This is a genomic window from Caballeronia sp. LZ033 (genome assembly GCF_031451265.1).
Lineage (GTDB): Bacteria > Pseudomonadota > Gammaproteobacteria > Burkholderiales > Burkholderiaceae > Caballeronia.
This window is the reverse complement of sequence record NZ_JARUXQ010000004.1, coordinates 56,853-242,649: the sequence shown is the minus strand read 5'-3', so window position 1 is coordinate 242,649 and position 185,797 is coordinate 56,853. Positions and strand designations below refer to the sequence as shown.

The following is a 185,797-nucleotide window of genomic DNA, read 5'->3' as shown; positions in this document are numbered from 1 at the left end:
GAGCCAGGATCAAACTCTTCAGTTCAATACCTGTTACTGTTTTCGGTCTCTTTCGAAACCGGTCGCTCACTCAACGTACTGACGATGATTAATCCGTCCTAAGACAGATAAACCTTCCTCTGATACTTCGTGTGAGACTCTTGATACTTTTGCCATTACCGATCCAAAGAACCGGCCGCACCCGCATCAAGCGCCCACACTTATCGGCTGTTAGTTTTTAAAGAGCATCGCGGAGAATTTCTGAAGCATTTCGCTTCGTTTCTTTCGCGCCGTCATTCAACGGGAGGCGAATTATGACCGGCGGATGAACGCCTGGTCAACCCCTTTCGCAAATTATTTTTCCGCACTCGTTTTGTGCGTTCGAAACCCGATTAACCCCACCCGAGTGTCGAACAGAGTCTCCCCGGCCAATACGCCGAATCAACTCCCGAAAAACGGCTTGCAAAATCCTGACGGACCGACGCAATCCATATCCGTCATCGATCCATGCTGCATCGGCATGTGCTTCGGGCCGGAACCCGCCGCCGCCGCGCCGGCCTGCGAGCCGCCGTAGGATTCATGGGCGTCGCCGGCAGCGGCGCGCTGTGCCGCGACCTTCGCTTCCGCGGCCTGGATGTCGTTCGGGTAGTTGGGTTCCTCGCCGGTCGCGGGCGAGTAGCCTGCTTGCTCGAGTTGAGCCAGTTCGGCTTTGACCTGGGCACGCGTGAGCGGTGCGTTGTGATCCTGCGCAAACACGAGCGACGACGATGCTGCGACGGCAAGCGACACGACAAAGGTAGCAATGGCCTTCATGATCTTCAGACTCCGACAGAAAAGGTTGACCGGATCGCAGGCGATCCACGGAACCTCATCGAACGCACAGGGCCCTTGCGCGGCTTCGACTCACTCGACCCAGGATTCAAGCTGAGAGGCTTCGATTGGTTAACCCAGGCATGACACGTTCTATTCCCTTCGGCAGGAAATAGAAGTGACGAGCGCGTCAGGGAGAGAAGAGAGGAAAGCGCGGGGACGAACCGGATGAGGAGTCCGGCAAGGCGCCAGCCAGCACCCGTCCACCGCGAGAGAATTGTGACGCAGGGCGGCTGAAAGATCATCGCCGCCTGCGTTGAAGCTGCCTTGCCGAACCCGCAACAATCAACTCAGCGCGAATCGGGCACCAGGTGCACCCGCTTCTCGGTTGCGGCTTCGACAGCCGCACGCGTGTACAGCAACGGGAAGTACTGTCCGTCGAGCCACATCTGCGCAAGATCGCGATAGTGCGGGTTGTCCGGATCGCCGGACTCGCCCGGAAGATTGACCGCACGCGAGTTGTCCCAGTTACCGACATCGACGACCACGCGGAACGAAGGCCCGTTGGTCTCACGGAAATCGCTCGCGCGATACGTGGACTGATTCGGCGTATAGGCGCTGCCACCCTTGCCGATGGGTCCGACGTTGAGCTTCGCGCGCATGTCCTGGTCGACGACATCAGCCAGCGGATGCGCGTTCAAGTTGGTCTGCAGCTTGCCCCATTTCCATTGACTTGCATCCGCGCCCTGCAGATGCCGCATCTCGACATACGCGTCATGCAGACTCGACAGCAGGACCCCGTTGCGCTTCCCTTGAGCATCGTCGCCAAAGCGTGTTTCTGGATGTTCGAGCGTGTCGAGCATGACAGCCGTGTCGGGTGGGCCGAACGAAGCCGCCGCGTCCTTCGGCAACACCGCTTGCTTGAATGTGCGGCCGAGATGCCGCGACAACCACACCTCTTCCAGCGCGGCCTGCGGAGAACCCGCGCTCATGTGCGCGTCCCAGCCCTTCAACAGCGCGAGCGCGGCCCGCGTGTCTTCATCGTCGCTCGACAGCGGCGCGAGCAACGCAACGAGCCGTCGCGCCGGAATCGACACGTCGTCGTTCTGCAAGCGCTCCGAATCTTCGATCGACACCTTGGGCTGCGACTTCAACACCTCGTCGATGCGCTGATGCCGCGACCCGTTGGTCCATTCGAAGCCGAGCTTGCGCTCGGCATACGGATAGCCTGCCGGAAGATTCATTTCATTCGAGGTCGTGAAATAGCCTTGCGCGGGGTTATAAGCCGATGGCATCGCATCGCGCGGCCAGAAGCCGGCCCACTCGTAGCGGCCATCGCCGGGCACCGGCATGAGTCCGTCCCAGTTGGGGCGGACGGGCGCAAGTCCGCTCGGCACCCAGCCGATGTTGCCCTCCGTGTCCGCATAGACCTGATTCACGGTCGGCGCGCCCCACGTGGCCAGCGCGGCCTTGAACTGCGCATAGTTCTTTGCGCGCATGTAGCGCATCGAATCGAAGTAAGGCGACATGCCCGGCGACAGCCACGCAGTGCGCACCGCAAACGCGCGATGCTTGCTCTCTTCCGTGTAGATCACCGGCCCATGGCGCGTGAACAGCAGTTCCACGTTCACCGGCGCGCCATCGCGAACCGCGACCTGCTCGCGGACGACGCACATCGGTTCCCACTTGCCCTTGTAGCGATATTCCCGCGGATTGGCCGGGTTCAGCTCGTACACATAGAGATCTTCCTGATCGATGTTGAAGATCGTGAGGCCGTAGGCGATCGAGCCGTTATGTCCGATCGAGATGCCCGGCGCCGAAGGCTCGCCCGCGCCGATGATGTCGAGCGTCGGCGTGCTGATCTGCTGGATGTAGCGCAGGCTCGGCGCGGCATAGGCGCGATGCGGATCGTTCGCCATGATCGCGCGGCCAGTGGCCGACTTCGATGGCGCGATCACCCAGTTGTTGCTGCCCTCGGTGACCTCCTCGGGGTTCTCGGCGGCTGCGATGACAGTGGTCGCCGCGTCAGCGCTTTTCATGGACTCCCGCGTCACATGCACGCCCTGTGTGGCCAGCGTGAAGACCTTGAGGACATCGTCGGGCAGACAGGGATCGAGGCCCGCGGGCATCTCGGGTTTCCACGGCGGCTGCAATCCGAAACGCACGGAATCCGCATCGAGCGAACTCTTGCAGGTCACGCGTGCGCGCGCGACTTCACTCGTCAGATTGCGCGTCAGACCATGGCTGCGGATGCGCACGACATCGTCCGGATTCCACTTCGCCGGCCAGTAGCCGATCTTGCGAAACTCGTAGGGCATGCGGTCCGGATGCGCCGCCAGCCAGTCGATATACGCATTCACGCCCGCCGCGTAGCGCGTGGCCGCCGGTCTGGCATCGGGCCCGTAGCGTTGCCATTCGGTCTTCATGTCGCCGCGATAAAGAAAGAGCCGCGTCGCCTTGTCCTGCTCGATGTACGCGGGACCGAACACCTCCGACAACTCGCCGAGACCGCGCCTGCGCCAGAGATCGATCTGGAAGAGCCGGTCGCGTGCCGCGTTGAAGCCTTGCACGAAGAACGCGTCGCTGTCGTTGGCCGCGAAGATATGCGGCACACCCCAACGGTCGACAAGAATGTCGGCGGGCTGTGCAAGCCCTGCGACAGCGATGGTTTCATCTCCGGTGGCGATGTCCGCACGGACTGCCTGCATGGCCGTTGATCCGATCATCAGCGTACCGACGATCAGGCCCGTCATCCGTTGTCTCTTGCTTGCCTTCATGCGAGCGTCTCCGTTCTTATGTGTTGGTCAGAGCTGCAGTGATTTCGCAATGTAATGCATGCGCAAGGGTCCGCATGAAGGGTTACATTTCGATACATCGGCGTGAGAGGCTTTACGGAGTCTTTGTCGAGGCGAGAGAGCGCCAATCGTCGTCAACGGAAACCGGGAGATTGCGCATGAACGACACCTATCCTGAGCCAGCCGCCACCGCGCGACAGGTGTATGAGGCGTATGTGAACAAGGACCGCGAGGCCATCGAACAGTTGATTGCCGATGACTTCCATTTCACCAGTCCGCGTGACAACCGACTGAACCGCGCCACGTACCTTGCGCGCTGCTGGCCGAATGCACACACGGTCGATCGCTTCGATTTCGTGCATCTCATACAGGACGGAGCGCGTGTGTTCGTGACCTACGATCTGCGCACGCGGGAAGGCAGCGCCTTCCGCAACACGGAGATCCTCACCATTCGTGACGGCAAGCTGATCGAGGCGGAAGTCTTCTTCGGCTGGATGATTCCGCATGAAGCGGCGGACGGGGGATCGCTATAAGACATCCTGGGTTGCGCATCGCCTATGGCATCCACTGCGCCAAACCGGATGCGGGCATCCCGGCTTGCGCCTGATTCTGGCTCGCCGTCAAAGCCTGATTGGTCATGACGACGTGCGCAAGACGCCCCATGATGTTGCCGCCCTGCGGCTGGCCCACGCCCGTGATCCAGAAGGGAGCGGCCCAGCCTTCCGAGCCCGACGCGACACCGTTGACGTAGACGGTGACCGTGCCGGCCTGGCGCTTCACGGTGACATGCGTCCATGCATCGCCCGGAATGGCGATGGAGCTCGTCGCCATGTCGGACGAACCGCCATACAGACGGGGTAGGACGAATAGAAATTGACGTTCATGCCGTTCGTGCCTGAGAACAGCACGTTTGCGTTGGTCGAGCGGCCTGTTCGTGTTGGACGCGGTGTCCGTCAGGGACAGGTAATACCAGTCTCCGCGCTTGAACACGAAAGGCGATTCCGTCTCGTCACCTGTCCGGGGCAGTTGCCGTTGTTGTCGCGCCCGCTGGTGAAGAGCAGATAAGCTGTTCCGCGCGCCTTGATCGACGACGACGCCCACGCCGTGCATGCCGCGCCGCTTCGGTCATGAAATTGCGCGAGCGGCGCATCTTGCCCGTCCGGCTGGACAGTCGGGTAAGCGGCTGACGGACTGACAGGAACCGGCGGATAGAGGCTCGACAGCACGGTGTGATACAGCGCATGTTCCTGGCCGTTGCCGCCTCCGTTTATGCCGATGACATGCCAGTTGCCGTCTTCACCTTGAATGACTGTGTGATCGTTGGAGTATTGCAGCGGGCCGGGAATGGTCGGGCTCGCAAGGGTTTGCCACGAGGCGGCATCGGACGCCGGAATCTCGAAAGAAGGCGAGGCGTATGCTGCCGGGCTTGTTCCGTTCGCTTCGGCCGCCACATTGACCCGCGGCGCCGCCTGCAACGTGGCGGCAGCCGCCACCCGATGCAAGGTTCCGGCGCTGGGACCCGGAAAGGTCCTGCCGTCGCACGCAGCCTGCAACGCAACGAAGAGTAAGACTGCAAAAAGCGAGACAGCGCAACCATTCATGTGATCCCCTGAATCCGATCGTTTCAGGGTACGGCATGACTACGCAGCGCCACTTTTCATTGAGTCAAATTTCGTCAAAATCATCGGGGGCCTGACCTTGGGGACGTCGTGCCCAGCCGATGCTTGAGTATCTTGCCGCTCGCGGCCGCGGGCAGCGCGTCGAGGATGGTGATCGTGGCGGGCCGCTTGTACGGTGCAAGGCGTGCGCTGGTCCAGTCCGCCAGTTCATGCTCCGCGCATTGCGCGCCGGGCCGCAGTTCGACGAACGCGAGCACCTCCTCATTGCCCTCGACACTGCGTCCGATCACCGCCGAATGCAGCACGGCCGGATGCCCATTCAATACCTGTTCGACTTCCGCCGGATAAACGTTGAAGCCCGAGCGAATGATCAACTCCTTGCCACGCCCGACGATATACAGATTGCCCTGCTCGATGCGCGCCAGATCGCCGGTCCGGAGCCAGCCATCGAGCGTCACGGTCGCTGCCGTCTGCGCCGGATCGCGGTAATAGCCGAGCATCACGTTCGGTCCGCGCACCCAGAGTTCACCGACGTCATCCACTGTGCCATCGGCCTGTTCTTCGAGCGGCACGATGCGCGTCTCCACGCCGGGAATAGGCGGTCCTACCGATGCATCGCGCGCCGGCGCATCGAGCATCGTGTTGGAGACAGTCGGGCTGCTCTCGGTCATGCCGTACCCGTTGTGCAGGGGCAGACCATAGAACCGTTCGGCGGCGCTCTTGAGCGGCATGTCGAGGGGCGAACCGCCGCTATACACGAAGCGCAATGCAGGCGCATTCAGACCGCCGCGCGTGCTGAAGAAATCGATGAGCTTCGCGTGCATCGCGGGCACGCCCTGGAAGATCGTGATGTGCTCGTCACGCAGCACCTGGCCCGTGTGTTGCACATCGAAGCGCGGCGCGAGCCTCAGCGTGGCGCCGGCATACAGCGAACCAAGGCACACCGAAGCCAGCCCGAACACGTGCGACACCGGCAACACCGCATACACGCGGTCCTCGGGGCTCACGCGGCGCAAGGTGCTCGACATCGCCGCGACAAACAGCAGATTGCGATGCGACAGCATCACGCCCTTCGGTGCGCCCGTGGTGCCTGTCGTGTAGATGAGCGCGGCGCATTGCCGGTCTGCGGGCAGTCCATGCGCTTCCTGTGCGGCGCCGGCATCGACGGCACCGAGCGCGAACGCGCCTATCGGCACCGTGTCGAGTGCTTCGACGCGCGCACACGCGCGCTGCGCGTGACGCTCGGCATCGGCGGATGCATCGACGGTGAAGAACGACAGACGCGGTCGCGCATGCGCCTTGATCCCATCGATCTCGATGGCGGTCAGGCGCGCGTTCGTCAGCAGCGCCCACGCTTCGAGCCGGCTGACGGCGAACAGCGCGACGACGAGCGCCACGCTGTTCTCGCCGATCAACATCACGCGATCGCCGGCCCGCACGCCCGCTGACGCAAGCCGCGCGGCCAGGGCATCGACAGCGCGATCCAGTTCGCCGTAGCTCAGCTCGCGCGCTTCCTCGCGCAACGCAATGCGTTGAGGCTGAGTGCGCGCGGCGCGCGTGACGATCGCATCGATGCGCTCGGGCAGCGACGCAATAAGCCGTTCAGTGTCGATGCTCATGTCAGGTGACTGTTCGTGATCCAGGGCTCGCATGATAGCGCGGACGCACACCTGGCCAAGCGTGCGCGCCGCGCGGCTTCTTCATACCCGGCTATGAACGATCGTCGAGCGAAATCTCGATCGTGTGATTGCCCGAGAGACCTTTCGGGACGACGTTGGATGTCAAGACTCTCCAATCATGTCTGGGTTCACCAAACGCTTCTTCGTCTTGATTATTCGAGACCAACTCAGAATGTTATCGGGAGATATAACACGCTTTCGACATCAAGTTTTCTTATTGAGCGTTCGCCACGGCCTGATTTGATATTCACTTTATTTTCTTGAGCAGGCGCTCGATCAAACGGACCAGACGGAAGCATCGTGATCCTGCAATCACCCCGCAAAGCGCGGCTCAGGCAAACCACGCACACCGAGTCCGGTCACCGCAAACAAGCCGCCCTTGTCGCGCTCTTTCTGCGGAATGCCCCACATTGGGCGGCCCATCGTCGAGACATAGAGCGTATCGAGACCAGGACCGCCGAACATCACGCTAGTCAGATTGCGCACTGGAAACGGCACGACGCGGTCGAGCGTGCCGTCCGGCGCATATCGCAGGATGCGCCCGCCGAACACGAGCGCGGACCACACATAACCTTCTTCGTCGACGGTCGCGCCGTCGAAGGTGCCCGCCATATTACGCGCCGATGCAAACAGACGCCGGTTCGTCGCCGCCCCGGTTTCGATGTCGTAGTCGTACGCGTACATCTCGCGGCTGTAGGTGTCGGTGAAATAGAAAGTCTGGTTGTCAGGGCTCCAGCACGGTCCGTTCGAGCACGTGATGCCGCTGTCCAGGCGCGTCACGCGGCCATCCGGATCGAGCCTGTAAAGACCGCCGCTGCGCGTCGAGCGCTGGCCGCGATCGGCATCGTAGCGATCGAAGTCATAAGCCATCGTGCCCGCGATGAAACGCCCGCGCCGGTCCACCTTGCCGTCGTTGAAGCGCGTCTCGGGATCGTCGCTTTCCGGGTCAGCGATGAACTGCACCGTCTGCGCGTCGAAGTCATAGAAATGCAGGCCGTTCGCCAGCGCCACGACCGCGCCGCCCTGCTCGCGCAACGCCATCGAACCGATATGACGCGGCACGAAATAACGCTGCACGTCGCTGCCGTCCGCGCGGCAGCTATAGATCTCGGCGGCCGTGCTGTCGATCCAGTACAGCCGCTCCTCCTTCACGTCCCACAGCGGGCCTTCTCCGAGGTGATTGTTTGCATCGACCAGCAAGCGTACTTCGGGCATCGTCGTCTCCCTGGGTCAACTGTCGCCGTCCTTCAGATCGCGGCGGTGCGCCAGCAGCGCCATCAGGCGCCGGTCGCGCCAGCGGCTGCGTTCCTCGATACGCTCGCGCGGCAACACCGCACGACGCTCGGCGTCCAGTCTGTCGAGCGTCGCTTGCGGCCAGTCGAACGCCTTGCGCCCCGCCGCAATGCTGCGATACGTGCCGCCATAGCGCGCCGCGTAATCGGCCACGCCGCCGGGCGCGTTGAGATCGATGGTCTCGAACGGACCCATGAACGACCAGCGCATCGCGAGACCGTCGCGCATCACGGTATCGAGATCCGCCGCGCTCGCATAACCTTGCTCGTAGAGACTCAAGGCTTCCTCCAGCAACGCGCCTTGCAGGCGGTTCAACAGGAAGCCCGATATCTCGCGATTCACCGTCACGGGCTGCTGCCCCGCCGCCTCGTAGAGCACGCGGGCGCGTTGCAGCACGTCCGGCGCGGTCCACGGCGCGCCGCACAACTCCACCAGTGGCACGAGCGACGGCGGATTCACCGGATGCGCGACGAAGCATCGCGCGCGGCCTTGCAAGCCCTCCGTGAAGCTCGATGCCGGCAGACCCGACGTCGAACTGGCGAGCAGCGCGTCGGGCTTCGTCAGGCGGTCCAGTTCGCTGAACAGCGCGCGCTTCGCTTCGACCACTTCGGCGATGTTCTCCTGCACGAGATCGGCATCGGCGACGGCGTCCGCAAGCTGTTCGCAAGTCGTAATACGCGCGACGACCGCATCGACCGGTTCGTCGATCAGCTTGAACGAGGCGAGATCCTCGACGCTCTCGCGGATCGCGGGCGGCGCGCCGGACAGCATCTCGGGCGCCGCGTCATGAAGCTTCACGTCGAAGCCGCTCCTGGCAAACACGATCGACCACGCGCGGCCGATGCGTCCCGAACCGATCACCGCAATCCTGTGCGCTTGCATCCGCTCTGCTCCTTTCGAGGTTGGGTCAGCCCTTCTTGTCCCGCAGCGTGATGACGGCCGCGAGCACGACGAGCCCGTTGATGATGTCGCGCACGGCCGGCGGCACGGTCGTACCCGCGAGCAGCGTGCCGAGCGCGGTCAGCAGCAATGCGCCGCCGAACACGCCGAGATAGTGACCGCGCCCGCCGGTGATGAGCGCACCGCCGACCACGACCACCGCAATCGAGGGCAGCAGATAAGGATCGCCCATGCCGAGGAAAGCCTGCGAACTGAAACCGGCGAGCAGCAGGCCGACCAGAGCCGAGCACAGCCCGGACAGGCAATACACCGCGATCAGCGTGACGCCGACGCGCACGCCCGAGAGCCGCGCGGCCGCGGGCGAATTACCGACCGCATACACGCGCCGCCCGAACGGCGTGCGATGCAGCAGCAGCAACGCGACGACGAGAAACACCGGCACGCTCCACGCGGCAAGAGACAGGGGCCCGATGCGGCCGTTGGTGAACTCGCTGATGCCGGGCGGCGACCAGCCTTGCGGCGAGCCGTTGCAATAGATCAGCGTGAGGCCTTGCAGCAGACCGTTCGCGGCGAGCGTGACGACGATGGGCGGCAAGCCCAGCATCACCACGCCGACGCCGTTGAACACGCCCACCAGCAAGCCGACAACCAGCACCACCGGCACGGCCCACACGGCCGCGCCGTTCATGCCGTGCGTCAGCCCGGTAAGCAGCACGCCGGACAGCGTGATGAGCCAGGGCATCGACAGGTCGAGACCGCCGGTCAGGATGACGGCGCCCTGCCCGAGACCGAGGATCGCGAGGAACAGCGTCAGCGTAAGCAAGCTGCTGTAGAAGTTCGCGCTTGCCAGCACGCCGGGGCCGTAGACGATCGCCGTGATGACGACCACGCCGAAGAACAGCACATACGCCGGCACGACATACTTGACCCATTCGCGATTGCGCTCGATCCAGTCCGCAATCGGCCGTCCCTTCAGCTCCGTGTTCTCCAGCGCGCGAAAGTCGTTGACCTCAAACTTCACGCGGCGCGCATTGCGATCGTCGCGCGCACGCGTGCCGGTGCGTACCGCCTTCAGCCACTGTGCCGCATGCCGGGCGCATTCGTGCGCAGCCGATTGCTTGCCGATCGACGAGCCCAGCACCGCGAGAATCAGGATCACGGCTTCTGCGATCGTCGTGAAGAACGCGGAGACGTTCAGCACCAGCAGGATGTTCACGGTGATCATCAGCGTCATGGCGGCGAACACGGTGCCGACGCAACCGCCTTGTCCGCCGCCCAGCAAGGTGCCGCCGAGCACCACGGCGGTGAACATCGAAAGCAGCAGCGGACGGCCGACGAGCGGATCGGCCGAACCCGTCTGCGCCGACACATACAGCCCCGCCGCCGCGTAGAACATGCCCGCGAGCGCATAGGTCGCGACCCGGTAGCGCGTGACCGGCATGCCGTTCGCGTAGGCGCCGTCCGGGTCGCTGCCGAGCGCATACAGGCCCACGCCGAAGCGCGTGCGCCGCACGAACGACCAGACCAGCAGCGCGAGAATCAGCAAGGCGGCGGACATCGGCAGCTTGTCGGGAATGAGATCAGACGTGAGCACGCCGCCGAACTGTTCGCCGACGCTTCCGCCCGGCTTGTTCTGGATCAGCAGCGTGACGCCCTGCACCATGAACATGGTCGCGAGCGTGACGACGATCGACTGCAACCTGAACCACGCGATGAGCGCGCCGTTGACCAGCCCGATGCCGCCGCCGATCGCAAGGATCAGCGCGACGCCCGCCCATTGCTCGACGGGCGAGCCCTGCACGAAGCGCACGGCGAGCACGTTGGCGAGCGACACCACCGCGGACGCCGACAGATCGAAGCCGCCTGACAGCACGACGATGGTCTGTCCGATGGCCGCGAGTGCGAGCGTGGTCGCGCTCGATATGACGGAGCCGATGTCATACAGGCCCACGGGCGTCGCGGACAGCGCGATCCATGCGCCGAGCATCGCGAGCAGCGCGCACACGGCGATGATGAGCCCGCGATGATGATCGATGCGCGCGCCCCATCCCACGCGCGCGCCCGGGCGCACGATCTCGCTGTCGGGAGCGGCAACGGCAGTCTTCATGAAGCACCTCTCAGCTGGAAAGCATCTTGCGCATCACGTTCTCTTCGGTGAGCGCCTCGCCCGACAACTCGCCCGCATTGCGGCCGCGATACATCACCGACACGCAATCGCACACGTTGACGAGTTCGGGCACGTCGGTCGAATAGAACAGCACGGCGCCGCCGGCGGCGGCGAAGGCGCGCATCAGCACGAAGATCTGATGCTTGGTGCCGACGTCGATGCCGCGCGTCGGATCGAACATCAACCAGACGCGGCTTTGCGTGAGCAGCCACTTGGCCATCGCGATCTTCTGCTGGTTGCCGCCCGAGAACGACAGGCACGGCTTGTAGAGCGCACGCGGATTCACTTCCATCTGCGCGAGCGAGCGCCGGATCGCGGCCTGTTCGCGCTTGCGGTCGATCAGCCCGAAACGCGCATAGCGGCCGATCACCGGCAGCGATACGTTCTCTCCGCCCGGCAACCGCAGGAACAGGCCTTCGGTCTTGCGGTCCTCCGGCAGGAAGCCCGTCGATACGCCGGCCTTCAGCGAGTCCGCCGTGGAGGTCAGCGTGACCGGTTTGCCGTCGATGCGCAGTTCGCCTTCATCCAGATACGCCGCGCCGAACAGCGCCTCGAACAGTTCGCGCTGGCCCATGCCCTGCAATGCCGCGATGCCGTGGACCTCGCCCGCGCGCAGCGTCAGATCGAAGTCGCTCACCACGCCGTCGATGCGCACGCCGCGCGCTTCCAGCGCAGGCGCTGCCTCCGCCACAGCCGAAGCAGGCGGCGCGACTTTCGGCGGATACTTCGCCTCCAGCGAGCGGCCGATCACGAGCCGGATGACTTCATCGTCCGAGATCGCGGCGGTATCGAACGCACCTACATCGCGGCCATTGCGATACACCGTAAGGCTGTCGCAGAACTCGCGCACTTCCTGCATCCGATGCGAGATGAACACGAAGGTCACGCCCTTCGCCTTCAGTTCCTCGATGCGTCGCGCCAGCCATGCGACATCGCGGCCCGAGAGCGCCGAGGTCGGCTCGTCGAGCAGCAGCACGTCCGGCTCGCGCGCGATGGCCTTCGCGATCTCGATCTTCTGCCGCACCGGCAAGGACAGATCGCGGATATAGGCGCCGGGCCGCACGTCGTCGAGTTCGAGACGTTCGAGCCATTCCGCCGTCCTGCGTTGCGCCTCGCGCGCCCGGATGCGCCCGAAGAGACCCGTCGGCTCATGCGCCAGCAGCAGGTTCTGCGCGACCGTCAGATCGCGCACCAGCGTCATTTCCTGGAAGGCCGTCTGCACGCCGGCGCGATGCGCGTCCTGCGGGCTTTTCATCGTCACGTCGCGGCCCATCACGCGCATGCTGCCCGCGTCCGGCGCGATCAGCCCCGACAGCAGCTTGACCGTGGTCGACTTGCCCGCGCCGTTCTCGCCGAGCAGCGCATGCACCGCGCCGCGCTTCACGCGGAACGACGCGCCGTCGAGCGCGACGGTTGCGCCGAAGCGCTTCGTCACGTTCGCGAGATCGATGGCCAGCGCCGCATCGTTCATGATCGCCTCAGTCCTGATTGCCGGTGAGCGCCGCGTTGAAGCCGACTTCCTTCGTGTCTTCCGAATAGATGTCGGCGAACCAGCCCGGCGGCACCTTGTCAGGCGGGAATGCGGTGCAACCGGCCTTCAGTTCGTCGATGCTGCCGGTCTTGCACAGCTTCGATTCGGCCGTCAGCACCAGCGGCAGCTTGAGCGTCACGCGCGCCGGAAAGTCCCCGCCGTCGAGCTTCTTCACGGCCATCTTGAGCGCCATCGCGCCGGAGTACGGCGGCGCGCCATACGAGATCGACCGATAGCCAATGGAACGGTACGCGCCCTGTCCCTTGACTTCGCCCGGCGGCAGCATCTGCACGCGATGCCCGTTCGACGATTCCCCCGCGCACGGCTTGATCTTGTCGTCGGCGATGCCCGCGTCCAGCTGCATCGACGCCGCCGTGAAGCAGCCCACCTGCATCCACAGCCCGTCGATCTTGTCCCAGCTGTTGGTCGCGAGGATCTTCGAGAGTTCGGTCTTCGCGGTGGCCTGACTCCACATGCCGGTGCCCTCCGCGACGATCTTGATGCCCGGGAACTTCGCGAACACGGCTTTGGCCGCTTCCGTGCGGGCACGGTCCACCGAGGTGCCCGGCACGCCGTTGATGAGCACGATGTTGCCCTTGCCGTTCAAGGTCTTGGCGAGCCATTCGGCGGTGACGGTGCCGGCCTGATGCTGGTCGATGGTCACGTTGTGCGCGCACGGCTCGGTAACTTCGCCGTCATAGGCCGCGACCACGACGCCCTTCGAGCAGGCGTTCTTGATCGCGCGGTTGAGCGCGGTCGGCGAGATCGGATAGATGACGATGGCCTTCGCGCCTGCCTGCACCATCGAGTTGATCTGCTGGATCTGCTTCTGCGCGTCCGTGCCCGCGACCTGCACTTCGAGGTCCACCTTGTCCTTGAGCGCGGGCGTGTTGGCCATGGCCTTGACCATGTTGGCCGCTTCCGTCTGCCAGTCGTTGCCGACATAGCTCATCGACAGGAAGATCTTGTACTTGCCCGCCGCATGCGCCTGCATCGGAACCGCGAGGCTTGCGGCAAACATCAGGCCGAGCGCTACCCGGCCCGCATGACGAATCGATTGCGTCCATGCTTTCATGTCATCCTCCGGTGCTTCGTTATTGGTTTTGCCGTGCGTTATTTCGCGACGTGAGGCAAGCGCGCGCTGGCGGGCAACGCGATACCCGCGCTACCGGGCACGACATTCGGGTCGTGTCCGGGTATGACCAAGTCCGCGATCTGGCGAATGCGCGTGAGCGAAGCCATCTCCGCGAAAGTCTCGTGCACGATGCCCACCGGCACGAGATCGACGATATTCTCCATGCAGTTCGCGCAATCGCCCGCGATCAGCACGACGCCTTCCGCCGTATCCACCGCCACCGACTGATGCCCCGGCGAGTGTCCTGGCGTCGGCACGACGCGCACGCCGGGCACGATGTCGGTCACGCCGTGGACGAACTGCCAGCGAAAATACGCGAGCGGCTCGCGGCCGATCAGGAACTCCTGGTAGTACGTGGCTTGCGTGGGCAGCGGATGGCCCGCGTATTCCCATTCCTTCGCCTGCACGACGAAGCGCGCGTTCCTGAACAGTGTGTTGCCGCCTGAATGGTCGTAGTGCAGATGCGTGTTGATGACGATATCGACTTCGTCCGCGCTCCAGCCCACGTACTCCTTCAGCGCGCGTTCGAGCTTTTCCTCCGGCGCCTGATCGCACGGACAGACGAAGTTCGAGACCCAGCCCGGATCGTGGATGCCGGTATCCACGACGATCTTCTTCGCCGCGCCGACGATCGCCGTGGACCACACTGGCACCTTCATCTGCTGGCCGAAGTAGCGGCCATACACCTGCGACGAGCGATCGACGGTAAGCCAGCCGGTCGGCATCGCGAGTACTTTGAGCATGGCGTTCACGCTGCCCTCCGCGGTCAGAAGTTGGTGTCGCCGCCGCCCTTGAGCGCGAGCATCGCGCGTGCTTCGGCGGGCGTCGCGATCTCGAGCGACAGGCCTTCGATCACCTGGCGGATCTTGCGCACCTGCGCGGCGCTCGAATCCGCGAGCTTGCCCGGTTCGAGCCACAGCGAATCCTCCAGGCCCACGCGCACGTTCGAACCCTGCGCCACGCCGATCGAGCCGAGCGGCAGCTGGTTGCGGCCTGCGCCGAGGATCGACCAGACATAGTCGCTGCCAAACAGGCGGTCCGCTGTGCGGCGCATGTGCGCGAGGTCTTCCGGATGCGCGCCGATGCCGCCCAGCAGACCGAACACGCTCTGCACGAAGAACGGCGGCTTCGCCAGCTTGCGGTCCACGAAATGCGCGAGGTTGTAGAGATGCGAGATGTCGTAGCACTCGTACTCGAAGCGCGTGCCGTTCGCGCTGCACGAGGTCAGGATGTACTCGATGTCCGCGAACGTGTTCTTGAAGACGAGGTCGCGACTGTTCTCCAGATGCTTGCGCTCCCACTCGTACTTGAGATCCTTGAAGCGCCCGAGCATCGGATACAGGCCGAAGTTCATCGAGCCCATGTTGAGCGACGCCACTTCCGGCTTGAAGTGATGCGCGGGCTTCAGGCGTTCGGCCACCGTCATGTGCGGACTGCCGCCCGTCGTGATGTTGATGACCGCATCGGTCTCGGCCTTGATGCGCGGCAGGAACTGCTGGAACACGGCCGGATCCTGGGTCGGATGGCCGTCGTCGGGATCGCGGGCGTGCAGGTGCAGGATCGCGGCGCCTTCGCGCGCGGCGGCGAGCGCGGCGTCGCCGATCTGCTGCGGCGTGAGCGGCAGATACGGCGACATGGAAGGCGTGTGGATCGCGCCGGTCGGCGCGCAGGTGATGATGACCTTGCGTTTCGTTGCCATGCTGTCCTCGCTGTCGTTCGAACCGTTCAGAGCACTTCGACGTTGCCGCAGACCGAGATCGCCTGTCCCGAGATGCCGCTGCCCGCGGGCGAGCACAGGAACAGCGTGGTCGCCGCGATCTCTTCGGGCGTCGTCATCCGGCGCAGCGAGATCTTCGCGAGATACTGCTGCTCCATCTCTTCGTAGGGCAGGTTCAGCTGCTTCGCGCGTGCGGCGATCACGCGTTCGATGCGCGGCCCTTTCACGATGCCCGGCTGGATGGCATTGACACGGATGTTCGCGGGTCCGAGTTCGATCGCGAGACTCTTCGTCAGTCCGACGATGGCCCACTTCGTCGCCGCATACGGCGTGCGGAACGCATAGCCGAGGCGCCCCGCCACCGAGGACAGCGCGATGATCGTGCCGCCGCCCTGTGCGTCGCGCAGCAGCGGCACCGCACGGCGCGCGAAGAAGAACTGCGCGTTGAGATTGACGTCGACGGTCTGCTCCCAGTCCTCCACGCCTATCTCGTCGATACCGCCCGTCGGACCCGCGATGCCCGCGTTGTTCACCAGCACATCGAGCCCGCCGAGTTCGCGCTGCACATCGGCGAACACGCGTTCCACCGCTTCCTGGTCGGCGACATCGGCGAGTGTCGAAGTGATCGCGTTGCATTCGGTGCGCGCTTCCGCTTCGCTCAGCGCCGCGATGGCGTCCGGACTTGCGTCGCAGACATGCACGCGCGCGCCGGCGTCGATGAAGGCGCGCGCGATCACCAGGCCGATGCCCGATGCGCCGCCCGTCACGAGCACGCGCAAGCCTGCGTGCGGCTTCAGCATCTGCAGAACCGTCATTCGCTGTCTCCGTTGTGTTTGGCTGCGTTCAGACGTTCGTCAGGCGCTCGCCTGCGCGTCGTCCTTCGTGTTCGTGTCTTCGCCCGTCAGGCCGAGTTCGCCGCCTTGCAGGCGTTCCTGAAGATCGGCGGCCGCCGCGCCGATGTCTTCCTCGATGCCGGCGCGCGCGCCATCGCCATCGCCGCGCCAGAGTGCTTCGACGATGTGGCGGTGCGCGGTCATGGACCCGCGCATGTGCGGAATGTCCGGTGCGACGAGATTCAGGAACGGCCCGATGCGCATCCAGAGGTTCTGGATCGTCGCCAGCGTGAGATCGCTGGCGCCGTGCGTGTAGATGGCAATGTGAAATTCGAAGTTGCTGCGCAGGTAGGCGGGTGCATCGCCGGCTTCGACGTGTGCATCCATCGTGTCGAAGATGGCCTGCAAGGCCTCGAGCGATTCGCGCGTCATGCGCGACGCCGCCCGCCTCGCCACCGCCCCTTCCAGCGCAATGCGCACGTCGCGCAGTTCGTCGAGGAGATCGAGTGTCATCGGCGGGACCATCAGCGCACGGCCCGGACCGTCGATCAACGCGCCTTCCGCCTGCAGACGCGTCAGCGCGGCGCGCACCGGCATGGTGGATGAACCGACCGCCTCCGCGACGCTGCGCAGACTCAGCAATTGTCCGGGCGCGAAGCGGCCCGTCATGATCGCCTGCCGCAACTGCGCGTAGACGCGGCTCGCCATCGTCTCGCGCGCCACCAGTTCGAGTGCGGGTAACTCGGTTGTCGAGCGTGTCGCCACCATCGCCTCCGTTCTTGCGTCCGGCTGCCGGGATGTCGTGCGTTTCATGTGACCTGTGATCACATCCCAAGATGATGAGAGTGTCCGACCGATACGGCTTGCGCGTCAACCGTCGATTGCTAGGTGAAAACGCGGACGGGGAAGTCCGCGTTCGGCTTACTCGAACCGCGCCTGTACCGCGCGCTGGATCTCCGCGAACGCCACTGGCTTCACGAAGTGATGATCGAAGCCGGCTTCCTTCGAGCGTTGCCGGTCGTGCGCCTGACCGTAGCCCGTCACCGCGATGAGCAACGCATCCGCTGTAGCCTTGCGGGCGCGCATTTCGGCGGCGAGTTGATAACCGTCCATGCCAGGGAGACCGATGTCGAGCAGCACGATGTGCGGTTCGAACGCGTCCGACAACGCGAGTGCCGCGTGCGCATCATGAGCCGTGCGCACGTCGTAGCCGTCCGCTTCGAGCAGCAGCGACATGGCGGTGGCGGCGTCCACGCTGTCGTCGACGAGCAGCACGCGCCTGCCGCCGCTCGCGCTCGCAGGCGCGGCGCCGACGTCACGCGGAACCATTGCCACCTCCTTCGCCAGCGGCAGCCACACGACGAACTCGCTGCCTTGCTGCGGCCCGGCCGAGAACGCCTCGATGCGCCCGCCCTGCAGTTCGACGAGCGTCCGCGCGAGCGGCAGACCGATGCCCAGGCCGCCTTCCGAGCGTTCGAGCGACGTCTCCGACTGCACGAACAGATCGAAGATATGCGGCAGCATGTCGGCGGCGACGCCGATGCCCTTGTCACGCACGGCAATGCGCACCTCGTCGCCGAACTGCTCGAATTCGACGGCGATCTCGCCTTCCTCGAGGCTGTACTTCGATGCGTTCGACAGCAGGTTGCCGAACACCTGCGCGAGCCGCACGTTGTCGCCGGTGACGTAGAGCGGCGTCTCGGGCCATGCGACGTGCAACTTGTGGCGCTTGCGTTCAAGCGCGGGCTGCACGGTTTCTATGGCTGCCGCGATCGCCGCCGAGAGATCCACCGTTTCCTGGCGCAGCGTGATCTTGCCTTGCGTGATGCGCGCGACGTCGAGCAGATCGTCGACGAGACGGCTCAGATGCCGCACCTGCCGGTCGATGATCGCGCGCACCGTCGAGAAGTGCTGCGCGGACGGCGCGCGGTCGGGATCGAGCAGGTCCACCGCGTTGCGGATGGGCGCGAGCGGGTTGCGCAACTCGTGCGCGAGCATCGCGAGGAACTCGTCCTTGCGGCGATCCGCCTCGCGCAGCAGCAGTTCGGCGGCCTTGCGTTCCGAAATGTCGTTGACGATCCCCGCAATCCGATAAGGCCGCGTCGGATGCCCCGCCGCGCCCGGCACCTGGAACGCGCGCTCGGCGACCCAGCGCGGCCCGCCGCTCGCGCGCATGATGCGGTACTCCACTTCGTACGGCGTGCCGTTCGCGAGCAGTTGACGATACGCGGCGGCCACGTGCTCGCGGTCGAGCGGCAGGATGTCGCCGGACCAGTGATCCGGGCCGGGTGCAGGCGCGGGCGCGCCGCTGCCGGTGTCGAACAGATGCCCGTACGCCGGGCTCACATAGAGCAATGCGTCGGACGCGAGATCGAGCATCCAGAAGACATCGTCGATATTTTCGGCAAGCTGGCGAAAGCGCTCTTCGCTCTCGCGCAGCGCATTCTCGGCGAGCCGCGCACGCAGCAGCGCGCGCACGTGCGCAATCAGTTCGGCGGGCTCGACGGGCTCGGTCAGATAACTGTCGGCGCCGCCTTCGAGACCGCGGATCCGGTCGAGGCTGTGCACGGCCGCCGCCGAAGTTTGCAGCACCAGCGTGCTTGCCGTCTCCGGCGCTGCCTTGATCTGCCGGCACACTTCGAGCCCGTTGATGTCGGGCAGCTTCACGTCGAGCAGCACGAGATCCGGCGCTTCGGCGCGCACGCGCTCCAGCGCGCCGTTGCCGGTGGCGGCCTCGATCACGTTGAAACCCGCGCGCGACAGGATGCGCGTCTTGGCATAGCGGGCGCCGTCGTTGTCGTCGACGTTGAGAATCAGCACGTCGTTCCAGTCGCTTCTCATATGGCCTGGCTCCCGTCGCGATGCAAGCGCGTCACGGCACTCAACGCGTCCGGCAAGCCGCTGCCGCCGACAGGTTCTTCAACAAAGGCCGCGGCGCCGAGCGCCTGCGCCTCGCCGCGATCATCCGCCTGTCCGAGCACGACGATCGGGACATCACGGGTGGCGGCCTGCGCGCGCAACGCCGCCAGCCAGATCCAGGCTTCGGCGGGCGCTGGACGCGCCGCAAGCAACAGCGCGGCAAGCTGGGTCCGTGCCAGCAGCCGGCCGGCTTCATCGAGCGTCGCGGCCGTCATCGTCCGATACGGCGACGCACGCAGCGCCGCCTCGCAGTCGAGCCGTTCGACCGGACTGCTCGCGACGATCAGCACGGCCGGCCGCGTATCGCCGGCGGCGTGACAGGCAGCGCCGACGTCCGCGCCATAGTGCGCGGGAATCGTCGCGCTGAAGACGGAGCCGCGCCCCGCTTCGCTCGTCAGCGACACATCGCCGCCGAGCAGCTTGCACAGCTTGCGGCACAGCGGCAGACCGAGGCCGGTGCCCTTCACATACTGTTGCAGCCGGTTCTCGACCTGGCCGAACTCCTCGAAGACCACCTGCTGATGTTCCGGCGCGATGCCGATCCCGGTATCGCTGACCGAGAACGTGATCAGCCGGCGCGCCTCGTCGTAGCTCGCGGCCACGCGCACCTCGCCCCGTTCCGTGAACTTGAGCGCATTCGACACGAAATTGCGCAGCACCTGTGCGACCTTGGCTTCGTCGGTGTGGATGGGCGGCAGGCCGTCGCAGGCCTCGAAGATCAGCTCCACCGCACCGCCGGGCGACAGCGGCCGCAGCATGCCGCGCAGCGCCGAGAAGAGCACGTCGACTTCGAAATCCACCGGACGCACTTCGATCTTGCCCGCTTCGATCTTCGCGAGATCGAGCAGGTCGTCCACCGTTTCCGAGAGATCCTCCGCCGCCTTGCGAATGAAGCGCACCTGCTTTTCCTGTTCGCCCGTCAGATCGCCGTCGATGCGCTCCAGCAGCAGCTTCGATAGCGCCCGGATGGACGACAGCGGCGTGCGGAACTCGTGGCTCATGTTGGACAGGAAGCGCGACTTCGATTCGTCGGCGCGGCGCAGATGATCGGCGCGGGCGTCAAGTTCCGCATAGAGCGCGACCACGCCGCGATTGGTGTCCTCGAGTTCGCGCGTCAGACGCGTCAGCTCTTCCTGCCGCTCGCGCAGGTCGGCGAGCGCGGCGATCAGTTCGCGGTTCTGGCGCTGCAATTCATCGATGGTGTTTTCGCCCGACTGACGCGCAAGCGTCTGCGCGACGCGTTGCAACGTCGCGTCGTCAACGTGCGTGGATTCGGGCAGCGCCTTCGCGAGTGTGACCGACGTGCCGCCGTCCGCCTTATCGGCGATCGTGCATTCGTCCATCAGGCGCTGCGCCGCGAGCAGGCCCAGCGTGGCCTGTGAATCGTCCGGGTGCAGGGCGCGCAGACGTTCGCCCGCGCCCGTGCCGCACTCGAAGCGCACGACGAGGCGCGGCGGACGCGCGGCGGCGTCCATGAAGAAATCGGCATGCGGCGCGCGGCCCGCGAGCATCACGGTGCGCGCCACTTCGAGCACCGAGGTCGCAATGCGCGTCTGTTCGCGCGGCGTGAAGCCGAGCGCGGCGCTCGCCTCGCGGGCTTTCACGCGGGCCGCGACGACGTCGTGCTCGCCTTCCAGCGGCATCGCATAGAGCGGCCGCATGCTTACGCGCCTCCCGTCGTGCGGGCGACGAAAACGGTGATATCGTCGCGGCCGCGCGCGAAATCGCGATACAGCAGCGCCGCGATGAGCGCCGGATGGCGCAGGGCGATGCCCGGATAGCGCGCCAGGTCCCAGCGCGTGGCGAGCCCGTCCGAATGCAGCACGACGAGCGCGTTCGGCGGATAAGGCACGTCGAAGATCTGCGCGCGCCGCGATCCATGCCCGACGATGCCGCTGTGCGACACCAGATGCCGGTGCGAGGCCTCCGCCCACACGCTCGCCGAAATATTGCCGATGCCCGCGAACGTGACCGGCATGCCGGCCTTCGCCGCGGACGCCGGCATGCGCGCGATCCCGACCGCCGCGCCGCGCGTGGCGCGCAGCGCGTCGTTGGCGAGGTCCATGATGCGGTCGAGCGGCTGTTCGCCTTGCGTGCCGAGCACCTTGGCCGCCTCGACCGCCGCGACGTTCGCGAGCGGCCCGTGGCCGAGACCGTCGGCGACCATCACGGTGAATTCGCCGTCGTGCGCGTGGCAGGACCAGGCATCGCCGGATACGGTTTCTGTTTGCAGCGGCAGATTGACGACGCCGTAACTCAACGGCGCGGCGGGCGTGCCCGACGGAGCCGGTGAATTCCAGAACACGGTGCGCAACAGCGTGCCCTGGCCCGGCGCACTCCAGATGTCGAGTTCGTGGGAGAGACGTTTGATCGCGCCCATGCCGGTGCCGGGGCTGCCGGCCGTGGTGTAGCCGTCCTGGAAGCAGCGGTAGAGATCCTGGATGCCCGGACCGCCGTCGATGCACAGCACCTCGATGCCATGGCGCGGTGCGGCAATCGCGCCGCGGTCGGCGAGCGGCCGCACCAGCAATTCGCCGCGCTGGGCGTGCTTGAGCAGGTTCGTGCCGCATTCCGTGACGACGATAGCCAGTTCGCCCGCGGTCGTCTCGTTGAAGCCGAGACCGCGCGCAAGCTCGCCGATGGAACGCCGTGCATAGGCGATCTGGGTGGCCTCGGCGATCTCGTAGCGCTGCTGCGCGGCCATCGATTCCTTCAAAAGGGTTTCCATTTGGTAATCGAAATGTGCGTGCCCTCGCCCGGCGCCGAGCGAATCTCGAACTCGTCGCACAGGCGCTTCGCGCCGCCCAGACCGAGGCCCAGACCGCCGCCCGACGTAAAGCCGTCCGAGAGCGCTCGCTCGATGTCCGGAATGCCGGGACCGTTGTCGACGAACTCGAGCTTGAGTCCGCGGCGGCCATTGCGCTCGACGACATAGCAATGCGCGTCGCCGCCGCCTCCGTAGATCAGCGTATTGCGTGCCAGCTCGCTGGCCGCCGTCACGAACTTGGTCTGATCGATGAGCGAAAGGCCTTGCGCGACCGCTTTCTGCCGCAGGAACTGGCGCAGACGGACGATCTGCTCGTCATTGCGGATCGGCAGCGTTTCAGGCGGCGACGAAGAAGCCGGCGCGGCAGTGGAATGGAAGGTGGTCATGGAATCGTTCGCACGCCGCCGTCAGAACGGGCTGCTGCCGGTCAGCAAGGCCATGCCCTTCTCCACGTTGAGCGCCGTGCGCACGCCGGACAGCGTGAGACCCAGCTCGACCAGCGTGATCGCGACGGAGGGCTGCATGCCCACCACGACGGTGTCGGCATCGAGCACGCGCGCCATCGCGGCGGTGTTGCCGATCATGCGGCCGATGAAGGAATCGACGACGTCGAGTGAAGAAATGTCGATCAGCACGCCCTTGGCGCCGTCCTTCACGATGCGGCTTGTCAGGTCGTCCTGCAGCGTGAGCGCGAGCCGGTCGTGCATGTCCACCTGGATGGTGACGAGCAGGAGCTTGCCCATCGTGAGAATCGGAATGCGTTCCATCGCTTCGGTCCCGTTCAGTCGCTTGACGTGTCGTGTGTGCTGTGAATGGCGTTGAGACGCGTCATTCCGGTTGCAGCGAGTCGTGAGCAGCGCTCGCGCGCGAGGCGTCCGGCGCGCTGTTGCCCGCGACAGACTTACCGGTGCGCTGGAGCGCGACCACGAAAGCCGCTGCGAGCGTGGCCTTGGTCGTGACGTTCGAGAGGTTCACGCCGAGATGCACGATGGTCTGCGCGATCTGCGGACGAATGCCGCTGATGATGCAGTCCGCGCCCATCAGGCGCGCGGCCGCGACGGTCTTGAGCAGGTGCTGCGCGACGAGCGTATCGACGGTGGGCACGCCGGTGATGTCGATGATCGAGATGGCCGCGCCGGTCTCGACGATCTTCTGCAGCAGGTTTTCCATCACGACCTGCGTGCGTGCGGAGTCGAGCGTGCCGATCAGCGGCAGCGCGAGAATGCCGTCCCACAGTTGCACGACAGGGGTGGACAGTTCGAGCAGTTCCTGCTGCTGGCGCACGATCACTTGCTCACGGCTCGCCTGGAACACTTCCGTGGTGTACAGGCCGAGTTCGTCGAACAGCGTGCTGATCATCCAGGTGAGATCGGCGAGCGTGGCGGGGTCGTTGTCGAGCGATTCGCGCAGGCGCACGAAGAGCGGCTGCTTGAGCGAGAACACGAACATGGCGGTTTCGACCGGCGTGAAACCCTGGCGCGCGCGCTGCGCCGACATGTCCGCTAGGAACGCGCGGACTTCCTGCCAGGCGGGCGCCTTGAAATCGACGCGTTCGGCCGTGCCGAGCGCGTCCGTCAGCAGGGCAACGAATTGCGCGAACTGATTGCGCAGTTCCGCTTCGCCGACCAGTCCGCGCCGCGATGCGATCGCGTGTTGCTGCGCGAACCACTCCGCGAAGAGCGCTTCCGGGTTGCTGTTGAACAGTTGGGCAAGCCGCATTCCGCCGACCATTTCCATGCCGAGATCCTTGTGCGTGTTGGTTCGTTTGGGCAACGTGGCCCGCTTTCGTTATTGGGTATTGCACTGCTGCACGCGCCGCGAGACGCGTCGAAGCAAGGCAAAGGCGCTGGGAATGTAGCACGCCATCCTGAAAATCGACAGTCCGGGAACCCTTTACGGATAAGGGATTCGCGGATTTTCTGTGCGGCGATCCATGCTCGCGGCGGAAATCGGCAAATGCTTCCGGCCGTTCGTCAAGGCGTGGACAAAAAGCGGTCAAATATCCAGTCGACGAAAGCTTAGTCGGACAGCAGGAAGAGTTCGAGGGCGGGCAGGCTGATCGGTTTGAGGAGGAAGCCGTCGAAGTCGGTGACGCCGCTGCCTTCGATGACGTCCGTGTGGCCGGTCATGGCGATGATGCGGGCGTCGCTGCTTGGGCCGGCGGCGCGGATGGCGCTGCAGATTTCGCGGCCGTCGGCGTCAGGGAGGGAGATGTCGAGGAAGATGCGGTCGAAGCGTTCGCGTGAGGCGAGCGCGAGACCGGCGGCGCCGTCATGCGCGACAGCCGCGGTGTGGCCCAGCCCGCTTGCGATATCGACGAGGGTCTCGATGCAAGCGCGGTTGTCGTCGACGAAGAGCAGGTTCATCGTGACTGGCTCCGTTTCTGCGGATGAAACGAGTGCGCCTTGGGCGGCGTGGAGCACAGTGTAGTGCATCGTGCCGGGCGCACGCGACTTTACGGCGGCGGCGCGCGAGGCTTTGTCCGCGATGCGCTGGCAACCTTCGCATCCGCGATGCCGTGTATAGCGGCGCGATTATTTTTCCGGGCGGGGTGCGGTGCAATACTCGGGCGCACTATCCCTCCGACCCCGCTGGAGCGCACATGGCCCACACTCCTCATCCCGTCGACGAAGTGCTGCCCTTCGGCCAGCTGCTCGCGGTCGGCATCCAGCATGTGCTGGTGATGTACGCGGGCGCGATTGCGGTGCCGCTCATCATTGGCGCGGCGCTGAAGCTGCCGAAGGAGCAGGTGGCGTTTCTCATCAGTTCGGACCTGTTTGCTTGCGGCATTGTCACGCTGGTGCAGTGTCTGGGCGTGTGGAAGTTCGGCATTCGCTTGCCGGTCATCATGGGCGTGAGCTTCGCGCCGGTCGGGCCGATGGTCGCGATGGCGTCCTCTGGCGCGGGCATTACGACGATCTTCGGCGCGACCATTGCGGCGGGCGTGTTCGCCATTCTGATTGCGCCGTTTTTTGGGCGGTTGATGCGCTTCTTTCCGCCGATTGTCACCGGCACGATCATCCTGACCATTGGCATTACGTTGTTTCCAGTGGCGATCAACTGGGCCGGTGGCGGACGCGGCGCGGCGAACTTCGGCGAGCCGCGCAACCTGTTGGTCGCGGTGATCGTGCTGCTGGCGATCTTGCTGATCAACAAGTACTTGAAAGGTTTCATCGCCAATATCTCGGTGCTGCTTGGGATGGCAATTGGCTTCGTGCTGGCGTTGCCGTTTGGATTCGTCGATTTCTCGGGGATTGGTCAGGCGGCGTGGTTTGCGCCGGTGCGGCCCTTCGCGTTCGGCATGCCGAGTTTCGATCTGGCGGCGATTGCGTCGCTGTGTCTGGTGATGGTCGTCATCATGGTGGAGTCGCTCGGGATGTTCCTCGCGTTGGGCGATCTGACGATGCGGCCGGTATCGCGGAATGACGCCACGCGGGGGTTGCGTACTGATGGGCTGGGGACGGTGATTGGCGGTGTCTTCAATACGTTTCCGCATTCGTCGTTTTCGCAGAATATCGGGCTTGTGGGGATTACTGGCGTGAAGAGCCGCTGGGTGGTTGCGGTTTCTGGTGGCATCCTCATTCTGCTTGGGTTGCTGCCCAAGCTGTCCAATCTGATTGCTTCGATTCCTGTTGTGGTGTTGGGCGGCGCCGGGATCGCCATGTTCGGGATGGTCGCGGCTACAGGGGTCAAGATCCTTTCCAAGGTGGATTTCGAGAGCAAGAACAATTTGCTCGTTATTGCTATCAGTCTTGGGGTGGGGGTTATACCGCTCGTCGCGCCTTCGTTTTTTGCTCATATGCCCGCATGGGCGGGCCCGCTTACGCATAGCGGGATTACGCTTGCCGCTGTGTTCGCTATCTTGCTTAACGCGTTGTTTAATCGCGGGGGCGAGACGGGCAACATCGAACAGGCGCTGGCGGCGGAGATGCCGCTCAGCTTGCGGAAAGGCGATGGTGAACCTGCGTCTTGGGAATGAGTAAGGCCTTCACTCGAACCATCTCCAATAAAGTTTCCGCGTCTGAGGCAGCGACTTCCATACCTTGAAGCTGTACGTGAAAGCACTGAATCTGTCCGGGTCAGCGTGGATGTCGCTCAACAGATAGACCAGCAGAGAGAAGTTGTCGGGATTGGCCACCGCGTCCCGCACGGCCTCGCTTGACGGCGCGCTGACGGGAGGCATGAAACCCTCCAAAGAAGCCGAAGCCGGTCTGTGAACAGGCTCCAGCAGGGGCGAAACGTCGATTCCGATCTCGTGGCCCGAAGGATTGAGGGAATCTGCCAATTTGTCCATGAAGGTCTTCGTTGTTTTGGCAAATACCGGCTTGTCCTCGTGCAGAAAAATGCCGTAGGTCCGGGAAAGGCGGCTAAAGAAAGTCCTTTTGTCAGCCAACTTTTCACGCTCAAGCTGCGCCCGAAACGTCTTCATCAGCGTTTCCCAGGTCCTCTCCACGCGTTTGCTGCTCGTGGTTGCTACAAAAGCTTCACGAATCAGACACCGCGTAATGTGATTCAACCGAACCAGATACGCCGTGCCGAAACGTTCATACTCCATGGGGTCGAAATCATCATCTCGCATAACCAGCGGAATGATCGTCTGCCGAGCCATGTATTTTCCCTCTTTCCAGGTATTCCCCTCAAGCAGGAAGCCAGGACCCGTGATCGTCTCAGCATACTGACTGTAACCCTCCTCTATGTCCTCCCTCCAGACGGTCGACTGGATGTCGGATACTCGCCTGATGTCAAACGCTGATCCGGGCATGGCGGACAGGAGGTTCCCCTGCGACTCGCCCAGATACGCTATGTCCGTGATGAGGCTGACAGATTCCAGATAATCAAGCATGTTCTGGGCATTCAACTCGAAGCTCTTCAGGGCCGACTCCGTCGATTCACCCCATGCCAAATCGAAGGATTGCTTCGTCTTTTCAGCATAAGACTCTTTCTTCATCACGCGCAGCGCGAGCTTCAGAACCATCGTTGCCTCGCTCTCCGCTGCACGCAAGTTGCGCAAAAGCCGCTGCACTCGCTCGGGCTTGTTCCAAAGTTCCGTGCCTACCCTGTCCGGCTCGACGACACTGCCCACCGGCACCGGCACGGTGTCTCCTACCCAATCGGAATAACGCCTGCGAAGCGCCTGCAGAAGACCATCATTGCTTTGCTGAAGCGCGAAATAGTTGTACTCCTGATTCAGTACGACCCGCTGCACCGCGTTTCCTGACTTGATGTAGAAAGTGCGCGTCTTCGGTTGCAAACTGGTTGATGTCGTCTGGCAAAATAGGCCGGGGCCTACCTGGTCGAGAGGCAGGTGATTGAGCGGCGAACTGGGCTGCATTGTATTCAAGTTGATCGGAAGGAACATCTTGTCCAGGAAGCCTTTCACCAGGTGTACGTCCGAAAAGATGTCAGCCAGACTCCTCGTCGCCACCGGAACCAGTCCTTTCTTTGTCAGGCGAGCAAAATCCAAGGTCAGTGGATTGAAAGGAAATGAGAGCGGATTGAAGATGTGATAGGTCAGGTTGAAAAATTCCTTTCCAAGACTCCAGAGCGCTTTTTTTCCGCTCTGTGACACAGCGTGAGACACTACGAATCGTCCGCGCCATCCGCTGTTCTTGCCAAACTGCCATAATGGCTTCGAAGCGATTGCTTTCACAGTCAAGCTCATTGAATGCGCGGATGGTATGACTGTGAGAGCCAGGGAAACTGAATCAAGCATGATGGACATGGGATCGATGCTGTAGTTCTCATCCAGTTGCTGTTTTCGGATTTCGGAATAGAACGGAACAAAAAATCCGATCACCTTGTCCGTCAAGTGTAATTCGAACATTGAAGTCTTGAACTGATCAATCAACTCATTCATATCGCGGCGCGTTTCATTGAATAAATAGCGCAAGAGTTCAGTTTCCGGGACCTTATTTCGGGAGGCTGCATCGTTGTCCGCCTCCAAATTCCATAGCCATTGATGTTCTTTATCCTTTCCGATCCCCAGATAAGTAGTCACCTTCCCGAAGAAGCACTTGGGATCTGACTCGCTTGTTTTCGTTCTTTTCGCCGCAAGATTGAAGAAATGGCTCAGGAAAGTCAGAATCTGGTCGCACGACGTGTCTTTGGAATTTTCTACGTCCTCCGAATTCTCCACCTTTTTCGAATTCTCTGTTTCTTTGCCGCAGGCGCCGGGATCGCCCTTGATCCATATCATCTTCGTGCTTAGCCCCCGGAGTATGGTTGCCGCGTTGTCTTCCGTTTGAAGTGCCTCCACTTTCTCGCTCGTGCTGCCCCTCACGAATGCAAAGTAAAGCCAGGAATTATCCGCCAGTTTGATATAATGTATGCGTACACTCAGCTCTGGAAAATCCAGTCCGATGATCTCCCGAATGTTATAAAAATTATCGAAATCGATCTGTGCGGATTCCAGCGCGTTTCGGATTACGGTACCGCAATCGTACGGAAGACTTGTTTTTTTATAATTCTCGAACTGCTCATCGTTTTTTGTATAGCGACTATTGTCTTCTCCCATCAGGGAAGACGGCAACAGCTCAAACATGAACTTGTAATTCTCAGGCTTCTTCGGAAAGACTGCATAGGGGTGGAACAAGCGAGCCTTTTCCTTGAATTCGCGCAGGAGTTGTGCATAGGACAGCTGCTCTACTTCAGTGATTGATTTTCCATTTGTATTGATCTGGAAAATGATGGCGGCGAGAATGGCTGTATCGGCATTGACAAAATCCAGGTCCGCATTATCCGTTGCCCGCTCGATGGCGATGGCTGATTCCAGGCATCGCAAAATATCACAATAAGTGCGCGTGACGGTATATTGAGTTTTTTTCAGCTTGTTTCCCAATTTATCAATCAGGAGATAGAGCCGAGACTGGGCCCGCAGCTGATTCAGGAGATAGTACTGCGCCGCCGCGAGCTCGCCGCCGGACATTGAAAAGCCCGGAAGCGATCCACGTCGGGTTGCAAGTTCCGCCAAGGCGCCCGCGTAGATGGCATGAAGCAATGCGGACTCCATTTTCGACTCCCTTGCCGCGCGAATATTCGAGAGTACGACTCGATACTTCTCCTCATATTTCTTCCCCGTCTCCAGTCCTGCAACGTAGGCTTTGAAAGTCTCGACGTATCGCTCAGGCATTCTGATCAACTCGCGGCGCTCAGTCAGTGCATTCCGTCTGTCATCCAACTCTTTGTGCCTTTTAGTAAGCCACGTTACATAGCGGCCCGCCCATTCAACGATGTGCATTGCATCGGCCGTCCGGCTGAACGCGTCCAATAGCCGCTGGAAGCCGACGCCGATATCTTCTACAAATTTCTCCGCTGGCGATTTGCTTTCGTAGTCGGGGCTGACGCTACCCTGGCGATGGTCCAACATGTCTTTCGCTTGTTTTTGGAGGGCTTGCGTCTTCGCCGTCTCGGCAGTCAGATAGGCCATTTCCACATCGACCAGATTGAGTTCTTTCTTGATCCGCTCGAGACTGTTTTCCGGAACGGTATCGCCTTCCATGATCTCGTTTATGATCGACACGTCGATCTGGTCCTCGATCAAACGTGAGGGATAGATTCGGCCGAGGATTTTGTAGATCTCGTCAGACAATCCGAGATCCAGTATGCCGTCGGCGCTCGATCGCGCCGAAAAAAACGCGATCAACTGCGCGCTCAGCACGATCACGGAAATCCATTCCTCGTTTTTCTTCTCTTGACGATATTGCTTTTCACAGACGCTCAACGCGCTCGCCATCCGTTTGACGATCGCCTTGGCGTTGTCCAGCGGATGATGGGCGAGACTTGATTCCGTGGTTTGCGAAAGTAACAGGCCCAACTCGCCCTTCGTCAGGACGAGTTTCATATAGGCTTCGAACCAACGCGGCGCCGACTCCGCGTCCCATCCCAACGACCAGGTGTCGTGGTACACGGCTATCACGACATCGCAAGGTGTGCCATCGGCCCACGCCGCATGCAGCAGGCCCCTGCCGACTCCTATCCACTCGAACGCCCAAAAGGAGTGGTCAAGATACATATAGAGCTTCTCGGAGGATTCGAGATAGTCGTAGTACAGCCTGCCTGGCTGACCGTCGGCTCGTTCGGCGTAGTTAAGCGCCCCGGCTTTCTCGAATGAGCGAACCAGCTTCATCAACGACTCCGTGGGCGCCCAGTGCGCGGTACCGGTTTCTTCCGTCATGGACGTCACCTTGCCATCGCAGTCGAGCATCGAGGGCACGAGACCGAGCTTGTCACTGTAAAGCACGTGCAGCCGTGCTTCCGCACCGCTTTGCTGATAGCGGATGTAACCATGGTGCGTGACGTCCGGCGCCGCGAAAACAGAGGGTGGACGACTGACTTCATTCCAATCAAGCTGCCAATAGCCTGACTCACATTTGTAATAGAAGGCCCCCGTAGCGTCGCTGTAAACATCCGTCTGCGCTGTCGCGGTCATGCCCGTGGCGGAAGAGGGCTTATGTGCTTGCTCCGCGGCGAATTTGAATCTCGCGATCCGGTCAACCATTCCGTGCTTTGCAGGTAAAGCATCCGGTCGAACCGTTGCGTCATATCGGGACGACATGCGACGGAAGCTCACGGAGGAGCCGAAGATATTGACTTCTCCTCCCAGGAAATACGCCGGCGTCCAATCCCGAGTGTTGTCGTAGACCAAAAGCATCGAATGCTCACTCTCCCCGTCATCCTGCCAATAGCGCACGATCCCGGCGGCCTGGATTTTTCTCATCTTCGGCTTTGGTTTGTGGCCATCGACGCGCCACCAAACGATTGGCAGATAGGTGCTCTCCCTGACCCAGATGAAATACTTTTCGCCCGATCCCTCCCTGGACTGAAACAGCCGTTGAGGCAATGCGCCGGACTTCCGGCGAAACAAGTCACTCGGAATCGGCTCAGGCCCGGGATGGGCATTGGCAAGCAACTCGAGGAACAAATGACTCCGATGCTTGCCTTTGGCCGCTGCGACATCATGCTCGACGTAATCAGAAGGAGTCTCCGGCGTGGCTTCCGCGTAGACTTTGTTTTTCCATTGTTGCAGGTACTGCCATCCCAGCTTTTCCTGGTAGACCACCGCGATTCCTCCGCCGCTCACCAACTGCAATGTTCCGCGGAATCGAATAAGCGGATCGCCGACGAGGGGATCCGCCGGCGCATGGCCGCGCAGTTGATCGATCTTCCATTGTCGGCCGGCAATATCGACGTAATGCGCGCCATTGCTGTAGCGGCCGAGTTGAGTATCAATATTCAGTGGCAACGCGACGCTCGGCCCGACCACCGCATAGGCCGTCTCGTTTCTCAATCGCTCCTCCAACTTCGACCTGCCCTTTGTTTTCTCACCCACGTTGGTCACTGCGCGGGATTCGATGACATGCGGAGCATCCGCGCTGGAAGAGAGATTGAGTGCTTCGTTCTCATCTTCATTCGACGGCTCATTGCGAGGCTGTTGCAGTCTGGATCGAAGCCAAGGGACGAACGCGATAAGCGCGCCGCCAGCGATCAGACTCACGCCCATCCACAGCGACACGCGCGACACTGTTTGCAATCGACGGCGCCGAATTTTTATCCGCGGGGTGCCAGCTGCGAGGCCCTGCTCGACGTCCGGCTCGGTGCTGATGTCATCCGTTTCAGCCGTAGAGTCCGCGCTCCCCGTCACCGTCTCGCGTGTCGGCACACGCGAATATGGCGTCTGTCCGGTCACACCATAAAAAAGCAGACCCGCAACGCCCAGCGCGCCCAATACCCCAGCGACGGTGAATATCGATACCCCGCCAAACGAAGCTGTCTGACCGCCTCCCGCGCGTTGGAGAAACATCTGGTACATGTCGGCAGTCATCTGAAAATTTTCCAGATCCCGCGGGCAGTCGACGTCCTTCTCCGGCTCCGTGCCCGATCTGATACGACCCAGCAATGACCAAAGGTCCTGAATGGAGGCGTCCTGCTCGTCTTCCGCGTCATCCGTATCAACCGTGCTGAACCTCTTTGCGGATTCAGCGCTTATCTCATTCGTGATGAACTCCTCGTCGCCGCCCGCTCCGGCGCCGCCAGGCGGCGCCAAGGAGACAAACCATTGCCCATCGCGATGGACAACCGCTGGATTCGCAGCGATGTACACGGCGCTGCTACTGCCGGGTTTCAGAAGACGATAGACATCTTGTGCCGTATCCCGGCAGATCTTGTAAGCGCGGCTCGCCACGAGAATGAAACGCCCGGACGGCTTTTCGAAGACTTCAATATCATTATTCGAGGTGCCGACGATGACACGCTTCTCGTCGTCCAAGAGTTTGATCCCGATGTGCGCGAAACTTCCCTCAGAGTCCCACTCGCTCAAAAGAACGTCTTTCTGGACTACCGGTGGCGCAGGGTTACGCCCTTTTAGAAGGTTCCTCATCTGCAATGCCGAAGGGGCATACGTCTTGATGCTGATCGCCGCGACGTCGGCGGCTTTTTCTGTCAAATCAACGAGAGATCGCAATTTCGAACGTGGAGGACCCAATGGAACGCGCTTGGGAGGAGCGTCCTTCGGATGGCCATCGGACTCCTCCTGGCCACTGAGCCGCCTGAAACCATCGGTCAGCAATGACGCCACATAATCGGCAACGCTTCGCCGCAAGCGAATAACCGAAGGATCATTGTTGTCCGCCAGAATGGCACTGAGTTCGGCGCCCCATTCCAGCCACGATTCGGCGTCCGGCAGGTTTCTCCCGATATGCATGCGCGCCGCGAGCAGATCCGGGATGAATGGAATCAATTGCATATATGGCCGGACCCATGCGTGACCCAGCCTGTCCATCTCCATGAGGGTCTGCGCGAGACTCTTTGCCCGCTGCGCCTGATCCGCCGATTCGGCGTGCATCAGCAGAAACAAATCGAAAGTCAGATGCACGGTCCATACATGCGAACTCAGTTCGTCGACGATGTACGCGCCGAACTTTACGTAGGCAGCCATGGCGGGCGATGACCGAAAGTATTTTTTGACGCGTGCCAGGAATTCTGCCTTGCTGGGGCAGGCGCTCCTGAGCGTATCAAGAATGACTTCGGCGATCACGCGCTTCGTTTCAGCGTCACCGCTCGCCAAACTCGCTGCGCCGCCCTCGATGCATTTCTCAACAGCCGGTTTCAAAAGGATGTTGTAGAAAGCATCCGTGACCAGCGCCGCCGTGGGATTGGCCACGCGGATGTAGCGCACCCCGACCTCTCTGAGCGTGCTCTCCAACGCACGAGTCAGCATTTCCCTGACGCGCTGACACGTCGCTGGATCATCCGACATGAGATCCGCCGCGCAACCCAACGTCGCGCTCGCGACCGCTCCAACACCATGCAGCCGCTCGTCCGAAACGTGATAAAGCAAGCCGGACAAGCCATGTTGCGCGGCTTGCACGACCCCGCGGGCAGACACGACAGAGTAGATGTCGTTCACACTGAAGCACGGTGAGTTGATCAACGGCAGGAAGAGCCTGAGTCGCTCCAGCACGGCATCATTGGGGAATACGAGCTTGCTCCATTGATCCATGATCGTTGAATCAATCAGCGTTCTCCAGGCATCCGGGTTGAGAATATGTTGACGCAACGCGGCCAGGCGGTTTTGCTCCGAATCCGAGGCCGGCAAGACCGACATACTTCTGAAAAGTCTGCTCGCGGCACGTAGCGGCTCGCTGTATTGAGCAGGCAAGTCTTGCGCAACCCGGGCCGCAACGTCTTGATCAGCCAGCAGCGCCGCGAGGATACTGAGCCGCTCGGCCATGGACTCCGCCGAAGCCAGCTTGCCCGCCCACGGCGCCAACGTTGTCAGATATGAGAGGCCGGAGACAGACTTGAATACAGGCCCCATCACCTGTTCAAGCACACTCTCGGATCCGAGCATCTTCAGAATACCCTTCAGGTAATCCTCGAAGCCTTGTCCCGTCTCGACAATGTGAATGAACTGCCCGGCCGTCAGCAGACCACGCCGAACCGGATCGATCAGAAGCACTATTTTCTGTATCGTTTCAGGGCCGAGCACGTACCCCATCGGCTCACTCTGTACCAAGTTGAGCAGCGCGATGAACGCTTCGTTCAGATTGCCGATCACGTGAGCATCCGGATTCAGGCTGACCGCCGCGAGGCTGCTCGACACCTTCCCGAGCGTCGGCACGACGTCCACGATCGATTCCTTGAAATCGCGGGGGAGCTGCGTCTCGCAGTCGATGAGGGTTTTTATCGCCCCGAGCTTCTTGAGGAGCGGCTCGTCTTTGCGGCAGATTGATTCGAGACGTGCGTAAAGGCTGCGCCCGTCATCGAGCAAGTCGCCAATGTTACAAAGCACCGACATGCAGACGTTCAGAGATTCGGTCAAGCGCGCGCCGAGAAATGTGGTCATGCAGGGCTTGCTGATGATCGCTTGCACGCCTTGCAGCGCTTCCGACTTGGACTTGGCCGTGAACAGACCGGCAAGCGCTTTGAGGACGTCATCAAAGTCGACGAGCCATTGATCCATCTCGGAGAAGATCTGGCTCGTAGATGCCGTGAAGGAGGCCGCCTCGCGGACGTCTGCTTCGAACAGACCTTCCGATGCCAAGGTTTCGATCCGGGTCAGCACATCGTGGATTCCGGAAACAGCTGCAATGTTGTCGAAGCGCGTTCGCAGGCCCTGGAGCTTTTGGATGTAAGCCTGCTCGGACTGACCCAATGCGGGCGGAACGGCCAGGTAGTTTTGCAGCGGGCCTGGCAGTTTGGACACGCAATTGCTGAATGCCACGTTGGCGTTGGCCTTGCGCAGGATCAGTTCTCCACCTGCAGAAGCATCAATGTCCGTGATGCCAGCCTGAAACCTTTGCAGCTCAAGGTAGTAAAGGTTGAACCTTTTTTGCCAATCCAGAGTGTGCTCGATCGTTGCCTTGATCGAGTCGGGAATCAGTTCGGCAATCGACTCATTTTTTTCAATGATGGACCATAGCAGTCCCGGCTTGTCCGATCCCGGCAGCGTCGCATCCGCGACAACGTCCCGGAGCGACCGGTAGGTTCTCCAGAGTTGCAGCACGCTTTGCAGCGCCGACATCGAGGAACTCAACCGCACCTGCATATCATCCGGAAGCAGCAATAGATGCTTGCAGACAAGCGCGTACACGTCCTTGAGGGCGCTTTCCCATTGCGGCACATCGAATTGTTCAAACCCGAGAAACAACCTCTTCAAGTCGCGGTAGGACGTCTCGATTTCGCGATATGGCCTGAATATGACCTGCACGATTTCGAGCACAAGGGTGCCCGCGATTGGCTTCACCACGTCGGCCAGCCCAATGCCTCTGCCAGTTCCCGGCGACGCATCCGCCGCCTCGTCATCAATCGGACCAGTTCGAAGACTGGACGGATACGCGGAGGATTCCGCGCGAGCGCCTCGTCTCGCTCCGACATGGCTCGAATTTGATGGCAATTGAGGACCGAAGCTCAGCGAAACTGGCATATCAGATCACCGTTATGGGCATGTATGGCAATCAATCGGTGCAGCGCGTATGCGTATCCCGCCGGCGAACGCATACGGCGCCCCTGGGACATTGCTGGCAGGTGCACGGTATTGAACGCGTGACGAGTGAAAAACGTTCCGAATGCATGATTGCGATCAGGAATCCGGCGGAACATGCGGGGCATGCCGACGCATCAGAACCTGAACCGCAAAGGTAGGGAAGAGGGCAGGAGATGTGCGACCGGTGCACCGCATTTGAGTAGCTCTTGTGTAGCGACCGCGTCGATCGATCGTCTGACTATGCCGCTCATCCTAACAGCGTGATCACTGCCTGATTTTCACCCTGACACTAATCTACAAATAGTCAGCAACCATTTGACGGTGATTGCCGTTTTAAGCAGCAATCGATAAAGTTCCGATCAGCATGAAGAGACTTTAAAATCTGACGCGTGTCAGGCCATCCCAAACGCCCATGATTGCAGCCTTCTGGACGCTTCTTGCTGTACTCGCCGCGCTGTACGCCATCGCGCTGGGCGGTCTTTACTGGCTGCAGGGGCGCCTCGTCTATCCGCTCGAACGGATACAGACGTTCACGAGTGAACAATTGGAAGCCCGCACGGAACCCATGCAACTGAAGACGGAAGATGGCCTCAACTTGACGCTTCGCTATGCATCCGCGCCTGACTCGTCCCTGCCGACGGTTATCCTGTTCCACGGCAACGGCGAAGACCTCTTCCAGCGAGCCCACATCGCGCTAGAGCTGATCAACGCCGGCTACGGCGTATTGCTCGCCGAATACCGCGGCTACGGCGGCAACCCAGGCAAACCGAGCGAACCCGGCCTCTACGCCGATGCCCGCGCAGCGTACTCATTCGTCTCAGCACGTTCGAAGAACATCGTCCTGCACGGATACTCCTTGGGCTCCGGCGTAGCGGTCCAGCTTGCAAGCGAACAAACTCAACCCCTGACCGCGCTGATCCTGGAAGCGCCCTTCACCAGTATCGTCGACGTCGCCGCCCGACGCTTCCCGCTCTTCCCCGTCCGCACGCTCGCCCGCGACCGTTACGACAGTCTCGCAAAAATCGCCTCCGTCCGTGTACCGCTCCTGATCTACGGTGGCACCGCCGACGGCGTCATCCCGCCCGACCAGTTCCAGCGCCTCTACGACGCAGCGCGCAGCGAGAAGCGCATCGCGCTGATAGAAGGCGCCGATCACCTCAACGTGTGGACCCAAGGCGGCCGCGACCACGTCATGCAATTCCTCGCATCGCTGCCCGCCACGCGCGCCGAGCGCGTCTAGCCACCACGCTTACGCGAGGTCTTGAGCGTGATCCACGTCGGCGCATGATCGCTGGCATGCGGCTCGCCGCGCACCCATGTATCGACGCCCGCGCCCGTCAGCTTCTTCGCAAGATCCTTGCTGAGCAGAAGATGATCGATGCGCAAACCCGAATTGGTCTGCCAGTGATTGCGGAAGTAATCCCAGAAGGTATAAATGCGCTCGTCCGGAAAAGTCTTGCGCAATGCATCCGTCCAGCCCTGCCCTAGAAGGTCCGCATAGGCCGCGCGGCTCTCCGGTTGCAGCAACGCATCCTTCTTCCACGAACGCGTGTTGTAGATGTCCTCGTCAGTCGGCACGACGTTGTAGTCGCCCGCAAGCACCACCGGATGGCCGCTGCCCAGCAACGCCCGCGCATGCGCGTTGAACCGCTCGAACCACGCGAGCTTGTAGTCGAACTTCGGGCCCGGCTGCGGATTACCGTTCGGCAGATACAGGCAGCCGATCAGCAATCCGCCCACCGCCGCCTCGATATAACGGCTATGCGTATCGTCCTCGAAACCCGGCACGCCCTTGCGGCTCAGCACCGGCTCCGCGCCCTTCGCAAGGATCGCCACACCGTTCCACGACGGCTGCCCATGCCACACCGCGCCATATCCCGCATGGGCAATGGCCTCCGCGGGAAACTGCGCATCCGTGGCCTTCAACTCCTGCAGGCAAACGATGTCGGGCGCTTCGCGTTCGAGCCAGCTCAGCAGGGCAGCGAGCCGCGGACGAATGCCATTGATATTGAATGTCGCGATCTTCACTCGGAATCTCTCCATCGAACGATCGGAATCGGGCCGTCAGGCGCACGCAGTTTGCGTGCCTCAAGAAGGCGCCGGCTTTTCGGCGGCCAGCAGAACAATTAAAAATCTGCCACAGTCACGGCAAAACCGCTCCACTCCCCCCTTTTCCCATGTCCGCCTCGCCGTCCCAGTCACCATCCGACGTCTCCGCTCACTGGCAACGCAATCTCTACATCTGCCTCTTCGGCTCCTTCACCACCGTCGTCGCGATGACCCTCCTGCTCCCCTTCCTGCCGCTCTACGTGCAGCAGCTGGGAGCGTCGTCGGAGGCGGCGGCGGTGCAGTGGTCCGGCGTCGCGTTCGGCGCAACCTTTCTCGGCGCAGGACTCGTCGCACCGCTCTGGGGCCGGCTCGCCGACCGCTACGGCCGCAAACCCATCCTGATCCGCGCCAGCCTCGGCATGGCCATCACGATGTCCCTGCTCGGCGTCGTACAGACAGTCTGGCAACTCGTGGCGATACGCTTCCTCGCCGGGCTCGTCGGCGGCTACGCGAGCGGCGCCATCGTCATGATCGCCACCCAGACGCCCAGGCATCGCACCGCGTGGGCGCTCGGCACGCACGCCGCCGGCATGATGGCGGGCAACCTGGTCGGACCGCTGATCGGCGGACTGTTGCCGGGTCTGATCGGCATCCGCTCGACCTTCTTTCTCGCTGGCGGCCTGATCTTCTGCTCGTTCATCATGACGACACTCTTCGTGAAGGAAGAGCGGCGCGCACCGGATCCCTCGACATCCCGGCGCGGCGGCGGCTGGCGCGACATTCCGCTGCTCACGCCCGTCTTCGCCATGCTCGCGAGCGCCATGCTGCTGATGTTCGCGAACATGTCGATCGAGCCGATCATCACCATCTACGTGGCGCAGCTCGTCCAGGACCCGAAGCAGGTCACGCTGGTCGCCGGCATCGTGATGTCCGCCGCCGCCCTCGGCAGCGTGCTCGCCGCGCCGCGCATCGGACGGCTCGCGGATCGCATCGGCGCAACCAAGGTCATCGTCTGCTGTCTCGCGCTGTGCGGCGTGTTGCTGATTCCGCAGACCTTCGTCACCAACGGCACCCAGCTCGTCGTGCTGCGCTTCCTGATGGGACTCGCGCTCGGCGGACTGCTGCCCGCCATCACGAGCGTCGTGCGTCACAACGTGCCGGATCACACGGTCGGCTATATCCTCGGCTACGCGACGTCCGCGCAGTACATCGGCCAGGTCACGGGGCCGCTCGCGGGCGGCTTCATCGCCGCGCACGCGGGCATGCGCTCGGTCTTCGTCATGACCAGTGTGCTGATGTTCGCCGGCGCAGCGTTCAATGCGTGGGTGTTTCTGCGCAAACCACGCACGCCCTGAGCGCACATCGATACGCTCTCGCCAACCCACCCGCTGCGCCCATCAAACCATCGTCCGCGCACGCCCCGCGAGAAAGGCGAAAACCGCGACGCCCACGCTCGCGGCAACCAGCAAGCAGAGAGAAAACCTCCAGTCGTCAGTGGCCTGATGAATGAAGCCGAACAGCCCTCAACCCTTCTCGCTATCGAGATGCGCCATCTGCACGGCTTCATAACGATCGCCGGCCGCCGCGCCCTTCGGCACTGCCGCTTCAATGGCGGCGAGTTCATCCGGCGTAAGCGTCACATCGAGCGCGGCGAGCGATTCCGTCAAGCGCTCAGGACGCCGCGCGCCGATCACCGGCACGATGTCCTTGCCCTGCGCCAGCACCCAGGCGATGGCAAGCTGCGCCACGCTCACGCCCTTGGCCTCCGCAATCTTGCGCAAGGCGTCGACCAGCGCCAGATTGCGTTCGACGTTGCCCTGCTGGAACCGCGGACTGTTGGCGCGCCAGTCGTTGGCTTGCGGCGCCGACGCGCCCCAGTGCCCGCTGATCAGTCCGCGCGACAGCACCCCATACGCCGTGATGCCGATGCCGAGTTCGCGGCACGCGGGCAGGATCGTTTCCTCGATGCCGCGCGAGATCAGCGAATACTCGATCTGCACGTCCACCACCGGATGCACGGCGGCCGCGCGGCGAATGGTCTGCGCACCGACTTCCGACAGCCCCACATGACGCACGTAGCCCGCCTGGATCATGTCGCCGATCGCGCCGACGGTGTCCTCGATCGGCACGTTCGCATCCAGCCGCGCCGGGCGATAGATATCGATCGTTTCGACGCCCAGCCGTTGCAGCGTATAGGCGAGCGAGTTCTTCACTGCAACGGGACGGCCATCGAACGCGATGAAGTTGCCCGCCGGGTCGCGCATGCCACCAAACTTCACGCTCAGGATCGCCGCATCCCGGCGCGACGGCGGCGCGCTTTTGAGCGCCTCGCTGATCAACAGTTCGTTGTGGCCCATGCCGTAGAAGTCGCCGGTGTCGAGTAGCGTGATGCCGGCTTCGAGCGCGGCGTGGATCGTGGCAATGCCCGCCGCGCGATCCGACGGCCCGTACACCCCCGACATGCCCATGCATCCAAGCCCGATGGCGCCGGTTTGCGGTCCGGTCCCGCCAAGTCTGCGTGATTCCATGGTGGTTCTCTCCTGTGGACTGGCGCCGCGCGAACGGCGGCGATGGAGACCATTATGGGAGCAAAGGTCGCGTGCGATAATCCACCTCAATCCGAATGGGCTGTGCGCAGAGGCGAACAATGAACGAACCCGATCTGTCCGATCTCCACGCGTTCCTGGCGGTCGCGCGCTCGCGCGGCTTCAGGCAGGCGGCGCTGTTGCGGGGCGTATCGGCGTCTTCGCTGAGCGAGGCGGTGCGCCGGCTGGAAGCGCGGCTCGGCGTGCGGCTGCTCAATCGCACCACGCGCAGCGTCACGCCGACCGAAGCCGGCGAACGGCTGATCGAACGGCTCGCGCCCGCGTTCACGGAGATCGCCAGCGCGCTGGATGCCGTGAACGGTTTTCGCGACAGCCCCACCGGCACGCTGCGCCTGAACGTGCCGCGCATCGTCTCGCGCGAGATCCTGCCGCCCATCGTCGCGCGCTTTCTGACCGCGCATCCAGGCATCAAGCTGGAGATCAGCGCGACGGACCGCTTCATCGACGTTCTCGCCGCCGGCTTCGACGCCGGCATCCGCTACGACGAAAGCATCGAGCGCGACATGATCGCGGTGCCCATCGGGCCGCGCATCCAGCGCTTCGTCGCGGTGGCCGCGCCCGCGTATCTCGCCGCGCACGGCGAGCCTAAGCATCCGCGCGATCTCGTGAATCACGCCTGCATCGGGCATCGGTTCGACAGCGGAGTCCTCGCCGCATGGGAATTCGTGCGCGGCAAGGAAACGTTACGGATCGCGCCGCAAGGGCCGCTCGTGACGTCGTCGGTGGAAGTAGCGCGCGCCGCGGTCACGGCAGGCCTGGGGCTCGTCTATACCTTCGATGAATTCGTACGCGGCGGCATCGAAAGCGGCGCGCTCGTGCCGGTGCTCAAGCCGTGGTGGCAAAGCTTCACCGGTCCGCGCCTCTACTATCCGAGCCGCGCGCATATGCCAGGGCCGTTGCGCGCGTTCATCGACTTCATTCGCGCCGAAGACGGCGCGACGTCCTGAACGCGCCTTGAACACCGCTTACTGCTGCACGCCCCAGCGGCGCACCGTGACGCGTTCGATGGTGTCGAAGACGAGATGCTCGACCGCCAGACCGATCACGATGACCGCCGCCAGCCCCGCGAACACGCGATCCGTGTAGAGCTCGTTGCGGTTCTGGAAGATGTACCAGCCAAGGCCGCCCTTGCCCGAACTCGCGCCGAACACGAGTTCCGCGGCAATCAGCGTGCGCCACGCGAACGCCCAGCCCACGCGCAGGCCCGCCAGGATGGAAGGCAGCGCGGCCGGCACGAGAATCAGCAGCACGTGGCGCAGACCAGTCAGGCCATAGTTGCGGCCCGTCATGCGCAGGGTCGCGGGCACCGCCTGGAATCCCGCATACGTGTTGAGCGCGAGCGGCCACAGCACCGAATGCACCAGCACGAACAGCAGGCTGCCGGTGCCGAGGCCGAACCACAGCAGCGCAAGCGGCAATAGCGCGATGGACGGCAGCGGGTTGAACATTGCGGTGAGCATCGAGAGGATGTCGCGGCCGATGCGCGTCGACACGGCCAGGGAGGTCAGCACGAACGCGAGCAGCGCGCCGAGCGCATAGCCGCGCAGCAGCACTGACATCGAGATGCCGATCTTCTCGATCAGCTCGCCCGACGCAATGCCCTGCACGAACGCGATAAAGGTCGCGCTGAAGGTGGGCAGCAGCAGGTCGTTGTCGACGCTGCGCGCCGCGATCTCCCACAAGCCGATCAACACCAGCGCGATGAAGGTCTTGCGCAGCCAGGCCTGATCCAGCAGACGCTTCGAGAGCGGCAGCGGCGCCTCGTGGCCGATGCCTTCGGGCGCGACCGGCTCGACTTCATATTCCGGCCGCACCGGCGGCACGATCAGATGCGGCGTGCTCATTGCGCGGCCTCCTCTTCGAACAGCAAGCGGTGAATGCGGGCGACGCTCTGCTGGAACTCGCCGCGCCCCATGCTTTCCTGGGTGTATTGATGACTGTTGAGTTCGGCGCGCACGCGTCCGGGATGCGGGCTCAGCAACAAGATGCGATTGCCGACGATCAGCGCTTCCTCGATCGAATGCGTGACGAACAACAGCGTGAAGCGCTCGTCGCTCCACAGGCGCAGCAGTTCTTCCTGCATGCGGCGGCGCGTGAGGGCATCGAGCGCGGCGAACGGCTCGTCCATCAGGAGGACGCGCGGCTGCATCGCGAGCGCGCGCGCGATGGCGACACGCTGCTTCATGCCGCCCGAGAGCGTATGCGGATAAGCGTCGGCGAAAGGGGCGAGACCGACCTTGTCGAGATAATGCAGCGCGCGTTCACGCGCTTCGGCGCGTCCCAGCTTGCGCGCGGCGCGCAGCGGAAAGGCCACGTTCTGCACGACGGTCTTCCACGGCGGCAACTGGTCGAATTCCTGGAACACGACGATACGGTCCGCACCCGGCCCGCGCACGCGTTCCCCGCCGATTTCGATCCTGCCCGCCACCGGCTCGATGAAACCCGCAACCGCCTTCAGCAAGGTGGATTTGCCGCAGCCCGACGGGCCGAGCAGCACGAAGCGGTCCGCGCCGTAGACATCGAAACTGACATCGTGCGTGGCCCGCACGATCCGTTCGCGTGTGCGGTATTCGAGCGAGACGTGCTCCACGCTGAGCAGCTTGCCGCTCGTCGAAGCATGCGCTTCGGGTGGCGGCGCATACAGCGCTTGAGGATTGGCGGCCATGTTTATTGTGCGGAGAGGCTGGAGAGGCAAACGCTTACGATAGCGGCGCACGCGCCCCGCGCGAACCAATCATTGCGCATAACCAATCCACCTCCGCCGATAAACGCACGGCTCGTCTCAGCTGCCGTTCTTCGTCGCCGGATCCGTGAAGAAGTAGTCCTGCCACGACTTCGGCTCGTTCTTGATGACGCCCACCCGGTGCATGAACTGCGCAAGCCCGAAGGTGTTCTGCGGCGCCACCTTGAACTGCACCGCGGGATCCTTGATGACCTTGATCAGCAGGTCGCGGTCGAGCCGGGCCTGGTTCACGCGCAGATAGATATCGGCGGCCTGTTCCGAATGCTGCGTGATGAAGTTCGCCGCATCGGCAAGACCCGCAACGAACGCGCGATACGTCTTCGGGTTCTCGTTGCGGAACTTCTCGGTGGCGTAGAGCACGGTCGCGGAACTCGGGCCCCCGAGCACATCGTAGGAATTGAGCACGATGTGCGCCTTCGGATTGCCCGCGAGTTCCTGCTGCTGGAACGGCGGATTGCCGAAGTGCGCATTGATCTCCGTGCCGCCCGCGATGAGCGCCGCGGTGGCGTCGGGATGCGGCACCGCTTGCGTGTACTTGTCGAGACGGTCGTAGGCCTTGTCGCCCCAGGTTTTCGCGGCGGCATATTGCAGCACGCGCGATTGCACCGACACGCCCACCGCCGGCACCGCGATGCGGTCCTTGTCGGTGAAGTCGGCTATGGTCTTCACGCGCGGATCGTTCGACACGAGGTAGTAAGGGAAATTGCCCAGCGACGCCACGCCCTTCACATTCTGGCGGCCATGCGTGCGGTCCCAGATGGTCAGCAGCGGACCGACGCCGGCCGCCGCGATATCGACGGAACCAGACAGCAGCGCGTCATTGACGCTTGCGCCGCCCGAGAGCTTCGCCCATTCGACCTTGATGTCGAGCCCTTCCTTCTTGCCTTCCTGCTCGATGAACTTCTGGTCGCGCGCGACGTTGAGCAACAGATACACGACGCCGAACTGCTCGGCCACCCGCAGCGTGCCCTCGGCCTGCGCGCCCGCCGACGTCACGCCCAGCGCGAGCGCGAGCGCTGCGCCAAGTGCGCGCGCAGCGCCCTTCCCTTTGCGAGACTGCATCGATGAAACCCCGTGATTCAATGAATAGTGTTTGATGTGGACCGGTCAGAAAGGCGCGTCGCCTTCGATGGTCGTGCGATACAGCTTGCGGCGCTGATCGTCGGGCGTGCCGGCCGCGAGATGCATCACCGAGCGGTTGTCCCAGAACACCATGTCGCGCGCCTGCCATTGATGGCGATAGATAAATTCCGGCCGCGTGCTGTGCGCGAAGAGTTCGGCGAGCAGGGACTGGCTTTCGTCTTCAGGCAAGCCGATCACGCGCGTGGTGAAGTGCTCGCTCACGAACAGCGCGCGGCGCTGCGTTTCCGGATGCGTCCGCACGACGGGGTGCGTCACCGGCTTGACCTGGGCAATCTGTTCCGCCGAGAGATTCGGCCGCCACGGGCTGCGCTTCTGCAATTCGGCGTACTTGGCCAGATAGGTATGCTCGGCCACGCGCCCGTCCACCGCTTTTTGCAGATGCGCGGGCAAGCTGTCCCACGCGAGATGCTGGTTCGCGAACAGCGTGTCGCCGCCGACCGCCGGCAGTTCCTGCGCATGCAGCAGCGAGCCGAGGCTCGGCTTGTCCTTGTACGACAGGTCCGAATGCCAGAAATGGCCGGCATCGCCCAGGCCGATCGGCTTGCCGTTCTCGGTGATGTTCGAGACGATCAGCACTTCCGGATGGCCCGCGAGCCCGAACTGATGCAGCACGTGGATCTGCAGCGGCCCGAAGCGCTTGCTGAACGCCACCTGCTCGTCTGGCGTGATGCGCTGGTCGCGGAACACGAGCACGTGGTAGTCCAGGTGCGCGCGATGGATGCGCGCGAAATCAGCTGCCGACAATGGCCGCGACAGATCGAGCCCGAGCACTTCGGCGCCGAGCGGGGCATCGAATGGACGGATCTCGATGGGTTGATCGGCGGCGGATGCCTGAATGTCGGCGTCTTGAGAAGCGGTCAGGGTCGTCACGGTCGAATGGTTCGAATCGGTCACTTCGGGGAAGCGAACAATCTAGCGTGCGGCACAGCAGCCTACAACGAAGCATCTGACATGTGCTTATCTGCGCGCGTCATAAGCCTGTCGCGCCGGCTCACTCGCCGGGGGCGTCGAACGGCAGTTCCACCTGCATCGGTTCGACGGGCGCGCTCTCGTCGTGGCCCGCCAGCGCGCTGACGCGCACGCCGAGCAGACGAATGCGCCGTTCGAGCACGATGCGCTTCAGGCATTCGGTCGCGGCGCGGCGAATCTCGACGGGATCGGCCGTCGCGACCGGCACGGTCAGGTCGCGCGTGACGGTGCGGAAGTCGTCGAAACGCAGCTTGATGCCCACCGTGCGGCCGACATAACCCTTGCGCTGGAGATCGTCGGCAACGCGCGTGCAGAGCGCGGTGAACTCGGCGGACAGCGTCGCACGGTCCTGCTTCGGATGGAAATCGCGCTCGAAGGTGGTTTCGCGGCTCATCGACTTCGGCGTGGAGCTGGTGACCACGGGCCGGTCGTCCTCGCCTTGCGCGATGCGGGCCAGCCACGCCGCGTAAGTGCGGCCGAAGTGCGTCTGCAGCAAGCCGGGATCGGCGGCGGCGATGTCGCCCACCGTATGGATGCCGAGCGCCGCCAGCCGCTCGTTCGCCTTCGGCCCGATGCCGTTCACCTTGCGCGCGGCGAGCGGCCAGATGCGGGTGGGCAGGTCGTCCATCGTCAGGATGGTGAGGCCGTCGGGCTTGTCGAGTTCGGAGCCGATCTTCGCGAGCAGCTTGTTCGGCGCGATGCAGACGGAACACGTCAGCCCGGTGGCCTCGTGCACGGCATCCTTCATGCGGCGGCCGATCTCGGCGGGCTCGCCGGGCAGGTCGCCGACATCGATATAGATTTCATCGATGCCGCGATTCTCGATCTGCGACGTAAAAGTGGCGACGGCCGCATTGAAAAGCCGCGAGTAATGGCGGTACGACTCGAAATCGGTGGGCAGCAGGATGGCGTCCGGCGCGAGTTGCGCGGCCTTCATCATGCCCATCGCGGAAAACACGCCGAACTTGCGCGCTTCGTAAGTTGATGTGGTGACGACGCCCCGCCCCGCGTAGTCGCGCAGCCGGCGAAAGCGGCGCGTGCCGTCGGGCAGCGTTTCCGGCGTGGCGCTGCGGCCGCCGCCCACGACCACCGCCATGCCGCGCAGTTCGGGATAGCGCAGCAGCTCCACCGATGCGAAGAACGCATCCATGTCGAGATGCGCGATGCGGCGCGGCGCCGGATGCGGAGCTTGCGGGTTCATCGGCGCGGCCGGTGCGCCGCGTCCAATGCGCAAACGACAGGTTTCAACGCATGGAACATGGGAGTGCGCGTTGCGCGGCGCTGCGAAAACGAGGGATGGCGCTACTGTACATTCATACAGTTATTTGCGCTAGGGAGGCTGTCAAACGGCAGCAGGATCGCTTACTGAAAATGCCCGTGACACAGCATCCAAAGGAAGACAAACCTCCCGGCTGGTGATGGGCTGATGATGAAACCCGCCAGGCGCAACCTCGGCGGCGAGGTACGTTATGGATATGAGAATCGAAAAGCTGGCGTTCCAGACGCCGCCCGCTACGCCGTCGCGGGGCGGGCACGGCTCCCGTTGCACGCTTGCGCGCGGTCAGGACCATCGCCGCTGAACGCCCGGGCCAGGAGCGTGCCTCACTCCGGCGTCCGCTTCTCCGCGAGCGCCCGGCGGCAATCGTCGAACACCTGCCGCACGACATCCGATTGATAGTTGAGGTCTTCGCTGTCGAGAATCTCTTCGACGGCATCCCGCGCCCAGTCCGCTTCGAGCAGCGCGCAATGCTGCGTGGCGATGTCCCGCGCGATGGCCGCGAGCTTGGCGATGGTCAGCCAGTCGGCCAGTCGCTGATGCCGGTCCAGCCACTTGTGCGCCGCCTGCACGTGGAAGGTGGCGGCCGGCCAGACACCGTTCAGGTAGAACGCGCCGAGGCTGCCGCACGTGAGCCAGCAGAGCAACTCGATGCGGTCGCGGGCACTGAGGGTACGGGGCACATCGTTCATGGCGGCCTTCACGAAGACGATCGATGAATGCGCGAAACGCGCGGCGTTCCGCTTGAAAACCCGCTTTGAAACCGTATGAAAGACGATATCACGGGATGGTGCGGCGCGGCAGTGCGTTCACGCTGCACGGCCCCGCCGACAGTGCGCTGGCGAACGCTGATGCATGCCATGGGAAGCGCATTGCGCGTGCCCGCGCGCGCTCATTCTTCGCTAATGGACGCGGCCTAATCTGCTTCTGTCGGCCCGCGGTACAGGCCATTAATCACGACGGGAGTCCATCATGTTCGAACGTTTCTCGAAGTCACTCGGCAGCTTCTTTTCCAGCCACGACGCGCAGGAAGACTATCTGTCCTCCTCCACCGATCTCGCCGACCTCGAACGCCGCATGCGGCAGGTCGAGGAACAGGATCATTCGTACAGCATGCATTTTTGCGGCGAGATCGGGCATCACGGCGACCGGCGCTGAAACCTGCGCGTGGCCCAGTGCGTTACCTGGTGTCCTCGTGGCCGGCCTGTCCGAGCATCACGGTCCAGCCGAGCCCGCGCACGTTGCGAATCACGCTCGCGCCGAATTTCTTGCGCACGGAATGGATGAGCACGTCCACGGCGTTGCTCTCCACTTCCTTGCCCCAGCCGTACAGCCGGTCTTCCAGCTGGTCGCGCGAAAAGATGGTGCCGGGACGTTCGAGCAGCGCATGCATCAGCGCGAATTCCCGCGCCGACAGCACGCCCGACGTTTCGCCACAAGTGAGCGTGCGCTGGTCGAGATTGAGGTTGATGGAATCGTCGCCGAGACGGGACACCGCGTAGCCCGCCTTGCGACGCAGCACGGCGCGGATGCGCGCGAGCAGTTCCGGCATGTCGAAGGGTTTGAGCAGATAGTCGTCGGCGCCGAGATCGAGGCCCTGGACGCGCGTATCGAGGTCGTCGCGTGCGGTGAGGATCAGTACCGGCGTCGCGTTGCCGGCCGAGCGCGCCTGCCGCAGCAGTTCGATACCGCTCATGCCCGGCAGGCCGAGATCGAGCAGCACCACGGTGTAGTCGGCGGCGCCCAGCGCCTCGCGGCCCGCCTGGCCGTCACGCACCCAGTCGACGGCATAGTCCGCGTCCTTCAAGGCCCGCATGAGGCTCGTGCCGATCTGGATGTCGTCTTCGATGAGAAGAATGCGCATGCTCTACCCCGCCCCGTGAAATCCAACGGACCGCACGGCGCCGCCATGCGGACAGGAATGACGCGCCTCGCGCGCCGGCATTGCAACGGGACGATGCACCCCGCGTGTCCCGCAGCGAATGCATTGTAATCGGCGCAAGTTGCGCCGTCTCGCGCCGTCTCGTTCAGGCGCAGACGGGATCGGGGGCGGTCAGGTTTTCCGTGACGGCCTCGGTCACGAAGCCGATCGACGCGACGATCCCCGATTGCCCGTCATCGCGGTTGCGCAGCATGACGTCGCCGCCGTAGCGCGCGGCGATCGCCTTGACGATCGACAGCCCGAGCCCGCTGCCCTCGATATCCGGACAGGCCCGAAAGAAGCGGTCGAAGACGCGCGGCAGCAAGGCCTCGTCGATGCCCGGCCCGGTATCGATCACGTCGATCCACACCCGTTCGCCATCGCGCCGCATGCGCAGGTCGATGGTGCCGCCATCGGGCGTATAGCGCACCGCGTTCGACACCAGGTTCTTCACCGCCATGCCCAAGTCCGTCTCGATGGCCCGGACGTGCGCGCTCACCATCTCCTCGGCGCCGATATCGAGGCCACGGGCGATGGCGATCGGCAGGACATCGGCGACCGCGCCCGTCACGACTTCCGACAGATCCACGCGCGCGAGCGGCGCGGCGCCGTTCACGGGCGCATCGGCGCGCGCCAGACGCAGCAGTTGCGCGATCAGCTTGCCGCTGCGCGCGATGCCCTTGCGCAGTTCCTGGAAGCGTTCCTGATTGCCCGGAGCGATATGCGGCGCCAGATTGTCCGCCTGCAACTGCAGCGCGGTGAGCGGCGTACGCAGCTCGTGCGCGGCATCGGCGATGAACTTGCGCTCCTTGTCGATGGCGCCCGCGAGACGTTCGATCATCGTGTTGATCGACTCGATGAAGGGCTTGATCTCGGTCGGCACGCCGACCAGCGACAGCGGCTGGAGATGGCTCGTGTCGATGCCCTGCACCTCGCGGCCCAGCTCGGTCAGTTGCCGCAACGAGCGGCGCACGACCAGCGCGACCAGGATCCACACGAGCGGCAGCAGCACGACCGTGGGCCACAGCGCCAGGGTGGCGGTTTCCTCGGTCAGGTCGTGGCGCACCGAAGCGCGCTGGGCCACCTGGATCGTCATGGTCGGCTCGCGGCGCGTGTAGATGCGCCAATGCTCGCTGTTGGCGACCACGTTGGAGAAGCCCGGAGCTGCATCGCGCGGAAAGCGCAGCGACGGCTCGGTGGTGCGGAACGGCACCGCCTCGCCCGGCTTCCACACGACCACCACCACGTCGCGGTCATCCTGACTGCCGCGCGACGGATTGGCGGGAATGCCCTCGGCGAAACCGTCGCGCATGCGCGTCGCCACCTGCACGAGACGCGTGTCGAGCAGGGCGTTCGTGCCGGCCTGGCTCAGCTTGTAGGAACTCACGCCCTGAATCACGCCGATCACGGTCACGAGAATGCCGAGCGCGATCACCAGCTGGTTTTTCAGCGATTTGATCATGCGAGTCTGCCGTCTCCGGAAGGAACGGGGCGCGCCTGCGGGCGCGGGTTCTGCCGGTTCGATTTTAGGCGACATTCGCGGGGATTCCGGTAGGAAAGGCAACATGTAGAACACGAGGGCGCCAGGCGCCGCGGTAAAAAGTGCGCCAGCCCGTCGGGGCCGGCGCCAAGGCTGAGGAGAGTCGAGATGTGAACGGACTGGGGAAGTACTTGGGGGAGCACCGTCCATCCACGTAATCCAGCGTAGCGGCGAAGAATTAGCGATTAATGAGGAGCGCGACTTCGGTCTCACAGGGTTGAACTGGTCGAACCGCGCGTTTGATCCTCGCGGCCGGCGCAAGCAGCATCGGCCGGCACGGGATAACATTGCACGGGTCGCCAGTTCACCGGCAACGTCGCTCCGGACGAAAGCCAATTGCAAGAATAATCACAGGCCGGGGCATCGCCGCTGTCTCTTCCATTCACGTGCAGGACCCGCAAGTGCGCAGCTGCATCGGTTGCGCGGCGGGTGGCGCGTCTTTCGACCACCGCATGTCACAGTCCCGTCAAACCGTTCGTCCTCTCGTCATTGCCGCCGTCATGGCTTCGATGGCCATGGTCGCGATCGAGGCCACCATCGTCTCGACCGCCATGCCTCAAATCGCCACGCAGCTCGGCGGCCTGAATCTCTACAGCTGGGTGTTCTCGTCGTTCCTGCTCACGCAGACCGCGCTCACCGTGGTGTTCGGCAAGCTCTCCGACATCTTCGGGCGCAAGCCAGCCGTGCTCACGGGCATCGTGATCTTTCTGATCGGCTCGGTGCTGGCAGGCTTTGCGTGGTCGATGCCCGCGATGATCGTGTTCCGGCTGATCCAGGGCGTCGGCGCGGGCGCGATCCTGCCAGTGGCGCTGACCGTGGTCGGCGATCTCTATCCGGCGCGCGAACGCGGCAAGGTGCAGGGCTATCTGGCGAGCGTGTGGGCGGTGTCGGCGGTGCTGGGGCCAATGGTCGGCGGCCTCCTGATCCGCCAGTTCTCGTGGGCGTGGATCTTCTGGATCAACGTGCCGATCGGCATCCTGGCCGCCGCGCTGTTCGTGTTCTTCCTGCACGAGGAAAAGCGCCATGACCGTCCGGCGATCGACCTGGGCGGCGCGTTCCTGTTCACCGCCGCCGTCGCCTCGCTGATGATGGCGCTCACCGACGCGGGCCATGCGAGCAATGTGCGCGTCGGCGTGGAACTGGCCGTGCTGCTGCTGAGTTGCGTGCTGTTTGTCTGGCAGGAACGCCGCGCCGCCGACCCGATGATCTCCTTCAGCCTGTGGTCGCACCGTCCGATCGCGGCCAGCAACGCGGCGACCTTGCTCGCCGGCATGGCGATGATGGGCCTCACCACCTTCCTGCCGATGTACGTGCAGGGCGTGATGCACCGCACGCCGGTCGAAGCGGGCCTCGCGCTCACGATGATGATGATCGGCTGGCCGAGCGGCGCGACCTTCACGTCGCGCACCTTCACGCGCATCGGGCTGCGCCGTCTGCTGATGATCGGGCCGGTGTTCATTCCGCTCGGCTCGGTGCCGTTCGTGCTGTTGGGACCCGAGTCGAGCCCGGTGTGGGCGGGCGTGGGCTCGGCCATCGTCGGCTTCGGCATGGGCATTACAAGCGTGTCGTGCCTGATCCTGATCCAGGAGATCGTGCAGCCGCTCGAACGCGGCAGCGCGACCGCGTCGAACCTGTTCTCGCGCAATCTCGGCAACACGCTCGGCGCGGCCGTGTTCGGCGCGGTGCAGAACTTCGGGCTCACGCACACGGACGGCCTGCCTCCCGTCCATGCCGATCAGCTCAAGGCGCTGCTGACGTCCGTGACCGGCGACTTCGCCGCCAACGAGGACATTCGCCTGGTGCTGCATCATTCGCTGCACCTGACCTTCACGGCGATGTTCGTGATCGCGCTGGGCGCCGTGGTGTCGATGCTGTTCATGCCGAAGATCGATTTGAGCCGGAAGCGCGAGTCGGTCGGGGCCGTGGGCGCGACCGATGCGACAGATGCGACGAATGCGGCAAAGAACGCGGCGAACCAGGCGTTCCACTGACGCGCCGCCGCCGATGGTCATCTCGACCCGCTTCATCAGCCGCATCACGCTGTTGCGCGACAAGGCGCCGTCGTTCGATGCCTATCCGTTCTCGCTGCCCGCCGTGCGCGGGCTGGACACGCTGGAGCCGCATCCGAAGGTCACGTTCCTGGTCGGCGAGAACGGCTCGGGCAAGTCTACCCTGCTGGAAGCCATTGCCGTTGCGATGGGCTTCAATCCCGAAGGCGGCTCGAAGAACTTTCGCTTCGGCACGCGGGTTTCGCACTCGCCGTTGCATGAATACCTGCGCATCGCAAAGGGCGTGAAGCGGCCGCGCGACGGTTTCTTCTTGCGCGCCGAGAGCTTCTTCAACGTGGCCACGCAGATCGAGGAACTCGACGCCGAACCGGGTCTCGGCGCGCCGGTGATCTCGTCGTACGGCGGCCGGTCGCTGCACGAGCAGTCGCACGGCGAGTCGTTCCTGACGCTGCTGATGGAGCGTTTCGGCGGGCAAGGACTCTATCTGCTCGACGAACCCGAGGCAGCGCTGTCCCCGCAGCGCCAGCTTGCCGCGCTGGCGCGCATCCACGACCTGACCGCCGACGCCTCGCAGTTCATCATCGCCACCCATTCGCCAATCCTGATGGCTTACCCCGAAGCGTGGATCTACCAGTTCACGGCGGACGGCATCGAACGGATCGCGTACGAAGACACCGAGCACTTCAAGGTGACGCGCGCGTTTCTGGCCAACCCGGAACGCTTGCTGCGCACGCTCTTCGACAACACCGACGGCGAAGACTGAACGCCCCTCAGTCCTGCGACTCCAGCAGCGGGCTGGCGTGCTTGACGGTGGCGAGGCTCGTGCTGGCGGGTTCGCTGTCGGCGGCCAGTGCGCGCGAATCGGAGAGGTAACGCGACAGCAGCGCGTTGTCGTCCATGTACAGGTTCTGCGGGTCGTGGCCGCGGATGAGGGCGTAGCAGCCGGCGGCCAGAGCCACGGCCAGGACAACGCCGATGAGTTTTCCGATCATGATCGCGCTCCTGAGGGTTTCAAGGTTCACTTCATGGGCCTCGTCGCACTGCCTGCCACAGGCTCGATCTCCCGAAATGTGCACGCAGTGTACGTTTGCACCCGCGTGATGAAATCCCCCCGGAAGCATGACTCCGAAGCGGTGGCGCCCGTCACACGTCGTCCTGAACCGTCACCGCCACCGCGCCCGCGTTGATCGTCAGTTGCGTGCGCTTTTGCAGCGGCGCGGCGGGCGCGCTGCCGTCGGCGTTCAGGAACTTCATCTTGTTGAAGATTGCGATGAACTGCGTCGGCGTGACGGTCGCGGTCGCATAGCCGATGCCGTCGTGATCGGCGTACTGCATGTCCGGATTGTTCTGACGGATGAACGCGTCGAACAGCGCGGGCGCGCTGATCAGCGAGGCCAGCGGCATGCCCGCCGAATAGGTCTTCACGTCCTCGAAGAACGGCTGGCTGCTGATGCCCGCCGACATCAGGTCGATCATGACCGGCGTGCCGTTCGCGGGGTCCGGCACGTCGCGCACGATGCCCGCCTGGAACGCATGCAAGTCGCCCGTGATGGCGACAAGATTGCTGATGCCCTGCGCCTTCACGAACGCCAGCAGATCCGCCTTGTGCGACGGATAGCCGTCCCATGCGTCGCAGTCGAGCACGAACACGACGTTGTCGGGCGCCGGCGCGAGCGCGCTCAGGTCGAGCCACAGGCGGTTCATCATCACTTCGTTGCCCCACACCTTCCAGATCGCCGTCGATGCCTTCAGCGTGTCCTTCCACCATTGCGTCTGCGTGGGACCGAGAATGGACGGCACGCGGCCGAGGCGCTGCGTGTCGGCTGCCTCGAACTGCGCGAGCACCTGCTGCTGCACGAAGTAGCGCGAACCGACGAGGTCGTTGCCGTTCACCGGATCGTGCCCGAGCGCCTGCGCGATCGCCGCTTCGGGCACCACGTGATCGTCGCGATAGAGCCGCTCGTCCGTCATGACGAGATGGATCAGCGAGCCGAAGTGGAAGTCGCGGTAGATGCGGATGTTGTCATAGGCCGGATTGTTCAGATCGAACGACACGTCGCCCCAGTCGACCGGAAGGTATTCCACCCATGCCTGGTTAGCGTTGCGGCGCCGCGCGGTCTGCTGCAGGTTGGCGTTGGTATAGGTCTGGTGGTCCTGCCAGCAGTCGTCGGAGAACTCGTGATCGTCCCAGATCGCGATGACCGGAAAACGCGCATGCACGTTCTGCAAGCGCGCGTCGCCACGGTAGGTGCGATACAACGTGCGGTAGTCGTCGAGCGTGTTGGCATACACGCCGCCGCTTGGCAGGGTGATCGTGGGATGCGCCGGTTCCACCGTGCCGGACGGCGCGGCGAAGCCCGCTTCGTAGATGTAATCACCCAGATGCACGACGAAATCGAGATCGGTTTCGGCGGCCAGCAGGTTGAGGGCTTGCCAGTGGTTCGCGCTCCAGTTCTGGCACACGAACCACGCAAAGCGCACTTGCGGAACGGCATCCGTCGATGCGGCGGCGGTGCGGGTCGTGCCTGTCGCGCTGGCATCGCTGCCTGCGATGAAGCGGTAGTAATACGTGGTCTGCGCGGCCAGCCCGGTGACTTTTGCGCGGACGGTGAAATCGTAGTCGGGCACCGCGCTCAAGGGCACGCTGGCGACGAGCTGCGCGAAGTCCTGTTGCGTGGAGACCTGCAAGGTCAGCGCGACCGGCGTTTGTGAAGCACTCCCGTTCGCGACACAGCGCGTCCAGAACACCGTTGATACATCGCGCGGGTCGCCGCTCGCGACGCCCTGCGGAAAAGCGAAGGCGCCGGCTGCGGGCGGCGGGGCGGTGCCGCCGCCGGGGTTGCTGTCGTCGTCGTGACTGGAGTGACAGGCCGCGAGCGTGCCGGACGCAGCCGCCACCGTGTAGAACGCGGACAGGGATAGGAAACGTCGACGGTCCATGAGAGCCTCCGTGAGCGGACTTCAGGGCGATGAAGGAGCGGGAGGTCGCTGGATGCGTCGGGCCTGCCGACGGATGAGCGCGGCTCGTTTTCGAAACCGGACCCTTACACGCTATGAAGGGTGGTGGGGAGTGTCAAGCGGCGTTTGCGTGACGGGGAGCTGCCCCGCCAGCCCACTGATCCGGAAGCAGAAGTTCACGTGCGCGAAGCTGTCCCGGTCGGCCATATCGACAGACTCGTCGTGCATGGCCCGACGCTTGCTGCCCATCTGCAATCCATGTTCCCCCGCACTGGACATGAGCCAGGTGACTGTTGATGAAAACCAGTGTTCACTAGGGCGTTGAGATCCAGAGCTTCTCCGGCTGCGCCATCGGCAACCGATCAAACTGTGTTATCAATAGGCCCTGTCCGTCGAGCATCCGTCTCTCCGAGACCGATCGTTCGAACCCGCAAAGCAGGCCAACGCCGTACTGAAACACAGAATCATGACCCGATCGAAAGCAGCCGCCGTCCCCCACCCTGCCCCGGAACTCGCCCTTCCCGGCCACGCGATGAGCGACGCGCACTATCACGCGCTCGTCAACGCCATCGAGGATTGCGCGATCTTCATGCTCGACCTGAACGGCCGCATCACGAGCTGGAACACCGGCGCGCGCAAGATCAAGGGCTATGAGGCGCACGAGATCATCGGCGAGCATCTGTCGCGCTTCTATACCGCGGAATCCGTGGCGCGCGGCTGGCCCGAGTACGAGTTGAAGCAGGCCTATACCACCGGCCGCTTCGAGGACGAAGGCTGGCGCGTACGCAAGGACGGCTCGCTGTTCTGGGCCAATGTCGTCATCACGGCGGCGCGCAACACGCAAGGCCAGATCATCGGCTACGCCAAATACACGCGCGATCTCACCGCCAAGCGCGCCGAGGAAGAAAAGCTGCGCCTGTCGGAAGAACGCTTCCGGTTGCTCGTCGAAAGCGTCAGCGACTACGCCATCTTCATGCTCGATCCCGACGGCTGCATCGCGAGCTGGAACACGGGCGCGATGCGCATCAAGGGGTATCGGCCGCAGGAGATCCTCGGCAAGCATTTCTCCGCGTTCTATTGCCCCGAGGACCTCGTCGCGAACGTCCCCGAAACCCAGTTGCAGACGGCCATCCGCACCGGACGCGTCGAAACCGAAGGCTGGCGCGTGCGCAAGGACGGCTCGCTGTTCTGGGCCAACGTGGTGATCACCGCGGTGTACGACGAACATCGCGTCCTGCGCGGCTTCGCCAAGGTCACGCGCGACATGAGCGAACGCAAGCGTCTGGAGCAGCTCGAAGCGTCATCGCGGCGCATCAGCGAATTTCTCGCGACCCTCGCGCACGAACTGCGCAATCCGCTCGCGCCGGTTCGCAATGCCGTCGGCGTGATGCAGATGGAAGCGGACCTCAACCCGCGCGTGGCCGCGTGCCGCGACATCATCGACCGGCAGACCTCGCATCTCGGGCGGCTCGTCGACGACCTGCTCGACATGGGCCGCATCACCACCGGCAAGATCGACCTGCGCCTCGCGCGCGCCGACATCAGCGACATCGTCGCGCGCGGCATCGAACTCGTGCGGCCGTTCACCGACGAACGCACGCAGCAGATCGCCACCCGGCTGCCGGACCAGCCGGTCATCCTGATGGGCGACAGCACCCGGCTCGTGCAGGTCGTGCAGAACCTGCTCAACAACGCTTCGAAATTTTCGCCGCACGGCAGCACCATCACGGTGACGGTCGAGTGCGAGCCCAGCGCCATGCTGATCCGCGTGATCGACACCGGGCGCGGCATCTCGCAGAAAGGGCTGACCTCCATCTTCGACCTGTTCGTGCAGGAAGATCATTACCTCGATCCGGGCGAAGCGGGGCTCGGCATCGGGCTGACGCTGTGCCGCTCGATCGTCGAGCTGCACGGCGGCTCCATCAGCGCGGCGAGCGCCGGCGCGCACCAGGGCAGCACGTTCACGGTGCGCCTGCCTTACGCATCCGTCGACGACGCACCGCGCCCGCATCGCGTGCTCGCGCAGGACGCGACAAGCGGCACCGGCCTGCGCGTGGTGGTCATCGACGACAACCGCGATTCCGCCGACAGCCTCGCCATGTTGCTGCAACTGAAAGGGCACGACGTGCGCATTGCCTATCACGGCAAGGAAGGCATCGACGTGGTGCGGCATTTTCCACCCGACCTGATCCTGCTCGATCTCGCGCTGCCGGACATCGACGGCTTCGCGGTCCTGCGTTCACTGCGTTCGTTGCGGCTGCTCAGCGGCGCGATGGTCGTCGCGATGACGGGCTTCGGACAGGAAAGCGACAAGGAACGCTCGGCACAGGCGGGCTTCGAGGGGCATCTCGTCAAGCCGGTCAATTTCGCGGAGCTCGATACGCTACTGGACGCGCTGGCGCAGCGCCATTGAGGCGCGGCGCCGTGGCCGTCAGTTGCGCAGCAGCCGCAACGGAAAGATGAGCCGCGACGCCGCCCATCCGAGCGCGCCGCCCAACAGCGTCTCCCAGGCGCGGGCGGCGAGCAGCGGGATCGAATGAATGCCGTTGACGGCAAGCGTGACGATCAGCACGAAGCCGAACGCGCCGCAGGCAATGTCGTAGCGTTCCGGCAGGGACATCGCATACGCGATCATCGCCAGCGCGGCCAGCGCCCAGATCACCACCGGCCAGTGCTCGGCAAGCGGCAGGCATACGATGCCGAGCGGCACGCCGACGAGCGTTCCATAGATGCGCCGGCGAACGCGCTCCGTCGTGCCCACCGCGGACGTCGCGACCACATAGACGCAGGCCGTGATCGCCCAGGCCGATTCCCGCAGCGAGAACGCGCGATTGAGCAGCACCACGACCAGCGATGCGCAGGCGGCCTGCAAGCCCATCGCGAGCGCGGGCGAAACGGCCTCCCGTCCGTAGGCGGGTTCCGAGCGCAGCGCCGGCAGCACGACCGGATGTTCCGCCGGCCCTGACAGCACGCGCGGCACGAGCGCCGCCAGCATGCCGATCATGAGCGCGAGCAGGATCGCGCCGGTGTCGCCGGGGGTGAGATTCAGTCCATAGGCAAGCACCTGGCCGATGTACAACTGCGAGCCCATGCCCGCGCCGGTGCTCCCGAAGCGCTTCAGATAGCCCGCGAAGAACGCGCCGCTCACGAGAATCAGTTCCGCGCCGCCCCGCCCGAGATGACGGAACAGCGGCCCGAACCACGCGAACAGCAGCGCGCCGAATGCGGCGGCGAGACACAGGATGACGAGATCGCGGCTCGATTCCCAACGCGTCGTGCGGGCTTCGGAGACGCTCGCCCACAGCGCGAAGCCGCCCGCGAGCGCTCCCACCAACGTGCCGCCAGGAATGCCTTGCGTGACGTCCTGCAAGGCGCCGAGCGCCGCCGCGATACCGTAGGCGGTCACGAGCCGCAAGCCCTTGATGCGCCGGTGCGTGCCGGGATCGACGCGGTCCAGCCAGTCGAGCGCCGCCTGGGCGCGCAGTGTGGCGTAGCGCATGACGGAGCGCGCGGTATTGGCGGTATTGGCGGGACGCGTGTTCGATGTGTCCGGACCGGCGGCAGGCTGTTCGTCGTCCATTGGAAACCCCGCGAAATGACACGGCCGGCAGCCGCGCCTGCCACGCATTCTAGGCGACGCCGCCGCGCTTGCGCATGGAAACGCGCTTCGGAGCGTGTGCTGCTGTCACGATGCAGTCCGCGAGTCGCGCGGCCGCGTCGGGCTCGGCGGCACGCGCGCGCCGCGCCCGTTCGGCGAGACCAATCTCGCGATGAAACGTATCCTCGCCCAGTGAAAGCGCGATGACGCCGCGCGGCCATGGCCGCAGCGCGCGCGAATCCGGCAGCAGCGCCACGCCCAGTCCGCGCGCGACGAGCTCGACGATACCCGGCAGTTCGTCCGCCTCGATCGATTCGCGCACCGCGATGCGCCGCTCGCGCAGGAACAGATCCACCTGCCGCCCGCCGAACGAACGCCGGTCATAACGGATGAACGGCTCGGTTTCGAGCAGGTCGCGCCAGTGCGCCCCACGCCGCGCGCCGGACGCCAGCAACACGTAAGGCTCCGCGCTCAAGGTGCGCCATTGCAGTTCCGCCGGCAGCGAGAACGGCGGACGGATGATGACGGCCATGTCCATTTCCCCGGCATCGACCTGGGCGAGCAGATTCAGCGACACGCCCGGCACCAGACGGATGCGCCACGCCGGCAGCGTCCGCCCGAATGCGGCAATGGCATCCGGCAGCAGCGCCGCATGCGCTGAAGCGATAGCGCCCACCGACAGCGAGCCGCCCCGCCCGCCCTCGCCTTCGGGTTCCGCGAGACGCGCATAGAGCGATATGAGTTCGTCGGCGAGTTCGAGGGTGCGCTTGCCCGCCTTGTTGAGCGTCGCCGAGCGCCCGGTGCGGTCGAAGAGCGCGAAGCCCAGGTGCGCTTCCAGGCGCTGCATTTGCGCGCTGACGGCCGACTGCGTGAGCCCGATGCGCGCTCCCGCGCCCGCAAAAGTGCCGTGACGCGCCACGGCGATAAAGGTCTGGAGTTCGCGCAACATGTTCGATTCATCGAAATAAGTGGGGCTCAGTCCAGCAATATATCGTTTTCAAACAGAAATATTCATGAATACACTGTCGGCTCGTCCCCGCCGTACCCGTATGGAAAAGGAATCTTCATCATGAACACCACCCAGCACGCCATGCCGCCGTTCCATCTGGCCTTCCCGGTTCATAGCCTCGCCGCCGCCCGCGCCTTCTACGGCGACTTGCTCGGCTGCCCCGAGGGACGCAGTTCCGAAGCATGGGTCGACTTCGATTTCTACGGTCATCAGATCGTCGCGCATCTGGCGCCGGAGGAGATCGGCCATCGCTCGACCAGCGCCGTCGACGGCGACGCCGTGCCGGTGCGCCACTTCGGCGTCGTGCTCTCGATTCCCCAATGGGAAGAACTTGCGGACAAACTGCGCGCCGCGCAGACGCGCTTCATCATCGAGCCGCATGTGCGCTTCAAGGGCGAAGTCGGCGAGCAGGCGACGATGTTCTTCCTCGATCCGTCGGGCAACGCAGTCGAGATCAAGGCCTTCGCCAACATGTCCTCGCTGTTTGCCAAGTAAGGCTTCCCGCTCGAACGCCGCGTCTTCCCGCTTTCAGGCAAGCTGCGCGTGTCTGACGGATTGTTTCCAATATAGAATCCGCCGAGCGCACGGTGCGCGAGAACGGTAACGATAACGGGGAGACGCGTGTATGAGACCTTCGCAAGGACGCCGCCGCTTTCTCGGCGCGGCGCTGTGCAGCACGATCGCCGCATGTGGCGGTTCGGATTCCGACGATTCCGGCGTAGCCACTTCTTCCGGCAGTAACTCGACCGGCCCCATGCCGGATGCGCAGGTCAACGCCGCGCTCGCGCAACTCGATACCCTCGCCAACAACCTGATGACCGCCACCGGCATTCCCGGCATGGCGGTCGCGGTCGTGCGCGGCACGCAGACGGTCTACGCCAAGGGCTTCGGCCCGCGGCTCGTGGGCTCAGGTCAGGCAGTCGATGCGGACACCGTGTTCCAGCTCGCGTCGGTATCCAAGTCCGTGGGCGCCGCCGTCGTGGCGCGTCAGGTCGGCACCGGCTCGATTGCATGGAATACGCCGGTGCGCGCGCAATTGCCGTGGTTCACGTTGTCGGATGAAGAGGTCAGCGCGGCCGTGACCATCGGCGATCTTTACTCGCACCAGTCCGGCCTGCCCGATCACGCGGGCGACACGCTCGAAGACATGGGCTACGGGCGCATGGACGTGCTGCAACGGCTGCGCTATCTGCCGCTGCATCCGTTTCGTCATTCGTACTTCTATACCAACTTCGGGCTCACGGCGGGGGCGCAGGCCGTTGCGACGGCGGCGGGCATCGACTGGGAAACGCTGTCCGACAACGTGCTGTATCAACCGCTCGGCATGAGCAGCACCAGTTCCCGATACGCCGATTTCATCGCGCGCCCGAACCGCGCGCTCGGGCACGTCAAGGTGGGCAATGCGTGGGTGCAGGGCACGGGCACGATGCCCGATCCGCAATCGCCGGCGGGCGGCGTGAGTTCGTCGGTCAACGACATGGCGAAGTGGCTCGCGATGATGCTCGGCGCGGGCGTCTTCAACGGCAAGCGCATCGTCGATGCCGCAGCGCTCGCGGCCGCCACCACCGCGCAGGTGCAGAGTTCTCCGCCCGGCGGCGGCGATCCGGCTGGCTACTACGGTTATGGTTTCAACGTGGGAACGACGAGCGCGGGACGGCCGTCGTACAGTCACTCGGGCGCATTCGCGCTGGGGGCGGCGACCAACTTCATGGTCGTGCCATCGACGAATCTGGCCGTTGTCACGTTGACGAATGCGTTTCCGATCGGCGTCGCGGAAGCGCTCAACCAGCAGTTCTTCGACATCGTGCAGACCGGCTCGATCCAGCGCGACTGGTTCAAGCTCTACAACGATGCGCTGGCGTCCCTCGCCAAGCCGAGCGGCTCGCTCGTGGGCGCGACGCCGCCCGCGGCACCGCTGCCGGCGCGAGCGTTGTCCACCTATACCGGCACTTACCAGAACGACTACTTCGGGCCGATCCAGGTCAGCGAGCAGAATGGCGCGCTTGTCATCGTCATCGGGCCGCGTCCGTTGACGCTCACGCTTTCGCACTGGGACGGCGATGTCTTCACGTTCACGCTCGTCAACGAAAACGCCAATCCGGGTTCGATCTCGAAGGCTTCGTTTTCGAGCGATCGCGTGACGCTCGAATACTACGATGCGGATGGACTCGGCACGTTCATCCGTTGAGTGTCGGACGCCATCAAACGCAACGGGACGCCGCGCGGCGTCCCGTTGTGCTTTTCGGCGCAGGTTACTTGCCCGAGCCGCTCGCAGTGACCGGCGCACCCGGACCGCTCGGCGTGGCGGTGCCGCCCGGCTCGGTGGACGGGCCCGCTGCCATCGGGCTCTTTTGCATCTTCTTCGAATGCGATGAGGACTTGTGCGAATGCGACATCGAATGAGCCGGCTGCGTGGTGGTCTGGGCGTTGTCGCCGGCTTGCAGGCCCGTGCTCGAGCTCGGCGGATTGTCCTGCGCGAAAGCGGATGCGCACACGAGAGCGAAGGCACCGGCAGCAGTGGTAAGGGCAAAACGTTTCATATCGAAAGCTCCTGATGACGATTGTCGGAATGCGATTCTTGCGGCGTGTCATGCCTGCTGGCCGTCGGAACGCTGCACGCGACGGCCGGTCGCATCTCAGGAGTCAGCACACGCTATGCCACGGTCTGACGTTTCGCTCACGGCAGCGGCAAACAGAAGGCGGATTGCAACGCGCGCTACCAAACAAAACGCCCCGCGTGACTCGCATCACGCGGGGCGTTCACTCATGCAGAACTCACATCCGTCAATGTCCGGCGGGCTCCGTGGAGTCCAGTTCATTTGCCATGGCCGTCTGCGGATGCGCGGCCTGCTTGATGAACAACGCGACAGCGGAAATCAGACCCGCCACGGCGATGGTCGCGAAAATGCCGCCGAAGCTGAAATGCTGGCGCGTCAGTTCGGCGACGAGAAATGACCCCGCGATGCCGCCAAAGCGCCCGATGCCCAGCATCCATGCCACGCCGGTGCCGCGTCCCTGAGTGGGATAGAAGGCGGCGGCGAGCGCGGGCATCGACGATTGCGCGGTGTTCATCAGCACGCCCGCGACGAACACGACCAGCACGAGCAGTCCCACGTTGCCCACTGCCTGACCGATCAGATACACGCTTACGGCGGTCAGCACATAGCACACGGCGATGATGCGGTTCGCGTTGAACTTGTCCATCAGCACGCCGCACAGCACGGCGCCGACGCCGCCGAGCGGGAACAGCGCGGAGATCAGCGTCGCGGTCTGCGGCGCGAGGCCCGATTCCTTGAGCAGGATCGGCATCCAGTTGATGGACGCGTAGAAGATCACGAGGCCCATGAAATACGTGACCCACAGCATCACCGAGCCGACGATGTACGAGCGTGACAGCACCACGCTCATGCCGCTCTGCCCGGCGGCGGCGGGCGCCTTCTCGGTCATGAAGAACGAACCGGCCTGCATCGCGTCCGCCGAGATGTGCGCAAGCGTGGCGCGAATCTTCTCGACCGGCCGAGCCTTCGCCACCATGTAGCGCACCGACTCCGGCAGCGTCGCGATCAACAGCACCGAGAGCACCAGCGGCGCGATGCCGCCAAGCAGCAGCACGCTGCGCCAGCCGAAGTGCGGGATCATCCACGCCGCGAGAAACCCGCCGAACGCCGCACCCAGCGGAAAGCCGCAGAACATCAGGTTGATCAGCGTGGCGCGGCGGTTGTCGGGGCAGAACTCGCTCATCATCGTGACGGCGTTCGGCATGGCCGCGCCCAGACCCAGGCCGGTGACGAAGCGCAACGCAGTGAGTTGCGTCAGGTCCGCCGCGAACGACGAAGCCAGGCACGCGACGCCGAAGATCAGCACGGACGAAAGCAGCATCGCGCGGCGGCCCAGCTTGTCGGAGAGCGGCCCCGACAGGAGCGCACCCGCTGCGAGGCCGAACAGCGCCGCGCTCAGGACCGGCGCCAGCGCCGGACGGCTGATATGCCATTCGGCCACCAGCGACGGCGCGATGAAACCGATCGCCGCGGTATCGAAACCGTCCAGCAGCACGATCACGAAGCACATCCCGAAGATGAGCCACTGAAACGGCGAGAACGGATGGTCGTTGATGAACGTCTGGACGTTCACGGCAGGACTTCTGCTCACTTCATTCCCTTTGTCAGATTGGGCGCGGGCGGCTCGCGATTCATGGCCCGGCACCGATTGCGCTTCTGCTAGCGAATAACCAAGAATGTTCGTTACGCGAACACCGATTCTCACAGCGAACTCGCCAGCGAGGGTACTGAAGAAGAGCGCACGCCGTCAACGCGGGCTTACCCGCGTATGACGGCGTGCTGACGTGAGGCTGTCAGGAATGAAGCGCCGGGCTCAGGCCACGCGTCGTCCGGCGCGCCAGGTTTCGCGCGGCACTTGCACGCCGTCCACCGAAGCTACGCGCACGAGATCGGCGCGCGCTCCGAGGGCGATGGCGCCGCGGTCCGTCAGCCCCGCCGCATGCGCGGGCGCCCAGGAAACCGTCGCGACCGCACGCGGCAGCGACCAGCCCGCCTTCGCGACCAGATCGAACACGGCGATCAGCAGGCTCGACGGTACATAGTCCGACGACAGGATGTCCAGCAGCCCCTCGCGCGCCAGATCGAGCGCGGAGACATTGCCCGAGTGCGATCCGCCGCGCACCACGTTCGGCGCGCCCATGATCGTCGCGATGCCGTGCTCGCGAGCCGCGCGCGCGGCGTCCAGCGTGGTCGGGAATTCAGCGAGCGCGATGCCATCACGTGCGGCTTCCTCGACATGCTCCACGAGCGTGTCGTCGTGGCTCGCGAGCGAGATGCCGAGCGTCTTGCAGCGCTCGACAATCTCCCCGCGATGCTTCGCCGCATAGCGCGCCTGATGCTCGGCCAATTCGGCGAGGATCTTGTTCGCGTGCTCGTCGCTCCACTTGCCGTGGCGTTCCTGATACTTGCGCCACTTCTCGTGGTCCTGCCATTGCCGCTGCCCGGGCGTGTGATCCATCACCGAGGCGAGCCGGAAGAGCGGATGCGCGCTCAGCGAATCGAAGACCTCGACAACGTCCGTCGTGCCCACTTCGCAGCGCAGATGCAGGAAATGATCGGCGCGCAGCACGCCGCGCTCGACGAACTTGCCGATCGACTGCGCGCACTGCACCTGCAATTCGCGGCCGCGCACGCCGTCTTCCGGACGCGAGCCGACGCCCAGCGCGTCGAACACGGTCGTGATGCCTGCCGACGCCACTTGCGCGTCATGCACGATGATCGCGGCTTCGGGATTCCACAGCACGCCCGGACGCGGCGCCAGATGCTTCTCGATGTTGTCCGTATGCAGTTCGACAAAACCCGGCAGCAGATAGTCGCCGTCCCAGTCCTCGGCTTCGCGCGCGGCTGTATTGCCCGGCGCGATCTCCGCGATCAGCCCGTCCTCGATCCGCACAGTGCCGGTGAAGTCCTCGTCGCGCGTCACGATGCGCGCATTCTTGATCAGCATGTCTGCAACACTCCGGAATCGGTTTGAACGGATGCGGCGGCGGCGCTCTCGAGCCGCACGATGCGGGTCGCGACGCGCGCACGCGTGTCCTCGTCATGAAAGATGCCGACGATCGCGGCGCCCTGCTCGCGCGCCTCGACGATCAGGTCCGCGACCACGTCGCGGTTTTCGGCATCGAGCGACGCGGTGGGTTCGTCGAGCAACAGCAGCGGATGCGCTGCGATCAAGCCGCGCGCGATGTTCACGCGCTGCTGCTCGCCGCCCGAAAACGTCGCGGGCGCGAGGTTCCACAGCCGGCGCGGCACGTTGAGCCGTTCGAGCAGGCCGCGCGCACGCACGCGCGCCGCCTCCTCCTCGATGCCGCGCGACACCAGCGGCTCCGCGACGAGATCGAGCGCGCTCACACGCGGGATTGCGCGCAGGAACTGACTCACATAGCCCAGGGTCGTGTTGCGCAGACGCAGGATCTCGTGCGGCTCGGCGCTCGTCAGCATCACGTGACGCGCAGGCTGACTGTCGTCGCGAATGGCGATGGTGCCGCGCGTCGCGAGGTAGTTGCCATACATGCAGCGCAGGAAGGTGCTCTTGCCTGCGCCGGACGCGCCCGCGAGCACGACGCACTCGCCGCGCGCGACATCCAGCGACACGCCCGCCAGCGCGGCAATACGCGCCCCGCCCTGTTGATGCAGCGTGAAAGTCTTCTCGATGCCGCGTGCCTGGAGCATCAGCCGGTCGTGAGTGACGAAGTCATTCGTGGTCATCTGTCGTACCTCAAACGGGCAGCACGGACGCGACAAGCGTCTGAGTATAGGGATGTTGCGGATCGTCGAGCACCTGGTCGGTCAGGCCGCTCTCCACCACGCGCCCGTCCTTCATCACCATCAGGCGATGCGCGAGCAACCGTGCCACGCCGATATCATGCGTGACGATCACGGCCGCCAGATGCAGCTTGCTGGTGAGCGTGCGCAGCAGGTCGAGCAGGCGCGCCTGCACGGAGACGTCGAGGCCGGCGGTGGGTTCGTCCATGAACACGAGACGCGGGCCCGTCACCAGATTACGCGCGATCTGCAGGCGTTGCTGCATGCCGCCGGAAAACGCCGAAGGCAGCTCGTCGATGCGCGCGGCATCGAGTTCGACGCGCTGCATCCAGTCAGCCGAGGTCTCGCGCAGGCGCCCGTAATGCCGTGCGCCGATGGCCATCAGCGGCTCGCCGATGTTGGCCCCCGCCGACACGTTGCGCCGCAGTCCATCGCGTGCGTTCTGGTGCACGAAGCCCCATTCGGTGCGCGACAGCAGGCGGCGGCGCGGTTCGGCGAGCGTGAGCAGGTCGAGCGTTTCGCCTTCGCGCGTGGTGTAGGCGAGCGCGCCGCCATCGATGCCGCTGCGCAACGCGAGCGCGTTCAGCAAGGTGGACTTGCCCGAACCCGATTCGCCGACGATGCACAGCACTTCACCCGCACGGACTTCGAGATCGACGTCGACGCAGCCGCCGCGTCCGTCATAGCGCTTCGTGAGGCGCGTGGCTTTCAGCAATGCGTTCACTGGGGCGCCTCCTCGTTGCCGGACGCGTTGTCCGACTCATCGCGCCGGCTGTGGCAGAAGTCACTGTCGGAACAGACGAACTTGCGCGCGCCCTGATCGTCGACGATCATCTCGTCGAGGAAGCTTTCGCGCGAACCGCACAATGCGCAGGCATGCTCCCACTTCTGCACGCTGAACGGATGGTCTTCGAAGTCGAGGCTCTTCACCTTCGTATAAGGCGGAATGGCATAGATGCGCCGTTCGCGGCCCGCGCCAAACAGTTGCAGCGCGGGGTTCATGTGCATCTTCGGGTTGTCGAACTTCGGGATCGGCGAGGGCGACGTCAGATAGCGATCGTTCACCATCACCGGATAGTCGTAGGTCGTCGCGATGCTGCCATGCTGCACGATGTCCTCGTAGTATTTCACGTTGATGAGGCCGTAGTCCGCGAGCGCGTGCAGCTTCCTGCACTCGGTCACACGCGGTTCCAGCCGGTACAGCGGCTCGGGCATCGGCACCTGATAGACCAGGATCTGCTGCTCCGTCAGCGGCGTCTCGGGAATGCGGTGACGCGTCTGCACGATGCTGGCGTCGGCGGTGCGCGTCGTGGTCGCCACGCCCGCCGTGCGCGCGAAGAAGCGGCGGATGTTCACGGCGTTGGTGGTTTCGTCGGAGCCCTGGTCGATCACCTTGAGCGTATCGCGCGCGCCGATGATCGCCGAGGTCACCTGCAGGCCGCCCGTACCCCAGCCGTACGGCAGCGGCATTTCGCGTGACGCGAACGGCACCTGGTAACCCGGCACCGCCACGGCCTTGAGCAGCGCGCGGCGGATCATGCGCTTGGTCTGCTCGTCGAGATAGGCGAAGTTATAGCCTTCGGTCAGCGCGTTCATGCCGCATGCTCCTGATGTTCGTCCTTGCCATGCGCCGCGCGCAGGCGGCGCAGCAGTTCGAGCTCGGACTGGAAGTCGACGTAATGCGGCAGCTTCAGATGCTGCACGAAGCCGGACGCCTCGACGTTGTCGCTGTGATACAGCACGAACTCGGGATCCTGGGTCGGCGAGCCGACCGTTTCACCCAGCTCCTGCGCGCGCAGGGCGCGGTCCACCAGCGCCATGGCCATCGCCTTGCGCTCCGAGTGGCCGAACGCGAGTCCATAGCCTTGCGTGAAGGCCGGCGGCACCTCGCCGCTGCCCGCGAACTGGTTGATCATCTGGCACTCGGTGATGTCGATGTCGCCGATCTCCACCGCGAAGCCCAGTTCGTCGATGTGCATTTCCACCGCGACTTCGCCATGGCGGATCTCGCCGGCAAACGGATGGCTGTGCGCGTAGCCGCGCTGCGTCGCGTAGCCGACCGCCAGCAGGAAGCCTTCGTCGCCGCGTGCCAGATTTTGCAGACGCGTCGGGCGATCGGCGGGAAACGACAGCGGCTCGCGCGACAGGTCGCCCGGTTCCGGCGCGTTCTCCCGCACGCGTTCCTGTTCGATCAGCCCTTCCTTGTCGAGCATCGACAGCACGCGCGGCATGGCGTCCACCGATGCCGTCTTCGCGGGAATAGTTGCATCGCTAACCGGTTCGCCTTCGGCGAGCAAGGTGAAGTCGAGCAGACGTTGCGTGTAATCGTAGGTGCCGCCCAGCATCTGGCCGCCCGGAATATCCTTGAACGCCGCCGAGATGCGGCGCTCGACGCACATAGCCTCGGTATTCACCGGCAGCGTGTAGCCGAAGCGCGGCAGCGTCGTGCGATAGGCGCGCAGCAGGAAAATCGCCTCCACCAGATCGCCGGCTGCCTGCTTGATGGCGAGCGCCGCGAGGTCTTCATCGTAGACCGAGCCTTCGGTCATCACGCGCGCCACGGCCAGCCGCATCTGCTCGCGTATCTGCGCGACGGACAACTCGGGCACGGCGAGATCGCCGCGGCGCTGCTTCGCGAGTACGTCCCATGAACGTTCGATGGCGCGTTCGCCACCCTTGACCGCGACGTACATCAGTTCACCTCCACGTGAGTCGTGCGCGGCAGCCCGATCAGCGAGCCGCCCGCGACAAAGCAACAGTCGATGCCGCAGGGAAACAGTGCGGCGAGCGCCGCACGTTCGCGCCAGAACCCAGGCGGCAGACCCGCGATGCCGACCGTACGCGTCTGCGCGATGCCCGGACCGCTCCATACGAGCGGCTCGCCTTCCGTCAGCGACGGCACGCGGATGAACAGCGTCGCCGACGTTTCGGGCGTCTCGGGATCGCCGTGCGAGAACGCATCGAGCGATGGCATGTTGCGCGCGTCGTCGATATAGGCGAACGCAGCCGCGCGGCGGTCGCGTGTGAGCGGCGCGCTCGCATGGAAGCGCAGCGCGTCGCCGAGCACCGAATCTTCGCGCTCGACGAGCACCGGCGTCGAATAATCCGCCAGCGCCAGCAACGCGGCGAACGCCGCGAGCGGCACGCGCCCGGCAAGCGCGTCGCGCATCGCGTGATTGTCCGGCAGCGCGGCATCGATCGCGAGCACACTGCCGGGACGCGACAGTGCATCCAGCAACGCGCGGAACACGCGTTGCGCATCGTGTACGGGATCGTTGAAGCCGGGCACGAGCGTGGTCATGTCGATCTGCATCATTCGCCTCTCACCATCGTGAAGAATTCGACCTTGGTCGCCGCCGCTTCCGCTTCCTTGCGGCGCCGTTCGTCGGCAATACGCGCGGCCAGCGGCTCGATCAAACGCGTCTGCAGGCGCGCCCCGTGGGAAGGCGTCTGCAACAGCGCATCGGCGAGCGCGGCGAGCGTCGCCCGCTCCTTGTCGCGGCCCATGTGGACTGCGACGCCCACCGGCGCATGGCCGCCGGCGGTGCGCAGACGCAGCGTGGCGCGCGTGACGGTGGCTTCGCCGAGATTGAACGCGTCGCCGGTGCCGCCGATGCGCCCGCGCACCATCGCCAGGCCGATGTCCGGCGCGCGCAGCCATTCATAGTCAGGCAGCGGCGCACCGTCGAGCGCCGCTTCCAGCGCCTGCTTCAGCGCATCGCGCGACGTGCGCGCCAGCACCGCCATCCAGGCGCGGCGGTTGCCGGCGTCGTGCGGCTCCATTGAAGTACTCATTGCGTTCCTCATGTCAGGAAGGATTCGGCCGTCGCATGCTACTCGTTGTCTGATCTAGTCGTCTAGACGTTTGGTCGTGTGGAGGGGGTTTCACATTTCCATCACGAGTTGCGCACTACAATCCAGAGAACGATATTCAAACGTACCGGAATGACAGCGACATGACATCGAACGCAATCCACGACAGCAACGCTCCCGGGCATGCGGTCGAACGCGGCGCGGGGGTCTCGGTGTGGCGGCAGATCGAGCAGATCCTCGCCGCGGAGATCGCGGCCAAGAGCTTCGGAGAGGAAGGCCGCCTGCCGAGCGAGGCCGAACTCGCGCGGCGTTTCGACGTGAATCGTCATACCGTGCGCCGCGCCATGCTCAGGCTGGCGGCCACTGGCCTCGTCAGCGTCGAACAGGGGCGCGGCACCTTCGTGCAGCCGGGCGCCATCGACTACCAGATTGGCCGGCGCACGCGCTTCACCGAAAACCTGCGCAGCCAGAAGCACACCTCCGCCGGCGTCGTGCTGACTTCGGACCGCGTGAAGGCGGATCCGACCGTGGCCAAGGCGCTCTGCGTGCGCGCCGGCACGCTGGTCTATCAGATCGAAACGCGCCACGATTCCGATGGCATCCCGATGACCTACGCGCGCAACTGGTATCCGGCGGCGCGCTTCAACGGCTTGCCGGACGCCATCGATGCTGCGGGCGGCGTGAGCGCCGCGCTCGAACAGTTTGGCGTGAAGGATTACATGCGCAAGTGGAGCCGTATCGGCAGCGTGCTGCCTTCGTCGGAAGTAGCGCGGCGTTTGCAGATCAACCGCCAGCAGCCGGTGCTGTGGGTCGAGAACGTCGATGTCGACGAGGGAGGCGTGCCGATCAAGTACGGCTTCACGCACTTCGCGGCAGACCGCGTGCAACTGATGGTCGAGCACGGCTCATGATCGTCGCGCAGGTGCATGCCCGCCACCCCCGCGTGGCGCTGTATTACGCGCCGCCTGCATCGTCCGCATGGTGGCGCGAAGGCTGCGAATGGCTCGGGCGCGACCCCGAAAGCGGCCGCGAAAGCACGACTTCCGCGCATGACGTCACGCACGCGCCGCGCCGCTACGGCTGGCACGCCACGCTCGTCGCGCCCTTTCACATGGCGCCCGGTGTCGAACTCGCGGATGTGCTTGCCTCGGCGCGGGCCTGGGCCGGCACGGTGCCGCGCTTCGAGATGGCGGTGCGCGCCGAAGCGCTCGGCCGCTTCGCCGCGCTGCGTCCCGCCACCCCGCACGACGACGCCACGCTGCGCGCACTCGCCGGCGACGCGCTCATCGCGCTGGCGCCGCTGCGCAAGCGGCCTTCGCACGAGAACATCGAGCGGCGCATCACGGAAGGCATGAGCGCCCGGCAGATCGAACTGCTGCGTGAATGGGGCTACCCGTACGTGTTCGACGAATATCGCTTTCACATGACGCTCTCCGATTCGCTCGATGATGCCGGCCGGCGTGACGCGGTCGTGTCGGACTGGACGCGGCGCATCGATACGCTGGGCGCACTGCCGGTCCATGGCGCGGCGCTCTTCGTCGAACCGGAGCCGGGCGCGCCGTTCATGCTGTGGCAGCGCCTGCCGTTCAACAACGTACAGGATGGAGCATGAGCGGAGTGGACAGCACGAAACTGATCTACGTGATGGGACCGTCGGGCGCGGGCAAGGACTCGCTGCTCGGCTTTGCGCGCGAACGCGTCGGGACGCGGGTGATGTTCGCGCATCGCTATATCACGCGCGCCGTCGCGGACGGCGAGAATCACATCGCGCTCACGCATGACGAATTCGCCTCGCGGCTTTCGTATGGCTTGTTCGCGATGCATTGGGAGAGCCTCGGGCTGCGCTACGGCATCGGCATCGAACTCGATGCGTGGCTCGCGCGCGGCATGCCGGTGGTGGTGAACGGCTCGCGCCAGCACGCGGGGCTTGCTCTCGAACGCTATCCGCACGCGCAGTTCGTGCATATCGATGCCACGCCCGCCGTGCTGGCCGCCCGCCTCGCACGGCGCGGCCGTGAAGACGCACGGCAGATCGAGGCGCGTCTTGCGCGGCGTCCTGCGTTCGCCCTGCCCCCGCAGGCGAACCTCGTGCATATCGACAACTCGGGCATGCTCTCGGATGCCGGCACGCAGTTTCTCGACGTGCTGACGCTTGGCAGTCACGTTTGAACCATCGGGCGGCCAAGGGTGAGAGGGCGTCTATGCGAGGGCCGTGTCTTCCGGGCCCCACCCTGGAATGTTCAGGTAGTAGCGCGTCGAACGACCTGCGCCGACCTTTCGCAGTAGCGCCATCTCCTCGAGTTCGATGAGTTCACGCGAGGCCGTGGCCCGCGAGGTGCCGCCGATGCTCTCGTACTTCCTGGTGCTCATGCCTCCCTCGAAACCCTCAGGACCGGCATTGAACAACAGGTTGACGACTGTGCGCTGCCGGGTCGTGAGTACCTTGTCCTGATGATTCATCCAGAAAATGGCTTTCTGAAGCGCGGCATCCACGGCAGTCGACGCTTCCTCGCAGGACACCCGCACTTGTTCCACGAACCACAGGACCCATTCGGTGACGTCGAGAGCGCCGTGCTGCGCGCGTTCGAGTTGCTCGTAGTAGTCGCGTCGCTTGTCGAGCAAGCGCTGTGAGGTCCGGATCAGGCGGCTGACCTCGCCGCTGTCCCGCGCCAGTACAAGGTCGATGAGTACGCGGCCAATGCGGCCATTCCCGTCCTCAAAGGGATGAATCGTTTCGAACCACAGGTGAGCGAGCGCAGCCTTGACCAGCGTGTCGTGCTCGGTCTTTGCGTTGAACCACTCCAGGAACGTTTGCATTTCCGCTGGAACGCGGGCCGACGAAGGTGCTTCATAGTGGACCCGTTCGCGTCCGACTTGCCCGCTGACGATCTGCATCGGCTCGGCATGTTCGCGGTATGCCCCGACCCGAAACTTGACCATGCCCGAGTAACCGGTCGGAAAAAGCGCCGCCTGCCACGCACATAAACGATCATGCGTAAGCGGAGCGTTTCTTTTCAGCACGGCATCATCCATGATGTCGAGCAGGCCTTCGACGTTTCGAGGCGCGTTGGGGCCGTCCTGCTTTCCGACGCCCAGGCGCCGTGCCACGGACGAGCGCACGGCGGCGAGATCGATGCGCTCGCCCTCGATGGCGGCCGTCGCGACAGCATCCTGGCTCCAGGCTTCGGCGGTGAGTTCGAGGCGCTGGTCGAAGCGCAGACCCGCCAGCTTGCCTTCAACGATGCCTTGAATCCGGTGCGCGCGGGCCAGCTCGCCGCCTGTGCGAACGGCGTCGTAATGCATGCCGGGCCACGTGGGGGCTTGCCAGATGAGCGATGAAGGCGATGACATGGCGCTGGATGGGCTTTGGGGCGATTAGCCTCACTATTCGACTCGAATCTTGAGTCGAATCAGTAAGGCTCATGAAGCGATTGGACGCGCAATCGACTCACATCATGAGTCGATTGCGCGTTCAGCAGAAACGCCTCAGATCACCCGCTCCCGCACCCAGCCCGACACGAGATCGATCAGCGACACGATGACGATCACGATCAGCATCACCGCCGCCGTCTGCGCATAATTGAACGAGCGAATCGCCTCGTACAGCACGACGCCGATCCCGCCCGCGCCGACCATGCCGACGACCATCGCCGAGCGCACGTTCGACTCGAAGCGATACAGCGCAAACGAGATCCACAACGGCAAGACCTGCGGCAGCACGCCGTAGATGATTTCATCGAGACTGCTCGCACCGGTGGCGCGCACGCCTTCGGCGGGGCGTGCATCGACAGCTTCGACCGCTTCCGCGAACAGCTTGGCGAGCACACCCGTCGTGTGCACCCACAGCGCGAGCACGCCCGCGAACGGCCCGAGCCCCACCGCGACGATGAACAGCATCGCGAAAACCATCTCGTTGATCGCGCGGCACGCGTCCATCAGGCGGCGCACGGGTTGTGAGATCCAGACGGGCGCGATGTTTTGCGCCGACAGCAGCCCGCACGGCACGGCGCAGACCAGCGCGAGCGCCGTGCCCCACACCGCGACCGCGAGCGTCACGATCATCTCCTGCACATACGTGCGCCATTCGGTGAAGTCGGGCGGGAAGAAGTCGCGCGCGAACTGGCTCATGTTGCCCGATGCGCCGAGCAGATCCAGCGGACGCATGTCAGCGCTGTGCCAGGACAGGCCGAGCACGGCCACGACGGCGATCCAGCCGAACATCGACATCCAGCTGCGCTTTCCCGCCGCCGCATGCGCGGGACGCGCGATGCCGGCCTCGAACGTGGTGACGTCGAGCGGCTTCATTTACTTCGCCGCCGGGTTGTCGAGCGCGGCGATCTTCTGGTCGAGCGCGGCAACCTGGGCCTTCTTGTCGGCGTCGTCGAGATTGGCGTTGTTCTGGATCTGCTGCTTCTTCTGGAACAGCGCCATCTGGCGGATCGGCACGAGCTGCGCGTCCGAAGAATCGGCGAAGCCCGCATAGCCTGAGATTGCGTTGATGACCTGCTGCTCGTGCGGATCCTTCTGCGCGTAGTGATCGAAGAAGGTACGCAGCTTGTCCTTCGTGGCCTGCGGCAGATCACGGCGCCACACCAGCGGATCCGACGGAATCAGCGGCGACTTCCACAGCACCCGCACCTTCGGATACAGCTCGGGATGCTGGGTCTTGATGGTATCGAGCATGTCGGTGTTGTTGGTGGCGACGTCCACCTTGTCGTTGACCACCGCAAGCATGTTTGCCTCGTGGCTCGACGGCAGCACACTCTTGAAGGCCGTCTTCGCGTTGATGCCGTTCTTCGCGAACAGATAGTACGACGGCACCAGCGTGCCCGACGTCGAGTTGGGATCGCCGAAACCGAGGTTGATGTCCTTCGTGTTCTTCAGCACCTGGTCGAGCGACTTCCACTTGCTGTTGGCGTTCGTGATGAGCAGCGAGTAGTAGCCCGCCTCGCCGTTCTTGTACTTCACCTTCGCGAAGACTTCGCCGTTCGACCGATCCACGGCTTCGATCGCCGAAGCATTGCCGAAAAAGCCGATCTGCACCTTGTTGAAACGCATGGCTTCGATGATGCCGGCGTAGTCGGTCGCGAAGTAGGCCTTCACGTCGAGGCCGGTCTGCTTGTTGAGATCGTCGATGAGCGGCTGCCAGCGTTGCTTGAGCGCGGCGGACGAGTCTGTCGAGATGATGCCGAAGTTGATCGTATCGGCCATAACGGGCTGCGTCAGGAGACAGGCAAGCGCGGCGCCAGCCAGGATGAAACGGGCTGCTTTCATGGTGCGATCCAGAGAAGAGGTTAGTTCGAACTTCAGGAGCCGGCCGCCGATGCGAACACCGGCGAGGCATGTGCGCGTTGATCGGTCGCTTCAGACGGCTGTGCCTCTGTGCGTTCCTGTGAGGCGCGCTGCGTCGTCAGCAGTTCATCCGCCGACGCGCCGTACAGCTCGCGCAGCACCGGCGGCGTCAGGCGCTCGGAGGCGCCGTCAAACACCACGCGGCCGTCGCGCAGCGCGATGGTGCGCGGGCAGTACTTCATGGCGACATCGATCTGATGCAGCGACACCACGACCGTCAGGCCATGCTCGCGATTGAGCGACTGCATCAGGTCCATCACGCGGCGCGCCGATTCGGGATCGAGCGACGCGATCGGCTCGTCCGCGAGCACGATGCGCGCACGCTGCACCAGCGCGCGGGCCAGCGCGGCACGCTGCTGCTGACCGCCGGAAAGATTGCTGGCGCGTTCCAGCGCGTGCTCGCCGATGCCCATCGCGGTCAGCGATTCCAGTGCCAAGCTGCGCTCGCCGCGCGGAAAGCGGCCCGTAAGACGGCGCCACAACGACACGCGGGACAGCGCGCCGATCAGCACGTTGGTCAGCACCGTAAGGCGTCCGACCAGATTGAACTGCTGGAATACGAAAGCGACGTCGCGGCGAATCGAACGCACTTCGCGCACGATCTTGCCGTTCTGCTGGATCGGCCGGCCGAGCAAGGTGACGTGCGACGGCGCGGGGTCGGATGCCGTGAAACCGGCGATATGCCGCAGCAGCGTGGATTTTCCCGATCCCGACGCGCCGATCAGCGCGACCATCTCGCCCTCCTGCACGCGCAGATCCACGGAATCCAGCGCCTTGCGGCCACTCCTGAACGTCTTGGTGAGACGCTCGATGCGAATTGCGTCCATAGCTTCCCTCGATGGCGCGCGCCGGACGGGCGCGCTGAAACGTTCGGGAGATTCTAGGAAGCCGATGTGACGTCCCGGTGACGCGCATGAGACGTCTAGATGAATACATGACTTGGGCGGACATCGTGTTGAGACGATCGAGTCGCTATGCGATCCGAACGAGCATTCACCTTTCAACGCGTGCGCGCCATGATGGAACCCATGGAAGCAGGACACATTTCTCGGGACACCATCATGAACACGATCCATACGGATGTCGCCATCATCGGCGCGGGCAGCGCGGGACTTTCCGCGTACCGCGCGGCGAAGGCAGCGGGTGCAACGGCGCTTCTCATCGAAGGCGGCGCGCATGGGACGACCTGTGCGCGCGTCGGCTGTATGCCGTCGAAGCTGCTGATCGCAGCCGCCGATGCCGCGCATCATGCGCGTCACGGCGACGCGTTCGGCGTGCATGTGGACGGCGCGGTGCGCATCGACGGCCATGCGGTGATGGCGCGCGTGAAGCGTGAGCGGGATCGCTTCGTCGGCTTCGTGGTCGAGGGCGTCGATGCCCTCCCCGCCGAAGACAAGCTGACCGGTTATGCGCGCTTCATCGACGATCGCTGGCTGATGGTCGGCGAGCATACGAAGGTTCACGCGAAGGCCGTCGTCATCGCGACCGGATCGAGCCCAGTCATGCCCGCGACGTATCGCGCGCTCGGCGGCCGCGCCGTCATCAACGACGACGTGTTCTCCTGGGATGACCTGCCGAAGCGCGTTGCCGTGGTCGGCGCGGGCGTCATCGGGCTGGAACTCGGGCAGGCGCTGGCACGGCTCGGCGTGCGGGTGACGGTGCTCGGCGCGCGCGGACGTGTGGGTCCGCTGACCGATCCCGCGATCCGCGCCTATGCGGAACGGACTTTCAGCGAGGCCTTCCGCTTCGAGCCGCGCGCGAATGTGCAGGCGGCGGTGCGCGAAGGCGATGAAGTTCGGCTGCGTTATGTATCGGACACGGGCGAAGTGCTGGAAGACACGTTCGATTACGTGCTGGTTGCAGCCGGCCGCAAGCCGAACATCGGCGGACTCGGGCTTCGCGATACATCGCTGGAACTCGATGCCGACGGCATGCCCGTCTACGATGCACAGACCTTGCAGGCAGGTACGCATCCGGTGTTCGTCGCCGGCGATGCCAACGGCGTGCTGCCCTTGCTGCACGAAGCCGCCGACGAAGGCCGCGCGGCGGGTGCCAATGCCGCGCGTGTTGCACGGGACGAGCAGGCCGAGCCCCTCGAACGGCGCGCGCCGCTGGCGATCGCCTTCACCGATCCCGGCATCGCGATGGTCGGCGCACGTCATGCCGACCTTGCGCCCGGATCGTTCGTCACCGGCGAAGTGAGCTTCGAGGATCAGGGACGCAGCCGCGTCATGCTGAGAAATCGCGGGCTCATGCATGTCTATGCCGAGCGTGCGACCGGCCGATTCATCGGCGCCGAATGGATCGGGCCGGATGCGGAGCATATCGCGCATCTGCTGGCGTGGGCGCTGCAAATGAAGCTCACCGTCGCCGACATGTTGCGCATGCCGTTCTACCATCCGGTGGTCGAGGAAGGTCTGCGCACCGCGCTGCGCGACGCCGCGCTCAAGCTGGCGTAAGGGTCGCGGCTGCGAGGGCATCGGCGCGCACGTAGAATGACTTCATGCCGATGCCCCCCGACACCCCTCAGTCCCGCCAGCCCGATCTGCCGCTCAACACGCCCAGCACGGCATCGCTTGCGGTGGCCGCGACCATCGCGATGATCGCGTGGCTCGCCTTCGCGGCACAGACGGACATCACCATCGCGCGGTTCGCCGGGCGCGGCTTCTCCGTCCTGGATGGCGTCGCGCGCATGAGCAGCTACCTGACGAACCTGACCGTGCTGCTGACGGCGTTCTGCTTCACCTGCGTCGCCACGCGAGCGCGTTTTCCGGTCGCGCGTTTCTTCAGACGGCCGACTGTCGTGACGGCGGTCGTCGTGTATATCGTCTTCGTGGGGATCGCGTATAACGCGCTGCTGCGCTATCTGTGGACACCGTCGGGTTATCGCGCGCTCGTCAACGAATCGCTGCACACCGTGGTGCCGGCGCTCGCCGCGTTGTACTGGTTCCTGTTCGTGCCGCGCTTTCACCTGTCGCTCAGGCGTTGTGCGCTGTGGCTCGTCTATCCGCTCAGCTATCTCGTCATTACGCTATGGCGCGGCAGTGTCTCAGACTTCTATCCGTACCCGTTCATCAACGTCTCGGAACTGGGCTACGAGCGCGTGCTCGTCAACGCCACGATGCTGGTCGCTGCCTTTCTCGTTCTCATGGGCGTGTTCCTGGCGATCAATCATCGCCGCGAAGATCTGACCCTTGCAGACCCGGAGGCCGAATCGAGCGATTCGTCCTCCGGCCGCATCGATTAGCTTCGACGGGCTCAGGCGGGCTTCGTGTCGAACATCAGCAGATCGACGCCCGCCTGCGCGAAGTTGGCGAGATCGCCGGCCGTCTTCTGCCCTTGCTCCGAACCCAGCGCACCTTGAATCGCTTCGAGCGAATCGAATTCCAGCAGCGCCACGAGATGATAAGGCGATTCCCCCGACGCCACCGCCACCGGCCCCGTGCTCACCTCATACTTGCGCAGGCCCGGTAGCGTCTTCGCGAGCGGCGCGTGGGTCGAAACATAGTAATCATCGAATGCCTTCGTGTCGGACGGTTTCTTGTAAAGCGCTACGAGCTGGGCCATCGTCATGTCTCCTGTGGTTGGTACGGCCGGGAAAGCAGGCGGAAGGTGCTACTGCTTTTCGAGTTGCAGATAGATGCGCTGCACGTTCTGCGGCTGTGCGATCGCGTAAAGCTTGCAGGTGCGGAACGCCGGGACCTGCACGGTATGCATCGCCTCCGTCAGGCCGACGCCGTTCTTGTAGGCCTGCCTCACCGCCGCATCGAGTTCGCGCAGATAGACGCCGGTTTGCAGGATGTCGTCGTCGGGCATGGGCGGCCCGAAGCCGGGAACCACGGTATGCAGATCGAGCGCATGGAGGTTTTCGAGCGCCGCGAGCCAGCCGGGAATCTGCTCGTTGCGCAGTTCGGGAATGCGTCCGTTCGATACGAGCCCGCCCGCGAAGAGCACGCCGGTCTCGGTATCGAGTACAGCGAGGTCGCCGGGCGTGCTGGCCGGCCCGAAATGCAGCAGTTGCAGCTTGCGCCCGCCGCTTTCGAGCTCCGTGGTGCCGTTGACGGTTTCATCGGGCACGGTCACGCGCGAACCGGCCATCTCGTCTTCGCCGAGTGTCTTGCGCAGGTTCGCCAGACAGATCGAACAGCGCTCGCGAATCAGCTGCGCCGCGCGGGCATGCGCGAGAATCGGCACGCCCTGGTCGCGAAACGCTGCCGCGCCGAACACGAACTCCGGCGCCTGGTGCGTGATGATGACGCGCCTGACCGGCAGCGGCGTGACCTTGCGGATCGCCTCGAGCATCGCGCGGCCATAGCGGTAGGACGGTCCGGTGTCGATCACCGTCACGCCATCCGTCCCGACAATGAAGCCATTGTTCGCGACGATGCCGTGATTCGCGGGCGCCACGGCGCCGTTGTCGCCGATGAATGCATACACGCCCGGCGCAATGGCAACCGGCGCGGGCATGCCGCTCAGCGCCGCCTGCGCGAGCGCGCTCGCTGCGAGCAGCCAGTACCCGACGAACCACGCACGAAGACGCGCATGCCAGCCGCGCCGCGTCATTTCATCGCCGAGGTCTGTGTGCTGCCGGGCTGGGCATTGACCGCCACGGCGCCATCCCATGACTTGCTCTTCGTGTCTTCGATATGCGCCTGCAACTCGCCCGTGCCGCTCGGCACGAAGTAGAAGCGGAAGTTGGGGTTCTCGCTGATCGAGAAGTTGACGTTGGCGGTCATCACGGGCTTGCCGGCATACGTGACGGCCACCTTGCGGACGAAGTACGCCGACGCGTAGTTGCGCGTGATCTGGTTCATCGCCATGCCGGTGCGGTTCGGATGACGCACCATCACCTGCGCGAGTTCGGGCTTGCCGCTCACCGGCGCACCTTCGGTACGCAGCCTGACCTCGCCGGCGGCGCGCTCGGCGGCGTCGTCGTCCGTGTCCGCGGGCGCGGAACAGCCGCCCGATGCCTTCACGAAACGCACCGCGCTGTAGAGCTTGCCGTCGTTGGTCTCGGCGACGACGCGCATGAACGTATAGTCCTCGACCCGCACGCGCGTCTCGATGGTCGCGATGCCCGATTCCGGCGTGAACTCGAACGAACCCGCATACGGCTCCGGATTTTCGTCGATGAAGAGATACACCGCCTTGATGTAATGCGTCGGCGTCTGCGGAAACTGCGCGTTGATCGCGATGGGCACGACGGAAGCGTCGGCGGCGCGCGCGGGCGCATCGAGCTTGATGACCGCGTCGCCGTGAGGGTCGATCGTCCGGTCCTTGAAGGTGCCTTGCCTGAAGTCTTGCCAGCGCGCGTTCTTGTCGGGGTTGTCGTCGGGCTGCGCAGCCTGTGTCGATATTGAAACAAGCATTGGAACAAGCACGGCGGAAGCGAAGCTCGCTGCCGAAACGAAGCGAGCGCCAAACCCTGCGGTCTTCATGATGTCCCTCCAGTGCGCCGCAGCGCTACTGTTCCCACTCCAGTTCCGCATAAGCAGCTGTCACATTGCGGCGATGGTAATCGTCGTACAGGAGCCACTTGCCGCGTTCGTCCACACCGACACTGTCCACCGCCTGCTGCAACGTCTCGCCTTGCTTGATGGCTGCACGCACATCGCGCGCCAGGCTGGCGAGATAGTCCGCTTCGGCATCCAGCGCCTGCGGCCAGGGTGGGTCCAGCGGACCGTGACCCGGCACGACATGACGCGGTTTCATCTGCCGAATGCGCGAGATGTCGTCCAGCCAGCCCATCACGCTGCCGTCCACCACCGGAATGCATCCGGCGAACAGCAGGTCGCCGGTCCACAGCGTGCCGCTCTTCTCATCGTATACCGTCAAGTCGTTGTTGGTATGCGCGGTTTTCCAGCTGCGCAAGGTCAACGTGCGGCCGCCCAGATCGAGCGTCCCTTCGCCGTGGATGCTCTGCGTCGGCGGGACGATCTCGCTGCCCTCCGCCGCCGCGCCGAGCTCGCGATGCAGCGCGCGCAGATAGTTGTCGGCGCGTGCGGCTTCGGCCTGCGCCAGCCTCGCGTTGCCGACGAACTGCGGATGATCGTCCTTGAACGCCGCATTGCCGAAGATGTGATCCGGATGCATGTGCGTGTTGATCACATAGCAGACCGGCAGCGGCGTGACCCGGCGGATGGCGGCGCGCAACGCGCGGCCTTCCGCGAGCGTGCCGCCGGTGTCGATCACGGCCACACAACGCGTCCCGACGACAAAGCCCACGTTCGCGATGTCGCCTCCGTTCGCGGGCGTCGCGAGCGCATCATGGCCGCGGTGCGCGTAATTGCCCGGTGCGATCTGCGTGACCGGCAAGGGCGTCTGCGCGCGCGCGATGGTTGCGCATGCAAGCAACACGAGCAACATGAACAACGCACCGCGCGATGCCGTCCCCATCACGCGCCGCCCGCTTGCGCGAGGCGCTTCGGGCGGCGCACGCCGAACGGCGCATACTCCTGTTCGAGGAACGGCTCGGCGTGTTCGAGCAGGAAGCGGCGAAACGCGAGACAGGTCGGCGAAAGCTGCTTGGACCGCGAATGCACGAGTTGCCAGGTGCGCTCGACCGGCGTGCCGTTCACGTCGAGGATGCAGATTTCGCCGGTGCGCAGTTCGAGCGACAGCGTGTGCAAGGAAATGAGGCTCACGCCCATGCCGGCCATCACGGCCTGCTTGATGGTTTCGTTGCTGCCCAGCGTGACGCTGCGCGCGGGCACGAAGAGGTTCTGGCGAAACACGTGTTCCGCGACCGCGCGCGTGCCCGAGCCGGGCTCGCGCAGCAGGAAGGTGTCGTGCGCGAGTTCCTGCAGGTCGAAGCCGCGTGCGTGCCGCAACGGATGCGACAGCGGCGCGACGATCACATGCGGATGATAGGCGAGCGGTTCGGCGGTGGTGCCGAGTTCGGGCGGCGGACGGCCCATGATGGCGAGATCGGTGGCGTTGTCCTGCAGCAGACGCAGCAGCGTTTCACGATTGCCGACCGAAAAGTGCACATCGACCTTCGGATACTGCTGCGAATACAGCGCCAGCAGCTTGGGCGCGAAGTAGGTGGCGGAACTGACGATGCTCACCGCAATCGAGCCGCTGTCCGCCTGCGTGAGCGACATCATCGCGTCTTCGGCGTCCTTTATTTCACCGAGGATGCGGCTCGCATGATGCGACAGGCGCTCGCCGGCTTCGGTCAGTGCGAGGCGCCGCGCCACGCGTTCAAAAAGCGGCAGGCCAATGGCGTCTTCGAGCTGGCGAATCTGCATGGATACGGCGGGCTGCGTCAGGTGCAGTTCCTCGGCCGCGCGTGCGAAGCTGGGGCAACGCGCCGCGATGACGAAGATCTGCAACTGCCGGAGGGTGAGGGAGCGGATGAAGTTCACGAACGCGCGCCCTCTGGCCGGAGCGCCAGTGGCGTCGTGATCGGAGAAGCCTTGCGCATGGTGATCGACTTCGCCATCGTGCTTCTCCGTGCCGAGGTCCGTTGCTTGAGGTCGGTTCCTGCCGGGCCGATTCTACTCCAGCGAATCGGCCCGAAAAACCCGGTACAAGCACGGTCCTGCTCCTACCCGCGCACGGCAAACCTCAGAACTCGCTTCCCCCGGGTGAAGGCGGCTGCGGCGTCGCGGACGAATACGCGCCCCAGGCCGGCGACGGCGCGCTCGGTCTTCAGCATGGCGAGCGGCTGCCACGTCGTGTATTCCTCGGCGGTGCCTTCCACGGGGTCGGTGGTCGTGTAAGCCGGCCACGTGCCGTTCTGGTTGCGTGGCTGGAGCTGCGTGACCGACACGCCGTTCAGCTTGGTCGCGTTGGACTTCATCACGTTGGCCCAGTTGTGCGAGCGCGCGAGCAGCTTCGTGGCGTTCGTCGAATCGCCCATGGCCTGCGCGAACTGCGAGACGGCGAAATCGTTGCTCGCATATTCCAGGGTCGTCGAAGACGTGCCGTTGCTATGGCTGGAATCAATGACGATGCCCGCCTGTCCGGCAGATAGCCAAGCGCAATGTACTTGCTCAGGCCCGGCAGCACCGTTTGACGTTGCCGCCATCGTGCGCGATGGGCGTTCGTTCGAAAGTCGGGAACACGAACGTCCACGGGACCGAACGTTGATCGTCCGACCACCCCGCTTCACGCGTTTGTTCAGCTATACGAATGGGCGTCCATCGATGACCCTGCGCAGCCGGGCGCCCGGCAGGTCATCGACGAATGCCGCGGGATGAAGGTAACGCGGGCGCCGTGGTAACCGGCTTATTGCCGTTGCTTAGCGCGCGCGTGGTTTGCTGCGGGGAATCGGCATATGGCACGCCGATGACAACCGGTTCGTCCCGCAGTTCGGGATCCGGTCGGGCCAGGGATGGCGCAGGAGGGTCGGAAGAGAAGCGCGAGACATCCCGCTCAACCGTTCAACTCAATTGCTGGCGCGAGGCGCGTTGGACGGCTTGACCGGTCCTCCGCCCGGCGTGCTCATGTTCTTGAGCGAGCCTTGATACGCAAGCGTTTCCTTCGCGAGCGGATGCGCGAAGTCGCCGCCGTCGCCGGGGATTTCCGTGCGGATCATCAGCAGGTGTCCGGGCACGTCATCGGCCATCACGAAGGTGTAGCGCTTGGCGAGGTACTTCTTGAAGCGGTCCGCGTTGGGATCGTTCAGGTAAGGCTGGATGACGATCTGCTGTGCCTTCGCATGCTTGCCGAGCCCGAGCGACTCGCTCGACACCGGCGTGATGGCCGGACCCGCCGCCAGCGCCATCCGCACGCGCTGCTGGAAGTAACGCCGCTGTCCGCCCGTCAGCTGCTCCATCTCTGCGATGTCATGTTCGAGAAAGTAGATGATCATCGGATTGCAAGGCAGCCCGCCCGGCACGTTGACGTTGCCCGTGCGGTCGGTCACGCGCGCGTCGTTGTGGCTGTTGCCGGGACTCATGACGAGCACGCGCACCGTGTCGTTCACCTTCGCGGGCGGCCCGGAGTAATCCACCGCGTAATCCAGTTCCGTCTGCGGCTCGACGCCGCTCAGATGCGGCTGCATGAAGAGCAAGCGCTCCGCCGGCGCAATCTGCACGGCCGGCGCGGACGCGGCGGGCGCATCCGCCGCCCTCGCCGTGGTCAGCATCTGCGCGGCGCACGCGAGAACACAAACGCCCAGTGCCCGCTTCATTGCGCGGAGGCCGGTTGCAACGGCAGCAAGGGCACCTGATAGCTGGTCAGGATCTCGTCGATCTTCGGCTGATTCGATGCGATCCAGTTGTCCACCTTGTCGCGCCACGCCTTTTCGCCATAGCGCACGCCCATCGAGATCTCGTAGTCGAAACGGATCGGCTGGCCGGCGGGGAACGCCACCAGCCGCACCTTGTTGTCCGAACGGTTGACGAAGTAACCCGCGATCGGCCCCCAGACGAAGGCCGCATCGACGTCGCCCTTGGCCAGGTCGCGCTCGATCATCTCGCCCGGAAAGGCTTCCGGATCGCCGCTCTGCCCCTGATACGACACCGCCTGATTGAGCAGGTTGTGGCTCAGGAGCCAGTCGGTCGCGGGGCTCTTCACGAAGATGCCGAGCTTCATCTTCTTCAACTGGTCCGGCGGCAGGTTCATGAGATCCGTCGGCGACTTGATGCTCGCGTATTCAGGCTTGTTCGGGAACACCATCGCATAGGTGGAATGCAGCCAGGGCCGCGTGGTTGCCGTGAGTTCATAGCCCTTCGGCACGCCGATGATCAGGTCGCACTTGAAGCGCTCGCTCTGCGGCACCTTCTCGCGCAGCGTATTGCGCACGAAACCCATGCGCTGCGGCCAATAGGTGTATTCGAGCTTGTAGCCGAAGTCGCTCGCCATCTGGCTCGCGATCTTGTTCTCATAGCCCTCGCCCTTCTTGTTCGAGAGCGGCATGTTGTTGGGATCGGCGCACACGCGCAGCACGCCATCCGCGCCGTCGTTGTCCGGCAGATTGGGCGGCGGCCCGCCCGCGCCCTGCGCAAAAGCGGATTGCGCCGGGAACGTCGCGCACGCCGCGCAGAGCACGGCGAGGAATCGAAACGAAGCGGCGCGGCTTGCATGACGACTGGACATCGAAGCACCTCCGGGTTGAAAGCAATCATCGGATGTCGGCCGCATTCGCGTGCGGCGCGCGTCCTTATTTTGCATCGATCGCCTGCAAGTCGCCCGGATTGATCTTGCCGTCGGAGCGTCCCTTCAGATACGCGTACAGGTTTTCCCAGTTCTTCTGCATCATCTGGCTGGTGCTGAAGTCCGGCATGCCCTTGTCCACGCGTCCGCCGAACACGGTGCGGTGGAATTCGGTCTTGTCCAGCGTCTTGAAAGCGTCGATCAACGAAGGGCCGACCATGCCTTCCTGCTTCGCCCCGTGACAGCGTTCGCATGCGAGTGCACGCCAGGTCTTCCAGCCCTGCAGCGTGTCGCTGTCGACCTTGTTGCCCTCGACGACCTTGTACGCGACCGGCTTCACTTGCGCAGGCATCGGAGGAGGCGTTTGCGCGAACGAAGCGGAAGACGCAGCGAGCGTCATCGCCAGCATCAAGAGTGATCGGCCTTTCATACGTCTGACTCCTTGAACATGTCTTTGTAATGGGGGGGAAGCGCGGCGCGGCGGCCCTTGCAGCCGCCGCGCCCTTCACTCAGGTCAGAGAACGCGCATCAGCTCGGGATGGCGAAGATGAACAGCGTGCCGCCGAGGGCCGTGTACTTCGCGAGGTCCTTGTAGCCACCGACCGCGCCCAGGCCTTCCGTCGACTTCTCGAGACCCGCCGCCATGCCGATGCCGGCCCAGCCGCCGATGCCCGAATACACGCCGATGAACTGCTTGCCCTGGTACTGATACGTGAAGACGTTGCCGATGATCCCGGACGGCGTCTTGAACTTCCACAGCTCCTTGCCGTCCTTGATGCGCACCGCCTTGATGTAGCCTTCGAGCGTGCCGTAGAACACGACGCCGCCGGCCGTGGCGAGCGCGCCCGACCACACCGAGAACTTCTCCGGCTTCGACCACACGATCTTGCCCTTGGCCGCGTCCCACGCGATGAAGTTGCCCATCGCGCCCTTCTCGTTCGGGCCCGGGAACATCGACAAGGTGGCGCCGACGAACGGCTGACCCGACACGTAGTCGACCTGGAACGGCTCGTAGTCCATGCAGACGTGATTCGTCGGCACGAGGAACAGGCTCGAACCCGGATCGAAGGCGGCCGGCTGCTGGTCCTTCGAGCCGAGCGCCGCGGGGCAGATGTTCTTCACGTTGTGATCGGGACCGGCCTTCTGCGTCGAGTAGCTTGCGTTGCGGATCGGCAGGCCGCTCTTCAGGTCAACGCTGTCGGCCCAGTTGACCGCCGGGTCGTACTTCTGCGCGACCAGCAGTTCGCCCGTTTGACGATTCAGCGTATAGCCGAAGCCGTTGCGGTCGAAGTGAACGATGGCCGGCACCTTCTTGCCGCCCATGTTCAGGTCGGAGAGGATCATCTCGTTGACGCCGTCGTAGTCCCATTCGTCATGCGGCGTCATCTGGTAGACCCACTTGGCCTGTCCCGTGTTCAGGTCGCGGGCGAAGATGGTCATCGACCACTTGTTGTCGCCGGGACGCTGCGTCGGGTTCCATGTGCCCGGATTGCCCGAGCCATAGTAGACAAGATTCAGCTTCGGATCCCATGCGTACCAGCCCCACGTGGTGCCGCCGCCGTACTTCCACTGGTCGCCCTGCCAGCTCTTCAACGACGAGTCCGCGCCCACCGGCACCATCTTGCCGTCGGTCCACGTCATGGTGGTCTGCGGGTCCATCAGCATTTCGTTGTCGGGGCCGACGCTGTAGGCCTTCCACGCTTCCTTGCCGTCCTTGATGTTGTACGCGACGAGCCGTCCGCGCACGCCGAATTCGCCGCCGGAGATGCCGGTCAGCACCTTGTCGCCGAAGACGTGCGGCGCATTGGTATTGGTCTCGCCCTTCTTCGGATCGCCGTTCTGCGCGGTCCAGACGACGTCGCCGGTCTTGGCGTCGAGCGCGACGAGCTTGGTATCGGCTTGCTGGAGGAAGATCTTGCCGTCGCCATAAGCCAGGCCACGGTTGACCGTATCGCAGCACATCACCGAAATGACCTGATTGTCCTGCTTGGGCTGGTATTGCCAGATGAAGGTCTGGTCCTTCAGGTTGATGGCAATGACCTTGTTGGGGAACGGCGAGTGGATGTACATCGTATCGCCGATGACGAGCGGCGATCCTTCGTGGCCGCGCAGCACACCGGTCGACATGGTCCAGGCCACCTGTAGCTTGCCGACGTTGTTTTCGTTGATCTGCTTGAGCGTGCTATAGCGGTGATTCGAATAATCGCCCGCCTGCGCCGCCCAGTTCGAGGGATTCTTGATCAGGCTGTCCAGTTGCGAGTCGGCCTGAGCGACATAGGAATTCAGGCCTGCCGTCGCGACCACCGCCAGTCCAAGAACCAGGGTGCGTAAGTTCATGTCTCCTCCAGAATGGTGATGCTTCCGACCCAGGATGAACACGCTACCGGGTTGCATCGTGCGCGCCTTCAAATGCAGGTAACGGGTTGCGCGTCGTCCGGTTCATTGCCGGGCGTTTGCGTAGAGAGGCGAATTGCATATTCCATGCCGGTTTTAAATGGCCGCCTGAAATCGGGAATTTGGCGCAGCTTGCTGTCGCGTGCGGTGAGATCGATGTCGGATGGCGACACATACTGTGTCAAATACGCGAAACATCAGGCGTGACGGGACATGGCGGACGCGTGCGTGACATGACGCTGCGCAGCAAGGGTGCATCGCGCCCGCCTTGAGGGTTTTCTATAGGATGCAATGATGGGCGCGCCCGGCGCGGCGCATACTCGACCAGCATGTTCATCTCATGGAGGCCTTGTCATGGCTCAAAGCGAAAAGGTGTATTCCGACGAGGAAGTAAAGCAGCAACTCAAGGGTCCGCTCGCACACTGGTATCTCGAAGACGGGTGGCTGCGGCGCAAGTACAAGACCGAGGGCTGGAAAGGGACGTTGATGGTGGTCAATACCGTGGGCCATCTCGCGGAAGCCGCGTGGCACCATCCCGATCTCACGGTTTCGTATGCGTTCGTCATCGTCAAGCTGAAGACGCATTCGGCGAAGGGCATCACGGACAAGGACCTGACGCTCGCCCGGAAGATCGAAGACGTGGTGCACTGGCAACCCGGCAAGGAAGACGGCCCGCTCGATGGCACGCCATCCGACGATCAGCGCTTCCGCTATATCAAGTACGACTAGCGGCAAAGGCGAAGCGAGGGCGGTGTTTCGAAAGCCCTCGCTTCGCGTGATCGTCCTCGTACATCAGCCATGAACGCGCCCGGCGCGCTTCCTCATTCTGGTACAGCATTTGCATGTTCGCGGTTCCCCTGGCCTCGACCACAGACCGTGATGCCCACTTCTCCCGGACGGTTATCCCCTCCCTCGGCGATCACAGTCGAATCTCCCGCGCGGCTGCATCTCGGCTTCATCGATCCGAACGCCTCGCTCGGACGCTCGTTCGGCAGCGTGGGCCTGGCCATCGATGCACACAGTACCTGCCTTACCGTACGGCACGCTCCGGCAGCGGCACATCATGGACGCATTGATGGACGCATTGATGGACGCATCGACGGCGCGGCGAGCGTCGCGCAGCGCGAGCGCATCGAGCAGCATCTCGCGGCGCTGCACGCAGCCTTCGGCGCGGGTCCGGCACTCGACATCGAACTGCACGACACTCCGCGCGCCCACACTGGCCTGGGCTCCGGCACGCAGCTGGCGCTCGCGCTGGGCACGGCATTCGCCCGCGTGCGCGGCCTCGACGCGAGCTCCGCCGACATCGCCCGGGTGCTCTCGCGCGGCCTGCGTTCAGGTATCGGCATTCATGGTTTCGATCATGGCGGTCTGATCGTCGATGGCGGCCGCGCCGCCGGCACGCTCCTGCCGCCGCTGATCGCGCGTCAGGATTTTCCCGAAGCCTGGCGCGTGCTGCTCATCGACGACACCTCGCGCGAAGGACTCCATGGCGATGACGAGAAGCGCGGGCTCGCCTCGCTCGCGCCGTTCCCTGCGTACCTCGCTGCACACCTCAGTCATCTGGTGCTGATGCGGATCCTGCCCGCCGTCGCCGAGCGCGATTTCGCGCCCTTCGCGGACGCGCTGTGCGACCTGCAGCAGACCATTGGCGAGTACTTCGCGCCGGTGCAGGGCGGCGTCTTCGCGAGCCCGGCTGTCGCGCGCGCGATCGAGGCCGTCGCGGCCGAGCAGAAAGCCGGCATCGGTCAGACCTCGTGGGGACCGGTGGGCTTCGCGTTCGTCGAGAGCGCGCAGGACGCGGAGCGCGCGCTCGCGGCCGCCCGACGCGCCGCGCCGGGCGCATCGCTGAACTACACCATCGCCGCCGCGCGCAACCGCGGCGCGACATGGCGCGCGGCGGCGCCGGGACAGCGCGGCGCGGATGCGGCCTGAAGGGCGTTTCGGCACACAACAGCTTCAATCGATTTCAAGCGATTCAAAGCAATACCCACACGAGTCCACCGCCATGCCCGAAGCCACCGAACGACCTTACGTGCTGCACATGTTCACGAGCACGCCGCAAATGAGCCCGTTCGACGTGAACATGGCCGCCGACGCCGGCTATCAGATCCTCGTGCCGTACTGCAACGTGGACGAGGGCAGCGTCGTGCAGCTCACGCAGGACGCGATCTTTTCGCGCGGGCCGAAAGGCGTATCGCGCACCGGCATCTTCATCGGCGGACGCGACGTGATGCTCGCCGCCGACATGCTCGAAAAAGCCCGCCACGCGATGGTGCCGCCCTTCGAGGTCTCGGTCTTCGCGGACCCGAGCGGCGCCTACACGACCGCCGCCGCGCTGGTCGCGCTCGCTGAGAAGCACCTGAAGGCCGCGCATTCCGTCGATCTCGGCGGCAAGCGCGTCCTCATTCTCGGCGGCACCGGCGCGGTCGGACGCGTGGCGGCGGCGATGGCGGCCTCGCTCGGCGCCGATGTCGTCGTCGCGAGCCATTCGAGCCAGTCGCGCGCCACGCAGGTCAGCGACGAAGTCAACCGGCGTTTCGATATCGCTACCACGGGCGTCGCGACCGGCTCGCCGGAGCAGTTGCACCGCGAGCTGGCGCGCGCCGAAGTGGTGTTCGCGACGGCCGTCGCGGGCGTGCAGGTGATGAGCGCCGCCGATCTCGTACACGCGAAGAATCTGCTGATCGCCGCCGACGTCAACGCGGTGCCGCCCGAAGGCATCGCGGGCGTCAATGTCATGGACGACGGCAAGCCGCTCGCGGGCGCGGCGCGTCAGGACGCGGTGGGCATCGGCGCGCTGGCGATCGGCAACGTCAAGTATCAGGCCGAGCACCGGCTTTTCCTGCGCATGCGCACCGGCGGCAAGCCGGTCTATCTCGGCTTTCCCGAAGCATTCGACGAAGCCCGCGCGATCGTTGGCGGACAGGGTTCATGATGGCGCACGTAAGCGCCCGCGCGCCGCGCGTGGCCGTGGCAGGCCTGTCGGCGCGGCTGCTCGCGCAATCGGCCGCGCGGGCCGGGCTCAATGTCGTGGCGCTCGACATCTTCGGCGACCGCGATACGCGCGAACATGCGGGCCTGTGGTTCGACATCGGCAAGCCGGACGGCAACGGCCTGTCGATCGACCGCGCGCGGCTCTACGATGCGCTCGAACACGCCGCGCGGCTGCCGCGCATGCTCGGGCTCATCGTGACGAGTGGGCTGGAGCCGCTCGCCAACGAACTGAGCCGCGCGCCGGGCGTGCCGCGTTTCATCGGCAACGGGGCGCAGGCGCTGGCGGTGCGCGACCCGCGGCGCTTCTTCGCCCTGCTCGACGAAGCCGGCATCCCGCATCCGGAAGTCAGCTTCGCCGCGCCCGCCGCGCCTGCCGGACCTGAAGGCTGGCTCGTCAAGCGGCCGGACGGCTGCGGCGGCACGCATGTCGAATGGGCGGGCGACGTCGATCGCACCGTGCCGCGCGCCTATTTCCAGCGGCTCGCGCAGGGCCGCCCGATGTCCGCGCTGTTCGTCGCGGCGCATCGCGAAGCCGTGGTGATCGGCTTTGCCGAGCAGTTGACCGTCGCGGCGGGACGGCTGCCGTTCGTGCATGCGGGTTCGCTCGGACCCGCGCAGCTGCCCGCCGATACGGCGGCGCGCGTCATCGCGGCGATCGAGGCGATCGTGTGGAAGACGGACCTGACGGGGCTGAACAGCATCGACTTCCTGCTCGACGGCGACGACTTCAGCGTGCTCGAAATCAACGCGCGGCCGTCATCGACGATGGCGCTCTACGAAACCGTCTGGCCCGACGCCTGGCCGCGCGGCCTGGTCGGCGCGCATCTGGATGCCTGCCTGCACGGCGAATTGCCGCAGGTCGCACAGGGCTGTGCAGCGATGACGCATCCGTCGCCGCTGTTCGCCGGGCAACGCGTGGTGTTCGCGCCCACAGGCTTTACTGTGTCGCGCGAATTCAGCGACGCCTGCTTCGCCGATCCCGCCTGCCACGACGTGCCCTCGCCTGGTGCGCGCATCGAAGCGGGCATGCCGGTCTGCACGATGACCTTTACCGCGCCCGCGTTCGCCGCGCTGCGCGACGCGATGGAGCGCGAACACGCGCGCCTCCTGCAACGTATCGATACCCTCTCCCGTTCATGAGCTCATCTTCCTTCACGCCGCCCGCACTGAGCGTCAATGCATCGAGCGAGCGGCTCGTCGCGCAGCTCGTCGATGACGCCGCGCGCCTCGGCGTCCACGTCGCGCGCACCGACGGCGGCACGGTCATCGTCGATGCGGGCGTCGCCGCGCCGGGCAGCGCGGAGGCGGGCCTGCTGATCGCGCGCATCTGCATGGGCGGCCTCGGGCAGGTCGCGCGGCGCGCCGCGTTCGATGGCGCGCCGCTCTGGCCTGCCTTCATCGAAGTACACACGAGCCAGCCGGTGCTCGCGTGTCTTGCGAGCCAATACGCGGGCTGGAGCCTCTCCGCGACCAAGGAGCAGACCGGCGGCAAGAAATTTTTCTCGCTGGGCTCGGGACCGGCGCGCGCGCTCGCCGGCAAGGAAGCGCTGTTCGACGAGCTCGGCTATCGCGACCGGCACGCGCGCGGCGCGCTGGTGATGGAAGTGGACCGCGTGCCGCCGCAGGTCGTCATCGACAAGGTGCTGGGCGACTGCGGGCTCGCCCCGGAAGCGCTGGTGATCGCCGTCACGCCGACGCAGTCCATGGCGGGCACGGTGCAGGTCGTCGCGCGGGTCGTGGAAGTTGCGCTGCACAAGACGCACGTGTTGGGCGTGGATCTCGGCGAGATCGTGGAAGGCAGCGGCAGCGCGCCGTTGCCGCCGCCCGCGCCCGACGGCATTCAGGCGATGGGCCGCACCAACGACGCCATCCTGTATGGCGGCCGTGTGCATCTGACCGTGAAAAGCGATGCGGCGGCGAAGCGCCTGGCCGCCGAACTGCCGTCGTCGAATGCGCGCGATTACGGGCGGCCGTTCGCGGACATCTTCACGGCCTTCAACTACGACTTCTATCAGATCGATGCCGCGCTGTTCGCTCCCGCCGAGGTGTGGGTGTCGAGCCTCGAAAGCGGCAAGACCTGGCACGGCGGCAAGGTGGACAAGGCGCTTCTCGACGCCCAATGGCTCGGAGACGCGTCGTGAATCCGGCGACGCCGCGCGTAGCCATCATGACTGACGAAACCGGCTGGCACACCGGCCGGCTCAAAAAGGCGTTCCGTGCGCGCGGCGTGGAGGCGCGTTGCGTGGATCTGGCCGAATGCCGTATCGACACGACCTGGACGCCGCACGGCCTGGCGATTCCCGGCTTCGGCCGCACGCTGCCCGACGCCGTGTTCGTGCGCGGCATCGCGGGGGGCACCTTCGAGCAGGTGACTTTGCGGCTCGGCATCCTGCACGCGCTGCGGGAAAGCGGCGTGCCGGTCTATAACGATGCGCGCGCGATCGAGCGTAGCGTCGACAAGTCGATGACGAGCTTCCTGCTGCATCGCTACGGCGTGCCGACGCCCGCGACCTGGGCCGGCGAATCGGCCGCGCACGCGCAGCGCGTGCTGATGCGCGAGACGGCGGCGGGCCGGCAAGTGGTCATGAAGCCGCTGTTCGGTTCGCAGGGCAAGGGACTGAAGAAGCCCGGCGTGCGGCTGCCGTCGCTCAGGCGGTTCAGCCAGGTCGCCTATCTGCAACGCTTTGTCGATGCGGGCGAGCCGGGCTTCGACTGGCGCGTGCTGGTGATCGGCAAGCAGGCCGTCGCGGCGATGAAGCGCGTCGGCGGCGCGGGATGGATCCATAACTTCGCGCGCGGCGCGCACTGCGAGCCCGCCGAATTGACGCCGCAGCTCGCGCAGATCGCCGTGCGCGCCACGCAGGCGCTCGGGCTGGATTACGCCGGTGTCGATCTGATGCCGTCGCGCGACGGATCCCCCGTCGTGCTCGAAGTGAACGGCGTGGCGGCATGGCGCGGCTTGCAGAGCGTGACGCCGGTGGATATCGCCGCACTGCTCGTCGACGATCTCCTCGCGCGCAAGCTGCCCGAGTCGCGCGGCGCACTCCTGCTCGCCAGCGGCGATGGACCGCGTTGAGCCGCCGCGCGTCGCGTTCCTGCGCGCGTGCGAGCTCGATGTCGAGACGCGCAAGCCCGGCAATGTGAGCGTCGCCAGCGCGGGGCACGGGATGACCGCGACGCAGTTCATCGAGAGCGCGCAGGCCGCGGCCGCGGGGCTGTTCATCACGCGCGCGTCCGTGGGCGCGCGCATTCTCGAAGCCGTGCAACGCAGCGTCGATAGTGTCGGCTGCAATACCAATCTCGGCATCGTGCTGCTGGCGGCGCCGCTCTGCGCGGCGCTCGAGCTTCTGCCATCCGACGAACCCGTGACCGCCGCACGCTGGCATGACGCCACCGGCCGCGTGCTCGACGCACTCGACATCGACGATGCGCGCCTCGCCTATCGGGCCATCGCGCTCGCGAATCCGGGCGGCCTGGGCGAAGCGTCTGAACAATCGGTGCACGCGCCGCCCACGGTCACGCTGCGCGCGGCCATGGCGCTCGCCGGCGATCGCGACAGCATCGCGCGTCAATACGCGGAAGGCTTCGCGGATGTCTTCGCCACCAGTACCGATGCGGCAGGAGCGATAACGCCGGACGCACAGCAACGCGCGATGCTCGACGCATTCCTGATGTTTCTCTCGCGCTGGCCCGATTCGCACATTGTGCGCAAGCACGGCGCGGCGCCGGCGCAAAGTGTCACCCGCGATGCCGCTTTGCAGCGCGCCCGCTGGCGCGACGCGGGATGCTCCGCGCAGTCCGCCGCACTCGATGTCTGGGATGAAGAACTGAAGTCACGCGGCATCAATCCCGGCACGAGCGCGGACCTCGCGGTGGCGACGCTGTTCGTCGCGCTGACGATCCAGTCCGTGTCGTGATCTCGCTCGCGAGCAATGGCTGCGCGGGACAAAAAATTGGCACGGAACCTGTTAGGAGACTCCCGGTTGTGCGGTCGCGTCGAAAGTCCGGTCGAACCGCGAGCCTCGGACGGCTGGGGAACGCCGTCGCGAGTCGAGTGCATGTCGCTAGTCCCAAGAACCACACTCACTGGAGGAACAGCATGGCCAAAATCAACCGCGTCATGGTAGGCGAATCGCTCGTCGGCGATGGCAACGAGGTCGCACACATCGACTTGATCATCGGACCGCGAGGCTCCGCTGCCGAGACCGCGTTCTGCCACGCGCTCACGAACAACAAGGATGGCTTCACGTCGCTGCTCGCCGTGGTCGCGCCGAATCTGCTGACCAAGCCGAACACGATTCTCTTCAACAAGGTGACGATCAAGGGTGCGAAGCAGGCCGTGCAGATGTTCGGCCCGGCGCAGCGCGCGGTGGCCATGGCAGTCGCCGACAGCGTGGAAGGCGGCGTGATTCCCGCCGACGAAGCCGACGACCTGTTCATCTGCGTCGGCGTCTTCATCCACTGGGAAGCCGACAACGACCAGAAGATCCACGACTTCAACTATCAGGCGACCAAGGAAGCGCTTGCGCGCGCGGTGGCGGGCGAGCCGTCGGCGAAGGAGGTAGTATCGAAGAAGGGAACGATGTCGCATCCGTTCTCGCCGAGCTGATCCAATCTTCGGCTGGTGCGGGCAGCGCTCCGGCGCGCACCGGCCGAAGCCCCATCACGACGACTACGAGGCTCTTCGCATGACCCCACGTTGCTGCGCGCTGACGGTGTTCGCCTGCCTCTCGCTGATCTCACCGCTGTCATTCGCCGCAAGCGCCTCAGGCGGCGACGCGGCGGCGGCGCCCGTGAAGAGTCACAACTATCCGACGGAAGGGCGCGTGGAATACGTGCTCGGCTGCATGGATGACAACGGCCACGACTTCGTCAACGTGTACAAGTGTTCGTGCGCCATCGACAGGATCGCCAAGGTGCTCACCTACGACGACTTCGTCGAGCAGTCCACCTTCTCGAAGTACGCCACCTTGGGCGGCGAAGGCGGCGCCGAATTCCGCGTGGACCGCGCCAAGGCACAGACCAGGAAATTCCGCGATCTCCAGAAGGACGCGTTCAAGGCGTGCGGCATCGGCAAGCAGGCGGCCGCGGCGAAGTAAGAGCCTCTCGCGTCATTGCGGCACGTAGCCCCGTCCGATCCACGCCAGCGACACCGCCGCGCCGGCCGGGCGCCTGCGTTCGATTACGACGCCCACGGCGTCGACATCGTCGAACTTGGCCGGCTTGGCGAGCGATATGCGCACCCAGTGCGCCCCGAAATCCCGGATGACCATCTGCGCGATGCGTTCCGCCAGCGCTTCCAGCAACTGCACGCCATGCGAGGCGAGCAGGCCGTGGATCGCCTCGCGCACCGCCGCATAGTTCACCGTATCCTCGATGCGGTCCGTCTGGCAGGCCCGTACGCAAGGCACGCCGATGGCGAGATTCATGCGCACCGTCTGCGGCTCGTGCAGCTCGCTCGAATCGATGCCGATCACCGTCTGCCCCGTCAATCCTTCGATGTAGACGATATCCATCACGTCGCGCGCTTCGCCCGAAGCATGCGGCGCCACGAAATTCGGATCGCTGATCGGTTCGCTTCGTCCCATGGAGTCCTCGCCGCGCACGCGCTTGTATCGAGCGCTTCCGGCGCCCACCGCCGGAAGTACAGGTAACGTGAAAGCAAAAAGCGGGCGCGTTTATCCCCTTCGATGCGACTACTTATTGAATCAATACGTCATCGGAGGTAAAGTTTTTGCGAACCGGGCGGGACGGCTTGCCGAATAGCCGCAAAACCAGCGACATGACAGCAGCCATCACGCTCTCCAGCCCGGCCACGAGGCGCGTCTGCGTGCGGAATGCCAAAGCACAAGAAGCAGAGCAAGAACGAATCAGCGCAATTGAGAGCGCCGCAGCGCCAGCCGAGTACACAACAGATTCGGCGCCGGGCGGACCGCGTGCATGGCACGCACCGAAACCGGCGTAACGGAGACTTGCCCCCATGTCGTCGCTTGCTGACGTAGACACGCATGTCCGGGAAGTACTGAACATCGTCCATAACCCGCTGGCCGCCCGCCGCGCCAGCGATTCCGTCGCGCAGTCGTGGCTGCGCTGCCTCACCGAGTTCCAGCTCGATCCCGGCCGCTTCGTCATGCCGCCCGTGCTCACGCAGCACGAGCTCAATGACCGCCGCGAAGCCGCAAGCGACCTGATCGCGTCGTCGAAGCTCGAAATGACCACGCTGTATCAGCAGCTCGCCGATCCGGAACTGGCCGTCGTGCTCGTCGATGCCGATGGCGTCATCGTGCATCAGGTCTCGTCGGTGCCGTTCGGCGAGGCCGTCGCGGCCGACGGACTGCGCGTCGGCGCCCTGTGGAGCGAGCGCGAAGCCGGCACCAACGGCATGGGCACGTGTTTGATCGAACGCGATTGCATCGCCGTGTGCCAGCACGAACATTTCTATCCGCGCTATACGTCGCTCACCTGCTCCGCCGCGCCGATCTTCGACGAACGCGGCGAGATCGCCGGCGTGCTCGACGTGACCAGTCGCTCCAAGCTGCTGCAACAGCATTCGCTGGTGCTGGTGGGCATGTCGCGGCAGATGATCGAGAATCGTCTGATCGATGCCCGTTACCAGCACGCCAACCTGATCCACTTTCATAGCCGGCCGGAATTCGTCGGCACGCTGCACGCGGGCAAGCTCGCCGTGAGCGGCGACGGCGTCGTGCTCGCGGCGAGCCGCAGCGCGCTATTCCAGCTCGATCTGCGGTCGCCCGGCGAACTGTGCGGCAAGCGCATCGAGGAAGCGTTCAACGCGACGCTGGAGGACATGATCGCGCGCAGCATTCGCGGCTCGTTCCATCCGGTGACGGTGTACAGCGCGAAGACCAACACGCGCTTTTTCTTGACGGCGCAGACGCCGCGCGACGGCGCCGCGGGAAGCACCCGCATCCTGATAAGCGAGCCCGCCGCGACGCCCGCGCGCGCCCGTCCGCCGAAGAAGGACGCCGGCCGCGAGCCGACGGTCGCGGGCCGGCTCGACAAGCTCTCGCACCTGGAATTCGGCGATCCGCGCATGGCCTCGCAGATCCAGCTCGCGGCGCGCGTGATCCAGCGCAAGATCCCGATCATCCTGCGCGGCCAGACCGGCACCGGCAAGGAAGTGTTCGCCAATGCACTGCACAGCATCAGTCCGAACGGCACGGGTCCGTTCGTCGCGGTGAACTGCGCGTCGTTGCCGGAGAACCTGATCGAGAGCGAGTTGTTCGGCTATCGCGCGGGCGCCTTCACCGGCGCGCAACGCGAGGGGCGCCGCGGCAAGATCGTGCAGGCGAACGGCGGCACGCTGTTCCTCGACGAGATCGGCGACATGCCGCTCGCGCTGCAAGCCCGTCTGCTGCGGGTGCTCGAAGAACACGAAGTCACGCCGCTCGGCGCGGAGACCACGGTCAAGGTGGATTTCCAGCTGATCAGCGCGAGCCATCGCAACCTGATCGAACTGGTGCAGAACGGCCTGTTCCGCGAGGATCTGTATTACCGGTTGAACGGCATCGAGATCAATCTGCCGCCGCTGCGCGAACGCGCCGATGCGCTCGCGTTGATCGGCCACATTCTCGACACCGAATCCGACGATCCGCCCAGGCTCTCGGCGGAAGCGCGCCACGCGCTGCTGAAATACCCCTGGCCCGGCAACATTCGCCAGTTGCGCCATGTGCTGCAAATGGCGATCGCCTTGTGCGACGGTCCCGAGATCCTGTGCGCGCATTTGCCCGCCGAGATCGCCAATGGCGCGAGCCCGGCCGTCTCCGTGCGTACTCCAGTTCCAGCGGCGAGCGCTCCGCCCGCGCATCTTGCGGAGGACGCGGATGTCTCGTCGCTCAATGCGATCCAGGCGAAGGAGCGCGAGACCGTGCTGCAACTGCTCGACGAGCACCGCTGGAACGTGAGCAATGTCGCGAAGGTGCTCGGCATCAGCCGCAACACGCTGTATCGGAAGATGCATCGGCTGCATATTCGCCTTTCGCACGATTCGCCCGCCGACAACGCCGCCGCCGACGCATGACGCCACCCACGCCCGCCCGCCGGCTCGACGAGTTCAAGCCCGACGCGCGCTTCGCGTGGTGCGTGACCGGTTCCGGTCACATGATCGAAGAATCGATCGCGCTCGCGCTGCGCCTGCCGGGCGTCGATCTGTTCCTGTCGTCGGCGGGAGAGGAAGTGTTGCCGCTGTATGGCTGGCCCATCGCGAAGCTGCGCGAACGCTTCAAGGTGTTCCGCGACAACAGCGCGAGCAGCGTGCCCGTCGGGATGCTCTATAACGGCGACTATCACACGGTGGTGATCGCGCCCGCGACCAGCAACACGGTCGCCAAATGCGCGTTCGGCATCTCCGACACGCTGCCCACCAACCTCTACGCGCAGGCCGGCAAGCAATGCGTGCCGGGCATCGTGTTTGCCTGCGACACCGAGGCTTCCGTCATCACCCAGGCGCCGAAGGAATGGGTCGAAGTGCGGCCGCGCGCGATCGAGTTCGAGAATGTCGAGCGGCTCGCGCGTTTTGCGCATACCACCGTGCCGCGCTCGCTCGACGAACTCGAAGCCGCGCTCGATCAACGCCTGTCGGCCCTGAAGCTTGCATGGAACACATCGTCTTCCTGACCGGCCGGCTCGCGCAACTCAGCCTTCAGCAGGTGCTCGAAAGCATCGCCCCGGCGGCGCAGCGCACGCCTTTCACCTGGGAAGTGCGGGAGATCGGGCTGCAGGTCGCGGGGCTGATGACCGCCGACATGATTCGACGACGCGTCGCCGTGCCGTTGACCGAAGGGACGAAGCGCATGATCGTGCCGGGCCGGTGCCGCGGCGATCTCGACGCCCTCGCCGCCCACTATGGCGTGAAGGTGGAACGCGGGCCGGAAGAGGTCAAGGATCTGCCGCAGTTCTTCGGACGCGAGGCGCGGCACGTGGACCTGTCCCGCTACGAGACCGAGATCTTCGCGGAAATCGTCGATGCGCCGCGCCTCGGCCTCGACGGCATCGCGGCCCGCGCGCACGAATACCGGCGGCAGGGCGCGGATGTGATCGACATCGGCTGCCTGCCCGAGACGCCGTTTCCGCATCTCGAAGAGACGGTTGCGATGCTGAAGCAGCAGGGCTTCCGTGTCAGCGTCGATTCGATGCGCGAAGACGAACTCCTGCGCGGCGGACGTGCGGGCGCGGACTATGTGATGAGTCTGAACGTCGATACGGCGTGGATTGCCGACGAGATTGCGTCCACGCCGGTTCTGGTGCCGCGCGAGCCTGCGGATGTCGCTTCGCTGGACCGCGCCATCGATGCCATGACGAAACGCGGCCGCGCCTTTCTCGCCGATCCGATTCTCGACCCGATTCCCTTTGGCCTGGCGGCGTCCATCGCGCGCTATGTGGCCTTGCGCGAGCGCTATCCCGATGTGCCAATCATGATGGGCGTCGGCAATGTCACCGAGCTGACCGAAGCGGACACGAGCGGCATCAATGCAGTGCTGTTCGGCATGGCGGCGGAGCTGCGCGTTGCAGCCGTGCTGACGACCTCGGTGAGCCTGCATGCGCGGCGTGCCGTGCGCGAAGCCGACGTCGCGCGCCGCGTGATGCATGCCGCACGCGAAACGCAGACCTTGCCCAAAGGCATTTCCAGCGACCTCTCAGCGCTGCATGCGAAGCGGCCGTTTCCGTACGACGCCGGCGAGATCGACGTGATCGCCGCCACCGTGCGCGATCCGAATTTTCGCGTGCAGGTGTCGTCGCAGGGCATTCATGTCTATAACCGCGACGGTCATCATGTGGGCGTCGATCCGTTCGCGCTCTTTCCCGAACTCAAGGTGGAAAGCGACGGCGGCCATGCGTTCTATCTCGGCGTGCAACTGGCGCGCGCGGAGATTGCGTGGCAACTGGGCAAGCGTTTCGATCAGGACCAGCCGCTCGACTGGGGATGCGAAGTGGACCGGCTGGAAGAGGATCTAAGCGCGTGGCATGCGCCGGGAAGCACGCGACGCAAAGGCTAGCGTTTCCATTTGATCGAGCAACCCAGCGCGGGATATTGCGGGTCGTCAGGTTCGGCATCGTGCGCGACGGCGAGCATGGCCTCGAAGAGGTCGCGCCGTGCCAGCGGCAATGCTTCCTTGCGCGACGCATCGATGCGTCCGCGATATCTCAACCTGAGTTCGCGGTCGAAGCCGAACGCTTCCGGCGTACACACCGCGCCATAGTCGCGCGCGACCTGCTGGGTTTCATCGTGCAGATAGGGAAACGGCAGCCGCCATTCGTGCGTCAACGCGATCATGCGCTCGAAGGCGTCGTCGGTGTAGACGCTGGCATCGTTCGAATTGATACCCGCGAGGTTCACGCCGTGCGATTGCAGTTCGTGCGCGTCGCGTATCAGCTTCGGCAGCACGGCTTTGACGTAGGGGCAGTGGTTGCACATGAAGACGATCACGAGGCCGTTCGCGCCTTTGAGCGAATCGAGCGTATGGTTGCTGCCGTCGGTTGCCGGCAACGTGAAAGCTGCTGCCTGTGTGCCGGGATCGATAGCCGGGGATGCGGTGGGCATTGAGATAGCTCCTATTTGATATCGGTTGGCCGAATGGTGTATTGGCGGGTTGAAGGCGGTCGGATAGCATGGGATTTCCATCAGTCATCCGGAGCATTCATGTACATTTTCAGCGTCGAAGAAGCACAAAATGATCTGCCACGCATCCTTGATATGGTTGCTCAGGGAAAGGACGTCGCTATTGGCGGCGAACGTCCAGCGTTGCTCCTCAAAGTACGCAACGTCGGCAATATCGTGGACAAACACGGCAACGAGGCGGGCGGGTCAATCATCATCATGGACGTCGACAAGGAGGTGCTGGAAGACGAATTGGTGAAACCAGTGCCCGACGACATCATCGAATCGTTTTACGGCCCCATCTTTCCGGACGAACCGGACCAGCCAAGAGTCGATGATGCGCGTGCTGCTTGACACTCACATCTATATCTGGCGTGTGTCGCGTGACCGCCGTCTATCCGCGCGCTTTCGCCAGGCGATAGAAGAAGTGCAACAGGTCTACGTCAGCACGGCAGCATCTGGGAGATGTCCATCAAGGCCGCGCGAGGCAAACTGGAACCGGATGCTGAACGCGCCATCGACGTGCTCGAGCAGCATCCGTTCATCGTGCTGCCGGTGCGACTCGTGCATGCGCGCGCCGTGCGTTACCTGCGCCTCGTTCATCGCGATCCGTTTGACCGCGTGCTGTTGGCGCAGGCCATCATCGAAGAACTTGATTTCCTGACCGCAGACACCGAACTCGCCAGCTACCTCAACGAAGCCCTCCCCGCCGGACGGCAGCCGGTAAATCGTCGAATGACCTCGCTTCGGCTTCAGTGATACTTCCTCGCCATGACCTCCAGCCCAACAGGCCTGATCCTTTGCCCATGCCCGGCGCACCCGAACGCCTCGAAGCGTTCGATGCACAAATCCCGCGCCGCCGCCGTCGCGGCTTTCAGCGCATGCCTCGGATCGAACTCCGACTTCGCCGCCGCCATCGCCCGACGCATGGCGCCGGTCATCGCGAGCCGGATATCGGTGTCGATGTTCACCTTGCGCACGCCATTCGCAATGCCGCGCCGAATTTCCTCGACCGGCACGCCGAAGGTCGCGGGCATCTCGCCGCCGTGCTCGCGAATGATCGCCAGCCATTCCTGCGGCACCGATGACGAACCATGCATCACGAGATGCGTATCGGGAATGCGCGCATGAATCTCAGCGATACGGTCAATCGCGAGTATGTCGCCGGTGGGCTGCCGGCTGAACTTGTACGCGCCGTGCGAGGTGCCGATGGCTATCGCCAGTGCATCGATGCCGGTTGCCTCGACGAATGCGCGCGCCTCATCCGGGTCGGTCAGCAGACGATCGCGGCTCAACGCGCCTTCCGCGCCCACGCCATCCTCTTCGCCCGCGAGCCCCGTCTCCAGCGAGCCGAGACAGCCGAGCTCGCCCTCCACCGAGACGCCCACCGAATGCGCGGCTTCCACGACGCGCCGGCTCACCTCGACGTTATAGTCATACTCCGCCGGCGTCTTCTGGTCCGGCATCAGCGAACCGTCCATCATCACCGACGTGAAGCCGGAACGGATCGCCTGCTGGCACACCGAGGGACTCGCGCCATGATCCTGATGCAGCACCACCGGAATGTCCGGATGCGCTTCGACGGCCGCGAGCACCAGATGCCGCAGATACGGCTCGCCCGCATATTTGCGCGCCCCCGCTGACGCCTGCAGGATCACCGGGCTTCCGGTTGCGTCGGCCGCGGCCATGATCGCCTGCACCTGCTCCATGTTGTTGACGTTGAACGCGGGCACGCCGTAGTCGTGCTCGGCAGCGTGATCCAGCAACTGTCTCAATGCAATGAAGGCCATGTCGAACTCCCTCTCGATGATCGTGCTGATGACGCGTCAGGCCGCCACGCGGCGCGCTTCCTCGACGAGCGCCTCCGTGGTCACGCCAAAGTGCGCGAACAGTTCGTTTGCCGGCGCGGATTCCCCGAACCGGTCGATGCCGACCACACCGCCGTGCAATCCCACGTACTGCCGCCAGAATGCGGTCACCCCGGCCTCGATCGCGACGCGCGGCACGCCTTCCGGCAACACGCGCTCGCGCCACGCGTTGCACTGGCGGTCGAAGACGGTGGTCGACGGCATCGACACGACGCGCGCAAGAACGCCCTCATTCCTGAGCGGCTCCACCGCCTCCAGCGCCAGCGTCACTTCAGAACCGGTCGCGATGAGCACGACGCGACGCGCATCGCGCTCACTCGTCGCCGGCCAGTCGGCCAGCACGTAGCCGCCGCGTTCGATGCCGTCTATCTGCGCCTCGTCGCGCGGCACGAACGGCAGGTTTTGCCGCGACAGCAGCAGGCACGACGGCCGGTCGCGCTCGATTGCGCTGATCCACGCCTGCATCGTCTCGACGGTATCGCACGGACGCCACACGTCGAGTCCCGGAATCATGCGCAGCGTCGCCGCATGCTCCACCGGCTGATGGGTCGGACCATCCTCGCCAAGCCCGATCGAATCGTGCGTGAAGACGAACACCGTGCGCGTCTTCATCAACGCCGCCATGCGCAGCGCATTGCGTGAGTAATCCGAAAACGTCAGGAACGTGCCGCCGAATGGCAGATAGCCGCGATGCAACGCCACGCCGTTCAACATCGCGCTCATGCCGAACTCGCGCACGCCGAAGTGAATGTAGTTGGCCTGGCCGGACGCCGGCGTCATGTCGACCGCGCCCTTCCAGCGCGTGAGATTCGAGCCGGTCAGGTCGGCCGAGCCGCCGAGCAGCTCCGGCAAGGCGCACGCCAGACCGTCGATGGCCAGTTGCGATGCCTTGCGGGTCGCCACGGTCTGGCGCGCGCGGTCCGCCTTGCGCACCAGCGCATGCGCCGTATCGCGCCAGTTCGCGGGCAGCGCGCCGCGCGCCCGCCGCTCGAACTCAGCGGCTTCGTCCGGAAACGCCCGGCGATAAGCCTCGAAGCGCCGCTTCCAGTCGTCCTGCGCCGCCGCGCCCGCCTCGCGTGCGTCCCACAGCGCGCGCACCGGCGACGGAATCTCGAACGGCCCATGCGCCCAGCCCAGCGCGCGGCGCGTGGCTTCGGCCTCTTCAGCGCCAAGCGGCGCGCCATGTACCTCATGCGTGCCCGCCATCGTCGGCGCGCCCTGGCCGATCACGGTCTTGCAGCAGATCAGCGTCGGCCGGTCCGACTCGCGCGCGTCCTGCAACGCCTGCGCGACCGCATCGGCATCGTGCCCGTTCAATCCCCTCACGACGTTCCAGCCATACGCCTCGAAGCGCTTCGGCGTGTCGTCGGCGAACCAGCCTTCCACATTACCGTCGATGGAAATGCCGTTGTCGTCGTACAGCACGGTGAGCTTCGCGAGCCGCAGCGTGCCCGCCAGCGACGCCGCCTCGTGCGACACGCCTTCCATCAGGCAGCCATCGCCGACGAACACATACGTACGATGATCGACGATCTCATGCCCCGGCCGGTTGAACTCGCGCGCGAGCAAGGTTTCGGCGAGCGCCATGCCGACCGCATTCGCCAGCCCCTGCCCGAGCGGCCCGGTCGTCGTTTCCACACCGGGCGTCACGCCCGTTTCCGGGTGACCGGGCGTCTTGCTGCCCAGTTGCCGGAAGCGCCGGATGTCATCGATTGACACGTCATAGCCGCTCAGATGCAGCAGGCCGTAGAGCAGCATCGAGCCATGTCCGTTCGAGAGCACGAAGCGGTCGCGGTCGGGCCAGTCAGGGTCCAGCGGATTGTGTTTCAGATGACGCGTCCACAGCGCGACCGCGATCTCGGCCATGCCCATCGGCATGCCGGGATGACCCGAGTTCGCCTGCTGTACCGCATCGACGGCGAGCATGCGCAGCGCGTTGGCCATCTGGCGGATCTCGGGCGAGCGCTGGCGAACAGGCAAAGCTTCAGCAACGGCATTCATGGATGCCTCCTTGATGCAATGGGAAAACGGGCTGCTCAGGCGCGCGCGCGACGGTCGCGCAACTGCAGGATCATCGGCGTGAAGATCAGCTGCATCGCGAGTCCCATCTTGCCGCCCGGCACGACGATCACATTCGGCCGCGACATGAACGAGTCGTGCAGCATGGTCAGCAGATAAGGAAAGTCGATGCCGCGCGGCTTCGCGAAGCGGATCACGACAAAGCTCTCGTCGGGCTGCGGAATCTCGCGCGCGGTGAACGGATTCGATGTGTCCACGGTCGGCACGCGCTGGAAGTTCACATGCGTGTGCGAGAACTGCGGGCAGATGTAGTTCACGTAATCGGGCATGCGGCGCAGGATGGTATCGACCACGGCTTCGTGCGAATAGCCGCGCATTGTCTGGTCGCGATGCAGCTTCTGGATCCATTCGAGATTGATGATCGGCACCACGCCGACCAGCAGATCCGCATGACGCGCGATGTCCACTTCGTCGGTGACGGCCGCGCCGTGCAGGCCTTCGTAGAACATCAGGTCGGTATCGGGCGCGACGTCTTCCCAGGGCGTGAACGTGCCCGCATCCTGCTTGAAGCGCGTGGCCTCGGCCTCGTCGTGCACGTAATGGCGGAACTGGCCGCCGCCGCTCTTGCCGTAGGTTTCGAACAGGCTTTCGAGTTCCCGCAGCAGATTCGCTTCCGGCCCGAAGTGGCTGAAGTTGAGTTGCCCGTCGCGCTCGCTCTGCTTCATGGCCTCGCGCATGCCAAGACGGTCATAGCGATGAAATGCATCACCCTCCACAATCTGCGCGTTGATTTTCTCGCGGCGGAAGATGTGCGTGAAACTCTTCATGACGGTGGTCGTGCCGGCGCCGCTCGAGCCCGTCACCGCGACGATCGGATGCTTGACTGACATGCGCTGCCTCCCTGGCTGTTGATGTCGTATCGGGCGCTGCTTCAGGCTTCCGTCTCCGGCAGGAACAGCGAGCGTTCGTTGAACAGCGGCGAGGTGAACGGCTTGTCCTCGCCGCGATCGTATTCGCCGTGATACCGCTGGATCCGCTCCACTTCGTGACGCGACCCCAGAATCACCGGCACGCGCTGATGCAACGCGCCGGGCTGAACGTCGAGAATGCGCTCGCGTCCCGTGATCGACAGGCCGCCCGCCTGCTCGACCAGGAAGCTCATCGGGCTGGCCTCGTAAAGCAGCCGCAGGCGGCCTTCCATCTCGGGCGTCCTGAAGTCGCGCGGATACATGAACACGCCGCCGCGCATCAGGATGCGATGCACTTCCGCGACCATCGATGCAATCCAGCGCATGTTGAAGTCCTGCGCGCGGCAGCCGGTGCGGCCGTCCTTGCATTCCTGCACGTAGCGGCGCACGGGCGGCTCCCAGAAGCGCTCGTTCGACGCGTTGATCGCGAACTCGCACGAGTCTTCCGGAATGCGGATGTCGGAATGCGTGAGCACGAAGTTGCCGACGTCGCGTTCCAGCGTGAAGCCGTGCGTGCCGTTGCCTACGGACAGCACCAGCATCGTCGATGGTCCGTAGATCGCATAGCCCGCCGCAACCTGCTCGCGGCCCGGGCGCATGAACGCGGCTGCGTCGGCGGCGGCGCGCGCGTCGCGCTCACCTTCGCCTTCGCGCCGCAGCACCGAGAAGATGGAACCGACCACGCCGTTGATGTCGATGTTCGACGAGCCATCGAGCGGATCGAACGCCAGCAGATAGTCGCCGCGCGGATAAGTCTCCGGAATGGCGTACACCTCGTCCATTTCCTCGGACACCATGCCGGCCAGCAGGCCATCCCATTCGCAATGCTGGAGGAAGATCTCGTTGGTCGCGAGGTCGAGCTTCTTCTGTTCCTCGCCGTGCGTGTTGACCGACTGCGCCGAGCCGTGCTGCCCGCCCAAGGCGCCGCGTGTCAGCGCCGCAGCGATGGTCTTGATCGAGGCCGCGACATCGATCAGCAGCGCCGACAGACCGCTCGCCGCGTCCGGACCCGGCCGGCGATCCAACGTGTCGATCAGGAACTTCGATAAGGTGGTGCGTCCATCGAGCATCGCGCAGTCTCCATGAAGGTCACAAATCAGCGAACACGCGGCTCGCGCGAATGTCGCTGGCGTCGAGCTGCATCAACGCGCTGGCATCGGCGTGGCACGCGCCCCGCTCGGCCGCCGCGAACAGACGGTTCGCCTGGCGCAGCCGCGCGCGATCCAGTGCATTGCGCACCGATCGCGCATTGGCGAAGTTTGGCTGGCGGATGCGGCGCGCGAGATAGTCGTCGAAGGCGCGGCGCGCGTCGTCGTCGAAGCGGTAGTGCATGTCGGCGAGCATGTGCTCCGCGATCTGCAGCAACTCGCCCGGCGCGTAGTCGGGGAACACGAGGTGATGCGCGATACGCGATCGGAAACCAGGATTGCTGTGAAAGAAGGTTTCCATGCGCGCTTCGTATCCGGCGAGAATCACGACGAGGTCGTCGCGCTGGTTTTCCATCGTCTGGAGCAGGATCTCAATGGCCTCCTGCCCGTAGTCGCGTTCGTTCTCCGGCCGGTACAGGTAGTAGGCCTCGTCGATGAACAGCACGCCGCCCATCGCACGCTTGAGCACTTCGCGCGTTTTGGGTGCGGTATGCCCGATGTACTGGCCGACCAGATCGTCGCGCGTCACCGACACGAGATGATTGCGCCGGATATAGCCGAGCCGGTGCAGCACCTGCGCCATGCGCAGCGCAACCGTGGTCTTGCCGGTACCGGGATTGCCGGAGAAGCACATGTGCAGCGTGGGCGCACCCGACGCGATGCCGAGCGTCGCGCGCGCGCGTTCCACCAGCAGGTGCGCGGCGATCTCGCGGATGCGCGTCTTGACCGGCGCCAGCCCGATCAGGTCGCGGTCCAGTTCCGCCAGCACCTCGCCGATGCGCGACTCGCGGTACAACGCCATCAGGTCGGCATGCGTCGCCTGGGTTTCGTCGAGCGTGGCTTCGGCGCTCATTCTCGCCTCCTCATCAGTAACGTTCGCCGGCGGGGCGGTCGGTGGCGTAGGTGCGGAGCGCGTAGCGCTGCACGCGGCTCCTGTCGTCCTGACGTTCGAGGCGGAAGCCATGTTCCTCCTCCGGACGGTTCACCATGAACGAAAGCCGCATCGTCTCGAAGCCGCGCACCGAATCGAACGCATTCACCTTGATGTAGTGACGCGGATACGTCTTGCGGCATTCGTTCACTTCCATCATCACGCCGGCGGCATCGTGCAGGTCGAACATCGGCAGGCCCCACATTTCCCAGTAGGTGTTGCGCGGATGCGGATCGTCGGTGTACTCCACCGAGCAGGCCCAGCCCTGATCCAGCGCATAGCCGATTTGCGCGACGATCTCCTCGTCGGTCAGCGGCGGCAGGAATGAAAACGTGCCTTGTGTGATCTTCATGTCGGTTCCTCCATGCGTGTGGGCAGGCTCAGGCCGCGGCGGTCGCCGTCACGGCGAAGTCCGGCGTATCCGTCGATGCATAGTTGAAGGTCACGTCGCGCCAGGTATCGAGCGCCTGCTGAAGCGGCGTGCAGGACCGCGCGGCGGCTTCGAGAATGTCCGGCCCTTCGTGAGCGATGTCGCGTCCTTCGTTGCGGGCCTTGACCATCGCTTCGAGCGCGACGCGGTTTGCCGTCGCGCCGGCCTGGATGCCCTGCGGATGCCCGATCGTGCCGCCGCCGAACTGCAGGATGCAGTCGTCACCGAACAGGTCGAGCAGTTGATGCATTTGTCCGGCGTGAATGCCGCCCGACGCCACCGGCATCACCTTGCGCAAGCCTGCCCAGGGCTGGTCGAAGAACACGCCGCGCGCGAGGTCCGGCTCGTTGCGCGCATCGCGGCACACGTTGTAGTAGCCCTGCACGGACAAGGGATCGCCTTCGAGCTTGCCGACCGCCGTGCCCGCATGCGCGTGATCCACGCCTGCCATGCGCAGCCATTTCGCGATCACGCGGAACGAGATGCCGTGATTGCGCTGCCGCGTGTAGGTGCCATGTCCGGCGCGATGCAGATGCAGGATCATGTCGTTGCGGCGCGCCCACTTCGACATCGACTGGATGGCAGTCCAGCCGATCACGAGATCGATCATCACGATGCACGAGCCCAGTTCCTTCGCGAATTCGGCGCGCTCGTACATGTCTTCCATCGTGCCCGCTGTCACGTTCAGATAGTGGCCTTTCATCTCGCCGGTTTCGGCCTGCGCGCGGTTCACGGCTTCCATCGCGAACAGGTAGCGGTCGCGCCAGTGCATGAATGCCTGTGAATTGATGTTCTCGTCGTCCTTCAGAAAATCGAGACCGCCCTTCAGCCCTTCATAGACGACGCGGCCATAGTTCTTGCCCGACAGCCCGAGCTTCGGCTTGACGGTCGCGCCGAGCAGCGGGCGGCCATACTTGTCGAGCCGTTCGCGCTCCACGACGATGCCTGTCGGCGGACCCTGGAAGGTCTTCAGATACGCCACCGGGATGCGCATGTCTTCGAGACGCAGCGCCTTGAGGGGCTTGAAGCCGAACACGTTGCCGATGATCGATGCGGTCAGGTTCGCCACCGAGCCTTCCTCGAACAGATCGAGGTCATAGGCGATGTACGCGAAGTACTGCGGTTCATCGGCGCGCATGCTGGGCACGGGTTCGACGCGATAGGCCTTGGCGCGGTACATGTCGCACGCGGTGAGGCGGTCGGTCCAGACGACGGTCCAGGTCGCCGTCGACGATTCCCCCGCCACCGCCGCCGCCGCTTCCTCCGGTTCGACGCCCGCTTGCGGTGTGATGCGGAACAGCGCGATCACGTCGGTGTCCTTCGGCATGTAGTCGGGCTGCCAGTAGCCCATCTCGCGATACTTCATGACGCCGGCCGCATAGCGCGAGCGCGGATCGGACGGATTGCGCGCCGCCTCGACGGCGGCCTTGCTGAAGTCGTTCATTCCGTTTCCTCGACAGTGAGATGAGAGGGACGTGCGCCTGATGACTGCCCTGCTGTGAATGCAGAGTAAGCATTGGCCGCAGCGAAAGGAATTCACGATTTGCTTGCAGGACCTTAAGCGATGCCTTATTGGGTGTTAGCCCTGATGCGCTCCTGAACGGGCGATGGAACACTTTGTTCTGGTTCTGTCACAGTCGATGTGCGCGTTCGCCGAATGGATCGACCGTGCGCCCGCGTCGACTCACTGGCATGACGCTTGCAACGTGCCAAAGCCGGCCACCTCCCGGCCGTCGGGCGGATTCGTCCGCACTGGCACTTCATTGAAGCGGTATCCGAGGCATTCACTCACCCAACTGGAGGAACGCTCATGCAATGGACTACGCCCAGCTTCACCGATATGCGTTTTGGCTTTGAAATTACGATGTACATCGCCACCCGCTAAAGGTGGAAGCATCCGCACGAGGCCGCGTCGAAGCGATGCGGTTCCTTCGTGCGGTCCCGACTCTCCGCGCCGCCCGTCATGATTTACGAAACCGTCGTCACGACCGCAGACCGCGATGGCCGGCCCCACATTGCGCCGATGGGCGTGCGCTTCGAAGAAGGCTTTGCGATCCTCGCGCCGTTTCGTCCTTCCACTACGCTCGACAACGTCATCGCGACGCAGAGCGCGGTGCTCAACCTGACGAACGACGTGCGCGTGTTTGCCGGCTGCGTGACGGGCCGCAAGCGCGACTGGCCGACAGTGCCCGCGGACACGGTGCCGAGCGTACGGCTCGCGACGACGCTTGCCCATACCGAGTTGCGCCTCGCCGCGATCGATGACGACGACACGCGTCCAACGCTGCGCATGGCGTGCGTGCATCGCGTGACGCATGCACCGTTTCCGGGCTTCAATCGTGCACAGGCTGCGGTCGTCGAGGGCGCGATACTGGTGAGCCGGCTGTTCATGCTGCCGGCCGACAAGGTGAACAGCGAGCTTGCGTATCTGCGCATTGCCATCGACAAGACGGCTGGCGACGCCGAGCGCGAAGCATGGCACTGGCTGTTGCTCGCCGTCGATGCGCATCGCGCGAAGACGCCGGACTGATCTGTCTTCCCACTGGAGTGTTCAAACGATGACCGCATTGCTCGCGAGCGTCCGCTCGGCGGATGAAGCCTTCGATGCCGCGCAGGCCGGCGCCGAACTGATCGACCTGAAGGAACCGCATGCGGGCGCGCTGGGCGGCGTCGCGACGGGCGATATCGCGCGGATCGTCATTGCGTTGCGGGCGCGGTATCCGGTGCGGCCGATCAGCGCGACCATCGGCGACTGGCCCAATCACGCGCTCGACGACATCACCGGACGCGTGCTCGAGGTCGCGGCGGCGGGCGTCGATTACGTGAAGGTGGGCATCTCCCCTGGCGCGGGCGCGGAGCGCTGCCTGCGGCATCTCGCGAGCCTGCCGGCGGCGGTGGTGCCGGTGCTGCTGTCGGATGAAGGGGTGGATCGCGCACTGGCGGCGCTCGCGGCGCAGCTCGGGTTTGTCGGCATCGTCTTCGACACGGCGGGCAAGAATGGCCGCACGCTGTTCGATTGCGTCGATGTGCAGACGCTTGCCGCCTGTATCGCCGATGCCCGTGCGCGCGGCACGATGAGCGCCGTGGCGGGTTCGCTCGGCTGGCGCGACCTGCACACCATTCGCCTGCTTGCGCCGGATATCGCGGGCTTTCGCGGCGCGCTGTGCGACGAGCGCGACGGACGGTCCGGCAAGCTCGATCCGCGCAGGGTCGAGCGCTGGGCGCGCGCGCTGCACGGCGAAACCGTGGCCGCTTCCGTTTGACAACGTTTCGGCGTCCGCTACTTACACCGTCACGTTCAGCAAGCGGTCGCGCATGACGGCGAGATCATCTTTTCCCATAATCTCGACCACATAATTCGCATCGCGCACATAAGCGGGAAAGCGCCGGTCCACGATGCCATCGGCGGCGAGCGCCTCCAGCGATGCGTTCGCCTCCACCTCGCACGACTTGACGATCATCAGGCGCTCCGCGTTCAGCGAAGTGGAGAGCCACGCGGCGAGACTGTCGGACGTCACGTCCCAGTTGGTCATCTTGTCGGGCGTCGTGCGCATCAGGTCGGTGGGCACCCAGACGGCCACGCGTCCATCGCGCAGCGCGCGCCGGATGCGGTTTTCGTTCGACGCCAGCACGAGTTCAGGCACGACGCCCTGCATCAGGATCGCGTACTGCGCCATCGCCAGCAGGCTCATGTTGTGGGCGGCGAGATCGTCGAACTGCCATTCGCTCTGATATTGCCGCACCGCGTCCGCAAAATCGCCGCCGCCCGGCACGATCACGACGCGCCCGCCGCCCACTTCCCATAGCCGCGTCAGCCATTCGCGCAGCGCCGGGTCGTGACTGAGGCTTCCCCCGATCTTCACCACCCACATAGGTTCCTGTCCTCGTTCGATGATGCCGCCGGGCCACGCACCCGGTTCGATACCGCTTCTTCAACCCGCTATGTTTCGCAAACTATCACGCCGCACGCGACGACGCATCGTGCGACGGCTGTGTTTGGTTGTTCCGCGCGCTTTCGATAGGCGTCGTCGCCAGCGCGGCGAGCAACGCCACCGCCACGCTCGGCGCACAGGTCGCGACCCATTCGGCGCGCGTTGCGTCGTCATCGTCGACGCCCGCGAGCCGCGCAAAATCCACGTAGCCGCGTGCTTCCTGCCGCGCCAGCGCCGCCGCGAGAAAGCGCCCGCAACCCGCGCCGATGACGGGCGCCGTCGACAGTGACGCATCGCGTGCCACGACCTGCGCGAGACCGGCGGCCAGCGTGCGCAACTGCTCGTGCCGCCAGGTCTGCGCGAAGCGTTTCCATTCGGCATCGGATGCTTCCGAGGCATCGCGGCCGATCATCCGTGCGATGCGCGCGCGGCTGGCCGCCTCGGTCTTCGGTCCGTTGTCGGCGCTCGGATGCTGGTCGTGCGCGGCCCAGAGTTCGCCGGTGAGGCGATAGACGTCGGCGGTCGTCGCGAACCATTCGTTCATCACGCCGCTCGTCTCGCCGCGAAACGCGATGCGCTGCGCCACCCCGCACAAGGGCGTGCGCACCACGCCCTGATACACCAGTTCGCCGCTGACGAGGCGCGCGGCGTCGTTCGTGCCGCGCGCCCGCACTTCGCCGCCGATGATCGGAATGATGTCGGTGGTCGTGCTGCCGATATCGATCAGCACCGCATCGTGCATGCGGGTAGCAGCCCAGCGCGCGGTCGCGAGCCAGTTCGCCGATGCCACCTTGCGCCAGCCTTCCGCACAGGCCGAACGCGCGAGCCATCCGTCGTGCTCGGCGCCGCCCGCGAAGAACAGCGTGCGCGGTCCGAGCCGTTGCGCCAGGGTGCGGCTGAGCGTGCGCACGCCTTCGGCGCGGTCGGCGAACAGATCGACCATTTCGCCGGTCATCGTGACGGCGTGGCGGGCGGAGGCTTCGCCGGCGGCGGGCCAGCGTTCGAACACGCCGTCGATGACGCGTTCCAGGTGCGCGAGGCCCTGCCACAGCGGGCAGGCCCATTGGGCGACATCGACGAGTTCGCCCTTGCGGTTGGCCAGCGACACCTTGACGTGCGCGCCGCCCACGTCCCAGCCGAATACGGGTGCGTCGCCGGATGCCGATGCCCTCATGACGCGGCTCCGACTGCACGCAGTGCGTGGGCTTCGCCGTCGAAGCCGGGCACGCGATGCGCGGCCAGCAGTTCCGCCGCGAGATTCCTGCCGCCGCGCCGGCTCAGTTCCGCGTAGGCGACGGTCGGCCGCGGATTGACCTCGATGACAACCGGACCGCGTTCCGGATGCCACACCACGTCGATGCCGACGAAGCCGCGCAGGCCGGGAAGCGCTTCGGCCACGCGCAGCGCGAGCCGTTCGAGCGCGCGTCCCTGGGGACCGTGGCGGTCGATGCGATCGACATCGACGCCGTCGAACTGCACGATGCCTTCGCGCCGTTCGGGGCTTGCCGGTTCGGACAGGCCGATGCGTTGCCGGTTGATGCTGACGAGCCGCGCGAGCCGGTCGCGGCAGATCATGGAGAGGCTGAGCGGCTCGCCGTCGATCCATTCCTGCAACACAGGATTGCGCCCTGCTGCGGCGCGGGCTTCGTATTCGGCGCGGGCGGCGGCGAGATCGTCGTAGACGCGGGTGTCGAGGCCGCCGGCGCCGTCGTCGGGCTTGACGACCCAGCGGCGTCCGGAGGCGGACTCGGCGGCGTCGGCTTCGAGCGCGGGCGTGACGGGCATGCCGCGCGCGGCGAGCCAGGCGGCGGTGGCGCTCTTGCTGGAGGCGGTGCGGATGGCTTCCTTGGCGCAGCCGAGCCAGCGGGCCTGTCCGACTGCGTCATGGAGCTTGAGCAGCAGGCCGTCGCATTCGGGCGCGACGATGCAGGCATAGTCGTGCTCGCGGGCCATGCGGGCGACGAATTGCGTGAGCGGCTCGCCGGGCTGGGCGCGGACGTGGCGGGCGGCGTCGGCGCCGGATTCGAACCGTGAGCCTGCGACGGTCACCGCGATGCCAGGGAGCGCGTGGAGATCGGCGGCGAGGGCATCGCGCATGACGCGGCCTTCGACGATGAGTGCGGAGAGATCGGCGAGGCTGGCGGCGCATGCCGCGTCCGGATCGATGCCGCCGCCGGTGAGATACTCGAACACGAAGATCTTGATCAAAGGAAAGCCATCCATGCAGGTGATACCCGTTCTCGATCTGCTCGACGGTCAGGTGGTGCGTGCGGTGCGCGGCGAGCGTTCGCGTTACCGGCCGATTCAGTCCTCCTTGTGCGCGACGAGCGAACCGGTGGCGATTGCTCGTGCGTTGCTAGCGGTTACGGGCGCTGCGACGCTGTATGTCGCCGATCTCGGCGCGATCATGCAGCGCGGCGCGCATGAAGCGGTGCTGGCCGCACTTTGCGACGCGCTGGGCGGCGAAGTCGAGATCTGGCTCGATGCCGGCTTCACAGCGTGTGCGCCGATGCGTGCGAGCGTCGAGCGGATCGCGAGGCTTTCGCGGGCGTCCTCGCGGGCGGCGCTCGTGCCGGTGTTCGGCACGGAGACGCTGCTCGACGTGGGCGCGATCGCTGAAGCGTCGGCGTACGGGTTTGAGCCGGTCCTGTCGCTCGACTATCGCGGTGGGCGAGCGCTTGGGGCGCTCGGTGCTGAGGGTGTCGAGAGCACGTGGTGGCCGGGGCGGGTAATCGTGATGACGCTCGATCACGTGGGCGCGGAGGCCGGGGTGGATCTCGATACGTTCAGCGCCGTGCGCGCGCTTGCCGGGGAGCGCGTTGTGATCGGTGCTGGCGGGGTTCGCCAGCGGGACGATCTTGCGCTCGCCGCGCAATGCGGGGCTTCAGGGTGGCTCGTGGCGTCTTCGCTCCATGATGGGTCGCTTTCGTTTTAGCGGATCGATATGGGACGGAGGGCTTGGTCGGAGTCGTGTCTCAATTTTTGTGCCAGTTGATGGTGGGCTTCGGTTTCGATGTAATCATTTGGAAAGCGCTGTCCCAGCGCTGGTCTTGTACGTGACAGTGTGTTGCTTCCTTGAGCAGGGTTTTTTCGTTTCGCTGTTCGTGGCGTTCGCCTTGCTCTCATGGAATACCCGTAGGTTTTGGGGCGCCTAGGCTGGTTTGTCGTTCGCCTGCGCTTACATGGACTTCCCGCTTTCGCGTCGGTCTATTAGCACTGCCCCTCCCCGGGGCAGGGGTAACTTTCTTTGCTGCTGCAAAGAAAGTCACCAAAGAAAGCAGCTTTTTTTCCCGCCCAGCGTCACCTAGCGGCACGACACAGAACCACGTTTCTGGCACTGCAGTAGAGAGTGCCCTCATAGGCCACACCGGGCGTGGATCGCGGACCCACTGTGACATCGCACCACAGGACAAACTGGTGCAGCGCCTGCATGCTCCGGCGCAGCGCTACGCGCCGCCGACGGGTCAATCGGGTCTGCGCGTGCCGGCTTGCTGACGCATCCATCTCACTGCATCAGCCCAACGTTGGTTTCCCTTGCATACCCTTCGGCAGCGCGTAGCGCTGGGCCGGCGCTTTCAGGTGCTGCACCAGTTCGTTGAACGGCAGTTTGTCCCAGTGGGTCCGCGATCCACGCCCGGTGTGGCCTATGAGGGCACTCTCTACTGCCGGGCCAGAAACATGGTTCTGTGTCGTGCCGCTAGATGACGCTGGGCGGGAAAAAAGCTGCTTTCTTTGGTGACTTTCTTTGCAGCGGCAAAGAAAGTTACCCCCGCCCCGGGGAGGGGCAGTGCTAGCAGACCGACGCGAACACAGGAAGTCCATAGAAGCGCTGGCAAACAAAAGCAACCCACGCGAAGGACGAGAGCGAAGACCCCCGCCCCGGGTAGGGGCAGTGCCAATAGACCGACGTGAATGCGGGAAGTCCATCGGAGCACAAGAGCGGGAACAAGCCGTCAAACCGGCATAGAGCTTGCTCAAGGGCTCAACCATGCCTCCAACACCCGAACCCGAAAGCCGACCCGCCGAGGCCATCGGCGAAGAGCCCCTTTGGACGTGTCCGTTCTGCCCATTGCTATGCGACGACCTCACCCCCGAGTCCCTCGCCGTCCATTGCCCGCGACTCGAAAAAGCGCTTGCCCATATCGCTCCGCAGGATCCACCCCGCTCCTCCGAGATCAACGGTCAACCCACCGATCCCGAAGCAGCGCTCAAGCAAGCCACCGAGATCCTGTCGAAAGCCCATCGTCCGCTATTCGGCGGACTCACAACGGATATCGCCGGCACCCGCGCCCTCTATGAACTAGCCGCCCGTTGCGGCGCCATCCTCGATCATCTCCACGGCGATACCCTCGCCGATACCACCCGCGCACTCCAGGATCGCGGCGCCTTCTTCACCACGCTCTCCGAAATTCGCTCGCGCGCCGATCTGATCGTCGTGTTCGCCTGCCAGCCATCGCAACGCTATCCACGCTTCTACGACCGCATCGCCGAGCCCAATCGCGACGTCCCCATCGTATTCATCGGATGCAACGCCGATCAAGCCGCCCACACCCCGCACACCGAATCGATCCTCCCAGGCCACGATCCCTTCGATCTCCTCGCGCTCTGGTCCGCACACCTCGAATCCAGTCGGCCCATCCCACACGCCGAACTCGCCACGCTGACCGAACGCATCCACGCCGCGCACTACACGGCCTTCATCTCCGAACCCGCCGCGCTGCCCGCACCGCACGCCGCGCTCGCCATCGAAGCGCTGCAACGCATCGTCAAGGCCTTCAACCGCACCACCCGCGCCGGCGCACTCGCCCTCTCCGGCGACGACGGCGCCCTCTCCGTCAATCAAACCACCACCTGGCTCTCGGGCTTTCCGCTGCGCACCCGCGTCGCCTACGGCTTGCCGCTCGATCACGATCCATACCGCTATCGCACACACACCCTGCTGAGCCGAGGCGAAATCGACGCCGTGCTCTGGGTCTCCAGCTTCACCCCCGAACCGCTTCCCGCCGCCCTCGACGACAATCTGCCCGTCATCGTGCTCGGTCATCCCGCGACCCGGCTGCCGCCACGCAAAGGGGCTACGGTGTTCATCCCCGTCGCGACGCCAGGCATCGACAGCGGCGGACATCTGTTCCGCATCGATACCTCCGTGGTTGCCCGCCTCACCGCCGCGCGCGATAGCGAACTGCCCAGCGTCGCCGCCATCGCCGCACGCCTCACGCAGGCGAGGACCCACCCATGAGCCTCACACGACTCCGCGGCGGCACGCTCTACGATCCCGTCAACGGCATCGACGGCCAGACACGCGACATCCTCATCCGCAACGGCCGCATCGTCAGCGAAGCAAACGGAGAAACCATCGCCCCGGAACGCGACTTCGACGCGCGCGGCATGATCGTCATGGCCGGCGGCATCGACCTGCATTCGCATATCGGCGGCGGCAAGACCAATCTCTCGCGTCTGCTCCTGCCCGAAGATCATCGCGACGACCCGCGCGCCGTCCCCGAACGTCCCGACGAAGGCCGCTATCTGCGCCTGCCCTCATGCGGCACCTGCACGCCCGGCACGCTCGCTACCGGCTATCGCTATGCGGAAATGGGCTACACCGCCGCCTTCGAGCCGGCCATGATCGCGTCGAACGCCCGCCACGCGCATCTGGAAATGGGCGACACCCCCATCATCGATCACGGCGCCTACGTGATGATGGGCAACGACGAACTCTTCCTCCAGATGCTCGCCGCGCAGGACGACTTCGAACATCTGCGCGATTACGTCGGCTGGACGTTGCATGCGAACAAGGCGCTCGGCGTGAAAGTCGTCAATCCGGGCGGCATCTCGGCGTTCAAGTTCAATCAGCGCTCGCTCGATGTCGACGAAAAGCACGTGCAATACGGCATCACGCCCCGCGACGTGCTGCGCACGCTGACCCGCGCGCTGACCGAACTGCGCGTGCCGCATCCGCTGCATGTCCACACAAGCAATCTCGGCGTGCCCGGCAACGTGGAATCGACCATCAAGACGATGGACGCCGCCGAAGGCCTGCCCATCCACCTGACTCATATCCAGTTCCACAGCTACGGCGCCGAAGGGCCGCGCAAGTTCTCGTCGGGCGCGCGGGCCATTGCCGAAGCCGTCAATGCACGACCCAATGTGACCATCGACGTCGGTCAGGTCATCTTCGGCCAGACTGTCACCGCGTCCGGCGACACGATGATGCAGTTCAAGAACACGCCGATGGCCCGGCCGCGCAAATGGATCCTCGGCGATATCGAATGCGACGCGGGTTGCGGCATCGTGCCGTTCAAGTATCGCGAGCAAAGCTTCGTGAACGCACTGCAATGGATCATCGGACTGGAAATCTTCCTGCTCGTGGACGATCCCTGGCGCGTCTCGATGACCACCGATCATCCGAACGGCGGCCCGTTCACGAGCTATCCGCACCTGATTCGGCTGCTGATGGACAAGTCCTTCCGCGATGCCCAGCTCGACACATTGCACGCCGATGCCAAAACAGCCAGCGCCCTCGCCGACATCACGCGCGAGTTCTCGCTGTACGACATCGCGATCATCACGCGCGCGGGCCCCGCGAAGCTGCTCGGCCTGACGGATCGCGGGCATCTCGGCGCGGGCGCGGCGGCGGACATCGCCGTGTATCGCGACGACGCCGACCGCGAGCGCATGTTCACCTCGCCCGCGTACGTGTTCAAGGACGGCGAACTGATCGCGCGCGACGGCACGCTGCTCGCGACACCCACCGGCGGCATTCACTACGTCAGCCCCGACTACGACCGCTCGATCGAAAAGCGCGTGCGCGCCTATGCGCAGGCGCATCTCGCCACGCGCTTCGAGAACATCGCCATCAGCGACGACGAAATCTGCGCATGCTGCAACGGCGGCCGGCTGCTGCCGGTCGCGTGCCTCTCGGCGGGCGGAGGCTAGCGCATGCAGATCAACGACACGCAGATCGACGACACCTTCGCCGAAGCCTTCCCGATGAAGGCCACGCGCCTCGTCATCACCGCCCATACGCCCGTCTGGGCCCGCCACGCGGCGAACTCGTTGACAGGCTTTGCGACTTCCGTGATCGACTGCGGCTGCGAGGCGGGCATCGAGCGTGATCTGTCAGGCGACGAAACGCCCGACGGCCGACCCGGCGTGGCCGTGCTGATCTTCGCGATCTCAACGAAGGAACTGGCGAAGCAGATTGCGCGGCGCGTCGGCCAATGCGTGCTGACGTGTCCGACCACGGCGGTGTATGGCGGCATCGATCCCGCAACGAGCCGCGCGCCGCTCTCCGACAACGCGCCGCTCGGCGCCGCGCTGCGCTTCTTCGGCGACGGCTGGCAGATCTCCAAGGTGCTCGACGGCACACGCTACTGGCGCGTGCCGGTGATGGACGGCGAATTCGTCTGCGAGGAATTTACCGCGACCGTGAAGGCGGTCGGCGGCGGCAATCTGCTGTTTCTCGCCCGCGACATGGACAGCGCGCTGCATGCCGCGGAAGCCGCCGTCGCCGCCATGCACGCGCTGCCGAACATCATCACGCCGTTTCCGGGCGGCGTCGTGCGCTCGGGTTCGAAGATCGGATCGAGATATGCGGGCGCCACGGCGTCCACCAACGATGCCTTTTGTCCGACGCTCGTCGGCCTCTCGCCCAAGAGCGAACTGACGCCCGATGTCGGCTGCGTGCTGGAGATCGTGATCGACGGCTTCACCGATGCGGACGTCGGCGCCGCCATGACCGCGGGCATCGCGGCCGCGACGCGCATCGGCCGCGCGGGCGGCGTACTGCGCGTCTCCGCGGGCAACTACGGCGGCAAGCTCGGGCCGTATCACTTCAAGCTGCACGAGCTGGCGCGCGGCATCGACGGGAGCCGGGCATGAGCGCCATCACGCTGCGCGTCAAAACTGCGCCGGGCTTTCGCGTGGATGCGTCGAATTTACTGCCCGCGACGCTCGCCGCCACCGCACCTGCTGACTTGCCCCGCATCGTGTTGCAGGGCGCAGGCGAACGCTGCGCGCTCGGCGATCTGTTCGACATCCGGCACGAGCATGCCGACCTGCCTTCTCTGCTGATAGAAGGCGACGCGCCCTGGCTGGACCGTCTCGGTGCAAACATGAGCGAGGGCGCGCTGACAATACACGGCCATGCCGGCGATTACGCGGGCCTGAAGATGTCGGGCGGCACTTTGCAGATTGCCGGCGATGCCGGCCTCTTTACCGGGTGCGAAATGCAAGGCGGACGCTTGACCGTGCAGGGCAACGCCGGCGATTGCGCCGCTGCCGCGCTGCCCGGCGACATGGAAGGCATGACGGGCGGCACGCTCGTGATCCACGGCAACGCAGGCGCGCGTCTCGCCGACCGCATGCGACGCGGCACCGTGCTCGTCAGCGGCGATGCCGGCGACTTCGCCGCCTCGCGCCTGATCGCGGGGACGGTATGCATCGGCGGGAAGGTCGGCGCGCATCCGTGCTACGGCATGCGGCGCGGCACGGTGCTTCTCGCGCACGCGCCCGCTGTCATTCCACCGACCTTTACCGAAGGCGGCCATGGCTTCGAGGTCTTCTGGCGACTCTTCACCCGCATGCTCGCCCGGGAAGCGACTCCCGCAAAGGCACCCTTTTCGACATGTTCCGGTCATGTGTTGCCGCGACGCTACGCGGGCGACCTTGCCGTGGATGGCCGGGGGGAATTGCTGATCGCCAATTCTTGGCCAGCGGGAAAAAATGAAACTTGTATCCTGTAGAACGAAATCCAATTTCACGGGAGAGACTTCATGAGCACCGCGCGGACCTCCGCAACGCGCAACGGCCGCCTCGACGCAGCCAGCGAGCGTTACGCACGCCCGATCATCGCGCTGCATTGGCTGATCGCCATCGCGATCATCGCCATGCTTTGCATCGGCTTCTATATGGTGGGCCTGCCTCGCGGGCTGCCGTTCAAGTCGGACCTCGTCAACTTCCACAAATCGCTCGGAATCACGGTTTTCCTGCTGGTGCTGATCCGCATCCTGGTACGCCTGGCCTACGGCCGGCCGCCTCTGCCGCCGATGCGAACGTGGCAACGCGCCGCCGCGAGCATTACGCAGGCTCTTTTATATGTTGGCATGGTGGCAATGCCGCTCTCCGGTTACCTCGGCTCGTCGTTCAACAAGTTCGGCACGAAGTTCTGGGGTCTCGCCCTGCCGCAATGGGGTTCCGACGACAAACACATGCGCGAGATCTTCTTCGGCATTCATGGCTATCTCGCGTGGATCATGGCCGCACTGGTCATCCTGCATTTTCTCGGCGCGATGAAACATCAGTTGATTGACCGCGACGGACTCCTGCGGAGGATGTGGCCGTGAAGATCCGCGTGCTCGGCTCATCGGCGGGAGGCGGGTTCCCGCAATGGAACTGCAATTGCCGCAATTGCGACGGCGTCCGGCGCGGCACGATCGCCGCCCGCGCGCGCACGCAGTCCTCGATTGCCGTGACGGACAACGGCGAAGACTGGCTGCTCGTCAACGCTTCTCCGGACATCCTGGCTCAGATCGCCGCGAATCCGGAACTGCAACCGGCTCGGCGCGTGCGCGATACGGGCATCGCTGCGGTCATCACGATGGACGCGCAGATCGATCACGTCACTGGCCTGCTGATGCTGCGCGAACGCGGCACGCCGCTGCCGCTCTACACCACCGACGCCGTCTGGCAAGACCTCTCGACAGGCTTCCCGGTGACCTCGATCCTCTCGCACTACTGCGGCGTCGAGCACCGGCGTATCGCGCTCGACGGCGCTGCGCTCGCGGTGCCCGAACTGCCGCGCGTGAGCATCGACGCATTGCCGCTTTCCAGCAAGGCGCCGCCCTATTCGCCGCATCGCGATGCACCTGAAACCGGCGACAACATCGGCCTGATGTTCACGAACAACGCCACCGGCAAGCGCGCTTTCTATGCACCGGGACTGGGCGCGCTGGAGCCGCACGTGCTCGATGCAATGCGCACGGCCGACCTGCTGCTCGTGGACGGCACCGTCTGGACCGACGACGAGATGATCCGCCTCGGCCTCACGAAGAAGACCGGCCGCGACATGGGCCATCTGTCGCAGAGCGACGCGGGCGGCATGATCGAGGTGCTCGATTCGATTGACCGCCCCGGCGTGCGCAAGGTGCTGATCCACATCAACAACACGAACCCGATCCTCATCGAGGACGGGCCTGAACGTCGCATGTTGTCGGAGCACGGCATCGAAGTCGCGCACGACGGCATGAGCTTCGAGTTATGACCTCTGCACGCACTGGAGACCGCCTGATGTTCGATCCGATGCTGAACCCGACCACCGGCCCCGTCTTCACGAAAGTGACCGAAGACGGACCCGCGTGGACGCGCGAGGAGTTCGAGGCGCAACTCCGCGCGAAGGGCACGGCGTATCACATCCATCATCCGTTCAACGTAAAGATGAACGGCGGCGGCTGTTCGAAGGAACAGATACGCGGCTGGGTCGCGAACCGCTTCTACTATCAGATCAACATTCCGCTGAAGGATGCGGCAGTGATGTCGAATTGCCCCGACCGCGACACGCGGCGCCGCTGGGTGCTGCGCATTCTCGATCACGACGGTTACGAAGACCAGCCCGGCGGCATCGAGGCGTGGGCGCGGCTTGGCGATGCGGTCGGCCTCTCGCGCGACGATTTATGGTCGCTCAAACTCGTGACGCCGGGCGTGCGCTTCGCCGTCGATGCCTATGTGAGCTTTGCGCGGCGTGCGCCGTGGCAGGAATCCGTGTGCTCGTCGCTGACCGAGATGTTCGCGCCGCAGATCCACAAGGACCGCCTCGCGACCTGGCCCGCGCATTACACCTGGATCGAACCCGACGGGCTCGCGTACTTCCGTTCGCGCGTGTCGCTTGCGCAGCGCGACGTCGAGCACGGGCTCGAAGTCACGCTCGCGCATTTCACGACGCGCCGCGAACAGCAACGCGCGCTCGACATCCTGCAGTTCAAGCTCGACATCCTTTGGACCATGCTCGATTCCATCGAAAAGGCCTTTCCGCAATGAGCGACAGCCCAACGCAACGCAGGCAGGAAGCCGTCGAAGCGCCGGACGATTCATTGCGTCCGCAACTAAAACGCCTGTTCCGCCTGCAGTGGGAACCGGCGCAGGACGCGCACGTGCTGCTTTATCCCGAAGGCATGGTGAAGCTCAATCAAAGCGCGGCGCAGATCCTTCTGCGCTGCGACGGCACGCGCGACATTCCCGCGCTCGTCGCGGACCTGGAGGCAGCGTTCAACGCCAGCAACCTCGGCGACGACGTGCGTGCGTTCATCGCCGGCGCGCGCGCGCGAGGCTGGCTGGAGTAGCGTCATGACCGACCTGTCCGAACCGATCGCCCGGCCCGAGCACGAAGGCACGCCCATCGCGCCGCCCTTGTGGCTGCTCGCCGAGCTGACCTATCGCTGTCCGCTGCACTGCGTGTTCTGCTACAACCCGGTGAACTACGCCGACCACACGCGCGAACTCGACACCGCCCAATGGCTCGACGTGCTGCGCCAGGCGCGCGCGCTGGGCGCGGCGCAACTCGGCTTCTCCGGCGGCGAGCCGCTGCTGCGCGACGATCTCGAAACACTCGTCGCCGAGGCGCGCAAGCTGGGGTTCTATACGAACCTCATCACGTCGGGCATCGGGCTGACGGAGAAGCGCATCGGCGCGTTGCAGGAGGCCGGGCTCGATCACATCCAGCTGTCGTTCCAGGACTCGTCGCAGGAACTCAACGACTTTCTCTCCAGCACCAAGACCTTCGACTACAAGAAGCGCGTCGCGACCCTCATCAAGGCGCATGGCTTTCCGATGGTGCTCAACTGCGTGCTGCATCGCTATAACCTGCCGCACATCGGCCGCATCATCGACATGGCGCTTGCCATGGGCGCCGAATATCTCGAACTGGCGAACACGCAGTACTACGGCTGGGCGCACGCGAACCGCGCGCAACTCATGCCGACCAAGGAACAACTCGACGAAGCCGAAGCGGTGGTGGAGCGTTATCGGCGGGAGATCGGCGACCGCTGCAAGATCTTCTTCGTCGTGCCCGATTACTACGAGCGCCGCCCGAAACGCTGCATGAACGGCTGGGGCTCGGTGTTCCTCGGCATTGCGCCCGACGGCGCGGCGTTGCCGTGCCACACGGCGCGCTCGCTGCCGGGCCTCACGTTCCCGAACGTGACCGAGACGCCGCTCAAGGACATCTGGTACGAGAGCGACGCCTTCAACCGTTTTCGCGGCTTCGGCTGGATGAAGGAGCCGTGCCGCAGTTGCGACGAGAAGTCCATCGACATGGGCGGCTGCCGCTGTCAGGCCTACCTGCTCACGCAAGACCCCGCGAACGCGGACCCGGTCTGCGACAAGTCTCCGCATCACGAGCGCGTCATCGAAGTCGTGCGCGCAGCATCAAACAGGCAGGAACCGCAGGAGCAACCCATCGTCTTCCGCAACGATGCGAATTCCCGGCGCATCGCGGCGCAAGCCCGCGCAAGTGGTTCAGAAGAAGGAGAAGACACGCCATGACTGCCGATATCTCCGTGCTGCTGGTGGACGACCATGCCGTCGTCCGCGAAGGTTACAAGCGTCTGCTCGAACTGAGCCCCGATGTGAACGTCGCGGGCGAGGCCGCGAACGCCGCCGAGGCTTACCAGAAGTTCTGCGCGTTGCAGCCGGATGTCGTCGTGATGGATCTCGCGCTGCCCGGCGCGAGCGGCATCGAGGCGATGCGCCGCATGCTGGCGCGCGAACCGCACGCGCATGTGCTGATCTTCAGCGTGCACGAGGAAGCGATCTTCGTGCGCCGCGCACTCGATGCCGGCGCACGCGGCTATGTGACCAAGGCCAGCGCGCCCGACGTGCTCGTCGAAGCGGTGCGCTCGGTGGCGCGGCGCGTGTGCTATCTCAGCCCGGATATCTCGCAGGCGCTGGCCTTGCGCGCCACGATCCAGGAAGGGCCGCCGGGACGCCAGTTATCGGCGCGCGAGTTCGAGGTGCTGCGTCTGCTCGTGCAGGGCTATACGCTGACGAGCATCGCGGAGAAGCTCGGGCTGAGCCAGAAGACGGTGGCGAATCATCAATCGGTGATCCGGCAGAAGTTCGGCGTGGACAACGGCGTGCAGCTCGCGCAGATCGCCAACCGGCTGGGGCTTCACTTCGCCGATTTCGCTTCGTCGGCGGAAGCGTCGCTGGCTTCGCTCGCTTCGTTCGCGCCGGTCACGGGCAACGGCAGCCCCGCCTGAGCCCGCACGCGCGCGCAGAACAGAAAGCCTGAGCCGGGCTCGCTCGCGATCTGAAACGCGCCGCCGAGCGCCTCGACGCGCTCGCGCATGCCGATCAGGCCCAGCCCCTTGCGCGGCTTCGCGAGATCGACGCCGGGGCCGTCGTCGGCCATCGTCACGACGATCTCTTCCGGCGCGCGCGCCAGGTAGATCTCGACCCGCGCGCCACGCGCGAACTTCGACACGTTCGTCAAGCCTTCCTGTACCAGCCGGTACAGCGTGATGTTGAGCGCATCGCTCAGGTTGTCGAAATCGCCGTCCACGGCCAGCGTGAAGCGGGCTTCCGGCAGACGCTCGCGCCAGCCATCGACGCAATGTTCGAGCGCCGTGGGCAAGCCGAATTCATCGAGCCCGATGGGCCGCAGCTTGCGAATCATCCCGCCGATTTCGCGATACACGTGCGTCGCGTTCTGCATCAGCGACTGCGCCAGCCGGTGTATCTCCACCTCGCGTCCGGCCGAGAGATCGCGGATGCGCCCCGCATCGAGCGACATGGCATTGAGGTACTGGCCCAGCTCGTCATGCAGTTCACGCGCAAGGTGACGGCGCTCGGTTTCCTGCGCGGCGAGCGCCTGATTCGCCAGCCGGCGGTTCTCGGCCAGCAGATGTTCCGCCTCTTCCTCCAGCGCGCGCCGCAGCCGCACTTCCGACTGCGCCTCGCGATAACGCCGCCACGCGAACCACGCACACCCGATGGCCAGCACGACGAGCGTCGACGGGAGTTCGTCGAGCTGGAAGCGCTCGGCGCCGCGCGTCAGGCGGTAGGCGTATTCGCTGAAGTCGAAGTGGGCGAACAGCGCGCCGGCCATGAAGGTCAGCGCGAGCACCAGCGCGAGATCGCGCCGTACGGAGGAGCGCGACGAAGGCAGCGCACGCTGGTCGGCGTCTGTTGCGGGCGAAGGAAGGGATTCGGTCGGCATCACGGAATCCATTCTACGCACGGCGGCCGAGTGGGTCGTGTCCTGCGCGACGCGATTGGGAACCCTTCCCTGCGCGATCGGGAAAAGCTCCCGGTCCACGCGCGTGTTCTTATGCGACGCTTTCATTAAGGGAAGCTTCCTTTCGCGTGACATCGCGTGGTTTCGCGTAGATCCGATAACGACAAGTGGAGATGACGATGAAGAGCATGCCGCGCAGACGCGCGCCCGCGCATCCGTTCAAACCCCGAGCAGGACTGCGGCTCGTGTTCGGCAGCGCATTCGCCAGCATCACGGTGGCCGCATGGGCGCAGACGCCGCCCGCCCCCGACACGGCCGAAGCGCCCGTGGAAGCTGCAAGCGCGCCGCCGACCGTGCAGTTGCCCAACGTGGTGGTGGTCGGCACGACGCCGCTCGTCGGCGTCGGCACGCCGCTCGAAAAAGTGCCCGCGAACGTCCAGACCATCCGCGGCTCGGAAATCGAAGCGCAGCACTCGCAAACCACCACGGACTATCTGCAGAAGAACGTCGTGAGCGTCGATATCAACGATGCGCAAGGCAATCCCTCCCAGTCCGACATCAACTACCGCGGCTTCACCGCTTCGCCATTGCTCGGGACGCCGCAGGGCTTGTCCGTCTTCATGGACGGCGTGCGCATCAACGAACCGTTCGGCGATGTCGTCAACTGGGACCTGATTCCGCAGGCCGCCATCCAGACGATGCAGATCATCCCCGGTTCGAACCCGACCTTCGGCCTCAACACGCTGGGCGGCGCCATTGCGGTGCAGACCAAGAACGGCCGCAGCAATCCGGGCGGCAACGTGGATGCCGGCTTTGGCTCGTTCGGGCGCAAGTATGCGCAGATCGAGCAGGGCGGCGTGATCGGCGATCATCTCGACTACTACTTCACCGCCAACATCACGAACGACAACGGCTGGGCCGATCACAATTCGAGCAAGCTGCGCCAGGCTTTCGGCAAGATCCGCTATACGGACGCGGATACCACGATCTCCGTCTCGATGGGCGGCGCCGACAACACGCTGAACGGCTCGCAGACCATCCCGCGTTCGTTCATGGACAACTTCCGCCAGGCCTACACGTTCCCGGACACCAACGAGAACCAGGTCGGCTACATCACGATCAACGCCGAGCACTACATCACGCCGAATATCCAGATCAGCGGCAACGTGTACTACCGGCACTATCGCAACAAGAACGTGAGCTCGAACGTCAACGACGACTTCGACCCGGACGGCGACGACGCCGACGAACTCACCCAGGCCTTCAACGACCAGTCCGTGATCGTGACGGACAGCTATGGCGCGAGCCTGCAACTCACGCTGCTGAACAAGCTGTTCGGCCATGACAACCAGCTGATTCTCGGCGCGGCGGGCGACTTCGCCAATTCGCACTTCTCGCAGGCCGAGCAGGCGGCCGAGTTCACCGACAACCGCGCGACCATCGGCACCGGCTCCTTCGTGCCGACCACCGACGCCAAGACGCGCAACGAGAACTGGGGCATCTACTTCGAGAACACCTTCTCCTTCACCGAGCAATGGTCGATGACGCTCGCGGGCCGCTATAACTGGTCGAAGGCGACCATCGGCGATGAAAGCGGCGTGCAGCCGCTGCTCGACGGCCGCCACACGTTCTCGCGCTTCAACCCGGCCGTAGGCTTCAACTGGAATCCGACGCCGGCCTTCACCGCCTATGCCACGTACAACGAGGGCATGCGCTCGCCGACCGCCATCGAACTCGCGTGCGCGGACCCGGCCGCGCCCTGCTCGCTGCCCAACGATTTCATCGCCGACCCGGATTTGAAACCGGTCATCTCGCGCACCTTCGAGATCGGCGCGCGCGGCCGGCTCGGCAACCACACGACGTGGAGCGCGGCGGCCTACAGCACGACGCTGTCCGACGACATCCAGTTCGTCAGCAGCCAGGGTGCGGCCAGCACGCTCGGCTACTTCCAGAACGTGGGCAAGACGCGCCGCCAGGGCTTCGAACTCGCGGGCCGCACGCAATGGGGGCCGGTAGGCGTGGCGGCGAGCTACGCCTATGTGAACGCGACCTATCGCTCGACCTGGACGGAAAGCAGCGCGTCCAATTCGAGCGCCGACGACGACGGCAACATCACCGTGCATTCCGGCGACCGCATCCCGGGCATTCCCGCCAACACCGTGAAGATGCGCGTCGACTACAACCCGTTCGCGCGCTGGAACATCGGCACGAATCTTACTTATCGCAGCAACATCTTCGCGCGTGGCGACGAGAACAACCAGGATACGAACGGCAGCGTGGCGGGCTATTTCCTGATCGATCTCGACACCACCTACAACGTCACCAAGCAGTTGCAGGTGTATGCGACCGTCAAGAACCTGCTGAACAAGCGTTATGCGAACTTCGCGATTCTTGGCGAGAACTTCTTCAACGGGCCGAATCACACCTTCAACGGCGGCGACACGGTGAACGAGCAGTTCCTGGGTGTCGGTGCGCCGCGCGGCGTCTGGGTGGGGATGCGCTACGCGTGGAAATAATGGCCACGGCCGCTCGAAGGCGGCCGTTTTCGTCTTGCTTGCGTGCGAGGCGTTCAGCGTCCGACGATCGATCCCGCGCTCGGCGGATACGTGACGATGCCCCACGCCAGCGGCAAGTCGCCGATCTGCTTGATCTCCTTGTAGTCGGCGCCGTCGAGCACATAGACCGCGTTCGAGCGTCCGCAGGCGAGCAGCAGCTTCGAGCCGTCCGGCGTGAAGCTGAAGTGCCAGCAGCGCTGGCCGACCGGCACGTCCTGCACGTGCTCGTAGGTGGCGCCGTCGAACACCTGCAAGGTCTTGTCGCGTGACGCGGCAACGAGCAAGCGCTTGCCCGAGGGATCGAACGACACGCCATACGGGCCCGTCTTCGTGTCGACGGTCTTCATGACCTTCAGGCTGCCGCCATCGAGCACGACGAACTTGTTCGCGTTCTCCAGCGTGACGACATAGCCCTTGCCGTCCGGCGTCGCCTTGATGCCGCGCGGGCGCGAGCCTTTCGGAAGCTTGACGGTGCGCACCGGCTTGCCCGTGCCGACGCGATACACCGACACCGTATCGTCGCCTTCGTTGGTGACGAGGATCAGCTTGCCGTCCGGAGAGAATTCGACGCCTTCCGTCTCATGCCCGCTCTTCACCGAGTGCGTGACCTTCATGCTCTTCAGATCGACGATAGCGATCTCGGCCGGCGGCGAGTTGGCGTCGTCATCGTCTTTCTCGGGCTCGCCGGGCTTCGGCGGGCCGCCGTTTTCGCCGGGCTCGTAGGTGACGTAGGCATGGCCGCCGAACACGCGCACGAACTCCGGATTCTTGCCGATCTTCACGCGGCGCACGACCTTGCCGGTCGAAGTATCGATCTCCGAGAGATCGCTGGTCGCCTTGTTGGCCACGTAGAGACGCGTGCCGTCCTTGTTCAGCGACAGGCCGCGCGGCCCGTCCTTGCCCACGTCCCAGGTCTTGTCGAGCGAAAGCTTGTCCAGATCGATGACGCCTACACCGGCGTTTTCGGTCGTCACGTAGGCGGTCGGCGCGGCGGCCTGCGCGAAGCCGGCCACGAGGGCCAGCGACGGCGCGAGCACCGACGCGCAGGCAAGACGCGCCGCCTTGATTCTGACTTGCATGTTTGTCTCCAGCGGTTGCAATTCTGGCCGGCACGATGTGTGGTCGGGCTGCTCAGGCCAACTTAGCCCAATAGACGCAGCACTGGCAACGCCCGGGGCCGGGAGAAACTCCCGAATTCCGCACGCCCGGCGGTATGAGTGTGTCGTGTGCGGCGTCAGCGCGTGGCGGCGGGATCGGCGGCGACCAGATCGGCGAGCGCCTTTGCTGCGCGTTGCCATGAAAGGTCCGTGTTGCCGCGCATGTCCACCGAGCGCTGGAACACCGTCTTGCCGCTGGCGGCGTCTTCAACACGCAAGTTGATGTTGAGGATCAGATTGCTGATCTTCTGCACCCAGCACACGCCCGCGCGCGTGGTGCCGAGCTGCTTCGCCACGCGCAGTTCGCAGCCATTGCAGGCGCTCATGTCCTGCGCGCCTTGCAGCGACGCAATCAGGTCGCGCGCGCCGGCGTTGTCGGCAACCTGGAACAGGCCGCGCTGATTCAGGTCGTCGCGCAATGCGCTGCTGACCATCGCGAGGCGCGCGGCCTGATCGCGGTTGGTGGCGGCATCGTTGTAGGCGGCGTTGTCGTCGATCAGCGTGCAGTCAGGAATCGCGATGGTCTGCCGCGCCGTCTGCGCATGCAGCCCCGTAGCGGAGAGCGCCAGCAGCAGCGCCAGCGGTGCGCGGAATCTGCGGATCATGGTCGGGGTCTCGAGGTTGAGCGGCCGCGTTCAACATACCGGTCATCCGCCGGTCGAGCAAGCGCGCCGATCAAGCCCGCCGCACATTCACGACGCCGCCCGCAGCGCCTCGTCCGCCACCGCCAGCCGCAGCGCCATCATCTTCACGACGAAGCGATGCCACTCCTGTGCCGTCAGCGCGTCGTCCTGCTCCAGCGCACTCAGCGCCGCGAGCGTCATGCGCCTCAAGCGGGCGGGTTCGTCGGCGACCACGTCCGCGCTGCGCGGCGCATGCGTGTACACCGCCATCTCGCCGATGATGGTCCCCGGCCCGAACGAGCGCAGCCGTACCGACCGTCCGCCCGCCAGCGGCAGCGATACCGTCACGCGTCCCGCCTCGACGATATAGAGCGCATCGCCCGCGTCGCCGCGCCGGAACAGCGCCTCGCCCGCGTCGATCTCGCGCAGGTCCAACCGCGCGGCCAGTTGCGCCAAAGCGCGTTCGGTGAAGTGCGGCGCGAGCAGCGTGCGGAAGTCGGACGATGCCGCGCCAGCCGCCGCGCGCTGCGTCGAGGCGGCGAGCTGTTGCGCCTCGATCCATTCGAGCCCCGCGTCGAGCGACGCGAATTCGCGGATGCCGAGCGCCAGCGCCCCGGTGCGCGCCAGCAGCGCGCGCGAGCCGTCCGGCAACGCCGTGAGCACGAGGTCTGCGCCGATCGCGACACACGCCTGGCGCAGCTTCACGAACGCCAGCGATACCGATGCGTCCATGCCGTTGGTCCACGCGAAGTCGAGCACGACATAGCGGACCGGCCGCGGCTTATGCCCGCGGATTCGCTCGCGGATGCGCTGCAACATCGAATGCGCCGAGCCGAAGAAAAGGAAGCCTTGCAGGCAGACACCGCAGATTTCGTCGCCGCGGTCCATCAGCAGCCGCGTTTCCTCGATGCTGCGTTCGACGTTGGAAGTCCGCGTGCGGCCGTCGAACTCCATGCGCACGCAGCCGGCCCGCCCATAGAGCAGCGCGAAGGTCACGCACGCGACCACCACGCCCGCCACGACGCCCGCGATCACGCCATAGAACGCGATCACGCCGAGGATCAGCGGCACGAGCAGATACTCGTGCCAGGTGAGTCTGCGATACGCGCCGACGAGCCAGTCCATCATCAGGCGCAGGCCCATGTACAGCTGCATGCCGACGAGCACCGGCACTGGAAACAGCGACACGAGATCGGGCGATGCAATCAGCACGAACAGGCAGGCGAGCGCCGCGAACACGCCGGCGACGCGGCTCGTCGCGCCGGCGCGCGCGTTGAGCATGGAGCGGTTGTACGACTGATAACCGACCATGCCGCCGAACAGACCGCTCGCGATGTTCGCGAGTCCGGCGGCGCGCATCTCGCGGTTGAGGTCGATGTCCTGTCCGGTCGCTGCGCCCATCGCAGTGGAGTTCATGATGATCGTGATCGCCGATACCGACGTAACGATGAGCGTCTCCGGCAGATGCGCGACGATCGCATGCCAGTCGATCTCGCCGTGCGCGAGCGTCGACGGCAGATGCAGTTCCGGTATGTGCAGCGCATGCACCGGCACATGTTGAAGCAGCAGGCCCATGCCGCGCGCCTCCTCGGGCGAGATGCCCGCGACGTGCAGCAGCCCGTAAAAAAGCGCGATGCCGATGGCGAGCGTGATCGGCATCGCGGCCGCATGGCGCCAGCGACGCGCGAGCAGCGTGGCAAGCGCGCCGACGAACAGCGCCGGGACCCACGCGAGCCATGACAGGCGGGCGAGCATGGGCAGCGTATGCCAGTCGAGCGTGAGTCCGGTCAGCACGCGAAACGCGCCCGCGATCAGCAGATAACCGGTGCCGGCGAGAAAGCCGCCCATCACCGGATAGGGCAGGAATTGCAGCGAGCGGCTTTTCTTGGAGGAGCCGATGGCGAAGAGGATCAGGCCCGTGACGAGCGAGCACAGCGCGATGGCGACCAGCACGGTCAGCAGGATCACCGTGGGCGAGCCGCCGTTCGCGCGCACGCTGCTCGCGACGCCCGCCGCCACGCCGACGAGAAACGCGGTGGCATTGCTGTCCGGCCCGCCGATGTTCATGCGCATCGAACTGGTGAGCGCGATGACGAACGCCGTGACGATGCAGCTGACCAGCGCGGTGGGAACGCCGAGTTCGGCGTAGCGGGCGAGATCGGCGCTGAAGATCAGCGTGCCGAGACTCATCGCATAGCACAGCATGACGAGCGTGGAGACCGTGCCCGCCGTCACGTCGCCGGCGAGGGCGGTGAGGCGCGGCATGGCGTGCATGCGTACGTTGGATCCGGTCGTGCCTGGCTTCAAGACGCCCTCCCGAGGATGGGCAACGAAACGGCTGACGAATGGGGAACGGATGCGTCGCTTCCTGCGCCCGAAGCGCCCCGGTCCGCTTGAAACGACCGTGAAAAATCGTGCAGACCCGGAGCGAAAAAAGTATCCGTCAGGCACGCGCGCAGTGTCAATTTGACGGCGATCGCAACTGCTTCAGCTTTTTTAACGGAAACACCTGCTTTATAGGAACCGGCCGATTGTTTTCCGCCACCGGCCAGCGGACAGTCACGCAGGTCTCACGCCGCACCACCTTCAGTCACGGCCCCCCGCGCCGCCTCACTCTTCAACGATGAAGTCAATCCTGTTCAGCAAGTCCAGCCGCGCGCTGGCGGCGTCGCTGCTGTGCGTCGCCGGGTTCGCCGCCGCTCAGTCCGCGGGGCAGCCGCCCGTCAATCCGTATCTCGCGGCGCCCCGCCTCGCCATCACGCATTTCGATTCCGCCCAGAGCGACGCGTTTCCCTGGCCGGTCAGGCGCGGCTTGTTCAGCGTCGATCCGCGCAAGTTCCCGCGCGTCGTGGCGGGTCCGGTGAACGTGATGACGCTCGCCTCGACATCGCCGGGATATATGTGGGGCGTATCGAGCGAAGGCGTCAGTTATATCGACATCTCCGGCGGACGCCTGCGTGAAGTGGCGCGCATGCCGGCGCAGCACACCCGGCTCATCTCCGCCGCCACGCACGCCAAAGTACTCGACCAGCCGTTCACTTCGGTCGAGCAGATTCGCAAGGCGGTGTCCGAGGCCTATGGCGTCGACTGGACGCGTGCGGTGAACGGCGCGTACTCGCTCGTCGATCGCGATAACCACGTCTACTTCAACAGCACGAACGGCAAGATCAGCAAGTTCGGGCTGCTCGACGACAAGCATCCTGAAGCAGGCATCAGGCTGCTCAAGACCATCGACATGACGCCGATGATCGGCCGGTCGTTTCTCGTCGGCATGGGCATGACGTACGACGGCAAGTTCGTCGTGGCGTCGGCCAACACGCTCAGCGTGCTGGACCGTTCGCTCGAAGGCCAGGCGTACACCGTGCGCTTCGCACCGGACGAGGTCGTGAGCAACTCGTTCTGCATCGACGCGCACGGCGGCATCTATGTTGCCTCCAGCCGCATGCTGCACAAGCTCGTGTGGACAGGCTCGAAGCTGTCCGAAGACGAAGCCGACGGCGCCTGGAAGGCGCCCTACGAAAACAGCCAGGGAACCGGATCGACGCCCACCCTGATGGGCAACGGTCAGGATGCGGACCGGCTGGTCGTCATCACCGACGGCGCCGCCCGCATGAACCTCGTCGCCTTCTGGCGCGACGCGATTCCCACCGGATTGAAGCAGATTCCCGGCACGCCCTCCGCGCGCATTGCCGGTCAGATTCCGGTCACGGCGGGACTCGCGAAGCTTCCCGATGTCATCCAGTCGAGACGCTCGGTGGCGGTGAGCGGCTACGGCGCGTTCGTCGCAAACAATGCCGCACGGAAGCGCGACAAGGACAGGCTCGTCGACGTGCTCGCGCTCGGTCCGGTCCTGCCGCCGGCGTCAGGCGTCGAACGCTTCGAGTGGGATCCGCGGGCGCATCGCTGGCGCAGCGTCTGGGCGCGTGGCGATGTCGTCTCCGTCAGCATGGTGCCGAGCATCAGCACGGGATCCGGCATGGTCTTCGTGAACGGCTATTACCCGCAGAGCGGCTGGGAGATCACCGGCATGGACTGGAAAACGGGTGAGACGGTGCATCGCGTCTCGCTCGGGCAAGGCAACCTCGGCAACGGCGCGTATGGCGTGGTCGAATATCTTCCCGATGGCGACCTGCTGTTCAACAGCATCGGCGGGCCGATCCGCATCCCGCTGAAAAACGCGCGAGGCGGATGACGCCTTCGCGATGGCAATGCCCGATGGATTCGCCGCAACAACAGGAGTAACGTGGATCGACGAGCGAACCACACCAAGGAGGCGATCATGCCTGACGATCCCGCTCAATGGCAGATGTTCCAGTACGAGGGTTTCGAGATCCACGTGCTGGCTCAACTGAAGCCGACGCCCGAACATGCGCCGCCTCTTGCAGCGGACCGCTTCGTTTATATTGGCCATGTGTGCCGGCCCGGCGCGCATGCCGAGGTGCCTGGAGAAGCGGTCCATTTTCATGCCGACGGCGACGATGCCTACCGCAGCGCGCCCGATGCCGTCGATGAAGCGCGGCACATCGGCAAGAGCATCATCGACGGCACGCATCCGGATCTTTCGGTGCTGCCGCTCGTCTCGCACCATCCACACTCGGGATGAACCATCACGCATGACTGACTCGCACTCGCCGACACCCCGGCATCAAGACGACGATGCATGCGTCGAAAGCCTGAGCGCGATCACGCTCGCCACCGGCGACATGGCGCGCGCCGTGCGCTTCTATGAAGCGCTCGGCCTGCGCCTGCTGTACGGCGGTGGCGACGCGACGTTCAGCTCGTTCGCGCTCGGCAACTCGTACCTCAATCTCACCAGCGAAACCCACGCGCCCATCCGCTTCTGGGGCCGCGTCATCATCCATGTGTCCGACGTGGACGCGTTCTATCGGCGGGCCAAGGCAAACGGCATCGAACCGCAGTTCGAACCGCGCGATGCGCCCTGGCACGAACGCTACTTCCATCTCACCGATCCCGACGGTCACGAACTGAGCTTCGCGCGTCCGCTCTGATTGCGGATGGCCCCTGGCTCGGGCATGCGGCTCGCTTCATCTCCTATGACGGCTAGCGTACGCATCGGCCATTTCATATGACCGTTCGCGTACATATCCGGGCATCGCGTGCATGAGCATAGGTCCATCGGCGGTAAGGATGCTTGTGCTCGAACGGGGGCGAGGCGCTTGAAGCTGTCTGTTGCTATTTCGCAAAAACGGCTCCGCTCAAGGGCGAGGGGCGTAGAGTTAAAGCGCTTTGTGAGGAACGTGATGCGTTGCGGCAAGGGTTTCCGAGTGGTTCAGACCGGCGTACGTCACGCCGTAATCCGGATCATGAAGGCCGCGTGCTGGAGACTGAAATGAAATGCGCGAACGAGCAGTCCCTTCGTTACCAGGTGGACAAGTGGCTGGCGCCCGGAAGCATGCCGGTGCGAGTCAGGCAGTTCAGCCGCACCCGTTCCGACGGCCGGCGTTATGTGTGTGTGGAAGCGTTGAACGGAAAGGCGTCGAGAGCGTTGTTCTTCTTCCGTCATGACGACGGACACTGGTGCGTGTATCCCGCCGCACCCCGGCAACGCAACATGCGCGGCGAAATGCTGGCGGCATAAGCGATGACTTTCAAAGGCGCATGTTGTTCAGGAACTGGAACCACATTGCGCCGAGCGGGTTCATCGGGCCAGCGGCACTCGCCTCTTTCTCTTCGTTCTTCCCGGCTTCTTCTTTTTCAACTATTTCTGCGTTGCTCTGCAGACGTGACTCATGCAGGGCGATCACACTGTCCGCGATCTGCCGCGCCGCCGGTTCATCGCATTGCGCGCCGAGCAGGACACCGAATACGACATCGCGATTATGTCCAAGCGATGCAAAGCGCATCGCCAGCGACACGCGTTCCGCATACAGCGCTTCCCGCGCCTCGCGTTCCTTGGCTTCGCGTGCCGCGCGTTCCGCTTCTCCCTGGCGCACACGCTCTTCCCAGCGACGCATCTCTTCCGCGAACGTACGGTCGTACACCTCGCGCTGGGCGCGATCGGACAGGATTGCGTAGGCTTCCTTGATCTCGTGAAACTGCGCGTGGGCTTCGGCTTCGTTGCCCACGTTGCGATCCGGATGGCAGCGCATGGCGGCCTTGCGATACGCGCGTTTGATCTCTTCGTCGGTGGCATGCTCGTTCACGCCGAGCGTTTCGTATAGCGTGGCCATAGTGCGTTCGGTGGGTACGGGTCGCCGAGCATCCTAACACGGGCCCGCCGTTGATGCGGCAGCGCAGCACGCCGCTTCACTTCACAGGAAAAGCGCTGCCGATGCGGTCGAAAACCGCACGCGCAGCCTTCAGGTAATGCGCGATGTGCAGGCGGATGTTCACCACTGCCACGACGAAGAGCACGAGCGTGATCGCAAGATACTCGCGGCGCTCCGGCACGAGGTGATAGCGCACGTGCATCAGCACGAAAAGGATCCACACGAAGGCCGGCGCATGCAGCGTCCAGTGCCGTTGTGCGAAGTGCCACGCGATGCGCCGCACTTCGCGCCGCGAACGCAAGTTGAGGCCGGCGAGTTCGGGACGGCGGCGAAACGAGAGCGGCATCGGACGGGCTCCTTGTCGCATTGCAGCACGCGCCATCGTCGTGTCATGAAGCAACGCGATGATGTCGGGTTTGATCCGGCAACGCTCAGCTCAACCATGGCACTTACGCTTGACGACATCCAGCATCTCTTCGACACACACGGTTCCATGGCCTATAGCGGCGAACCGGTCACGCAACTACAGCACGCCCTGCAAAGCGCGACGCTCGCTGAACAGGCCGGCGCGAGCCGCGAACTGATCGTGGCCGCCTTGCTGCATGACCTCGGCCATCTGCTGAATCAGCAGGGCGAGACGCCGACGGAACGCGGCATCGACGATCTGCATCAGTATTACGCGCTGCCCTTCCTGCGGCCGCTGTTTCCGGATGCCGTGCTCGAACCGATCCGGCTGCACGTCGATGCGAAGCGCTGCCTGTGCGCCATCGATGCGTCCTATCATGCGCGGCTCTCCGCCGATTCGGTACGCAGCCTGCAATTGCAGGGCGGCGTTTTCGACGATGAAGCCGCGCACGCCTTCCTCGCCCGACCCTATGCGCAGGATGCGCTCGCGCTGCGTCGCTGGGACGACGAAGCGAAGGACGCCTCCCGCGTCACGCCCGGCTTGCCGCATTTCATGGAGATGGTGGCCGGCGTGGCGCGTATCGCGGATTAAGGACGCCCGGCGGCCGGAAACGGCCGTGCGCTGATCGCGCTAGACTGTGCGGCATGCGACCCTTTTCCTTATCGAATCGAACGGACGTCAGTCAGCAAAGCTTGCAACACGCCTTCGGCGCTCTTCCGGATGCGGCATCGTGAACGAACGCAACTTCCGTTTGACCGCCGCCGTGGTCGCGAGCGCGCTGTTCATGCAGAACATGGACGGCACCATCGTCGCGACGGCGCTGCCGACCATGGCCCGCGACCTTCATGTCGATCCCGTTCATCTCAGCAGCGCCATCACCGCCTATCTCGTCGCGCTGACGGTGTTCATTCCCGCCAGCGGCTGGGTCGCCGACCGCTTCGGCGCGCGGCGCGTGTTCATGTGGGCCATCGCGACGTTCACGCTGGCATCGATAGCCTGCGCGGCCGCGATGAACCTGCCGCAATTGCTGGCCGCCCGCGTCGTGCAGGGGCTCGGCGGCGCGATGATGGTGCCGGTCGGGCGGCTGATCCTGTTTCGCGGCGTCAAGCGCGAAGAACTGCTCCAGGCCACCACCTGGCTCACGATGCCCGCGCTCGTCGGCCCGTTGCTCGGCCCGCCGCTCGGCGGCTTTCTCACCGATGCCCTCAGCTGGCGCAGCATCTTCTGGGTGAACGTGCCGGTGGGCATCGCGGGCATGTTGCTGACGTGGAAGCTGCTGCCGCCTTCGCCGCCCGAAAGCCGCACGCCGCCCGACCTGCGCGGCATGCTGCTGTCGGGCGCATCGCTGAGTCTGTTCATGATCGGGATCGAAAGCGCTGGGCGCGGCGTCCTGCCGGACGGCGTGCCCTGGATCTGCATGGCAGCGGGCCTGCTGCTGTTTCGCGTGACGGTGCTGCATTGCCGCCGGACGGCGAATCCGGCCATCGACTTCTCGCTGCTGTCCATTCCCACCTTCCATGCCGCGACGGTCGCCGGCAGCCTGTTCCGCGCGGGCGCCGGCGCGCTGCCGTTTCTCGTCCCGCTGACCTTGCAGACCGGCTTCGGCTACAGCGCGACGGCCAGCGGCCTCGTGACCTTCGCGAGCGCCCTTGGCTCGTTCTGCATGCGCCCAATGACCGCGCTCGCGCTGCGGCATTTCTCGGTGCGCACGGTGCTGTGCGCGGGCAGCGTCTGTTTCGCGGCCGTGCTGCTCGCCTGTTCGACGATGTCGCAGGCCTGGCCCGCCGCTGCGATCTTCCTGCTCCTGCTGCTCGGCGGCCTCGGCCGCTCGCTCAGTTTTGCGACGATGGGCGCGCTCGCCTTCGCCGACGTGCCAAAACCGCGCCTGGCCGCCGCCACGTCGTTCCAGGGAACCGCACAGCAGTTGATGAAGGCGCTCGGCGTCACGGTGGCGTCCGGCACGATCCAGGCGACCATGCTGGCTTCGGGCAGCGTCCAGACCGAACGCTGGCAACTGGCGTGCGGTTTTGTCGTGATCGCGCTGGTGGTGCTCGCGTCCCTGCCGATGTTCCTGCGGCTCTCCACCGACGCCGGCGAGGGCATCTCGGCCCCGGCCGCCAAGCGAGCCGGGCCGACGTAATTCGTTCCGATTCCCGCAACGAAACTTCAGATTAAAGACAAGTCCATGATCCACAAGGAATTTTTATGTGGCTATAATGCGGCTCCGTCATGACTTCCCCGATCCGATGCGTCGAAACCTTGTCCTCTCTGCGGCCTTCGCCATCGCGCTGAGTTGCGCGTCCGCTGCCTTCGCGCAGCAGACTGTCCCGGCAGCCGGCGATTCCGCCGTTCAGCAGGACCCGAAGGCAGAGCAGGCAAGTCACAAGATTTCGGAATATCTGACACAGAAGTTCGGCGTGGCGCGTGAGAAGGCGCAGACCATCGCCTCGGCGGTGATGACATCGGCATCGAAGTATTCGCTTCCGCCCGCCTTGTTGCTCGCGATCATCTCCATCGAATCGCGTTTCAAGGAAACCGCCCGCGGACCGAACCACGCAACCGGGCTCATGCAAGTGGTGCCCTCGGCCCACAAGTCGCTGGTGCGCAACATTGACCTGACCGATCCGGAAGACAACATTGAGGCAGGTTCGGCGATCCTGCACGGCTACATGACTTCCGCACAGGGCGATGTCGATGCGGCGCTGAAGAGCTACGGCGGATCGCGCGCCTATGCCGAAAAGGTCAGCCTGCGCGCCAGGACGTTCGAGCCGGCCGCAGCGGCCGAACCGGCATCCGCGGCCGGAAAATAAAAAAGCGCCGCATAGGCGCTTCACGCTTTCTTCAATCTTCCTGCTTCAAGCAACGCCGCCAAGGCGGATGCCGCAAGTACGTCCTGTCGACGTCGCGGCGATCGCACCCATCGGGGCGTGTTCATCGGTCCATCAATAGGCCTTCTGCGTGCCGCTGCCGTTCGACTTCATGCCGCCCGAATTCATGTTGCCGTTGTTCGGGGCGCTGCGCTGCACGGTTCCCTGATCCTGGCCCATGCCATTGGTCGCGTCATTGCCCATGCCGCTCTTGGCGCCCGTGCCCGTGCCGGTCGTGCCGTCGGACGAACCGCCCATGCCGGTGCCGCCCATGCCCACGCCGCCGCCCTTGCCCGCTGCGCCCGAGCCGGCGCCCGCCGAACCGTTGCCACCCGCGCCCGCCGAACCGCCCGCAGCAGCACCGCCACCCGCCCCTCCGCCGGCGCCGCCGCCCGCACCGCCGCCACCTCCGCCTCCCTGAGCATAGGCACCGCCCGACAGGCCCAGCACCAACGCCGATATCACCAGCTTCTTCGTAGTCGCATTCATTTCGGATCTCCAGAGTTTGCGTGTCGGCTGCGACGATGTTCTTGCCTCTGCAGCCGTATTCGCATTAGCGCAAGCGACGTGCCGCGCATCCCTGGTGATCCCTCTCGCCCACTCCGCCAACTAGCCCGATTGCCTCCACCCCCGTCAGCGCGGGCGCCGTCACAAGTGAAGTTCAATTTGCCGGGCGGATAGCTGTCCTCCATCGTTCGGAAAAAGAAGACGCGAATGTCCCCTCAAGCGAATCGTGCTTCCCGACTACCGCGAGCGGCGCACCGACGCTGGCCTCAATAACCGCACGGCACATAGCCGCCGCGATAGTTGTCATAGCAGTAGCCAGCGGGCTGCGCCGGTTGCGCATATACGGGTTGCGCATAGGCCGGTTGTGCGTACGCGGGCTGTTGATAGACCGGTTGTGCATAGGCCGGTTGCGCGTTCGCCACTGACGACACCAGCGCGCCCAGCACCGCGCCGCCAATCAATGCACCGACGATCGCCCCGCCATTTCCGCCGCCGCCGTGATGACCGCCATAGCCGCCGCGTCCATGTGCCGAGGCCTGGCCCGCCATCGTCAGACTGCCGATCATCAGGAACACAAGTGCTGCGCGTTTCATGAGCTTCTCCATTTCCCGTTTAGCCGGGTTGATGGGAGTCATCTTAAGCAGTCAACTAAGAAATAACTGATGCAGTTGGTAACCGCGCATTTCAAAAATTACAAGCTGGGCGGCAAGCATTTCTCCAGCAAATTTGCTTGGAAAATTGCTTGTCGCATTCAACTTCTTATGGATCACCAACCTGCATCGGAAGTTACAAATGGAATTGAATTTGCCGCCTGGATAACAGTTTCTGCCATGGGTCCGGTAAAGCGAAGCCGCAATGGCCGACCACGCGAATCGCGCTTACCGGCGCCGTTTCACTTGCTATCCACTGGTTACCGTTTGTCACGAGAAACGAGTCAACTCCATCGATCAACACGGCGTTATGTCCGTCAGCGCGGCGTACTACGCCACGCGCTCACCATAAAAGAATCAGGGAGTGTCAAACCATGAAGAAACTCGTCGCTGCTCTCGCATCCGCCATGCTCGTGACCACCGTTTTCGCTCAGACGGCCACCACCGACGCAGGCAAGGCACAACTCAAGGCAAACCAACAAAAAGCCGAAGCTCAGGCAACGGCCAACCAGAAGAAGGCGGACGCACAGCACGATGCCGCGAAGGCTCAGGCATCGGCGAATGAAGACAACGCATCGGCACAAGCCGATGCCAACAAGGAAGCCGCGAAGGTAGCGCAGGCGACCACGCCGGAGCAGGCATCCGGTGCGCGCGGCGACGCCGCCAAGGCGCAAGCCAAGGCGAACAAGAAGAAGCATTCCGCACAGTCCAAGGCAGACAAGAAGAAACAGGACGCCGCCAAGGATGCCGATGTAGCTCAGGCAAAGGCCGACAAGCAAAAAGTCGAGGCACAAAGCGACGCAAACAAGGCGGCCGCCGATGCAAAGATCGACGCGGCAAAGAAGTAAGGGAGGTCCGCGTCATTAGCGCATCGCGCACCGGATAACTGCTTGAGCATGCATCCGGTGCGTTCGATTCAAGCGAGCCTGCGGGCTCGCTTTTTTGCGTGAGGCAAGCGCAGGTTCAAAAATTTGCTCCATAGCGGCCTATCATGATGGCAACTCACCGCATCGGGAGACGACCGTCATGCGCACACTGACCGAGCATCTGTCGCAGTACGCGGCTTATCATCGCGACACGCGCAATGTCGCGACGCATGTCATCGGCATTCCGCTCATCGTTCTGGCTATCGCCGCATTGCTGAGCCGGCCCGCATGGCCTGTCTTCTCCGGCGCCTTTCCCTTGACGCCCGCCGTCATCCTTTTCGCGCTTGCCACACTCTTTTATCTCAGGCTCGATCTGCCGCTCGGCTTCGGCATGGGCATGGTGTCGGCGGCGAGCGCGTGGTTCGGACACTGGGTCGCGATGCAGAGCACGACGCTCTGGCTGGTGATCGGCGTCGGCATGTTCGTGACGGGCTGGGCCTTGCAGTTCGTCGGGCATCTGCGCTTCGAACATCGCAAGCCCGCTTTTGTCGATGACGTCGTCGGCCTCCTGATCGGACCGCTCTTCGTTCTGGTCGAGTTGCTGTCGGCACTGGGACTGCGACGCGATCTGTACGTCGCCATCCATACGCCAGACACCGTTACGCGCTGATCAATCCGTGCGCTCGATCTCCTCCGCCACCGTCTCGTGTTCGACGCCCGCATGGTGTTCGCTCACCGGCAGCATCCGCCGCATCGTGCGTTCGCGCATCAGCAGCCGCGCGCTGTGGATGCCCGTCAGCACGACCGCGAGCCAGATCGGGATATAAGTGCCGAGTTGCGCCGCCGAGAACGGCTCGCCCAGCAACAGCACCGCGACGCCCACCAGCAGCACGGGCTCCACGTAACCAAGAATGCCGAACAGCGCCAGCGGCAAATGCCGGCTCGCGCGCAGATACGAAGCCAGCGCCAGCGTGCTCAGCGCGCCGAGTCCGGGAAGCAGCAGCAGCCACAGGTGCGGCGCGCCCGCAACCACGCCGAACGAACCACGCACGCACAGCATGACGACCGCGACGGGGGCGATGAACAGAATCTCCATCGCGAACGAGACGAGCGGGTCGACATCGAGCCGGCGCCGGATCATGAAGTAAGGCGGATAGCCCAACATGACGACGAGCGTCGGCCAGGCGAACGCATGCGTCATGGCAAGCTCGTGCGCCACGCCAACCGCTGCCGCCGCCACGCCCGCCCACTGGAACGCGTCGAGCCGCTCGCCGTAATGGAAGCGGCCGAGCAGCACCATCGCGAGGGGAAGCAGGAAGTAGCCAAGCGACACCTCGAGCGCGCGCCCGTGCAGTGGCGCCCAAAGAAAGATCCACAGTTGCACGCCGAGCAGGGCGGCCGCTACCACGAAGGCGGCCAGTAATCGCGGCATGCGCACGAGCTTCGCGGCAAGCGCGCGAAATTGCGGCCAGCGCCGGCGCAGGACAACGAGCGCCAACGCACCCGGCAGCGTCCAGACGATGCGCCAGGCGAAGATATCGAGTCCGTCGAGCGGCGTGAGCCACTTCGTATAACCGGACATGAGCGCGAACAGCGCCGACGCGCTCACGGAGAGCGCGATGCCGCGCCCCAGGTCATGCTGATTCATCGAGAGAAGCGCCGTGCGCCGAAGGGGGTAAGCCCGCCATTGCTGCGGGAATGACGAGAAAGGCGCATTCTAAACGGGCCGGAACCTGCTACCCGCCCAACGCTTCTCCGGAAATGCGCGGCAGCGTGCCCGCTTCTTGCTTCGCGTGTTGCTCGTCCCGCACGCTCAAGGTGTCTCGAATTGGCTTGAACCTCGCTGCGCGAGCCGTGTCTCTGACGGTTCACACACGGTCCGATGTGTCTTCGGCCGGTCACGACGACCGGTCATCCTTGGCGAACCGGCAGCCTGCCGGCTCGTTCCCGTTCACGTCACAGCATCCGCGGCATCGTCCGCACTCCCACGCCGCGCCACCGTCGCCGATGCCCGCGACGGCGCTCACAAAAACGCCGCATGAATGGAGACGTCATGACTCAACCCGCCCTGTCGCCCCGTTTTCCCAATGCCTTCGCCGAGGCGGTCCACACCGGTCTCAGCAAGCAGCCGCAGAAAGAACTGCCGTCGATGTATCTGTATGACGAAGTGGGCTCGGCGCTCTTCGAAGTCATCACCGCCTTGCCCGAATACGGCGTGACGCGCGCCGAGGAACGCGTACTGAAAGACCACGCCACCGACATCGTCGCGGCCATGCCGGGCGACATCCAGGTCGCGGAACTGGGCAGCGGCAGCGGCCGCAAGACGCGCCGCATCCTCGAAGCGCTGTGTAAGAAACAGCCCACCGCTTACCATCCGATTGAAATTTCGCGCACCGCCTTGCAGTTGTGCCGGCGCGAACTGGGCGACATCGAACGGGTGTCGATCGTCGGACACGAGCGCGATTACCTCGCCGGCCTTTCCGAAGTCAGCGCGAAACGCAAGGACGGCGAGCGCCTGCTCGTGCTGTTCCTCGGCAGCACGATCGGCAATTTCGCGCGGCTCGCGGCGACGCGCTTCCTGTGCTCGATCCGCGGCATGCTCCAGCCCGGCGACGCGCTCCTGCTCGGCACCGATCTCATCAAACCGCTGCCGGTCCTGATCTCCGCCTATGACGATCCCATCGGTGTCACCGCCGCGTTCAACCTGAACATGCTGGCGCGCATCAATCGCGAATTGGGCGGCGATTTCCCGATCGATGCCTTCGAGCACGTCGCGCGCTTCAATCCCGACGCACGCAGCATCGAAATGCATCTGCGTGCCAAGCGCGCGCTCACGGTGCAGGTGCGCGGCGCGGATCTGCGCGTCGGGTTCCGCGAGGGCGAGACGATCTGGACGGAAAGCAGCCACAAGTACGCGGCCGACGAAGTCGCGCCGATCGCCGCCGACGCGGGCTTCGAATGCACGCATCAGTGGCTCGACGAGGAATGGCAGTTCGCGGAAAGTTTGCTGGTGGCGCGTTAAGAGACGTCAGTCGGGAGGCGTGAAAGCGCGGCGTTCAGTGCTGTTCGAAGCGCTCGTAACGCTTCTCGACGTGACGCTCTTCGCTGTGGAATTCGGTGACGCGGGCATGCGGCGGTCCGCGCCGCAGCCACTCGAGCATCAGGTCGACCTGATTTGCCGCGCCCTGCACCACTGCCTCCACCGAGCCGTCCTCCAGATTGGCAACCCAGCCGCGCACGCCGAGCGCATGCGCGCGGCGCACTGTGTGATGACGAAAGCCGACACCCTGCACGACGCCTCGCACATGCACGTAATAGGTTTCGATTCTCGTATCCAGGTCTGGAACGGTCATCGCGCTCTCCCTTGTTTGCTGGTCATAGGCCGCATTGTAGACACGCGCGGCGGCGCGCGTCGCGGCCGGCCGACCAGCGGCGCTCAGCTCAGGCGGAACGGCTGCGCGACATCAGGGCTCTCGCCCGTGCGCGGACGCGGCACGCGCGGCAAGGTCACTTCGAACACGGTGCCGGTGTCATTGGTCGAACGCACGCGCACCTCGCCGCCGTGCATCTCCGCAATTTCTCGCGTGATGTAGAGCCCGAGTCCCAGCCCGCTCGATTCACTCTGCCGCCGGCCCGAACGGTACGGCGCGAAGATGGTCGGCAGGACGTCGGCGGGGATCGCACCGGCGTTCTGTACGGTGATGCTCACGCTGTCGGCGGAACCGTCCAGGCGCACCTGGATGGCCGAGCCTTCGAGACCGTGCTGGAGCGCATTGCCGATCAGGTTCGAGAACACTTGCGAGAGGAGATCGCCGTCGCCCTGCAGCAGCGTGTCGCCCTGGCGCAGCACGAAGATGCGCCCCTTGCCCACGCGCGCCTCGTATTCATCGACGATGTTCTTCGCCAGCGTGTTGAGTTCGACCGCGCGCGGCTGCAAGGTCACGCGCCCGCCGCGCAGGCGCGCGAGGTTCAGCAGCTGATCGACCATGCGCACCATGCGCATGCCGCTCGACTTGATGCGCGTGCCGATGTTGGCGACATTCTCGTCCTGCACGAAACGCGCGAGATATTCCGCCGAGGCAATCACCGCCGACAGCGGCGTGCGCAAGTCATGACCGAGCACGGCCATCAGCATCTCGTTGGCGTCGAGCAGTTGCTGCACGGTGGCAAGCTGCGTCGCCAGCTGCTGCTTCTGCCGTTCCATCTGGATGAACACATCCACCTTCGAGTTCAGGATGCGCGAGTCGAACGGCTTGTAGAGGAAGTCCACCGCGCCCGCTTCGTAGCCGCGGAACGTGCGGTTCGCTTCCTGCGCCGTGGCCGTGAGGAAGATGATCGGCACGTGCGCGGTGCGCGGGCTGCCGCGCATCAGTTCGGCAAGCTCGAAGCCATCCATGCCGGGCATATTGACGTCGAGGATCGCGAGCGCGACTTCGTGCTTCAGCAACAGTTCGAGCGCCGCCGGGCCGGACTCGGCCTTCAGCACCGAAAGATCCGGCCGCGCGAGGGATGCCTCGAGCGCCGTGATGTTGTTGCGGATGTCGTCGACGATCAGCACGTGGATGGGTTGCGTCATCGGGTGACTCCTTGCCTTGCCTGTGTCGTTGGCTGCGCTCGTTGGCGCATTCATCAATGTGCTCATTGACGCGCTCCCGGCGCCTTGCCCGTGCACTGCGCGAGCCGCAGCGCCATCTGGTCCAGCGTCAGCACGTCGCTCACATCGCCCTCGGCGATCGCCGCCTGCGGCATCGCGGGCGCGGTGGCCGTCACCGGGTCCTGCGCCCAGCACACGCCGCCCGCCGCGCGGATGGCGCGCGCACCGCGTGCGCCGTCGTCGTTCGCGCCCGACAGCACGATGCCGAGCAGCCGCTCACGCCAGGCATGCGCCGCCGATTCGAACAGCACGTCCACGGACGGCCGCGAAAAGCGCACCGGCGGATCCACCGACAAGGCGATCGACGGCGCCGCGCCGCCTTCCGCCTCAACCAGCATGTGATAGCCCGGCGGCGCGAAATACACGCGGCCCGGTGCGATCTCGTCCTTGTCGAACGGCTCCGCGATCTCGAGCGCACAGCGCGACGCGAACAGTCCGGGCAACAGGCTCGGCTGTCCCTGACGCACATGCACGACCACCAGCACCGGCGCCGCGAACGTCTCCGGCAAGGCGGGCAACAACTGGCTCAAGGCCTCGACGCCGCCCGCCGAGGCGCCGATCACGACCGCTTCGATACGCTGCGCGTCGAACATCGTCACACCTTCTGGTAGAGCCGTTCGCGCGGATTGAAGTCCGCGAAACGATCGGCATGGGTCGAAAAGCGCAGGCTCTCCTTGCTGCCGAGACCGAGAAACCCGCGCCGCACGAGCGAGTCGCTGAACAGGCCGAGCGCGCGGTCCTGCAGCGCGCGATCGAAGTAGATCAGCACGTTGCGGCACGACACCAGATGCGCTTCGAGGAACACGCTGTCGGTGGCGAGACTGTGATCCGCGAACACCACGCGCGACTTGAGCGCCTGCGAGAACTTCGCCGCGCCGTAAGCCGCGTGATAGTAGTCGGAGAGCGACCGCTTGCCGCCCGCCGCCAGATAGTTCTGGCTGAAGCCCGCCATGCGCTCCAGCGGATAGATGCCGCTTTCCGCCTGGCGCAGCGCCTCGGCGTTGATGTCGGTGGCGTAGAACACGGTGCGCTCGGCGATCTTCTCTTCCGCGAACAGCACCGCGAGCGACCACAGTTCCTCGCCGCTGCTGCACCCCGCCACCCAGACCTTGATGGACGGATACGTCTGCAAAATTGGCACGACCTGCTCGCGGATCGCGCGGAAGTATTGCGGGTCGCGGAACATCTCGCTCACCTGCACCGTCAGGTACTGGAACAGCCGCGCGAACAGCGCCGGGTCGCGCAGGATGCGCTCCTGCAGATGCGACAGCGTCGGCACGTTGAAATCATGCACGGCCTGCGCGAGCCGGCGCCTCAGCGAACTCACCGAGTAATGCCGGAAGTCGTGCTGATAGCGCAAGTAGATCGCTTCCAGAATCAGCTTCAGTTCGATGTCGAACGTCGCTTCTTCCTCGTTCCTGGCGTCGTTCATTGCAGAGGTTGGTCCGGTCATCGCTGGCGCAACCACACGCGGCACAACGACACGAGCTTATCCACGTCGATGGGCTTCGATATGTAATCGTCCGCACCCGCCTCGAGACATTTCTGGCGATCGCTCTGCATGGCCTTCGCGGTCAGCGCGATGATCGGCAGGCGTGCGTGCTCCGAGCGCTTGCGGATTTCGGTCATCGCGGTGAGGCCGTCCATCTCCGGCATCATGATGTCCATCAGCACGAGGTCGATGTCATTGCGGCGCGCCAGCGCCTCGAGCGCCTCGCGGCCGTTGCGGGCGATTTCGAGCGTCGCGCCCAGCGGCTCGATCACACGCGACAGCGCGAAGATGTTGCGCACGTCGTCTTCGGCCAGCAGGATGGTACGGCCTTCGAACACGTCGTCGCGCTGGCGCGCCGCGCGCAGCATGCGTTGCTGCTCGGGCGGCAGCGCGCTCTCGACACTGTGCAGGAACAGCGTGACTTCGTCGAGCAGACGCTCCGGCGACTTTGCGCCCTTGATGATGATCGATTTCGAATAGCGGCGCAGGCGCTGTTCTTCTTCCTGCGACAGCAGCCGCCCGGTGTAGACGATGACCGGCGGCGCCGCGACCCCGCCTGTCGTGGACACGCGTTCCAGCAGTTCATAGCCGGAGCCGTCGGGCAGCGCGAGATCCATGACGATGCAGTCGAACACGCCGCGCTGCATTTCATCGAGCGCCTCGGCAATCGAGCCTGCTTCGACGATCGCCACCGTTTCGCTCGCAAGCAGCGCGTGGATGCTCTGGCGCAGCGCCGGATCGTCCTCGATCACGAGCACGCGACGCACGCCCTGCGACGAACGCGCCTCCAGCTTGCGGATGGCGTTGGCGAGATCGTCGCGCGCACTCGGCTTGAGCGTGTAGCCGATGGCGCCGAGATGCAGCGCGACATCGGCGTGATCCGTCGCGGACACGATGTGAATCGGGATATGGCGCGTGAGCGGATCGTGCTTGAGCCATTCGAGCACCGTCAGGCCGGACTGGTCCGGCAAGCCGATGTCGAGCAGGATGCCGTTCGGCTGCAGCGAGCGCGCGAGTTCCACGCCTTGCGTCGCGGTGGCGGCGTGCACGCAGTCGAATTCGAGTTCGTGCGCCAGATCGTAGAGGATGTGCGCGAACGGCTGATCGTCTTCGATGACCAGGATCACGCGGTCGGGATGGCGCCGCTGCGCGCGGTCGTCGGCGATGCCCACGGCTTCCGGGAACGTGGCGACGGGTTGCACCGGAATGGGCGCCGGAATGGACACCGGCATGGGCGCGGGGACAACCGGCGCATTCAGCGCCGCTTCCGGCTCGCCCAGCGGACCTGCCGTTTCCAGCTTCGCCGTGACGGTGCCCTCGCGCGCGGTCATCGGCAGGGTGACGGAGAACACGCTGCCGCGGCCCAGTTCGCTCGATACCGCTACGGAGCCGCCCAGCAGACGCGAGAACTCCCGCGAGATCGACAACCCCAGGCCGCTGCCGCCATATCTGCGGCTCGTGGTGCCGTCGGCCTGCTGGAACGCCTGGAAGATCAGGTCCTGCTTGTCGCGCGCAATGCCGATGCCGGTGTCGCGCACCTCGAAGCGCAGCGCGTTGTCGCCCGAACGCTGCACCGCGACCGTGACGCTGCCGCGCTCGGTGAACTTGAACGCGTTCGACAGCAGATTGCGCAAGACCTGCAACAGCCGCTGGCTGTCGGTGACGAAGTAATCCGGCACGCCCGCGCCACGCTCGGTGAGAAACTCCAGTCCCTTGCTGCCGGCCACCGGCATGAAGGATTGCTTGAGCGCATCCAGGATGGAATCGACGGCGGCGGGCGCGAACTGCACGTCCATCTGCCCGGCTTCGACCTTCGACAAATCCAGAATGTCGTTGATCAATGCGAGCAGGTCGCTGTTCGACGAGTGGATGGTCGCCGCGTAGCGCACCTGTTCGTCCGACAGATTGCCCTGCTTGTTGTCCTGCAGGAGCTTGGCGAGGATCAGCGAGCTGTTGAGCGGCGTGCGCAATTCGTGCGACATGTTGGCGAGGAATTCCGACTTGTACTGGCTCGCGCGCTCCATTTCCAGTGCGCTGGCCGTCAGTTCCTGCTGGGCCTGCAACAGTTCCGCCTTCTGCCGCTCCAGATGTTGCGTATGTTCTTCGAGCTGCACGTTGGTCTGTTCGAGCTCGGCCTGCTGCTGTTCGAGCCGCGCCTGCGAATCCTGCAACGCACGGCCGCGTTCTTCCAGTTCCTCGTTCGACACGCGCAGTTCTTCCTGCTGCACCTGCAATTCCTCGCTCTGGCGCTGCGTTTCCTCCAGCAGTTCGACCAGGCGCGCACGATAGCGCGATGAGCGCAGCGCCATGCCGATCGGCTCCGACGCCATATCGAGGAGCGCGCGGGCATCGTCAAAACGGCCCTCATTGCCGACGAAACCGAGTTCCAGCGCGCCCGCCGCCTCGCCGTCGGCGAACAGCGGCGCGATCACGACGCGCGTCGCCGCCGCCGAGCCCAGCGCCGAGCCGGCTTTCAGATAGTGAGACGACGCGTCGCGCAATTCGAGCGGACGCCCTTCGATGATCGCCTGGCCGACCAGCCCCTCGCCGCGCGCAATGCGGCGCGGCGCGCTATCGTCTTCCGGCAGCGCCCAGCCTGCGACCCGCACCAGCGCGTCGCCGTCGAGCGCATAGACCACGCCGACCTTCGCATCCACGTACGGGACAATCGAACGCAGGATGCTCACGCCGATCGAAGCGGGAGACTGCTCGCCGCGCAATTGCAGGCCGAGCTGCACGATGCCCTGTTGCAGCCAGGCGGTGCGTTGTACCGCGAGCCGCGATTTGATATACAGGTGCGCCACCGCCGCAAGCACGAGCAGCACGAGAATGCCCATCGCGCGGTTGAGTTGCAGCACGTCGTGGCTGGCGCTCGGATCGGCGACGGAGAATACGTATCCCGCGATCATCAGCGCCGAGGAAGCCACCGCGGTGACGATCGGCACCGACGGCCGGTCCACCCAGACGCACATCACGACCGGCAGCATGTAGAACACCCAGATTGCGACGCGCATCGGCGTCAGCACGTCGATGGCGAACACCACGGCGAGCGTGATCCCGATCGCGAAATAGATCCAGGAAGAGAGGTTCCGAGTGGCTTGAGGCATCGTTCACCGGTTATGTTCGAGTTTTGCGCGACGCTCGCGCCGGTAGCAGGCACGGACCATAGCATGCCGCGCAAGGCCTTGTCACATCGGGCTCCGCGGCTCGAAAGGCCTGCTTTCCGGCGCGGCAGATGTTACAAAACACCGCCGCAGGCGCATTTTCAACGAGGTAAGAATGACTGATTTTTCCGGCTCCCGCGTGCTTGTCACCGGCGCTTCGGGGTTCGTCGGGTCCGCGGTTGCGCGGCTCGCCATCGAACGCGGCTTCGACGTGCGCGTGCTCGTGCGCAAGACCAGCCCGCGCAAGAACGTCGAGTCGCTGAACGCGGAAATCGTGGTCGGCGACATGCGCGACGAGGCCTCGATGCGCGCCGCGCTCAAGGACGTGCGCTTCCTGTTCCACGTCGCGGCCGATTACCGCATCTGGGCGCCGGACCCAAGCGAGATCGAACGCGCCAATCTCGAAGGCACCGAGGCCACAATGCGCGCCGCACTGGCGGAAGGCGTGGAGCGCATCGTCTATACGAGCAGCGTCGCGACGCTCAAGGTGACGAGTTCGGGCGCCATCGCCGACGAAACCATGCCTTCGAACCCGCAGAGCACCATCGGCGCCTACAAGCGCAGCAAGGTGCTGGCGGAACGCGCGGTCGAACGCATGGTCGCGCAGCACGCATTGCCGGCCGTGATCGTCAATCCGTCCACGCCGATCGGACCGCGCGACGTGCGTCCCACGCCGACCGGGCGCATCATCGTGGAAGCGGCGACGGGCAAGATTCCGGCTTTCGTCGACACGGGCCTCAATCTCGTCCACGTCGATGACGTCGCCAACGGCCATTTCCTGGCGCTGGAACGCGGGCGGATCGGCGAGCGCTACATATTGGGCGGCGAGAACCTGCCGCTGCAGCAGATGCTCACGGATATCGCGGGTTTCGTCGGCCGCAAGCCGCCAACCATCAAACTGCCGCGCGGGCCGCTGTATCCCGTCGCGATCGGCGCGGAACTGTTCGCCAAGTTCAGCGGCAAGGAACCGATGGTGACCGTCGACGCACTACGTATGTCGAAGAACAAGATGTACTTCACCTCGGCGCGCGCCGAAAGCGAACTCGGCTATCGCGCGCGGCCGTACCGCGAGGGACTGAAGGACGCGCTCGACTGGTTTCGCACGAACGGATATCTCACGGTGTGAAGCATCGAATCATTTCGTGAAACGGCCCGGCACGCGGCGCTGGCGGCAAACATTGCAGGTCTTCTATAAGACTTGAAAAATGTTAAGTTGTTGATAAAGCAAGAAAAACGCCTGTTTTTGCGGTTTTCACGGGGCTGCTTTCACACGCGAGCCACGCAATTTCAGGCAGAATAGCGGTTTGTTGCCGGAGGGGTCATTCAGGCCGGCGGTTTTTTCCAACCCGTTTTCGGATGTCGAGACAAGCGATGAGCAATCAGCAACCCACCATCATCTACACCCTGACCGACGAAGCTCCGCTGCTCGCAACCAGCGCCTTTCTGCCGATCATCCGTACTTTCGTGGCGCCGGCCGGCGTCAATGTCGAGACCAGCGACATTTCGGTCGCGGCCCGCATTCTCGGCGAATTCCCCGAATTCCTGACCGATGAGCAGAAAGTCCCCGACAACCTCGCCGAGCTCGGCCGCCTGACCCAACTCGACGACACCAACATCATCAAGCTGCCGAACATCAGCGCCTCGCAGCATCAGCTGACGAGCGCGATCAAGGAACTCCAGTCGAAGGGCTACAAGCTGCCCAACTTCCCGGAAGAGCCGAAAAACGACGAGGAAAAGGCCATTCGCCAGCGCTATTCCAAGTGTCTCGGCTCGGCGGTGAACCCGGTGCTGCGCGAAGGCAATTCGGACCGCCGCGCGCCGCTCGCCGTCAAGAACTATGCGAAAAAGCACCCGCACAGCATGGGCGAGTGGAGCATGGCTTCGCGCACGCACGTCGCGCACATGAAGCATGGCGACTTCTATCACGGCGAAAAGTCGATCACGAACGACAAGGCCCGCGAAGTCCGCATGGAACTCGTCACGAAGGGCGGCGAGACCATCGTCCTCAAGCCGAAGGTCAAGCTGCAGGATGGCGAGATCGTCGACAGCATGTTCATGAGCAAGAAGGCGCTGGTCGAGTTCTATGAAGACCAGATGGAAGACGCGCGCAAGACCGGCGTGATGCTGTCGCTGCACGTAAAGGCGACCATGATGAAGGTGTCGCACCCGATCGTCTTCGGTCACGCCGTGAAGGTGTTCTACAAGGACGCGTTCGCCAAGCACGCCAAGCTGTTCGAGGAACTCGGCATCAACGTCAACAACGGTCTCGTGGATCTGTATTCGAAGATCGAGACGCTGCCGGAATCGCAGCGCGACGAAGTCATCCGCGACATGCACGCGTGCCACGAGCATCGTCCGGCGCTGGCCATGGTGGATTCGGCCAAGGGCATCTCGAACCTGCACGCGCCGAACGACGTGATCGTCGACGCATCGATGCCCGCGATGATCCGCGCCGGCGGCAAGATGTGGGGCGCCGATGGCCGTCCGCAAGACACGAAGTGCCTGATTCCGGAAAGCACCTTCGCCCGCATCTATCAGGAAATCATCAACTTCTGCAAGACCAACGGCGCGTTCGACCCGAAGACCATGGGCACGGTGCCGAACGTCGGCCTGATGGCGCAGAAGGCCGAAGAGTACGGCTCGCACGACAAGACCTTCGAGATTCCGCAGGACGGCACCGCGCGCATCGTCGACAACGCGACGAACGAAGTCATCGAAGCGCTCACGCAGCAAGTGGAACAGGGCGACATCTGGCGCATGTGCCTCGTGAAGGACGCGCCGATCCGCGACTGGATCAAGCTCGCCGTCACGCGCGCGAAAAACTCGGGCATGCCGGCCGTGTTCTGGCTCGACCCGTATCGTCCGCACGAGAACGAACTCATCAAGAAGGTCGAGACCTACCTCAAGGACTATGACCTGACGGGCCTCGAGATCCACATCATGTCGCAAGTGCGTGCGATGCGTTACACGCTCGAACGCGTGATCCGCGGCATGGACACCATCTCGGTGACCGGCAACATCCTGCGCGACTACCTCACCGACCTGTTCCCGATCATGGAACTCGGCACCAGCGCGAAGATGCTGTCCATCGTCCCGCTGATGGCCGGCGGCGGCCTGTATGAAACGGGCGCGGGCGGCTCGGCGCCGAAGCACGTGCAGCAGCTCGTGCAGGAAAACCACCTGCGCTGGGACTCGCTGGGCGAATTCCTGGCGCTGGCAGTGTCGCTCGAAGAACTCGGCATCAAGAACGACAACGCGCGTGCGAAGCTCGTCGCGAAGGCGCTGGATGCCGCCACCGGCAAGCTGCTCGACAACAACAAGAGCCCGTCGCCGAAAACCGGCCAGTTGGATAACCGCGGCAGCCAGTTCTATCTCGCGATGTATTGGGCGCAGGAACTGGCATCGCAGTCGGAAGATCGCGAACTGGCTCAACGCTTCGCGCCGCTCGCGAAGACGCTTGCTGACAACGAGCAGAAGATCATCGACGAACTGAACGCGGTGCAGGGCAAGGAAGCGGATATCGGCGGCTACTACCAGCCGGACGAGCAGAAGCTCGCCGCCGTCATGCGTCCGAGCAAGACGCTCAACGCCGCGCTGGAGCAGGCGGCCAGCGCGAAGTAAGGCAGTACCAAGGCAGTACCGGCGTATCCGCGTCATGCGGATGCGCTTCCGCTGGACCGGCCTCCCGAAAGGGTTGCCGGTCCTGTTTTTTGTGGCGGCGGAAAGTGTCGCGTTATCCGCACGTTCGGAGCAATTGGTTACAACCTGCATCGGCCTCGCCAAAGACGAGCGGGTAGAATCGGTGCCTCGCCGCAAGCTCGCAAGTCAAAGACACCATTCGCATGAACCTACACGACCAGCTCGGCGCGCTGGAGTCGAGCCTCGACACGCTCCTTCAGACCGCCTCCGCTTCTGCTTCTGCTTCTGCCTCAGTTACCGCTTCTGCCGTCGAACCCCGCGAAGCCGCCGACAGCGCTCCCGCCGAACCGCCCGCGCTGAACCGCGACGCCTCCGCACCCGCCGAACCGCCCGCGCTGAACGAAGCGCCGCGGCTCGTCGTGTCGCGGCCGGATCGCGACGCCATCGAAATGACGATTGCGGGCAAAACGGTCAAGCTGGGGCCGGAAGGGGTATCGGAACTGATCGAAGAGCTCTCGAACGTGCGCGCCTCGATGACGCCTGAACAGCCCGCCGGGATTGCGCCGGGCTGGCGCTTCGCCGCGACCAAGAACCCGGTCATGGCGACGCAGAAATACGCCAACGGCGACCGCCTGCTGGTCCTGCGTCACGGCGGACACGGCTGGGTGCCGTTCACGTTTTCGCCGAACATGGTCGTCGAGCTGTACGCCATGCTGACGAAGAAGTAAGGCGGCTTCGTCGCGAAGCCGCCCGGTATACGGGATTTACAAACCTTCCTGCGTCGGCGCCTGCACCCGCGCCTTCCACTGCCCGCCCTTCCCGCTCCAGTAACGCACGGCCGAGCCGATCGTCGCGCTGACATAGAACAACGCGACCAGCGGCAACAGCGGCGCCCACAGCAACGACCTGCGGTAGTAGCGCAGCATCGGCCCGTAGGCGATGCACATCAGCGCCCAGGCCACGCACGCGGGCCAGGCGCGCGCGCCCATCGCCAGGGACAGCAGCGGCGGCGCCAGATAGATGACCACCATGCCAATCACCGTGCCGATCAGCAGCAACGGCGAGTAACGCAACTGCGTGAACGCCGTGCGCGCGATCATGTTCCAGACGTCGCGCCAGCTGTCGTAGGGACGCAGCGATTCGCTGGTCTGGGCCAGATCGAGACGGATCGGACGCGCGGCGTTGCGGCCGAAACGATGCTTGATGCGCTCGGCGAGACTGCAATCGTCGATCAGTTCCTGACGGATCGATTCGATCCCGCCCGCCTCGGCCAGCGCCGAACGCCGCACCAGCATGCAGCCGCCCGCAGCACCGGAAGTGGCCTTGCGCACGTCGTTCACCCAGGCAAACGGATAAAGCTTCGCAAAGAAGAACACGAAGGCCGGAATCAGCGCCTTTTCCCACAGCGAATCGCAGCGCAGGCGGACCATCAGCGACACCAGATCGCGGTCTTCGAGAATCGTGCGCGCGACGAGTTGCGTGGCGGCATCGGCGGGATGGTGGATGTCGGCGTCGGTGAGGAGCAGATATTCGGCGGGCAGCCCGAGCGAATCAATCGCGCCGATGCCCCGCGACTGCGCCCACACCTTGCCCGACCAGCCCGGCGGCAGCGGCTGCGCGGTCAGCACGGTCAGGCGGTCTTCGAGCCCGAGATCGCGGGCGGCGGCGAGGGCGACGCCCGCGGTGTCGTCGGTGCTGTGGTCATCGACGACGATCACGTGGAACGCGCCCGCATAGTCCTGCTTGAGCAGCGAGCCGACCGCGCGGCCGATGACATCGGCTTCGTTGCGCGCCGGCACCACCGCGACGAGCGCCGGCCACGCGCCGCGCCGCGCGACTTCCGCGCTGCCGACGGCGTGAATGGTCGTACCGGACAACGCCGGCGCGGGCTCGGCGCGCCAGAACCCGCCGCGCGCGAACAGCAGCACGAGCCAGATCAGGAGGGACAGCCAGGCAATCAGTAGCATGTTTCAGGTGTTTAGCTGGGGTAAGAACGGGAAGAGCAAGGCGGAGCGGTTTCAACCGGCTCCTGACGTGACGACGCGGGCGTTGCGCGACCGGCACGAGGGGCAGGCCGGCGCGTGGATGCGCTTTAAAACGCCACCCGGCACGGCCGCGCCTGACCGAAAGCGACCGACAGTCTACTGGGTTCTGAAAAGCGCCGTATTTGCGTGCGCCGCGGCGCGCCGTCGGCCATGGCAGGCAGTGAGCGCCCGAAAAGGGAACGCGTTAGAATACGCGGTCAACTTAGGCGCGCAGACCCATCCCCAACATGTCTTTTTTTCCGGTCTGCTGTTTTGGTTATTGCGCCGTTTGTCAAGTGTCGGGTTAAACAGTCGTCACGCAACCTGAATTGCTGGAAAAGCGCGCCGGAATCATGCGAGCTCGCCGCCGGCCAACCCCGAAACCCGCGTCAGTCGGAGTTCGTTCGAATATGCGTATCATCCTTGCTCAACCCCGCGGCTTTTGTGCGGGCGTGGTCCGTGCGATCGAGATCGTCGATCGGGCCCTCGAACGGCATGGCGCACCCGTCTATGTGCGTCATGAGATCGTTCACAATCGTCATGTGGTCGACAATCTGCGCAGCAAGGGTGCACGCTTCGTCGAGGAACTGGACGAAGTGCCTCACGGCGCGGTAGCCATCTTCAGCGCGCACGGCGTGGCGCGCAGCGTCGAGAAAGATGCCGACGCACGCGGTCTCGACGTGCTCGACGCCACCTGCCCGCTCGTCACCAAGGTTCACGTGCAGGGGCGGCAATATGTCTCGCAGGGCCGCACGCTGATTCTGATCGGCCACGCCGGACATCCGGAAGTGGAGGGCACCATCGGCCAGATTCCGGGCAAGGTGGTGCTGGTGCAGAGCGAGGCGGAAGTCGAGAAGCTGACGCTCGACATCGATACCCCGGTGGCGTACGTCACGCAAACCACGCTGTCAGTGGACGACACGCGCGGCATCATCGACGCGCTGCAGCGCCGTTTTACGGATATCGTCGGGCCGGATACGCGCGATATCTGTTACGCGACGCAAAACCGGCAGGCCGCGGTGCGCGAGCTGTCGGATCAGGTGGACGTGTTGCTCGTCGTGGGCGCCACCAATAGTTCCAATTCGAACCGTCTGCGGGAAATCGGCGCCGAAAGCGGCGTGCCGAGCTACCTCGTGGCGGACGGTTCGGAGATCAGGCCGGAATGGTTCGCCGACGTGCAGACAGTCGGCATCACCGCAGGCGCATCGGCGCCTGAAGAAATGGTCAAACATGTGATCGATGCCCTGCGCGCGTTCGGACCCGTCGAAGTCACGACGATGAACGGCCGCGAGGAAAAGGTCGAATTCAAACTCCCCGCGAAGCTCATGCAACCGCTCGCCGCCGTCGCGGCCACGGCCATTCGCGAAGAATAAGGAGAGCAGGCAATTGTCTATTCCCATGCTTCAGAAGGCGCGTGTCGGCGCCTACATCTTCAAGCAGCACTTGAGCCGCAACAAGCGCTATCCGCTCGCGCTGATGCTCGAACCGCTGTTCCGCTGCAATCTCGCCTGTAACGGCTGCGGCAAGATCGACTATCCGGATCCGATCCTGAACCAGCGCCTGTCGCTGGAAGAGTGTCTCGGCGCGGTCGACGAGTGCGGCGCGCCGGTCGTTTCCATCGCAGGCGGCGAGCCGCTGCTGCACAAGGAAATGCCGCAGATCGTCAAGGGCATCATGGCGCGCAAGAAGTTCGTGTATCTCTGCACGAACGCGCTGCTGATGGAAAAGAAGATGGACGACTACGAGCCGAGCCCGTATTTCGTCTGGTCCGTCCACCTGGACGGCGACCGCGAGGCGCACGATCACTCGGTGTCGCAGCCGGGCACGTATGACAAGGCGGTCGCGGCCATCAAGGAAGCGAAGCGCCGTGGCTTCCGCGTGAACATCAACTGCACGCTGTTCAACGACGCCGAGCCGGAACGTGTGGCGAAGTTCTTCGACACGCTGGGCCCGATCGGCGTGGACGGGATCACGGTGTCGCCGGGCTATGCGTATGAACGCGCGCCGGACCAGCAGCACTTCCTGAACCGCGACAAGACCAAGACGCTGTTCCGCGAAATTTTCAAGCGCGGCAACAACGGCAAGAACTGGTCGTTCAGCCAGTCGACGCTGTTCCTCGACTTCCTCGCGGGCAATCAGACGTATGAATGCACGCCGTGGGGCAACCCGGCGCGCACGGTGTTCGGCTGGCAGAAGCCGTGCTATCTGGTCGGCGAAGGTTACGTGAAGACCTTCAAGGAACTGATGGAAACCACCGACTGGGACAAGTACGGCACGGGGAAGTACGAGAAGTGCGCGGACTGCATGGTCCACTGCGGCTTCGAAGCGACGGCCGTGATGGACACGGTGGCGCATCCGCTCAAGGCGGCGAAGATCGCGCTGCGAGGTCCGCGTACGACGGGCGCGTTCGCGAAGGACCTGCCGTTCGACAAGCAGCGCCCGGCTGAATACGTGTTCTCGAAGCATGTGGAGATCAAGCTGGAAGAGATCGGACGCATGCAGAAGAACAAGGGCGCGAAAACGGCGGCTGTGGCGAATTAGGGCGGCTGCGTACTCGTCAGAGTGGAAGGCGGATGACGATGAGTCATCCGCCTTTTTTCGTTTCTTTCGCTTTCTGGCTTTGAGCGCGCTCCAGTCTTCGAGGCTCACGGGTTTGAATGGGTCGATATGAAACAGAACACTTCCCTGCAACTTTTAAGCGGCGAGAGAGTCCTTGCTCACCCAAGGCTCGCTGGTTTTACGCTGTTCAATCTCAGACATTGCAACTGCTCCTCCAAGACTCCGATTAGAACCATTCCGAACAAAGTCTAAGAGAACTGTTTCGTCGTTTATGGTGGCAAGCGCGTCATAAATTGTGCGAGAGACGCAAAACAAAAACGCGACGGCTCATCACCGTCGCGTTCTCTTCAACATCGAAGCAGCCCCTCACCTCAACAACACTTCCCCGCCCCCGTCCCGTACCTCGCTTCCTGCCGCTCGCGAAAAAACTCCGCATACGACATCACCGCCTGGTCAGGATGCGTCGCCTGCATGTGCGTGACGTAGGCATCGTAGTCCGGCATCCCGACCATCAGGCGCATTGCCTGGCCGAGATACCGTCCCGCTTGTCGAAGATCGTCGAACATCACCGCGTCCTCAATGTCCCGAGCGCACTGCCGCGCCCGCACCCGAAGGCATCGGCTCGAACGGCGTTTCGCGCACCGTCGGACGGGCTTCGCGACGCGCACGCAGCACCGCCATCACGCCGTACACCGCGATGCTCAACACCACGAAGATGAACAGGCCCGCAAGCGCCGCATCGACATAGTCATTGAAGATGATCCGCTGCATCTCCGGCAGCGACTTGGCCGGCGCCATCACCTCACCCGCGTCGTAGGCGTCGCGCAGCTTGCCGGCGTGAGCGAGGAAACCGATCTTCGGATTGGCATCGAAGATCTTCTGCCAGCCCGCGGTCAGCGTGCAGATCAGCAGCCATGCGGCCGGCACGAGCGTCACCCATGCATAACGCTCGCGCTTCATCTTGAACAGCACGACAGTGCCGAGGATCAACGCGATACCCGCGAGCATCTGGTTCGAGATGCCGAACAACGGCCACAACGTATTGATGCCGCCGAACGGATCGACCACGCCCTGATACAGGAAGTAACCCCAGGCGGCCACGCACAGCGCCGTCGCGATCAGGTTGGCCGGCAGCGATTCCGTGCGGCGCAGCGCCGGATGGAACGTGCCGAGCAGGTCTTGCAGCATGAAGCGGCCGGCACGGGTGCCCGCATCGACGGCCGTCAGGATGAACAGCGCCTCGAACAGGATGGCGAAGTGATACCAGAACGCCATCATCGCCTCGCCGCCGATCACCTGGTGAAGAATGTGCGCCATGCCGACCGCGAGCGTCGGCGCGCCGCCGGCCCGCGCGACGATGGTGGTCTCGCCCACCGCCTTCGCCGTCGAGGTCAGCATGTCCGGCGTCAGCATGAAGCCCCACCCCGATACCGTCTGCGCGACTGCTTCCGGCGTGCTGCCCAGCAGCGCGGCCGGGCTGTTCATCGCGAAGTAGATGCCCGGCTCGATCACGCAGGCGGCGACCAGCGCCATGATGGCGACGAACGATTCCATCAGCATCGCGCCATAGCCGATGAAGCGCATGTTGATTTCGTTGTCGATCATCTTGGGCGTCGTGCCCGACGAGATCAGCGCATGAAAACCCGATACGGCGCCGCATGCGATCGTGATGAAGAGGAACGGGAACAGATTGCCCGACCACACCGGACCGCTGCCGTCGACGAACTTTGTGAACGCCGGCATCTTCAGTTCGGGCGCGACGATCAGGATGCCGATCGCGAGGCCCACGATGGTGCCGATCTTGAGGAAGGTCGAGAGATAGTCGCGCGGCGCGAGCAGCAGCCACACCGGCAGGACGGAAGCGATAAAGCCATAGCCGACCAGGATCCACACGAGCTGCGTGCCGGTGAACGTGAACCACGGCGCAATGGCCGGCGAAGCAGCGACGTGTCCGCCGAACGTGATCGCGAGCATCAGCAGCACGAAGCCGACGATGGACACTTCGCCGATCCGTCCCGGACGGATATAGCGCGTGTACAGGCCCATGAAAATCGCGATGGGAATCGTCGCCGCAACGGTAAAGGTGCCCCACGGTGAATTCGTCAGCGCCTTCACGACGATCAGCGCAAGCACCGCGAGAATGATCACCATGATGAGGAACGTGCCGAACAGCGCGATCACGCCCGGCACGGTGCCGAGTTCCATCTTGATGAGATCGCCGAGCGAGCGTCCGTCGCGGCGCGTCGAGATGAACAGGATCACGAAGTCCTGCACCGCGCCCGCGAACACGACGCCGGCCAGAATCCACAGCATGCCGGGCGTGTAGCCCATCTGCGCGGCCAGCACCGGACCGACCAGCGGACCCGCACCCGCGATGGCCGCGAAGTGATGTCCGAACAGCACGTATTTGTTGGTGGGCACGTAATCGAGGCCGTCGTTGTGACGAACGGCGGGCGTCATGCGCAGGCCGTCGAGTTGCAGCACCTTGCCCGCGATGAAACGCGAATACAGCCGGTAAGCGATGAGATAGACACAGACCGCCGCGATGACGATCCACAGTGCGCTGATGCGTTCGCCGTGCGCGAGCGCGATGGTGCCGAATGCGAACGCGCCCAGCAGCGCGAGCGCAATCCAGACCAGGAATCCTGAAGCCCGATTCATGGCGTCTCCTTGTTTGTATGACCTTGGGAGCCAGGCTCCGTAGTCGTGCCATGCGCCACGATGACGCATTGGGCGGTAGTATTCGCTTTCGCCGGAACGCTTACAAGCGCATGACTACGTACGCGCGCTGCGTGCCTTCACGTAGCGGAAAACCCTGTTGCAATGAATCTCAAGGTCAAAATCTTCCTGCTCGCCATCGTGCCGTTCGCGCTCGCGATCGGCGGCATCACCTACGGCGTGCGGCAGCAGGCGCAGTCGCTCGCGCAGGTTCAGCACGCCACCACGCAGGCCGCGTACGTCTCGAGCAAGGAAATCGAGCTGCGGCATTACGTCGAGATCGCGCAGAGCACGATCGCGCCGTTCTATGACCCGCCCCCCGGCGACCCGCGCAGCGACGAAGAACGCCGTCGCCTCGCACTCGACGCGCTGCAACGGCTCGACTTCGGCCAGGACGGCTATTTCTTCGTCTACACGATGCACGGCCTGTCACTGATGCATCCGCGCCAGCCCGATCTCGTCGGCCGCGATCTATGGCTGATGCGCGATCCCAACGGCGCACTGACCATTCAGGAACTCGTCCGCCAGGCATCGCAAGGCGGAGGCTATGTGCGCTACCTGTGGCGCAGGCCATCGACGGGATTGCTCGCGCCCAAGCTCGGCTATGTCGTGCCGCTCGAACGCTGGGGCTGGATGATCGGCACCGGCATCTATCTCGAAGACGTGGAAACGACGCTCGCGCGCATCGACGACCGCGCCGCCTCGAATATCGCGCGCACGCTGACGTGGATCGGCGTCATTGCGCTGGCCGCGCTCGCCGTCATCGCGATCTGCGCCGCCGTGCTCAACATCAGCGAGCACCGCAGCGCCGACGCCAAGCTCAGGCGCCTCGCGCGGCAAGTGGTGGAATCGCAGGAACAGGAACGCGCGCGCCTCTCGCGCGAACTGCACGACGGCATCAGCCAGATGCTGGTATCGGTGAAGCTGCTGCTCGAATCGGCGCTGGCCCGCTTCGAACGCAGCGCGGCGCGCGAACCCACCGCGGAAGCCGCGCTCTCGACCGGTCTCGGGCGGCTCGCCGGGACGCTGCGCGAAGTGCGGCGCATCTCCCACGCGCTGCGCCCCGCGATGCTCGACGACCTCGGCCTCGCCGCCGCGCTCGAACAACTCGCGCGCGAATCGAACGGTCAGGACGGCATCGAAGTGCTTTTCGACTCGACCGGCACGGGCGAAAGCCTGCCGGACACTGTCAACACCGTGCTGTTCCGGATCGCACAAGAAGCGCTCAACAACATCACGCGGCACGCCAAGGCGTCGCGCGCGCAATTGACGCTTGCCGTCGCGAGGCACGCGGTGACGCTCGACATCACGGACAACGGCGTCGGCTTCGACGTGCCCGCCGTGCTGTCCGATCCCATGCGCGGCCTCGGCCTGCGCAACATGCGCGAGCGGCTCGATACACTGGGCGGTGCGCTGCGCATCGACTCGCAACTGGGCCGTACGGTCATCGTCGCGAGCGTGCCGCTGCCGCTCGCCGCACCCAATCTCCAAGGACACGCCGATGAGCGCTGAACCCGCCCGCCTGATTCTCGTCGACGATCATCCGCTGGTGCGCGACGGCCTGCGCGCGCGCCTCGATTCCGTACCGCATCTGCGGGTGATCGGCGAAGCGGGCAATGGCCCGGATGCACTCGCCCTCGCCGCCGACGAGGCGAATCCGCCCGATCTCGTGCTGATGGACGTGGGCATGGCGGGCATGAGCGGGATCGAGCTGGCGGCACGCTTCCACGAGCGCTTTCCGGACATTCGCGTGCTGATGTTGTCGATGCACGACAACGTCGAGTACGTCATGCAGGCAGTGCGCGCGGGCGCGAGCGGCTATGTGCTGAAGGATTCGCCGGCGACGGAAATCATCCAGGCCATCGACGCGGTGCTCGCCGGCCGGACCTTCTTCAGCGCCGGCGTGGCGGCGCGCATGATCCAGGCACGTTCAATGCAAACCCCGCTCGAACGCCTGACGCCGCGCGAACTCGAGATTCTCGACGCGCTGGCGCAAGGCCTCTCGAGCAAGCAGATCGCGCAACAGCACGGGCTGTCGGTGCGCACGGTAGAAACGCACCGGCTGAATTTGAAGCGCAAACTGGATATAGACGGCCAGGCCGAGCTGATCAAGTTCGCGGTAGAGCACCGCCGACGCTAGCGCGTCAGCCCGCCGAACGGGCGTTGTGCTCGGCGAGGAACTTGATCAGGGCATCGACGCCGCCCTTCTGCAACTGCCCCGCGAATTGTTGCTGATAGACCTGGATGAGCCACGCGCCCATCATGTCGATGTCATAGATTTTCCAGCCCTGCGGGGTCTTCTGCAGACGGTAGCGCACCGGGTTGTCGCCGCCCGTGGAGATGACGTGCGATTCGACCACCGTGTCCTTGGTATTGGCATCGATGTTGGGCGAGTCGAACTTGAATTTCACTTCCTGGTCGCGCAGTTGCGACAGGGACGCCGCGTAGGTGTGGACCAGCAGCGTCTGGAACTGGTCATACAGCTGCTTCTGTTGCTCGGGCGTGGCGCTGGCCCAGGCCTTGCCCACCGCGATGCGCGTCGTGCGCTGGAAGTCGGTGGCGGGCAGGAAGCGGGTCTGGACGAGCTGCGTGATCTTCGCCATGTCGCCGCCGCGCGCCTGCGGGTCGGCCTTCATCGCGTCGACCGTGCCCTCCACCGCGTTCTTGACGACGGCATCGGGACTCGTTTGTGCGGCTGCCTCGCCCGTGAAGGCCACCGAGGCAAGGAGGAAAGCGAAGCAAATGGACAGATAGCGTTTCATGGCACCCGTTCTCTGATCTGGTTTGTTGGCGTGGGCTCTACGGCCCTGGACGTTGCACAAGGCTGCCGCCGGCTGGTGCAGCAAGTATATCGACACCGCAGCGCCGCGACAGTTCAAGCGCGGACAGTGCTGAAGCGCCCGCTATACTTGCGCGGCACACCGCGTCGTTTGATCGGGGCGATGCGCTTTCCGGCGATCGGCATCATGCACTTCGCGCGTAGCAGCAATGCGCAAAAATAACAGGACACACAGGTAGCGTCTTCATGCTGACGTCCAACATTACTCGTTTCGTCACCCTCGCCATCCGCCGCCCGGCCTGGATCATCGCCGTTTCGCTCCTGCTCGGCGTGCTGAGCACGATCTACGTCGTTCATCATTTCAAGATCAGCACCGACGTCAGCCAACTGATCGAGACCGAACCCGAGTGGGCGGCGCGCAGCAAGGCCATCGACCAGGCCTTTCCGCAGCGCGGAGCCACCTTGCTTATCGTGGTGGAAGCGCCCGCGCAGGAGTTCGCCGACGCCGCCGCGAACCAGCTCGCCGCCGCCCTCGCCAAGGAACCGGAGCGCTTCAAGTCGGTGTCGCAGCCTTCGGGCGGCTCGTTCTTCGAGCACGAAGGCCTGCTCTACCTGCCCGTCGACAAGGTCGAGCAAGTGACGAAGCAGCTCGTCTCGGCGCGTCCGCTCATCAACACGCTTGCCCACGACCCGACGCTCACCGGTCTCGCGCAGACGCTCAACACCACGCTCAACCTGCCGCTGACGCTTGGCCAGGTCAATCTCGGCCAGATGGCCGGCCTGCTCGGCCATGCCAACACCGTGCTGACACACGTGCTGGCCAATCAACCGGCCGCGTTCTCTTGGCGCCAGCTGGCGGATTCGGGTTCGTCGAACAAGGATGCGCCGGGACGTGCCTTCATCACCGTCCTGCCCGACCTGGACTTCAACGCGCTGAAGGCGGCGGCGGGCACATCGGACGAGATCCGCGCGAAAGCCGCCGAACTTGGCCTCGACAAAAAGTATGGCGCCAGCCTGCATCTGACCGGCGCGCAGCCGCTCGCCGACGAGGAATTCGCATCCGTGCAGGACGGCGCCGCGCTCAACGGCGTGCTGACCTTTCTGGTGGTGCTGATGATCCTGTGGGTCGCGCTGCGCTCGAAACGCATGATTCTCGCGGTGTTCATCACGCTGTTCGTCGGCCTGGCGATCACGGCCGCGCTCGGTCTCATGATGGTCCACGCGCTGAACATGATCTCGGTGGCGTTCATGGTGCTGTTCGTCGGGCTGGGCGTGGATTTCGGCATCCAGTTCGGCGTGAAATACCGCGAGGAGCGCTACAAGCACAAGCGGCTCGACGTCTCGCTCGCCGAAACCGCGCGACATGTGGCCGTGCCGCTGACGCTCGCCGCCACCGCGACCGCCGCAAGCTTCTTCTCGTTCCTGCCGACCGCCTATCGCGGCGTGTCGGAACTGGGCCTGATCGCGGGCGTCGGCATGTTCGTCGCATACCTCACCAACATGACGCTGCTGCCCGCGCTGATCAAGGTGTTCGCGCCGCCGGGCGAGGCGCACTCGCCGGGCTTTCCGGTGCTCGCACCCGTCGATGAATTTCTCGACAAGCATCGCAAGCCGGTGCTGATCGGCACGCTGGTCGTGGTGATCGGCGCGCTGCCGCTGCTGTTCAACCTGCGCTTCGACTTCAATCCGCTGCATCTGAAGGATCCGCACACCGAGTCGATGGCAACGCTGCTTTCGCTCAAGGATTCGCCCGAAGGCGCGGTCAACGATGTCGCGGTGCTGGCGCCCTCGCTTGCCGATGCCGACCGTATTGCCGCGAAGCTGGACAAGCTGCCGGAAGTCGGACGCGCGACCACGCTGTCGTCGCTGATCCCCGGCGACCAGCCGCAAAAGCTCGCGCTCATCAGGGCTGCCGCCGACCAGCTGTTGCCCGCGCTCGATCAGCCCACGGCCGCCCCGGCGACGGACGAGATCAGGGTCGCGGCGCTGAAGCGCGTGTCGAGCCAGTTGTCGCTCGCGGCCGACGAGCATCCCGGCCCCGGCGACAAGGAAGCGAAGCAGCTGTCGCAGACGCTCGCGCAGCTTGCCCAGGCTGATGCCGCTACCCGCGACCGCGCCGACCACGCACTGGCCGACCCGTTGCGCATCGCGCTCGCGCAACTGCGTTCGCTGCTGACGCCCAGCGAAATCACTCGCGCGAGCCTGCCCCCGCAGATGGTCGAGACCTGGGTGACGCCGCAGGGACAGGCGCTCGTCGACGTCTCGCCGAAGATTGCTCCCGGCGCCGATCCGAACGACGACGCGCTGCTCGCCCGCTTCGCCGATGCTGTCCAGAAGGCCGAGCCGGACGCGATCGGCGGGCCGATTTCAGTGCGCCATTCGGCGGAGACCATCATCAAGTCGTTCCAGCAGGCGGCGCTGTACTCGCTGGCCGCGATCACGGTGCTGCTGTGGATCGCACTTCGCCGTTTTGGCGACGTTCTGAGAACTTTGGTACCGTTGCTCGTTTCCGCGATCGTGACGCTGGAGCTGTGCGTTGTCTTCAGGATGCCGCTCAACTTTGCGAACATCATCGCGTTGCCGCTCATGCTGGGCGTGGGCGTCGCGTTCAAGATCTACTTCGTGATGGCGTGGCGCTCCGGCCAGACGCGCCTGCTGCAATCGAGTCTCACGCACGCCGTGATGTTCAGCGCGGCCACCACCGCAACCGCATTCGGCAGCCTGTGGTTCTCGCATCATCCGGGCACCTCCAGCATGGGGCGGCTGCTGGCGCTGTCGCTGTTTTGCACGCTGGTCGGCGCCGTGGTCTTCCAGCCGGTCCTGATGGGCAAACCGCGCCGCGTACGCGCCGCGGACCGGGCCAGGCTGCGCGCGGCTCAACGGCATGACAACCTAAGAGGAATTGAAGAATGAAGTCGGGATCGACGGCGTTGACCCCTCGCGCAGTGCGCAACCTGGGAATGGGACTGGCAATCGCGGGCATGCTCGCCACCAGCGGCTGCGCAACCGGCCCGGACCGCAATCCGCGCGATCCGCTCGAGCCGATGAACCGCAAGATCTTCACGTTCAACGACACGCTCGACACCTACGTGGCGAAGCCCGTCGCGCAGTTCTACGTGGATTACACGCCGAGCCCGTTCCGCACCGCCGTCAGCAACTTCTTCTCGAATCTCGGCGACTTCTCCAACTTCGCCAATAACCTGCTGCAACTGAAGATCACCGATGCCACGGAAGATCTGATGCGCATCGCGATGAACTCGGTGTTCGGGATCGGCGGGCTGATCGATATTGCGTCGCCGGCGGGCCTGCCGAAGCATCACCAGGATTTCGGCCTGACGCTCGGGCACTACGGCGTGCCGTCGGGTCCGTATCTCGTGCTGCCGCTGCTCGGCCCGAGTTCGTTCCGCGACTCGACCACCTGGCTGGTCGACTGGCGCGTGAATCCGATCAGCTATACCGATGCCGACATCCGCTGGCCGCTGTACGGCGTGAATTTCGTCAGCGCGCGGGCCGATCTGATCGGTGCGACCGACCTGCTCTCGGCGGCCGCGCTCGACAAATACGCTTTTGTCCGCGATGCCTACACGCAGCGCCGCCAGTACCTGCTGACTGGCGGCGGCGCGTCGACGCTGCCTGACTACGGCGACGAAGGCGCGAGCGCGCCGGAAGGCGCCAGTGCGCCGCCGGGACAGAGCGGCGGCGGCAGCCAGGAGCAAGGCTTGCCTACGTATGACGATCCGGGCGCGGCCGGAGCAGCCGGGGCGCCGGCGGGCGGCGTCGGCGGCAAGTCGCCCGCGCCTGCGGAAAATGCGCCGCAGGGCGCGCCGTCGCCCAGTTCGAGCAAGGGGCAAGGCCTGCCGCAGTACGACGATCCAGCGGCACAGCCCGCCAAGTAAGTCACTCCAAACGAAAATGGGCGCCGTTCTACGGCGCCCATTTTCATTCAGTGTGCCGCTTCCTCGGCCTGCGCTTCGAACAGATCATCTCCCGACATGGCGGGCGCTTCGACCGGGCCCTGATCGCGCCGATAGGCTTCGAACAGTTCATCGGCATAGCGGATTTTCGTGCGGCCGTGCGGCGCGGGCTCGCCCTGCTGGTTCAGGTTCACGAACACCATCTTCTCGACCGTCAGGATGCTCTTGCGGGTGATCTTGTTGCGCACTTCGGCGCGCAGCGTGATCGACGTGCGGCCGAAATGCGTCGCCGCGATACCCAGTTCGATGATGTCGCCCTGCCGCGCCGAGCTGACGAAGTTGATTTCCGACATGAACTTGGTCACGACGCGCTGATTGTTCAGCTGTGAAATGGCGTAGATGGCGGCTTCTTCGTCGATCCAGCGCAGCAAGCTGCCGCCGAACAACGTGCCATTGGGGTTCAGGTCTTCCGGCTTGACCCACTTGCGAGTATGAAAATTCATTTGATACCTCACTTTCTGCTACTTGCGCCGCGATCTCGACCGAAATCTACGCGCGCGGGTGATTAGGGTTTTCCCTGATTATATCGAGATAGGGGTTAACCCGCAGAAAGCAAGAAATAAAGGAAGCTTCAGTTGCAGGCGAGCGCCCGCGCCGTTACGAGCGCACGGCGAGCCTGAACGAGGGTGTTGCGGGCATCGCGGGCGTCGCCGGCGAGGCGCAGCAAGCCGCCCAGTTGCGACGGCTGGCGCAGCAATTCACGCAGGATCGGACCGATGGCCGTGGTTCCGTCGTCCCGCAGGCCAGCCATGGCGGCGGGCGGCAGGCTGCGCCATGCCGGATCGACGATCGCGCGGCACACGGCGAACGGCAGACCCCGCGCCTGGGCCATGCTGCCGGCCACGTGCGATTCCATATCGACGGCCAGTGCGCCTGTCGCGCGATGCAGCGCCTGTTTTTCGGCTTCGCCCGTCACCGGCGCGGCAACGCCGGCCATGGGGCCGCGCCGCGTCAGACGCTCCACGGGTGTTCCCGCCAGCGCCGCGACGATGCGCGCGGACCAGGCGGCATCGGTCGGCACTTCACCAAGCGGCCCGCAGACGCTATCCGCAATGATCAACGCGCCCGGCGCGAGATCCGGCGCCAGACCGCCCGCGGTGCCGAAGCTGATGATGCCGGAACAGCCGCGCGCGATGGCCTCGGACAGCGCGCGTTCGAGCCAGTCGCTGCGCGCCGCGAACACGACGTCCACGCCCTGCCCGCGCACGATCTTCGCCTCGAACGCCATGCCGGTCACGGCCACGACGGGCTTGCCGGCAGAAGCACGACCCGCGTCTGCGCTCACATCGCCGCCACGACGCGCGTGAGACCTTCGCGCGTCAGATTGCGGTAGCGCGCCAGCGCCCACAGCGGAAAGAACTTGCGATAGCCGTGGTAGCGCAAATAAAACACGCGCGGAAAGCCGGTCGCGGTGAAGCGCGTCTCGTCCCACAGGCCGTGCGCCTGCTGCGTGCGCATCAGATAGTCGACGCCGCGCGCGACCGCCGGATGCTCCACCAGCCCCGCCGCCATCAGCCCGAGCAGCGCCCAGGCCGTCTGCGACGCGGTGCTGATCGCCGGCTCGTAGGCGTGGTAGTCGAGCTTGTAGCTCTCGCCGTCCTCACCCCAGCCGCCATCCGCGTTCTGGATGCCGATCAGCCAGTCCGCCGCGCGCTTCATGCGCGGGTCCGTCGGCGCGACGCCGGCGGCGTTGAGCGCGCACATCGCCGACCAGGTGCCGTAGATGTAATTCATGCCCCAGCGTCCGTACCAGCTGCCGTCGCGTTCCTGGTCATTGACGATGTACTCGAACGCACGGCGCGCAGGCTCGCTGTTCAGCGCGGTTTCGCCGAGCTGCGCGAGCATCGACAGACAGCGCGCCGAGACATCGACGGTCGGCGGATCCAGCAGCGCGCCGTGATCCGAGAACGGAATGTTGTTCAGGTAGAACTGGGTGTTCTCCGGCTCGAACGCGCCCCAGCCGCCATCGCTGCTCTGCATGCCGACGACCCATTCGCGCGCCCGGGCAATCGCCTCGCCGTACATGGCCGTGCCGTTTTCGCGATCGGCGCGCTCCATCGCCATCGCGACCACCGCGGTATCGTCGACATCCGGATAGTGCGGATTGGCGAACTGGAACGCCCAGCCGCCCGGCCGCACATGCGCGCGACGCGAAATCCAGTCGCCGCGCACGTCGAGGATCTGCAGCGGCACCAGCCAGTCGAGACCGCGCTTCACCGCCGCGCGCGCCTTCGGCATGCCGGTTTCGAGCAGCGCGTGCGCCGCCAGCGACGTATCCCACACCGGCGACAGGCACGGCTGGCAATACGCTTCGCCGTCATCGGCGGAATCGACGATCAGCAGCTTGTCCAGCGACTTGCGGGCAATCGCGCGGTTCGGATGCTCGGGCGGATAGCCGAGCACGTCGTACATCATCACCGAGTTGGCCATCGCCGGGAAAATCGCGCCGAGACCGTCCTCGCCGTTCAGCCGTTCATCGACGAAACGCACCGCTTCATCGATGGCGCGCTCGCGCCCGCCCTTGGGCAGCAGCGGATCGGCGACGCGCAGCAGCGAATCCACCACGCGGAAGAAGGCGAACCAGCCGCGCTTCTGATGCCCCGCGCGCGCCGGCATGCCGGTATTGACCGGCGGATTCGCAAACACCTCGTCGATGCGCACGCCGCGCGGATTGCGCGCCCGCGGACGCTTGGCGTTGAGCACGAGCATGGGCACGATCACCGTGCGCGCCCAGTAGGACACCTTCGACAGATGGAACGGGAACCACATCGGCAGGCGCATGATCTCGACGGGCATCATCGGCACCGCGCGCCACGACACCACGCCGAACAGCGCCAGCAGGATGCGCGTGAACACGTTGACCTTCTCGGCGCCGCCGGCGGCGAGGATCGCGCCGCGTGCGCGCTGCATGTGGTCGGCGTCCGGCGAATCGCCGATCATCTTCAGCGCGAAATACGCCTTCACCGTGGCGGAAACGTCCATCCTGCCGCCGTCGAACAGCGGCCAGCCGCCGTCTTCGCGCTGGATGCGGCGCAGATAGCGGCCGATCTTCGCTTCGAGCGTCGGGTCCGCGGTCTCGCCGAGGTAATGCACGAGCAGCACGTATTCGGCGGGAATCGTCGCGTCCGCTTCGAGTTCGTAGAGCCAGTAGCCGTCAGGATGCTGCCCCGCGAGCAGCGCGTCGGTGGCCTGGTTGATCGCGGTATCGAGTGTCGATTTCGAAACCTGCGCGCCCACGGCCGACAGGGACAAGTCGTTCATCTGCGTTCCATCGATGGGTTCAGCAGCGCATCCGCAGCCTTCTGGCCGGAGCGGATCGCGCCTTCAATCGTCGCGGGCAGGCCGGTCGCCGTCCAGTCGCCCGCGAGTGTGAAATTGGGCCAGCGGGTGCGCGTCGCGGCCCGCAAGCCTTCCTGCGCGGGCACCGCGGCAAAGGTCGCGTGCGCCTCCGCGACGACCTGCCAGGGCGGCATGAGTGCGGCCGGCAGGCGCATCGCCCGGGCAGCTTCCTGCCACGCGGTCCGCGCCAGTTCCTCGTGCGGCGTCGCGAGCCAGCGGTCCGCGCTCGCGAACGTCACCGTCGCGCGGCCATCGGCGACGAACAGCCAGTCCGACTGGCCGTTGACCAGACACGTCAGCGGCTCGAAGCCGTGTGGCGCATCAGTCGCGAAATGCGCGGTGACGATGGCCCGCGACGCGTCCGGCGCGCTCAGGCCCGGTACGAGCCGGCGCGCTGCGGCGGGCGGCACCGCGAGCACGACGCCGTCTTCCGGCGCGAGCGCCAGCGGCTCCGCCGCGCCGTTCAGGCTTCCCGGCGCACGCTCGAAAGCCAGCGAGCTTACACGCTCATTCGAATCCGTGCCTGTTACCCCGATGGCCGCCACCCGCACGCCCAGCCGGATATCGGCGCCGCCATACTGCAGGAGCCGCAGAGCCGGGTCGACGAACGCGTGCGACAAGCCGCTCTTCGCCACCAGCGGGCGGCACGCGTGGCCACCGGCCGCGACGGTCTCGCGCAGCAGGCCGGCTGCCGTTTCGGCGCTGGCCTCGGAGGGATCGGCGTTCAGCATGGCGCGCAGCAGCGGCCGCGCCAGCAGATCCCACGCGCGATCCTTCCTGCGCAGTGCGTCCTCGACGGTGCGCCCCGGACGCAGGAAGAACAGCGGCAGCAGCGACAGATAATCAGCGGGCTGGGTGCCGGGCACGCGCGCGTGGGCGTCGAAGATCCAGCGCGGCAGCCGCCCCGGCGACATGCGGATGGACCAGGCGTCGCCGCTTGCGGTATCCCGGAACGAATAGTCCGCGTGCGCCGGCCCGGTCAGCGCATCCGTCGCGCCGATCGCCCGCAGATACGCCATCGTCGATTGATTGCCGGATAGCAAAAGATGATTGCCGTTATCGAGCGTGGCACCGAGTTTGGCATCGAAGAACGAGCGGCAACGACCGCCGGCAAACGCCTCGGCCTCGTGCAGCACGACGCGTGCGCCGCGCCGCTGCGCCTGGACCGCCGCCGCGAGACCGGCCACGCCCGCACCGATGACGTGGACCCGACGGGACATCAGATCAGATTGCGCGCCACGATCCACAGCAGGCGCGAACGCGGCGTGCGCACGCGATTGCGCGGCAGGTCGAAGCCGCGTTTCAGGTTGGCGTCAAGCACCGTGCGATACGCGGCCGACATGATGCGCGGCGCGCGCACCTGGGCGCGCGGCGAGGCGGCCATGATCGCGTCGGACTGGGCGTAGTGGCTCCTGGCGCGCTCGGCGAGGACGGCGCAGACACGCGGCAGACGGGCGTCGGCGACGATGCTCGCCGCGTCGCTCGTGGAGATGCCTTCGCGCGCGAGCAGTTCGCGCGGCAGGTACACGCGGCCGATGTCCGCGTCTTCGTCGATGTCTCGCAGGATGTTGGTCAGTTGCAGCGCCCGCCCGAGATGGTGCGCAAGGCGCCGGCCGGCGTCCTCGTGCATCCCGAAGATCCTCACCGACAGACGCCCCACGGCGCTCGCGACACGGTCGCAATAGAGGTCGAGCGTGGCTTCGTCGGGCGCGACGATGTCGCCGGCGGCGTCCATTGCCATGCCGTCGATGACGGCCTGGAAGTCGTCGCGGGACAGCTGGAAAGCCTGGATGTGCTGCGTGAGCGCCTGCAGCGACTGTTTCGGCGCGCCCGCATAGCAGGCGTCGATGTCTTCGCGCCAGCGGTCGAGCGCAATCGCGCGCTCGCGGCGCGGCAGGGTGCCTTCGTCGGCGATGTCGTCGACCGCGCGGCAGAAGGCGTAGATCTGGTACATCGCGTCCCGCTGACGGGCGGGAAGGATGCGCATCGCCAGATAGAACGAGCTGCCCGACGATGCCTTGGCGGCGTCGGGCGCGGGTTCTTCAGCGACGATGTTGGAAACGGCCAAGACGGACTCCGCTGTGGCGCCCCCACGGGCAAATTTAGGGATCGGGCGCCGGCTTCGGAAACAGCCCGATGCGCGCGGAACAACCTGGCGCTTGTGTGATACCGGGGGCTGATCGGAAAGGAAGGCCGGCGCGAACCGGCTGCGACTGCGCCGGAAAGCGGCTCAGAGTATATCAACAGTTTCGACGGTTGCGCCCGGGCCGCGCCGGGCGGCCGGCGCGGCGCGCGCGGCAGAGCGTCAGGCGAACCCGACCGCCCGATTGCGCCCTTCCCGTTTGGCCGTGTAGAGCGCCGCGTCGGCCTCGTTGATCAGCGCCTCGTAGGACGACGTCACGCCCGCGCGGGCACGCGCCGCCCCGACGCTCGCCGTGACCGGCACGCACGCGCCCTGCACGTCCACGGGCGTTTCGCCGATTGCGCGGCGCACCTTCTCGGCAACGATCATCGCGTCCTCGAAGTTCGTGCACGGCAGCAGCAGCGCGAATTCCTCGCCGCCGAAACGCCCGAACACGTCCTGCACGCGCACGCTCCGGGCGACGCGCTCCGCCATCACGCGCAGCACGGTATCGCCGACCAGATGGCCCAGGTCGTCGTTGATACGCTTGAAGTGATCGAGGTCGAACAGCAGCATCGACAGCTCGCCGCCGTAGCGTTGCCAACGCTGGAATTCATCGCCCAGGCGCAATTCGAAATAGCGCCGGTTCGCGATGCCCGTGAGGCCGTCGCGGTCGGCGAACTCCTGCAGCTTCGCCACGGCTTCGTCGCGGGCGCGCTGCATCATGCTCGCGTGCGTGGCGTCGGAAATCGTCACGCAGACCGCGCGCACCTCGCGCTCGTGCGTGAGCGGCATGAAGGTGCAGTCCTGCTGCATGTAGTCGACGCCGCCCGTGATGGGCCGGTCGTGATCGAACTTGAAGAGATACGGCCGCTGCTCCCACGAACTGAACGTGAAACTGCCCAGCTGGAACACGCTTTCCACCTTGCGCGTGAACCACACGCGCGGCAGTTCCGGAAAGCTCAGGAAGATGGACTTGCCGATCACCTGCTCGGCGGTCTTGCCGCTGTGATCCGCCATGAAGCGGTTCCACATCAGCACGTTGAGATCGCGGTCCAGCACGAAGATGCCGAAACCCACGCGCTCGATCACCAATTCACTCAGCACGTGTCTCAGTTCGTTCATGCCCGGATCCTGGCTCGTTCAGAGACTGGAGAGAAGCGCGTCGAGCGCTTCGTTCATGTGCGCGATGGCGTCTTCGGCCATCAGCATCACGAGATGAGCGCGGAAGCTGTGATCTTCCAGCGCGAAATTCACTTCGAGCAGCAGCGCCGTTTTCCACGCGAGCATCGCGGGCTGGAACACTTCGTCGAGCCCGATGTCTTCGCCGAGCATTCCCGGTGGCGAAAAGATGGGCGAACGCCCCAGCTGGTCGAGAATGCACGACACGCACGCGCCCATCAGCACGGTCGCCACATCGAAGACGAGTTCGGTGCGGGTGGTCGCTTCGTAGGTGGACTGCGTGTAGGGATCGTCGACGAGCGCGCACAGCTGCTCGACGCTGGCGCTCTTGCAGAGCACGATGGCCTCGCCCTTGATGTCGGAACGAAAGCCCTGGCGCACCGCCGTGACCGTATCCGTGATGCCGGTCATCTCGCTCAGCGCGGCGGACGCGTCGGCCACGCTCACCACGCGCACGCGCGGCACGGAAAGTTCGATGAACGTGCCGAGCAGCTTCGAGAGGCGCGTCGCGGCCTGGCCCATCGCCATGTTGGCGACTTCCTGGAGCGCATCGCGCTGATCTTCGTTCAGGGCTTCGCTCAGGGCTTCGTTCGGGGCGGTATCAACCATGGATGCCGTACTCCTTCAAAACGGGACGCAATGCCTCGGGCGTCACCGGCTTCGGCAGGAATGCGATCGCGCCGAGCGCGCGAACCCGCTCCTGGGCGAGCGGCTGCACATCGGCGGAGACGACGATCACAAAGGTATTCAGATCCTCGTGCTGCAGGGCGTCGAGCACCTGATAGCCGGTCATGTCGGGCATCGTCAGGTCCAGGAACATCACCGAGGCGCGGCCCGCCCGATAGTGCTCGAGCGCCTCCCGCCCATTGGTGGCGTAGGAAATCTCGACGTCCCAGTCCGGCGGCAGCGCGCGCGTCAACACCTTGCGCGCGAGCAGGGAATCATCGGCAATGACAATCGGCAACGGCATGGGCGGCGGCGTGGTTAGGCGGTTTCGGGCTGAGGACATTCATGTCGTCCGACACGGCATGCACTCGCATTTCATTACGGCATCCAGCGAGCGATCTTTAAGAAGGCACTTCATGGATTGACAGATGCGCAGGCCCTGGCGCGGCGGCCGGAGGAACGCTGTCGGCGGGAGAGGTCGTCGGCGATGAGCCAGGCGCGCCGCATATGGGCGTAAGCGCGCCAGCCGGCAGGCGTGCGCGGCGCAGCGGCCATGTGCATGGGGCGCGCGGCGGTGTGGGTCTCGAACGGCGTCATGTTGCCTGCCCCCTGCATGATCCGGCTGGTGGACGGACCGTGGCCTTTTGTCCCTCGTCTGGTCGCGTGGCTCGGCGGCTTCCGCCTTTCGAGCCCGTTGCTTCCCCCGTACGCGCCGCGAGGCTGCTTGTTCTCCGAGACGCTCTGATGGCGAATACGTCGGAGGATTGCATTGTCTGACTATCAGAATGTCAAAGCAACTCGGCGGATAGCGCGGCGAGGATTATATCGGTACAAGTTGAACTTGTATGAGATGATTCATCTCATACGGTAGTAATGACGTGAAGTTGTGACTTTTGTGTACGTTTGCGCTGCCCATAATCTCGCTAAGTTGCCGGCCGATTCATGGCTGTCGGCTTCTGACCTGTACAAGTGCGGGGCACCCGCGGCATGTTTCGTGCATGCTTCTCGTGGTTGGGCCGTCGAAACGACGGTGTGACGGCCGTTCTGCCCGCTTGCACGACACCTGGGCGCCTCTTGCCCGGGTAAAGTTTCCAACTCGCTGCCAAAAATGACGTTGCAACGTGACGAGTCCGACGCCGGACCTGCCGCCGACACGCGGCAGGACGAATCGCCGCTGCCGGCGATTCCTGAGCGCAACTTCGCCGCGCAGCGCATGACGCTGTACGCGCTGCTGGTCGCCGCCATCGTGCTGCCGTGCGTCTATGTCGCGGTCATCGCGTGGACCAGCTATCACGAGCGCGTCGCCAACGCTTCCGAACTCGTCACCCGCACCGCCCGCGTCGCCGAGGAGCACGCGCTCAAGGTATTCGACCTCAATGTCACGCTCAATGCGCGCATCGTCGATCTGCTCGACGACCTCGACGCCGGCGCCATCCGCCGCGATGGCGCCGTCCTGCATCAGCGCTTGAAAGGGATCGCCGGGGCGTATCCGCAAGTGGCCGCGGCGTCGGTGTTCGGGGCCGACGGCGCCCTGCTCGCGACCAGCCGCACGTTTCCCACGCCCGACATCTCCGTCGCGACCCGCGACGACTTCACCGGCGTGCGTGCGGGGCAGCAGCTCGCGCAGATTTCCCGCGTGATGACGGGACGCGTTGCGGGCGAACAGGTCTTCAATACGGCCGTTGCGCGCACCACGCCGGCGGGCAAGTTCGACGGCATGGTGTCGATCGCGCTGCGTCCGGCCTATTTCTCCGATTTTTATCGCGAGCTGATCGGCGAGAATCCGAGTGTGTCGCTCGGCCTCGCGCGCACGGACGGCGAAGTGCTCGCGTGGTATCCGCCGCGTCCGCCCGACCGCATGTCGCTCGCGCCCGCCTCGCCGCTGCGCGATGCCTATCGCGCGGGACTCCGCAGCGGCGTCGTGCGGATGGTGTCGGGACTCGACAACCAGCTGAAAATCGTCGCGTTCCGCCGGATCGGCAACTATCCGCTGTATGTGTCGAGCGGCTTTCCCGTCGCGACCATCTGGTCCGACTGGTACAGCCATCTCAGCGTGCTCGCGCTGTCGATCTTCGCGCCCTGCATCGTCCTGTGGGGCGTGATCGCGCAATCGCTGCGACGACTCGCCATCGAGGAGGAAGCGTGGGAACGCTGGCAGGCGGAAGCGTCGATGCGCCGCTCGATCGAATCCGCCTACCGTCAGGCGCGCAAGATGGAAGCGCTCGGCAATCTCGTCGGCAGCGTGGCGCACGACTTCAATAATCTGCTGATGATCGTCTCGACCAATGTGCAGATCGCGCGGCGGCGCGGCGCACCCGGGCTCGACCGCGAACTCACGGCCATGGAACGGGCGCTGAAGAGCGGCCAGTCGCTGACGCGGCAGTTGCTCGGCGTCGCACGCAAGCAGCCGTTGCGCAGCGAGACGATCACGCTCGGCAAATGGGTGCCGTCGGTGCGCGAGCTGCTGCGCGCCTCGCTCGGCGCGAAGGTGGCGTTGAACGTCGATGTCGCGCCGGACGTCTGGCCTGTCCGTGTCGATCCGGCCGAGCTGGAGCTGGCGCTGATCAACGTCGCGGTGAATGCGCGCGATGCCATGCCGAACGGCGGCACCTTCACCGTGCGCGCGGACAACGTGCAGTTCCGCCACGAAGACGGCTTTCCGATCACCGGCGACTTCACGCGGCTGGCGCTGGACGACACCGGCGTCGGCATGAGCGCCGAGGTGCTCGGGCGCGCGTTCGAGCCGCTCTTCACCACCAAGCCGAAGGGCATGGGCACGGGGCTCGGGCTGCCGCAGGTCTTTGCGTTTTGCGAACGCGCGGGCGGTTTGGCGACGATCGACAGCGCGATCGGCGCGGGCACGTCCGTGCGCCTGTTCCTGCCGCGCGCCGCGGCGGCCGCGCAGGGCGGGCCGGTTCCGGGACAGGCGGCGGTCGCGGCGGAAGCGGAGGGTTTGCGCGTGCTGCTGGTCGAGGACAACGAGGAGGTCGCGGCCGGCACCGAGGCGCTGCTGACGATGATGGGCCACCAGGTCACCTACGTCTTCAACGCCGATACCGCCGTGACCGTGCTCGACGCCGCGCGCACGCAGACGCCCGCTGATTTTCCCTTCGACGTCGTGCTGTCCGACATCCACATGCCGGGGCAGATGAATGGCATCGACCTGGCGGAACGGTTGCAACGTTTCGAACCGCAGCTTCCGGTGATTCTCGTCACCGGCTACGCCGAGGAACTGGACCGCGCGCGGCAGGTGGGCGCGCGCGTGCTGTCGAAGCCCTTCGACATCGCCTTGCTGGATTCGCTGCTGCGCGCGATCCGCGCCCGCACGCAGGGCGTGGATCTTTCCTCTGCCGGCGAGTGGGATGTGCGGTCCGTCGATCGTTGAAGCACGTCTCCAAAGTCGACTTTTTGCACACGACATTGTAAAAGCCGCGCCCGCTGCCAGGCGCTCGCCGGGCGGTTCTCAATGCGCAGGCATCCGGCACGCGAGTTGCGTGATCGTCTCCATGTGCGGCGGCACTCTTCCGCCGGTACGACCTTTCGCCCATCCTCAGGAGGCGCACATGCGACACACCGTTATCGGAGTTTTCGACACCTACGCGCAAGCCGAGGATGCACGCTCGGCCCTCATGACCGCCGGCTTTGCGCGCGCCGACATCGAACTCCAGGCCAATCCGAAACGCGACGACGCCGCCGCGCCCTCCGACTTGCCCGACGCCGAAACCCACGAGCAACCCGGCATGCTTGCGAGCATCGAGCGCTTTTTCAGCATGCTGTTCGGCGGCCGCGATCAGCCGCCCGAGGTGGCGCATTACTCGGAAGCCGTGCGACGCGGCGCGGTGCTGGTGGCAGTGGATACGCCCAGCGTCGAGCAGGCCGACATCGCGCGGGCGACGCTGACGGATCAGGGTGCAATCGACATCGACGAACGCGCCGCAAGCTGGACTACGCTCGAACACGGCGGGACGGATGCGCCACTACGCGCTGAAGACGAGCGCGATCACTCGGTGCTCGACGAACTTGGTCTGGGACGTGGCAGCGCCGTGCCGGGACGCGAGCCGGTGAATGATCCGAGCATGACTTGGTCGGGCGCGCGCGCCTACCCGCGCACGGATGCTTCGGATCAGGCCGCGGAACCGCTGCTGGATCCGCTCGCGGATCCTTTGGGCGACCCGCTGACGCGTCGCGACGCCGCCGCAGTGGCGCCACGCGATTACGTCAGCGATCCCGCAGACGATCCGTTGCTGGGACGTCAGGTGTCGTCGCAGACACAGAGCCAGTCGATGCGCAGCGCCACTGAGCCGCTGACCGGGACGACCGGTGGACTGGGAAGTGACTCGCTGTCCGAACGCGATGCCCTCGCTGGTCGCGATCCGCTGAGCACGACCGGCGCCGTTCCGCCGGCAACTTCGCGCGAGCCGTTGCCTGGCGTGCGCACCGACACAGGATCCGAATGGCGCTCGGTCGAGCCGTTGAGCCCGCTCGACGAACCGGCCGCGCCGTATCAAGCCGGCGCGGCGCGCGCGGTGGGATCGTCGCCGGATCCGGTCATCGCCTCGGCTGGAACGCAGGCCGCCGGCCCGGTCGGTCCGGGCGGATCGGCAGTGCCTCCGAGCGTGCCGAACGAGTACATGGAATATGAGGAGGATTTCCGCGCGGACTACGACGCGAAATACATGGCGACCGGCGAGCCGTACGAGGACTATCAGGGCGCATACCGCTATGGCGCGATGCTCGGCAACGACGATCGTTTCCGCAGCCGCGCGTGGGACGATCAGATGGAATATGAGATGCAGCGCGACTGGGAAAGCCGGCATCCGGAAGGCCACACGTGGGAGCGCTTCAAGGCCGCAGTGCGTCATGGCTGGTATCGTGTGACGGGACACCATCACGTTTGAATCCCGTTCCTGCGAAAAGACAATCGGCCCGCGCAAGCGGGCCGATTTTTTTATCCGCCGAACGGTCGGCGCGCGTCCGCCATCAAGCCGCCGCGCGCTCGCGCACCCACGCGACATACTTGTCCACGAAGCTTTGCAGATACTGGCGCGTGTCGTCCGCGAGGATTTTTCCGCTGGCATCGATGCGCTTGTCATCGTGCTTGATGTACATCTCCGGCTGGTTCATCAGCGCGATGTCGAGGTAGGCGCACACGCCGCGCAGATGCGACTGCGCGATCGCCGTGCCGATCGCCCCCACCGAGGTCCCGATGATCGCGCCCGGCTTGCCGCCCCACACGCTGTGGCCCCACGGCCGCGAGCCCCAGTCGAGCGCATTCTTCAGCACGCCGGGCATCGAGCGGTTGTATTCGGGCGTGACGATCAACAGCCCGTCGGCTTCCGCAATCCTCTGCTTGAACGCGCGCGCGGGCTCGGGGTAATCGCTGTCGTAGTCCTGGCTGTACAGCGGCAGGCTGCCGATATCGAGAAACTCGAATGAGAAATCGTCCGGTGCAAGTGATACGAGTGCGTGCGCGAGCTGCTTGTTGAACGACTCGCGCCGCAGGCTTCCTACGATCACCGCGATCTTCAAGGCCATGAGATCTCCCCGTCAAAGGATCCAAAGGTAGGTGGCACGGACCCATTCAGCGGTCCGCATGCGCGGTCGAAGATGACGCGCGCGAGCCTCATGATAGGCGGATCGCATGAAAGCTGAAAACGCCTGGATTTCGTCGTGCGCCTATTTTTGCGAAGAATTGAGCAATCCAGTTCGGACCGCATTGCGACGCGGTTCGCGCCCCTCTATCCCCATCTTTATCCACAGAAACTGTGGATAAGTTGAACGCAAGCCTACGGCGCGTTTAGTTTTGATACGCAAACGAAACAAAGCGCCTCGCGCAAACGAATCAACTGCGGATTCGATTGCGCGAATTAGACCGCTCGCCGGCTGGAGAGGACGTCGCAGCACGGGGCGGGCTGATGATCTATCCGCGCCGCAAGAATGTTGCTCGCGTGGCGTCTGCTGCTGCAAAGGCCGCCTGCGAAGCAATCAATGTGACAAAAACCGGGATCATTTGATAGGTCGAATCAAGTTTGCGTCAGGTTGCGCTTTGATGGCCGATTCAGCCCCATCTGTGAAGCTTCTGCATACAAATTCGTAAGCGACGGGTTCATCGTTACTGATGTCGCAACAATCATGGGCCAGCCATTCAATCGCATTCGACAACAATGTGTTGGCTCAATCGGTATTTTTGTCCAATAGGTTTCCTTCTAGACTTTTCCTCAAGCGTCACCCGGCGCAGGAACGGAATCAGGAGAGTTGACATGAGGAACGCCAAAACTACGTTGATCGGCGGTGTGCTGTTGTCTGCGCTGCTCGCGACGGCTCCGGCCTTCGCGCAATCGGCATACGGTGGCAAGACGCGCGCGGAAGTCAAAGCGGAACTGGCGAGCGCACGCAGCGCCGGCGATCTGGACGCCGTCAACGCCCTGAGTTATCCGCAACTGCGGCCGTATCAGGAACGCCATGCGCAGCAACTGCGCGCCGATGCGGACAACGGCCACACCACGCGCTGATCGTTCGCGCCGCATAGTCAGAGGAAGCCAGTCTGAGCCCTCCCTCCTCCACCATCGAACAGAAGGTGGTTCCGCCCGACGCACCCGCGCCGGGCGTTTTTTTGCCCGCGCTGCGGCATGGGCTTAAAGCAGCATCGTCAGACAGGCGGTCACGGTGACGAGCGAGCAGACGGTCGAGACGAGAATCGTGTTCGACGTCACGCCGCCCTCCCGCCGATAGAACTCAGCCAGCATGAACGGCCCCGTGCCGGTCGGCAGCGCGCTCAGGATCACGGCGGTCTTCGCCCACAGCGGCGGCAGATCGAACACATGAAACGCCAGCCACCACATCAGCAACGGCTGCGCGATCAGCTTGAGCATGACGAGCGCGCCGATGGTCCGCTTGTCGTGCGCGCCGGTCTTCGCGCCGAGAAACAGGCCGAGCGCCACGAGCGCACCCGGACTGGCCGCATTGCCGAGCAGTTTCAGCAATGCCTCGACGCCCTGCGGCACATGCACGCCGGCGCCACTCATCACCGCGCCCGCCAGCGGCGCGATCAGCAAGGGATTCTTCGCGAGCGACTTCGCGACATTGACGAGCGTCGCCCATGGATGCTTTTCGCGCTGGAGCCCCAGTTCGATCAGCACGATCGCGATGGCGAACAACACGCACACCGTCATGATCATCCCGATGACGGCAGGTGCAAGACTCGCGTCGCCGAATGCAAGCAGACAGAGCGGCAGCCCGATGAAGCCGCTGTTCGGATACGCCGCGTTGAGTCCGTCGATGCTCGCGTCCGCGAGCGGCCGCGCCTGAAGCAGGCGGACGACGAGTGTCGCGATGAAGATGACCGCCGAGCCGATGCCGAACGCGGCGATGAACGCGGGCTGGTCGAGCGAGGCCCATGGCGTTCTTGCCATGATGTCGAAGAGCAGCGCGGGCAGCGCGAGATAGACGACGAAGCGATTGAGTTCCGAAGCGGCCGACGGCCCCAGCTTGTTGAGTTTGCGACACGCGTAGCCGGCAAAGATCAGACCGAAGACGGGCAGGATGATGGTGAAGAGCGGCGTGAGCAAGGCGGTGACGAGCGTGTCCGGGAAGGTGCGAGAGGATACCGCGAGTCAAAAAGGTGAGACGTTGCGGGAGTGCGGCAACGGTGAGTGGCGCGGTGCCAAGGCGACTCACTCCAGCTTTATCCGTACGGATATCGAAATATTCGATCAAGCTGACTCCCATGTTTAGGTACGCAATGCAAGTCTCTGTTTCAGAACGCATTAAATTGAGCGCGGAGACCCCGGCTTCGCCGTTCGTCGTGACGATATGCAATCGGGCAAAAGGACGAGTCGACGTGCGCCAAGCGATCCATCCGGCTTGAGGTGAGGGAATTCGGGACGTCGCGAAAGGTGAGCCGCCGCGATCGTCCGAACTCCCCGAAACCGCCATTTTCCCGCACATTCAGGCGTATTCACGCTCTGCGGGAGGCGCACGGGACCTCATCAAGCGGTTTGAATCGCCTGAAAGGTGAGGATCTTCGGGAGCATCGCGATTCGGAACGAAGCTTGCTGCATCCCTGTTTTTCGAACACTTTTAACGCGTTGAAGCGACATGACAATGAAGAAAGCCTTGGCTTGGGGCGCTGCGGCGCTCGTGCTGATCGGCGGTATAGGCGCGCTGGCCGCGTGCGCATCGAACGGCGCGCGCAAGAAGGGCAACGAGCACGTTCCGGAGCCGTCGAAAGCGGTCGATCTCGATCGCTACCTGGGTCATTGGCACGAGTTCGCCCGCTATGAGAACCGCTTCGAACGTAACTGCGAAGCGGTCACGGCGAACTATGCGCGGCGCGAAGATGGCCTCGTGTCGGTCATCAACGGCTGTCGACAAGGCGGGCTTGATGGCCCCTATCGTTCCGCCGAAGGACGGGCGAAGGTCGTGCCGGGCTCGAACGGCACCAAGCTGAAGGTGTCGTTCTTCGGGCCGTTCTATGTCGGCGACTACTGGATCCTCGATCACGCCGACGACTATTCCTGGTCGATCGTCGGCGAGCCGAGCGGACGCTATCTGTGGATTCTCACGCGCGATGCGAAGCCATCGGCGGAACTGCGCCGGCTGCTGATGACGCGGACGCAGGCGCTCGGCTACGACACCACGATGCTGCGCGAGACGCAGCACGACTGAACCCTGAAGGCTTACTGGCCCGCCTTGCAGGCGACGAGCAGCGTGTTCTGATTGTTGTCGGTGGATTGATCGAGGACATCGTAACCGTTCGGACAGAGCGCCTTCGCGTTGTCGGTGCAGTTGCGCCAGCCGCCGTATCCGGGGCACTGGATCTGCTGCGTGGGACGTCCATCGGCGGAGAACAGCGGCGGCGCGCTGCTGCATCCGGCGAGCGCCCACGCACTGCCTGCGAGCATGACTGAAAGGCCGATTGCCGTGCCGATCTTCATCCCTTACCCCTTTGATTCTTGGTCGTTATTTTCGATTTCGCGAGTATGCCACGCGGAGCTTTCGCGCCCCTGTAGTTGTGCGCGGCAAGCCTCAGACAGCAATCCCCAGCGCC

General features: G+C 64.7%; 171 protein-coding genes (1 of these 171 running past the window's edge). 70 read left to right on the top strand and 101 right to left on the bottom strand.

All coding sequences use genetic code 11. The features are described from left to right. Positions 1-420 precede the first annotated feature (420 nt). Entirely contained in the window at positions 421-792 is a 372-nt protein-coding gene (locus QCE62_RS28485) for a DUF4148 domain-containing protein (RefSeq protein WP_309925736.1), read from the bottom strand. 347 nt (positions 793-1,139) lie between these two features. Beyond that, positions 1,140-3,542, bottom strand: a complete 2,403-nt coding sequence (locus QCE62_RS28480) for a penicillin acylase family protein (RefSeq protein WP_409017957.1) — start codon at positions 3,540-3,542, stop codon at positions 1,140-1,142. A gap of 200 nt (positions 3,543-3,742) precedes the next feature. Between QCE62_RS28480 and QCE62_RS28475 the strand changes: the two genes are divergently transcribed. Next, entirely contained in the window at positions 3,743-4,117 is a 375-nt protein-coding gene (locus tag QCE62_RS28475; RefSeq protein WP_309925732.1) for a nuclear transport factor 2 family protein, read from the top strand. A gap of 22 nt (positions 4,118-4,139) precedes the next feature. Here the strand turns inward: QCE62_RS28475 and QCE62_RS28470 are convergent, their stop codons facing one another. From QCE62_RS28470 to QCE62_RS28380, 19 genes are all read right to left on the bottom strand, one after another. Beyond that, the gene (locus QCE62_RS28470; protein WP_309925731.1) at positions 4,140-4,415 is read right to left on the bottom strand and encodes a LamG-like jellyroll fold domain-containing protein; all 276 of its coding nucleotides are present in this window, start codon (positions 4,413-4,415) and stop codon (positions 4,140-4,142) included. 122 nt (positions 4,416-4,537) lie between these two features. Beyond that, complete coding sequence (locus tag QCE62_RS28465; RefSeq protein ID WP_309925728.1) at positions 4,538-5,185, bottom strand: hypothetical protein; 648 nt, start codon at positions 5,183-5,185, stop codon at positions 4,538-4,540. 80 nt (positions 5,186-5,265) lie between these two features. After that, positions 5,266-6,822: an AMP-binding protein gene (locus tag QCE62_RS28460; RefSeq protein ID WP_309925727.1), complete on the bottom strand. Its 1,557-nt coding sequence runs from the start codon at positions 6,820-6,822 to the stop codon at positions 5,266-5,268. 372 nt (positions 6,823-7,194) lie between these two features. Further along, positions 7,195-8,097 carry an SMP-30/gluconolactonase/LRE family protein gene (locus tag QCE62_RS28455; protein ID WP_309925725.1) on the bottom strand — a complete coding sequence of 301 codons (903 nt, stop codon included), beginning with the start codon at positions 8,095-8,097 and terminating at the stop codon, positions 7,195-7,197. 15 nt (positions 8,098-8,112) lie between these two features. Further along, positions 8,113-9,057 (bottom strand): 3-hydroxyacyl-CoA dehydrogenase, encoded by a 945-nt coding sequence (locus QCE62_RS28450; RefSeq protein ID WP_309925723.1) that lies wholly within the window; start codon positions 9,055-9,057, stop codon positions 8,113-8,115. A 25-nt stretch (positions 9,058-9,082) separates the two neighbouring features. After that, a complete protein-coding gene (locus QCE62_RS28445; protein ID WP_309925721.1) occupies positions 9,083-11,182 on the bottom strand; it encodes an ABC transporter permease in 2,100 nt (699 codons plus the stop codon). A 10-nt stretch (positions 11,183-11,192) separates the two neighbouring features. After that, positions 11,193-12,713, bottom strand: coding sequence for a sugar ABC transporter ATP-binding protein (locus tag QCE62_RS28440; protein ID WP_309925719.1), 1,521 nt, complete (start codon positions 12,711-12,713; stop codon positions 11,193-11,195). A gap of 7 nt (positions 12,714-12,720) precedes the next feature. Beyond that, entirely contained in the window at positions 12,721-13,848 is a 1,128-nt protein-coding gene (locus tag QCE62_RS28435) for a sugar ABC transporter substrate-binding protein (protein WP_309925716.1), read from the bottom strand. 38 nt (positions 13,849-13,886) lie between these two features. Next, complete coding sequence (locus tag QCE62_RS28430) at positions 13,887-14,660, bottom strand: N-acyl homoserine lactonase family protein (RefSeq protein WP_309925714.1); 774 nt, start codon at positions 14,658-14,660, stop codon at positions 13,887-13,889. A 14-nt stretch (positions 14,661-14,674) separates the two neighbouring features. Beyond that, a complete protein-coding gene (locus QCE62_RS28425; protein ID WP_309925711.1) occupies positions 14,675-15,607 on the bottom strand; it encodes a 3-keto-5-aminohexanoate cleavage protein in 933 nt (310 codons plus the stop codon). 26 nt (positions 15,608-15,633) lie between these two features. Next, complete coding sequence (locus QCE62_RS28420; protein ID WP_309925710.1) at positions 15,634-16,440, bottom strand: SDR family oxidoreductase; 807 nt, start codon at positions 16,438-16,440, stop codon at positions 15,634-15,636. A gap of 39 nt (positions 16,441-16,479) precedes the next feature. Next, a complete protein-coding gene (locus QCE62_RS28415; protein WP_309925708.1) occupies positions 16,480-17,226 on the bottom strand; it encodes a GntR family transcriptional regulator in 747 nt (248 codons plus the stop codon). A 153-nt stretch (positions 17,227-17,379) separates the two neighbouring features. Next, entirely contained in the window at positions 17,380-19,299 is a 1,920-nt protein-coding gene (locus tag QCE62_RS28410; protein ID WP_309925706.1) for a response regulator, read from the bottom strand. Further along, entirely contained in the window at positions 19,296-21,038 is a 1,743-nt protein-coding gene (locus QCE62_RS28405) for an ATP-binding protein (RefSeq protein ID WP_309925704.1), read from the bottom strand. The genes QCE62_RS28410 and QCE62_RS28405 overlap by 4 nt, the downstream gene beginning before the upstream one ends. 2 nt (positions 21,039-21,040) lie before the next feature. Continuing rightward, positions 21,041-22,105 (bottom strand): ATP-binding protein/SpoIIE family protein phosphatase, encoded by a 1,065-nt coding sequence (locus tag QCE62_RS28400; protein WP_309925701.1) that lies wholly within the window; start codon positions 22,103-22,105, stop codon positions 21,041-21,043. Then, entirely contained in the window at positions 22,090-22,530 is a 441-nt protein-coding gene (locus QCE62_RS28395) for an anti-sigma regulatory factor (RefSeq protein ID WP_309925699.1), read from the bottom strand. The genes QCE62_RS28400 and QCE62_RS28395 overlap by 16 nt, the downstream gene beginning before the upstream one ends. Positions 22,531-22,551: 21 nt before the next feature. After that, entirely contained in the window at positions 22,552-22,911 is a 360-nt protein-coding gene (locus tag QCE62_RS28390) for an STAS domain-containing protein (protein WP_309821055.1), read from the bottom strand. Positions 22,912-22,972: 61 nt separating this feature from the next. Beyond that, a complete protein-coding gene (locus tag QCE62_RS28385) occupies positions 22,973-23,881 on the bottom strand; it encodes an STAS domain-containing protein (protein WP_309927484.1) in 909 nt (302 codons plus the stop codon). A gap of 281 nt (positions 23,882-24,162) precedes the next feature. Continuing rightward, the gene (locus QCE62_RS28380) at positions 24,163-24,510 is read right to left on the bottom strand and encodes a response regulator (RefSeq protein ID WP_309821057.1); all 348 of its coding nucleotides are present in this window, start codon (positions 24,508-24,510) and stop codon (positions 24,163-24,165) included. Between the two features lie 236 nt (positions 24,511-24,746). On the opposite strand from QCE62_RS28380, the gene QCE62_RS28375 reads away from it, so the two are divergent. Further along, a complete protein-coding gene (locus QCE62_RS28375) occupies positions 24,747-26,123 on the top strand; it encodes a nucleobase:cation symporter-2 family protein (protein WP_309925697.1) in 1,377 nt (458 codons plus the stop codon). A 9-nt stretch (positions 26,124-26,132) separates the two neighbouring features. Here the strand turns inward: QCE62_RS28375 and QCE62_RS28370 are convergent, their stop codons facing one another. Next, positions 26,133-35,567: a hypothetical protein gene (locus QCE62_RS28370; protein WP_309925694.1), complete on the bottom strand. Its 9,435-nt coding sequence runs from the start codon at positions 35,565-35,567 to the stop codon at positions 26,133-26,135. 472 nt (positions 35,568-36,039) lie between these two features. Here QCE62_RS28370 and QCE62_RS28365 point away from each other — a divergent pair, with 472 nt between their 5' ends. Beyond that, positions 36,040-36,867 (top strand): alpha/beta fold hydrolase, encoded by an 828-nt coding sequence (locus QCE62_RS28365; RefSeq protein ID WP_309925691.1) that lies wholly within the window; start codon positions 36,040-36,042, stop codon positions 36,865-36,867. On the opposite strand, the gene QCE62_RS28360 is transcribed toward QCE62_RS28365, so the two are convergent. Continuing rightward, positions 36,864-37,670, bottom strand: a complete 807-nt coding sequence (locus tag QCE62_RS28360) for an exodeoxyribonuclease III (protein WP_309925690.1) — start codon at positions 37,668-37,670, stop codon at positions 36,864-36,866. The two genes, QCE62_RS28365 and QCE62_RS28360, sit on opposite strands and share 4 nt — an antisense overlap. A gap of 134 nt (positions 37,671-37,804) precedes the next feature. Here QCE62_RS28360 and QCE62_RS28355 point away from each other — a divergent pair, with 134 nt between their 5' ends. After that, entirely contained in the window at positions 37,805-39,031 is a 1,227-nt protein-coding gene (locus QCE62_RS28355) for an MFS transporter (RefSeq protein ID WP_309925689.1), read from the top strand. 168 nt (positions 39,032-39,199) lie between these two features. Here the strand turns inward: QCE62_RS28355 and QCE62_RS28350 are convergent, their stop codons facing one another. Next, entirely contained in the window at positions 39,200-40,204 is a 1,005-nt protein-coding gene (locus tag QCE62_RS28350; RefSeq protein ID WP_309925687.1) for an aldo/keto reductase, read from the bottom strand. 119 nt (positions 40,205-40,323) lie between these two features. On the opposite strand from QCE62_RS28350, the gene QCE62_RS28345 reads away from it, so the two are divergent. Next, a complete protein-coding gene (locus QCE62_RS28345; RefSeq protein ID WP_309925683.1) occupies positions 40,324-41,229 on the top strand; it encodes a LysR family transcriptional regulator in 906 nt (301 codons plus the stop codon). Between the two features lie 18 nt (positions 41,230-41,247). Here QCE62_RS28345 and QCE62_RS28340 read toward each other — a convergent pair whose 3' ends face one another. The 6 genes from QCE62_RS28340 to QCE62_RS28315 form a co-directional block, all read right to left on the bottom strand. Continuing rightward, a complete protein-coding gene (locus tag QCE62_RS28340) occupies positions 41,248-42,126 on the bottom strand; it encodes an ABC transporter permease (protein ID WP_309925681.1) in 879 nt (292 codons plus the stop codon). Next, on the bottom strand, positions 42,123-42,947 hold the full coding sequence (locus QCE62_RS28335; protein ID WP_309925679.1) for an ABC transporter ATP-binding protein: 825 nt from the start codon (positions 42,945-42,947) through the stop codon (positions 42,123-42,125). Before QCE62_RS28335 ends, QCE62_RS28340 begins: the two co-directional genes overlap by 4 nt. A gap of 117 nt (positions 42,948-43,064) precedes the next feature. Further along, positions 43,065-44,087 carry an ABC transporter substrate-binding protein gene (locus QCE62_RS28330; protein WP_309925677.1) on the bottom strand — a complete coding sequence of 341 codons (1,023 nt, stop codon included), beginning with the start codon at positions 44,085-44,087 and terminating at the stop codon, positions 43,065-43,067. Between the two features lie 45 nt (positions 44,088-44,132). Beyond that, the gene (locus QCE62_RS28325; RefSeq protein WP_309927482.1) at positions 44,133-45,029 is read right to left on the bottom strand and encodes a TauD/TfdA family dioxygenase; all 897 of its coding nucleotides are present in this window, start codon (positions 45,027-45,029) and stop codon (positions 44,133-44,135) included. A 130-nt stretch (positions 45,030-45,159) separates the two neighbouring features. Beyond that, positions 45,160-46,338, bottom strand: coding sequence for a DNA polymerase IV (gene dinB, locus QCE62_RS28320; protein WP_309925674.1), 1,179 nt, complete (start codon positions 46,336-46,338; stop codon positions 45,160-45,162). Between the two features lie 401 nt (positions 46,339-46,739). Further along, positions 46,740-47,105 (bottom strand): hypothetical protein, encoded by a 366-nt coding sequence (locus QCE62_RS28315; RefSeq protein WP_309925672.1) that lies wholly within the window; start codon positions 47,103-47,105, stop codon positions 46,740-46,742. Between the two features lie 280 nt (positions 47,106-47,385). On the opposite strand from QCE62_RS28315, the gene QCE62_RS28310 reads away from it, so the two are divergent. Beyond that, positions 47,386-47,571 (top strand): DUF3563 family protein, encoded by a 186-nt coding sequence (locus QCE62_RS28310; protein ID WP_309925671.1) that lies wholly within the window; start codon positions 47,386-47,388, stop codon positions 47,569-47,571. Positions 47,572-47,593: 22 nt separating this feature from the next. On the opposite strand, the gene QCE62_RS28305 is transcribed toward QCE62_RS28310, so the two are convergent. Further along, complete coding sequence (locus QCE62_RS28305; RefSeq protein WP_309925670.1) at positions 47,594-48,277, bottom strand: response regulator transcription factor; 684 nt, start codon at positions 48,275-48,277, stop codon at positions 47,594-47,596. A 163-nt stretch (positions 48,278-48,440) separates the two neighbouring features. Continuing rightward, a complete protein-coding gene (locus QCE62_RS28300) occupies positions 48,441-49,796 on the bottom strand; it encodes an ATP-binding protein (RefSeq protein WP_309925669.1) in 1,356 nt (451 codons plus the stop codon). 530 nt (positions 49,797-50,326) lie between these two features. On the opposite strand from QCE62_RS28300, the gene QCE62_RS28295 reads away from it, so the two are divergent. Next, a complete protein-coding gene (locus QCE62_RS28295; protein ID WP_309925666.1) occupies positions 50,327-51,865 on the top strand; it encodes an MDR family MFS transporter in 1,539 nt (512 codons plus the stop codon). A gap of 13 nt (positions 51,866-51,878) precedes the next feature. After that, positions 51,879-52,646: an AAA family ATPase gene (locus QCE62_RS28290; protein ID WP_309925664.1), complete on the top strand. Its 768-nt coding sequence runs from the start codon at positions 51,879-51,881 to the stop codon at positions 52,644-52,646. Between the two features lie 7 nt (positions 52,647-52,653). Here the strand turns inward: QCE62_RS28290 and QCE62_RS28285 are convergent, their stop codons facing one another. Together QCE62_RS28285 and QCE62_RS28280 are read right to left on the bottom strand one after the other, a co-directional pair. Then, complete coding sequence (locus tag QCE62_RS28285) at positions 52,654-52,875, bottom strand: hypothetical protein (protein WP_309819313.1); 222 nt, start codon at positions 52,873-52,875, stop codon at positions 52,654-52,656. A 151-nt stretch (positions 52,876-53,026) separates the two neighbouring features. After that, positions 53,027-54,823 carry an alkaline phosphatase D family protein gene (locus tag QCE62_RS28280; protein ID WP_309925662.1) on the bottom strand — a complete coding sequence of 599 codons (1,797 nt, stop codon included), beginning with the start codon at positions 54,821-54,823 and terminating at the stop codon, positions 53,027-53,029. A gap of 550 nt (positions 54,824-55,373) precedes the next feature. On the opposite strand from QCE62_RS28280, the gene QCE62_RS28275 reads away from it, so the two are divergent. After that, the gene (locus QCE62_RS28275; protein ID WP_404987785.1) at positions 55,374-57,254 is read left to right on the top strand and encodes a PAS domain S-box protein; all 1,881 of its coding nucleotides are present in this window, start codon (positions 55,374-55,376) and stop codon (positions 57,252-57,254) included. 18 nt (positions 57,255-57,272) lie between these two features. Here the strand turns inward: QCE62_RS28275 and QCE62_RS28270 are convergent, their stop codons facing one another. Both QCE62_RS28270 and QCE62_RS28265 read right to left on the bottom strand, forming a co-directional pair. Then, positions 57,273-58,340, bottom strand: coding sequence for an FUSC family protein (locus QCE62_RS28270; RefSeq protein ID WP_309927481.1), 1,068 nt, complete (start codon positions 58,338-58,340; stop codon positions 57,273-57,275). A 130-nt stretch (positions 58,341-58,470) separates the two neighbouring features. After that, positions 58,471-59,388, bottom strand: coding sequence for a LysR family transcriptional regulator (locus QCE62_RS28265; protein ID WP_309925659.1), 918 nt, complete (start codon positions 59,386-59,388; stop codon positions 58,471-58,473). 120 nt (positions 59,389-59,508) lie between these two features. Here QCE62_RS28265 and QCE62_RS28260 point away from each other — a divergent pair, with 120 nt between their 5' ends. Further along, positions 59,509-59,943 (top strand): VOC family protein, encoded by a 435-nt coding sequence (locus QCE62_RS28260; RefSeq protein ID WP_309925657.1) that lies wholly within the window; start codon positions 59,509-59,511, stop codon positions 59,941-59,943. 130 nt (positions 59,944-60,073) lie between these two features. After that, positions 60,074-61,636 carry a serine hydrolase gene (locus tag QCE62_RS28255; RefSeq protein WP_309925655.1) on the top strand — a complete coding sequence of 521 codons (1,563 nt, stop codon included), beginning with the start codon at positions 60,074-60,076 and terminating at the stop codon, positions 61,634-61,636. 64 nt (positions 61,637-61,700) lie between these two features. Here the strand turns inward: QCE62_RS28255 and QCE62_RS28250 are convergent, their stop codons facing one another. From QCE62_RS28250 to phnG, 9 genes are all read right to left on the bottom strand, one after another. Then, positions 61,701-61,988: a hypothetical protein gene (locus QCE62_RS28250; RefSeq protein ID WP_309925654.1), complete on the bottom strand. Its 288-nt coding sequence runs from the start codon at positions 61,986-61,988 to the stop codon at positions 61,701-61,703. 244 nt (positions 61,989-62,232) lie between these two features. Then, positions 62,233-63,597 (bottom strand): MFS transporter, encoded by a 1,365-nt coding sequence (locus QCE62_RS28245; RefSeq protein WP_309925652.1) that lies wholly within the window; start codon positions 63,595-63,597, stop codon positions 62,233-62,235. Between the two features lie 222 nt (positions 63,598-63,819). After that, positions 63,820-64,953: an alpha-D-ribose 1-methylphosphonate 5-triphosphate diphosphatase gene (locus tag QCE62_RS28240; protein WP_309925650.1), complete on the bottom strand. Its 1,134-nt coding sequence runs from the start codon at positions 64,951-64,953 to the stop codon at positions 63,820-63,822. After that, positions 64,947-65,714, bottom strand: a complete 768-nt coding sequence (phnL, locus tag QCE62_RS28235; protein WP_309925648.1) for a phosphonate C-P lyase system protein PhnL — start codon at positions 65,712-65,714, stop codon at positions 64,947-64,949. Before phnL ends, QCE62_RS28240 begins: the two co-directional genes overlap by 7 nt. 10 nt (positions 65,715-65,724) lie before the next feature. After that, the gene (phnK, locus tag QCE62_RS28230; RefSeq protein ID WP_309819302.1) at positions 65,725-66,495 is read right to left on the bottom strand and encodes a phosphonate C-P lyase system protein PhnK; all 771 of its coding nucleotides are present in this window, start codon (positions 66,493-66,495) and stop codon (positions 65,725-65,727) included. After that, on the bottom strand, positions 66,492-67,367 hold the full coding sequence (locus QCE62_RS28225; protein WP_309925646.1) for an alpha-D-ribose 1-methylphosphonate 5-phosphate C-P-lyase PhnJ: 876 nt from the start codon (positions 67,365-67,367) through the stop codon (positions 66,492-66,494). Before QCE62_RS28225 ends, phnK begins: the two co-directional genes overlap by 4 nt. Next, positions 67,364-68,464, bottom strand: a complete 1,101-nt coding sequence (locus tag QCE62_RS28220) for a carbon-phosphorus lyase complex subunit PhnI (RefSeq protein WP_309925644.1) — start codon at positions 68,462-68,464, stop codon at positions 67,364-67,366. The genes QCE62_RS28225 and QCE62_RS28220 overlap by 4 nt, the downstream gene beginning before the upstream one ends. After that, positions 68,464-69,087 carry a phosphonate C-P lyase system protein PhnH gene (gene phnH, locus QCE62_RS28215; RefSeq protein ID WP_309925642.1) on the bottom strand — a complete coding sequence of 208 codons (624 nt, stop codon included), beginning with the start codon at positions 69,085-69,087 and terminating at the stop codon, positions 68,464-68,466. Before phnH ends, QCE62_RS28220 begins: the two co-directional genes overlap by 1 nt. Continuing rightward, complete coding sequence (gene phnG, locus QCE62_RS28210; RefSeq protein WP_309925641.1) at positions 69,084-69,566, bottom strand: phosphonate C-P lyase system protein PhnG; 483 nt, start codon at positions 69,564-69,566, stop codon at positions 69,084-69,086. The genes phnH and phnG overlap by 4 nt, the downstream gene beginning before the upstream one ends. 161 nt (positions 69,567-69,727) lie before the next feature. Between phnG and phnF the strand changes: the two genes are divergently transcribed. Genes phnF through phnN form a run of 3 tightly spaced genes read left to right on the top strand, consistent with a single transcriptional unit; the run spans position 69,728 to position 71,753 of the window. Beyond that, complete coding sequence (phnF, locus tag QCE62_RS28205) at positions 69,728-70,495, top strand: phosphonate metabolism transcriptional regulator PhnF (RefSeq protein WP_309925640.1); 768 nt, start codon at positions 69,728-69,730, stop codon at positions 70,493-70,495. After that, positions 70,492-71,196 carry a DUF1045 domain-containing protein gene (locus QCE62_RS28200; protein WP_309925639.1) on the top strand — a complete coding sequence of 235 codons (705 nt, stop codon included), beginning with the start codon at positions 70,492-70,494 and terminating at the stop codon, positions 71,194-71,196. Before phnF ends, QCE62_RS28200 begins: the two co-directional genes overlap by 4 nt. After that, entirely contained in the window at positions 71,193-71,753 is a 561-nt protein-coding gene (gene phnN, locus QCE62_RS28195) for a phosphonate metabolism protein/1,5-bisphosphokinase (PRPP-forming) PhnN (protein ID WP_309925637.1), read from the top strand. Before QCE62_RS28200 ends, phnN begins: the two co-directional genes overlap by 4 nt. A gap of 30 nt (positions 71,754-71,783) precedes the next feature. On the opposite strand, the gene QCE62_RS28190 is transcribed toward phnN, so the two are convergent. From QCE62_RS28190 to phnC, 4 genes are all read right to left on the bottom strand, one after another. Beyond that, a complete protein-coding gene (locus tag QCE62_RS28190; protein WP_309925634.1) occupies positions 71,784-72,935 on the bottom strand; it encodes a Fic family protein in 1,152 nt (383 codons plus the stop codon). Between the two features lie 135 nt (positions 72,936-73,070). Then, positions 73,071-73,889 (bottom strand): phosphonate ABC transporter, permease protein PhnE, encoded by an 819-nt coding sequence (gene phnE / locus QCE62_RS28185; RefSeq protein WP_404985792.1) that lies wholly within the window; start codon positions 73,887-73,889, stop codon positions 73,071-73,073. Continuing rightward, positions 73,890-74,858, bottom strand: coding sequence for a phosphonate ABC transporter substrate-binding protein (gene phnD, locus QCE62_RS28180; RefSeq protein ID WP_309925632.1), 969 nt, complete (start codon positions 74,856-74,858; stop codon positions 73,890-73,892). It lies immediately after the preceding gene. A 32-nt stretch (positions 74,859-74,890) separates the two neighbouring features. Next, positions 74,891-75,763, bottom strand: coding sequence for a phosphonate ABC transporter ATP-binding protein (gene phnC / locus QCE62_RS28175; protein WP_309925630.1), 873 nt, complete (start codon positions 75,761-75,763; stop codon positions 74,891-74,893). 234 nt (positions 75,764-75,997) lie between these two features. On the opposite strand from phnC, the gene QCE62_RS28170 reads away from it, so the two are divergent. Together QCE62_RS28170 and QCE62_RS28165 are read left to right on the top strand one after the other, a co-directional pair. Continuing rightward, entirely contained in the window at positions 75,998-77,395 is a 1,398-nt protein-coding gene (locus QCE62_RS28170) for a dihydrolipoyl dehydrogenase (RefSeq protein ID WP_309925628.1), read from the top strand. A 50-nt stretch (positions 77,396-77,445) separates the two neighbouring features. Then, positions 77,446-78,183, top strand: a complete 738-nt coding sequence (locus tag QCE62_RS28165) for a Pr6Pr family membrane protein (RefSeq protein ID WP_409017956.1) — start codon at positions 77,446-77,448, stop codon at positions 78,181-78,183. Positions 78,184-78,194: 11 nt separating this feature from the next. Here QCE62_RS28165 and QCE62_RS28160 read toward each other — a convergent pair whose 3' ends face one another. From QCE62_RS28160 to QCE62_RS28115, 10 genes are all read right to left on the bottom strand, one after another. Further along, positions 78,195-78,503, bottom strand: coding sequence for an EthD family reductase (locus QCE62_RS28160; RefSeq protein ID WP_309925625.1), 309 nt, complete (start codon positions 78,501-78,503; stop codon positions 78,195-78,197). Positions 78,504-78,551: 48 nt separating this feature from the next. After that, positions 78,552-79,499: an MBL fold metallo-hydrolase gene (locus tag QCE62_RS28155; protein WP_309925622.1), complete on the bottom strand. Its 948-nt coding sequence runs from the start codon at positions 79,497-79,499 to the stop codon at positions 78,552-78,554. Further along, a complete protein-coding gene (locus QCE62_RS28150; protein ID WP_309925619.1) occupies positions 79,496-80,374 on the bottom strand; it encodes a quinoprotein dehydrogenase-associated SoxYZ-like carrier in 879 nt (292 codons plus the stop codon). The genes QCE62_RS28155 and QCE62_RS28150 overlap by 4 nt, the downstream gene beginning before the upstream one ends. A 25-nt stretch (positions 80,375-80,399) precedes the next feature. Next, positions 80,400-81,302 carry a quinoprotein relay system zinc metallohydrolase 2 gene (locus QCE62_RS28145; RefSeq protein ID WP_309925618.1) on the bottom strand — a complete coding sequence of 301 codons (903 nt, stop codon included), beginning with the start codon at positions 81,300-81,302 and terminating at the stop codon, positions 80,400-80,402. Between the two features lie 29 nt (positions 81,303-81,331). Continuing rightward, positions 81,332-82,303: a LysR substrate-binding domain-containing protein gene (locus tag QCE62_RS28140; RefSeq protein WP_309819274.1), complete on the bottom strand. Its 972-nt coding sequence runs from the start codon at positions 82,301-82,303 to the stop codon at positions 81,332-81,334. A gap of 182 nt (positions 82,304-82,485) precedes the next feature. Beyond that, a complete protein-coding gene (locus QCE62_RS28135; protein WP_309925617.1) occupies positions 82,486-82,968 on the bottom strand; it encodes a glycoside hydrolase domain-containing protein in 483 nt (160 codons plus the stop codon). Between the two features lie 360 nt (positions 82,969-83,328). Then, positions 83,329-84,075 (bottom strand): hypothetical protein, encoded by a 747-nt coding sequence (locus tag QCE62_RS28130; RefSeq protein ID WP_309925615.1) that lies wholly within the window; start codon positions 84,073-84,075, stop codon positions 83,329-83,331. Beyond that, entirely contained in the window at positions 84,072-84,983 is a 912-nt protein-coding gene (locus QCE62_RS28125) for a substrate-binding domain-containing protein (RefSeq protein WP_309925613.1), read from the bottom strand. Before QCE62_RS28125 ends, QCE62_RS28130 begins: the two co-directional genes overlap by 4 nt. Positions 84,984-85,047: 64 nt before the next feature. Continuing rightward, complete coding sequence (locus QCE62_RS28120) at positions 85,048-85,470, bottom strand: c-type cytochrome (RefSeq protein ID WP_309819264.1); 423 nt, start codon at positions 85,468-85,470, stop codon at positions 85,048-85,050. Between the two features lie 98 nt (positions 85,471-85,568). Continuing rightward, complete coding sequence (locus QCE62_RS28115) at positions 85,569-87,377, bottom strand: methanol/ethanol family PQQ-dependent dehydrogenase (RefSeq protein WP_309925611.1); 1,809 nt, start codon at positions 87,375-87,377, stop codon at positions 85,569-85,571. Between the two features lie 411 nt (positions 87,378-87,788). Between QCE62_RS28115 and QCE62_RS28110 the strand changes: the two genes are divergently transcribed. The 9 genes from QCE62_RS28110 (at position 87,789) to QCE62_RS28070 (ending at position 95,530) form a co-directional block, all read left to right on the top strand. Then, positions 87,789-88,163 carry a 4a-hydroxytetrahydrobiopterin dehydratase gene (locus tag QCE62_RS28110; protein ID WP_309925609.1) on the top strand — a complete coding sequence of 125 codons (375 nt, stop codon included), beginning with the start codon at positions 87,789-87,791 and terminating at the stop codon, positions 88,161-88,163. Between the two features lie 150 nt (positions 88,164-88,313). Next, on the top strand, positions 88,314-89,369 hold the full coding sequence (locus QCE62_RS28105) for a beta-ribofuranosylaminobenzene 5'-phosphate synthase family protein (protein ID WP_309925608.1): 1,056 nt from the start codon (positions 88,314-88,316) through the stop codon (positions 89,367-89,369). A 73-nt stretch (positions 89,370-89,442) separates the two neighbouring features. Then, positions 89,443-90,372 (top strand): methylenetetrahydromethanopterin dehydrogenase, encoded by a 930-nt coding sequence (locus QCE62_RS28100; RefSeq protein ID WP_309925606.1) that lies wholly within the window; start codon positions 89,443-89,445, stop codon positions 90,370-90,372. Further along, on the top strand, positions 90,369-91,571 hold the full coding sequence (locus QCE62_RS28095) for an ATP-grasp domain-containing protein (protein ID WP_309925604.1): 1,203 nt from the start codon (positions 90,369-90,371) through the stop codon (positions 91,569-91,571). Before QCE62_RS28100 ends, QCE62_RS28095 begins: the two co-directional genes overlap by 4 nt. Continuing rightward, a complete protein-coding gene (gene mch / locus QCE62_RS28090) occupies positions 91,568-92,572 on the top strand; it encodes a methenyltetrahydromethanopterin cyclohydrolase (protein WP_309925603.1) in 1,005 nt (334 codons plus the stop codon). Before QCE62_RS28095 ends, mch begins: the two co-directional genes overlap by 4 nt. Next, positions 92,551-93,507, top strand: coding sequence for a RimK family alpha-L-glutamate ligase (locus QCE62_RS28085; protein WP_309925601.1), 957 nt, complete (start codon positions 92,551-92,553; stop codon positions 93,505-93,507). Before mch ends, QCE62_RS28085 begins: the two co-directional genes overlap by 22 nt. Beyond that, positions 93,494-94,348, top strand: a complete 855-nt coding sequence (locus QCE62_RS28080; RefSeq protein WP_309925599.1) for a triphosphoribosyl-dephospho-CoA synthase — start codon at positions 93,494-93,496, stop codon at positions 94,346-94,348. Before QCE62_RS28085 ends, QCE62_RS28080 begins: the two co-directional genes overlap by 14 nt. A 182-nt stretch (positions 94,349-94,530) precedes the next feature. Beyond that, entirely contained in the window at positions 94,531-95,040 is a 510-nt protein-coding gene (gene fae, locus QCE62_RS28075; RefSeq protein WP_309925597.1) for a formaldehyde-activating enzyme, read from the top strand. Between the two features lie 79 nt (positions 95,041-95,119). Beyond that, on the top strand, positions 95,120-95,530 hold the full coding sequence (locus tag QCE62_RS28070) for a hypothetical protein (RefSeq protein WP_309925595.1): 411 nt from the start codon (positions 95,120-95,122) through the stop codon (positions 95,528-95,530). Positions 95,531-95,542: 12 nt separating this feature from the next. Here QCE62_RS28070 and QCE62_RS28065 read toward each other — a convergent pair whose 3' ends face one another. After that, positions 95,543-96,019, bottom strand: a complete 477-nt coding sequence (locus tag QCE62_RS28065) for a dihydroneopterin aldolase (RefSeq protein WP_309925594.1) — start codon at positions 96,017-96,019, stop codon at positions 95,543-95,545. 392 nt (positions 96,020-96,411) lie between these two features. On the opposite strand from QCE62_RS28065, the gene QCE62_RS28060 reads away from it, so the two are divergent. Genes QCE62_RS28060 through QCE62_RS28050 form a run of 3 tightly spaced genes read left to right on the top strand, consistent with a single transcriptional unit; the run spans position 96,412 to position 100,447 of the window. Further along, positions 96,412-98,472, top strand: coding sequence for a sigma-54-dependent Fis family transcriptional regulator (locus tag QCE62_RS28060; RefSeq protein WP_309925592.1), 2,061 nt, complete (start codon positions 96,412-96,414; stop codon positions 98,470-98,472). Then, entirely contained in the window at positions 98,469-99,068 is a 600-nt protein-coding gene (locus QCE62_RS28055; protein ID WP_309819242.1) for a flavoprotein, read from the top strand. Before QCE62_RS28060 ends, QCE62_RS28055 begins: the two co-directional genes overlap by 4 nt. Continuing rightward, positions 99,047-100,447 (top strand): DUF6513 domain-containing protein, encoded by a 1,401-nt coding sequence (locus tag QCE62_RS28050; protein ID WP_309925590.1) that lies wholly within the window; start codon positions 99,047-99,049, stop codon positions 100,445-100,447. The genes QCE62_RS28055 and QCE62_RS28050 overlap by 22 nt, the downstream gene beginning before the upstream one ends. Here the strand turns inward: QCE62_RS28050 and QCE62_RS28045 are convergent. Further along, positions 100,444-100,992, bottom strand: coding sequence for a thioredoxin family protein (locus tag QCE62_RS28045; protein ID WP_309925588.1), 549 nt, complete (start codon positions 100,990-100,992; stop codon positions 100,444-100,446). The two genes, QCE62_RS28050 and QCE62_RS28045, sit on opposite strands and share 4 nt — an antisense overlap. A gap of 99 nt (positions 100,993-101,091) precedes the next feature. Between QCE62_RS28045 and QCE62_RS28040 the strand changes: the two genes are divergently transcribed. Further along, positions 101,092-101,403 carry a hypothetical protein gene (locus QCE62_RS28040; protein ID WP_309925587.1) on the top strand — a complete coding sequence of 104 codons (312 nt, stop codon included), beginning with the start codon at positions 101,092-101,094 and terminating at the stop codon, positions 101,401-101,403. 111 nt (positions 101,404-101,514) lie between these two features. Next, positions 101,515-101,808, top strand: a complete 294-nt coding sequence (locus QCE62_RS28035) for a hypothetical protein (protein WP_309925585.1) — start codon at positions 101,515-101,517, stop codon at positions 101,806-101,808. Here QCE62_RS28035 and fba read toward each other — a convergent pair. Genes fba through QCE62_RS28000 form a run of 7 tightly spaced genes read right to left on the bottom strand, consistent with a single transcriptional unit; the run spans position 101,802 to position 109,857 of the window. Then, the gene (gene fba / locus QCE62_RS28030; RefSeq protein WP_309925584.1) at positions 101,802-102,839 is read right to left on the bottom strand and encodes a class II fructose-bisphosphate aldolase; all 1,038 of its coding nucleotides are present in this window, start codon (positions 102,837-102,839) and stop codon (positions 101,802-101,804) included. The genes QCE62_RS28035 and fba overlap by 7 nt on opposite strands. 36 nt (positions 102,840-102,875) lie before the next feature. Next, a complete protein-coding gene (gene tkt / locus QCE62_RS28025; protein WP_309925582.1) occupies positions 102,876-104,918 on the bottom strand; it encodes a transketolase in 2,043 nt (680 codons plus the stop codon). A gap of 35 nt (positions 104,919-104,953) precedes the next feature. Then, positions 104,954-105,826, bottom strand: coding sequence for a phosphoribulokinase (locus QCE62_RS28020; RefSeq protein WP_309925580.1), 873 nt, complete (start codon positions 105,824-105,826; stop codon positions 104,954-104,956). Between the two features lie 41 nt (positions 105,827-105,867). Next, positions 105,868-106,974: a class 1 fructose-bisphosphatase gene (locus QCE62_RS28015; RefSeq protein WP_309925579.1), complete on the bottom strand. Its 1,107-nt coding sequence runs from the start codon at positions 106,972-106,974 to the stop codon at positions 105,868-105,870. 19 nt (positions 106,975-106,993) lie between these two features. Then, a complete protein-coding gene (gene cbbX / locus QCE62_RS28010) occupies positions 106,994-107,905 on the bottom strand; it encodes a CbbX protein (protein WP_309925576.1) in 912 nt (303 codons plus the stop codon). 13 nt (positions 107,906-107,918) lie between these two features. After that, entirely contained in the window at positions 107,919-108,335 is a 417-nt protein-coding gene (locus QCE62_RS28005; protein ID WP_309925575.1) for a ribulose bisphosphate carboxylase small subunit, read from the bottom strand. A 28-nt stretch (positions 108,336-108,363) separates the two neighbouring features. Continuing rightward, the gene (locus tag QCE62_RS28000) at positions 108,364-109,857 is read right to left on the bottom strand and encodes a form I ribulose bisphosphate carboxylase large subunit (protein WP_309925574.1); all 1,494 of its coding nucleotides are present in this window, start codon (positions 109,855-109,857) and stop codon (positions 108,364-108,366) included. 366 nt (positions 109,858-110,223) lie between these two features. Between QCE62_RS28000 and pqqA the strand changes: the two genes are divergently transcribed. The 3 genes from pqqA (at position 110,224) to QCE62_RS27985 (ending at position 111,676) form a co-directional block, all read left to right on the top strand. After that, positions 110,224-110,298, top strand: coding sequence for a pyrroloquinoline quinone precursor peptide PqqA (gene pqqA / locus QCE62_RS27995; RefSeq protein WP_008354335.1), 75 nt, complete (start codon positions 110,224-110,226; stop codon positions 110,296-110,298). A 78-nt stretch (positions 110,299-110,376) separates the two neighbouring features. Beyond that, on the top strand, positions 110,377-110,943 hold the full coding sequence (locus tag QCE62_RS27990; RefSeq protein WP_309925573.1) for a DUF447 domain-containing protein: 567 nt from the start codon (positions 110,377-110,379) through the stop codon (positions 110,941-110,943). Between the two features lie 28 nt (positions 110,944-110,971). Beyond that, complete coding sequence (locus tag QCE62_RS27985; RefSeq protein ID WP_309925572.1) at positions 110,972-111,676, top strand: (5-formylfuran-3-yl)methyl phosphate synthase; 705 nt, start codon at positions 110,972-110,974, stop codon at positions 111,674-111,676. A 21-nt stretch (positions 111,677-111,697) separates the two neighbouring features. On the opposite strand, the gene QCE62_RS27980 is transcribed toward QCE62_RS27985, so the two are convergent. The 3 genes from QCE62_RS27980 to QCE62_RS27970 all read right to left on the bottom strand — a co-directional run bounded on the left by QCE62_RS27980 (position 111,698) and on the right by QCE62_RS27970 (position 114,553). Further along, on the bottom strand, positions 111,698-112,285 hold the full coding sequence (locus tag QCE62_RS27980; RefSeq protein ID WP_309925571.1) for an aspartate kinase: 588 nt from the start codon (positions 112,283-112,285) through the stop codon (positions 111,698-111,700). A gap of 85 nt (positions 112,286-112,370) precedes the next feature. After that, complete coding sequence (locus tag QCE62_RS27975) at positions 112,371-113,519, bottom strand: hydantoinase/oxoprolinase family protein (protein WP_309925569.1); 1,149 nt, start codon at positions 113,517-113,519, stop codon at positions 112,371-112,373. Continuing rightward, a complete protein-coding gene (locus tag QCE62_RS27970; RefSeq protein WP_309925567.1) occupies positions 113,516-114,553 on the bottom strand; it encodes an ATP-grasp domain-containing protein in 1,038 nt (345 codons plus the stop codon). The genes QCE62_RS27975 and QCE62_RS27970 overlap by 4 nt, the downstream gene beginning before the upstream one ends. Positions 114,554-114,566: 13 nt before the next feature. On the opposite strand from QCE62_RS27970, the gene QCE62_RS27965 reads away from it, so the two are divergent. The 11 genes from QCE62_RS27965 to QCE62_RS27915 all read left to right on the top strand — a co-directional run bounded on the left by QCE62_RS27965 (position 114,567) and on the right by QCE62_RS27915 (position 125,598). Further along, positions 114,567-115,280 carry a HisA/HisF-related TIM barrel protein gene (locus tag QCE62_RS27965; RefSeq protein WP_309925565.1) on the top strand — a complete coding sequence of 238 codons (714 nt, stop codon included), beginning with the start codon at positions 114,567-114,569 and terminating at the stop codon, positions 115,278-115,280. Positions 115,281-116,333: 1,053 nt separating this feature from the next. Further along, entirely contained in the window at positions 116,334-117,584 is a 1,251-nt protein-coding gene (locus QCE62_RS27960; protein ID WP_309925563.1) for a formylmethanofuran dehydrogenase, read from the top strand. After that, the gene (locus QCE62_RS27955; RefSeq protein ID WP_309925561.1) at positions 117,581-119,281 is read left to right on the top strand and encodes a formylmethanofuran dehydrogenase subunit A; all 1,701 of its coding nucleotides are present in this window, start codon (positions 117,581-117,583) and stop codon (positions 119,279-119,281) included. Before QCE62_RS27960 ends, QCE62_RS27955 begins: the two co-directional genes overlap by 4 nt. A 3-nt stretch (positions 119,282-119,284) precedes the next feature. Continuing rightward, entirely contained in the window at positions 119,285-120,226 is a 942-nt protein-coding gene (gene fhcD / locus QCE62_RS27950; RefSeq protein ID WP_309925559.1) for a formylmethanofuran--tetrahydromethanopterin N-formyltransferase, read from the top strand. Then, a complete protein-coding gene (locus tag QCE62_RS27945; RefSeq protein ID WP_309925557.1) occupies positions 120,223-121,089 on the top strand; it encodes a formylmethanofuran dehydrogenase subunit C in 867 nt (288 codons plus the stop codon). The genes fhcD and QCE62_RS27945 overlap by 4 nt, the downstream gene beginning before the upstream one ends. Positions 121,090-121,119: 30 nt before the next feature. Beyond that, positions 121,120-121,689 carry a cytochrome b gene (locus tag QCE62_RS27940; protein ID WP_309925556.1) on the top strand — a complete coding sequence of 190 codons (570 nt, stop codon included), beginning with the start codon at positions 121,120-121,122 and terminating at the stop codon, positions 121,687-121,689. Next, positions 121,686-122,606: a pyrroloquinoline quinone biosynthesis protein PqqB gene (gene pqqB, locus QCE62_RS27935; protein ID WP_309925554.1), complete on the top strand. Its 921-nt coding sequence runs from the start codon at positions 121,686-121,688 to the stop codon at positions 122,604-122,606. The genes QCE62_RS27940 and pqqB overlap by 4 nt, the downstream gene beginning before the upstream one ends. 38 nt (positions 122,607-122,644) lie before the next feature. Beyond that, complete coding sequence (gene pqqC / locus QCE62_RS27930; protein WP_309927479.1) at positions 122,645-123,379, top strand: pyrroloquinoline-quinone synthase PqqC; 735 nt, start codon at positions 122,645-122,647, stop codon at positions 123,377-123,379. After that, positions 123,376-123,681: a pyrroloquinoline quinone biosynthesis peptide chaperone PqqD gene (pqqD, locus tag QCE62_RS27925; protein WP_309819195.1), complete on the top strand. Its 306-nt coding sequence runs from the start codon at positions 123,376-123,378 to the stop codon at positions 123,679-123,681. Before pqqC ends, pqqD begins: the two co-directional genes overlap by 4 nt. 4 nt (positions 123,682-123,685) lie before the next feature. Continuing rightward, complete coding sequence (pqqE, locus tag QCE62_RS27920) at positions 123,686-124,882, top strand: pyrroloquinoline quinone biosynthesis protein PqqE (RefSeq protein WP_309925553.1); 1,197 nt, start codon at positions 123,686-123,688, stop codon at positions 124,880-124,882. After that, the gene (locus QCE62_RS27915; RefSeq protein WP_309819190.1) at positions 124,879-125,598 is read left to right on the top strand and encodes a response regulator transcription factor; all 720 of its coding nucleotides are present in this window, start codon (positions 124,879-124,881) and stop codon (positions 125,596-125,598) included. The genes pqqE and QCE62_RS27915 overlap by 4 nt, the downstream gene beginning before the upstream one ends. On the opposite strand, the gene QCE62_RS27910 is transcribed toward QCE62_RS27915, so the two are convergent. Next, positions 125,508-126,557: a histidine kinase gene (locus tag QCE62_RS27910; RefSeq protein ID WP_309927477.1), complete on the bottom strand. Its 1,050-nt coding sequence runs from the start codon at positions 126,555-126,557 to the stop codon at positions 125,508-125,510. The genes QCE62_RS27915 and QCE62_RS27910 overlap by 91 nt on opposite strands. Before the next feature lie 191 nt (positions 126,558-126,748). Here QCE62_RS27910 and QCE62_RS27905 point away from each other — a divergent pair, with 191 nt between their 5' ends. Beyond that, a complete protein-coding gene (locus QCE62_RS27905) occupies positions 126,749-129,091 on the top strand; it encodes a TonB-dependent receptor (RefSeq protein ID WP_404987503.1) in 2,343 nt (780 codons plus the stop codon). 53 nt (positions 129,092-129,144) lie between these two features. Here the strand turns inward: QCE62_RS27905 and QCE62_RS27900 are convergent, their stop codons facing one another. The 3 genes from QCE62_RS27900 to QCE62_RS27890 form a co-directional block, all read right to left on the bottom strand. Beyond that, the gene (locus QCE62_RS27900; RefSeq protein ID WP_309925549.1) at positions 129,145-130,209 is read right to left on the bottom strand and encodes a beta-propeller fold lactonase family protein; all 1,065 of its coding nucleotides are present in this window, start codon (positions 130,207-130,209) and stop codon (positions 129,145-129,147) included. Between the two features lie 155 nt (positions 130,210-130,364). Further along, positions 130,365-130,892: a DUF3280 domain-containing protein gene (locus QCE62_RS27895; protein ID WP_309925547.1), complete on the bottom strand. Its 528-nt coding sequence runs from the start codon at positions 130,890-130,892 to the stop codon at positions 130,365-130,367. Positions 130,893-130,979: 87 nt separating this feature from the next. Next, a complete protein-coding gene (locus QCE62_RS27890; RefSeq protein ID WP_309927476.1) occupies positions 130,980-133,175 on the bottom strand; it encodes a SulP family inorganic anion transporter in 2,196 nt (731 codons plus the stop codon). A gap of 358 nt (positions 133,176-133,533) precedes the next feature. Here QCE62_RS27890 and QCE62_RS27885 point away from each other — a divergent pair, with 358 nt between their 5' ends. The 4 genes from QCE62_RS27885 (at position 133,534) to QCE62_RS27870 (ending at position 136,509) form a co-directional block, all read left to right on the top strand. Further along, on the top strand, positions 133,534-135,102 hold the full coding sequence (locus QCE62_RS27885; RefSeq protein WP_309925545.1) for a hypothetical protein: 1,569 nt from the start codon (positions 133,534-133,536) through the stop codon (positions 135,100-135,102). Positions 135,103-135,189: 87 nt separating this feature from the next. Further along, positions 135,190-135,513: a hypothetical protein gene (locus QCE62_RS27880; protein WP_309925543.1), complete on the top strand. Its 324-nt coding sequence runs from the start codon at positions 135,190-135,192 to the stop codon at positions 135,511-135,513. 10 nt (positions 135,514-135,523) lie between these two features. Beyond that, a complete protein-coding gene (locus tag QCE62_RS27875; protein ID WP_309925542.1) occupies positions 135,524-135,919 on the top strand; it encodes a VOC family protein in 396 nt (131 codons plus the stop codon). A gap of 341 nt (positions 135,920-136,260) precedes the next feature. Further along, a complete protein-coding gene (locus tag QCE62_RS27870) occupies positions 136,261-136,509 on the top strand; it encodes a hypothetical protein (RefSeq protein WP_309925540.1) in 249 nt (82 codons plus the stop codon). Positions 136,510-136,519: 10 nt separating this feature from the next. Here the strand turns inward: QCE62_RS27870 and QCE62_RS27865 are convergent, their stop codons facing one another. Both QCE62_RS27865 and QCE62_RS27860 read right to left on the bottom strand, forming a co-directional pair. Beyond that, positions 136,520-137,101 carry a DnaJ domain-containing protein gene (locus tag QCE62_RS27865; RefSeq protein WP_309925539.1) on the bottom strand — a complete coding sequence of 194 codons (582 nt, stop codon included), beginning with the start codon at positions 137,099-137,101 and terminating at the stop codon, positions 136,520-136,522. 76 nt (positions 137,102-137,177) lie between these two features. Next, positions 137,178-137,486 (bottom strand): hypothetical protein, encoded by a 309-nt coding sequence (locus QCE62_RS27860; protein ID WP_309925537.1) that lies wholly within the window; start codon positions 137,484-137,486, stop codon positions 137,178-137,180. Positions 137,487-137,582: 96 nt separating this feature from the next. On the opposite strand from QCE62_RS27860, the gene QCE62_RS27855 reads away from it, so the two are divergent. The 3 genes from QCE62_RS27855 (at position 137,583) to QCE62_RS27845 (ending at position 140,356) form a co-directional block, all read left to right on the top strand. Next, a complete protein-coding gene (locus QCE62_RS27855; protein ID WP_309925535.1) occupies positions 137,583-138,137 on the top strand; it encodes a phosphonate degradation HD-domain oxygenase in 555 nt (184 codons plus the stop codon). 136 nt (positions 138,138-138,273) lie between these two features. Beyond that, positions 138,274-139,686 (top strand): DHA2 family efflux MFS transporter permease subunit, encoded by a 1,413-nt coding sequence (locus QCE62_RS27850; RefSeq protein ID WP_409017955.1) that lies wholly within the window; start codon positions 138,274-138,276, stop codon positions 139,684-139,686. Between the two features lie 106 nt (positions 139,687-139,792). Next, complete coding sequence (locus tag QCE62_RS27845; protein WP_309925530.1) at positions 139,793-140,356, top strand: transglycosylase SLT domain-containing protein; 564 nt, start codon at positions 139,793-139,795, stop codon at positions 140,354-140,356. 132 nt (positions 140,357-140,488) lie between these two features. Here QCE62_RS27845 and QCE62_RS27840 read toward each other — a convergent pair whose 3' ends face one another. Then, on the bottom strand, positions 140,489-140,902 hold the full coding sequence (locus tag QCE62_RS27840; protein WP_309925528.1) for a hypothetical protein: 414 nt from the start codon (positions 140,900-140,902) through the stop codon (positions 140,489-140,491). Between the two features lie 284 nt (positions 140,903-141,186). After that, positions 141,187-141,513, bottom strand: coding sequence for a hypothetical protein (locus QCE62_RS27835; RefSeq protein WP_309819156.1), 327 nt, complete (start codon positions 141,511-141,513; stop codon positions 141,187-141,189). A gap of 69 nt (positions 141,514-141,582) precedes the next feature. On the opposite strand from QCE62_RS27835, the gene QCE62_RS27830 reads away from it, so the two are divergent. The 3 genes from QCE62_RS27830 (at position 141,583) to QCE62_RS27820 (ending at position 143,106) form a co-directional block, all read left to right on the top strand. Further along, a complete protein-coding gene (locus QCE62_RS27830) occupies positions 141,583-141,948 on the top strand; it encodes a hypothetical protein (RefSeq protein ID WP_309925526.1) in 366 nt (121 codons plus the stop codon). After that, positions 141,945-142,418 (top strand): hypothetical protein, encoded by a 474-nt coding sequence (locus QCE62_RS27825; protein WP_309925525.1) that lies wholly within the window; start codon positions 141,945-141,947, stop codon positions 142,416-142,418. Before QCE62_RS27830 ends, QCE62_RS27825 begins: the two co-directional genes overlap by 4 nt. A gap of 178 nt (positions 142,419-142,596) precedes the next feature. Next, positions 142,597-143,106, top strand: coding sequence for an Mpo1-like protein (locus QCE62_RS27820; RefSeq protein WP_309925523.1), 510 nt, complete (start codon positions 142,597-142,599; stop codon positions 143,104-143,106). On the opposite strand, the gene rarD is transcribed toward QCE62_RS27820, so the two are convergent. Then, positions 143,107-144,084 carry an EamA family transporter RarD gene (gene rarD / locus QCE62_RS27815; protein WP_309925522.1) on the bottom strand — a complete coding sequence of 326 codons (978 nt, stop codon included), beginning with the start codon at positions 144,082-144,084 and terminating at the stop codon, positions 143,107-143,109. 405 nt (positions 144,085-144,489) lie between these two features. Between rarD and egtD the strand changes: the two genes are divergently transcribed. Then, the gene (gene egtD, locus QCE62_RS27810; protein WP_309925519.1) at positions 144,490-145,458 is read left to right on the top strand and encodes an L-histidine N(alpha)-methyltransferase; all 969 of its coding nucleotides are present in this window, start codon (positions 144,490-144,492) and stop codon (positions 145,456-145,458) included. A 34-nt stretch (positions 145,459-145,492) separates the two neighbouring features. Here the strand turns inward: egtD and QCE62_RS27805 are convergent, their stop codons facing one another. The 5 genes from QCE62_RS27805 to QCE62_RS27785 form a co-directional block, all read right to left on the bottom strand. Beyond that, the gene (locus QCE62_RS27805; RefSeq protein ID WP_309819147.1) at positions 145,493-145,789 is read right to left on the bottom strand and encodes an acylphosphatase; all 297 of its coding nucleotides are present in this window, start codon (positions 145,787-145,789) and stop codon (positions 145,493-145,495) included. Between the two features lie 83 nt (positions 145,790-145,872). Continuing rightward, positions 145,873-147,012, bottom strand: a complete 1,140-nt coding sequence (locus QCE62_RS27800; protein ID WP_309925518.1) for a hybrid sensor histidine kinase/response regulator — start codon at positions 147,010-147,012, stop codon at positions 145,873-145,875. A gap of 62 nt (positions 147,013-147,074) precedes the next feature. Continuing rightward, positions 147,075-147,683 carry a chemotaxis protein CheB gene (locus tag QCE62_RS27795; protein ID WP_309925517.1) on the bottom strand — a complete coding sequence of 203 codons (609 nt, stop codon included), beginning with the start codon at positions 147,681-147,683 and terminating at the stop codon, positions 147,075-147,077. Positions 147,684-147,685: 2 nt separating this feature from the next. Next, the gene (locus QCE62_RS27790) at positions 147,686-148,522 is read right to left on the bottom strand and encodes a CheR family methyltransferase (protein WP_309925516.1); all 837 of its coding nucleotides are present in this window, start codon (positions 148,520-148,522) and stop codon (positions 147,686-147,688) included. Positions 148,523-148,539: 17 nt separating this feature from the next. Beyond that, positions 148,540-151,689 (bottom strand): response regulator, encoded by a 3,150-nt coding sequence (locus QCE62_RS27785; protein ID WP_309925514.1) that lies wholly within the window; start codon positions 151,687-151,689, stop codon positions 148,540-148,542. 172 nt (positions 151,690-151,861) lie between these two features. Here QCE62_RS27785 and hpnA point away from each other — a divergent pair, with 172 nt between their 5' ends. The 3 genes from hpnA (at position 151,862) to QCE62_RS27770 (ending at position 156,113) form a co-directional block, all read left to right on the top strand. Next, positions 151,862-152,872: a hopanoid-associated sugar epimerase gene (hpnA, locus tag QCE62_RS27780; protein ID WP_309925513.1), complete on the top strand. Its 1,011-nt coding sequence runs from the start codon at positions 151,862-151,864 to the stop codon at positions 152,870-152,872. Between the two features lie 245 nt (positions 152,873-153,117). Beyond that, the gene (locus QCE62_RS27775) at positions 153,118-155,367 is read left to right on the top strand and encodes an NADP-dependent isocitrate dehydrogenase (RefSeq protein ID WP_309925511.1); all 2,250 of its coding nucleotides are present in this window, start codon (positions 153,118-153,120) and stop codon (positions 155,365-155,367) included. 221 nt (positions 155,368-155,588) lie between these two features. Continuing rightward, positions 155,589-156,113: a hypothetical protein gene (locus QCE62_RS27770; RefSeq protein WP_309925508.1), complete on the top strand. Its 525-nt coding sequence runs from the start codon at positions 155,589-155,591 to the stop codon at positions 156,111-156,113. Between the two features lie 36 nt (positions 156,114-156,149). Here the strand turns inward: QCE62_RS27770 and QCE62_RS27765 are convergent, their stop codons facing one another. Beyond that, the gene (locus tag QCE62_RS27765; RefSeq protein ID WP_309925506.1) at positions 156,150-157,352 is read right to left on the bottom strand and encodes a glycosyltransferase; all 1,203 of its coding nucleotides are present in this window, start codon (positions 157,350-157,352) and stop codon (positions 156,150-156,152) included. Between QCE62_RS27765 and QCE62_RS27760 the strand changes: the two genes are divergently transcribed. The 3 genes from QCE62_RS27760 to hpnH all read left to right on the top strand — a co-directional run bounded on the left by QCE62_RS27760 (position 157,351) and on the right by hpnH (position 159,950). Further along, a complete protein-coding gene (locus QCE62_RS27760) occupies positions 157,351-157,737 on the top strand; it encodes a hypothetical protein (RefSeq protein ID WP_309925503.1) in 387 nt (128 codons plus the stop codon). The genes QCE62_RS27765 and QCE62_RS27760 overlap by 2 nt on opposite strands. Before the next feature lie 82 nt (positions 157,738-157,819). After that, positions 157,820-158,782, top strand: coding sequence for a 4-hydroxy-3-methylbut-2-enyl diphosphate reductase (gene ispH, locus QCE62_RS27755; RefSeq protein ID WP_309925502.1), 963 nt, complete (start codon positions 157,820-157,822; stop codon positions 158,780-158,782). A gap of 13 nt (positions 158,783-158,795) precedes the next feature. Then, positions 158,796-159,950, top strand: a complete 1,155-nt coding sequence (gene hpnH / locus QCE62_RS27750) for an adenosyl-hopene transferase HpnH (RefSeq protein ID WP_309819124.1) — start codon at positions 158,796-158,798, stop codon at positions 159,948-159,950. Between the two features lie 389 nt (positions 159,951-160,339). Here hpnH and QCE62_RS27745 read toward each other — a convergent pair whose 3' ends face one another. Further along, positions 160,340-160,534 (bottom strand): YbdD/YjiX family protein, encoded by a 195-nt coding sequence (locus QCE62_RS27745; protein WP_309925499.1) that lies wholly within the window; start codon positions 160,532-160,534, stop codon positions 160,340-160,342. Between the two features lie 10 nt (positions 160,535-160,544). Continuing rightward, entirely contained in the window at positions 160,545-162,629 is a 2,085-nt protein-coding gene (locus tag QCE62_RS27740; protein WP_309925497.1) for a carbon starvation CstA family protein, read from the bottom strand. A gap of 162 nt (positions 162,630-162,791) precedes the next feature. Between QCE62_RS27740 and QCE62_RS27735 the strand changes: the two genes are divergently transcribed. Together QCE62_RS27735 and QCE62_RS27730 are read left to right on the top strand one after the other, a co-directional pair. Next, positions 162,792-164,198, top strand: a complete 1,407-nt coding sequence (locus QCE62_RS27735) for a cache domain-containing protein (protein WP_309925495.1) — start codon at positions 162,792-162,794, stop codon at positions 164,196-164,198. After that, a complete protein-coding gene (locus QCE62_RS27730) occupies positions 164,188-164,826 on the top strand; it encodes a response regulator transcription factor (protein ID WP_309819115.1) in 639 nt (212 codons plus the stop codon). Before QCE62_RS27735 ends, QCE62_RS27730 begins: the two co-directional genes overlap by 11 nt. A 4-nt stretch (positions 164,827-164,830) precedes the next feature. On the opposite strand, the gene QCE62_RS27725 is transcribed toward QCE62_RS27730, so the two are convergent. Next, positions 164,831-165,448, bottom strand: a complete 618-nt coding sequence (locus QCE62_RS27725) for an ABC transporter substrate-binding protein (protein WP_309925493.1) — start codon at positions 165,446-165,448, stop codon at positions 164,831-164,833. Positions 165,449-165,711: 263 nt separating this feature from the next. Here QCE62_RS27725 and QCE62_RS27720 point away from each other — a divergent pair, with 263 nt between their 5' ends. Beyond that, positions 165,712-168,378 (top strand): MMPL family transporter, encoded by a 2,667-nt coding sequence (locus QCE62_RS27720; RefSeq protein WP_309925490.1) that lies wholly within the window; start codon positions 165,712-165,714, stop codon positions 168,376-168,378. Between the two features lie 47 nt (positions 168,379-168,425). Further along, complete coding sequence (locus QCE62_RS27715; protein ID WP_309925488.1) at positions 168,426-169,361, top strand: VacJ family lipoprotein; 936 nt, start codon at positions 168,426-168,428, stop codon at positions 169,359-169,361. Between the two features lie 47 nt (positions 169,362-169,408). Here QCE62_RS27715 and QCE62_RS27710 read toward each other — a convergent pair whose 3' ends face one another. The 8 genes from QCE62_RS27710 to QCE62_RS27675 all read right to left on the bottom strand — a co-directional run bounded on the left by QCE62_RS27710 (position 169,409) and on the right by QCE62_RS27675 (position 177,052). Next, a complete protein-coding gene (locus QCE62_RS27710; protein WP_309819108.1) occupies positions 169,409-169,882 on the bottom strand; it encodes a hotdog domain-containing protein in 474 nt (157 codons plus the stop codon). A 128-nt stretch (positions 169,883-170,010) separates the two neighbouring features. Next, entirely contained in the window at positions 170,011-170,667 is a 657-nt protein-coding gene (locus QCE62_RS27705) for a phosphorylase (protein ID WP_309927474.1), read from the bottom strand. 53 nt (positions 170,668-170,720) lie between these two features. Continuing rightward, positions 170,721-172,700, bottom strand: a complete 1,980-nt coding sequence (gene shc / locus QCE62_RS27700; protein WP_309925485.1) for a squalene--hopene cyclase — start codon at positions 172,698-172,700, stop codon at positions 170,721-170,723. After that, positions 172,697-173,998 carry a hydroxysqualene dehydroxylase HpnE gene (gene hpnE / locus QCE62_RS27695; RefSeq protein ID WP_309925482.1) on the bottom strand — a complete coding sequence of 434 codons (1,302 nt, stop codon included), beginning with the start codon at positions 173,996-173,998 and terminating at the stop codon, positions 172,697-172,699. The genes shc and hpnE overlap by 4 nt, the downstream gene beginning before the upstream one ends. Then, positions 173,998-174,846, bottom strand: a complete 849-nt coding sequence (gene hpnD / locus QCE62_RS27690; RefSeq protein WP_309925480.1) for a presqualene diphosphate synthase HpnD — start codon at positions 174,844-174,846, stop codon at positions 173,998-174,000. Before hpnD ends, hpnE begins: the two co-directional genes overlap by 1 nt. Positions 174,847-175,083: 237 nt before the next feature. Beyond that, positions 175,084-176,025, bottom strand: a complete 942-nt coding sequence (locus QCE62_RS27685; protein WP_309819098.1) for a diguanylate cyclase — start codon at positions 176,023-176,025, stop codon at positions 175,084-175,086. A gap of 18 nt (positions 176,026-176,043) precedes the next feature. Continuing rightward, complete coding sequence (locus QCE62_RS27680; RefSeq protein WP_309927472.1) at positions 176,044-176,664, bottom strand: chemotaxis protein CheC; 621 nt, start codon at positions 176,662-176,664, stop codon at positions 176,044-176,046. 19 nt (positions 176,665-176,683) lie between these two features. Continuing rightward, a complete protein-coding gene (locus tag QCE62_RS27675) occupies positions 176,684-177,052 on the bottom strand; it encodes a response regulator (RefSeq protein WP_309819094.1) in 369 nt (122 codons plus the stop codon). 804 nt (positions 177,053-177,856) lie between these two features. Here QCE62_RS27675 and QCE62_RS27670 point away from each other — a divergent pair. Beyond that, positions 177,857-180,133, top strand: coding sequence for a response regulator (locus QCE62_RS27670; protein WP_309925478.1), 2,277 nt, complete (start codon positions 177,857-177,859; stop codon positions 180,131-180,133). A 178-nt stretch (positions 180,134-180,311) separates the two neighbouring features. Further along, positions 180,312-181,646: a hypothetical protein gene (locus QCE62_RS27665; RefSeq protein WP_309925476.1), complete on the top strand. Its 1,335-nt coding sequence runs from the start codon at positions 180,312-180,314 to the stop codon at positions 181,644-181,646. An 82-nt stretch (positions 181,647-181,728) separates the two neighbouring features. Here the strand turns inward: QCE62_RS27665 and QCE62_RS27660 are convergent, their stop codons facing one another. Then, entirely contained in the window at positions 181,729-182,283 is a 555-nt protein-coding gene (locus tag QCE62_RS27660; protein WP_309925474.1) for an NADPH-dependent FMN reductase, read from the bottom strand. Positions 182,284-183,008: 725 nt separating this feature from the next. Here QCE62_RS27660 and QCE62_RS27655 point away from each other — a divergent pair. After that, complete coding sequence (locus QCE62_RS27655) at positions 183,009-183,260, top strand: DUF4148 domain-containing protein (RefSeq protein WP_309925472.1); 252 nt, start codon at positions 183,009-183,011, stop codon at positions 183,258-183,260. Positions 183,261-183,383: 123 nt separating this feature from the next. On the opposite strand, the gene QCE62_RS27650 is transcribed toward QCE62_RS27655, so the two are convergent. Then, positions 183,384-184,316, bottom strand: coding sequence for an AEC family transporter (locus QCE62_RS27650; RefSeq protein ID WP_309925470.1), 933 nt, complete (start codon positions 184,314-184,316; stop codon positions 183,384-183,386). A gap of 535 nt (positions 184,317-184,851) precedes the next feature. Here QCE62_RS27650 and QCE62_RS27645 point away from each other — a divergent pair. After that, the gene (locus tag QCE62_RS27645) at positions 184,852-185,415 is read left to right on the top strand and encodes a lipocalin family protein (RefSeq protein ID WP_404987498.1); all 564 of its coding nucleotides are present in this window, start codon (positions 184,852-184,854) and stop codon (positions 185,413-185,415) included. An 11-nt stretch (positions 185,416-185,426) separates the two neighbouring features. Here the strand turns inward: QCE62_RS27645 and QCE62_RS27640 are convergent, their stop codons facing one another. Further along, the gene (locus tag QCE62_RS27640) at positions 185,427-185,684 is read right to left on the bottom strand and encodes a hypothetical protein (protein WP_404987497.1); all 258 of its coding nucleotides are present in this window, start codon (positions 185,682-185,684) and stop codon (positions 185,427-185,429) included. 91 nt (positions 185,685-185,775) lie between these two features. Then, on the bottom strand, positions 185,776-185,797 hold the 3' portion of the coding sequence (locus tag QCE62_RS27635) for a sigma 54-interacting transcriptional regulator (protein WP_309927468.1). Its footprint extends 1,433 nt past the window's final position; the window shows 22 of its 1,455 coding nt (coding positions 1,434-1,455); its start codon lies off the right edge, out of view — the gene reads right to left on this strand; it ends in the stop codon at positions 185,776-185,778.

Bases quoted from the DNA above. Each gene is read 5' to 3' on its own strand.
- QCE62_RS28330 (WP_309925677.1), bottom strand. From the start codon at position 44,087: ATGCAGTCTCGCAAAGGGAAGGGCGCTGCGCGCGCACTTGGCGCAGCG.
- QCE62_RS28150 (WP_309925619.1), bottom strand. From the start codon at position 80,374: ATGAAGACCGCAGGGTTTGGCGCTCGCTTCGTTTCGGCAGCGAGCTTC.
- QCE62_RS28015 (WP_309925579.1), bottom strand. From the start codon at position 106,974: ATGCTCGATGGACGCACCACCTTATCGAAGTTCCTGATCGACACGTTG.
- QCE62_RS28385 (WP_309927484.1), bottom strand. From the start codon at position 23,881: ATGGAAATGGTCGGCGGAATGCGGCTTGCCCAACTGTTCAACAGCAAC.
- QCE62_RS28130 (WP_309925615.1), bottom strand. From the start codon at position 84,075: ATGAAGCGGGCACTGGGCGTTTGTGTTCTCGCGTGCGCCGCGCAGATG.
- egtD (WP_309925519.1), top strand. From the start codon at position 144,490: ATGACTCAACCCGCCCTGTCGCCCCGTTTTCCCAATGCCTTCGCCGAG.
- shc (WP_309925485.1), bottom strand. From the start codon at position 172,700: ATGAACGACTTGTCCCTGTCGGCCGTGGGCGCGCAGGTTTCGAAATCG.
- QCE62_RS27655 (WP_309925472.1), top strand. From the start codon at position 183,009: ATGAGGAACGCCAAAACTACGTTGATCGGCGGTGTGCTGTTGTCTGCG.
- pqqC (WP_309927479.1), top strand. From the start codon at position 122,645: ATGCTGAACCCGACCACCGGCCCCGTCTTCACGAAAGTGACCGAAGAC.
- QCE62_RS28200 (WP_309925639.1), top strand. From the start codon at position 70,492: ATGATCGTCGCGCAGGTGCATGCCCGCCACCCCCGCGTGGCGCTGTAT.
- QCE62_RS28420 (WP_309925710.1), bottom strand. From the start codon at position 16,440: ATGACGGTTCTGCAGATGCTGAAGCCGCACGCAGGCTTGCGCGTGCTC.
- QCE62_RS27770 (WP_309925508.1), top strand. From the start codon at position 155,589: ATGAACCTACACGACCAGCTCGGCGCGCTGGAGTCGAGCCTCGACACG.
- QCE62_RS28315 (WP_309925672.1), bottom strand. From the start codon at position 47,105: ATGAACGATGTGCCCCGTACCCTCAGTGCCCGCGACCGCATCGAGTTG.
- QCE62_RS27915 (WP_309819190.1), top strand. From the start codon at position 124,879: ATGACTGCCGATATCTCCGTGCTGCTGGTGGACGACCATGCCGTCGTC.
- QCE62_RS28290 (WP_309925664.1), top strand. From the start codon at position 51,879: ATGGTCATCTCGACCCGCTTCATCAGCCGCATCACGCTGTTGCGCGAC.
- dinB (WP_309925674.1), bottom strand. From the start codon at position 46,338: ATGAACCCGCAAGCTCCGCATCCGGCGCCGCGCCGCATCGCGCATCTC.
- QCE62_RS27845 (WP_309925530.1), top strand. From the start codon at position 139,793: ATGCGTCGAAACCTTGTCCTCTCTGCGGCCTTCGCCATCGCGCTGAGT.
- QCE62_RS28065 (WP_309925594.1), bottom strand. From the start codon at position 96,019: ATGGGACGAAGCGAACCGATCAGCGATCCGAATTTCGTGGCGCCGCAT.
- fae (WP_309925597.1), top strand. From the start codon at position 94,531: ATGGCCAAAATCAACCGCGTCATGGTAGGCGAATCGCTCGTCGGCGAT.
- QCE62_RS28220 (WP_309925644.1), bottom strand. From the start codon at position 68,464: ATGTACGTCGCGGTCAAGGGTGGCGAACGCGCCATCGAACGTTCATGG.
- tkt (WP_309925582.1), bottom strand. From the start codon at position 104,918: ATGAATGCCGTTGCTGAAGCTTTGCCTGTTCGCCAGCGCTCGCCCGAG.
- phnC (WP_309925630.1), bottom strand. From the start codon at position 75,763: ATGGACGCAATTCGCATCGAGCGTCTCACCAAGACGTTCAGGAGTGGC.
- QCE62_RS28370 (WP_309925694.1), bottom strand. From the start codon at position 35,567: ATGCCAGTTTCGCTGAGCTTCGGTCCTCAATTGCCATCAAATTCGAGC.
- QCE62_RS28105 (WP_309925608.1), top strand. From the start codon at position 88,314: ATGCCCACTTCTCCCGGACGGTTATCCCCTCCCTCGGCGATCACAGTC.
- QCE62_RS28060 (WP_309925592.1), top strand. From the start codon at position 96,412: ATGTCGTCGCTTGCTGACGTAGACACGCATGTCCGGGAAGTACTGAAC.
- phnE (WP_404985792.1), bottom strand. From the start codon at position 73,889: ATGAAGCCGCTCGACGTCACCACGTTCGAGGCCGGCATCGCGCGTCCC.
- phnN (WP_309925637.1), top strand. From the start codon at position 71,193: ATGAGCGGAGTGGACAGCACGAAACTGATCTACGTGATGGGACCGTCG.
- QCE62_RS27910 (WP_309927477.1), bottom strand. From the start codon at position 126,557: ATGCCGACCGAATCCCTTCCTTCGCCCGCAACAGACGCCGACCAGCGT.
- QCE62_RS27730 (WP_309819115.1), top strand. From the start codon at position 164,188: ATGAGCGCTGAACCCGCCCGCCTGATTCTCGTCGACGATCATCCGCTG.
- QCE62_RS28295 (WP_309925666.1), top strand. From the start codon at position 50,327: ATGTCACAGTCCCGTCAAACCGTTCGTCCTCTCGTCATTGCCGCCGTC.
- QCE62_RS27805 (WP_309819147.1), bottom strand. From the start codon at position 145,789: ATGACCGTTCCAGACCTGGATACGAGAATCGAAACCTATTACGTGCAT.
- QCE62_RS28110 (WP_309925609.1), top strand. From the start codon at position 87,789: ATGGCTCAAAGCGAAAAGGTGTATTCCGACGAGGAAGTAAAGCAGCAA.
- QCE62_RS27840 (WP_309925528.1), bottom strand. From the start codon at position 140,902: ATGAATGCGACTACGAAGAAGCTGGTGATATCGGCGTTGGTGCTGGGC.
- QCE62_RS28380 (WP_309821057.1), bottom strand. From the start codon at position 24,510: ATGAACCTGCTCTTCGTCGACGACAACCGCGCTTGCATCGAGACCCTC.
- QCE62_RS27990 (WP_309925573.1), top strand. From the start codon at position 110,377: ATGATTTACGAAACCGTCGTCACGACCGCAGACCGCGATGGCCGGCCC.
- QCE62_RS27785 (WP_309925514.1), bottom strand. From the start codon at position 151,689: ATGCCTCAAGCCACTCGGAACCTCTCTTCCTGGATCTATTTCGCGATC.
- QCE62_RS27835 (WP_309819156.1), bottom strand. From the start codon at position 141,513: ATGAAACGCGCAGCACTTGTGTTCCTGATGATCGGCAGTCTGACGATG.
- QCE62_RS27900 (WP_309925549.1), bottom strand. From the start codon at position 130,209: ATGCAAGTCAGAATCAAGGCGGCGCGTCTTGCCTGCGCGTCGGTGCTC.
- QCE62_RS28400 (WP_309925701.1), bottom strand. From the start codon at position 22,105: ATGGAAACCCTTTTGAAGGAATCGATGGCCGCGCAGCAGCGCTACGAG.
- QCE62_RS27645 (WP_404987498.1), top strand. From the start codon at position 184,852: ATGAAGAAAGCCTTGGCTTGGGGCGCTGCGGCGCTCGTGCTGATCGGC.
- QCE62_RS27865 (WP_309925539.1), bottom strand. From the start codon at position 137,101: ATGGCCACGCTATACGAAACGCTCGGCGTGAACGAGCATGCCACCGAC.
- QCE62_RS27940 (WP_309925556.1), top strand. From the start codon at position 121,120: ATGAGCACCGCGCGGACCTCCGCAACGCGCAACGGCCGCCTCGACGCA.
- QCE62_RS28095 (WP_309925604.1), top strand. From the start codon at position 90,369: ATGATGGCGCACGTAAGCGCCCGCGCGCCGCGCGTGGCCGTGGCAGGC.
- QCE62_RS27965 (WP_309925565.1), top strand. From the start codon at position 114,567: ATGCAGGTGATACCCGTTCTCGATCTGCTCGACGGTCAGGTGGTGCGT.
- QCE62_RS28265 (WP_309925659.1), bottom strand. From the start codon at position 59,388: ATGTTGCGCGAACTCCAGACCTTTATCGCCGTGGCGCGTCACGGCACT.
- QCE62_RS28045 (WP_309925588.1), bottom strand. From the start codon at position 100,992: ATGCCCACCGCATCCCCGGCTATCGATCCCGGCACACAGGCAGCAGCT.
- fba (WP_309925584.1), bottom strand. From the start codon at position 102,839: ATGGCCTTCATTGCATTGAGACAGTTGCTGGATCACGCTGCCGAGCAC.
- QCE62_RS28405 (WP_309925704.1), bottom strand. From the start codon at position 21,038: ATGCGGCCGCTCTATGCGATGCCGCTGGAAGGCGAGCACGACGTCGTC.
- QCE62_RS28170 (WP_309925628.1), top strand. From the start codon at position 75,998: ATGAACACGATCCATACGGATGTCGCCATCATCGGCGCGGGCAGCGCG.
- QCE62_RS28005 (WP_309925575.1), bottom strand. From the start codon at position 108,335: ATGAAGATCACACAAGGCACGTTTTCATTCCTGCCGCCGCTGACCGAC.
- QCE62_RS27710 (WP_309819108.1), bottom strand. From the start codon at position 169,882: ATGAATTTTCATACTCGCAAGTGGGTCAAGCCGGAAGACCTGAACCCC.
- QCE62_RS28055 (WP_309819242.1), top strand. From the start codon at position 98,469: ATGACGCCACCCACGCCCGCCCGCCGGCTCGACGAGTTCAAGCCCGAC.
- QCE62_RS27725 (WP_309925493.1), bottom strand. From the start codon at position 165,448: ATGAAACGCTATCTGTCCATTTGCTTCGCTTTCCTCCTTGCCTCGGTG.
- QCE62_RS28395 (WP_309925699.1), bottom strand. From the start codon at position 22,530: ATGACCACCTTCCATTCCACTGCCGCGCCGGCTTCTTCGTCGCCGCCT.
- QCE62_RS28260 (WP_309925657.1), top strand. From the start codon at position 59,509: ATGAACACCACCCAGCACGCCATGCCGCCGTTCCATCTGGCCTTCCCG.
- QCE62_RS28000 (WP_309925574.1), bottom strand. From the start codon at position 109,857: ATGAACGACTTCAGCAAGGCCGCCGTCGAGGCGGCGCGCAATCCGTCC.
- QCE62_RS27860 (WP_309925537.1), bottom strand. From the start codon at position 137,486: ATGCCGCTCTCGTTTCGCCGCCGTCCCGAACTCGCCGGCCTCAACTTG.
- QCE62_RS28155 (WP_309925622.1), bottom strand. From the start codon at position 79,499: ATGACGCGGCGCGGCTGGCATGCGCGTCTTCGTGCGTGGTTCGTCGGG.
- phnF (WP_309925640.1), top strand. From the start codon at position 69,728: ATGACATCGAACGCAATCCACGACAGCAACGCTCCCGGGCATGCGGTC.
- QCE62_RS27955 (WP_309925561.1), top strand. From the start codon at position 117,581: ATGAGCCTCACACGACTCCGCGGCGGCACGCTCTACGATCCCGTCAAC.
- QCE62_RS28050 (WP_309925590.1), top strand. From the start codon at position 99,047: ATGGAACACATCGTCTTCCTGACCGGCCGGCTCGCGCAACTCAGCCTT.
- QCE62_RS28285 (WP_309819313.1), bottom strand. From the start codon at position 52,875: ATGATCGGAAAACTCATCGGCGTTGTCCTGGCCGTGGCTCTGGCCGCC.
- QCE62_RS27975 (WP_309925569.1), bottom strand. From the start codon at position 113,519: ATGAGGGCATCGGCATCCGGCGACGCACCCGTATTCGGCTGGGACGTG.
- QCE62_RS27880 (WP_309925543.1), top strand. From the start codon at position 135,190: ATGCCTGACGATCCCGCTCAATGGCAGATGTTCCAGTACGAGGGTTTC.
- QCE62_RS27720 (WP_309925490.1), top strand. From the start codon at position 165,712: ATGCTGACGTCCAACATTACTCGTTTCGTCACCCTCGCCATCCGCCGC.
- QCE62_RS27830 (WP_309925526.1), top strand. From the start codon at position 141,583: ATGCAGTTGGTAACCGCGCATTTCAAAAATTACAAGCTGGGCGGCAAG.
- QCE62_RS27960 (WP_309925563.1), top strand. From the start codon at position 116,334: ATGCCTCCAACACCCGAACCCGAAAGCCGACCCGCCGAGGCCATCGGC.
- QCE62_RS28355 (WP_309925689.1), top strand. From the start codon at position 37,805: ATGTCCGCCTCGCCGTCCCAGTCACCATCCGACGTCTCCGCTCACTGG.
- phnH (WP_309925642.1), bottom strand. From the start codon at position 69,087: ATGATGCAGATCGACATGACCACGCTCGTGCCCGGCTTCAACGATCCC.
- QCE62_RS27800 (WP_309925518.1), bottom strand. From the start codon at position 147,012: ATGACGCAACCCATCCACGTGCTGATCGTCGACGACATCCGCAACAAC.
- QCE62_RS27715 (WP_309925488.1), top strand. From the start codon at position 168,426: ATGGGACTGGCAATCGCGGGCATGCTCGCCACCAGCGGCTGCGCAACC.
- QCE62_RS28340 (WP_309925681.1), bottom strand. From the start codon at position 42,126: ATGAGCACGCCGCATCTGATCGTGCCGCCGGTGCGGCCGGAATATGAA.
- QCE62_RS28425 (WP_309925711.1), bottom strand. From the start codon at position 15,607: ATGGCAACGAAACGCAAGGTCATCATCACCTGCGCGCCGACCGGCGCG.
- QCE62_RS28240 (WP_309925650.1), bottom strand. From the start codon at position 64,953: ATGCTGATCAAGAATGCGCGCATCGTGACGCGCGACGAGGACTTCACC.
- QCE62_RS28135 (WP_309925617.1), bottom strand. From the start codon at position 82,968: ATGGCGGCAACGTCAAACGGTGCTGCCGGGCCTGAGCAAGTACATTGC.
- QCE62_RS27705 (WP_309927474.1), bottom strand. From the start codon at position 170,667: ATGGCGTTCGAGGCGAAGATCGTGCGCGGGCAGGGCGTGGACGTCGTG.
- QCE62_RS28345 (WP_309925683.1), top strand. From the start codon at position 40,324: ATGAACGAACCCGATCTGTCCGATCTCCACGCGTTCCTGGCGGTCGCG.
- QCE62_RS28145 (WP_309925618.1), bottom strand. From the start codon at position 81,302: ATGTTGCTCGTGTTGCTTGCATGCGCAACCATCGCGCGCGCGCAGACG.
- hpnE (WP_309925482.1), bottom strand. From the start codon at position 173,998: ATGTCCCGTCGGGTCCACGTCATCGGTGCGGGCGTGGCCGGTCTCGCG.
- QCE62_RS27820 (WP_309925523.1), top strand. From the start codon at position 142,597: ATGCGCACACTGACCGAGCATCTGTCGCAGTACGCGGCTTATCATCGC.
- QCE62_RS27765 (WP_309925506.1), bottom strand. From the start codon at position 157,352: ATGCTACTGATTGCCTGGCTGTCCCTCCTGATCTGGCTCGTGCTGCTG.
- rarD (WP_309925522.1), bottom strand. From the start codon at position 144,084: ATGAATCAGCATGACCTGGGGCGCGGCATCGCGCTCTCCGTGAGCGCG.
- QCE62_RS28160 (WP_309925625.1), bottom strand. From the start codon at position 78,503: ATGGCCCAGCTCGTAGCGCTTTACAAGAAACCGTCCGACACGAAGGCA.
- QCE62_RS28225 (WP_309925646.1), bottom strand. From the start codon at position 67,367: ATGAACGCGCTGACCGAAGGCTATAACTTCGCCTATCTCGACGAGCAG.
- QCE62_RS28310 (WP_309925671.1), top strand. From the start codon at position 47,386: ATGTTCGAACGTTTCTCGAAGTCACTCGGCAGCTTCTTTTCCAGCCAC.
- QCE62_RS28480 (WP_409017957.1), bottom strand. From the start codon at position 3,542: ATGACGGGCCTGATCGTCGGTACGCTGATGATCGGATCAACGGCCATG.
- QCE62_RS28415 (WP_309925708.1), bottom strand. From the start codon at position 17,226: ATGGTGGCGACACGCTCGACAACCGAGTTACCCGCACTCGAACTGGTG.
- QCE62_RS28040 (WP_309925587.1), top strand. From the start codon at position 101,092: ATGTACATTTTCAGCGTCGAAGAAGCACAAAATGATCTGCCACGCATC.
- QCE62_RS28440 (WP_309925719.1), bottom strand. From the start codon at position 12,713: ATGAACGATGCGGCGCTGGCCATCGATCTCGCGAACGTGACGAAGCGC.
- fhcD (WP_309925559.1), top strand. From the start codon at position 119,285: ATGCAGATCAACGACACGCAGATCGACGACACCTTCGCCGAAGCCTTC.
- QCE62_RS28100 (WP_309925606.1), top strand. From the start codon at position 89,443: ATGCCCGAAGCCACCGAACGACCTTACGTGCTGCACATGTTCACGAGC.
- QCE62_RS28485 (WP_309925736.1), bottom strand. From the start codon at position 792: ATGAAGGCCATTGCTACCTTTGTCGTGTCGCTTGCCGTCGCAGCATCG.
- QCE62_RS27855 (WP_309925535.1), top strand. From the start codon at position 137,583: ATGGCACTTACGCTTGACGACATCCAGCATCTCTTCGACACACACGGT.
- QCE62_RS28255 (WP_309925655.1), top strand. From the start codon at position 60,074: ATGAGACCTTCGCAAGGACGCCGCCGCTTTCTCGGCGCGGCGCTGTGC.
- QCE62_RS27665 (WP_309925476.1), top strand. From the start codon at position 180,312: ATGCGACACACCGTTATCGGAGTTTTCGACACCTACGCGCAAGCCGAG.
- QCE62_RS27640 (WP_404987497.1), bottom strand. From the start codon at position 185,684: ATGAAGATCGGCACGGCAATCGGCCTTTCAGTCATGCTCGCAGGCAGT.
- QCE62_RS27885 (WP_309925545.1), top strand. From the start codon at position 133,534: ATGAAGTCAATCCTGTTCAGCAAGTCCAGCCGCGCGCTGGCGGCGTCG.
- pqqE (WP_309925553.1), top strand. From the start codon at position 123,686: ATGACCGACCTGTCCGAACCGATCGCCCGGCCCGAGCACGAAGGCACG.
- QCE62_RS28275 (WP_404987785.1), top strand. From the start codon at position 55,374: ATGAGCGACGCGCACTATCACGCGCTCGTCAACGCCATCGAGGATTGC.
- hpnA (WP_309925513.1), top strand. From the start codon at position 151,862: ATGACTGATTTTTCCGGCTCCCGCGTGCTTGTCACCGGCGCTTCGGGG.
- QCE62_RS28455 (WP_309925725.1), bottom strand. From the start codon at position 8,097: ATGCCCGAAGTACGCTTGCTGGTCGATGCAAACAATCACCTCGGAGAA.
- QCE62_RS28070 (WP_309925595.1), top strand. From the start codon at position 95,120: ATGACCCCACGTTGCTGCGCGCTGACGGTGTTCGCCTGCCTCTCGCTG.
- QCE62_RS27870 (WP_309925540.1), top strand. From the start codon at position 136,261: ATGAAATGCGCGAACGAGCAGTCCCTTCGTTACCAGGTGGACAAGTGG.
- mch (WP_309925603.1), top strand. From the start codon at position 91,568: ATGAGCTCATCTTCCTTCACGCCGCCCGCACTGAGCGTCAATGCATCG.
- QCE62_RS28460 (WP_309925727.1), bottom strand. From the start codon at position 6,822: ATGAGCATCGACACTGAACGGCTTATTGCGTCGCTGCCCGAGCGCATC.
- QCE62_RS27875 (WP_309925542.1), top strand. From the start codon at position 135,524: ATGACTGACTCGCACTCGCCGACACCCCGGCATCAAGACGACGATGCA.
- QCE62_RS28115 (WP_309925611.1), bottom strand. From the start codon at position 87,377: ATGAACTTACGCACCCTGGTTCTTGGACTGGCGGTGGTCGCGACGGCA.
- QCE62_RS27735 (WP_309925495.1), top strand. From the start codon at position 162,792: ATGAATCTCAAGGTCAAAATCTTCCTGCTCGCCATCGTGCCGTTCGCG.
- QCE62_RS28365 (WP_309925691.1), top strand. From the start codon at position 36,040: ATGATTGCAGCCTTCTGGACGCTTCTTGCTGTACTCGCCGCGCTGTAC.
- QCE62_RS28305 (WP_309925670.1), bottom strand. From the start codon at position 48,277: ATGCGCATTCTTCTCATCGAAGACGACATCCAGATCGGCACGAGCCTC.
- QCE62_RS28165 (WP_409017956.1), top strand. From the start codon at position 77,446: ATGCCCCCCGACACCCCTCAGTCCCGCCAGCCCGATCTGCCGCTCAAC.
- QCE62_RS28450 (WP_309925723.1), bottom strand. From the start codon at position 9,057: ATGCAAGCGCACAGGATTGCGGTGATCGGTTCGGGACGCATCGGCCGC.
- QCE62_RS27775 (WP_309925511.1), top strand. From the start codon at position 153,118: ATGAGCAATCAGCAACCCACCATCATCTACACCCTGACCGACGAAGCT.
- QCE62_RS28020 (WP_309925580.1), bottom strand. From the start codon at position 105,826: ATGTCAGTCAAGCATCCGATCGTCGCGGTGACGGGCTCGAGCGGCGCC.
- QCE62_RS27980 (WP_309925571.1), bottom strand. From the start codon at position 112,285: ATGTGGGTGGTGAAGATCGGGGGAAGCCTCAGTCACGACCCGGCGCTG.
- QCE62_RS27760 (WP_309925503.1), top strand. From the start codon at position 157,351: ATGTTTCAGGTGTTTAGCTGGGGTAAGAACGGGAAGAGCAAGGCGGAG.
- QCE62_RS28350 (WP_309925687.1), bottom strand. From the start codon at position 40,204: ATGGAATCACGCAGACTTGGCGGGACCGGACCGCAAACCGGCGCCATC.
- QCE62_RS28445 (WP_309925721.1), bottom strand. From the start codon at position 11,182: ATGAAGACTGCCGTTGCCGCTCCCGACAGCGAGATCGTGCGCCCGGGC.
- QCE62_RS28190 (WP_309925634.1), bottom strand. From the start codon at position 72,935: ATGTCATCGCCTTCATCGCTCATCTGGCAAGCCCCCACGTGGCCCGGC.
- QCE62_RS28410 (WP_309925706.1), bottom strand. From the start codon at position 19,299: ATGAGAAGCGACTGGAACGACGTGCTGATTCTCAACGTCGACGACAAC.
- QCE62_RS28270 (WP_309927481.1), bottom strand. From the start codon at position 58,340: ATGCGCTACGCCACACTGCGCGCCCAGGCGGCGCTCGACTGGCTGGAC.
- QCE62_RS28435 (WP_309925716.1), bottom strand. From the start codon at position 13,848: ATGAAAGCATGGACGCAATCGATTCGTCATGCGGGCCGGGTAGCGCTC.
- QCE62_RS28085 (WP_309925601.1), top strand. From the start codon at position 92,551: ATGGCTCGGAGACGCGTCGTGAATCCGGCGACGCCGCGCGTAGCCATC.
- QCE62_RS27985 (WP_309925572.1), top strand. From the start codon at position 110,972: ATGACCGCATTGCTCGCGAGCGTCCGCTCGGCGGATGAAGCCTTCGAT.
- QCE62_RS27890 (WP_309927476.1), bottom strand. From the start codon at position 133,175: ATGCCGCGCCTCACCGCCCTCGCCGGCGACGTGACGGCGGGCACGGTC.
- QCE62_RS28300 (WP_309925669.1), bottom strand. From the start codon at position 49,796: ATGATCAAATCGCTGAAAAACCAGCTGGTGATCGCGCTCGGCATTCTC.
- QCE62_RS27670 (WP_309925478.1), top strand. From the start codon at position 177,857: ATGACGTTGCAACGTGACGAGTCCGACGCCGGACCTGCCGCCGACACG.
- phnD (WP_309925632.1), bottom strand. From the start codon at position 74,858: ATGAAAGCAGCCCGTTTCATCCTGGCTGGCGCCGCGCTTGCCTGTCTC.
- QCE62_RS28465 (WP_309925728.1), bottom strand. From the start codon at position 5,185: ATGAATGGTTGCGCTGTCTCGCTTTTTGCAGTCTTACTCTTCGTTGCG.
- phnL (WP_309925648.1), bottom strand. From the start codon at position 65,714: ATGACCACGAATGACTTCGTCACTCACGACCGGCTGATGCTCCAGGCA.
- QCE62_RS27905 (WP_404987503.1), top strand. From the start codon at position 126,749: ATGACGATGAAGAGCATGCCGCGCAGACGCGCGCCCGCGCATCCGTTC.
- QCE62_RS27745 (WP_309925499.1), bottom strand. From the start codon at position 160,534: ATGTTCGACGATCTTCGACAAGCGGGACGGTATCTCGGCCAGGCAATG.
- QCE62_RS28280 (WP_309925662.1), bottom strand. From the start codon at position 54,823: ATGGACCGTCGACGTTTCCTATCCCTGTCCGCGTTCTACACGGTGGCG.
- ispH (WP_309925502.1), top strand. From the start codon at position 157,820: ATGCGTATCATCCTTGCTCAACCCCGCGGCTTTTGTGCGGGCGTGGTC.
- QCE62_RS27895 (WP_309925547.1), bottom strand. From the start codon at position 130,892: ATGATCCGCAGATTCCGCGCACCGCTGGCGCTGCTGCTGGCGCTCTCC.
- QCE62_RS28360 (WP_309925690.1), bottom strand. From the start codon at position 37,670: ATGGAGAGATTCCGAGTGAAGATCGCGACATTCAATATCAATGGCATT.
- pqqD (WP_309819195.1), top strand. From the start codon at position 123,376: ATGAGCGACAGCCCAACGCAACGCAGGCAGGAAGCCGTCGAAGCGCCG.
- QCE62_RS28250 (WP_309925654.1), bottom strand. From the start codon at position 61,988: ATGAAACGTTTTGCCCTTACCACTGCTGCCGGTGCCTTCGCTCTCGTG.
- QCE62_RS28475 (WP_309925732.1), top strand. From the start codon at position 3,743: ATGAACGACACCTATCCTGAGCCAGCCGCCACCGCGCGACAGGTGTAT.
- QCE62_RS27685 (WP_309819098.1), bottom strand. From the start codon at position 176,025: ATGAACGAACTGAGACACGTGCTGAGTGAATTGGTGATCGAGCGCGTG.
- QCE62_RS27740 (WP_309925497.1), bottom strand. From the start codon at position 162,629: ATGAATCGGGCTTCAGGATTCCTGGTCTGGATTGCGCTCGCGCTGCTG.
- phnG (WP_309925641.1), bottom strand. From the start codon at position 69,566: ATGAGTACTTCAATGGAGCCGCACGACGCCGGCAACCGCCGCGCCTGG.
- QCE62_RS28035 (WP_309925585.1), top strand. From the start codon at position 101,515: ATGTCCATCAAGGCCGCGCGAGGCAAACTGGAACCGGATGCTGAACGC.
- QCE62_RS28375 (WP_309925697.1), top strand. From the start codon at position 24,747: ATGGCCCACACTCCTCATCCCGTCGACGAAGTGCTGCCCTTCGGCCAG.
- QCE62_RS28470 (WP_309925731.1), bottom strand. From the start codon at position 4,415: ATGGCGACGAGCTCCATCGCCATTCCGGGCGATGCATGGACGCATGTC.
- cbbX (WP_309925576.1), bottom strand. From the start codon at position 107,905: ATGAGCGCCGAAGCCACGCTCGACGAAACCCAGGCGACGCATGCCGAC.
- QCE62_RS28080 (WP_309925599.1), top strand. From the start codon at position 93,494: ATGGACCGCGTTGAGCCGCCGCGCGTCGCGTTCCTGCGCGCGTGCGAG.
- QCE62_RS27795 (WP_309925517.1), bottom strand. From the start codon at position 147,683: ATGTTCGACGCGCAGCGTATCGAAGCGGTCGTGATCGGCGCCTCGGCG.
- QCE62_RS27790 (WP_309925516.1), bottom strand. From the start codon at position 148,522: ATGAACGACGCCAGGAACGAGGAAGAAGCGACGTTCGACATCGAACTG.
- QCE62_RS28335 (WP_309925679.1), bottom strand. From the start codon at position 42,947: ATGGCCGCCAATCCTCAAGCGCTGTATGCGCCGCCACCCGAAGCGCAT.
- QCE62_RS28125 (WP_309925613.1), bottom strand. From the start codon at position 84,983: ATGTCCAGTCGTCATGCAAGCCGCGCCGCTTCGTTTCGATTCCTCGCC.
- QCE62_RS27675 (WP_309819094.1), bottom strand. From the start codon at position 177,052: ATGCCGTTGCCGATTGTCATTGCCGATGATTCCCTGCTCGCGCGCAAG.
- QCE62_RS27945 (WP_309925557.1), top strand. From the start codon at position 120,223: ATGAGCGCCATCACGCTGCGCGTCAAAACTGCGCCGGGCTTTCGCGTG.
- QCE62_RS27825 (WP_309925525.1), top strand. From the start codon at position 141,945: ATGAAGAAACTCGTCGCTGCTCTCGCATCCGCCATGCTCGTGACCACC.
- QCE62_RS27660 (WP_309925474.1), bottom strand. From the start codon at position 182,283: ATGGCCTTGAAGATCGCGGTGATCGTAGGAAGCCTGCGGCGCGAGTCG.
- QCE62_RS28390 (WP_309821055.1), bottom strand. From the start codon at position 22,911: ATGGAACGCATTCCGATTCTCACGATGGGCAAGCTCCTGCTCGTCACC.
- QCE62_RS28120 (WP_309819264.1), bottom strand. From the start codon at position 85,470: ATGAAAGGCCGATCACTCTTGATGCTGGCGATGACGCTCGCTGCGTCT.